Source organism: Oscillibacter sp. PEA192 (assembly GCF_003574015.1).
Classification (GTDB): Bacteria; Bacillota; Clostridia; order Oscillospirales; family Oscillospiraceae; genus Oscillibacter; species Oscillibacter welbionis.
Genome location: NZ_AP018532.1, coordinates 228,533 through 457,485, shown reverse-complemented (window position 1 = coordinate 457,485; position 228,953 = coordinate 228,533). Strand labels below are relative to the sequence as shown.

General features: G+C 56.4%; 221 protein-coding genes, 1 tRNA gene, 5 pseudogenes and 1 riboswitch (2 of these 228 running past the window's edge). Of the genes and pseudogenes, 49 read left to right on the top strand and 178 right to left on the bottom strand.

Annotated features, from left to right (window positions below; genetic code table 11):
* Both uvrA and DN611_RS02195 read right to left on the bottom strand, forming a co-directional pair.
* Window positions 1–1,502, bottom strand: partial view of an excinuclease ABC subunit UvrA gene (gene uvrA, locus DN611_RS02200; protein WP_021749016.1) — the 5' portion only. 1,327 nt of this gene lie to the left of the window's left edge; only the first 1,502 of its 2,829 coding nucleotides appear in the window; its start codon is at window positions 1,500–1,502; the stop codon falls past the left edge of the window.
* 863 nt (window positions 1,503–2,365) lie between these two features.
* Window positions 2,366–2,587 (bottom strand): helix-turn-helix domain-containing protein, encoded by a 222-nt coding sequence (locus tag DN611_RS02195; RefSeq protein ID WP_036630140.1) that lies wholly within the window; start codon window positions 2,585–2,587, stop codon window positions 2,366–2,368.
* A 74-nt stretch (window positions 2,588–2,661) separates the two neighbouring features.
* Between DN611_RS02195 and DN611_RS02190 the strand changes: the two genes are divergently transcribed.
* Window positions 2,662–2,916, top strand: coding sequence for a hypothetical protein (locus tag DN611_RS02190; protein ID WP_036630139.1), 255 nt, complete (start codon window positions 2,662–2,664; stop codon window positions 2,914–2,916).
* Here the strand turns inward: DN611_RS02190 and ybaK are convergent.
* From ybaK to DN611_RS02170, 4 genes are all read right to left on the bottom strand, one after another.
* Complete coding sequence (gene ybaK, locus DN611_RS02185; RefSeq protein WP_021749012.1) at window positions 2,866–3,372, bottom strand: Cys-tRNA(Pro) deacylase; 507 nt, start codon at window positions 3,370–3,372, stop codon at window positions 2,866–2,868. The two genes, DN611_RS02190 and ybaK, sit on opposite strands and share 51 nt — an antisense overlap.
* Before the next feature lie 10 nt (window positions 3,373–3,382).
* Window positions 3,383–3,772, bottom strand: a complete 390-nt coding sequence (locus DN611_RS02180) for an MmcQ/YjbR family DNA-binding protein (protein ID WP_119310549.1) — start codon at window positions 3,770–3,772, stop codon at window positions 3,383–3,385.
* 416 nt (window positions 3,773–4,188) lie between these two features.
* Window positions 4,189–6,159: an excinuclease ABC subunit UvrB gene (uvrB, locus tag DN611_RS02175; RefSeq protein ID WP_119310548.1), complete on the bottom strand. Its 1,971-nt coding sequence runs from the start codon at window positions 6,157–6,159 to the stop codon at window positions 4,189–4,191.
* Window positions 6,160–6,700: 541 nt separating this feature from the next.
* Window positions 6,701–7,378: a JAB domain-containing protein gene (locus DN611_RS02170; protein WP_021747980.1), complete on the bottom strand. Its 678-nt coding sequence runs from the start codon at window positions 7,376–7,378 to the stop codon at window positions 6,701–6,703.
* Window positions 7,379–7,594: 216 nt separating this feature from the next.
* Window positions 7,595–7,757: riboswitch (M-box (ykoK) riboswitch) on the top strand.
* A 108-nt stretch (window positions 7,758–7,865) separates the two neighbouring features.
* Here DN611_RS02170 and mgtE point away from each other — a divergent pair.
* Window positions 7,866–9,248: a magnesium transporter gene (gene mgtE / locus DN611_RS02165; protein WP_025545088.1), complete on the top strand. Its 1,383-nt coding sequence runs from the start codon at window positions 7,866–7,868 to the stop codon at window positions 9,246–9,248.
* Window positions 9,249–9,291: 43 nt separating this feature from the next.
* On the opposite strand, the gene DN611_RS02160 is transcribed toward mgtE, so the two are convergent.
* Window positions 9,292–9,498 (bottom strand): CopG family transcriptional regulator, encoded by a 207-nt coding sequence (locus DN611_RS02160; RefSeq protein ID WP_021747977.1) that lies wholly within the window; start codon window positions 9,496–9,498, stop codon window positions 9,292–9,294.
* A 349-nt stretch (window positions 9,499–9,847) separates the two neighbouring features.
* Here DN611_RS02160 and DN611_RS02155 point away from each other — a divergent pair, with 349 nt between their 5' ends.
* The 3 genes from DN611_RS02155 (at window position 9,848) to DN611_RS02145 (ending at window position 10,837) form a co-directional block, all read left to right on the top strand.
* Entirely contained in the window at window positions 9,848–10,033 is a 186-nt protein-coding gene (locus DN611_RS02155) for a DUF1540 domain-containing protein (protein WP_021747975.1), read from the top strand.
* A gap of 79 nt (window positions 10,034–10,112) precedes the next feature.
* Window positions 10,113–10,466: a sulfite exporter TauE/SafE family protein gene (locus DN611_RS02150; protein WP_021747974.1), complete on the top strand. Its 354-nt coding sequence runs from the start codon at window positions 10,113–10,115 to the stop codon at window positions 10,464–10,466.
* A complete protein-coding gene (locus tag DN611_RS02145) occupies window positions 10,463–10,837 on the top strand; it encodes a TSUP family transporter (protein ID WP_256264995.1) in 375 nt (124 codons plus the stop codon). Before DN611_RS02150 ends, DN611_RS02145 begins: the two co-directional genes overlap by 4 nt.
* Window positions 10,838–10,996: 159 nt before the next feature.
* Here DN611_RS02145 and DN611_RS02140 read toward each other — a convergent pair whose 3' ends face one another.
* From DN611_RS02140 to spoIID, 5 genes are all read right to left on the bottom strand, one after another.
* Window positions 10,997–12,268 (bottom strand): S1C family serine protease, encoded by a 1,272-nt coding sequence (locus tag DN611_RS02140; RefSeq protein ID WP_119310546.1) that lies wholly within the window; start codon window positions 12,266–12,268, stop codon window positions 10,997–10,999.
* Window positions 12,269–12,275: 7 nt separating this feature from the next.
* Window positions 12,276–13,754, bottom strand: a complete 1,479-nt coding sequence (locus DN611_RS02135) for a sensor histidine kinase (RefSeq protein WP_021749292.1) — start codon at window positions 13,752–13,754, stop codon at window positions 12,276–12,278.
* Window positions 13,755–14,035: 281 nt separating this feature from the next.
* The gene (locus DN611_RS02130; protein ID WP_025545561.1) at window positions 14,036–14,740 is read right to left on the bottom strand and encodes a response regulator transcription factor; all 705 of its coding nucleotides are present in this window, start codon (window positions 14,738–14,740) and stop codon (window positions 14,036–14,038) included.
* Between the two features lie 147 nt (window positions 14,741–14,887).
* Window positions 14,888–16,015, bottom strand: coding sequence for a polysaccharide deacetylase family protein (locus tag DN611_RS02125; protein WP_119310545.1), 1,128 nt, complete (start codon window positions 16,013–16,015; stop codon window positions 14,888–14,890).
* Window positions 16,016–16,084: 69 nt separating this feature from the next.
* Window positions 16,085–17,113, bottom strand: a complete 1,029-nt coding sequence (gene spoIID, locus DN611_RS02120) for a stage II sporulation protein D (RefSeq protein WP_119310544.1) — start codon at window positions 17,111–17,113, stop codon at window positions 16,085–16,087.
* Between the two features lie 150 nt (window positions 17,114–17,263).
* Here spoIID and DN611_RS02115 point away from each other — a divergent pair, with 150 nt between their 5' ends.
* The gene (locus DN611_RS02115) at window positions 17,264–18,127 is read left to right on the top strand and encodes a hypothetical protein (RefSeq protein ID WP_119310543.1); all 864 of its coding nucleotides are present in this window, start codon (window positions 17,264–17,266) and stop codon (window positions 18,125–18,127) included.
* Between the two features lie 213 nt (window positions 18,128–18,340).
* Here DN611_RS02115 and DN611_RS02110 read toward each other — a convergent pair whose 3' ends face one another.
* Entirely contained in the window at window positions 18,341–18,823 is a 483-nt protein-coding gene (locus DN611_RS02110; RefSeq protein ID WP_119310542.1) for a nucleoside deaminase, read from the bottom strand.
* Between the two features lie 79 nt (window positions 18,824–18,902).
* On the opposite strand from DN611_RS02110, the gene DN611_RS02105 reads away from it, so the two are divergent.
* Both DN611_RS02105 and DN611_RS02100 read left to right on the top strand, forming a co-directional pair.
* Window positions 18,903–19,166, top strand: a complete 264-nt coding sequence (locus DN611_RS02105; RefSeq protein ID WP_025544947.1) for a DUF2508 family protein — start codon at window positions 18,903–18,905, stop codon at window positions 19,164–19,166.
* Window positions 19,157–19,420 carry a pro-sigmaK processing inhibitor BofA family protein gene (locus tag DN611_RS02100; protein WP_119310541.1) on the top strand — a complete coding sequence of 88 codons (264 nt, stop codon included), beginning with the start codon at window positions 19,157–19,159 and terminating at the stop codon, window positions 19,418–19,420. The genes DN611_RS02105 and DN611_RS02100 overlap by 10 nt, the downstream gene beginning before the upstream one ends.
* A 22-nt stretch (window positions 19,421–19,442) precedes the next feature.
* On the opposite strand, the gene DN611_RS02095 is transcribed toward DN611_RS02100, so the two are convergent.
* Window positions 19,443–19,793 (bottom strand): hypothetical protein, encoded by a 351-nt coding sequence (locus DN611_RS02095; RefSeq protein ID WP_119310540.1) that lies wholly within the window; start codon window positions 19,791–19,793, stop codon window positions 19,443–19,445.
* A 396-nt stretch (window positions 19,794–20,189) separates the two neighbouring features.
* Between DN611_RS02095 and rplM the strand changes: the two genes are divergently transcribed.
* The 3 genes from rplM to DN611_RS17225 all read left to right on the top strand — a co-directional run bounded on the left by rplM (window position 20,190) and on the right by DN611_RS17225 (window position 22,228).
* Window positions 20,190–20,621 carry a 50S ribosomal protein L13 gene (gene rplM, locus DN611_RS02090; RefSeq protein ID WP_036630356.1) on the top strand — a complete coding sequence of 144 codons (432 nt, stop codon included), beginning with the start codon at window positions 20,190–20,192 and terminating at the stop codon, window positions 20,619–20,621.
* Between the two features lie 15 nt (window positions 20,622–20,636).
* Complete coding sequence (rpsI, locus tag DN611_RS02085) at window positions 20,637–21,041, top strand: 30S ribosomal protein S9 (protein WP_021749304.1); 405 nt, start codon at window positions 20,637–20,639, stop codon at window positions 21,039–21,041.
* Between the two features lie 989 nt (window positions 21,042–22,030).
* Window positions 22,031–22,228 (top strand): helix-turn-helix domain-containing protein, encoded by a 198-nt coding sequence (locus tag DN611_RS17225; RefSeq protein WP_119310538.1) that lies wholly within the window; start codon window positions 22,031–22,033, stop codon window positions 22,226–22,228.
* Between the two features lie 574 nt (window positions 22,229–22,802).
* On the opposite strand, the gene DN611_RS02070 is transcribed toward DN611_RS17225, so the two are convergent.
* Window positions 22,803–23,165 (bottom strand): hypothetical protein, encoded by a 363-nt coding sequence (locus tag DN611_RS02070; protein WP_197714235.1) that lies wholly within the window; start codon window positions 23,163–23,165, stop codon window positions 22,803–22,805.
* 125 nt (window positions 23,166–23,290) lie between these two features.
* On the opposite strand from DN611_RS02070, the gene DN611_RS02065 reads away from it, so the two are divergent.
* A complete protein-coding gene (locus DN611_RS02065) occupies window positions 23,291–23,629 on the top strand; it encodes a helix-turn-helix domain-containing protein (RefSeq protein WP_333635567.1) in 339 nt (112 codons plus the stop codon).
* A gap of 175 nt (window positions 23,630–23,804) precedes the next feature.
* Here DN611_RS02065 and DN611_RS02060 read toward each other — a convergent pair.
* The 4 genes and pseudogenes from DN611_RS02060 to tnpA form a co-directional block, all read right to left on the bottom strand.
* A pseudogene (locus DN611_RS02060) lies at window positions 23,805–24,473 on the bottom strand (VirB6/TrbL-like conjugal transfer protein, CD1112 family); the annotation flags it as partial.
* Window positions 24,470–25,522 (bottom strand): IS66 family transposase, encoded by a 1,053-nt coding sequence (tnpC, locus tag DN611_RS02055; RefSeq protein WP_160117391.1) that lies wholly within the window; start codon window positions 25,520–25,522, stop codon window positions 24,470–24,472. The gene tnpC and the pseudogene DN611_RS02060, both read right to left, overlap by 4 nt.
* Before the next feature lie 106 nt (window positions 25,523–25,628).
* Window positions 25,629–25,985, bottom strand: a complete 357-nt coding sequence (tnpB, locus tag DN611_RS02050) for an IS66 family insertion sequence element accessory protein TnpB (RefSeq protein ID WP_119310536.1) — start codon at window positions 25,983–25,985, stop codon at window positions 25,629–25,631.
* Window positions 25,979–26,335 carry an IS66 family insertion sequence element accessory protein TnpA gene (tnpA, locus tag DN611_RS17220; RefSeq protein WP_256264890.1) on the bottom strand — a complete coding sequence of 119 codons (357 nt, stop codon included), beginning with the start codon at window positions 26,333–26,335 and terminating at the stop codon, window positions 25,979–25,981. The genes tnpB and tnpA overlap by 7 nt, the downstream gene beginning before the upstream one ends.
* A gap of 312 nt (window positions 26,336–26,647) precedes the next feature.
* Here tnpA and DN611_RS02040 point away from each other — a divergent pair, with 312 nt between their 5' ends.
* Window positions 26,648–27,892 (top strand): IS110 family transposase, encoded by a 1,245-nt coding sequence (locus DN611_RS02040; protein ID WP_119310534.1) that lies wholly within the window; start codon window positions 26,648–26,650, stop codon window positions 27,890–27,892.
* A 601-nt stretch (window positions 27,893–28,493) separates the two neighbouring features.
* On the opposite strand, the gene DN611_RS02035 is transcribed toward DN611_RS02040, so the two are convergent.
* From DN611_RS02035 to DN611_RS16915, 7 genes are all read right to left on the bottom strand, one after another.
* Entirely contained in the window at window positions 28,494–29,612 is a 1,119-nt protein-coding gene (locus DN611_RS02035; RefSeq protein ID WP_119310533.1) for an IS110 family transposase, read from the bottom strand.
* 442 nt (window positions 29,613–30,054) lie between these two features.
* Window positions 30,055–31,344 carry an ABC transporter substrate-binding protein gene (locus tag DN611_RS02030; protein ID WP_119310532.1) on the bottom strand — a complete coding sequence of 430 codons (1,290 nt, stop codon included), beginning with the start codon at window positions 31,342–31,344 and terminating at the stop codon, window positions 30,055–30,057.
* A 15-nt stretch (window positions 31,345–31,359) separates the two neighbouring features.
* On the bottom strand, window positions 31,360–33,003 hold the full coding sequence (locus tag DN611_RS02025; RefSeq protein WP_119310531.1) for a response regulator transcription factor: 1,644 nt from the start codon (window positions 33,001–33,003) through the stop codon (window positions 31,360–31,362).
* Window positions 33,000–34,733 (bottom strand): sensor histidine kinase, encoded by a 1,734-nt coding sequence (locus DN611_RS02020; RefSeq protein WP_119310530.1) that lies wholly within the window; start codon window positions 34,731–34,733, stop codon window positions 33,000–33,002. Before DN611_RS02020 ends, DN611_RS02025 begins: the two co-directional genes overlap by 4 nt.
* A gap of 729 nt (window positions 34,734–35,462) precedes the next feature.
* Complete coding sequence (locus DN611_RS02015; protein ID WP_119310529.1) at window positions 35,463–36,620, bottom strand: tyrosine-type recombinase/integrase; 1,158 nt, start codon at window positions 36,618–36,620, stop codon at window positions 35,463–35,465.
* Between the two features lie 75 nt (window positions 36,621–36,695).
* Entirely contained in the window at window positions 36,696–36,893 is a 198-nt protein-coding gene (locus tag DN611_RS02010) for an excisionase (RefSeq protein WP_087268312.1), read from the bottom strand.
* Entirely contained in the window at window positions 36,886–37,638 is a 753-nt protein-coding gene (locus DN611_RS16915) for a helicase RepA family protein (RefSeq protein ID WP_256264888.1), read from the bottom strand. The genes DN611_RS02010 and DN611_RS16915 overlap by 8 nt, the downstream gene beginning before the upstream one ends.
* Before the next feature lie 21 nt (window positions 37,639–37,659).
* On the opposite strand from DN611_RS16915, the gene DN611_RS02005 reads away from it, so the two are divergent.
* The 4 genes from DN611_RS02005 to DN611_RS01990 all read left to right on the top strand — a co-directional run bounded on the left by DN611_RS02005 (window position 37,660) and on the right by DN611_RS01990 (window position 41,418).
* Complete coding sequence (locus DN611_RS02005; RefSeq protein WP_256264887.1) at window positions 37,660–39,141, top strand: vWA domain-containing protein; 1,482 nt, start codon at window positions 37,660–37,662, stop codon at window positions 39,139–39,141.
* 1 nt (window position 39,142) lies between these two features.
* Window positions 39,143–39,784 (top strand): 5-bromo-4-chloroindolyl phosphate hydrolysis family protein, encoded by a 642-nt coding sequence (locus tag DN611_RS02000; protein WP_119310527.1) that lies wholly within the window; start codon window positions 39,143–39,145, stop codon window positions 39,782–39,784.
* A gap of 87 nt (window positions 39,785–39,871) precedes the next feature.
* Window positions 39,872–40,822, top strand: coding sequence for a hypothetical protein (locus tag DN611_RS01995; RefSeq protein WP_119310526.1), 951 nt, complete (start codon window positions 39,872–39,874; stop codon window positions 40,820–40,822).
* 59 nt (window positions 40,823–40,881) lie between these two features.
* Entirely contained in the window at window positions 40,882–41,418 is a 537-nt protein-coding gene (locus DN611_RS01990) for a flavodoxin domain-containing protein (protein WP_119310525.1), read from the top strand.
* 603 nt (window positions 41,419–42,021) lie between these two features.
* On the opposite strand, the gene DN611_RS01985 is transcribed toward DN611_RS01990, so the two are convergent.
* The 9 genes from DN611_RS01985 to DN611_RS01945 all read right to left on the bottom strand — a co-directional run bounded on the left by DN611_RS01985 (window position 42,022) and on the right by DN611_RS01945 (window position 53,973).
* Window positions 42,022–42,654 carry a dihydroxyacetone kinase subunit L gene (locus DN611_RS01985; protein WP_119310524.1) on the bottom strand — a complete coding sequence of 211 codons (633 nt, stop codon included), beginning with the start codon at window positions 42,652–42,654 and terminating at the stop codon, window positions 42,022–42,024.
* Between the two features lie 18 nt (window positions 42,655–42,672).
* Window positions 42,673–43,680, bottom strand: coding sequence for a dihydroxyacetone kinase subunit DhaK (locus DN611_RS01980; RefSeq protein ID WP_119310523.1), 1,008 nt, complete (start codon window positions 43,678–43,680; stop codon window positions 42,673–42,675).
* Between the two features lie 183 nt (window positions 43,681–43,863).
* Entirely contained in the window at window positions 43,864–45,315 is a 1,452-nt protein-coding gene (locus tag DN611_RS01975; RefSeq protein WP_119310522.1) for an aldehyde dehydrogenase family protein, read from the bottom strand.
* A 22-nt stretch (window positions 45,316–45,337) separates the two neighbouring features.
* Complete coding sequence (locus tag DN611_RS01970) at window positions 45,338–47,638, bottom strand: pyruvate formate lyase family protein (RefSeq protein WP_119310521.1); 2,301 nt, start codon at window positions 47,636–47,638, stop codon at window positions 45,338–45,340.
* 144 nt (window positions 47,639–47,782) lie between these two features.
* Complete coding sequence (locus DN611_RS01965; RefSeq protein ID WP_160117390.1) at window positions 47,783–49,009, bottom strand: substrate-binding domain-containing protein; 1,227 nt, start codon at window positions 49,007–49,009, stop codon at window positions 47,783–47,785.
* 54 nt (window positions 49,010–49,063) lie between these two features.
* Window positions 49,064–50,023: a glycyl-radical enzyme activating protein gene (locus DN611_RS01960; RefSeq protein WP_302201476.1), complete on the bottom strand. Its 960-nt coding sequence runs from the start codon at window positions 50,021–50,023 to the stop codon at window positions 49,064–49,066.
* Window positions 50,024–50,081: 58 nt separating this feature from the next.
* Complete coding sequence (locus DN611_RS01955) at window positions 50,082–51,245, bottom strand: sugar ABC transporter permease (protein ID WP_160117388.1); 1,164 nt, start codon at window positions 51,243–51,245, stop codon at window positions 50,082–50,084.
* Window positions 51,223–52,767, bottom strand: coding sequence for a sugar ABC transporter ATP-binding protein (locus DN611_RS01950; protein WP_119310517.1), 1,545 nt, complete (start codon window positions 52,765–52,767; stop codon window positions 51,223–51,225). Before DN611_RS01950 ends, DN611_RS01955 begins: the two co-directional genes overlap by 23 nt.
* Before the next feature lie 30 nt (window positions 52,768–52,797).
* Window positions 52,798–53,973 (bottom strand): Gfo/Idh/MocA family protein, encoded by a 1,176-nt coding sequence (locus tag DN611_RS01945; protein ID WP_119310516.1) that lies wholly within the window; start codon window positions 53,971–53,973, stop codon window positions 52,798–52,800.
* Window positions 53,974–54,768: 795 nt separating this feature from the next.
* Between DN611_RS01945 and DN611_RS01935 the strand changes: the two genes are divergently transcribed.
* The 5 genes from DN611_RS01935 (at window position 54,769) to DN611_RS01905 (ending at window position 59,843) form a co-directional block, all read left to right on the top strand.
* A complete protein-coding gene (locus tag DN611_RS01935) occupies window positions 54,769–55,536 on the top strand; it encodes an IS3 family transposase (RefSeq protein ID WP_119310515.1) in 768 nt (255 codons plus the stop codon).
* The gene (locus tag DN611_RS17215) at window positions 55,473–55,622 is read left to right on the top strand and encodes an IS3 family transposase (RefSeq protein ID WP_367949910.1); all 150 of its coding nucleotides are present in this window, start codon (window positions 55,473–55,475) and stop codon (window positions 55,620–55,622) included. Before DN611_RS01935 ends, DN611_RS17215 begins: the two co-directional genes overlap by 64 nt.
* 585 nt (window positions 55,623–56,207) lie before the next feature.
* Window positions 56,208–57,206, top strand: coding sequence for a tyrosine-type recombinase/integrase (locus DN611_RS01925; RefSeq protein WP_119310513.1), 999 nt, complete (start codon window positions 56,208–56,210; stop codon window positions 57,204–57,206).
* An 11-nt stretch (window positions 57,207–57,217) separates the two neighbouring features.
* Window positions 57,218–57,484 carry a hypothetical protein gene (locus DN611_RS01920; protein ID WP_119310512.1) on the top strand — a complete coding sequence of 89 codons (267 nt, stop codon included), beginning with the start codon at window positions 57,218–57,220 and terminating at the stop codon, window positions 57,482–57,484.
* A 1,378-nt stretch (window positions 57,485–58,862) separates the two neighbouring features.
* Window positions 58,863–59,843, top strand: a complete 981-nt coding sequence (locus tag DN611_RS01905) for a putative ABC transporter permease (RefSeq protein ID WP_025544950.1) — start codon at window positions 58,863–58,865, stop codon at window positions 59,841–59,843.
* 49 nt (window positions 59,844–59,892) lie between these two features.
* On the opposite strand, the gene DN611_RS01900 is transcribed toward DN611_RS01905, so the two are convergent.
* Together DN611_RS01900 and DN611_RS01895 are read right to left on the bottom strand one after the other, a co-directional pair.
* Window positions 59,893–61,059 carry a cation diffusion facilitator family transporter gene (locus DN611_RS01900; RefSeq protein ID WP_174232990.1) on the bottom strand — a complete coding sequence of 389 codons (1,167 nt, stop codon included), beginning with the start codon at window positions 61,057–61,059 and terminating at the stop codon, window positions 59,893–59,895.
* A gap of 145 nt (window positions 61,060–61,204) precedes the next feature.
* On the bottom strand, window positions 61,205–61,816 hold the full coding sequence (locus DN611_RS01895; protein WP_021748477.1) for a hypothetical protein: 612 nt from the start codon (window positions 61,814–61,816) through the stop codon (window positions 61,205–61,207).
* Window positions 61,817–61,989: 173 nt separating this feature from the next.
* Between DN611_RS01895 and DN611_RS01890 the strand changes: the two genes are divergently transcribed.
* The 9 genes from DN611_RS01890 (at window position 61,990) to DN611_RS01850 (ending at window position 68,989) form a co-directional block, all read left to right on the top strand.
* Entirely contained in the window at window positions 61,990–62,454 is a 465-nt protein-coding gene (locus tag DN611_RS01890; protein ID WP_119310508.1) for a hypothetical protein, read from the top strand.
* Between the two features lie 76 nt (window positions 62,455–62,530).
* Window positions 62,531–62,926 (top strand): hypothetical protein, encoded by a 396-nt coding sequence (locus DN611_RS01885; RefSeq protein WP_119310507.1) that lies wholly within the window; start codon window positions 62,531–62,533, stop codon window positions 62,924–62,926.
* Window positions 62,927–63,021: 95 nt separating this feature from the next.
* Window positions 63,022–64,041: a stage V sporulation protein AD gene (spoVAD, locus tag DN611_RS01880; protein ID WP_021748480.1), complete on the top strand. Its 1,020-nt coding sequence runs from the start codon at window positions 63,022–63,024 to the stop codon at window positions 64,039–64,041.
* Window positions 64,042–64,258: 217 nt separating this feature from the next.
* Window positions 64,259–65,983 carry an ammonium transporter gene (locus DN611_RS01875; RefSeq protein ID WP_119310506.1) on the top strand — a complete coding sequence of 575 codons (1,725 nt, stop codon included), beginning with the start codon at window positions 64,259–64,261 and terminating at the stop codon, window positions 65,981–65,983.
* 118 nt (window positions 65,984–66,101) lie between these two features.
* On the top strand, window positions 66,102–66,458 hold the full coding sequence (gene spoVAE, locus DN611_RS01870; RefSeq protein ID WP_021748483.1) for a stage V sporulation protein AE: 357 nt from the start codon (window positions 66,102–66,104) through the stop codon (window positions 66,456–66,458).
* Window positions 66,459–66,764: 306 nt separating this feature from the next.
* On the top strand, window positions 66,765–68,003 hold the full coding sequence (locus DN611_RS01865; protein ID WP_119310505.1) for a polysaccharide deacetylase family protein: 1,239 nt from the start codon (window positions 66,765–66,767) through the stop codon (window positions 68,001–68,003).
* A gap of 15 nt (window positions 68,004–68,018) precedes the next feature.
* On the top strand, window positions 68,019–68,363 hold the full coding sequence (locus DN611_RS01860; RefSeq protein ID WP_025545243.1) for a hypothetical protein: 345 nt from the start codon (window positions 68,019–68,021) through the stop codon (window positions 68,361–68,363).
* A gap of 27 nt (window positions 68,364–68,390) precedes the next feature.
* Window positions 68,391–68,783 carry a cytidine deaminase gene (gene cdd / locus DN611_RS01855; RefSeq protein WP_021748486.1) on the top strand — a complete coding sequence of 131 codons (393 nt, stop codon included), beginning with the start codon at window positions 68,391–68,393 and terminating at the stop codon, window positions 68,781–68,783.
* Window positions 68,780–68,989 carry a hypothetical protein gene (locus DN611_RS01850; RefSeq protein WP_119310503.1) on the top strand — a complete coding sequence of 70 codons (210 nt, stop codon included), beginning with the start codon at window positions 68,780–68,782 and terminating at the stop codon, window positions 68,987–68,989. The genes cdd and DN611_RS01850 overlap by 4 nt, the downstream gene beginning before the upstream one ends.
* A 43-nt stretch (window positions 68,990–69,032) precedes the next feature.
* On the opposite strand, the gene DN611_RS01845 is transcribed toward DN611_RS01850, so the two are convergent.
* The 7 genes from DN611_RS01845 to DN611_RS01810 all read right to left on the bottom strand — a co-directional run bounded on the left by DN611_RS01845 (window position 69,033) and on the right by DN611_RS01810 (window position 76,535).
* Window positions 69,033–70,436 (bottom strand): GNAT family N-acetyltransferase, encoded by a 1,404-nt coding sequence (locus DN611_RS01845; protein WP_021748488.1) that lies wholly within the window; start codon window positions 70,434–70,436, stop codon window positions 69,033–69,035.
* A gap of 175 nt (window positions 70,437–70,611) precedes the next feature.
* Window positions 70,612–71,637: a rod shape-determining protein gene (locus tag DN611_RS01840; RefSeq protein ID WP_021748489.1), complete on the bottom strand. Its 1,026-nt coding sequence runs from the start codon at window positions 71,635–71,637 to the stop codon at window positions 70,612–70,614.
* A 130-nt stretch (window positions 71,638–71,767) separates the two neighbouring features.
* Window positions 71,768–72,442, bottom strand: coding sequence for a ComF family protein (locus DN611_RS01835; RefSeq protein ID WP_119310502.1), 675 nt, complete (start codon window positions 72,440–72,442; stop codon window positions 71,768–71,770).
* On the bottom strand, window positions 72,439–72,687 hold the full coding sequence (locus tag DN611_RS01830) for a helix-turn-helix domain-containing protein (RefSeq protein ID WP_025545758.1): 249 nt from the start codon (window positions 72,685–72,687) through the stop codon (window positions 72,439–72,441). Before DN611_RS01830 ends, DN611_RS01835 begins: the two co-directional genes overlap by 4 nt.
* Window positions 72,688–73,045: 358 nt before the next feature.
* Window positions 73,046–75,262, bottom strand: coding sequence for an SF1B family DNA helicase RecD2 (gene recD2, locus DN611_RS01825; RefSeq protein ID WP_119310501.1), 2,217 nt, complete (start codon window positions 75,260–75,262; stop codon window positions 73,046–73,048).
* On the bottom strand, window positions 75,240–75,611 hold the full coding sequence (locus tag DN611_RS01820; protein WP_119310500.1) for a hypothetical protein: 372 nt from the start codon (window positions 75,609–75,611) through the stop codon (window positions 75,240–75,242). The genes recD2 and DN611_RS01820 overlap by 23 nt, the downstream gene beginning before the upstream one ends.
* 714 nt (window positions 75,612–76,325) lie before the next feature.
* Window positions 76,326–76,535 (bottom strand): helix-turn-helix domain-containing protein, encoded by a 210-nt coding sequence (locus DN611_RS01810; protein WP_025544688.1) that lies wholly within the window; start codon window positions 76,533–76,535, stop codon window positions 76,326–76,328.
* Between the two features lie 85 nt (window positions 76,536–76,620).
* Between DN611_RS01810 and DN611_RS01805 the strand changes: the two genes are divergently transcribed.
* Entirely contained in the window at window positions 76,621–76,830 is a 210-nt protein-coding gene (locus DN611_RS01805; RefSeq protein ID WP_021751371.1) for a hypothetical protein, read from the top strand.
* Between the two features lies 1 nt (window position 76,831).
* Here DN611_RS01805 and ybeY read toward each other — a convergent pair whose 3' ends face one another.
* From ybeY to DN611_RS01785, 4 genes are read right to left on the bottom strand one after another with little or no spacing between them, the layout of a single operon-like run.
* On the bottom strand, window positions 76,832–77,326 hold the full coding sequence (gene ybeY / locus DN611_RS01800; protein WP_021751372.1) for an rRNA maturation RNase YbeY: 495 nt from the start codon (window positions 77,324–77,326) through the stop codon (window positions 76,832–76,834).
* Complete coding sequence (locus DN611_RS01795) at window positions 77,326–78,327, bottom strand: PhoH family protein (protein WP_021751373.1); 1,002 nt, start codon at window positions 78,325–78,327, stop codon at window positions 77,326–77,328. The genes ybeY and DN611_RS01795 overlap by 1 nt, the downstream gene beginning before the upstream one ends.
* Window positions 78,327–79,532 carry a sporulation protein YqfD gene (locus DN611_RS01790; protein WP_021751374.1) on the bottom strand — a complete coding sequence of 402 codons (1,206 nt, stop codon included), beginning with the start codon at window positions 79,530–79,532 and terminating at the stop codon, window positions 78,327–78,329. Before DN611_RS01790 ends, DN611_RS01795 begins: the two co-directional genes overlap by 1 nt.
* A gap of 4 nt (window positions 79,533–79,536) precedes the next feature.
* Complete coding sequence (locus DN611_RS01785; RefSeq protein ID WP_021751375.1) at window positions 79,537–79,827, bottom strand: YabP/YqfC family sporulation protein; 291 nt, start codon at window positions 79,825–79,827, stop codon at window positions 79,537–79,539.
* 98 nt (window positions 79,828–79,925) lie between these two features.
* On the opposite strand from DN611_RS01785, the gene DN611_RS01780 reads away from it, so the two are divergent.
* Window positions 79,926–80,846 carry a nucleoside recognition domain-containing protein gene (locus DN611_RS01780; RefSeq protein WP_119310499.1) on the top strand — a complete coding sequence of 307 codons (921 nt, stop codon included), beginning with the start codon at window positions 79,926–79,928 and terminating at the stop codon, window positions 80,844–80,846.
* Window positions 80,847–80,919: 73 nt separating this feature from the next.
* Here the strand turns inward: DN611_RS01780 and DN611_RS01775 are convergent, their stop codons facing one another.
* The 7 genes from DN611_RS01775 to DN611_RS01745 all read right to left on the bottom strand — a co-directional run bounded on the left by DN611_RS01775 (window position 80,920) and on the right by DN611_RS01745 (window position 88,748).
* Window positions 80,920–81,861 (bottom strand): ABC transporter permease, encoded by a 942-nt coding sequence (locus DN611_RS01775; RefSeq protein WP_021751377.1) that lies wholly within the window; start codon window positions 81,859–81,861, stop codon window positions 80,920–80,922.
* Entirely contained in the window at window positions 81,861–83,006 is a 1,146-nt protein-coding gene (locus DN611_RS01770; protein WP_021751378.1) for an ABC transporter permease, read from the bottom strand. Before DN611_RS01770 ends, DN611_RS01775 begins: the two co-directional genes overlap by 1 nt.
* A 6-nt stretch (window positions 83,007–83,012) precedes the next feature.
* Window positions 83,013–84,521 (bottom strand): ABC transporter ATP-binding protein, encoded by a 1,509-nt coding sequence (locus tag DN611_RS01765; protein ID WP_021751379.1) that lies wholly within the window; start codon window positions 84,519–84,521, stop codon window positions 83,013–83,015.
* A gap of 189 nt (window positions 84,522–84,710) precedes the next feature.
* Window positions 84,711–85,868 carry a BMP family lipoprotein gene (locus DN611_RS01760; RefSeq protein WP_021751380.1) on the bottom strand — a complete coding sequence of 386 codons (1,158 nt, stop codon included), beginning with the start codon at window positions 85,866–85,868 and terminating at the stop codon, window positions 84,711–84,713.
* A 471-nt stretch (window positions 85,869–86,339) separates the two neighbouring features.
* Window positions 86,340–87,056, bottom strand: coding sequence for a purine-nucleoside phosphorylase (gene deoD / locus DN611_RS01755; protein WP_021751382.1), 717 nt, complete (start codon window positions 87,054–87,056; stop codon window positions 86,340–86,342).
* A 15-nt stretch (window positions 87,057–87,071) separates the two neighbouring features.
* On the bottom strand, window positions 87,072–87,731 hold the full coding sequence (gene deoC / locus DN611_RS01750) for a deoxyribose-phosphate aldolase (protein ID WP_119310498.1): 660 nt from the start codon (window positions 87,729–87,731) through the stop codon (window positions 87,072–87,074).
* A gap of 21 nt (window positions 87,732–87,752) precedes the next feature.
* Entirely contained in the window at window positions 87,753–88,748 is a 996-nt protein-coding gene (locus tag DN611_RS01745; protein ID WP_119310497.1) for an MBL fold metallo-hydrolase, read from the bottom strand.
* Window positions 88,749–88,959: 211 nt separating this feature from the next.
* On the opposite strand from DN611_RS01745, the gene DN611_RS01740 reads away from it, so the two are divergent.
* Together DN611_RS01740 and DN611_RS01735 are read left to right on the top strand one after the other, a co-directional pair.
* Window positions 88,960–89,298 carry a hypothetical protein gene (locus tag DN611_RS01740; RefSeq protein ID WP_119310496.1) on the top strand — a complete coding sequence of 113 codons (339 nt, stop codon included), beginning with the start codon at window positions 88,960–88,962 and terminating at the stop codon, window positions 89,296–89,298.
* Window positions 89,299–89,495: 197 nt separating this feature from the next.
* Window positions 89,496–90,779, top strand: a complete 1,284-nt coding sequence (locus DN611_RS01735; RefSeq protein WP_160117387.1) for a S1C family serine protease — start codon at window positions 89,496–89,498, stop codon at window positions 90,777–90,779.
* A gap of 56 nt (window positions 90,780–90,835) precedes the next feature.
* Here the strand turns inward: DN611_RS01735 and DN611_RS01730 are convergent, their stop codons facing one another.
* From DN611_RS01730 to DN611_RS01690, 10 genes are all read right to left on the bottom strand, one after another.
* Window positions 90,836–91,492, bottom strand: a complete 657-nt coding sequence (locus DN611_RS01730; protein WP_119310494.1) for an HAD hydrolase-like protein — start codon at window positions 91,490–91,492, stop codon at window positions 90,836–90,838.
* A 36-nt stretch (window positions 91,493–91,528) separates the two neighbouring features.
* Window positions 91,529–92,569, bottom strand: a complete 1,041-nt coding sequence (locus tag DN611_RS01725) for a helix-turn-helix domain-containing protein (protein ID WP_119310493.1) — start codon at window positions 92,567–92,569, stop codon at window positions 91,529–91,531.
* Between the two features lie 137 nt (window positions 92,570–92,706).
* Window positions 92,707–92,916, bottom strand: a complete 210-nt coding sequence (locus DN611_RS01720; protein WP_119310492.1) for a helix-turn-helix domain-containing protein — start codon at window positions 92,914–92,916, stop codon at window positions 92,707–92,709.
* A gap of 228 nt (window positions 92,917–93,144) precedes the next feature.
* Window positions 93,145–93,711, bottom strand: a complete 567-nt coding sequence (locus DN611_RS01715) for an NADH peroxidase (protein WP_021751391.1) — start codon at window positions 93,709–93,711, stop codon at window positions 93,145–93,147.
* Between the two features lie 136 nt (window positions 93,712–93,847).
* Window positions 93,848–94,042, bottom strand: a complete 195-nt coding sequence (locus DN611_RS01710) for a DUF4177 domain-containing protein (protein WP_119310491.1) — start codon at window positions 94,040–94,042, stop codon at window positions 93,848–93,850.
* 100 nt (window positions 94,043–94,142) lie between these two features.
* Window positions 94,143–94,292, bottom strand: coding sequence for a hypothetical protein (locus DN611_RS16620; RefSeq protein ID WP_160117386.1), 150 nt, complete (start codon window positions 94,290–94,292; stop codon window positions 94,143–94,145).
* 66 nt (window positions 94,293–94,358) lie between these two features.
* A complete protein-coding gene (locus DN611_RS16615; protein WP_160117385.1) occupies window positions 94,359–94,508 on the bottom strand; it encodes a hypothetical protein in 150 nt (49 codons plus the stop codon).
* Between the two features lie 66 nt (window positions 94,509–94,574).
* The gene (locus DN611_RS01705) at window positions 94,575–96,656 is read right to left on the bottom strand and encodes an elongation factor G (protein WP_119310490.1); all 2,082 of its coding nucleotides are present in this window, start codon (window positions 96,654–96,656) and stop codon (window positions 94,575–94,577) included.
* 567 nt (window positions 96,657–97,223) lie between these two features.
* On the bottom strand, window positions 97,224–98,642 hold the full coding sequence (locus DN611_RS01695; protein ID WP_021751395.1) for a spore germination protein: 1,419 nt from the start codon (window positions 98,640–98,642) through the stop codon (window positions 97,224–97,226).
* Window positions 98,643–98,807: 165 nt separating this feature from the next.
* A complete protein-coding gene (locus DN611_RS01690; protein WP_119310489.1) occupies window positions 98,808–99,743 on the bottom strand; it encodes a DUF4349 domain-containing protein in 936 nt (311 codons plus the stop codon).
* A 225-nt stretch (window positions 99,744–99,968) separates the two neighbouring features.
* Here DN611_RS01690 and DN611_RS01685 point away from each other — a divergent pair, with 225 nt between their 5' ends.
* Window positions 99,969–100,988 (top strand): alpha-hydroxy-acid oxidizing protein, encoded by a 1,020-nt coding sequence (locus DN611_RS01685; RefSeq protein ID WP_021749287.1) that lies wholly within the window; start codon window positions 99,969–99,971, stop codon window positions 100,986–100,988.
* Window positions 100,989–101,052: 64 nt separating this feature from the next.
* Here the strand turns inward: DN611_RS01685 and DN611_RS01680 are convergent, their stop codons facing one another.
* Window positions 101,053–101,760 (bottom strand): alpha/beta hydrolase, encoded by a 708-nt coding sequence (locus DN611_RS01680; RefSeq protein ID WP_119310488.1) that lies wholly within the window; start codon window positions 101,758–101,760, stop codon window positions 101,053–101,055.
* Between the two features lies 1 nt (window position 101,761).
* The gene (locus tag DN611_RS01675; RefSeq protein ID WP_021749285.1) at window positions 101,762–102,505 is read right to left on the bottom strand and encodes an acyl-[acyl-carrier-protein] thioesterase; all 744 of its coding nucleotides are present in this window, start codon (window positions 102,503–102,505) and stop codon (window positions 101,762–101,764) included.
* Between the two features lie 158 nt (window positions 102,506–102,663).
* On the opposite strand from DN611_RS01675, the gene DN611_RS01670 reads away from it, so the two are divergent.
* A complete protein-coding gene (locus tag DN611_RS01670; RefSeq protein WP_021749284.1) occupies window positions 102,664–103,035 on the top strand; it encodes a RidA family protein in 372 nt (123 codons plus the stop codon).
* Between the two features lie 109 nt (window positions 103,036–103,144).
* Here the strand turns inward: DN611_RS01670 and DN611_RS01665 are convergent, their stop codons facing one another.
* From DN611_RS01665 to DN611_RS01640, 6 genes are all read right to left on the bottom strand, one after another.
* On the bottom strand, window positions 103,145–103,987 hold the full coding sequence (locus DN611_RS01665) for a DegV family protein (RefSeq protein ID WP_119310487.1): 843 nt from the start codon (window positions 103,985–103,987) through the stop codon (window positions 103,145–103,147).
* A gap of 286 nt (window positions 103,988–104,273) precedes the next feature.
* Entirely contained in the window at window positions 104,274–104,837 is a 564-nt protein-coding gene (locus DN611_RS01660) for an ATP-binding cassette domain-containing protein (RefSeq protein WP_119310486.1), read from the bottom strand.
* Entirely contained in the window at window positions 104,837–105,601 is a 765-nt protein-coding gene (locus DN611_RS01655; RefSeq protein ID WP_021752003.1) for an ABC transporter permease, read from the bottom strand. The genes DN611_RS01660 and DN611_RS01655 overlap by 1 nt, the downstream gene beginning before the upstream one ends.
* Window positions 105,602–105,671: 70 nt before the next feature.
* The gene (locus tag DN611_RS01650; protein WP_407934638.1) at window positions 105,672–106,706 is read right to left on the bottom strand and encodes an ABC transporter substrate-binding protein; all 1,035 of its coding nucleotides are present in this window, start codon (window positions 106,704–106,706) and stop codon (window positions 105,672–105,674) included.
* Window positions 106,707–106,717: 11 nt separating this feature from the next.
* A complete protein-coding gene (locus tag DN611_RS01645) occupies window positions 106,718–106,984 on the bottom strand; it encodes a TM1266 family iron-only hydrogenase system putative regulator (protein WP_025545700.1) in 267 nt (88 codons plus the stop codon).
* Between the two features lie 230 nt (window positions 106,985–107,214).
* Entirely contained in the window at window positions 107,215–107,520 is a 306-nt protein-coding gene (locus DN611_RS01640) for a hypothetical protein (RefSeq protein ID WP_119310485.1), read from the bottom strand.
* A gap of 92 nt (window positions 107,521–107,612) precedes the next feature.
* Between DN611_RS01640 and DN611_RS01635 the strand changes: the two genes are divergently transcribed.
* The gene (locus DN611_RS01635; RefSeq protein WP_119310484.1) at window positions 107,613–107,870 is read left to right on the top strand and encodes a helix-turn-helix domain-containing protein; all 258 of its coding nucleotides are present in this window, start codon (window positions 107,613–107,615) and stop codon (window positions 107,868–107,870) included.
* A gap of 32 nt (window positions 107,871–107,902) precedes the next feature.
* Here the strand turns inward: DN611_RS01635 and malQ are convergent, their stop codons facing one another.
* Both malQ and DN611_RS01625 read right to left on the bottom strand, forming a co-directional pair.
* Window positions 107,903–109,375 (bottom strand): 4-alpha-glucanotransferase, encoded by a 1,473-nt coding sequence (malQ, locus tag DN611_RS01630; protein ID WP_119310483.1) that lies wholly within the window; start codon window positions 109,373–109,375, stop codon window positions 107,903–107,905.
* A gap of 57 nt (window positions 109,376–109,432) precedes the next feature.
* Window positions 109,433–110,455: a C45 family autoproteolytic acyltransferase/hydolase gene (locus DN611_RS01625; RefSeq protein WP_119310482.1), complete on the bottom strand. Its 1,023-nt coding sequence runs from the start codon at window positions 110,453–110,455 to the stop codon at window positions 109,433–109,435.
* A 229-nt stretch (window positions 110,456–110,684) separates the two neighbouring features.
* Here DN611_RS01625 and DN611_RS01620 point away from each other — a divergent pair, with 229 nt between their 5' ends.
* Window positions 110,685–112,007 carry a helix-turn-helix domain-containing protein gene (locus DN611_RS01620; protein ID WP_119310481.1) on the top strand — a complete coding sequence of 441 codons (1,323 nt, stop codon included), beginning with the start codon at window positions 110,685–110,687 and terminating at the stop codon, window positions 112,005–112,007.
* A gap of 45 nt (window positions 112,008–112,052) precedes the next feature.
* On the opposite strand, the gene argF is transcribed toward DN611_RS01620, so the two are convergent.
* The 7 genes from argF to DN611_RS01585 form a co-directional block, all read right to left on the bottom strand.
* Complete coding sequence (argF, locus tag DN611_RS01615; RefSeq protein ID WP_119310480.1) at window positions 112,053–113,036, bottom strand: ornithine carbamoyltransferase; 984 nt, start codon at window positions 113,034–113,036, stop codon at window positions 112,053–112,055.
* 197 nt (window positions 113,037–113,233) lie between these two features.
* Window positions 113,234–114,412 (bottom strand): aspartate aminotransferase family protein, encoded by a 1,179-nt coding sequence (locus DN611_RS01610; RefSeq protein ID WP_021747909.1) that lies wholly within the window; start codon window positions 114,410–114,412, stop codon window positions 113,234–113,236.
* Window positions 114,413–114,416: 4 nt separating this feature from the next.
* The gene (gene argB / locus DN611_RS01605; protein ID WP_021747910.1) at window positions 114,417–115,277 is read right to left on the bottom strand and encodes an acetylglutamate kinase; all 861 of its coding nucleotides are present in this window, start codon (window positions 115,275–115,277) and stop codon (window positions 114,417–114,419) included.
* 182 nt (window positions 115,278–115,459) lie between these two features.
* Window positions 115,460–116,686, bottom strand: coding sequence for a bifunctional glutamate N-acetyltransferase/amino-acid acetyltransferase ArgJ (gene argJ, locus DN611_RS01600; protein WP_021747911.1), 1,227 nt, complete (start codon window positions 116,684–116,686; stop codon window positions 115,460–115,462).
* Between the two features lie 91 nt (window positions 116,687–116,777).
* The gene (gene argC, locus DN611_RS01595) at window positions 116,778–117,719 is read right to left on the bottom strand and encodes an N-acetyl-gamma-glutamyl-phosphate reductase (RefSeq protein WP_119310479.1); all 942 of its coding nucleotides are present in this window, start codon (window positions 117,717–117,719) and stop codon (window positions 116,778–116,780) included.
* 63 nt (window positions 117,720–117,782) lie between these two features.
* A complete protein-coding gene (gene argH / locus DN611_RS01590; RefSeq protein ID WP_119310478.1) occupies window positions 117,783–119,171 on the bottom strand; it encodes an argininosuccinate lyase in 1,389 nt (462 codons plus the stop codon).
* Between the two features lie 227 nt (window positions 119,172–119,398).
* Window positions 119,399–120,619: an argininosuccinate synthase gene (locus tag DN611_RS01585; protein ID WP_021747915.1), complete on the bottom strand. Its 1,221-nt coding sequence runs from the start codon at window positions 120,617–120,619 to the stop codon at window positions 119,399–119,401.
* A gap of 283 nt (window positions 120,620–120,902) precedes the next feature.
* Here DN611_RS01585 and DN611_RS01580 point away from each other — a divergent pair, with 283 nt between their 5' ends.
* Window positions 120,903–121,337, top strand: coding sequence for a hypothetical protein (locus tag DN611_RS01580; protein ID WP_021747917.1), 435 nt, complete (start codon window positions 120,903–120,905; stop codon window positions 121,335–121,337).
* 59 nt (window positions 121,338–121,396) lie between these two features.
* Here DN611_RS01580 and DN611_RS01575 read toward each other — a convergent pair whose 3' ends face one another.
* The 9 genes from DN611_RS01575 to DN611_RS16610 all read right to left on the bottom strand — a co-directional run bounded on the left by DN611_RS01575 (window position 121,397) and on the right by DN611_RS16610 (window position 130,796).
* Window positions 121,397–122,584: a hypothetical protein gene (locus tag DN611_RS01575; protein ID WP_119310477.1), complete on the bottom strand. Its 1,188-nt coding sequence runs from the start codon at window positions 122,582–122,584 to the stop codon at window positions 121,397–121,399.
* Between the two features lie 155 nt (window positions 122,585–122,739).
* Window positions 122,740–123,960: a DUF4367 domain-containing protein gene (locus DN611_RS01570; protein ID WP_119310476.1), complete on the bottom strand. Its 1,221-nt coding sequence runs from the start codon at window positions 123,958–123,960 to the stop codon at window positions 122,740–122,742.
* Window positions 123,953–124,471 carry an RNA polymerase sigma factor gene (locus DN611_RS01565; protein WP_256264360.1) on the bottom strand — a complete coding sequence of 173 codons (519 nt, stop codon included), beginning with the start codon at window positions 124,469–124,471 and terminating at the stop codon, window positions 123,953–123,955. The genes DN611_RS01570 and DN611_RS01565 overlap by 8 nt, the downstream gene beginning before the upstream one ends.
* Window positions 124,472–124,599: 128 nt before the next feature.
* Window positions 124,600–125,958, bottom strand: coding sequence for a class II fumarate hydratase (fumC, locus tag DN611_RS01560; protein ID WP_119310474.1), 1,359 nt, complete (start codon window positions 125,956–125,958; stop codon window positions 124,600–124,602).
* 98 nt (window positions 125,959–126,056) lie between these two features.
* On the bottom strand, window positions 126,057–126,752 hold the full coding sequence (locus DN611_RS01555) for a zf-HC2 domain-containing protein (protein WP_119310473.1): 696 nt from the start codon (window positions 126,750–126,752) through the stop codon (window positions 126,057–126,059).
* A complete protein-coding gene (locus tag DN611_RS01550; protein WP_119310472.1) occupies window positions 126,736–127,230 on the bottom strand; it encodes an RNA polymerase sigma factor in 495 nt (164 codons plus the stop codon). The genes DN611_RS01555 and DN611_RS01550 overlap by 17 nt, the downstream gene beginning before the upstream one ends.
* Before the next feature lie 110 nt (window positions 127,231–127,340).
* Entirely contained in the window at window positions 127,341–128,315 is a 975-nt protein-coding gene (locus DN611_RS01545; RefSeq protein WP_025545501.1) for a stalk domain-containing protein, read from the bottom strand.
* 330 nt (window positions 128,316–128,645) lie between these two features.
* The gene (typA, locus tag DN611_RS01540; protein ID WP_119310471.1) at window positions 128,646–130,469 is read right to left on the bottom strand and encodes a translational GTPase TypA; all 1,824 of its coding nucleotides are present in this window, start codon (window positions 130,467–130,469) and stop codon (window positions 128,646–128,648) included.
* Window positions 130,470–130,658: 189 nt separating this feature from the next.
* The gene (locus tag DN611_RS16610; RefSeq protein ID WP_158629787.1) at window positions 130,659–130,796 is read right to left on the bottom strand and encodes a hypothetical protein; all 138 of its coding nucleotides are present in this window, start codon (window positions 130,794–130,796) and stop codon (window positions 130,659–130,661) included.
* A gap of 386 nt (window positions 130,797–131,182) precedes the next feature.
* On the opposite strand from DN611_RS16610, the gene DN611_RS01535 reads away from it, so the two are divergent.
* A complete protein-coding gene (locus DN611_RS01535; RefSeq protein ID WP_021751363.1) occupies window positions 131,183–132,349 on the top strand; it encodes a phosphoglycerate dehydrogenase in 1,167 nt (388 codons plus the stop codon).
* A 190-nt stretch (window positions 132,350–132,539) separates the two neighbouring features.
* A tRNA-Arg gene (locus DN611_RS01530) sits at window positions 132,540–132,616 on the top strand.
* A gap of 348 nt (window positions 132,617–132,964) precedes the next feature.
* Here the strand turns inward: DN611_RS01530 and DN611_RS01525 are convergent.
* The 34 genes from DN611_RS01525 to DN611_RS01370 form a co-directional block, all read right to left on the bottom strand.
* On the bottom strand, window positions 132,965–134,356 hold the full coding sequence (locus tag DN611_RS01525) for a tyrosine-type recombinase/integrase (RefSeq protein WP_007862346.1): 1,392 nt from the start codon (window positions 134,354–134,356) through the stop codon (window positions 132,965–132,967).
* Entirely contained in the window at window positions 134,334–134,771 is a 438-nt protein-coding gene (locus DN611_RS01520; protein WP_002569113.1) for a helix-turn-helix domain-containing protein, read from the bottom strand. Before DN611_RS01520 ends, DN611_RS01525 begins: the two co-directional genes overlap by 23 nt.
* Window positions 134,772–134,875: 104 nt before the next feature.
* A complete protein-coding gene (locus tag DN611_RS01515) occupies window positions 134,876–135,103 on the bottom strand; it encodes a helix-turn-helix domain-containing protein (protein WP_002569114.1) in 228 nt (75 codons plus the stop codon).
* A gap of 30 nt (window positions 135,104–135,133) precedes the next feature.
* On the bottom strand, window positions 135,134–135,514 hold the full coding sequence (locus tag DN611_RS01510) for a type II toxin-antitoxin system PemK/MazF family toxin (protein WP_119310470.1): 381 nt from the start codon (window positions 135,512–135,514) through the stop codon (window positions 135,134–135,136).
* 487 nt (window positions 135,515–136,001) lie between these two features.
* Window positions 136,002–136,550 carry a sigma-70 family RNA polymerase sigma factor gene (locus tag DN611_RS01500; protein ID WP_006059623.1) on the bottom strand — a complete coding sequence of 183 codons (549 nt, stop codon included), beginning with the start codon at window positions 136,548–136,550 and terminating at the stop codon, window positions 136,002–136,004.
* 300 nt (window positions 136,551–136,850) lie between these two features.
* A complete protein-coding gene (locus tag DN611_RS01495; protein ID WP_002592913.1) occupies window positions 136,851–137,387 on the bottom strand; it encodes a hypothetical protein in 537 nt (178 codons plus the stop codon).
* Between the two features lie 104 nt (window positions 137,388–137,491).
* On the bottom strand, window positions 137,492–138,049 hold the full coding sequence (locus DN611_RS01490) for an ImmA/IrrE family metallo-endopeptidase (protein WP_442950795.1): 558 nt from the start codon (window positions 138,047–138,049) through the stop codon (window positions 137,492–137,494).
* A gap of 68 nt (window positions 138,050–138,117) precedes the next feature.
* Window positions 138,118–138,486, bottom strand: a complete 369-nt coding sequence (locus DN611_RS01485) for a helix-turn-helix domain-containing protein (protein ID WP_002569119.1) — start codon at window positions 138,484–138,486, stop codon at window positions 138,118–138,120.
* A gap of 131 nt (window positions 138,487–138,617) precedes the next feature.
* Entirely contained in the window at window positions 138,618–139,580 is a 963-nt protein-coding gene (locus DN611_RS01480; RefSeq protein ID WP_119310468.1) for a helix-turn-helix transcriptional regulator, read from the bottom strand.
* 28 nt (window positions 139,581–139,608) lie between these two features.
* Window positions 139,609–139,749: a hypothetical protein gene (locus tag DN611_RS16785; RefSeq protein WP_174232989.1), complete on the bottom strand. Its 141-nt coding sequence runs from the start codon at window positions 139,747–139,749 to the stop codon at window positions 139,609–139,611.
* Window positions 139,750–140,628 (bottom strand): DUF4261 domain-containing protein, encoded by an 879-nt coding sequence (locus tag DN611_RS01475; RefSeq protein WP_119310467.1) that lies wholly within the window; start codon window positions 140,626–140,628, stop codon window positions 139,750–139,752. It abuts the gene before it with no gap.
* A 12-nt stretch (window positions 140,629–140,640) separates the two neighbouring features.
* Window positions 140,641–141,420: a hypothetical protein gene (locus DN611_RS01470; RefSeq protein WP_117506235.1), complete on the bottom strand. Its 780-nt coding sequence runs from the start codon at window positions 141,418–141,420 to the stop codon at window positions 140,641–140,643.
* Window positions 141,421–141,435: 15 nt separating this feature from the next.
* Window positions 141,436–142,299: a CbrC family protein gene (locus DN611_RS01465; RefSeq protein WP_119310466.1), complete on the bottom strand. Its 864-nt coding sequence runs from the start codon at window positions 142,297–142,299 to the stop codon at window positions 141,436–141,438.
* A gap of 15 nt (window positions 142,300–142,314) precedes the next feature.
* Window positions 142,315–148,539: an immunity protein Imm33 domain-containing protein gene (locus DN611_RS01460; RefSeq protein ID WP_442950794.1), complete on the bottom strand. Its 6,225-nt coding sequence runs from the start codon at window positions 148,537–148,539 to the stop codon at window positions 142,315–142,317.
* A 516-nt stretch (window positions 148,540–149,055) separates the two neighbouring features.
* Complete coding sequence (locus tag DN611_RS01455) at window positions 149,056–150,030, bottom strand: hypothetical protein (RefSeq protein WP_002588993.1); 975 nt, start codon at window positions 150,028–150,030, stop codon at window positions 149,056–149,058.
* An 11-nt stretch (window positions 150,031–150,041) separates the two neighbouring features.
* Complete coding sequence (locus DN611_RS01450; protein WP_002588992.1) at window positions 150,042–150,452, bottom strand: DUF6966 domain-containing protein; 411 nt, start codon at window positions 150,450–150,452, stop codon at window positions 150,042–150,044.
* Entirely contained in the window at window positions 150,449–151,399 is a 951-nt protein-coding gene (locus DN611_RS01445; RefSeq protein WP_119310464.1) for a hypothetical protein, read from the bottom strand. The genes DN611_RS01450 and DN611_RS01445 overlap by 4 nt, the downstream gene beginning before the upstream one ends.
* Before the next feature lie 15 nt (window positions 151,400–151,414).
* Entirely contained in the window at window positions 151,415–151,714 is a 300-nt protein-coding gene (locus DN611_RS01440; RefSeq protein WP_006773009.1) for a DUF6881 domain-containing protein, read from the bottom strand.
* Window positions 151,715–151,724: 10 nt separating this feature from the next.
* Window positions 151,725–151,988: a S6 modification enzyme RimK gene (locus tag DN611_RS01435; RefSeq protein ID WP_119310463.1), complete on the bottom strand. Its 264-nt coding sequence runs from the start codon at window positions 151,986–151,988 to the stop codon at window positions 151,725–151,727.
* Window positions 151,985–152,425 (bottom strand): Imm51 family immunity protein, encoded by a 441-nt coding sequence (locus DN611_RS01430; protein WP_006773011.1) that lies wholly within the window; start codon window positions 152,423–152,425, stop codon window positions 151,985–151,987. Before DN611_RS01430 ends, DN611_RS01435 begins: the two co-directional genes overlap by 4 nt.
* Before the next feature lie 27 nt (window positions 152,426–152,452).
* Window positions 152,453–153,184 (bottom strand): DUF4241 domain-containing protein, encoded by a 732-nt coding sequence (locus tag DN611_RS01425; protein ID WP_172594838.1) that lies wholly within the window; start codon window positions 153,182–153,184, stop codon window positions 152,453–152,455.
* A 65-nt stretch (window positions 153,185–153,249) separates the two neighbouring features.
* Window positions 153,250–153,399 carry a hypothetical protein gene (locus DN611_RS17210; protein WP_006059601.1) on the bottom strand — a complete coding sequence of 50 codons (150 nt, stop codon included), beginning with the start codon at window positions 153,397–153,399 and terminating at the stop codon, window positions 153,250–153,252.
* A 5-nt stretch (window positions 153,400–153,404) separates the two neighbouring features.
* Entirely contained in the window at window positions 153,405–153,731 is a 327-nt protein-coding gene (locus DN611_RS01420) for a DUF5713 family protein (protein ID WP_006773012.1), read from the bottom strand.
* Window positions 153,718–154,011 carry a DUF3192 domain-containing protein gene (locus DN611_RS01415; RefSeq protein ID WP_006773013.1) on the bottom strand — a complete coding sequence of 98 codons (294 nt, stop codon included), beginning with the start codon at window positions 154,009–154,011 and terminating at the stop codon, window positions 153,718–153,720. Before DN611_RS01415 ends, DN611_RS01420 begins: the two co-directional genes overlap by 14 nt.
* A complete protein-coding gene (locus DN611_RS01410) occupies window positions 154,008–154,562 on the bottom strand; it encodes an SUKH-3 domain-containing protein (RefSeq protein WP_006773014.1) in 555 nt (184 codons plus the stop codon). The genes DN611_RS01415 and DN611_RS01410 overlap by 4 nt, the downstream gene beginning before the upstream one ends.
* A gap of 22 nt (window positions 154,563–154,584) precedes the next feature.
* A complete protein-coding gene (locus DN611_RS01405; protein ID WP_242663950.1) occupies window positions 154,585–155,181 on the bottom strand; it encodes a hypothetical protein in 597 nt (198 codons plus the stop codon).
* A 55-nt stretch (window positions 155,182–155,236) separates the two neighbouring features.
* On the bottom strand, window positions 155,237–155,647 hold the full coding sequence (locus tag DN611_RS01400; protein WP_006773016.1) for a hypothetical protein: 411 nt from the start codon (window positions 155,645–155,647) through the stop codon (window positions 155,237–155,239).
* Window positions 155,648–155,656: 9 nt separating this feature from the next.
* The gene (locus DN611_RS01395; protein WP_119310461.1) at window positions 155,657–156,496 is read right to left on the bottom strand and encodes a DUF2262 domain-containing protein; all 840 of its coding nucleotides are present in this window, start codon (window positions 156,494–156,496) and stop codon (window positions 155,657–155,659) included.
* A 12-nt stretch (window positions 156,497–156,508) separates the two neighbouring features.
* Window positions 156,509–157,588, bottom strand: a complete 1,080-nt coding sequence (locus DN611_RS01390) for an ankyrin repeat domain-containing protein (RefSeq protein ID WP_119310460.1) — start codon at window positions 157,586–157,588, stop codon at window positions 156,509–156,511.
* A 7-nt stretch (window positions 157,589–157,595) separates the two neighbouring features.
* Window positions 157,596–157,937, bottom strand: a complete 342-nt coding sequence (locus tag DN611_RS01385) for a hypothetical protein (RefSeq protein ID WP_119310459.1) — start codon at window positions 157,935–157,937, stop codon at window positions 157,596–157,598.
* A gap of 41 nt (window positions 157,938–157,978) precedes the next feature.
* Entirely contained in the window at window positions 157,979–158,521 is a 543-nt protein-coding gene (locus tag DN611_RS01380; protein ID WP_006773020.1) for a hypothetical protein, read from the bottom strand.
* A gap of 13 nt (window positions 158,522–158,534) precedes the next feature.
* A complete protein-coding gene (locus DN611_RS01375) occupies window positions 158,535–158,768 on the bottom strand; it encodes an immunity 17 family protein (protein ID WP_006773021.1) in 234 nt (77 codons plus the stop codon).
* A 53-nt stretch (window positions 158,769–158,821) separates the two neighbouring features.
* Window positions 158,822–158,992, bottom strand: a complete 171-nt coding sequence (locus DN611_RS16775; protein WP_166434156.1) for a hypothetical protein — start codon at window positions 158,990–158,992, stop codon at window positions 158,822–158,824.
* Window positions 158,993–159,099: 107 nt separating this feature from the next.
* Window positions 159,100–159,642 (bottom strand): SLOG family protein, encoded by a 543-nt coding sequence (locus DN611_RS01370; protein WP_006059597.1) that lies wholly within the window; start codon window positions 159,640–159,642, stop codon window positions 159,100–159,102.
* Window positions 159,643–159,772: 130 nt separating this feature from the next.
* Between DN611_RS01370 and DN611_RS01365 the strand changes: the two genes are divergently transcribed.
* A complete protein-coding gene (locus DN611_RS01365; protein WP_008723376.1) occupies window positions 159,773–160,114 on the top strand; it encodes a helix-turn-helix domain-containing protein in 342 nt (113 codons plus the stop codon).
* A gap of 188 nt (window positions 160,115–160,302) precedes the next feature.
* Here the strand turns inward: DN611_RS01365 and DN611_RS01360 are convergent, their stop codons facing one another.
* The 51 genes and pseudogenes from DN611_RS01360 to DN611_RS01100 all read right to left on the bottom strand — a co-directional run bounded on the left by DN611_RS01360 (window position 160,303) and on the right by DN611_RS01100 (window position 217,390).
* On the bottom strand, window positions 160,303–161,715 hold the full coding sequence (locus tag DN611_RS01360; protein WP_002588983.1) for a relaxase/mobilization nuclease domain-containing protein: 1,413 nt from the start codon (window positions 161,713–161,715) through the stop codon (window positions 160,303–160,305).
* Between the two features lie 54 nt (window positions 161,716–161,769).
* Window positions 161,770–162,096, bottom strand: coding sequence for a hypothetical protein (locus tag DN611_RS01355; RefSeq protein WP_006773027.1), 327 nt, complete (start codon window positions 162,094–162,096; stop codon window positions 161,770–161,772).
* The gene (locus DN611_RS01350) at window positions 162,093–162,947 is read right to left on the bottom strand and encodes a nucleotidyl transferase AbiEii/AbiGii toxin family protein (protein WP_002595844.1); all 855 of its coding nucleotides are present in this window, start codon (window positions 162,945–162,947) and stop codon (window positions 162,093–162,095) included. The genes DN611_RS01355 and DN611_RS01350 overlap by 4 nt, the downstream gene beginning before the upstream one ends.
* Window positions 162,944–163,537, bottom strand: a complete 594-nt coding sequence (locus tag DN611_RS01345; protein ID WP_425474077.1) for a type IV toxin-antitoxin system AbiEi family antitoxin domain-containing protein — start codon at window positions 163,535–163,537, stop codon at window positions 162,944–162,946. Before DN611_RS01345 ends, DN611_RS01350 begins: the two co-directional genes overlap by 4 nt.
* Window positions 163,538–163,661: 124 nt before the next feature.
* On the bottom strand, window positions 163,662–163,961 hold the full coding sequence (locus DN611_RS01340; protein WP_119310458.1) for a CD1845 family protein: 300 nt from the start codon (window positions 163,959–163,961) through the stop codon (window positions 163,662–163,664).
* A 155-nt stretch (window positions 163,962–164,116) separates the two neighbouring features.
* Window positions 164,117–164,461, bottom strand: coding sequence for a plasmid mobilization protein (locus DN611_RS01335; RefSeq protein WP_025482058.1), 345 nt, complete (start codon window positions 164,459–164,461; stop codon window positions 164,117–164,119).
* Window positions 164,458–165,276, bottom strand: coding sequence for a DUF3849 domain-containing protein (locus DN611_RS01330; protein ID WP_119310457.1), 819 nt, complete (start codon window positions 165,274–165,276; stop codon window positions 164,458–164,460). Before DN611_RS01330 ends, DN611_RS01335 begins: the two co-directional genes overlap by 4 nt.
* Before the next feature lies 1 nt (window position 165,277).
* Complete coding sequence (locus tag DN611_RS16840; RefSeq protein WP_442950793.1) at window positions 165,278–170,866, bottom strand: SNF2-related protein; 5,589 nt, start codon at window positions 170,864–170,866, stop codon at window positions 165,278–165,280.
* Window positions 170,867–173,037: 2,171 nt separating this feature from the next.
* Window positions 173,038–173,394 (bottom strand): TnpV protein, encoded by a 357-nt coding sequence (locus tag DN611_RS01320; protein ID WP_117802002.1) that lies wholly within the window; start codon window positions 173,392–173,394, stop codon window positions 173,038–173,040.
* Between the two features lie 849 nt (window positions 173,395–174,243).
* Window positions 174,244–174,459, bottom strand: a complete 216-nt coding sequence (locus tag DN611_RS01310; RefSeq protein WP_002576226.1) for a transposon-transfer assisting family protein — start codon at window positions 174,457–174,459, stop codon at window positions 174,244–174,246.
* A gap of 1 nt (window position 174,460) precedes the next feature.
* Window positions 174,461–177,511 (bottom strand): LPD28 domain-containing protein, encoded by a 3,051-nt coding sequence (locus DN611_RS01305; protein WP_119310456.1) that lies wholly within the window; start codon window positions 177,509–177,511, stop codon window positions 174,461–174,463.
* 6 nt (window positions 177,512–177,517) lie between these two features.
* Window positions 177,518–177,796 carry an immunoglobulin gene (locus DN611_RS01300; protein ID WP_119310455.1) on the bottom strand — a complete coding sequence of 93 codons (279 nt, stop codon included), beginning with the start codon at window positions 177,794–177,796 and terminating at the stop codon, window positions 177,518–177,520.
* A pseudogene (locus DN611_RS01295) lies at window positions 177,793–178,488 on the bottom strand (DNA topoisomerase); the annotation flags it as partial. The gene DN611_RS01300 and the pseudogene DN611_RS01295, both read right to left, overlap by 4 nt.
* 32 nt (window positions 178,489–178,520) lie before the next feature.
* Window positions 178,521–178,718 carry a hypothetical protein gene (locus DN611_RS01290; protein ID WP_005335835.1) on the bottom strand — a complete coding sequence of 66 codons (198 nt, stop codon included), beginning with the start codon at window positions 178,716–178,718 and terminating at the stop codon, window positions 178,521–178,523.
* A gap of 251 nt (window positions 178,719–178,969) precedes the next feature.
* Complete coding sequence (locus DN611_RS01285) at window positions 178,970–180,346, bottom strand: virulence-associated E family protein (protein ID WP_110437423.1); 1,377 nt, start codon at window positions 180,344–180,346, stop codon at window positions 178,970–178,972.
* Window positions 180,258–180,896 carry a CHC2 zinc finger domain-containing protein gene (locus tag DN611_RS01280; RefSeq protein WP_110437422.1) on the bottom strand — a complete coding sequence of 213 codons (639 nt, stop codon included), beginning with the start codon at window positions 180,894–180,896 and terminating at the stop codon, window positions 180,258–180,260. Before DN611_RS01280 ends, DN611_RS01285 begins: the two co-directional genes overlap by 89 nt.
* A 62-nt stretch (window positions 180,897–180,958) precedes the next feature.
* Window positions 180,959–182,188: a serine/arginine repetitive matrix protein 2 gene (locus tag DN611_RS01275; protein WP_172592759.1), complete on the bottom strand. Its 1,230-nt coding sequence runs from the start codon at window positions 182,186–182,188 to the stop codon at window positions 180,959–180,961.
* A gap of 545 nt (window positions 182,189–182,733) precedes the next feature.
* Window positions 182,734–183,591 carry a metallophosphoesterase gene (locus tag DN611_RS01270; protein WP_097780881.1) on the bottom strand — a complete coding sequence of 286 codons (858 nt, stop codon included), beginning with the start codon at window positions 183,589–183,591 and terminating at the stop codon, window positions 182,734–182,736.
* A 99-nt stretch (window positions 183,592–183,690) separates the two neighbouring features.
* Window positions 183,691–184,377: a DUF6973 domain-containing protein gene (locus DN611_RS01265; RefSeq protein WP_110437421.1), complete on the bottom strand. Its 687-nt coding sequence runs from the start codon at window positions 184,375–184,377 to the stop codon at window positions 183,691–183,693.
* 505 nt (window positions 184,378–184,882) lie between these two features.
* On the bottom strand, window positions 184,883–185,173 hold the full coding sequence (locus tag DN611_RS01260; protein ID WP_097780880.1) for a molecular chaperone: 291 nt from the start codon (window positions 185,171–185,173) through the stop codon (window positions 184,883–184,885).
* Entirely contained in the window at window positions 185,151–185,399 is a 249-nt protein-coding gene (locus tag DN611_RS01255; protein WP_097780879.1) for a ferredoxin, read from the bottom strand. Before DN611_RS01255 ends, DN611_RS01260 begins: the two co-directional genes overlap by 23 nt.
* Window positions 185,400–185,508: 109 nt before the next feature.
* Window positions 185,509–185,892 carry a TnpV protein gene (locus DN611_RS01250; RefSeq protein ID WP_005930786.1) on the bottom strand — a complete coding sequence of 128 codons (384 nt, stop codon included), beginning with the start codon at window positions 185,890–185,892 and terminating at the stop codon, window positions 185,509–185,511.
* A complete protein-coding gene (locus DN611_RS01245; RefSeq protein WP_110437420.1) occupies window positions 185,889–187,811 on the bottom strand; it encodes a recombinase family protein in 1,923 nt (640 codons plus the stop codon). Before DN611_RS01245 ends, DN611_RS01250 begins: the two co-directional genes overlap by 4 nt.
* Before the next feature lie 11 nt (window positions 187,812–187,822).
* Window positions 187,823–189,283 (bottom strand): annotated as a pseudogene (locus tag DN611_RS01240) (DNA topoisomerase); the annotation flags it as partial.
* Window positions 189,264–189,971 carry a hypothetical protein gene (locus tag DN611_RS01235; protein WP_002589131.1) on the bottom strand — a complete coding sequence of 236 codons (708 nt, stop codon included), beginning with the start codon at window positions 189,969–189,971 and terminating at the stop codon, window positions 189,264–189,266. The pseudogene DN611_RS01240 and the gene DN611_RS01235, both read right to left, overlap by 20 nt.
* Before the next feature lie 148 nt (window positions 189,972–190,119).
* Window positions 190,120–190,872: a DUF4366 domain-containing protein gene (locus tag DN611_RS01225; RefSeq protein ID WP_110441751.1), complete on the bottom strand. Its 753-nt coding sequence runs from the start codon at window positions 190,870–190,872 to the stop codon at window positions 190,120–190,122.
* A complete protein-coding gene (locus DN611_RS01220) occupies window positions 190,862–191,113 on the bottom strand; it encodes a DUF4315 family protein (protein WP_006059582.1) in 252 nt (83 codons plus the stop codon). Before DN611_RS01220 ends, DN611_RS01225 begins: the two co-directional genes overlap by 11 nt.
* A 29-nt stretch (window positions 191,114–191,142) precedes the next feature.
* Complete coding sequence (locus tag DN611_RS01215) at window positions 191,143–192,852, bottom strand: CHAP domain-containing protein (RefSeq protein ID WP_024724979.1); 1,710 nt, start codon at window positions 192,850–192,852, stop codon at window positions 191,143–191,145.
* Window positions 192,845–193,219: a DUF3851 family protein gene (locus DN611_RS01210; protein ID WP_002569211.1), complete on the bottom strand. Its 375-nt coding sequence runs from the start codon at window positions 193,217–193,219 to the stop codon at window positions 192,845–192,847. The genes DN611_RS01215 and DN611_RS01210 overlap by 8 nt, the downstream gene beginning before the upstream one ends.
* Before the next feature lie 2 nt (window positions 193,220–193,221).
* The gene (locus DN611_RS01205; protein ID WP_006059580.1) at window positions 193,222–195,621 is read right to left on the bottom strand and encodes a VirB4-like conjugal transfer ATPase, CD1110 family; all 2,400 of its coding nucleotides are present in this window, start codon (window positions 195,619–195,621) and stop codon (window positions 193,222–193,224) included.
* On the bottom strand, window positions 195,578–196,033 hold the full coding sequence (locus tag DN611_RS01200; RefSeq protein ID WP_002589059.1) for a PrgI family protein: 456 nt from the start codon (window positions 196,031–196,033) through the stop codon (window positions 195,578–195,580). The genes DN611_RS01205 and DN611_RS01200 overlap by 44 nt, the downstream gene beginning before the upstream one ends.
* A gap of 14 nt (window positions 196,034–196,047) precedes the next feature.
* Window positions 196,048–196,593, bottom strand: a complete 546-nt coding sequence (locus DN611_RS01195; protein ID WP_002589060.1) for an MT-A70 family methyltransferase — start codon at window positions 196,591–196,593, stop codon at window positions 196,048–196,050.
* Between the two features lie 13 nt (window positions 196,594–196,606).
* Window positions 196,607–196,885, bottom strand: a pseudogene (locus DN611_RS01190) (VirB6/TrbL-like conjugal transfer protein, CD1112 family); the annotation flags it as partial.
* 99 nt (window positions 196,886–196,984) lie between these two features.
* Window positions 196,985–198,817, bottom strand: a complete 1,833-nt coding sequence (locus DN611_RS01185; RefSeq protein WP_119310453.1) for a reverse transcriptase domain-containing protein — start codon at window positions 198,815–198,817, stop codon at window positions 196,985–196,987.
* Between the two features lie 608 nt (window positions 198,818–199,425).
* Window positions 199,426–200,064: pseudogene (locus DN611_RS01180) on the bottom strand (VirB6/TrbL-like conjugal transfer protein, CD1112 family); the annotation flags it as partial.
* Between the two features lie 69 nt (window positions 200,065–200,133).
* On the bottom strand, window positions 200,134–200,352 hold the full coding sequence (locus DN611_RS01175; RefSeq protein ID WP_003525154.1) for a Maff2 family mobile element protein: 219 nt from the start codon (window positions 200,350–200,352) through the stop codon (window positions 200,134–200,136).
* Between the two features lie 218 nt (window positions 200,353–200,570).
* A complete protein-coding gene (locus DN611_RS01170) occupies window positions 200,571–202,400 on the bottom strand; it encodes a VirD4-like conjugal transfer protein, CD1115 family (RefSeq protein ID WP_119310451.1) in 1,830 nt (609 codons plus the stop codon).
* A complete protein-coding gene (locus DN611_RS01165) occupies window positions 202,397–202,897 on the bottom strand; it encodes a PcfB family protein (RefSeq protein ID WP_119310450.1) in 501 nt (166 codons plus the stop codon). The genes DN611_RS01170 and DN611_RS01165 overlap by 4 nt, the downstream gene beginning before the upstream one ends.
* Window positions 202,898–202,997: 100 nt before the next feature.
* Window positions 202,998–203,309: a DUF5720 family protein gene (locus tag DN611_RS01160; protein ID WP_024738869.1), complete on the bottom strand. Its 312-nt coding sequence runs from the start codon at window positions 203,307–203,309 to the stop codon at window positions 202,998–203,000.
* A 23-nt stretch (window positions 203,310–203,332) separates the two neighbouring features.
* Window positions 203,333–204,100 (bottom strand): BRO family protein, encoded by a 768-nt coding sequence (locus tag DN611_RS01155; protein WP_002589066.1) that lies wholly within the window; start codon window positions 204,098–204,100, stop codon window positions 203,333–203,335.
* A gap of 36 nt (window positions 204,101–204,136) precedes the next feature.
* Window positions 204,137–205,015 (bottom strand): DUF6017 domain-containing protein, encoded by an 879-nt coding sequence (locus DN611_RS01150; protein ID WP_006059572.1) that lies wholly within the window; start codon window positions 205,013–205,015, stop codon window positions 204,137–204,139.
* Window positions 205,016–205,082: 67 nt separating this feature from the next.
* Window positions 205,083–205,271: a hypothetical protein gene (locus DN611_RS01145; protein WP_083830145.1), complete on the bottom strand. Its 189-nt coding sequence runs from the start codon at window positions 205,269–205,271 to the stop codon at window positions 205,083–205,085.
* Window positions 205,272–205,299: 28 nt separating this feature from the next.
* On the bottom strand, window positions 205,300–205,572 hold the full coding sequence (locus tag DN611_RS01140; RefSeq protein ID WP_002589068.1) for a DUF5720 family protein: 273 nt from the start codon (window positions 205,570–205,572) through the stop codon (window positions 205,300–205,302).
* Window positions 205,573–205,583: 11 nt separating this feature from the next.
* Window positions 205,584–206,513 carry a ParB/RepB/Spo0J family partition protein gene (locus DN611_RS01135; protein WP_009298709.1) on the bottom strand — a complete coding sequence of 310 codons (930 nt, stop codon included), beginning with the start codon at window positions 206,511–206,513 and terminating at the stop codon, window positions 205,584–205,586.
* Window positions 206,470–207,291: a ParA family protein gene (locus DN611_RS01130; RefSeq protein ID WP_002569249.1), complete on the bottom strand. Its 822-nt coding sequence runs from the start codon at window positions 207,289–207,291 to the stop codon at window positions 206,470–206,472. Before DN611_RS01130 ends, DN611_RS01135 begins: the two co-directional genes overlap by 44 nt.
* Window positions 207,292–208,002: 711 nt before the next feature.
* Window positions 208,003–209,259 (bottom strand): acetyl-CoA C-acetyltransferase, encoded by a 1,257-nt coding sequence (locus DN611_RS01125; protein ID WP_021751364.1) that lies wholly within the window; start codon window positions 209,257–209,259, stop codon window positions 208,003–208,005.
* Between the two features lie 292 nt (window positions 209,260–209,551).
* The gene (locus tag DN611_RS01120; RefSeq protein ID WP_119310449.1) at window positions 209,552–210,631 is read right to left on the bottom strand and encodes a peptidylprolyl isomerase; all 1,080 of its coding nucleotides are present in this window, start codon (window positions 210,629–210,631) and stop codon (window positions 209,552–209,554) included.
* Between the two features lie 115 nt (window positions 210,632–210,746).
* On the bottom strand, window positions 210,747–214,271 hold the full coding sequence (mfd, locus tag DN611_RS01115) for a transcription-repair coupling factor (RefSeq protein WP_119310448.1): 3,525 nt from the start codon (window positions 214,269–214,271) through the stop codon (window positions 210,747–210,749).
* 268 nt (window positions 214,272–214,539) lie between these two features.
* Window positions 214,540–215,127: an aminoacyl-tRNA hydrolase gene (pth, locus tag DN611_RS01110; protein WP_021748687.1), complete on the bottom strand. Its 588-nt coding sequence runs from the start codon at window positions 215,125–215,127 to the stop codon at window positions 214,540–214,542.
* A gap of 102 nt (window positions 215,128–215,229) precedes the next feature.
* A complete protein-coding gene (locus DN611_RS01105) occupies window positions 215,230–216,189 on the bottom strand; it encodes a ribose-phosphate pyrophosphokinase (protein WP_021748686.1) in 960 nt (319 codons plus the stop codon).
* A gap of 73 nt (window positions 216,190–216,262) precedes the next feature.
* Window positions 216,263–217,390, bottom strand: a complete 1,128-nt coding sequence (locus tag DN611_RS01100; RefSeq protein WP_025545410.1) for a glucosamine-1-phosphate N-acetyltransferase — start codon at window positions 217,388–217,390, stop codon at window positions 216,263–216,265.
* Window positions 217,391–217,704: 314 nt separating this feature from the next.
* Between DN611_RS01100 and DN611_RS01095 the strand changes: the two genes are divergently transcribed.
* The 5 genes from DN611_RS01095 to DN611_RS01075 all read left to right on the top strand — a co-directional run bounded on the left by DN611_RS01095 (window position 217,705) and on the right by DN611_RS01075 (window position 223,212).
* Window positions 217,705–218,196: a tRNA (cytidine(34)-2'-O)-methyltransferase gene (locus DN611_RS01095; RefSeq protein ID WP_119310447.1), complete on the top strand. Its 492-nt coding sequence runs from the start codon at window positions 217,705–217,707 to the stop codon at window positions 218,194–218,196.
* Between the two features lie 227 nt (window positions 218,197–218,423).
* Window positions 218,424–219,617 carry a phosphoglycerate kinase gene (locus tag DN611_RS01090; protein ID WP_119310446.1) on the top strand — a complete coding sequence of 398 codons (1,194 nt, stop codon included), beginning with the start codon at window positions 218,424–218,426 and terminating at the stop codon, window positions 219,615–219,617.
* 446 nt (window positions 219,618–220,063) lie between these two features.
* Window positions 220,064–220,837 carry a triose-phosphate isomerase gene (gene tpiA, locus DN611_RS01085; RefSeq protein ID WP_021748680.1) on the top strand — a complete coding sequence of 258 codons (774 nt, stop codon included), beginning with the start codon at window positions 220,064–220,066 and terminating at the stop codon, window positions 220,835–220,837.
* Window positions 220,838–220,884: 47 nt separating this feature from the next.
* A complete protein-coding gene (gene gpmI, locus DN611_RS01080) occupies window positions 220,885–222,402 on the top strand; it encodes a 2,3-bisphosphoglycerate-independent phosphoglycerate mutase (RefSeq protein ID WP_021748679.1) in 1,518 nt (505 codons plus the stop codon).
* A 108-nt stretch (window positions 222,403–222,510) separates the two neighbouring features.
* Complete coding sequence (locus tag DN611_RS01075; protein WP_119310445.1) at window positions 222,511–223,212, top strand: M23 family metallopeptidase; 702 nt, start codon at window positions 222,511–222,513, stop codon at window positions 223,210–223,212.
* Window positions 223,213–223,263: 51 nt separating this feature from the next.
* Here the strand turns inward: DN611_RS01075 and DN611_RS01070 are convergent, their stop codons facing one another.
* Together DN611_RS01070 and prfB are read right to left on the bottom strand one after the other, a co-directional pair.
* Window positions 223,264–224,655, bottom strand: a complete 1,392-nt coding sequence (locus tag DN611_RS01070; protein ID WP_036631364.1) for an MATE family efflux transporter — start codon at window positions 224,653–224,655, stop codon at window positions 223,264–223,266.
* A 132-nt stretch (window positions 224,656–224,787) separates the two neighbouring features.
* The gene (gene prfB, locus DN611_RS01065) at window positions 224,788–225,912 is read right to left on the bottom strand and encodes a peptide chain release factor 2 (protein ID WP_021751408.1); all 1,125 of its coding nucleotides are present in this window, start codon (window positions 225,910–225,912) and stop codon (window positions 224,788–224,790) included.
* A 282-nt stretch (window positions 225,913–226,194) separates the two neighbouring features.
* Here prfB and DN611_RS01060 point away from each other — a divergent pair, with 282 nt between their 5' ends.
* Window positions 226,195–228,953 carry the 5' portion of an S-layer homology domain-containing protein gene (locus DN611_RS01060; protein WP_119310444.1) on the top strand. 196 nt of this gene lie beyond the right edge of the window, so the window shows 2,759 of its 2,955 coding nt (coding positions 1–2,759); it begins with the start codon at window positions 226,195–226,197; its stop codon lies off the right edge, out of view.

Sequence of the window (228,953 nt, the reverse complement as noted above, 5' to 3'; positions counted from 1 at the left end):
GTGGCCAGGCGGATCCGCTGGCTCTCGCCGCCGGAGAGGGTCCCCGCGCTGCGGCTGAGGGTCAGATAGCCCAGGCCCACGGACTGGAGGAACCCCAGCCGGGACTTGATCTCCTTCAGGATCCGGTCTGCGATCAGGTGCTGCTGGTGCGTCAGCTCCAGCCGGTCCACCCATTGGAGCTCGTCCACCACGGACATCCGGGTCAGGGCGTCGATGTCCTTGTCCCCCACGGTCACCGCCAGGGACTCCTTCTTCAGCCGCTTTCCCTTACAGGTGGGACAGGGGCACTCGGCCATCAGCTCCTCCAGCTCCCGCTTGCTGGCATCGGACTGGGTCTCCTTGTAGCGGCGCTCCACGTTGTTGCAGATGCCCTCAAAGGGCTGATACAGCACGCCCTTGCCCCGGGGCTGGTCGTAGTGGAGCTCCAGCTTCTCCCCGCCGGTGCCGTAGAGGATGATGCTCCGCACGTCCTCCGGCAGGGTCTCCCAGGGGTCGGTGAGGGAGAAGTGGTATTTCTTCGCCAGGGCGTCGAAGTACATCCGGGAGATGCCGTCCCCCCGGATGTTGTTCCAGCCGCTGGCCTGGATGGCCCCCTCCAGGATGGAGAGGGACTTGTCCGGCACGATCAGTTCCGGATCCACCTTCAGCTGGCTGCCCAGACCCGTACAGGTGGGACAGGCACCGAAGGGGTTGTTGAAGGAGAACATCCGGGGCGTCAGCTCCTCGATGGAGATGCCGCAGTCCTCGCAGGCATAATTCTGGGAGAATGTCAGATCCCGCTCCTCCCGCAGGAGGTTGACGACCACCAGCCCGCCGGTGAGGCCGGAGGCGGTCTCCACGCTGTCCGTCAGCCGCTGCTGGATATCCGGACGGATGATGAGCCGGTCCACCACAATCTCGATGGTGTGCTTCTTGTTCTTCTCCAGCTTGATCTCCTCGTCCAGCTCGTACAGATTCCCGTCCACCCGGGCCCGGACGTAGCCGGACCGCTTGGCGTCCTCAAAGATCTTGGCGTGCTCACCCTTCTTGCCCCGGATGACGGGGGCCATCACCTGGATGCGGGTGCCCTCCGGCAGAGAGAGGACCTGATCGATGATCTGGTCAATGGTCTGCTGGCGAATCTCCTTGCCGCACTTGGGGCAGTGGGGGGTGCCCACCCGGGCCCACAGCAGGCGGAGGTAGTCGTAGATCTCCGTCACCGTGCCCACGGTGGACCGGGGGTTCTTGCTGGTGGTCTTCTGGTCAATGGAGATGGCGGGGCTGAGACCCTCGATATAGTCCACATCGGGCTTGTCCATCTGGCCCAGGAACATCCGGGCATAGGAGCTGAGGGACTCCACATACCTTCTCTGGCCCTCGGCGTAGATGGTGTCGAAGGCCAGGGAGGACTTGCCGGAGCCGGAGAGGCCCGTCATGACCACCAGCTTGTCCCGGGGGATGGTGACGTCGATATTCTTCAGATTGTTGGCGCGGGCGCCTTTGACGATGATCTTGTCCTGCATAATGTGTATGATTGACTCCTTTCAGGAGAGGTTTCTCTTTTCAGTGCCGGAAATGCCTCCGGCGGAGGTGTAGAGGCGCTTTTCAACCGCCCGGGGAGACTGGCTCCCGCCAGGGGGCCGTTTCCACGGGGGATGCGCCCCCCATTCTCTTTTTGTCAGCGCCAAAAAGAGAACGCGCCGCGCCCGGTGTAAGAGAAAAAACGCTTTTGGTCGCAACTTTGCACGTCCGTGCAAAGTTGCTGTACGGGAGTTGACGAGAGATGGTGCCTGCGGGTTTGCGATGACCTCCCGACGGGCGCGGCGGGGTGCGGTACAGGCTTGAACGCGGATTCCCGCGGCGCGGGTGCAAAGGTCAACGGGGTGCAAGGACGCATTTGGTCTGCTTCTCTTTCCGCGCGTTCCGCTGCGCTACGCGCTGCCGGATTCTTCGCGGGAGCGTGAGCGGTAGCGAAAAGAGAAGCAGCTCCATGCGACAACCACCCCGACGAGGTCGGCGCCATCCGCCACGGGACGGCAGCAACAGGAATCGCAGAAGAGCATAGCGTGCCCGAAGGCCAGTCCAAATCGGAGCAGGCACCGATACGCCGACCCCCGTTGCGCGCGGAGGGTCACTGCACCGGAGCGCGTCCAAGCGGCCTTTTCTTTTGGACCGTGCACGGCCCGTTTTCTTTTCCGCAAGTCGGAAAAGAAAACGGGGGGTGCATCCCGGCTGGACAAGCCCCCTGCGGGAGCAGAATCCCCGTGGCCGCCGGACGGCGGCCCAAATTTCCACGGGCGGTTTGTAACCTCCCTTACACGCTCCAGGGGCGGCCATACCATCGGGCCGCCGAGGGCGGTGGCCCCTACGGGTGCACGGAACGGATTTACCCCCGCGCGTCGCTGCGCCCCAGCAGATAATCCGTGGTGACGCTGAAGTAATCCGCAAGAAAGCAAAGCGTCAGCGATGGGACATTGACCTTTCCATATTCCATTCTCTGATAATGGACAAGGGTAATTTGAAGCACTTCTGCCATATCCGCCTGCCGCAGATGCCGTTCATCCCGCAGGGCACGCAGTCTTTCTCCAAATATTTTTAGTGTTTCCATGGAGTTCTCCTTGACATATATCATTTAATGATGTATCATCAATACATCATTAAATGTTGTTTGAAGGTGATCCAATGAATCCCATCTATCTCCGCCTCTTCGACGGCTACGCCGCCGACATTCTGCAGAAAGCAGACCCCTTCGATTCCAAATCCGTGGATCAGCTGGCGGACAGCCTCTCCCTCTCCGGGGACGCCCGCCTGTGCCTTCAGGACGCCTTTCTGGCCCGCTACCTCCAGTGGTCCACCGACGCCTTCACCCTGGGACTCCACCTGGGCCTATCCCTGGTCCACGACAATGTCCGCCGTGGAGGCCCCCAGCAGGTCTAGCAGCGCCCGGGGCGCCAGCTCCACCTGGGCGCCGATCTTCCCGGCGGAGATATAGACGGTTTCGTAGTCCAGCGCCGTCCGGTGGAACACGGTAGGATACTGCTTCTTCATCCCCACCGGGGAACAGCCGCCCCGGATGTAGCCGGTAACGGCGTTGATCTCCGCCACGTGCAGCAGCTCGATGGACTTCTCCCCCACCGCCCTGGCGGCCTTCTTCAGATCCAGGTTCTCCGGCGCCGGCACCTCGAACACGTAGATGCCCTTGGACGCCCCCCGGGCTACCAGGGTCTTGAAGCCTCTGGCTGGGTCCTGCCCCAGAGCCTCCGCCACGTGGACGCCGTACTCCCGGGTGCCCTCCGGCCCCTGGCTGTCCTCATAAAACCGGGCGGTATAGGGGATCTTTCTCTGGTCCAGGATCCGCATCACATTGGTCTTTTCCTCTTTTTTCTTCGCCATTGCAAACACCTCAGCTCTCCGCGGGCTGCTCCGCCAGCTCCCGCCGGACGTATTTGGGCAGCTTCTCCACCGCCAGGGCGTATGACCGGCCGCACAGGTCCCGCAGGACCTCCTCCGGCAGTTCTCCGTCCAGCAGGCAGGAAATCCAGGTCCGCTTATCCGAATAAAATCCCGGCAGGATGTCCGGATACCGGGCCCGCAGCAGCTCGCCCTCCGCCGCCCCGCATTTCAGATTCACCAGATCGTGGCCGCCGTAAATTTTGTACTCCGGCCCCGGCGAACAGACAGCGGCAAACAGCCTGCCCCGGACCTTATAGCGGAACCACTGCCACACCGGCTGATAGTCCTTCTCCACGCCGGGAAACGACAGCAGGTATGCGTCCAGCCATTCGTAGTGCATTTACTTCTCCCCCCGCAGCTCGATGATCCGGTCACGCAGCACCGCGGCGTACATTCCCACACGGCTCCGCCGTGCGGGAGCCCTTTTCATTTTACCAACCGACCAGAAGTGAATTCTGCCCGCTTCAAGGTTTTGCCTCCGTCAAAACGCTTGTACGCCGGACTCCCGGCGATTCGAGTACGCCATACACCCCTGCTCTTTGCGGAGGTCACTTCTCCCCCCGCAGCTCGATAATCCGGTCACGCAGCACTGCGGCGTACATTCCCACACGGCTCCGCCGTGCGGGAGCCCTTTTCATTTTACCAACCGGTCAGAAGTGAATTCTGCCCGGTTCAAGGTTTTGCCTCCGCCAAAACGCTTGTACGCCGGACTCCCGGCGATTCGAGTACGCCATACACCCCTGCTCTTTGCGGAGGTCACTTCTCCCCCCGCAGCTCGATGATCCGGTCACGCAGCACCGCGGCGTACTCGAATTCCAGCATCTTGCTGGCCTCGCGCATCTCCTTCTCCAGCTTGGCGATCTCCGCCGCCCGCTCCTGCTCCGTCAGCTTGCGCTTCTTGTGGGCCCGGAGGGTGTCCTCCTCCGCGGTCTTGGAGATCTCCAAAATCTCCCGGACGCCCTTGATGATGGTCTTGGGCACAATGCCGTGCTCCTGATTATAGGCGTCCTGGATGGAGCGGCGGCGTTCCGTCTCGTCGATGGCCGCCCGCATGGAGGGCGTGATCTCGTCGGCGTACATGATAACGAGGCCGTCTGCGTTTCGGGCCGCCCGGCCGATGGTCTGGATCAGGCTGGTCTCGGACCGGAGGAAGCCCTCCTTGTCCGCGTCCAGGATCGCCACCAGGCTGACCTCCGGCAGGTCCAGCCCCTCCCGCAGGAGGTTGATGCCCACCAGCACGTCGAACTCTCCCAGCCGCAGGCTGCGGATGATCTCCATGCGCTCGATGGTCTGGACATCGGAGTGCATGTACCGTACCCGGATGCCGGCGTTTTTCAGGTACTCCGTCAGGTCCTCCGCCATCTTCTTGGTGAGGGTGGTCACCAGTACCCGCTCGTCCCGGGCGGCTCTTGCACGGATCTCGTCCATCAGGTCGTCGATCTGGCCGGTGACAGGCCGGACCTCCACCCTGGGGTCCAGCAGGCCCGTGGGGCGGATCACCTGCTCCACCACCTGGTCCGCCCGCTCCCGCTCATAGGGGCCGGGCGTTGCCGAGACAAACACCGCCTGGCCGATCCGCTCCTCGAACTCCTCGAACTTCAACGGTCGGTTGTCGTACGCACAGGGCAGGCGGAAGCCGTACTTCACCAGGGAGTCCTTCCGGGCATGATCGCCGTTGTACATGGCCCGGACCTGGGGCAGGGTCACGTGGCTCTCGTCCACGAACAGCAGGAAGTCGTCCGGGAAGAAGTCCAGCAGGGTCATGGGGGCGGAGCCGGCGGGCCGGTCGGAGATGATGCGGGAGTAGTTCTCGATGCCGGAGCAGTAGCCCAGCTCCGCCATCATCTCCATGTCGTACTCCGTCCGCTGACGGAGCCGCTGGGCCTCCACCAGCTGGTTGTTGTCGGTGAAGTATTTCACCTGATCCTCCAGCTCCTGGCGGATCTCCAGAATGGCTTTGTCCATCTTGTCCTTGGTGGTGACATAGTGGCTGGCTGGGTAGATGGCCACGTGGTTCAGCACCCGGTTCACGCTGCCGGTGACCGGGTTGAAGTCGCTGATCCGGTCGATCTCGTCCCCGAAGAACTCCACCCGGATGGCGTGGTCCCGGTAGTAGGCGGGGTAGATCTCCACCGTGTCCCCCCGGACCCGGAACATGTTCCGCTCAAAGGCGATGTCGTTGCGCTCGTAGCGGATCTCCACCAGGCGGCGCAGCAGCTCATCCCGGTCCCACTCGGCCCCCACCCGGAGGGACACCACCAGGTTGGCAAAATCGTCCGGCTCGCCCAAGCCGTAGATGCAGGACACGGAGGATACTACGATCACGTCCCGCCGCTCCAGCAGGGCACAGGTGGCACTGAGCCGCAGCCGGTCGATCTCGTCGTTGGTGGAGGCATCCTTGGCGATATAGGTGTCCGTATGGGGGATATACGCCTCTGGCTGGTAGTAGTCGTAGTAGGAGACGAAGTACTCCACCGCGTTGTTGGGGAAGAACTCCTTGAACTCCGCGCACAGCTGGGCGGCCAGGGTCTTGTTGTGGGCCAGCACCAGCGTGGGCCGCTGCACCTGCTCGATGACCTTGGCCATGGTAAAGGTCTTGCCGGATCCGGTAACGCCCAGCAGCACCTGCTCCTTCAGCCCGTTCTCGATGCCCTCCGCCAGCGCGGCAATGGCCTGCGGCTGGTCCCCGGAGGGTTGATATTCAGATACGACTTCAAATTTCGGCATAGCTCTTCTCCGCAATTTTTTCTTGCTATGGTCTCCGGGGACCAGCCCCGGCCCAAAGGGCCGGCGCCGCGGCCGCGGCGCACAAGCGTTTTGGCGCAGTCAAAACCTTGGACTGGGCGGGCTTTGCCTGCCCGGTCCATCCGAATCACGGGGTCCCCGCAAAAGTGCCGCTTTTGCGGGGTTCCCCGGAGGGCTGATATTCAGATACGACTTCAAATTTCGGCATAGCGGCATTCCCTCCACCCATCAAACAGATTTTCAGCCACGGCCATCCTATCACACCCGTCATCTTTTTGCAACATTTGTTCGACTTTTATCAAAGGAACCATGCCTTGAAAAAAGCGAAGGGACAAAAAAGGAAGGGGGGCTAGGGGAACCCCTCCGGTTTTCCCCAGTTCGTTCGCCAGCGGCGAAGGAAGAACTTGAAGTCATTTTCACCGCGGCGTGTACGTGGCAAAATACCCCGACCCAAGCGCCTTGGGCGCGTTCGCCAGTCCACAGACTGGTGGTGGGGGTTCTAAAGGGGGAGCCTGCTCCCTCTTTACCCCAGCAGGTCGCCGCTGTCCGCCATGGAGACGAAGTCCCGGTCCGCCACCACGATATGGTCCACCAGGCGGACGCCGATGGTCCGCAGGGCCTCCGCCACCTGGCGGGTGGCGGCCTCGTCGCTGGAGGAGGGCACCGCCACGCCGCTGGGGTGGTTGTGGGCCAGGATCACCGCGCTGGCGGAGGTCAGCAGCGCCATCTCCACCACCTTGCGGATGTTCAGATCCGCGCTGGCCACGTCCCCCTCCGCCAGCCGCTTGCAGGCCAGGAGCCTGCCCTTGCGGTCCAGGCACAGCAGGAAGACCAGCTCCCGCCGCTCGCCGGCAAATCGCTCCAGCAGATAGGCCCCCGCCCGCTCGGAGGAGTTGAGGATGGTCTCCTGGGACGCGTCCGCTATGCGGGCCTTCCGGCTGAGCCGGGAGACCAGGGACAGCAGGATGGCCGCGCTCTCCCCGATGCCCTCCACCTTCTCCAGATCCTCCACCGGGGCGTTCAGCACGCCGGAGAGGGAGTCGTACCGCTCCATCAGGGCGTGGGCGATGGGGTTGGTGTCCCGCCGGGGGATGGCGTAGTACAGCAGCAGCTCCAGGGCCTCGTGGTCCGCAAAGCCCTCCAGCCCCGTCTCCAGAAACCGCCGGCGCATCTTCTCCCGGTGTCCGTCGTGTATGCCCATGGAGGGCCTCCTCTCGCTGAAACGCCCCGTTTCGGGCACAGATTTGGAACATCTTATTATACCACAGGCCGTCCTCTATCACAAGCGGGATTCCCATTTGTAAAATGGAGTGCAGCGGTATTTGAGGGGCCTGTAAAATTGTGGGGAGTTTTTTTCTGCCGCCTTGACAGGGGGCAGAAATTGGCATAATATGAAGAAAGAGTTTCGGCAAAACTGCATACCGTCCGGTAGGTAAGGCTACCACAGGGATACGGATCGCTGCCGCGGAGTGATGGAGACATCATGAGAGGGTTTGAACAGGTGCTATCGAACACGAAGGTATCATCTAATGTGATTTCACCGCCTTGTGAGGCTAAAGCTTGAACGGCCGCAGGGTCCGCTGATGCGGCGTCCCTGTTTTCACAAGGAAATTTCCGACTGCACCGGACAGGAGCGGCCGGGTTTTTTTGTTTTCTCAACCCCCAGCTTCACGGAGAGGAGGACGCGCATGTTTGAGCAGGAAGAGCAGCGGGACGAGCTGCTGGAAAAGATCGAGGATCTGATCTCCCGAAAACGCTATGCCGAGCTGCGCGACCTTCTGCTGCCCCTGGAGGCCCAGGACATCGCGGGCCTGTTCATGGAACTGGACGACAAGGTGCCTATGGTGTTCCGCCTGCTGCCCAAGGAGCAGGCGGCCGAGGTGTTCGTGGAGCTGGATTCTGAGGAGCAGGAGGTGCTCATCCAGAGCTTTTCCAACACGGAGCTGAAGGAAGTGCTGGACGAGCTGTACCTGGACGACGCGGTGGACATCGTGGAGGAGATGCCCGCCAACGTGGTCAAGCGCATCCTGCGCCACGCGGACCCGGACGTCCGCAAGAGCATCAACGAAATCCTGAAATACCCCGACGACTGCGCCGGCAGCATCATGACCACGGAGTACGTGGATCTGAAGGCCACCATGACCGTGGAGGACGCCCTGAAGCGCATCCGCCGCACCGGCCCGGACAAGGAGACCATCAACATCTGCTACGTCATTGACGAGGGCCGCCACCTGCTGGGGTATCTCTCCATCCGCACCATTCTGCTGTCGGAGGAGGACGACGTGGTGGGGGACATCATGGATACCCATGTGATCTCCGCCAACACCCTGGACGACCAGGAGGATGTGGCCCAGACCCTGAACAAATACGACTTCCTGGCCCTGCCCATTGTGGACACGGAGAACCGCCTGGTGGGCATCGTCACCGTGGACGACGCCATGGACGTCCTGCAGGAAGAGGTCACCGAGGATATCGAGAAGATGGCCGCCATCCTGCCGGGCGACAAGCCGTATCTCAAGACCGGCGTGTTTGAGACCTGGCGGGCCCGGACCCCCTGGCTGATGATGCTGATGTTGTCCGCCACCTTCACGGGGATGATCCTGACCCACTTTGAGAATTCCCTGGCGGCGGTGCCCATTCTGACCTCCTACATCCCCATGCTCTCCGGCACCGGCGGCAACAGCGGCACCCAGGCCTCCACGGCGGTGATCCGCGCCCTGTCGCTGGGGGAGGTCCGATTCAGCGATCTGCTGCGCGTGGTGTGGAAGGAGTGCCGCGTGGCGCTGATCTGCGGCGTGTGCCTGGCGGCGGCCAACTTTGTGAAGATGATGGTGGTGGACTGCTGGCTGCTGGCCAATCCCACCGTAACGCCCGCCGTGGCGGCGGTGGTGTGCTGCACCCTGGTGGGCACGGTGGCCTGCGCCAAGCTGGTGGGCGCCTCCCTGCCCATTTTGGCGGAGAAGATCGGGTTCGACCCGGCGGTGATGGCCTCGCCCTTCATCAGCACCATCGTGGACGCGCTGTCTCTGCTGATCTACTTTCGGTTTGCAACTTGGATCCTAGGCGTATAAATCACCTGAAAAGGCTGCGCCTTTTATGTAAAAAACGAGGAGCTTATAGCTCCTCGTTTTCTTTTATAACGCAGTTTTCAGCGGCATATTCCAAAAACATACCAATCAATGCGTTTCTTGTGTAACCGCTTTTTTTCGCAATGGCGTCTAGTTTCTCCACGGTTTCATTTTTGACCCGCACAGAAAATGTACGGTATCCGTCATCCCCTTTTGGGCGTTCTTTTTTCACTTTGATTTCAAACTTTTCCATATAGCCACCATATATAACATATATTCATAACATATTTTACTATTGACCTGTCGCTGTGTATATGTTATAGATTATATCATAATAATATGTGAGGTGATTGTATGGAAAGATCTTTAACCTGCTCCGACTGCGCACACTACTACCAGCACTACATCCGAACGCACCGCCGTTTTGTGGAGATCCATGACGGCCATTGCGTCGCCGCGCCCCGCGCCAGGAATCGGACGCCGGACACGCCCGCCTGTGACAAATTTTTACCCAGGCCGGACCGTACATAACCCGGCCGCGCCTGCGCACACTAGAGAGCGGCGAAAGCCACACACTTTTTCACGCAGGAGGATCTTTTGTTATGACGAATACCAACAACGGCTGCGCCTGCACCCCCAACCAGAGCATCAAGTGCACGGTCACCAACTGCGCCCACCACTGCCAGGACCAGAACTACTGCGGTCTGAACGCCATCACCGTGGGCACCCATGAGACCAACCCCACCAAGGTGGAGTGCACCGACTGCCAGAGCTTCCAGATGAAATAAACCAGGTCCGACGGGCTTCGGGCGTCCTCTTCGGCTCCCGAAGCCCGCCGCTTACATCCTTGAGGAAAGGCGGGATCACATGGAACATCGCTGGCCGGCGCGGATCGCCGGCACTGCGGCGGGGCTGGCCAACGGCCTCTTCGGCGGCGGGGGCGGCATGGTCTTCCTGCCCATCCTCTCCCGCTGGGGCGGCCTCTCCCAGCGGAAGCTGTACGCCACCTGCGTGGGCGTCATCTTTCCGGTGTGTCTGGTGTCCGCCGCCGTGTACCTGTTTCGGGGGGAGCTCTCCCTCCTGGCGGCGCTGCCCTATCTGGCGGGCGGCCTGGTGGGCGGCTGGATCGGCGGCAAGCTGTACGGCAGAGTCTCCGTCAAGTGGCTCAAATGGCTGTTCGCCGGTTTTCTGTTCTACGCGGGGGTGAAGTATCTGCTGTGACGGACTGGATCATTCCCTTTCTCTGCGGCCTGGGGGCCAGCATTCTCTCGGCCTGGGGTGTGGGCGGCGGCACGCTGCTGCTTCTGGTCATGACGCTCTTTCTGGATGTGGACCAGCGGACCGCTCAGGGCATCAATCTGCTGTTCTTCCTGCCCACCGCCGCCTCCGCCCTGGTCTGCCACGCCAGGGGCGGCTATCTGGACAAGCCCACCCTGAAAAGCGCCGTCCCCCTGGCCGTGGCCGCCGCCCTGGCCGGGGCCTGGATCGCCACCAATCTGGACGTGGCGGTCCTGCGCAAGCCCTTCGGCGTGTACCTGCTGCTCTCCGGTGTCAGCCTGCTGTGGCCCCAGCGCCGGAAGAAACAGGCATGACACAGGCCGCGGGAGAAGTCCTTCAGGGCTTTTCCCACGGCCTCACAATGTTTTTTCCACACTGCCCCGCAGGGCAGACACCCCGCTCTTCCGCCCCGGGCCGGGAGCACTTCCGGCAAGCAAGGGCGCGGCCTGCACCGCAGGCCGCGCCCTCGTTCTTTATTCCACCGGGTCGTTCAGAGTCAGCGTCACTTCCATCCGCTCCCCGTCCCGCCAGATTTCCATGGTCACCTGATCGCCCACATACAGCTGCCGCCGGATGCGCAGCAGCTCCTGACTGGTTTCCACCGGCCTGCCGCCGGCGGCGAGGACGAAGTCCCCCTCCCGGATGCCCGCCAGGTCTGCGGCGGAGCCGGGCGTGACCTCCAGCACCTGCAGGCCCCAGATGTCGTCCTCCAGCCGGGTGCCCGTCTGGAGCACCGTCACGCCGAAGGAGGGCTCCGGCCGGACCTCTCCATAGGTCAGCAGGTCGTTCACCAGCCGCCGGATGGAGGCGGAGGGAATGGCGAAGCCCAGACCCTCCACATTGGAGTAATCAGAGCTCATCTTGATGGTGTTGATGCCCACCACCTGGCCGCAGGCGTTGATTAGGGGGCCGCCGGAGTTGCCGGAGTTCAGGGCCGCGTTGGTCTGAACCAGCGTCATGGTCCGGCCGTCCACCTGTACATCCCGGTTGATGGCGGAGACGATGCCGTCTGTCAGTGTGCCGCGGAGCTCCACGCCCAGCGGGTTGCCGATGGCGTAGACCTTGTCGCCCACCACCAGCTGGTCGCTGTCGCCGAAGGTGGCGGCGGGAAGCCCCGTCAGCTCCACCTTGAGGACCGCCAGATCGTTCCGCTCGTCTCCGGCCACGTACCGGGCCTCATAGGTCCGGCCCGTGTCCATGGCGACGGTGCAGTCCCGTCCCCCCGCCAGCACGTGGTAATTGGTGAGGATATAACCGTCCGCCCGGAAGATGACCCCGGTGCCCACGGAGACGCTGTCGTCCAGCTGGACCATCACAGTCACCACCGACGGGTTCACCCGCTGGTAGATCTCCTGGGCCGTCAGCTCCCGGCCGTGGTCCGTCTCCACCTCCAGCACGGCGCCCTCCCCGAACGGATAGGTGGGGATGGTGACTGCCCCGGACGCGTCCTCTTCCTCCTCCCAGCCGTGGTCGTAACGGTACTCAAAGGGATCGGCACTGCTGCCGGCCGGCAGCAGATACCAAATCCAGGAGCCCGCCGCCACGCCCAGCACCACCGCCAGGCAGGCCAGGAAAATCCACAGCCCGGTCCTGCGCCGCCGGCGGGGCTGCCCGGGCGCGGCAGGCCGTCCCGGCAGGGGGCGGCTGTACCGCTCCACCACCTCCCCGGGCAGCGGCTGTCTGTATACCTCTACGATCTCTCCGGAGAGACGGTCCTCTCCGGCCAACTGCTTTTCTTCCTCCATGCACGCCTCACTCTGTGGCCAGTGAGAAGGAGAACGCGGTCACGCCGTCCTCGCTGGTCACACTGATCTTTTCCTTATGCTGCTCTAAAATCGTCTTGACGATGTACAGCCCCAGGCCGTAACCATCCTTGTCCTCGCTGCGGGACTTGTCGCTTTTGTGGAACCGCTCGAACAGCAGCGGCAGCTCCTCTGCCGGGATGGTGTCCCCCTCGTTCCGCACCGTCACCCGGGCCTTGCCGTCGATGGTGGTGACGCCCAGATAGAGAGTGGAGCCCTCCCGTGCGAACTTGGTGGCATTTTCCAGCAGGTTGTAAATCACCTGCGTAATCATGTCCTTGTCCCCCAGCACCAGAATGGGCTCCTCGGGGATATCCGCCTCCACATCCAGATTCCGGTCTGTGATCTTCCGCTCCATGGAGATCAGCACCCGGCGCATACTCTCGCAGATGTCGAAGTGCTTTCCCTCCCGCAGGGGGTCGATGGCCTGCAGCTGGCTCACGTCCAGCATCCGCCGCACCAGCCGGCTCAGGCGGCGGCTCTCGTCGGAGATGATCTGGAGATACTGCCGCTCGTTCTCCGGCGGGATGGTGCCGTCCAGAATGCCGTCTGTATAGCCGGCGATGGTGGTCATGGGCGTCTTCAGCTCATGGGAGATGTTGGTGATGAACTCCCGCCGCTGGCGCTCCGTCTGCTGCAGGTTCTCCGCCATGTTGTTGAAGGAGGCCGCCAGCTCTCCCAACTCGTCATCCCGGCCGTAGTCGTTCATGCGGATGTCGAAGTCCCCCTCCGCATAGCGGCGGGTGGCCTTGGCCATCTCCCGGATGGGCTGGATCTGCCGCATGGTGGTGATGGAGGACGCCATGAAGGAGATCATCAGCACCACGAACGCCGTCATGAAGAACAGCCCGATGAAGCCGGACCACATGGTGTCCAGCGAGGTGGTGGAAGACACGGCATAGACCATGCCGACGGGGTCGGGGGTATCCTCGCTTATGGCCGGAACGCCCACCACGAACCGCTTGTTGGAGTACAGGCCGTCCACGTCCGTGCGCCTGGAGCTGATGCCCTCCTCCAGCACCTCTGCGGTCATCTCCTCCGGCATAGTCACCACCAGCCCGCTGAGAGACGCATCCGTGGACAGCAGCACGTGGCCCTCCACGTCGCAGATCAGGAAGTCCACCTCGGACACCGTGGCAGCGAAGGAGGCCAGACGCTGGAAGTCCTCCTCGTGCTGCAGCTCCTCCATGTCCAGGTACCGCCCGTTTTCCAGATAGCTGGCGGAGAGCTGCCCCACCACCTGGGCCTGGGCGGCCAGCTCCCCGTTCTCCTGGCCCCGGGCGTAGTTGTAGCTCAGGGAGAAAAACGAAACTCCCAGCAAAAACAGCGTCAGGAGCACCATGCCGACGGTGACGAACATCTGCCGCCAGTACAGGCCCCTGAACTTGTTGTGCATCCGTTTTGCAATACGCGCGATCCGTACCTTCATGAGACCTCCCTGCCCGGTTTTCCGCCTGAAAAGGCAAAGGTCTTTTCAGGCGGTTTTGTCAGCTCTCCTTTGCCCCGGGGGCGCCTGCCAGCTCGAACTTGTACCCCACGCCCCACACCGTTTTCAGCGCCCACTGGCTGCTGTTTTCCCCGGAGGCCGCAGGCCTCCGGGGGCCCCTTTCATCTCACCAACCTGCCGGAAATGAATTCCGGCAGGTTCAAGGGTCCTGCGGACCGCTTGACGCCGCTTTCGCGGCGCCGGGGCCTTCGTCCCCGGAAACGTCAGCTCTCCTTTGCCCCGGGGGCGCCTGCCAGCTCGAACTTGTACCCCACGCCCCACACCGTTTTCAGCGCCCACTGGCTGCTGACGTTTTCGATCTTCTCCCGCAGCCGCTTGATGTGGACATCCACTGTCCGGCTGTCGCCGAAGTAGTCAAAGCCCCACACCTCATCCAGCAGCTGGTTCCGGGTGTACACCCGGTTGGGGGTGGAGGCCAAATGATACAGCAGCTCCAGCTCCTTGGGGGGCGTGTCGATTTTCTTCCCATCCACGATCAGCTCGTAGGAGTCCAGGTCAATCACCAGCTTGTCGAACGTCAGCCGCTTGCTGGTGTCGTTGGGGATCTCCGTCCGCCGCAGGACTGCATTGATCCGAGCGATGAGCTCCTTCATCTCAAAGGGCTTCACCACATAGTCGTCCGCCCCCATCTCCAGGCCCTGGATGCGGTCGAACACCTCGCCCTTGGCCGTCAGCATGATGATGGGCACCTTGCTGGTCTCCCGGATTTTGGCGCACACCGACCAGCCGTCCATCACCGGCAGCATGATGTCCAGCAGGATCAGGTCCGGAACCTGCTTCTGAAACTCCTCAATGGCCTTGCCGCCGTCTCCGGCGATGCGGACGTCGAACCCCTCCTTCACCAGGTACATGTGGATCAAATCACAGATATTGCGGTCGTCTTCCACGACCAGGATGTTGCGGCCCATGGCGCTCCCTCCCATTTCGATATGTCTCTCTTCGCTGGTTCTGCCGCCCGCGGCGTCCGCCTGTTCACAGACACAGCCGATTCTTGATATCCTCTATTATATCCGCTCCCGGGGCGGTATGTTGAATATTTTGTAAATCTTGGCAGGTCAGGACACCGTCTCCGTCATGGCCAGACAGCGGTCGTCCGCCGCCTCCGCCGCAGACAGGAACGTCCCAAGCCCTGCGGCGTTGGCGCTGTCGCCCAGCCAGACAGTGACCTCGCCGCCCCGGCTGGTCACCCGCTGGAGCAGCGTGTCGGCGGCGCCGGTGCTGCTGAGGGGATACGCCGCCCGGTCCAGATCCGGGTCCAGCGGGCAGAAGCCCGCCGCCTCCGCCGCGGAGACAGACTCCTCCCCGGCGTTTTCAATCCAAGCCAGCCGGGTCTTGACGCTGGCGGCCTGGGAGAGCAGGCGGTTCCCCGTCTCCAGCTGTTCCGTCACCGGGCGGTCCGCCGCGGCGTCCACCGCCAGCCCGATGGCCTGCCCTGTGGCGGTCATTCGCCGCAGCAGGTCGCCGCCTTCCCGCAGAAACGCCTCCGTACAGTAGAAAGCCGCGTGGGCGTCATAGCGGTCCAGAATGTCCAGCAGGGACTTCACCCGCTTCGGGTCCGCGGCCTCCACACAAAGATAAATCCGCTGCCCGGTGACGGTGGAGGGCTCCGTTTCCTCCGGCGCGATGTCCTCTTCCGCACTCTGGTTCCGCAGGTACTGGTTGTACTCGTAGTCCATCCGGGACTTGGCGGCGTCGGCAAAGTACCGCTCCTCCATATCCATATCCGGATTGCGCACCCAAACCAGATAGCCCCGGTCCACCTCCACGGTGGAGTAGAGCAGGCCGAAGCACCGGGCGATCAGAGAGATGGGCAGGAAGATCACGCCACCCCGCTGGATGGGCTTCTGGAAATACAGGTTGCCCTCGTTGTCGATGGCATAGTCCTTGTTCAGGTCAAATACCAGGGAGCTGTATACCGTCTTGTCCACATACAGCAACACGGTCTGCCGGGCAATATTGGGGTAGTAGGACACGCCCAGATCCCGGCCCACGCCAGTGAAGATAGTGCTGGGCACATACAGATAGCCGCCGGACCAGAAGGGCATGGTGTCGTCCGACAGCGTCAGCACGTTTTTGTTGACTGCGGTGAAATACACCGTCTCCGCCGCCCCCGACGGGACCGGCGACAGCTGGAACACCAGCAGCAGGCACAGCAGCAGTGCCGCGAGCTTTCGTCTCATCATGTCCTCCCTTCCGCAGAAGCTCCCCTGGAAGATTGTATTTTACCACATTTCCGGCTTTTTTGTAAAGAGTCACCCCATGGCGGCAGTAGTATAGGGCTCCACGGTGACGCCGGTATAATAGTGGGTGAGGATCGTCCGGTAGTCCGCTCCCTCCTTGGCCATCTGGTTGGCGCCGTACTGGCTCATACCCACGCCGTGGCCGTAGCCAGTGACGAAGAACACCAGCTTGCCGTCCGCCGCCTCCCACTCGAAGCAGGCGGACCGCAGCCCCAGGACGCTCCGTAAAGTGCTGCCCTTCATGCTCACGCCGCCCACGTCCACCGACTCCACGCTGCCGGCGGTGTCCGTCACGGCGTTTTGCAGCCAGCCGCTGATGTCGCCGGACAGGTCCGCCTCCGGATAGGAGGCCAGGACCTTCTCCCGGAACTCCTCCGCCGTGAATTCCACACGGCTGTAATAGTTGGGGATGCTGTCCGCAGGCTCCGGCGAAGACACCGCCTGGAGATAGGGCAGGTCGCTGACCCACACCTGGCCGGAGGAGCGGGTCTGCCCGGCGGAGCAGGAGTGGAACACCGCCAGGATGGGCACGCCGCCGTACAGGATGGTCTCTCCGTCGGTCTCCCGGACGGCGGTCTCGATCTTTTCCTCATAGGCGTCCGCGTTCTCGCCCCAGTTGTTCCGGGCGTTTTCCTCCGAGATATACGCCTGGCAGCAGGTGGAGTCCGTGCAGATGTCCGCGGTGTCGCCGTGGTTGCCGCCGGTCTGCATCTTGTACAGGGTGTACGTCCGGGCTGCCACTGCCTGGGCCTTCAGAGCCTCCGGCTCAAAGGAGGCGGGCATCTCCGCCCGGACCACGCCCACCAGATACTCTCCCAGGGTCATCTCCTCCACCGTGTCCCCCGCCAGGACCTTCAGCACCATCTCTCCGTCCAGGTCCCCTGGCTGAAAAGGCTCCCGCTCCGACTCCACAGCGATGGGATCATCGGAGAAAAGCTCTGTCTGAAAGGGCACTACCACCGCCAGGGGCAGGGCAAACAGCAGCACCAGCAGCACCGCGGAGATGGCGGCGCTCTGGTGCAGATCAGAATGGCGTCTCATGGAAATTCCTCCTCTTTTGTTCCCCGTCTGCGGGCCTGTCCCTTCACTGTATGCGCCCGGAGGGCGGAAAATGAGGCCGGCATGGACAAACAGCCTTTCCCGTGGTATACTGGCTTTTGAAAATCTGTCATGATAAGGAGATCGGCTCCTATGAAGAAATACGTGCTCTGGCCCCTGCTGGCCGCCATTGGCGGTGTGGGGGCATTCCTGCTGCGGCTGCTTCAGCGCAGCACTGGGTTCGAGGTGGACACAGGCCTCCCCATCCCCGGCAATCTGTACGCCATCCTGCTGGTGGCCTGGTTCGTGGTTCTGGCGGCAGTCTGCCTGCTGGTGGCCCGGCCCCTTCTGCCTGCGGACCGAGAGGACCCACCCCTCTTTCCCACAGGCTTCTCCGTGGCTTCCCCCGGGCTGCTCACTCCGGCGGTGATGGGGCTCTTCCTGCTGACAGCCTCCGGCGTTCTGGACCTGCTCTTCGGCTTCTCCGGCGCCAGCGCCCTCACCGGCAGCGGAGAGACGGTGACCGTTTTTGTGACCGCCCAGGGCAGTCAGCTCTTCTCCGGCAGGGAGCATCTGGTGGTGGGTCTGCTGTCTCTTCTCTCGGCGGCCAGCCTGCTTCCCGCTGTGCCTGCCTGCCGCATCCGGCCGGAGGGCGAGACGCGCAAGCCCTTTCAGAGTCCTCTGCTGCTGGTGCCCGTCTGCTGCCTAGTGGTGCGGCTGGTGCTGACCTACCGGGTGGTGTCCGTAGACCCGTCCCTCACAGATTACTACACGGAGCTGCTGGCGGTGGTGTTCCTGGCTCTGGCCTTCTACCGGCTGTCCTCCTTCGCCTTCCGGGCGGGGCGGACCCGCCGCTTCGCCGTCTATGCGGCGCTGGCCATCGCCTTCTGCCTGGCCACTCTGGCGGACCGGCCGGATCCGGCCCGGCTGCTGTTCTACCTGGGCGGCGCCGTGACGCTTTTCGGCTTCCTGCTCCAGCGGACGGCGGTACTGGCCGCGCCCTGGGACAATACCTGACAGTTTATCACAAAATCCCCGCGGCCGGGAGTGCCCGCCGCGGGGATTTTCCGTTTGTTCACAAATACCGGGGAAATCGAGAAACGGACCAGCCTTTCGGCTGGTCCGTTTCCCTATTTTTTGGAAGATTGGATGAAAAGAAGTTTTGTCTCTTGCAAGTATTAAGATACTAGAGAGTTGTTAAGCAAACCAGCATCAATTGTTACAAAAGTCTTAAATCAAATCTGAGGGTCGATTTTTTTCTCCGGCCCGGAGCCCGGCAAAAAAATCCGCCAGCACCCGGCGGCAGTCCTCTCCCAGAATGCCGCCCACCAGGGCGGGCCGGTTGGGGAAGCTCTCCATAAACAGGTTGGTCACTCCGCCGCAGGCACCGAAGGCCTCGTCCCGGGCGCCGTACCAAACCCGGCGGATACGGGCATTCAGGATAGCCCCAGCGCACATGGGGCAGGGCTCCAGCGTCACGTACAGTTCGCAGTCATCCAGCCGCCAGGTGCCGAGGTGCTCGTTGGCCTGGGCAATGGCCTCCATCTCCGCATGGGAGGCGGTGGCCTGCTTCTCCTCCCGCCGGTTGCGGCCCCGGCCCACGATTTCCCCGTCCCGGACGATAACGCAGCCCACGGGCACCTCCCCCGCCGCCGCGGCCTCCGCCGCCAGCGCCAGAGCCTGGGCCATGAAGTTCTCCTGTTCTGTTGGCATGTTCTTCCTGCCTCCTTGTATGAAAGCTGGCATATTTGTCCAAACTCCCCGTAAGAATATGGATAGGAGGGACACTGCCATGAAACCTGTTTTTGCCAAGAAAGCCGCCCGCCCCGACCCGGAGCTGCTGACCCTGAAGGCCGAGCTGCTGGAGGCCCAGGGGGACCTGGCCCAGGCCTATCGCCAGTTCGACCAAGCCCTGGACCCGGAGCTGGTGGAGTCCTGCGTCTACCAGATCAGCGCCGTGAAGGCCCGGTGCAACTATCTGATCCGCGCCATCAAGGAGCGGAGTCCCGAGGCAGCGGCTGCTGCCGGGCTGGAGGGGGCGTCCACATGGACCTGAGTCAGAAGATCATCGCCGCCATCCTGGCGGGCTTCTTTCTCGTCGCTCTGATCCGGGTGTTCAGCTCCCCCTTCCGCCTGGCGCTGAAACTACTGCTGAACACCCTGTTGGGGTTTCTAGCCCTGGGGGCCGTACGGCTGACGGCGGGCCTCACCGGCATCGCCCTGGGGCTGAACCTGTGGAATGCCCTGGTGATCGCCGTCCTGGGCCTGCCGGGATTTGTGCTGCTACTGTTGGTCCAGTGGATCTTGTAGCATTACATATTGTTTTCAAACGTCAGGGCAGTTCTTCGCCCCGGGCGTCAAAATACCGGTCCACCAGGCGCCAGCCCATGTCCCCGCCTGTAAACCGCCAGATGGTCAGGGACGGCGGGGCGGGGATGGAGACGGATTCGTCCAGGCCTGCGTCCACCCGCAGCCGGACCTCCGTCAGTTTTTCCGATTCATTCCCGATGACGTAACAGGCTTCCGTGGCCGGAATAGCCCTCATGGGCTGGGTGTAGACGCCCCGCACCGGGTACGGGCCGTACATCCACACCGGATGCCCATACGCTTCATAGTCCCCATCGACATTCTGCGGGAACCGGACGATGTAACGCTCGTCCGGTTTTCTCTCGCCCAAAAACATGGCGAAGCGGTCCGGCCCATCGTCCCCCACCGCCGGCAGTCAGATGGGGCCGGTGCCCCGGTCCGCCATCTCCCAGCAGAGATAGCGAGCGATCTCCCCAGGGCTTCTGCCATAGCAGCGGCGCAGAGAATCCGCATAAGGCCGGCCGCGCAGAAGATCCAGCGCCCCCAGGCGTTTCGGCGTACAGGGCCTTCCCCCGAAAAATTCAAAATAGAACGTGAGAAATCAGGAGATAATAAGAGGTATCAAGAGAAATTCAGAGATTTATCCCGGTTAAACGAAATCCCCGTTGACATTCCCCCGCCGCCGTGGTATAAATATCCTTGCTCCGATTGTAACCCGGAGCTCTTGATTTGTAAAGCAAAGCAAAGAATTTCAATATACGGAGGAAACACCATGTCCACTTTTATGGCAAACAAGGCCAACATTGAGCGTAAGTGGTACATCCTGGACGCCGCGGGCAAGCCCCTGGGCAAGACCGCTGTCCGGGCTGCCGACCTGCTGCGCGGCAAGACCAAGCCCACTTTCACCCCCAACGCCGACTGCGGTGACTATGTCATCATCATCAACGCCGGCAAGGCTGTGCTGACCGGCAAGAAGGGCACCCAGAAGATGTACCGTACCCACTCCGGCTGGATCGGCGGCCTGAAGGAGACCCCCTACCGCATCCTGATGCAGGAGCAGCCCGAGCTGGCCATGAAGGTGGCTGTCCGCGGTATGCTGCCCAAGAACACCATCGGCAAGGAATCCCTGAAGCGGCTGCACATCTATGCGGACGCCAACTACGAGCAGCAGGCTCAGAAGCCCGTCGCTCTGGACGCGGAATAAGGAGGAGTTTGAAGTATGTATCAGTCCAAGAAGCCCTATCTGTATGGCACTGGTCGCCGGAAGTCCTCTGTGGCCCGCGTCCATCTGTTCCCCAACGGCACCGGCTCCATCACCGTCAACGGCCGGAGCATTGATGAGTATTTCGGTCTGGACACCCTGAAGATGCTGGTCCGTCAGCCTCTGGAGGCCACCGGCAACACCGGCAAGATGGATGTTGTGGCCACTGTCACCGGCGGCGGCGTGTCCGGCCAGGCCGGCGCCCTGCGGCACGGTATCGCCCGCGCCCTGCTGCTGGCCAGCGAGGACAACCGTCCCATCCTGAAGAAGGCCGGTTTCCTGACCCGCGATCCTCGTATGAAGGAGCGTAAGAAGTACGGTCTGAAAGCGGCAAGACGTGCGCCCCAGTTCTCCAAGCGTTAAAAAGTTGCTTTTTCCCCGGAAAACTTCGGTTTTCCGGGGTTTTTCTTTTCTAAAAGTTGGTGGCATGGATTCCGGTATGTCTATTTGTGCCTTGAACTATGTTGCTATATATAGTGGTTTAGATGAATTTTAGACACAATATTTGGGGCTACTTTGAGGTTACGGACCCGTTTGAGGTTACAAATGAGGTTACGGAGATTTTCGATTTTCAGAACTTTTCGAGGCAATTTGCGCACTTCTGCTCCAGTTACGAAAAGGCTTCAAAATGTTATGAAGAAATTGAAATGTGGAATTCCGGTTTTTTGAGAGATAGAATTGATTATCAAACCGTTTCATGTTGTGTTGTGATATCTTTTCCACAAGGTCAAGTGATAAAATCTCGTGTGTTTGAACCGAAGTATTGGCCGTTATGTGTGAAAAAGCAAACGCACTTCCGTGCAGGCTGTCCGCCTGTTGGAAGTGCGTTTGCTCGATGAAAAACTTGTTCTGCTTTCAGCAGCTCATATTTCAAAAGATCGAGGGAGGCCCTGCCTGCATCTGCCCCCAGGCCATAGACCACTTGCAGCTTAACGGGGTCTTTCTCCACCCGCCCGATTGGGAGCGATTCTGCGAGAAGGACTACGAGCAACTTTTTCCTTGCCTTTCCATTTCGATGATGTCCCCCACTTGCCGGTTGTAGACCTCCCATAGCCGGTTGAAGGAGCGCAGCCAAGGAATGGGACGCTACTTTCGATAATCCAGAGGCAGGGTAAGCACAAGAACGATATGGCGCTCTACCATTGCTCGAAGACAAGATACAGCAAATGTAAAGGAGATTGGCTCTGGAACTTTTCACTCTCGGCCCGTTGTCCTTGTGTCAGTCAGGTAATTTATAGTCCGGTACAAACCGCGAATTTGAGGCTTTGTTGTGCTATGGGGGGTGAACTTTACCCTCTGTTTTCTACTGTTATAATGAGGGGCAATTTTCTCCAAAGAAGGATGTGAACACCATGGAATTATACTCCCGAAGTGAGGCTGCCGCTATGCTCGGCATTACAGTTCGAAAGCTGGATGAACTGCGCGCCAGAAGATTGATAGGATACTATCAACGCTGCCCGGGCGGGAAAGTACAGTTTTCTATGGCTCACTTGGAAAAGTATCTGCAACGCATCGAGAAGTCACCAAGACCAGTTACCAAGTCAAGATGAAGAACTAAGAATACAAGTGTTGTTGGAACGGCGGGATAGTCACATCGATTAAGTGCTGAATTCCACAATGCAAAACGGCGCCTGCTCGATATTTAATTACTGAGCCGACGCCTCTTTGTAGTTCAATAGAGCTCCCACCAGTAGTCAAATACCTTACGATACTGGTTCCCTTTCTTTGGTAGACAGCGATATTTCCGGACTTTTCGATTCCCTTTCCGCTTCAGATACTGCTGCCGGTTGCTGGACTTCATATACTGAATGTGCAGACCCGAGTGAAGCAAGGTCGTTATTCTCTCATAGTCCCCTATTATATAACCCATATTCGGCGCGTAACCGCTGTGCTGAATGAGAAACAGAAGGTGATCTGAATGCCTGATACTTTGTGAACGTCGGTATTGGCGACCGGTACGACGCCCGCAGCCATTCTCCGCTTTAGTCGATTCTAGGATCTCGGCGATCCGATTGTTTAACTCTTGCTCTGTCATAGGCCTTTCTACTCTGAACGATCCGGGTGACAGGATTGACTCCGTTCCAAGACCCTCGCTGTTTTGCGTGATATTCCCGTTTGGCCTTCTTACTGCGCTTGTCCAATGGAATCAACTGCTTCACGGGAATTCGCCTCCTCTTTTCTCTGCTGTTGGCATTCGCCCCAAAGCGCACGGCATACATCCAAATAGTCTATATAGCCCAGCAACATCATCTTTTTCGGCAACTCTTCCAGAGCTGCCTGGAACCGCGCCCGATCCCGTTTCCGCACATGGCAGAAGATCACACGGTACGGAGAGTCACCCCGTACATATTCCTCGCAGAAGTGCACCCGCACCTGATGCTTGATGAAAAGCTGATCAGCCAGATAAGCATCCGTGTCCAGGAATGCGAAATAGTTATAGAACAGAGATAGCCTGTCAATGTACTGGTAGAAAAGTGTATCTCCCAATGGTGCTCTCCTTTATGACAATCTCATTACAAATGCAGAGGATCGCTTGCTATTCCAGAGTATATCGGTTATATTTTAATATTCCGTTGCGGCGGAAATCATCCTACTGAATGGAGGCGATCCATATGTCCGTGATTCGGTTTCCTGTGATCGATCCTGTGGCTACCGGAGCAAATATCTGCCGACTTCGAAAAGACCGTGGTCTGACGGTTCGAGATCTCCAGCAGTATTTCGGATTCGAGGAGCCACAGGCCATCTACAAATGGCAGCGGGGGCAGAGCCTGCCCAGTGTAGATAACCTCTATGCGCTGAGTGCCTTGCTCCAGGTCCCGATGAATGAGATCATCATCTCCACTTCTCATATTGTTCCGTTTGAGCAGCAGGCTTCCGCCTGCTGCTCAGGTCATTTTATGCTGGGATTATTTCCGGCACAGTGGGCGTGGCAGAATTTCAAAACCGCTTAGACCCTTATCCGCTTGCTCTCCACGGGCTTGCCCCGGCCCCACTGGACCGCTGCCTACCCAGGGATGAGTCGGCGACTTGAAATATAGATTAGGCGGACAGCTTCATCAGGCAGAGGTTCGGGAAGTTGTGAGAGTCCACGTCAATCAGTCCGATGCGGATATGCGTCACCTCCCGTCAGTGAGCGGTAAACACGGCTTTACTGATGCTTCCCGTCTTGAACAGGCAGAAGCACAAAAGCACTGTGTAGCCCATGCAGCCCCAGATCGCGCCGGAAATGTCCTCCGCCGTCCCGATTTCCTGTATCAGCACCGCATAGATGCCGACGACAACCATAATCAGGAACGCTTGGAAGCCCAGCGCCAAAAGGGATTTCAGATAGTTTTGGCCCATGCCGCGCCACTCCGCGTTTCCCAGCGTGGCAAGGGGGATCGGTCCCAGCGCGGTCACGGCGTATATTTCAATCATTCTCCCGTAGGTCACAAGGAAAATGCAGATGGATAGAATGTTCATCGTCAGCCCCACAACAAGGGTCTGGAACCATAAGCCCAGCAACGGCCCGATGTCCATTGCTTCAAGGCGGCTTTCCAGATCGGGGAGCAGCGTGTCAAAGTCAATGCTGGTTTCTCCGATGATTACCCCGGCGCTCTGGTTGACGACGGCTTGTGTGGCGTCGAAAACGCCCATGACGATATTCCATGTGTTCGTCACAATGAGGATGGCGAAGGCAGATTTGAACATCCAGCGGAAGAACATGGAGCTGTCGAAGTCGTGCATATTGTTTTTCTCCACGATCATCTCGATCAGCTCATAGCACATGACAAGGGCAAGGATGGCTGCCGCTACTCCAGCCCCTCCAGCGCCGCGCATCCCGCGCGCTGCTCCTTCGGCAGGGCATTCACCGCCTCGTCGAATTTTCGCCGCAGGTGCGCCCAGCAGCCAACCACCCGGATATTTTCAGGCAGCCGGTGGTAACCGGCGTAGCCATCCGCATGGAGCCAACCGGAGAAACCCTCCAGAAAGGCAGCCGCGTTCTCCGCCTTCCGGGTAGGCCGGTACTCGTACAACACAATGGGATGTTCCGCATCCCCACCTGTTCGGTACAGCCACATATAGCACTTGCTCCGAGCCGTCCGGCCCTCCAATTTCAGTACTTGCAGCGTGGTTTCATCCGCATGGAGCACCTGCCGTTGGAGGAGCCGCCTGTGCAGTTCCTCATATACCGGTTTCAACCAGTCCTCCGCCACCCGCAGCACCCAGTTGCTCATGGTCTGCCGGCTCAACTGCACGCCTGCCCGGTTCCACTCCTTCTCCTGCCGGTACAATGGTACGTGCATCACAAATTTCTGCACCATGATGTGGGCAACCGCCTCCGGAGAGGCATAGCTGTCGGGGATCAGAGCAGGAAGTCTTTCCGCCTTGCGGATCGGCGTCTCTGTTCCTTCCTCCTTGCATTTTGGGCAGGCATAGGTGAAATAAACGTCTTCCCGGATCTTCACCTGGGCCGGGATCATCACCAATGTGCGCCGGACGTCTTTTCCAATCTCCATCATGGTTGTGCCGCACACAGGACAGTCCAGCTCGTTCTCTGGGATGCGGTGTTCCACCACCTCAACCGGTACATTGTCTGGCAGGACCTCCTCCAGTCTGGAGGAACGCCGGGTATGGGCAGCCACCTTCGTCTCCTTGGACCTCCGTTTGGACACCCAGGCCTCCGTCTCGTCAAACATGAGGCTCAATTGGCCCATCAGCTCTTCTTCCAGCCGCTCCGAAGACGAACCATAGAGTTTCTTCCTGCTCAGGCGCACCTGTTCCAGGAGCCAGTCCAATTTCTGGCTCAACTCGTCTCTTTCCGCTTTCAGAGACTCATATTCCGCCCGTGAAATGGTTACCATTTCCGAGGTGCTTGTCTCATGAATTCTTTCATTTTTCATGAATAAATTATACCATATTTGAACTAAAAAGTCCAGCATTTCCAGTACTTTCAGCCGCTTTCCCCGCCTAAATGATACGCAGACCATCTATCGGGCGATGTGCCTTTGGCTGCTCCACCTTCAGCCCCTCCATCAGCCAGCGGTACTGCTGCGGTGTCAACTGCCGTACCTCATTTTCTGTTCGCGGCCATTGGTACGCGCCCTGTTCCAGCCGCTTATACAGCAGGATGAATCCATCCTGCTCCCAGTAGAGTCCCTTGATGCGGTCCCGCCGTCTTCCGCAGAACAGAAACAGCGTGTTGGTGAATGGGTCTAACTGAAACTGCTGCTGCACCATAGCCGCCAACCCATCGATCCCTTTCCGCAGATCCGTATAACCGCAGGCGATATATACTCTGTCTGCTCCGGTGAAATCACTCAGCATGATTTCAGTACCTGGCAGATTGCCCTCACTACAGCTGCATCCGCACCTGAATAGATGTCTGCTTTCCCTTTTCCGATCTGGATGCTGGCTGCCACTCCACCCACTGTCTGTCGCTCAGGCAGCGATGGGAGTTCTACAAAAGTTGCTGGTGGCTGCGGTGCCGAAACTGCGGGCACAAGTTCCGCGGCTGCCGACGAAAGGATTTCCTTTTCCCAGCGGTAGTAGGTCTTTGTCGATATATTGTGTTCCGCGCACCATCCCCTTACGCTCATGCCGCTGCTGCGGCAGTCTATGATCTGCATCTTCCAATGCTCTAACTTTGCCTGCCGTTTTAATTCACACGCCCCCATCTTTATGACCATTCCTTTCCGCTGCGCTCCAAGGCACCAAAGGGAATGAAACCGAAGTACCTCTGACGCAACTTATCTAAATTTGTTAGACTGTACTTGAGGAAGCAGGCACACTACAGAGCACGTGGAGGTGAGTAGGCCCAGCCCTTGCTGGACTGAATCTTTATGTGTGCCGGACGCTCTTTCAAGCACCAATGAGTAGGGCTTTGCACCCTGTAACCTTATCTTTGGAGAGACGGACTACTTCAATCTTTCAGTGGGCGTCCAGTCCCTGCCTGTTCCCTCAAATACACTGTTTCGAGGGGATGTGTTATGCTCAAAATCGTTTATCGTGTCTGCTGCGGGATGGACGTCCACAAGTCCTTTGTCGTTGCCTGTATTGCTTCTACCACTGAGTATGGAGTAACAACCTACAAGAGCAAGCGTTTTTCCACCTTCACTGGGGACCTACGCCGTTGTGCAGCCTGGTTGGCTGAGAATAGCTGCAAAGATGTGTGCATGGAATCCACGGGAAAGTATTGGATTCCCATCTACAACATTCTGGAGCCAACCTGTAATATCGTTCTTGCTCATCCGAAATACGTGAAAGCGATTCGGGGCAAGAAGACCGACAAGCGAGACGCCAAGTGGATCGCAGACATCTTCAAGCACGACCTTGTCGCCGGAAGCTTTATCCCACCGGCAGATATTCGCCAGCTTCGGGATTTGGTTCGTTATCGTTGGAAACTTACCAACTTCACTACCGGCGAGAAAAACCGGGCACAGAACTGCCTAACCGTTTCCAATATCAAGTTGGATGATGTGTTCTCAGATGTGTTCGGCAAAACCGCCTCTGCAATTACGACCAGGATTTTAGAAAATCCAGCTGAGAAAATTACGGATGTTTCCGGTTTCCGCACCAAAGGCATGAAAGCGACCAATGAACAGGTGCTCGCCGCTGTGGACGGAGAGATGTGTGAAGAACAGGCTGAAAAGCTCCGCATCATCCGTTCCCACATGGATAGTCTCCAACTGTGCAAACTTGATTTGGAATCACTGATTCTGGCAACTGCTGAGAAATATCTTCCTCAACTGGGCCTTGTTATGACGGTGCCGGGTATCCAATCCTTTACCGCAATCGGCATCATTTCCGAAATCGGAGTGGATATGTCCGTGTTCCCCACCTCGAAGCATCTTTGCTCCTGGGCTGGGCTTACGCCGCAGAACAACGAAAGTGCCGGGAAGAAGAAAACCACCAGAATCAGCCGGGCCGGAGCCTACATCAAACCGCTGCTTGTTCAGTGCGCCCTCAATGCGGTTCGTGCCAAGAAATTCCCAGAAGTCCGCAATCGCTACCTTGCTCTCAAGAAACGCCGTGGACACAAGAAAGCAATCATCGCCATTGCCAGAATGCTCCTTACAGCTATTTACAACATTCTCAAGAAAAATGAGTCTTACAATCCTGAACTTTACCGGCAGACAGACCGACCTCCAGCGCACCGTGAGGTTTCCGTGGCGGAAGCCATCTTCATTCTCCAGCGGCAAGGTTATCTGGTAGCTGCTCCACCTACGCCATAGACTTTAAGCATACCTTCGTTTTTCGCCCACTTTTAGTGGGCTTGGTTTTGTGCGCCCTTTTCGCAATGGTGCTTTGACTACAATGTTTCAACCTTCCCGGCTCCTCCCTAAATGAGAATTCTCGAGAAGTCCTGAGACTTCTCGAGAATTAGTATCTCATATCTTCTTCAGCTTTTTAATCCGCCCTCAGCCTTGACGCTGTTATGAAATGACTTTTGTCAAGTAGAAAATTCCTGCCAAAAGCAAAATGTTTGTCCGAGGGCATGTGAGAAGAGCCAAGGCAATTAGAATTCCGGCATTGGCCACTCTGTTATACGTGGATTGGCTACCACAGGTCAATGGTTCGTGCCTGGAGCTCTACCGTCTTACGGCGTGGATCACAAATATTGTGCCATCAAAGCGTCAAATCGTAGATAGCTGAACCTTGTCATTCGCTTGGCTCCTCACAAATGCCCTCGAATGTGGGCAAACTGGTGGTATCCATTCCTTGAATACCACAAATTGCGGATTGAGACTGGGTCAAGGGCGAAGCCGCGTCAGCGGTGTGAAACACCCTTGACGCAGGAATCAAGTCGCAATATCATCTTCAAAGGAATAGATGCTACACTGCCCGGGAGATGTGATTGGTCATCATTCCCCAAACGAAACATGATAGCTCTCTGGCAATAGCTGTTTTGGCAACATTCTTCTTGGATCGAATTGCGATTTTATAGAACTTTCTATGTAACCGTTCATTCGCTTTGTCGGCGTACGCAATTATCTCGGGTGAGTTACCACCTTGTTTGTCCTTCATTACTTTGCTCTTTTTTCCAACAACCCCTCGGCTATAGCTGTTCGCAGACTCCACCAAGAGAGTCCTCAGATGAGAATTCCCCGCTTTTGTAATGTTTGTATGGATCACCTTTTCTCCACTGGACGATTCTCCTGGGACAAGTCCCAAGTAGGCGGAAAAGTGTTGAGCAGTCCGAAAACGGTGGAAATCGCCGACTTCAACAAGCAGAGGAAGCGCAGTATGGGTAGAGACGCCCTTGAAGCAGCAGAGCTTCCGAACATTCTCTTCATACCGTTTCTGATGAGCCAGTTCCTCAATCCGGGCATCATATACAGCAATCTTCTCATCCAACGTATAGTAGAGAGCCAAGTATTCTTGTAAGGTTTCCTTGTAGAGCGCATTTTCAAATACGAGAGAGTCAAGCCACTTGAAATAGGCCTGAGTCCAACGGCTCTTCCCTTCATAATGGAATCCATGGCGGGTGCAGAACGAAATAATCTGTTGCTTCGTTCGCTTCAGATCAGCCTTCACATCATCCCGCATTCGAATATACTCTTTGATGGCATCGTCCTCGGCCGTCGGAACATATACCGGGCTGTACAGGTTGAAGGCCAGACACTTAGCAATATTTTTTGCATCGCGCTTATCGGTCTTAATCGATTTACCCTTTTGCTGGGGCATAGTAGACGGAGCCAAGATAATGCATGCTACCCCGTGTTTGGCGAGTTGGTGATAAAGGGAATATCCAAGGCAGCCTGCCTCGTAACCACAAATAAAATCGCAATTTCCGCCACGCGTCGAACGAACACGCTCCATGTATTTTAGTATCTCATGGTAGTCTGGCTTCACATTTACGACAGCAAATGCGTCGTCCGAATCTACGGTATAGCAACAAAGTGTGTAATTTGTGGTGTGGACATCCATCCCGATATAGATTATACTTGTCATGATGACTCCTCCTTGTATGTGGTAAGTCTGGTTACTTTAGGTGCGCTCCTAAAGTATGGCAGGCTAATCCACGCTTTACAAGTGCAGGGGTCATTTCATATTGTCTTACCATTTGAGGGTCCCGCCGCGGGGCGCCGGAGCGGAAAGCCCGTGGGCCACAGCGGTCCCATGGGCTTTCTCGCGTCCTTCCCCGCTGTCCGGCAGCCTGTTCGGAAATCCAGCGCCTTTGGCATCCGTGCGGCAAGGCAAGCCAGGCTGGTCTGCCGCATCGGGAGCCGCAGAGTTAGGGAACGAGAGGTCCCCCCCCTTTTATGGTCTTCGCCGCACATAGTATTCTGTCGGATCTGCCCGCGTCGGCCGCAATTGCGGGCACACCCTCCAGCGGCTCTGAACGCTCAGTCCCGCTGCGTCGAGCGGATACAGATTATGCGGACAATTTTTCCTATTTGGGGAAGCGGCTGTGCAAATCTTCTATTTTCCTGATACACTGATCTTTTGTAATCAGCCCCATAAGCGTATCCATATATTCGTTGCTTATAAACGAAAAGATATCTATCTCACTTGCCGTCGGGCAAGCTGGCAGGGATGACCTACGTGCATTGTCCACCAGGTCTGCTTTTATCTGGTGCCTTTGGGCGGCAGATATCAAAGTCTTCTGCACTGTTTCGCTGTCATATGCAGGGAACAGCAGATTCTCCGCAGTTAGAGACGCGCCTTGCTCTCCGCTCATGAAAGACACGAACTTCCAAGCAGCCTCAGGGTATTTTGTGTATCGGTATATGCATATGGGAATAATTATTTTTATATTGTTCCCGCTCTTTTCCTCCGGCCAAAACGGCTGCGAAACAACGCCCCAGTCAAAATCAAGCTTTCCGTCTTTCTGCTTGTCAAGCAATAATGGGGCGTAACTGCTGCTGGTGATGAACATCCCATAATTCCCTGTTTCAAATACGTTTTGCTGAAAATTTTGCTCATAGCTTTGTGCGAAGGAAATCGTCGTCCCTTCCGCAAGCAGTTGTTCCATCAAGTCCAGACTATGGCCGAATTGCTGCATATCCCCACCTATCAGAGAAGACAGACCGGGGATCGTCATTCTGAGAAGATCATTCCCGTCAGGTAAAAGAAGGATTGCCTTTTTCTCACTCATTCCAAGTTCTTTTAATTTTTGGTTCATAGCAAATCCTATTTCCTGAAACTCGTGCCATGTAATATTCTGTGTCGGATAAGGAATGCCTGTTATGTCGAAAACATCTCTGTTGTAATACAAAAAGTACTTCTCCACCCTGTAGGGCATAGCATAATGGGTATTGTCAGTAGTGCTTTTTAAATTTTCATATCCTATCAGACTCTCAGGAGATATCCCGCTTTGTGAAACAAGAAAATCTAAAGGTTTCAGAACACCTTCATCGGCCAAATTCCCCAATTGTGAAATCTCTTTAATGAAAATGACATCAACCGGTTGTTGCCCGCTCATGAGTGCTTCCAAATTAGCCGAATAGACAGGCGCAGGAAACGATACGGTCTCTATTTTAATATCGGGATATTGTTTCATAAACTCTTCAAAGAGCATTTGGTCATATTCCGCAGCTGCATCAGCGGCAACGGCAACCCTCAATGTTGTAGCAAGTTCCGCCTCTTCAGAATCTTTCGCTCCTTTTCGGAAAGCAAATGTAAGCATCATTGCGAATAAGCTTAAGCCAATCAAGGCAACCCCTATAAAACGACGCTTCATATTCCGTTTCTCCTGTCAGTTGTTACGCTGATTTTGAATTCTTTTTCGGTATTCCCCAGGAGCTATTCCACAAACGCGTTTAAAAAGGCGATTAAAATAAAACTGATCGGGATACCCTACGGTCTCTGCGATGGCAGAAAGCTTTTGGGAAGAATTGGCCAGCAGACGTTTGGCTTGCTCTATTCGAACATTCGTCAAATATTCAGAATAGCTCATGCCGAGATGTTTGCGCATCAGAGAGCTCAGATAGGAAGGGTCAAGATGAACGCGCATTGCTATGTCTGTAAGCGACAATTTCAAAGAATAGTTTTCATCTATGATCTCCTTTGCCTTGAAAACAACATCCTGATAATCTTTTTTTATTTCATTTCTTACGTAGTTTTGAAGATCCTCCCGCAAATTATCTATCCAAGAAAGTGCTTGTTCAACATTTTTAATCGTCAAAAATTCTGTGTATGTTCTCCAGCTCTGCAAAAGTATATCATGCGTTGACATACTGTAGTGGTCAAACACCTCTCTTACGCAAGTAAACACTTCTATGAGAATAAACAATATCGTTTCCTTTGAATGCCCTGACTTTAAAAGGTTCTCTTTGATTACTTTTAAGCTGGAGGCTATCTCATCTTCCCTCAACACGCTTAATGCATGTTTTAACTGTTGTTTTGCCTCAATTATTTCGTTGCAATCTCCCAAAATGAACCCTTTTTGAATGGGTATTGGACAGTTTCGCCAGTCAATAATTTCATCATTTTTCAAAAAGTAATGGCTCTTTACAGCTTCGACCGCCTGATGGCAAGCTTTTCGAATGCCGTCCAGCGTAGTTTTCCCCCGGCCTATACCAACCGTGCAGTCCAAGTTTAGGTATTGCCAAAGCATTTTATGTAGCCGTCTTGCAGTTAACGCAACCAATTCTTCCTCTTTTCCATTTTTTATATCTTTTTGTGCCGCAATAATAACATAGAATTCCCCGGTTTTTCCTTCTACGCAGTAGGCGTCAAAGCAATCATTGGAGATCTCTGTGATGACATTTATGATGCCATAATTTAAGGTGTAATACTCTTCCTCTGTACTCTCTTCAAAAATCAAAATGTTATTAATTTTGATAAAGAGGCAATACATTGAGTCTGTATCCAAATGAATGCCGCTTTGCTTTAACTGCTTGATCATCTCTTCTTCCGTAAAAAAATAGTTAGAAATAATATTGCGTATTACCTTTGACTGCAATGCGGAAACACCTCCAACAGTCTCATTTTCACATGAGGAGTCCGCAGATGTGATCGTTTTTCGCACTTCATCCAGGCAGGACAGCAGCATATGGACGTCCAATTCCAATTTCAAGAAGTAGTCAACGGCCCCAAGTTTCATTGCTCCTTTGACTAATTCAAAGTCATCATAGCTGCTCAGAACCAAAAAAGCCACGGAAAATCCCTCTTCATTTTTCAGCGTTTTGATAAGGGTTAGTCCGTCCATTACAGGCATTTTCATGTCCGTAATAATAATATGCGGTTGCTCTCTATGCACGATCTCAATGGCTTGCTGTCCATTAGCTGCCTCCCCTACAAGCCTGTAACCATATTGCTCCCAGGCAATGAGAGTCTTCAATCCAATGCGAACCGTAGCATCATCATCCACAATGAGTATCTTTAACAAATTCATCATGTTGAGTCCTCCTTGTAATCAAGAGGGAGCAAAACGGTTGCACAAGTCCCTCCTTCCGCGCGGTTACTTATAGTGACACCATAGCGACTTCCGCAGCGGAGTCGGATTCTTTGTGCAACATTTTTAATGCCCATGCCATTTTCCTGGTGAAAAATCCCGGAAGAATCATTCAGCATAGCTTGTATATATGCCAGGCGGTCTGGTTCAATCCCCACACCGTCATCCAATATGCGGATCCGCAGATCCGTTTTATGTGTATCACAGATAATTAAAATCTCTCCGCCCTGAGGAAGATCTGCCAAGCCATGGATAATCGCATTTTCAACCAAAGGCTGCAGCGTAAATTTCAATATTTTCTGCTGTAGCAAAGATTCATCCTCTATAGACCACTCGCTCCGTATTTTCCCCTTGAATCTAATATTTTGGATATACAAGTAACTGTCTAACAAGTCAAGCTCTTGCTTTAGCGGAATCCATTCCGCCGTAACGGTTTGATTTGCCCTGATCAGTTTGCCCAAAGCATCGACCATAGCAGAAATATTATACGCACTCTGCATCGAGGCCATAATTTTAATAGAGTTCAATGTGTTATATAAAAAGTGCGGGTTTATTTGCGCTTGAAGGACCCGAACTTCCAACCGCCGCTTTTCGGTTTCTCTTTCTTTTTGTTCTTGCAGCAGACGCTGTATGTCTTCACTCATTTTTAATATATGCCGGTTTAATTCTCCAAGTTCGCTATTGTCATCAATCTCTTGCAGATGAGTAAAATCACCTTTTGAAATTTTATTAACATTTTTCGTGATCTGTTTAATTGGATGGTTGAGATTTACGGACAAAAATGTAGAAAGCATCGCAGTAACTCCAACCACAATCGCCAATAATACTATCGTTGAAGTAGTAAGTAGATGAACCTGATTATTGATTAACTGCTTAGAAACAAGTCCCCTCAGTGTAAGTCTGTTCGCATTGTCAATTACCGTGAGCGGTAAATATTCAGAATTTTGGTTTTTGCTGGATAACATTGTCAGTACTTTTATCTCGTCACCTTCGCACCCAGCTAAAGCCAAAATTTGCCCATTTTCTGTAAAGAGCGCAGCATAGTTGTCAGAATCCTCCGTAAAATATTTAAACGCATCTAAAAAAAAGTTTTCGGAAAAAATGATCATTAAGTGGCCGATCGTCTGCCGGCTTTCCAAACTGATAATCGGATGGCAATACATGATGACCCTCTTATTATCAGTAAGCGGTGTGATATTCTCCATCACTCCACTCCAATAGTCTTCGGAAAAACGGTTAATAAATGTTTTTAAATATGTGTAATCGATCAAAGACGCCTCTGCGCCATCTCTTATATCCAGCCCATTATTCCCAATGATAAATAGCGATAACATGTCCTTAGCAATCGGACGATATGATGTTTGCGAGCGCAATTCCTTGATGGCCAGAGCTTTATCTTCACTGTAGGAGGCAGCTTCTGAAGCAGTTAGATTCAACAGCTGCTGGATCTGGGTGTTCTGGGAAACCCAATAAAAGAACATATCTACTTGTTGGATTTTTTCAGAAGTACGTTCAGAAATATCCAATAGGGACAATTGGTTTTCGCTGATAATCGAGGCTTTAAGGTCGCGATTATTTCGATAAAATGTAACCCCTGCTGTCAAAAGTGCCGGGATCAATGACACCAGAATAAAGCTAACCACCAATTTTTTGAGCAAGGTCTGCCGTCTCATCTCATGCACCGCTCCTATATAGTTTACTAATAAGGGAATACAGAATCGCGTTTTTACAGCAGAGAAGTACCTCTCAGACAATGCTGAATATTCTTCTATCCTGCTCCGTCCTTTGCCTTGGTATCTATCACACAGATGTTGCGACACTTGCGGTTTACATGCTTTCGTTCTTTTCCGTACTGTTTGTCAAATCGTAATAATACTAAACTAATATGTCCCAATTCATTTCGTATTCAGGGCGATGCCAAACCTTGTACTTACAAGGGCCGAAACTGCGCAGGAACACAAAACGGAATTGGGAAACTAATATTAAAAACATCAGGATTTTTTGCAGTATGCTTCAAATCTATAGTTTCAATATCACGAGTCTCTTTTATCTAATATTGACTGTCTCACTATTCAAGTGATCAGAACTGTAAACAAGGGCGTATAAAAACACATCCGGATAACGCAGGAATTAAAATGGGCTCTCCGAAATTTTGTGGTAACTCTTTCTCGCATCGCCGGGCACACAATATCGAATATATGGTGCTCGCCCTTCCCGGGGATTTTGAGGCTGCCCACGCAGATGTGTACAAGCCTCCGTATCCCTTCTGCCGCAGGGATTTTGCGGGATTTTGAGGTGCGCGTCCGAAGTTCGGATCTCCCGTAAATCTACACAGATATGGATAAGTCTCGACGCAAATGGTGTAAGAAGCGGTGTATGGAAAATGTCCGGTTTTGATCCTGTCACAGGTTGGCTGCGATCTGATCAAAGGCGTGCTTGACGGAGTTGTAGTCCGTGTGGGTGTAGACATCCAGGGTGACGCTGGCGCTGGAGTGTCCCATGAGGTACTGCAAACTCTTGATGTCGATGCCCGCCCGCTGCAGATTCGTACAGAAGGTATGCCGCAGCACATGGGGCGTGACCACGGGAAAGTCCTCCCCCAGGGCCCACCGGTGTTTCCGCTGGAGAAGACGCATGTAGTTCTCCAGATGCATGGCCACCTTTGGCCTGCCGTCCTTATCCAGGAACAGGAAGCCGCTGCACCCGTCCACCACCATCTCTGTCTTGGGCGGCGTCCGATCCTTCAGCACCCGCTTGAGGGCCATGTAGACCATGTCCGTCATGGGGATGGTGCGGATCCCACTCTTGGTTTTGGGGCTGGTGATGAAATAGGGCCGGTTGGCTGTTCGGCACAGCTGGCGCCTCACATAGAGACAGCGGCGGGTAAAATCCAGATCCGCCTTGGTGAGGCCGTACAGTTCGCTGACCCGCAGCCCGGTGCCCAGCAGGATCACGATGTCGTCGTAATAGCTCCCGCCGCCGTACTCCTGGAAAAACTGGAGATACAGGTCCTGCTGCTCCCGGGTGAGGGCCGTCCGCACAAAGGCATCCTTGGGGATCACGTCCGAGAGCTTGAATTTGAACGGGTTCTTGCGGATCATGTCATCGTCCACAGCCATTTCAAAGGCGGGGCGGACCACGCACTGCACCGTGCTGATGGTGCTCTGTTTGTACCCCCGGTCGTGGAGGGAGACGAACCAGGCCTTGGCGTCGGAGGGCTTGATCTGCCGGATCTGCTTTTGGCTGAAGGGGTCCTTCCGCATACGGTTGATGACCGTATCATAGGCGCGATAGGAGTTTTCCTTCAGGGTGCGCTTCAGATCCATATACCGGGTGACAAGTTCGAGTACTGTCATCTCCCCGGCGGCATAGTCGATCCCGTCCGCCAGGTCCCTCTGGATCTCGGCCTCCCTCCGGCGCAGCTCCTCCAGTGACCTGGCATAGATGTATCTGCGCTGCTTTCGGGTGTCGGTATAGCGAAACATATAGAGACCGTCTTTCCGGTGGCTCTCGCCTGTTTTCAGAATACGGCCTCTCTGATCCCGGCGCTTTTCGGACAAGTTTTGATCCTCCTTTCTCGAAAAGCGCTCGATAGGCTGTATCTTATTTTACCATACAACCTTGGAATTTACCACCTATATGGAATAGGCAGTCTCCAAATATTTCTCCAGCGCTTTTCGTTTGATCAGCCGTTTACTTCCATTCCAGAGCACGAAGGGACAGCTTTCCTCGTTGGTCAGATCCCGGAGCTTGTTGATGCCGATGCCGAAGTAGGCCGCGGCCTCCTCCAGGGTCAGGTTGGCCTTCTCCCAGACTGGAACCATCTCAGCCATCCCCATCACCGCCGCTCTCTGATCCCAATGACGGTAATGACGGTATTTCCTCCGCGGGGGCGGAATCGTCATCATCGTCATCACCGTCATGCTCCTCATCTTCCTCCTCGTCCTCCGTGCGCAGGAAGGTGAGCTGCCGGCTCTCCGGTCTCCGGGACTTCCAGTATTCGATGCCCTTCTCCTCCTTGAGCCGGCGGGTGAGGGCGTTGAGCTTCCGGGTCAGCGTGTTGGCCCGGTAAGGGAGCTCCGGGTCCAGCCGGCGCAGCCGCTCCAGCAGCTCCGTGGCTGTCCCCTGCCACCCCCCGCCGATCACTTGGTCGATGAGATCCAGCAGCGGCTCAGGCGGCTCCGCGATCTCCGCCTCCCGGCTCACCACCGTCCACAGGCAGCGCTGCGGGTCAAAGTCCAGGATCATCCGCTGTCCCGGCAGATCCTTCCCGGTCTGGTCCAGAATCACACGGCCCTTTTCCCGGTACAGCAGGAAGGCCCCGTCCGCCGCCCCCAGCAGGCCGTTTGTGCCGCTGATCCGGTCAAAGGAGTTCTCGCTCTCCGTGTTCTTCCGGGTGTGGTGGACCAGGATCGGCGCCACGTCGTGGATGTCGGTAAATTCCTTGAAGGGGCGGATCTCCTCATAGTCGCTCTGGTATCCGTATGTATCCTGGCATTGGCTTTGCTCCTGACGGCCTGCGGCCCGGCGCCGTCTGACAGCGCAGTCTCCACCGGCGATTCCGCCAGCGGAGATCACGCCTTCGACTATGGCGGTGACGTGACGCTGCGCATCCTCTCCGGCTCGGAGAACCAGGAGCCGGAGGGCATCCTGGATGACTTCGCCCGGGAACGGGGCGTGAACATCGAGATGGAGTACCAGGGCTCCCTGGATATCATGCGGACCCTCCAGGGGGAAACGGTGGACTATGATGCGGTGTGGCCGGCCAGCAGCCTGTGGCTCACCGCCGGAGACACCCAGTACCGGGTAAAGCACGCCCAGTCCATTTCCATCACCCCGGTGGTATTCGGAATCCGCCAGGGGTTAGCCGAGGAGCTGGGTTTCGTGGGCACGGAGGTGTCGGTCAGCGACTTGCTCTCCGCCATCCAGGCGGGGGAGCTGGAGTTCTGCATGACCTCCGCCACCCAGTCCAACTCCGGGTGCAGTGCCTACATCGGCTTCCTCTACGCCCTGCTGGGCAATCCGGATGTGATCACGTCGGAGAACCTCCAGACCCCGGGCCTGGCGGAGCAGATCACCCAGCTGCTCTCCGGCGTGGATCGATCCTCCGGAAGCTCTGACTGGCTGAAGGACCTGTTCCTCACCGGTGGCTACGACGCCATGGTGAACTATGAGTGCCTCGTCATCAGCGCCAACCAGGAGCTGGAGGCGCGGGGGGAGGAGACGCTGTACGCCGTCTACCCCTACGACGGTCTGTCCATTGCCGACTCCCCTTTAGGCTATGTGGACAACGGGGACGCCGAGAAGGAACAGGCCTTTCTGGATTTACAGGAGTATCTCCTGTCCGACGAGGTGCAAAACGAGATCCAGCGCACCGGCCGCCGCACCGGTTACGAGGGGGTGTCGGCGGAGAACGCCGACGTGTTCCGCGCCGACTGGGGCGTCCAGCCGGACCGGGTGCTCTCCCCCATCCGGATGCCCTCCACCGATGTGCTCATGGAGTGTCTGGATCTGTACCAGACGCAGTTCCGCAAGCCCTCCCTCACGGTCTACTGTCTGGACTACTCCGGCAGCATGGAGGGGACTGGCCGGGAACAGATGGTGGAGGCCATGAGCCAGATCCTGATTCAGGAAAACGCGGAGCAAAATCTGCTCCAGGCTTCGGAACACGAGGTCAATATCCTCATCCCCTTTGAGGGCTACCCCCGGGACGTCTACACCGCCGTTGGGAACGGAGAGGAGCTGGAAGCCCTCTATACTCAGGTGGAGGCGGAGGAGGCCGTGGGCGGCACCGACATCTATTATGCCGCCATGGAGGGCCTGCGGCAGCTGAAAAACTACGACCTGAGCCAGTACACCCCTGCCATCATCCTGCTGACGGACGGGGTGTCTGACGGGAGTTTTTCCGACTTCCGGGACGGCTACGAGGCCTTCGGGGCGGATGTGCCGGTGTTCTCCATCATGTTCGGCTCCGCCGATCCCACCCAGCTGGAGGAGCTGGCGGAACTGACCCACGCCCGGGTCTTCGACGGGCGGGAGGACCTGATCGGGGCCTTCCGCAGCGTGAAGGGGTACAACTGAGATGAAGAAAGGACAGCTACGGCAACTGGTGCTGTCGCTGGGCGTGGGAATTGCAGTCTTTTTGGTTCTGGCCCTGGGCCTGCGCTGGAATTTCCTGTTCAGCGCCGCGCTGGGGGTGGGAATTTATCTGGGCCTTTGGTTTCTGCTGACCCCCAGGGCGGACCCCATCACCCTCTATTTCGCCCAGCGGCCAGACGGCGGCGAGATGCAGGCCCTGATGGAGGAGGCGGAGCGGGATCTGAAGGCCATCCGGTCGGCCGCCGGCCGCATTACGGACGTCCGGACCCATGAGGACGCCCTGGCCCTCACGGAGACGGGGGATCGCCTCTACTGCTATCTTCGGGAGCATCCGGAGAAGATTTCGTCGGCCAACCGCTTCCTCATCTACTATCTGGACACGGTGGGCCGGATCCTGGGGCAGTATGTGAACTTCCAGGATGCCGGGCTGGGGACTTCCGAGGTGCGGGAGTTTCAGCGGAAGGTGCGGGCCATTTTGCCAAAACTGAAGACCGGATTTGAGGAACAGCTCAGCCAGCTGATGGCCTCGGAGCGGTTTGACGCGGAGGCGGACATGAAGGTCATGGAGGGCCTGCTGAACACGGAGGGATTCCAATGGGAAGCAAATCAAAATGGATCGGTCTGATCATCCTGCTGGTTGTCATCGGGGCGGCGGCGGTCTATCTGCTGCTGGGCGGCGGCCCCCGGCCGGAGCCAACCGTTCTGCGGGGCTATGTGGGGGGGAGAGAAGATCGGCCTGCTGGAGGACGAGGCGGTACAGGATGTCCTGGAGCGGGACTACGGGCTCACCCTGGACTATGCCAAGGCGGGCTCCCTGGACATGGTCACGGCGGACCATGAGGGCCGGGATTTTCTCTTTCCCTCCAGCCAGACCGCCCTGGAGTACTACCAGCAGCTCTACGGCGCGCCGGGCAAGAGCCAGATCGTATTCAACACCCCCATCGTCCTCTACACCCACCGTCCCATTCTGGAGGCGTTCCAGAAACGGGGACTGGTGACGGAGCGGGACGGGGTCTACTATATGCATATGGCCGGTCTGGTGGCGGAGATCGAGGCGGGTACCGCCTGGGCGGATCTGGGGCTGCCGGAGCTCTACGGTACGGTGGCGGTGAGCACCACCGACCCTGTGCGCTCCAACTCCGGGAATATGTTCGCGGGGCTGCTGGCCAATGTGCTGTGCGGCGGGGTGGCGGATGCGGACAGCGTGGAGACTGTGCTGCCCCGCCTGAAGGCCATCTTCGAGAAGCTGGGCTATATGGAGGCGTCTTCCTCCGACCTGTTTGACCAGTTCCTCAAAACCGGCATGGGGGCCAAGCCTGTGATCGCCGGCTATGAGAACCAGCTGCTGGAGTTCGCCGTGGAGAACCCGGAGGACTGGGCGCAGTTGAAGGATGACATCGTGCTGATCTACCCCACCCCCACCGTCTGGTCCTCCCATATCTACATCGCGCTGGACGAGGCGGGGGAGGCGGGCATCGACGCCCTGCTGGACGAGGAGGTCCAGCGCCTGGCCTGGGAAAATCACGGCTTCCGCACCGAGGTATCCGGCACGGACGCCGACGAAAACCACTTCGGCGTCCCTCACCTGGCCGCGGAGATCACCCAGGTGGCCGCCATGCCCAGCTACGCCGCCATGGAGAAGATCATCGCCGCTCTGTCGTAAACGTAAATTTTACCGCAGGGCTGGATAAATGCGCTGTGCAAAGGGAGGCATTTTCACAGATGGATGGGCTCATCGTCTATGGCAGCAAATACGGCACGACCCGCCGGTATGCGGAGGAGCTCTCCCGGCTCACCGGCCTGCCCGCCATCCCCTGTGGGGAATTCCACAGGCTGGCTGAGGGGAGTATCCTTGTCTATCTTGGGGCGCTCTATGCCGGCGGGGTGCTGGGGCTCAAGCAGGCAATGAAAGGACTTTCCCTCGGGGATGGCCAGCGGCTGATCGTGGCCACTGTGGGTCTGGCTGACCCCCAAATTCCTCAGAACCGGGCGCATATCCTCGCATCCCTGAAACGGCAGATGTCTCCAGAACTTTTCTCTCAGGCAGTTTTCTTCCACCTCCGGGGCGGCATTGACTATGCCGTTTTGTCCCCTCGCCATCGGGCCATGATGGCCGCCATGTGCTTCTCTCTGCGGAGGAAACCGGCGCGGCAGAGGTCCTGTGAGGACCAGGCACTGCTGGAGACTTACGGGAAACAGATGGACTTTACGGATCTCTCTGCGCTGGCTCCCATCGCCGGTGAAATCCTGCGCGGATAAGATATGCCGGGAAAGAAGTGCCTTCGACCAGAGCGGCCGATGATCGTCTGATCGCGTACAGGGGTCAGTGATCCAAACCCGTTAGCAGCTATCCTCAAAATGGCGTTGAGTGATTTTCAGATACTTACAGTCTGAAGAATTTACGACCAGAGTTCTTGTGGTCACGACTGAAAAGTGGATACATAAACATGATCAGCCCGCCGGTTCTTTTCGGAACCGGCGGGCTGATATTCTGCCTATCAAGCGCTGAATTGGTGTAGATTTGGTGTAAATCGGGGACACCAGCCACAGAATATCCAGCGGTATCAAGGGTCAGCGGCTATTTTTTAGTACATGCCGCCCTTATCCCTGGTCAAGGGCTGTTCATCCCGCAGCAGCCTTGCATCGATGCCCAGAGAGGCACAAGTGTCCTGGCAAGTTCTCTTGTTCAAGCGGACTTAAAGACGCTCAAATAATTTGCATATATAGAAGGGTCCTCTGAATATATTCATCATTTTCAAACATTGCAGATAGCCTTCCCTTTGCGTGTCCCCGTCGCTATGCGGTCAGGAACACGCAAAGGGAGCAATAGCCATTCAAATAAACAATTAACTCAAGACCTGTTTAATTGCAGGCAGTCAATCCACAACTCTCATTAATCGCTTCAAAAATCAATTTGCCAACTGCAGCTCCGCCATCCAGTAGCCCCACACTTTTCTCTCCATAATATGCAGCTCTCCCCCAAACCGCTTTCATTGCTCGCGTCTCCTCAAATCCAGCGGCGGCTGCTCTCATGGCTGCTTCAAATGCGACTTTCGGGGCATCCTTCGAATGATCTTCCAACACTTTTACCGCCGGAACCATTGCATCCAGGATCGTTTTTTCTCCCGGTTTCGAACCGGCCTTATTCATAATACTGTCAGTTCCCGCTCTCATCGCATCCGCCAATTCTACCAGATCAAATGTTTCTTTGCCATTGAGTGCAGCCGCCATTCCTTTCATGAAGAAGGAGAGAATGGTTCCAAGGCTGCTGGGGGCATCCCTGTTAAATACATCTGCGGCTAAACCAAGGACTTTTCCCACGTCTTTTTCCTCAGTCTCTCTGACAGATCTCAATGCCCCCTGAAATCCAGTTTTTACAGAAATGCCCAGATCTCCATCTCCCATCTTTTGATCCAGTTCGGTCAGCAGCTCAACATTTCCGGAAATTTTCTCAAATATGTTTTCGAATGCAACTTCTAATGAATGAACGTTCATATCTTCTTCCGCTTCTTTCTACTTATTATGATTGGTATAAAAGGGTGTATCCGCCGGATCATACAATAAGCCTTCCAGCTCATCGTCCAATCTGCAAATAGTAATGGAAATACCAGCCATCTCCATGGAGGTTGCATACTCTCCAATATGCGGCATTAGCACATGGACTCCAATCTCTTTTAGCATCTGAGCAGCTTTGCGGTAGATAATAAACTGTTCTTCAAGAGGAGTTGCCCCCAATCCGTTGATCATGAGCGAAACCTCATCATTTCGATTCAGCGGCATATCTTCTAAAATCTTACCCATGATGATTTCTGTTATTTTATCTGCGGTCATCATTTTACGGACCTCAAGACCTTTCTCCCCATGAATACCCATACCGAACTCTATCTCATCATCAGCAATAAAAAATGTGGGTTTTCCAACTTCCGGTATTACGCAGGAAGAGAGCGCGATTCCCATCGTACGTGTATTTTCCACAGCCTTGCTGGCCACCCTGGAGACCTCTTCGAGCGGCATCATACGATTTGCTGCTGCGCCTGCCATTTTATACGCGAAAAGTAATCCCGCAACTCCGCGTCTTCTTGCCTCTTCCCCCTTTGGGGCCGATGCAATATCATCAGAAACACGAACGCTTTTTACCCTGATATTGTCTGCTTCTGCATCCTCACAGGCCTGATTGAAGTTCATCTTATCTCCGCCATAATTTCCATACAAGCAGAGAACGCCAGCTCCGAAGTCACATGCGCGAATAGCTGTTAGTATTGCCTGGTAGGACGGTGAAGTAAAAACATTCCCAATGGCACAGCCATCGGCCATTCCGTCACCAACATATCCTAAAAATACCGGCAGATGTCCCGATCCGCCCCCTGTGACGATGCCTACTTTTCCTTTCTTATGGGGATATTTTGAGAGAATAACTCTGTTGTTCTCTTCCGAAATCTTTAACTTATCCGGATAAGCTAAAAGAATACCCTCTATGGTTTCCTTCACGAAGTCAGAAGGGGAATTCATGATTTTTTTCATGGCCGTTATCTCCTATAATAATCAACAATTAAAACCGGCTTGTGTCAAACATTCAGAAAAGCTGTGTTCACAAGTCATACGGCTTCATATGTACCTGACTTGTAGCAAGATAGTCAGAATCTATCCTCCAGCAGATACTGTAAGGTCATCAGGGCCTCTCTATCACTCTTTAGAAATGGCCTTTTACCTGAGCACTGACTCCGACACAGACTCCTCAACAATTCCTTTCAGTGCTACACATTTAGTAAGCATCATTTCTTCAAGTGTCAGCATCAATCCCTCTGTACCAATTCCACTCATTTTATGTCCGCCGAAGGGTGTATACAAGGTGCGGTAATCACCGCAGCCATTCACAACTGTCGTCCCGCTCTCAAGTTTAAGCGCTGTACTCAGTGCGGCCTTAATATCACGCCCAATAACTCCTCCGGACAGCCCATATTTTGTTTGATTAGCAATTTTTATTGCCTCATCATTTTCCTCAAACTCAATAATCGGAACAACAGGCCCAAATATCTCCATATCTTTGGCAATGTCCATATCCGCCGTAACATCTTTCAGAACTGTCGGTTCAAAATAAGTCTTGTTATATCGTTTTCCGCCGAAAACACACCTCGCCCCCTGTTTAATAGTCTGGTTCACTTTATTTTCGACTTCACATGCAGCCTGTTCACTAACCAGCGGCCCCATGTCGCATTCTTTCTCATGTGGCTCACAAACCTTTAATAACTTCAAGGCGTTAATCAGTCGATTCGTATACTCCTCAGCAATACTCTTTTGCACCAAGACACGCTTTGATGCGCAGCAAACTTGGCCCGCATTAAACATTCGTCCTTTTATCGTCTCTCTCACAGCGAGATCAAGATCGGCATCTTTCATAATGATTAACGGATCATTGCCTCCCAATTCCAAAAAGACCCGGGTCAAATTTCTGGATGCCCGCTCAGCAACACTTAATCCAACCTCTGTGCTGCCCGTTAAGCTAATCGCGTTAATTTTCGGAGAGGCGGCCAACTGTGCCCCTATTTTTTCACCGCTCCCAGTAATAATCTGAAGCGCTTGCGGTGGGATTCCGGCCCTCAGCAAAAGTTCGGTCATAAAGATAGATGCCAACGGGGTTACAGATGCTGGCTTTACAATCACTGCGTTTCCAGCCGCCAGAGCCGGTGCCGCCTTAAACGCATAGAGGCCAATAGGAAAGTTGAAAGGTATAATACACGCAACTACTCCCAGAGGTTCTCTCTTCACCACAACCATATCTGTAACATCGCTGGGAAGCATTTCGCAGCAGCTGTGTTTTGCTTTTTCTGCAAACGACCGAAAGGTTTCGCCAACGCTGGCTGCCTCGTCTAAGCACTGTTTGTAAGGTCTCCCTAATTCTGCACACAAGAGGTCCGCCATTTCTTTGCTGTTCTCTTCAAGAATACCCGCGGCCTTTATTAAAATGGACACTCGCTCTCCAACCGGTGTTCTTCCCCAGATTTTTGCTCCTTGTTTTGCATAGTCTAACGCAAGATCGACATCTTTTTCAGTTGCATTCGGTACAGTGTCAATTATTTTATGTGTTGCCGGATTGTACACCGGTATTTCGCAATGATTAGTTGCGTCAACTTTTTTTCCGTTCAAAACCATACGCATTTCACTGGGATCCCCTTTCAATTCAAATTGTGTGTTTTGTTCTCTTGATCAGGCTATCCTGCACCTCTTTCGAAAGTGCAATGAAATAAGCGGACAATCCCCCCAACCGGACCCGCAGATTTTGATACTTTTCCGGCTCTCTCTGCGCCTTCTCCATGGTCTCTCGGTCCACGCCGGTCATCGTCAGCATTAAACCGCCAAGTTCCAGAAAAGATTTCATAAGAGCAACAAGCCTGATCAATCCCTGCTCACCGCAAATTTCTCCCGGATTAATCTGCAAATCCAACGGTCCTCCGATTGCATACGGCAGCAAGTCCGGTTTTGTTACAGATTTGACTGCTGCAGTGGGGCCAGATATATCCATGCCAATAGCCGGTGAAAAATTGCTGCCCAGCGGCTCCTGAGCCAGTCTTCCGTCAGCTGTTGCACCCACATCGTGCCCAAACTTAGCATAAAACTCAAATGTCGCAATTCCGCAGCCAAGAATATAGTCGGATGGACAATCCTTGCGAACGCGCTCCACAATTTTTGCGTAGTCGTCTAAGAGCCGAACCGCCAGGTCATCAACCTCAGGCTCGTCATTCCCAAATTTGGGGATTCTGTTTAAGAGCATTTGTCGGAAGCTTTCCTGTCCGGCAAAATTACTCTTCAATATTTTTGCAAAATCAGCCAGAGTCAACGCCTTATCTTCAAAAACCAGTTTTCGGATTGCTGTCAGAGAGTCTACCGTGCTTGCAAATCCTGTAATCATGAAGCAGAAAAACTTATACTTGGCTCCGCCGTTTGAATACTCTCTGCCTCGTGTGATACAATCATCCATCAATGCGGAAAGCAGGGGTGAGGGTGCAATTTTATAGCGCGCCTTACTGTATTTAATTTTATTTTTCATCTCCAGGCGCACAAAGCGTTCTAATAAAGCAAGATAGGATCTGTAAAACGCCTCAAATGAATCATAGCTGTCTATTGGAGGAATATCTTCACATTCCAGCCGGTTGCGCACCAAGCTATATCCATTTTGCAGCAGATATTCTAACTGTTGCAAAATCTCTGTACCGCAGAATCCGAAATTCGTCTTCCCAGGAATCAATGTCTCCCAGCAGCCATCGTTGGCATAGTCGCGCGCATCCTCAAGGGGAATGCCCATTTTGCACAGTCCAGGAATGATTTCATCATCATTATACAAAACCGGTTCTCCCGATCCCTTCCGCAGAATATCCGCACACAGTTCAAACAATTCTTGCGGGCTGTTTTTATGCAGCCGTACGGACATTACAGGAACTATCGCCTCAAGATATGACCAATTTTTTAAAATCATATATGTCAGCTCATTTGTTGCATCTTTGCCATCCCGTGTCTGTCCGCCTAAAATCATATTAATCAGCCAGTGATTAGCGGATGTGCCAAAATTGTAGGATTCGTCATTCGCATAGCCTGCGGAAGCAGCTGACCCTTTCAGCCTTTCGGGATCTGCTCCATTATATTGTGTATCCTGTTCGGTCAAATGCATTTCCCATTGTTGCGGATCAAGCTGTACCCGCTCGCTAAATTTTGCAAGCCAACTGCCAACCAGTTCATCGGCTTGTTCCGCTGTGATGACATGATTATCAATATCGCGTCTGTAGTATGGGTAGAGATATTGGTCGGAGCGTCCAATCGGCAAGAATTCCATCGTACTGTGAAACAGTACAAACGTTATCCAAAGAGACTGCAGAGCCTCATGAAAACTGCTCGGCGGATTTTCCGGAACTCTTGTGCAAATTTTTGACATCTCAAGCAATTCCGCCCGCCGAGCCATATCGTCGCAAATCTCTGCTTTTTCCATCAATAGTACGGCGTAGCGCCGAGCCAGTTCGCCAACTGCATCCAAGCTGATCAAAACAGATCTGTAGAAATCATACATTTCTTGATCTGTCTCCCGCAAATCCTCTTTCTGCTTCAGGCTCGTGTAAATCTCTTGTCGGATTCCTTTGAGGCCCAAGGTCAAAAGCTTTTCGTAATTTGCCGGATGATGTCCAAAAACGGATTTCTCCGTATAAGATGATTGGGCCGCCTCTTCCTTTTCCTCGGGTAAAGCATAGGAGGGAAAACATTTGCCGAAGCCAACCGAGGCCATCGTCGGAACACCAACAATCAGCTCATCATCTTTAACTTCGATTGGCATATTCCTCGCTACATGTAATACGGCCAGAGACTTTCTAACAATAAGCGGCTCAGACTTTACCTCTTCGTTTACAAGAATTGTCTCCCCTTCACCCCACCATGATTTACGAGTTACATACTCTCTGTTAAATAATCTCTCTTTAATTTTCTCAATTCTTTTCATATATGCCTCCTATCAGTGCAGAGAAAGTTTTAAGTCCTCCAGCGTTGCACCACGCTCACATTAGTAAAGGCAAGTAGACTTATTTATGGTATAATGCGGTAACCTATAAGGTCACCGCATTATACCTACTTTACTACCGTAGCTTTATTGCTCCGCAAGAACCTCATCCAAGTCAATATAAGAGCCTTCCAAAACTTCAGCCATATTGTCTTTTGTAATAACGCTTGCGCCCATGCTGATCGTGGGAATGTTTCCGTAGCCATTGTTCGTATTATAGTTCGGCTCAATATGGGGCTTAACATTCAGTTTTGCAGCCAGGCAGCTGTTCGCCAGTTCCTGAACCATCTGGGTAATATCCTTATAAATCGTCATGGACTGAGTTCCTTCCATCACCCGCTTAAGCGCAGCGCCCTCACTGTCCATACCCGTGACAACCACTTTCCCGGCCAACCCTTTTTGCTCGAGGACAGAGATAACACCAGAAGCAATGCTATCATTCATACACATAAAAACGTCAATGTCATTGTCCGCCAGTGTCAAAGCGGACTCTGCGTGCTTCATCGCCTCTTCCGCTTTCCAGTCCTCGCAATTCTGCTCCAGAACGATATTGATGTCACCGCTGTCCACATACTGCTGGATATCGGTCATCATGCCGGCATAAATCTGGGGAACATCAGTAATTTGCCGTGCATCACCTTTCAAAATCACAAAATTCCCGGAAGTAATGCCTAATGTATCCACAATATACTGGGAATGCAGCTGACCAAGGAGCGTGTTGTCAGTATTGCAATGATAGGCCACTGGGCAATCTACCGGGAGGCGGGTCTGGCTGACAACGGGAATTCCCATCTCAGCAATTTCAGTAAGAACCGGCCCAAGCATGGAAGCGTCATGAGCGCCGACCCAGATGGCATCTACTCCCTGTGCCGCGAGACTCTGGAGCTGCTGAATCTGGCGATCAGCATCATTATCCGCAACCAAGATCACGGCCTCATAACCACGCTTTTCGGCATCCTCTTCAATCAGAGTCATCTGAATCTGCCAAACTTCTTCCTGCACAGTAGGCATAGACATGCCAATCTTGTATTTTTCACCGTTTTCCTTCAGCGGCCACTTTCCGTCCTCCTGCAAAATGGAATCAAATTCCGGGAGATTGGCCCACGCTTCCTTTGAAGGGTCTGTAATCGGCACCGGGTCATTGCTGGACGTTGCTTCCGCATCATCAGTCCCGCTATCAGCCGTATTATTTCCAACGTTTTCTTCCATTTCTCCCTGCGGAGTTGTATCCTCCGGGCTCTCCTGGCTGCAGCCCGTCATCAACAGCATACACATTACCAAGATCATCGCCAAAATACGAGTCATTTTTTTCATACGTGTCATCTCCTTCAAGTAATTCGTCATAACAATGTTTGGGGCTAATTGGCGTTACCCTCCATATCCTCCTACATTGACGTTCAAACCGTAGCCCTCAAAAATACTGCGGGCACGCTTTAAAATATCGGGGCTTGGTTCATCTTTTCCCGCCAGCAGATAATGTCTGTCTAACGATTTCCATTTAGACTCTCCCAATTGATGGAAAGGAAGCAAATGTACCTGATATGCCCCAAACTTCAATGCATACTTTGCCGTATTGCGCAGGTTCTTCTCGTTGTCATTAAAATTTGGAATCAGCGGAACCCGGATAATTAGAGGTTTCTGCATTTTTTTAATTACCTCTAAATTTTTCAAAGGAAGCTCATTTCCAGACCCCGTATACTTTTTGTGCATTTCTGTGTCGGTATGCTTCAAGTCAAACAGTACCAAATCTACATTTTCCAGCAGGCGTGTAAAATCTTCCTCACAGCACACACCACAGGTTTCTATGGCGGTATGGATCCCGAGCTGCTTTAACCGCAATAACAGTTCGCAAGCAAATTCAATGTGTGCCACAGGATCTCCGCCGCTTAGCGTTACACCGCCTCCTGAATATTTATAAAAGACCTCATCCTGTAATACTTTTTCTATCACCTCTTCTACTGTGTATTTCCTGCCAACAATTTTTCGTGCTCCAGAAAAACATACTTTGACGCATTCTCCACATTCAACGCAGCGGGTCCGGTCAGTTACGATTTCTTCTCCCTTCACACTCACTGCCTGCTTCGGGCAAGCAAGGATACATGCGCCGCAATGGATACATTTGCTTTCAATACAAAAAAGCTGCGGCTGCTTACGCTGGGTTTCCGGATTATGGCACCAGATGCATCTTAAAGGACATCCTTTAAAGAATACTAATGTGCGGATTCCCGTCCCATCATGAACCGAAAACCGTTGTATGTCCGTTATCTCTGCCTCTGCATTCATCTCCTCTTTCACCCCCATTGCTTTGCTGAAATCCTCGCATCCCATATTTCTCACAAGTACCTGCTGTGTGAAAGGCATCAGTGGCCATGCCAAATTTGTTCACTTACTCGGCATTTTTCTTGCTGGAAATATCGATACTAACCGCAATCAAAAGAACTGCGCCTTTTACGATATACTGAAATGTCGAATCCAAATTCATGAGACTCATGCCGTTTTCCAGGCTTGCCATCATCATCGTACCGATAATGGCGCCTATAACTGTACCAGAGCCTCCTAAAGTACTGGTTCCGCCAACGATGCAGCCGGTAATTGCGCTAAACTCAAAGCTCTGCCCAACCATGGCAGTTGCCTGCCCCACACGCCCAAGGAATACAATGCTGGCAATCGCTGTGATCAGGCCCATAAACGCATAAACAATCATCTCTGTGCGGGGAATATTGATGCCCGCCAGCCTCGCCGCATCTCGGTTACTCCCCAGGGCATAAATGCTGCGGCCAAGCGTCGTACTCTGTGATAAAAATGTAAACATGGCAGCCAATAGGAACAGCAACACGATTGCATAGGGAATTCCCTTATACTCCAGAAGCACTACGAGCAGCAAAATCGAAAGCCCTACGACTACAACTATTTTGAAACTCTCCAGCCGGACACTTAACACAGGAAGCCCATAGCTTTTCTGTGAAAGTCTCTTTTTCAATGTGTACGCAACAAACAGGCACATAGTCAGCACTACAAAAATGATGCTGGCACTATTTAGCAGAAACCCACGGCCCATTTGCGCAAAAGAATCGCTTACCGGCCCTTGAGCCTTTCCCTCGCCAATCAGCAAAGTCAGCCCTTTAAAGATCAACTGTCCGGCCAATGTTGCAATGAACGCAGGAATCCTTCGGTATGCGATCCAGTATCCATTCCAGCAGCCGATGAGAGTTCCTATAATCAATGTAAAAAGAATGGTTGGCGTTGTCCCCAAATTATGCTGCGTCTGCAGCACTGCTGCAAAATTTGCCAAAAAGCCGAGCACTGCACCCGCCGAAAGATCAATGCCGCCTGACACCATTACCCAAACCATACCGATTCCTAAAATTGAAAAGGTGCATCCCTGCAGCAGCAGATTGCTGAGATTCAGGCTTGAGAGAAACACACCGTCTGTCAATATCTGAAACAGAAGGAAAATACCCGCCATTTCTATAACCATTGCAAACTTCGTGATATTTCCCCGGATGTCGATCTTTAACACTTGGTGTTCATTCTGCTGAGCTTCCAACATATTCACCTCTTTCTCCTGACGCACAATACAATATTTTTTCCTGAGTTGCATTTTCTCTTGTCAGTTCTCCATTGATCGTTCCTTCATGCATTACATAAATTCGATCACTCATTCCGAGAATCTCCGGAAGTTCCGAGGAAATCATAATAATCGCAACGCCTTTGGACACCAATTCATTCATAATCTGGTATATTTCGTATTTTGCGCCGACATCCACTCCTCTGGTCGGTTCATCCAAGATCAGCACTTCTGGTTTTGCCAACATCCATTTTGCCAAGATTACTTTCTGCTGATTTCCGCCGCTTAACGTCTCTGTGCATTGATCAACATCTCGCACCTTGATATTGAGGTCTTTTACATACTGCTGGGCCTGTGTAATTTCCAAATTTTGATTGATGGTCCATAAGTGTGTCAATCGCTTTAGACTTGCCAAGGACATATTGCGTTTAACGTCATGCGATAATATTAGGCCGTATTGCTTTCTGTCTTCTGACACATAGCCGATCCCCATTCGGATAGCTTGCTCCGGTGATCTGATTTGGACTTTCTGTCCATTAAGCCACAATTCACTTTTTTCATCTGCCTTGAGCATTCCAAATAAACTCAGTGCAAACTCCGTGCGCCCGGCACCCATCAGTCCAGCAATCCCGAGTATTTCCCCTCTATATACGCTTATGTTGACATCATCAACCAACTTTTTCCCAGGCTGCTTTGTGTTCATAACGGTCCACCGGTGAGTTTCCAAAATCTTTTCCCTGCGCGTGTGTGCCTGGTGTGGAAATCGCTGAACCAACTCACGGCCAACCATATAGGATATCAGCTTTTCTTCATTAACTTCACTAATCCCCTTTGTAACGATGGTCTGGCCATCTCTAAGTACTGTAACGCTGTCTGCAATTTGAATAACTTCATTTAACTTGTGGGAAATATAAATGCATGTTGTTCCATCTCTTTTCAATTCCTTCAATATCCCCATCAAGATTCCCACTTCTATTTCGGTTAAAGAAGCTGTTGGCTCATCGAGGATAATCAATTTTGCTTTTTTATTAAGAGCTTTGGCAATTTCAACCAGCTGTTGTTTGCCTACTCCCAGTGAACTGACCATGGTTTTGGGCGATTCTTGCAGCTTTACCGTTCTCATAAGGTCTGCTGCAATTTTGTATTGTTCGTTCCACTGGATTACCCGCTTTTTTCTCAATTCATTGCCAAGAAAAATGTTTTCGCAGATGTTCATGCTCTTAACCAAATTCAGCTCTTGATAAATAATCGCAATCCCGGCAAGCTCCGCATCCTTTGTGCCCCGAAAATGCTGCTCTTCGCCACCGAGTATCAATCGGCCTTCATAGCTTCCATCTGGATATACTCCACTGAGAATTTTCATCAATGTGGACTTACCTGCTCCATTTTCTCCGACTAAAGCGTGTATTTCCCCTTTTTCCACCTCGAAGGAAACATCATCTAGTGCTGTAACACCATGAAATCTTTTGGTGATATGTTCCATTTTTAGCATGCACTTTTCCAATGTATCGTCTCCCCCATTCTAAATCAAGCGTCATCCGAAAGCAGGAATATCTATAACCTTACCGCCCTGCATAGCAGACTGATGGGCACAAATTCCAACGCCGGTCCAATACGCTCCCATGATGTCATCCGGTACGCAGGGACGCTCCTCTATGATGGATCTTACGAATTCATGCACTAAGTGTGGATGAGATCCACCATGCCCGCCTCCTTGCTTAAAGGATAAATGCGTGTTTTTGTCGTTATAAACCGTCTGTCTCGTAAAATGGGCAATTTCTTTCGGCAACCGGTCTGCGAAATCAGGGATCTCCACCCGTTCTTCTTTAATTTCACTGCCGCGGAAAAACCGTTCCGGGTCTCCATCTAATTTATAAGTTTCCACCTCACGAAGCGCCCCTGTTCTCGTATAGAAAACTGGAGATTCACTCGCTAACTGTTGCCACTCAAAGCTCTTCTTCTCACCATAGATGCGAAAACATTCAGAATAACTGCGGGCAACGCCATACAAAAAGCGCTCCATTTCTATCGTCAAATCACTGTTTTCAAGTTCAATCAGCGCACTTTCGAATGCAAACGGAGAATTATACTGCGCAACTAACTCATCCCGGATTTTCCCGGAACCTCGTCCATACACACGTTTGGGCAAATGTCCCGCCAGCATCAGGCAGGGTGCTACTGCATGCGTGGGATGCATAAGAGGAGGAAAGCCATTCCAGTAGGAAGGCCAGCCTTCCATATCCTGATAATGGGCGCACGTCATATACTGTATGCGCCCCAACTCGCCCTTTTCATGCAGCTGCTTCACATATAAAAATTCCCTCTGAAAAACCGTAGTCTCCATAAACATATAATTTTTATTGGATTCCTTGCGCGCTGCAATGACCGCATTCAATTCATCCAAAGATAACCCCATTGGGATCGTACATCCGCAATGCTTCCCGGCTTTCAGCACTCGAATTGAGAGCGGTGCATGCGTTGCTGGTGGCGTGACAAGGTGCACCGCGTCAATGTCTGGGTCATCCAAAACTTCCTGGATTTCGCATGTACAGTTCTCTTCCGGGATTCCATACCGATTTTGTGCAACGTGCAGTAAAGATGCGTCCGTATCCACAAGATAAACTTTCTCTACATCGGGGTGTTCCAGATAAATCGGAACAAATTCCAGTCCAAAGCTTAATCCGACAACAGCAACGTTTAGTTTTTTCATTTTTGATCCTCTCCTCTTTTCCAAAATCTTTTATATGTTGGTTTACATGTTGTAAAAATTACGAGTTTTTAGGGTCCCTGCATTCCTATGAATACGAAAGGGGAATCAAGTTTCCATGCTCACAAAAGTTGAATCCGGGTTTTGGTTATTGAAATGGTATCACCAAGGAATCCTTGAAGAAATAGATTATTACTCGAAGCTTTTAGACTATTCCGAGAATCTTCTGAAAAATATGATTTGGAACTGATAAAATTTTTGCTCTTCTCTGTCTGCCCTATATAATAAAGCAACTCCTCATTCAATTTCGTGTTGTCAATTGCGCCAGAGGCATATGCTTCCATGAGCCAAAAAGGCCAGAAATACAGGAGAAAGTTGGGATTATAGAAAAGCACCTCGAAAAATATGTGAGCAGGTCCAGAAAAAACGGGCAGTGACAAAAACCCCCTGATGTAGGAAAACAGACTACATCAGGGGGTATTGCTGTGAGCAAACGAAATCATACACATATACAGGTAGTGCTGCCTGAAATCAAAGCTATGCTGGCAGAGGGGAAGGCGCAGCGGGAAGTAGCGTCATATTATAGATTTTTAATAAATATGTGGTGAAACATTTGCTGGCACGAGAACGCAGGAAAAAACGAAAACAGGAATCAGGGATCCTTTCTCGGCCCAAAGGACGGCCAAGGAAAGACGCCTTGCCGAGAGATATTGCAGCGGAGCAGGCCAATGAGATCCGGTAGCTGCGCATGGAAAACAAGCTGCTGCGGGATTTTCTGCGATTCATGGGAAGGAAGTGATGCCGAGGGTAAAATGCCACATCATCTATCGGCACAGAGCAGAGTATCCAGTAACAGTTATGTGCAAATTCTTTGAAGTATTCAGGAGCGGCTATTATGAGTTTGTCCAGTGCCTTGGCAGACCGGGGAAGGACACAGCTCTTGCAAAAATCATTGCCGAGCAGAGAAAGCGCAGCTTCCGCACCTATGGCTACCGGCGGATGTGGCCATGGCCGAAAAGCCGGAATATCTTCTGTAATCCCAAAACCGTGCTGCGGATCATGAAGAAGCATGATCTGCTGTCTGATATCCGCCGGCGCAGAAAGTGGCAGCAGATGGGGCAGCAGGTCCACAAGTACAAAAATCTGCCTAACAGGGAGTTTCACGCGGACAAACCCAACAGCAAATGGGTAACGGACATCTCCTGCATCCACGCCAGGCAGGGCGTACTGTATCTGTCCATGATCCGGGAGCTCTACGGCAACAGAATCGTCGCCTACAAGACCGAAACACAGCAGACAGTAAACCTGGTGTGGGACACCATTCGCCTGGCCATGAAGAGGGAGAAAAAGAGAGCCTCCGCGGAGTTGCAGCTCCACAGCGACCAGGGATTTCAGTATACCTCTCAGGCGTACTTCAACCTGGCCCAAGCATACGGCATTACACCGTCCATATCAAGACGAGGAAATCCGTATGAAACGCCATGGCGGAAAATTTCTTTTCCATCCTCAAGACTGAGTGTATCTGCCGCCATAAACCGGCCTCATTACGCGAGGTCAATGAGATGATTGACCGCTATATCCGCTTTTACAGCCACGAGCGTATCCAGTTAAAGACTGGAGAGGCGCCGCCGATGCGACGCCTCTCCGCTTAAAACTTGATTTTTCCTGCCAGGGTTCTTTTTTGTGCTGTCCGCATAATTTGGGGCGGTTCAATATCGTCTTCGGGGTGCTTTGGAGAGAACTGCTAAAATTTAGATATTTCTAAAAACTATATTGGTTATCCTGTTTTACAGTTGATTGCCCTAATTGCTTTGGCTATTAAGCCCAAGCAAAGATAAAAGAACTTTTTGCTGATGACCTGAAAACCGTTGATACATTTAAGCCCTATAATTACATTCCGACTGTAGGAAAACCTCAAAGCCATAACGGCTCTAAGGCTTTTTCCTTTTCCGCTGTGTGCGTTGCGTTTACACCATTTTGCACGATTATATACACTTTTTGCTGTCTTGCGTGGTACATATGGGGTACAGGTCCGGGGGATAAAATAAAAGCAGGGAGCTTTTTTAGCTCCCTGCTTTCTTCTTTTCCGGACGGGGCAGATCCCCGCGAAAGTAGCTCTCGGACCTTATCGAGGGTTTCCTGCTGGTGATTTTCTGCTGAAGAAATACTTGTTTAAATTGAAACGGAAATGTGAATCTGTAAGAGGATAAATCTTTTAATCCAAGGATTAAAAATAATTGGTATATGCAGATTACTGGATTGCCCTTCAGGAAGGACATCTGACCTACGGTACTTTTGAGGATTATAAGAGCATCATCAATAGGCATATCAAGCCATCAATGAAGGGACTTCGAATGCGCGATGTGTTGCCAGATGACATCACACGAATGATGAAAGAAGTGGCCAATTTTAGCAAGTCAGTCCATGATAAAACCTATATGCTTGCAAAGCAAATGTTCACAAATGCCTATGACAATAAGCTTATCTCTGAAAATCCATGCCCCAAAATGCACGCAGGAGGTCGTGATCCAGTGGAACGTCAAGCTCTTACGAATGAACAGATGACTACCCTTATTGAGGCGGTCAAGGGCACAAGGGCCTATGTCTTTTGTATGATAGGCTTATACTCCGGCCTTCGCCGCGAGGAAATCCTTGGCCTCAAGTGGGACTGTGTCCGGTTGACAGGGACACCTTCAATCCTTGTAAAAAGGGCCTGCCGGTTTGTCCACAATCGTCCAGTTGTTGAAGAGCGCCTAAAAACTAAGGCGAGCAGGCGCGTGATCCCTATTCCGCCACAGCTGGTACAGTGCCTGCAGGAGGCTAAGGCAAGTTCCAAGTCCTGCTACGTCATAGGAAATGAGGATAACACTCCTTATACCGAGACACAGTTTAGGAGCATGTGGGACTATGTGCGGAATCGGACAGTAGGCAACAAATCCTACTATCGGTACCGTAATGGTAAAAAGGAACTATACTCGTTTGAAGCCAAATTGGGAGAACAGGCTCAAAACAATCCAAAGGTAAAATATACGATTGATTTCAAAGTCACCCCGCACATTTTGCGACATACGTACATCACAAACCTATTGCTTTCCGGTGCCGATGTCAAAACAGTTCAGTATTTGGCCGGCCATGAGCGGGCATCAATCACCCTCGACATATACACGCATTTGGTATACAATAAGCCTGAAGAGTTGATGGAAAAAGTTCAAAGAGCGTTTCCATCATCAGAATGAGGCCTCTTTGTATGGACATTGCGGAAGCTGAGAAAGATGAGGGAGCAGGAATGAAGGTGTACATCGAGAGGACGGCCGTAATGAACGTACTTGAGCAGTACTATCCTGGCGTAAATGAGCGATTGTACATTGTCAAGGATATTACTTCTCTCCCCGCCGCCGACGTTGCACCGGTGAGGCATGGAGATGGGCGGAATACGATGGGGCCGATAAAGGGTTCCACTACTGTTCCGAGTGCAAAGGGCAAGCTTTCAATTACGAGGAAAATGGAGAGGTGATTGAGATTCTTTCAGGTTGGTGCCCCAACTGCGGCGCTCGCATGGACAAGGAGGACAACTATGTACGGAACGACTGAAAAGAAAATCACTCACATCATAGATGAATCCCGCGAAAAGGGATGGGGCGGATTTGTCAATACTGTTTGCGGGAAGTGGATTCGCCCAGACTGGTTAACTCAGGACAGGCCGGATGGGACTAGGATGTGCAAGCTGTGCGCCAAGAAGGAGGCCACCATGAAGTTTCGGAACCCTTAGACGGGGAAGGTTTTTGATGTTACTGAAGGTGCACCAGGGACAGGATTCTGTAGTGGGATTCATTGCTTTGACTGTCCAATACATAGTGAACACCCGTATTGTAAGGAATTTATCAATGCCCGCCCCCACGAAGCCGCTCGCCTGATGGGGTACGAGGTGGTGGAGGACGATAAAGTGGTCGAAACCGACACGGTTAAAAAGGAGGCCAACATGGGCAAGCCATTGAAGGACTGAACGCTTGGAGAGATCCAAGAGCGGTGTTATCAATACAGGAAATCCCACACAGACAAGCCGTGTGAGCAGACTTGTCCCAATTTATCAGAGGGGTATTTGCTCTCTTAAATGGGTGCACTAGTGGAATTTAGACGACAAGCCCCGCTTCACCCAGAAGGAGGTGGAGAGGGCGAAGGCGATTAAGGTGTTGTACCCAGAGGCAGACAGCCTTGATGAATGCGATCCGCAAGTTAAGGTATTGAACACCAAATTTGTTATGGCAACGTTAGATACAGCATTGTTTCCATCTCTTCGTCCCAGCGAAACCGTCACCCTTGACGAGATCATCGGAGGCGCGGCCAATGCCCAAACCTAACGCCATGCTTGCCCGCATTGAAGCCGCCGCTAAAGCACGCTATCAGGCTCGCCTTCATACTTCTATGGACATGCTCCTTCAGCTGGGACAGGATGCTGCCGCTATCGCTACCCATGTAGTCTTTCAACTTGGCCCAGGCGGAGCAGAGCAGTTTTTTGTGGCCTACCGAGAAGCTATCAACGATATGGCCCGCCGTGTTGTAGATTCGGAACAAAAAAACGATTTTGGAAAAACTGTTTGGCCGAAGTTTGAGGTTACAAATGAGGTTACAGACGAAATAAATCGAAAAAAATCCAGTGTTTTCAAGGGTTTCCGACGTCAGGGCGTAAAAAATACGGCCTCAAGGCCGCCCGTCGGGCTCCCCAGTTCTCCAAGCGCTGATTCTTCGATTGCACTTTCAAAAATCCCGCCACAGCAATGTGGCGGGATTTTTTCTTGTACTCCTGCAGCCCCTGCACAACGGAGCGGCACTTGCCTTCACGCCCTCCGTGTGCTACTATATCCCACAACGGCAAATTTCGACAGGAGGTTTTTATGCAGACAAAGGATCTATTGGATTGCAGTCAGGACGTCCTGCGTGCGGAAAAGGCGCTGGAAGTTCAGTATGAGGAGTATTACGAACAGCTGGCCGACCAGCAAAGCCTCTCTCCGGAGGAGCAAGCCGCCCTGCGAAGCGACGTGACCCGGGAGGTGGAGATGCTGGAGGATGCCTCCTCCTGCCTGCGTCAGGCCCATCAGTGGGCCTCCGACAAGGCCGACGAGCTCACCACCCGCCTGCGGGAGGGGCAGGAGAGCTCCCAGCGCAAGGGCCTCTTCCGCCGTGCCCCCGCCAACTCCGTTATCGACCTGGAGGAGGAGCAGGCGGATAGCTTTGCCTCCGGCGTCAACTTTTACAAGGTCGCTTTGATCTGCATCGCCGGCAGCTTTGCGGGCGTGGTGGTGGAGATCCTGTGGTGCCTCTTCCGCAACGGGTATATCGAAAGCCGCTCCGGCCTGGTTTACGGTCCCTTCAACCCTGTCTACGGTATCGGCGCAGTGGTGATGACCCTGGCCCTGTACCGCTATCGCAACCGCAGCTCCTCCATCTCCTTTTTCGGCGGAGCTGTGGTGGGCAGTGTCATTGAGTACCTGCTCTCCTGGGGGCAGGAGACTCTCTTCGGCTCCACTTCCTGGGATTACAGTCGGATGCCCTTCAACCTCGACGGCCGGATCTGCCTGCTCTACTCTTTGTTCTGGGGCATTCTGGGCGTCCTGTGGATCAAAAGCCTCTATCCCCGGGTCGCTCAGGTGATTTTGAAGATCCCCAACCGGTTCGGCAAGGTCCTCACCTGGGTCCTCACCATTTTCATGGTCTTCGACTGCGCCATGAGCCTGCTGGCAGTGGACCGCTGGTCCGAGCGGGTCCGCGGAGAGACCCCCGTCTCCGCCGTGGATGTGTTTTTTGACGAGCATTTCCCAGACAGCCGCATGGAGCGCATTTACGCCAATATGGAATTCGGCACGAATCCAGCCTGATCGGCGCAGCAGAGCGGCGGGCGCTATGCGCCCGCCGCTCTGCTTTCTCTTACGTATAGGACCGCTCCACGTTCACCACGGCGTAGTAATTGCCGTCCAGCGCCCGCACGGCGCTGCGGATTTTCTGCTCCACCTCCTGGTCCGTGAGGCGGAAGCCGAAGGGCACCACCGCGTCGAAGATCAGGTTCGTATGGGTGGGTCCCGCTACCATGCGGAAATCGTGGATGTCGATGGCGTCGTCGATGCAGTGGATCAGGGTCTGGACCCGCCGCCGGGTCTCCTCGGTGACGCCGTCGTCCGTCACCACCGGGTCCATGTGGATCACTGCGTCGCAACCCAGCTTCTCCCGCAGCTCCTTCTCCACGTTGTCGATCTCATCGTGGAGGGCCAGCACGTCCTCGTTGGCGGGCACCTCCGCGTGGAGGGAGATCATCACCCGGCCGGGGCCGTAGTCGTGGACGATCAGATCGTGGATGCCTAGAATGGTGCTGTGGGCCATCACCAGATCCCGGATGCGCTGGACGAACTCATGGGTGGGCGGCGTGCCCAGCAGGGGGTCCAGCGTGTCCCGCACCGCATTGATGCCGGACCAGAGAATAAAGGCCGCCACCAGCACGCCGCACCAGCCGTCGATCTCCAGGCCCGTGAAACGGCCCACCAGCGTGGCGATCAGCACCGCGGCGGTGGCCACACTGTCGCTGAGGGAGTCCATGGCGGTGGCCTCCATGGCGGGAGAGGCCAGCTTCTTCCCCAGCCGCCGGTTGTAGAGGAACATATACAGCTTCACCAGAATGGACGCGCAGAGGATCGCAAAGATCAGCGGGCTGGAGTCCACCGGTTCCGGATGCAGGATCTTCTCAATGGACGTCTTCCCCAGCTCCAGGCCCATCAGCAGGATCAGGACCGATACCGCCAGGCCGGAGACGTACTCCATCCTCCCGTGGCCGAAGGGGTGTTCGGAGTCCGGCTTCTGCCCCGCCAGCTGAAACCCCACCAGTGTCACGAAGGAGGACCCGGCGTCCGACAGGTTGTTGAAGGCGTCCGCCGTGATGGCGATGGACCCGGAGAGGGTGCCCGCCAGAAACTTTCCGGCGAACAGCAGCACGTTCAGGCAGATGCCCACAATCCCGCAGAGGACGCCGTAGGCCCTGCGGGTCTCCGGCTCTTCCCGGGCCGGGTCCGGTTTGATAAACAGCCGCGCCAGCAGTGAGATCAAAGCAGGTTCCTTCCTTTCCATGGGGCCGCGGCCCCGGTGTCTATATCCAGCCGGGCATCTCCGGCCAGGAAAAAGCCGCCCTGCGGCGGCGTGGTTTTGGGCCAGGGTGCGCTTTTCCGTCCCATGGCCGGACCGGTGGAGCGGATCAGTTCCGCTTTCCGGGGATCACCAGCTTCATGTGGCAGCAGAGATCGTCCAAGTCCCGGTCCGTGGCGGCCGGGATCCGAAGCTTGGCCCCGCAGTCCCGGCAGATGAGATCCACGGCGCTGCGGCGGATCTCCATACCGTACCGTCCGCTGCCGCAGGCGCAGGTGATTCCATCCGGCCGGGCGGCGATATCCTTCAGCTCAGACAGGATCTCGTACATGATGACGTTGTCCACAAATGCCTCTTCGCCGTCCTCCTGCTGCTGGTGCTCCTTCTCCGCCAGCACCGCCAGATCCCGCAGGTTTTTCTCCACCGTCCCCTCCGGGCCGATAAAGCAGCAGAATTGCCGCGTCTTGGCGCAGCCCAGGGCGGTGGCGCCCCGGAGCACCCGCTCCGGCGGGCAGTGGGCCTCATGGGTCTCCCCGCAGATGCCGCAGGGGACGTAGATGTGGTACTCTGTCCCGTCGAACTCCACCTTCAGGGCAGACTTGCCGCAGGCGCACTCCACCTCGGCGTTGGATGCCTCCAGCGCAAAGACAGATCGGGTCCCCATGACGGTTTTGCCGCACTGGGGGCAGAGGTATCCAAATGTCCGCATCTCTTCTTTCATGGTATGCGCCTCCTGACCGGGATGTTTCCATTAGATGAAGATTATACCACCACGCGGAACAGTTGTACAGAGTTTTTTGAACATTAGCAGAGGCTAACTGCCCGTTTTCTCTGAAAACAGGTCTGTTCAAGTCGTTTTTTCTGTGCTATGATGGGGCAAAAGGAGGGAGCTGTATGTATCATCTGCTGTCCGTGTCCTCTGCAATGCTCATCTCCTTTTTGATCGGCCTGCTGTTTGCCGCTATGTGTGCCATTGTGGGCCGCCAAAAAGGGTATTCCACTGCATTGTGTATCCTGCTGGGCTTTTTTGGCAGGCTCATTTGCTTGCTTATTCTGATTCTTCTACCAGATCGGATGCAGGAGCAGTACGAGTCCGACCATCTGAAGCAGGAGCTGTCCTCTCTACGCCAACGGATGGCCGAACTGGAGCAGGCTTTGGAACCAACGCCCGCCCCGGAGCCTGCCGCCCCGGCAGCGGATGCTCAAGCAGCGCCCCCCAAGCGTCCGCCGGACGCCCCTGCCGTCTTTCCCGCCCGGACGGAGGAGGTCATCGCCTGCCCCCGGTGTGGCCGCCACCAGAAGGGCAATCGGGATTCCTGCTACGCCTGTGGCCTGCCGTTTCAATATGAACATGAATAAGTACAGGAGGTGCCGCTATGTTTGCTGCGCTGAACCTTGATGCGAACGACGCCTCGATCTCTCCCTCCTGATCGTCATGGCCTGGGCAGTCATCAGCTTCTTCTGTGGCCGTTATGGCCGGGAAAAGGGCTACTCCTTCTGGTTCAGCTTCCTGTTGTGCCTGTTGGGGCAGCTGATCGGTCTGCTGGCAGTGCTCCTGCTGCCGGACATCGCCCGTATCCGTGCGGACGCCGTAGGACGTGACCGCGCCCAGGATCAGGAGATCGCCACATTAAAGGCGCGCCTGGCTGTTTTGGAGAGCGGATCTGGCACACCTGCTGGCACCCGAGTTGAAAGCCCGCCTGCCGCCCCCGCCGTCTTTCCCGCCCGGACAGATGAGGTCATCGCCTGTCCCCGCTGCGGCCGCCGCCAGAAGGGCAATCGGCATTCCTGCTACGCCTGTGGCCTGCCGTTTCGATATGAACAGGAATGACCTTTCAGAGGTCCGGCTTCCGCCGGGCCTCATATTTTTGCCTCTTTGGGACAATCTAGCTACGAAAACTTTCTTCAATTGCGAGGTGGCGCATCATGAATGACAAGCGTCTGGGCCGCCAGACCGTGGCCCTGGCCCATCCCCCCTCCGTCCTCTCCTTTTCCAATATTGGGGGGAAATTCGAGGGCCAGGGCCCCCTGGCGGACTTTTTTGACGAGATCAGCAACGACTCCTTCTTCGGGGAAAAGACCTGGGAGAAAGCAGAGTCCGCCATGCAGAAGACGGTCCTTCAGCGAGCGCTGGAGAAGGCGGAGCTGACGCCGGAGGACCTGGACTATATCCTGGCCGGAGATCTGTTGAACCAGTGTATCGGCTCCTCCTTCGGCCTGCGGGACTTCCGGGTGCCCTTCTACGGGCTCTACGGTGCCTGCTCCACCATGGGAGAGAGCCTGAGCCTGGCGTCCCTGCTGATCGATGGCGGCTACGCCGACCGGGCCGCCGCCCTGACCTCCTCCCACTTCTGCACCGCCGAGCGGCAGTACCGGATGCCGGTGCCCTACGGCAGCCAGCGGACGCCCACCGCCCAGTGGACGACCACTGCGGCTGGCTGCACCATCCTGGGCAGCGACGGCCCCGGCCCCTACGTCACCCACGTCACCTGCGGCCGGATCGTGGACAAGGGCATTACGGACGCCAACAACATGGGCGCCGCCATGGCCCCCGCAGCCTACGACACCCTTTCCGCCTTCTTCCGGGACACCGGGTACAAGCCCGCGGACTTCGACCTGATCCTCACCGGTGACCTGGGAGAGCTGGGCCACGCCATCGTCCGGGACTTCTTCCAGCGGGACGGTGTGGACATGGGCCCCCAGTTCCAGGACTGCGGCCTGCTGCTGTATGACCGGAAGCACCAGGATATGCACGCCGGAGCCTCCGGCTGCGGCTGCTCTGCCTCCGTGCTCAACGGCTATCTCCTGCGCAAGATGCGGGAGGGCAAGTGGAAGACCATTCTCTTCGCCCCCACCGGGGCGCTGCTCTCCCCCACCTCTTCTGGCCAGGGGGAGTCCATCCCCTCCATCTGCCACGCCGTGCGCCTGAGCGCCGTCCGGGAGTAATTGGTCAACCTATATAAATTTCGGATAAATTTTTGGCGGATTCAGCAGATTTCTTGTGAAGAACGTGTCTTGACGCTGTCCGTCTACCGTGGTAAAGTGTTCTCCATCAAAGGCAAGGGCGCCTGTGAGACCATCTCACAGACGCCCTTGCCTGTATTTGTTCCAAGGCGCGGCGTGACGCGCGGCCGCCGCCCGTGGTGATTTAGGAGGGAACACGATGTATTCATCAGTCAACACCATCTGGGTCCTGCTAGGCGCGGCGCTGGTCTTTTTGATGCAGGCGGGCTTCGCCATGTGCGAGGCCGGCTTCACCCGGGCCAAGAACACAGGCAACATCCTCATGAAAAATCTCATGGACTTCTGCATCGGCACGCCGGTCTACTGGCTGCTGGGCTTCGGCCTGATGTTCGCCAGCGGCGGGGCCCTGATCGGCGGCCTGGACCCTATGGTCCAGGGGGACTACTCCGCCATCCTGCCGGAGGGCGTGCCCCTGTTCGCCTATCTGATCTTCCAAACCGTTTTCTGCGCCACATCCGCCACCATCGTCTCCGGCGCCATGGCGGAGCGAACAAAATTCCTCTCCTACTGTATCTATTCCTTCTGCATTTCTGCCTTCATCTATCCCATCTCCGGCCACTGGATCTGGGGCGGCGGCTGGCTCAGTGATCTGGGCTTCCACGACTTTGCCGGCTCCACGGCGGTCCACATGGTGGGTGGCATCTGTGCCTGTATCGGCGCCGCCATCCTCGGCCCCCGACTGGGCAAATACGACAAGGACGGCAAACCCCGGGCCATCCTGGGCCACAGCCTCTCTCTCGGTGCCCTCGGTGTGTTCATCCTGTGGTTCTGCTGGTTTGGGTTCAATGGGGCCTCTACCGTCTCCATGACCGGAGACAACACCCTGGTCTCCGCGGGGCTGATCTTCGTCAACACCAATATGTCTGCTGCCGTCGCCTGCTGCGTCACCATGCTGTACACCTGGCTCCGCTATAAAAAGCCAGATGTGGGCATGACGATGAATGCCGCCCTGGCGGGACTGGTGGCCGTCACCGCCGGATGTGATGCGGTTTCCATCGGCGGCGCCGCCATCATCGGCATCGCAGCCGGCCTGCTGCTGCCTATCTCCGTGAACTTCTTTGACTCTGTGCTGAAGATTGACGACCCGGTGGGCGCCATCTCTGTCCATGGCGTCTGTGGGGCCGCAGGTACCTTGCTCACCGGACTGCTGGCAGTGGACGGCGGTGTGTTCTACGGCGGCGGCTTCCATTTCTTCGGCGTTCAGTGCCTGGGTGTAGCGGCCACGGCGGTCTGGACCATTGTCACCATTACCATTGTGTTCCAGGTGCTCAAGCATACCATCGGTCTGCGGGTTTCACCCGAGGAGGAGGTCAAGGGACTGGACATCACCGAGCACGGCCTGCCCACCGCCTATGGCGGCTTTGCCTTTGCCTATGACGATACCCCAGACGGCGCTGCTGTACTGAATCCTGCCGCCCCGGCCGCCGCGCCGGTCCCGGTGCAGGAGGCGGTGCCGGTGGAGGTGGTCACTGCCCCGGCAGATGCGGTATCCGCTTCCCCCGGCGTCAAGATGACCAAGGTAGACATTCTCTGCAAGATGGAGCGGTTCGATGCCCTGAAGCGGGCCATGTTCGACATCGGCATCACCGGCATGACTGCCATCAACGTCATGGGCTGCGGCGAACAGCGGGGCAAGACCGAGGGCTACTTCCGGGGGGCCAGGGTGGAGGCCACTATGCTGCCCAGCATTCAAGTGTCCATTGTGGTGTGCAGGCTGCCTGTGCGCCTGGTGGTAGAGACCGCCAAAAAAGTTCTGTACACCGGCCATATCGGCGACGGCAAGATCTTTATCTACGACGTGGAGAACGTCATCAAAGTCCGAACCGGAGAAGAGGGATACGGCGCACTCCAGGATGCGGAATAAACATCTCTTTTCGCCCCATGGTTTCATCACGGCCCGGAGATCTGTGTCTCCGGGCCGCACTGCATAATCCCGCCGGAACCGGGCACACTGCTCTTATGAAAAGAGGGGGAGACATCTCATGGAATATCTCAACGCGTTTCTCTGCGGCGGTATCCTGTGCGCCGTGGGACAGATCATCATCGACAAGACTCAGCTGACCCCCGCCCGCATTCTCACCGGATACGTGGTAGTGGGCGTGCTGCTCAGTGCCCTGGGGCTGTATGAGCCCCTGGCCCAGTGGGGCGGCGCCGGGGCCACGGTCCCCCTGACAGGCTTCGGCCACACGCTGGCCAAGGGCGTCCGGGAGGCGGTGGCCTCCGATGGCTGGATCGGCATCTTCACCGGCGGGCTCACCGCTGCGGCGGGGGGCGTCACGGCCGCCGTGGTGGCGGGCGTGCTCATGGCGGCCATCTTCCGGCCGGGGGACAAGCGGTAAGGGAACCGGGGCCGCCGCGGCATTCGTGCCCGCAGGCGCATCAAATTCTGGGTTCAGCCGCCTCCTGCGCACGGCCGAAACCACTTCCCGCCCCATCTGTGCAAGACCTGTCCGTCTCCTATGGCGGGCAGGTTTTGCGCGCTGGGTCTGCAGCTCTAAAAGAGTGGCTGCAGCCACTTTTTTGCGGTCTCAGGGCAACCGTTGCCGCCCTGTTCTTATTTTGTCATTTTTTTGTTGTTCTTTCCTGTCCGGTTTCCTGCTATACTATGGTCACCGACAAAAATCGACAGAAAGGAACATCCGATCATGCGCCGTTTTACCGCACTGCTGCTTGCCGCGCTGATGCTGCTCTCCCTGGCTGCCTGCGGGCAGGGAGCCTCCGCTGGCGGCTCCGCTCAAAATGCCGCCGGAGACCCGACTCCGGAAGAGGAGGCCCCGGAGTTGCCGGAGCCGGAACCCTATGAGATTTCAGACCCCACGGTCATGCCGGAGGGCGGCGTTCGGGACGGTGTCACCTACGCGGCCTATGACGGCATCGTGGAGCACCTGTTCTTCCATCCAGTGGTGGCCTATCCGGAGCTGGCCTTTGACGGAGACGCCCAGGCCAACGGCATTGACGATTACATGGTGACGGTGGATGAGTACAACAAAATCCTCCAGAGTGTCTATGACAAGGGCTACGTGCTGGTGGACATCGGCGATGTGTGGAGCGAGACCACCGGCGAGGACGGTCAGCCTAAGATGGTTCGGAACACCCTCTACCTGCCGGAGGGCAAAAAGCCCCTGATCCTCTCCTACGACGACACCAACTACTATGAATATATGCTTGCCAATGGCTTCACCTACAAGCTGGTGATCGGGGAGGATGGCAAGATCGCCTCCTGGGGCAAGGACCCCCAGGGCAATGAGGTGACCTCCCGGGACCTGGACGCCATCCCCATCCTGGACAAGTTTGTGGAAGAGCACCTGGACTTCTCCCCCTTCGGCGCCAAGGGCTGCCTGAGCCTGACGGGATATCAGGGCATCCTGGGCTACCGCACCCAGACGGATCAGGATGTGGAGTGGACCGCGGAGCGGGAGGCCAACCGCCAGAAGGAGATCGAGGCGGTGAAGCCTATTATCGCAGAGCTCAAGCGCACCGGCTGGACCTTCGGCAGTCACACCTGGGGGCACATCCGCCTGGGCACCAAGAGCCTGGAATCCATCCAGGCGGACACCCAGCGATGGTTTGACGAGGTGGGCAGCCTGGTGGGTCCCACTACCATCCTGTTTTACCCTCACGGGGAGCGGCCCGACGGCAACGACTGGCAGAACACCGGCCCGGTGTTCCAATACCTCCAGAGCCAGGGCTTCCGAGTCTTTGCCTCCGTGGGCATTGAGAGCTTCAGCTATATCAAGAAGGATCTCTGCGCCGTCATCTGCGACCGGCTCCACCCGGACGGCACCACCCTGCGCCATTCCAGAGACCGGTACTTGCAATTTTACGACGCAAAGGATATCATGGATGTAACGGTTCGTCCCCAGCGGGAGATCGACTGGGCGTAAGGGGGGAGAGCCACCGTGAAAAGGTGTGTCTATTTGTTTCTGCTGTCCATCCTTCTGGTGGCCGGGCTGACGGCCTGCGGCTCCGGGAAAGCAGAACAGGAGGTTCCCTCCCTGACTGAGATCGAGGGCATGACGAATGATGAAGCCGCTGAGGCCCTGTCCGGTTTTTGCCGCCAGGACATTCTGGACGCCTGGGGAAAGCCGGGCGGCGGCCTGTCCGGCCTGTTCGGGGACATTTATGATGCCCCCACCCTGGGCGGCTGGGTGATCGTCCAGTATGATATCCCGGCCACCACCAGCACGGACACCGACCTGAATGCTCTGCCGGTGAGCTGGGTGTCGCTTCCGGCCGTCAGTTGAGCGCATCTTGCAAAGGAGTGTATTTCCATGACCCGTGAAGAACTGAAGGCCGCGGCCGTCGCCATGCTGGACCGGGCCTACATCCCCTATTCCCACTTCCCCGTGGGCGCCGCCCTGGAGTGCAGCGACGGTACGGTGTTCACCGGCTGCAACATCGAGAACGCCTCCTTCGGTCCCACCATCTGCGCCGAGCGGACCGCGGTGGCCAAAGCCGTCAGCGAGGGGCACCGGGACTTTGTCCGCATCGTGATCGCCGGGCGGAGCCGTGAGCTCTGCGTCCCCTGCGGCGTGTGCCGCCAGGTGCTGCGGGAGTTTGCCCCCAACATCGAGATCATCTGTCTCAACGGCGCCGGAGAGGAGCGGACCTTCACCCTGGAAGAACTGCTGCCCCACAGCTTTGGCCCGGAGTACCTGCAGTGACGGCTCCCGCCGAAGGGGCGCTGCGCATCCTGAAACTGGAGCCGGTGGACTTTTGCTGCGGGGAGGTCCTGGCCGAGTCCCAGATATGGGTGCTGGCAGAGGACCGGACCGGAAAGCGCCTCTCCCGCCGGATCCCAGCCACCAAGGCCGCGGAGCTGGGCCTTCTCCCAGGCGGTTTCTGCCGCCGGTCGGATCTGCACATCTGAATCAAAACATGCCGCCGGTGCTGAGGCACCGGCGGCATGGGCTTTATACTAGCTTTTCAAAGTAGAAGAAGGTGTCGTCCTCCCCCTTCTTCCGCATACAGGCCGACAACATCTTGTAGGACGCCTGGTTCTCCTTGTAACACTTGGCCACCACCCGGCTCAGATGGATTTTGTACAGGCCCCACTCCGCCACAGCAGCGAAGGCCTCGGTGCCGTATCCGTTTCCGGCGTATGCCTTGTCAATCCGGCAGCCCAGCTCCGCGCCGCCCCGGCAGTCGAACCGGTACAGCACCGCCTCGCCGATGAGCTTCCCATCCAGCCGGACGGCAAAGTTCACCGCCTGCCGGTTTTCAAAATCCCGTTTCGCCACGTCGAAGAAGCTCCGCTCCTCCACCCGGCCGCCCAGGCCGCCCACATCGTCATAGCCCCACCAGCGGTTCCGGTCGGCGTCCAGCACCAGGGCGTTGTAGGCGGGGATATCCGCCTCTGTCAGGGCGGAGAGGGTCAGCCGCTCCGTCTTCAGCTCCGGAATGGCCTGCACGTGGTTCAGCAGCTCATTCTGGGGATCGAACCGGTACTTGGGCGCCAGCCTGGCCGGGCCGTACTGGAGCTTGGAAGTCCTGAGGCCCTTGTCCGCCGCGTCATCCTCCCGGTTGATCCACTGGCAGCCATCGCCAAAGGCGTCGGCGAATGCCTGGACCAGCGCAGGATATACACCGGTATAGGAGTAGAGGGCCTTTTCAATGTGGATGATCAGGGTGTCCCCACACTTTTCCGCCAGGGACAGGGCGATCAGCTTCTCCCCGTCAAACATGCCGCCGGTGAAAAAGTAGGGCTTGCCGGTCATCTTCAGCATCTTCTTGGCCAGCTCCAGCTCATTTTTGGCCTTGGCGTTGCTGTCCTTGGGGAACTCCGCCTCATAGTCCTGCCAGAACTGCTCGATCACCGGTGCGTCCGCCGCCGTCAGGGGGCGGAACTGCGCATCCGGCCACTTGGACCGGAACTTGTTGATGTGGTTCCGCTGGCCGGAGTACCGCCGCCCGGCGAAGAACTGCAAATCCTCCCGGTAATAGACGTAGTCCCGCCAGGTCCGCACATCGCTGACCCGCACATAGGGATACCGGCCCAGCAGCTTGGCGGCCCTGCACTCCGGCACCACAGAGATCACCGGGGGGATACCCCGCTCCAGACAGTCGTTCTCAATGGCCTCCAGGGCCGCATCCTCGTCCCCCTCCGGGCCGGGAACCGGGTAGTCGAAGACTACCTGGCCGTCGATCTCATTGCGGACCACCAGGCATCCGGCAATCTCCGCCCAGGCCGGGTGGAGCGCGGCCTTCCACATGAGCTTGGTGCCCACGGAATACTCACACAGGCCGAACTCACAGGTCTGGTAATACCGCCGGAGGCGGGGGGCCTCCTGCTTTGTCACTGGTTTGAACTCTAGCATACTTTCATTCCTTGTCCTTGATCGTAAAGCACGGGATATGCCTGTGCCGTTTCCTACTCTTCCCGCAAAGTATATGCCCCGCTCCGCAGGGGTGCAGTCGTTTTCGCAACAGCTCTCCGGGCTGTCAGCGGAGAAAACGGCCGCGGGTGCCAGCCCGCGGCCGCTGCGTCACACATCAGTTCATCTGCTTGCGGCGGCTGAGATTCATCGTGCCGTCCTGCATGGCGTTCAGGGAGTCCAGACTCTTGCCGGTGCCCAGCGCCACACAGCTGATAGCGTCGTCGGCAATCACTGTGTGGATGCCGGTCCGGGCCGTCACCAGCTTGTCAAAGCCGGAGACCAGGCTGCCGCCGCCCGTCATGACGATGCCGTTGGTGGAGATGTCCGCCACCAGCTCCGGCGGCGTCCGTTCCAGTACGGAGTGGATGGCCTCCATGATCCGCTCCACCGGCTCCTCAAAGGCATCCATCATCTCCGTGGAGCTGACGGTGACCACCTTGGGCAGGCCGGTCAGCAGGCAGCGGCCCTTCACGTCCATGGTCTCCTCCTCGTCCTTGGGGAAGACACAGCCGATCTGCTTCTTCATCTCCTCAGCGGTGCGCTCGCCCACCAGCAGGTTGTGCTTGCGGCGCATGTACTTGACCACGGCCTCGTTCAGCTGGTCGCCGGCGATCTTGATGGAGGCGCTCTCCACCACGCCGGACAGGGAGATGACAGCGATGTCCGCGGTGCCGCCGCCGATGTCCACCACCATGTGACCGTCGGGCTGGGTGATGTCGATGCCAGCGCCGATGGCTGCGGCCACCGGTTCTTCAATGAGGTAGACCTTCCGGGCGCCAGCTTGGATGCCCGCGTCGATGACGGCGCGCTCCTCGACCTCCGTAATGCCGGAGGGCACGCAGATGATGACCCGGGGCTTGAAGAAGGACACGCCCGCCACCTTGTGGATAAACTCCCGCAGCATCCGCTCCGTCATGTCGTAGTCGGAGATGACGCCCTCCCGCAGGGGGCGGATGGCGATGATGTTGCCGGGGGTCCGGCCCAGCATGGCCTGAGCCTCTGCGCCCACCTTCAGCAGCTTGCCGGTTGTCTTGTCCATGGCCACCACGGACGGCTCGTTCAGGACGATTCCCTTCCCCTTTACATATACCAAAACCGACGCGGTACCCAGATCGATACCGATATCCTTCGTCATGGACATACTGACTCCACCTCATTTGATCTTTCTGTCTTATAGTATAAGCGGTTTTCCCGCGAACAATCATACAGTCTTTATTATACTGGCAGTTTCCTGGGAATGCAACACTAATTTGTGAACAATTTCCACCGATTCAGGCCTTTTTCCCGCTGTCCCTCTCCAGCGGCGTCAAGGCCGCTGCGGCGCAGACCACGTCTGCCGCTCCGGCCTCCCGCAGCACCCGGGCGCACTCTGCCAAGGTGGCGCCGGTGGTGCAGATGTCGTCCACCAGCAGGATACGATGCCCCGAGATCCGCTCCGGGTCCACCGCCTCATAGACCCCCAGCACATTGGCCCGGCGGGCGGCAGCTTCCTTCAGTCCCGACTGGGCGGGGTTGTGGACGGTCTTGCGCAGCAGCGGCAGCGGCTTCGTCTCCCACAGGCGGCAGGCGCTCTCCGCCAGCAGGCGGGCCTGGTCATACCCCCGCTGACGCAGGCGCCTGGGGCTGACAGGTACCCAGGTCACCGTGTCGAACGCTCCGGAGAAGTGCTCCGCCGCGCACCCGGCGATCAGCTCTCCCAGGGGCGCCGCAGCAGAGGACATCCCCCGGAACTTGAAGCGGTGGAGCCCCTCTCGGGCCAGGCCCTGGTACCACAGAGGCGCCGCGCAGAGAAAGCCGCCGGGCCCCCGGCGCAGGGCGTCGGCTCCCTCCGTCCAGGGAAGCTCCCCGCGACAGGTGTCACAGATGCCCGGTCTGTCCAAAACACGGCCGCAGAAGGGGCACTTGGCTGGGAAGATGAGGTCCAGGAGGGCGGACAGCAGGCTCATCGTTTCTCTGCCTCCGCCAGCAGTTCGTCATACGTGGTATGCAAAGCGTCACGGATACCCCGGAGCTGGGAAGCCTTGATATGCTGAGCCCCTCGTTCAATCTTCACCAGCGATTCCCGGGTGATTTCCACGCCCTCCAGCTGGAGCAGGCGGACCAGTGCCATGGGCTTGATGCCTCGATTTTTTCGGATCCGCCGAATATTGGCTCCAATCCGGATGTCCTGCTTGATCTTCTGCTCCTCCATAGACGCCTCCGCAACAGGACCTGTTTCGGTCCGATTTTGCTTTATTCTATGGAGGAAAGGTAAAAAAATGGGACCCATATGGGTCCGTGTTGCACGCCTGTTCTATGAAACCGTTGGCGTCAGTTTCCATCTGCAAAACTCAGCCATGACGGCTGGGCGGATACGCAGGGGACGCCGGATGGCGGCCTCGGGGTGTCTGCTCCCGCAGGGGCTGGTCCAGCAGGGATACAGCCCCCGTTTCTCTTTTGTCTTTCCAAAAGGGAAACGGGGGTGTATCTGCCCAGCCAGCAGCATAACTGCCCGTCCCGCGTCCAATGGGACGCACCCCATCCTCCACCGGCAGCAAACCTGGCGGCCTTTATCTCTCCGCCGGATCCGCAAAATGTGCCAGCCTCCACCGGAGGCCGGAATACCGCCGCTGCTGACGGTCGTTGGCCGCCATGGCCCGGATGGCCGCGTCGTCCCCCACCACGATCAGAAGCTCTCTTGCACGGGTCAGGGCCGTGTACAGCACTCCCCGCACCATCAGGGACGGCGCTGCCGGCATGGCCGCCAGCACCACGCACTGGTACTCGCTGCCCTGGGCCTTGTGGACCGTCATGGCATAGGCCAGATCGATCTCATTGAGCATATCCAGCGTGTACGTGGCGATCCGGTCATCAAAGTTCACCACCAGCAGCTCTCCGGACGGGTCGATCTCCACGATCCTTCCCACGTCTCCGTTGAACATGCCGGTGCCCACGGTGCCGTCCGCCTTTTCCCATACCACGTTGTAGTTGTTTTTCGTCTGCATGATCCGGTCTCCGGTGCGGAACAGCCGCTCTCCCCACTGGATCTCCCGTTTGTCCGCCGCCGGCGGGTTCAGCGCCGCCTGAAGACAGCGGTTCAGATTCTCCGTGCCGCTGGGCCCCTTCCGGGTGGGCGTCAGCACCTGGATCTGGTCCGCCGGGATGCCCATGTGGTCCGGCAGCCGGGTTTTGCACAGCTCCACCACCGTGGAGAGGGTCCGCTCCCCATCCCGGCGGCAGAGGAAGAAGAAGTCTCCCTGGTTGTTGGCCAGCTGGGGCGGCTGGCCCAGGTTCACCGCGTGGGCGTTGCGGATGATGGCCGACTGCTCCGCCTGGCGGAACACCTCCCGGAGGAACACCGTCTCCACCCTGCCGCTGCGGATCAGGTCGGAGAACACGTTTCCCGCCCCCACGGAGGGCAGCTGGTCCGCATCCCCCACCAGCACCAGCCGGGTGCCGGGCCGCAGGGCCCGCAGCAGAGCGGAAAACAGCGCCAGGTCCACCATGGACATCTCATCCACGATCACCGCGTCCGCCTCCAGCGGCTCCTTTTCCGTCTTTTGGAACGTCACCTGATGGGTGACGTCGTTCCAGCTCATCCCCAGCATCCGGTGGACCGTCTGGGCCTCCATGCCGGTCAGCTCGCTCATGCGCTTGGCCGCCCGCCCGGTGGGGGCCGCCAGGACGATCTCCAGGCCCATCCGCCGGAACAGGGCCACGATGCCCCGGACTGTGGTGGTCTTGCCGGTGCCGGGGCCTCCCGTGAGGACCAGCACCCCCGTCCGGGCGGCCAGCTCCACCGCCTGCCGCTGCAGGGGCGCATAGGTGATGCCCTGCTGGGCCTCCAGCTCGTCCACCGCCCGGCCCGCCTGGGCACTGCGGTCTGTATCCGCAGCCAGCAGCCCCGCCAGGCGGATGCAGGCGGAACACTCCGCCTCCCACAGCCGCCGGAGGTAGCAGGCCTCCACATGGGCCACCTGTTCCTGGACCACCGCGCCCCGTTCAATGAGGCTGTCCAGAGCCTGCTCCACCAGCTCCGCCCCGCTGTCCAGCAGCTGGGTCGTGGCGGAGATCAGCTTGTTCCGGGGCAGGAACACGTGGCCGTTGTTTTCATTGTGGCTCAGCTCAAAGGTCACCGCCGCCTGGAGCCGCTGGTCGCTGTCCGCAGCCAGCCCCATGCCCATGGCGATCCCGTCGGTGACGGAGAACTCCACCCCGCACGCCTCGCCGGAGAGGAGGTAGGGATTCTCCCGCACCTTCTCCAGCGCCGCGTCGCCGTACTGCCGCCGCAGCTCCATAGCCAGGACAGGAGGCAGCTGGTACTGGGCCAGAAAGGCCATCAGCCGCCGCAGGCCCATGTGCTGGCGGAAGCTCTCCGCGATCTCCTGGGCCTTGCGGGCGGTGACGCCTTTGAGCGTGGTCAGGCGCTCCGGCTCCCGCTCCAGAACGTCCAGGGTCTCCGCCCCGAACCGCTCCACAATCCGCCGCGCGGTGGCGGGGCCCACCCCCTTGCAGATGCCTGAGGAGAGATAGCTGAAGATCTCCTCCTCGTCCTCCGGCAGGCTCCGCTCCAGCTCCACCGCCCGGAGCTGTTCCCCGTGCTGGGGGTGGGTCTCCGGCACGCCGGAGACCGCCAGGTGCTCTCCCGGCGCCACGCAGGGGATACAGCCCACCACCGTAATCACCTCACCCTCCTCCGTCAGGAGGCGCAGGACCGTATAGCCGTTCTCGGCATTTTGAAAAATGATGCTATGTACCGTTCCCTCACAGGTGACCAGCTCTTCCATGCTCTTCCTCTTTCGTATGCTCGTTTTCGTCCAGACGGATCACAGCGCCGTCCGTCAGCGCCACCCCCGGATCCCGGTCCGCCAGATAGGCCGCCAGCGCCCGGGCGTCCCGGGTTAGCCCACAGTCCGCCAGCACGATTCTGGCCCCGGGCAGGCGCCCCCGCAGGCGCCGCAGCTCCCGCACGTCCGCCTCCATGGCCAGGGCCTCTCCCCGCAGGGGCAGCACCAGCAGCAGCCCCGGCACCGCCGGCCGCCCCGCCCGGAAAAAGGCCCCTGCCACGATCCACACCAGGGTGGTCACGCCCACCGCGGAGAAGAACGCGATCAAACCGTCTTGCAGCAATGTCATCCCAAATCACCTCGGGATAGTGTATGCAACGGGGCAGATTCGGTGTTCCGGGGCGGGAGTGTTTGGGGTGCGTCCCATTGGACGCGGAATGGCAGCTATGATGATAGCTGGGCAATGCACCCCCCATTTTCTTTTCGGTCTTGCCGAAAAGAAAACGGGCCGTGCACGGTCCAAAAGAAAAGGCCGCTTGGACGCGCTCCGGTGCAGTGGCCCTCCGCGCTGACGGGGGTCGGCGTACCGGTGCCTGCTCCGATTTTGCCTAGCCTTCGGGCACGCTTAGGTCTTCTGCGGTTCCCCCAACTGCCGACCCGTGGCGGATGGTGCGGAGGTCGTCGGGGTGCAAGATCGCATTTGACCAGCTTCTCTTTTCGCGCGTTCCGCGTCGCTACGCGCTGGCTGGTTCTCCGCGGAAGCGTGAGCGGCAGCGGAAAGCGAAGCAGGGGTATCCCTGAACCTCCCCGGGCCTAAGGATTCCCCAAGGGCGGCGCGTTTCCGTCCCTGACTTCTGCAAGGGAGTGCCAACCATCCCCCGCCGGCGGCAGGAGGTCTGCGCTGGCGCAGACCGCCCCGCCGAAGCGCTTTTTCTCTTCCACCGGGCGCGGCGCATTCTCTTTTTGGCGCAACCAAAAAGAGAATGGGGGGCGCATCCCGCCGGACAAGCCCCCTGCGGGAGCAGAGATCCCCGAGGCCGCCGCGACGGCGGCCCATCTCATGTTACCCCCGCTTGTCGCTTCGCCCCACCAGATAGTCGATGGTGACGCCGAAGTGGTCCGCCAGCTTCCAGGCGTTTTCCAGGTTGGGGAGGTTAACACCACCCTCAAATTTCTGGTAGTGCTGCTCAACAATCCCAATCGCCTCAGCTACCTGAACCTGTGTCTCTTTTTTCTCCTTGCGCAATTCTCGCAGTCTTTCTTTCAAAAGCATTTTGTTCCTCTTGACACCGCGAATTAACTGTGTTATCTTTTCATCATAGCACAGTGAAAATGGTGTTTTTTGAAAGGTGGTTTCTATGTCAGACTTTATGATATGGCTTTATCTCCACTACATCAAGCCCTACCTGGACACTGTCCCAGCGGACGACTATAACTTCCACATGGATATGATTCATAACGAGTTGGGTTATCACGCCTTGGAAAGCTATGAAAAAAACCTGGAGTTCACCGCCATCCACGCTTTCCTGCTGGGCCTGCGCACCGGCCGGGGCCTGCCCCGGGAGTGATTCACCGCCCGATGCCCAGCTCCCCCAGGATGGCTTCCTCTCTCGCCCGCATCCGGGCCTTCTGGGGCCCCTCGTCCAGATGGTCGTACCCCAGCAGGTGCAGAACAGAGTGCACCACCAGATAGCTCAGCTCCCGCCGTTTGGCGTGGCCGTACTCCCTGGCCTGGGCCGCCACATGCTCCATGGAGATCACCATGTCCCCCAGGGGCACCAGGCCGGTGCCCGGGTCCGCGTCCTCCGGTGCGGGCAGCTCCCCGGGCCGAAGGTCGAACTCCGGAAAGCTCAGCACGTCCGTAGAGGCGTCCACCTGCCGCATCTCCCGGTTGATTTCGTGAATGCCGCTGTCGTTCGTCAGCAGCACGTCCACCTCACAGGGAACGTCCACCCCCTCCGCCGCCAGGGCGGTGCGGATCACCTTGCGGATCAGGGCGCAGTTGCCCTCACTGGCGGCGCCGGGCACGTCGGCGGTGACGGGGATATAATGCCGCTTCGCCATCACTTCCGCCCCTTTCCGCCGTTTTTCGCGGTCTCGTACCGCTCATAGGCCTCCACAATCCGCTGAACCATCACATGGCGGACCACGTCGGCGTTGGTCAGCTCGCAGATGCCGATGCCCTCCACGTCCCGCAGGACCCGCATGGCCTCCTTCAAACCGGACGCCTTGCCGTCCGGCAGGTCGATCTGGGTCACGTCGCCGGTGATGACGATCTTGGACCCGAAGCCCAGCCGGGTCAGGAACATCTTCATCTGCTCCCGGGAGGTGTTCTGTGCCTCGTCCAGGATGATGAAGCTGTCGTCCAGCGTCCGGCCCCGCATATAGGCCAGAGGGGCCACCTCAATGTTGCCCCGCTCCAAATACTTCTGATAGGTCTCCGCCCCCAGCATGTCGAAGAGGGCGTCGTACAGCGGCCGCAGGTAGGGATCCACCTTTGATTGCAGGTCCCCGGGCAGGAAGCCCAGCCGCTCGCCGGCCTCCACCGCCGGACGGGTCAGGATGATGCGGTTCACCTGCTTGTCCCGAAACGCCTGCACGGCGGCGGCCACGGCCAGATACGTCTTGCCGGTGCCCGCCGGGCCCACGCCGATGGTGACGGTGTTCTTCAGGACGGACTTGATATACTCCTTCTGACCGATGGTCTTGGGCTTGATGGGCCGGCCCTTGGCGCTGATGCACAGTACGTCGCCGGTGAGCTCGGTGATCTGGGACTCCTTGCCGCTGCGCACCAGGCCGATGACGTAGCGGACGTTCTGCTCCCCGATGGCCTCCCCCCGCGAAGAGAGGGTCAGCAGGGCCTGGATGGCCTTGCAGGCCAGCATGGTGTCCTCCGGCTCGCCCTCCACCCGGAGCTCCCCGTCCCGGTTCACCACCGTGACGGAGAACTCCTGCTCCAGCAGGCGGATGTTCTCGTCAAAGGAGCCAAAAATATTCACGGCCTGCTCCAGCCGCTCAATGCTGATTCGCTGTTCCAAGGTATCACTCCTGTATCTCCCGGGCATCAGCCGCCCGATTCTTCTGTGGGGTCTGTGTAGATGGGCACGGCCCGGCCGATCTCCTCCACACACTCCGCCGTCAGTGTCACCAGCAGTCCGTCCCCCTCCCGGCGAGAAGTGCACAGGGTAGAGCTGACGGTGCCGTAGGGGTCCACCAGAGTGTGGAGGTAGTCCGTGAGGATCGCCTCACCCCGGCTCTCCGCCTGGGCGGCGGAGACCTCGGCGGGGACCGTCTCGTAAAAACGAAAGGTCTCCTTCACAAAGGTGACCGGCAGCGGCAGCCCGAACAGGGACCACTGGGTCCTTTCGGTTATTTTATCATAGTTTCCCGTCCCGATGCTACTGTTTAAAAAGAATTTTACCCGATTTGTCCCAAAGACCAGGGAGTAGCCCTGTTTCTCCTCTCCGGTGTACTGCTTTTCCGCCACCGTCAGAGGCATTACTGTGGAGAGGGTGTACCAGGTCCGGGCCTCCACTTTCCCCATGCCGGTCAGGACCCGGGCGCCCACGGTCTCCGTGTCCTCCACGCCGGAGATCAGCAGCTCGCCCGCCTCCACCGACGTCCCGGGCAGCACGCACCGGACCCCATCCATCGCCTGGATGTCCAGGATCAGCCCGTCCCGGCGGGCCACCACGTTGGTGGGCTCCCGCTCGTCCACCGGCTCCGGCGCCTCCACCCGCTCCCGCACCTCTACATAGGCCCGGCAGCCGGAGACGTTCACTGTGATCCACAGCAGCTCCGGAATCTCCAGCAGCACATGGTTGCGGATGTCCTCCGTGTCCAGGGAGATGCCGAAGGTCCCGATCCCCACCCCCTGCCGCTGCAGCGCCCGCAGGATCTCCTCGTCTGTGACCCGCTGGTTCCCCTCCACCGTGAAGTCCCAGATGAAGAAGGAGCCGAAGAACAGCAGTGCGCTGCACAGGGTCAGTCCCGCCAACAGCGCGTGCCGCCGCCGGAACCGGCCCAGGAAGAAGGGTACCCCCTCCTTCCGCACCACGGTCAGCCGGCAGTCCAGCTGTTTCACCGCCCGGCGCAGGGCGTAGTAATCCCGCCGGTTCAGCCGGCAGGTGAAGGCAGTCTCGGACTCCCACTCCATATCCCAGAAGGCCAGGTTCCGGGCGCCGCACAGATTCAGCACCCGCTCCGGAAAGGGGGTCTCCACCCGGATCCGGACCTGGCCCTGGAGCCGGTTGACGATCTGATTCAGCATGGTGTCACCTCACCCACTCCACGGCGGCAATGTCCCCGCCGATCCGCAGCTCCTCCGCCGTCATGGCCATCAGGGCCAGGCGGGCGCCCCGGACCCGCAGCACGCCGCCGGTGGTGTTTACGTCGATCTGCTCGTCGCTGTACGCCAGGATGCCTGTGTGGTGCTCCAGATACAGCTGGCGGCTGCCCATCATCTCCAGGTGGGGCAGGCCCGCCACCAGATCTGCCGGCAGGTCGAACAGCTCCGCCACCGTGTCCAGCACGCCGCCGTTTCGGTCCTTTCGATTCCGCTCCATACGTTCACCTCTTCCCGACTGTATGCACAAACGTCCCGCAACATGCCGGGGGCATAGTGTCCCCCGCTCCGGCATAGGGTGTGGAGAGGTGATGCGGGATGCGGATTCGATGGCGGATACTGGCCTGCCTGTGCCTCGGCGGCCTGCTGGTGTGGTTTCTGGCGGACGCCGGGGCCGTGCGGGACAGTGTGGCGGAAGCTTTGGCCCTCTGTGCCCGTTCCGTGGTCCCCTCCCTGTTCCCCTTCCTGGTGGCCTCCTCAGCGCTGCTGGCTCTGGGGTTCGGGGAGCTGGCCGCCCCCTGGCTGGCGGGGCTGATGGAGCCGCTGTTCCGGGTCCCCGGTGCTGGCAGTGCTGCGCTGGTGCTGGGGTTGGTGGGGGGCTACCCCATCGGCGCCAAGACGGCAGCAGACCTCTACCGGGAAAATCTGGTCTCCCGGGAGGAGGCGGAGCGGCTGCTGGCCTTCTGCAACAACTCCAATCCGGTGTTCCTCATCAGTGTGCTGGGCGTGGGGGTGTTCGGCAGTGTGCGGGCCGGGGTGTGGCTGTGGCTGATCCATGTGCTCTCCGCCCTTCTGACGGGACTGGTGTTTCGGGGCAGCGGAAAATCCGCTTCCCGGCAGGAACTGACAAGGCATCCTCCTTTCCAGGCTGTCAGCTTTGCGGAGGCCTTCACCGGGGCTGTCCGGTCCTCGCTTGCCGGGATTCTGTCTGTGTGCGCCTTCGTGGTGTTCTTCTATGTGCTGGCGCAGCCTCTCACCGCCATGGGCGGCCGCCTGGGGGCGGTCCTGGTGGCGGCGCTGGAGCTCTTCTCCCTGACGCCCCTGCTGACAGCTGATGCCTTCGGCTTTCTTCTGGCGGCGGCAGCAGCGGGCTGGGGCGGCCTCTCGGTCCTGTGTCAGACGCTGGCGGTGCTGGAGGGCAGCGGCCTGCGGCTGCGGAACTGCTTCCTGGGCAAGGTGGTGCAGAGTGCCTTCTCCCTGCTGCTGGCCGCTTTGCTGGTGGGCTACGTGCTGGGATAAAAACAGCCTCCCTGTTGTCGAAGCCGATAACAGGGAGGCATATTTTGTCGTGAAATTCCGTTTTGTGATGGAATTACCGCTGGCCCTTGTCGTAGGGAATGCCCTCCGCCTTGGGGGCACGGGACTTCTGAGATGTGAAGGCCAGCACCACCAGAGAGATGACATAGGGCAGCATGTTATACACGGAGCTGGGCAGGTTCAGATTGCTCAGCAGGTCGAAGCCGCTGTACACATTGCCCAGGGCCCGGAAGAAGCCGAACAGCAGCGCCGCCAGGGCGATGCGGGTGGGCTTCCACTGGCCGAAGATCATCACCGCCAGGGCCAGGAAGCCGAAACCGGCCACGCCGTTTTCAAACTTCCACTCGCTGACGCCCGCGATGATATACACAATGCCGCCCAGGCCGCCCAGCACGCCGGAGATCAGTACGCCGGCGTAGCGCATCCGGTAGACGTTGATGCCCACGGAATCCGCTGCCTGGGGATGCTCGCCGCAGGCGCACAGCCGCAGGCCGAAGCGGGTCTTGTACAGCACCACATAGGCGATTACCAGGGCGATCACCGCCAGCAGCATGCACCAGTTGAACTCAAAGCCGCCGATGTTCACCAGGAATGCCTTGCGGCCGTCCAGGTACTGGATGGTGGAGGACACGTTGTCCGGATCGGCGGCGGTGTTCATGGCCTTCACGAACACGGTGGCCGCGGCGGTGCCCAGCAGGTTCATGGCCGTGCCCACCAGTGTCTGGTCCGCCTTGAAGTTCACGGCCGCCACCGCCAGCAGCAGGGAGTAGATCATGCCCAGCAGGATACTGGCCAGCACCGTCAACAGCACCACCACAAAGGCGGAGGTGCCTGCAGGCAGGAACTTCATCATCAGCGCACCGCCCAGGGCGCCCATGACCATGATGCCCTCCAGGCCGATGTTGATGACGCCGGAGTGTTCAGAGAAGCAGCCGCCCAGCGCCACCAGCAGCAGGACGGAGGCGAAAATCAGCGTGTATTGCAGCAGCAGTAACATTACGCCTTCCCTCCTTCCTCAGAGCCGGGCCGGTCTTCCTTTGCCCGCCGCTTTTCATCCCGCCGGTCCAGCCGGCTGTTCATAAAGACCTTGAAGAACAGTACGAAGCCGCACAGGTAGATAATCAGGGCGGAGATCAGATCAGAGATCTGGGCGGAGTACATGGTCTTGTCCACATACGCGCCGCCGTTGGTGATGTGCTGAATGAAATACGAGGAGAAGATAGCGCCGATGGGATTCAGTCCGCCCAGGAAGGCGGCGGCGATGCCGTTGAAGCCCATGGCCGGCACTGCGGACTGTGTGACCTGCCACTGCTCGAATCCGGTGAGGAACAGCGTGGCCGCGCCCATGCCGGCAAGGCCGCCGGCGATGGCCATGGTGAGGATGATGTTTCGCTTCTCCTTCATGCCGCAGTACTTGGCCGCAAACTTGTTGCAGCCGGTGGCCCGCAGCTCATAGCCCAGCTTGGTCTTCTCCAGCAGGACCCAGATGCCCACGGCCACGATCACCGTCAGGGGGATGGCGATGGTCACATACTGGTTGTCGGAGAACAGGGCGCCCAGGCCCAGAGAGGGCAGGATGGCGTCGGGGTTCGTGCTGCTCAGGGTGAAGGTGTAGGGACTGGCTGTCTCCTTCACCTGGGACAGCAGGGCGTTCACCAGATACAGGCTGATCCAGTTGAGCATGATGCAGGAGATGACCTCATTCACATTGCGGTACGCCTTCAGGAGCCCGGAGATGGCGCCCAGCACCGCACCGGCAGCAATAGCCGCCAACAGGCACACGTACCAGGGCAGCCCGAAGCCCAGGGCGCAGTACAGGCTGGCGCCGGCGCCGATGACGTACTGGCCGGCGGCGCCGATGTTGAACAGGCCCACCTTATAGGCGAACAGCACCGACAGGCTGCACATCAGCAGCGGCGCGGTCTTCACCAGCGTGTTGCCCAGATACCGCAGCCGGGCCGCGGCGCTGGGATAGTACAGGAAGTTCTCCACAATGGTGCGGATGGCCTCTCCCGCGCCGGCGGGGTTGATAATCAGCAGCACGATGTAGCCGATCAGCAGGCCCAGCACGATGCACAGCAGGGATGCCAGCAGGGACTGGAATCCCTTGTTCCGCAGGAGGGATGATTTTTCTTGTCTCATGGTTTCTCAAGCCCCCTTCCGCTTGGCGCCGGCCATGTACAGGCCCATCTCTTCCGCCGTGGTGGTCTTGGGGTCCAGCTCGCCCACGATCTCGCCCTCATAGATCACCAGGATACGGTCGGACAGGGACATGACCTCGTCCAGCTCCAAGCTCACCAGCAGCACCGCCTTGCCGGCGTCCCGCTGGGCCACGATCTGCTTGTGGATATACTCGATGGCGCCCACGTCCAGGCCGCGGGTGGGCTGCACGGCGATCAGCAGCTCCGGGTCCTTGTCGATCTCCCGGGCGATGATGGCCTTCTGCTGGTTGCCGCCGGACATGCTGCGGGCCACTGTGACAGGCCCCTGGCCGGAGCGGACGTCGTACTGCTCGATCAGGCGGTTGGCGTACTCGCGGATGGCCTTGCGCTTCAGGAAGCCCGCCTTGCTGACGAACTGAGGCTCAAAGTACCGCTGGAGCACCATGTTGTCCTCCAGGGTGTAGTCCAGCACCAGGCCGTGCTTGTGGCGGTCCTCCGGAATGTGGCTCATGCCCAGCAGAGACCGCTGCCGGATGGGGGCGCGGGTGATGTCCTGGCCGCAGAGCGTGATCTTGCCGGACTCCAGGGGCTCCAGGCCCGTCAGGCCGTAGATCAGCTCCGTCTGGCCGTTGCCGTCAATACCGGCAATGCAGACAATCTCTCCCGCCCGGACCGTAAAGGAGATATTCTTCACAGCATTGTTGTTATGGAGCTTGGAGGCCACGGTCATACCCTCCACCACCAGGATGGGATCCTTGGGCTTGGAGGGCTCCTTGTGGACTGCGAACTCCACGTCCCGGCCCACCATCATGCGGGACAGCTCTTCACGGCTGGTCTCGGCGATGTTCACCGTGCCGATGTATTTGCCCTTCCGCAGGACCGTGCAGCGGTCCGCCACGGACATGATCTCATTCAGCTTGTGGGAGATGAACAGGATGGATTTGCCCTCTGCCGCCAGGTTCTTCATGATCTGCATCAGCTCGTCGATCTCCTGCGGCGTCAGCACAGCGGTGGGCTCGTCGAAGATCAGGATCTCATTGTCCCGGTAGAGCATCTTCAGGATCTCCGTGCGCTGCTGCATGCCCACGGTGACATCCTCCACCAGTGCGTCCGGGTCCACCTGCAGGCCGTACTTCTCCGACAGGGCCAGGACCTTCTCCCGGGCCTCCTGCTTCTGCAGGAAGCCGTTCTTGCAGGGTTCCACGCCCAGGATGATGTTGTCTAAAATGGAAAAGCATTCCACCAGCTTGAAGTGCTGGTGGACCATGCCGATCCCCAGTGCGTTTGCATCGTTCGGGTCCTTGATCTGCACCACCTGGCCGTCTTTTTTGATGACGCCCTCCTCCGGCTGGTACAGGCCGAACAGCACGCTCATCAGCGTGGACTTTCCGGCGCCGTTTTCTCCCAACAGCGCGTGGATCTCGCCCCGCTTCAGTTGGAGCGTGATGTTGTCGTTTGCGACAATTCCCGGAAAGCGCTTGGTGATATTCAGCATTTCAATGGCATATGGCTGTTCCAAGCTTACCGCCCTCCTCCTCTTGTATAGTGTATTTATTGTACTATATCTTCCGGAATATTTCAAAGAAAAAATGCAGGAATATCAGGTTTGTTTTGTAAAATTTGTCCAGAGGCAAAAAAAGAGGACGGGATTGCTCCCGTCCTCTTCCTGCAAAGACTCTGATCCTTACTTGATGTTGCCGGCAAAGTTCACCGTGATGGTGGTTGCGGGCATGGCGGAGATGTCGTTGGAAACGGTGACATCGCCGTCGTACATGGCCTTCACCAGGGCCTTATAGTCGTCCTGGGTGAAGCCGTCGCCCCACTGGGTGGTCTCCATGGGCAGCTGGACATAGTTGGCGGTGGGATCATCGCCGTTCACCAGGCCCAGGGTCTCCACCTGGCCGCCGTAGTTGGCAAAGTTGCCTGCCACGACCTCGCCCAGCATGTGCTTGACGGTCTCGGCCAGACCCTTCATGGCGGAGGTCACGCACATGCCCTCGCCATAGGTGTCGATGTTGGCGGACTGGTCCACGTCCACGCCGATCAGCTTGCCGCCGACCTTGGCAGCAGCCTCAGCCGCGGAGGTGTAGATGCCGCCGCCGCTGGCGAAGACGACCTCCACGCCCAGGGTCTGATACCAGTTGTCCATGTAGGCGGTGATATCGCTGTCGCCATAGAACTGGTTGCCATAGGCATACTCCATCACGACCTGGTCGGCGATGCCCATCTCCACGGCAGCGGCGTCAGCGCCCTGCACGAAGCCATAGCCGAACCGCTGCACGGCGGGAACGGCCATGCCGCCCAGCACGCCCAGGTGGGTGTAGCCCAGCTTCACGGCGGCGTAGCCGGCCATGTAGCCGCACAGCTCTTCCTGATACACAGCGCAGTACACGTTGGAGGGCACGGTGTAGTCCTCGCCCAGATCGCCCTGTGCCACGTCCAGCGCGATGAAGGTCACGTCGGGATACAGCTCCGCGGTCTCCTTGATGGTCTCGGCAAAGGCGTAGCCGGGCATCACGATGACGTTGTAGCCGTCAGCCACAGCGGCGTCCACCATGGCCACACGCTCGGCGGTGGAGTCACCGGCGGGCTTGTAGTACTCGAACTGCAGGCCCTCGGCGTCACAGAACTCCTGGCAGGCCTCATAGGTGGTCTGGTTGAAGGACTGGTCGGTGATATCGCCGTAGTCAGTAATCATAGCCACCTGATAAGCGGCGGTCTCGGCGTTGCCGCCATCCTCCGCATCGGCGCCCCCGTCAGCGGCGGTGTCGTCCCCGCCGCCGCAGGCGACCAGGGACAGGGACATCACCAATGCCAGGAGCAATGCAAGAAACTTCTTCATTGGAATCTACCTTCCTTCGTTTTGTTATCCGCGCGAAAATCTCTCCGCGCAGGATGACCTCAACGGGTCAGGCCCATTATAACAACTCTTCCTGAGGATTGCAACCGCATTTCCAAATTGTTTTCTTTTTCGCCACATTTTGTTGAAATTTTTATGAATTTCGGATATCTTTTTTACGGTTTTGTAAAAAGCAGAACCAATTCTGCAAAATTTTTGCTGTGGTTTGTCACAGCTCTGTTTCCATTGTCACCGGTCATTTCCCGGAGAGGTTCGGCCTGTGCCGGACCGGGAAAATATGGAAAAGATGCTCCGCGTCCCGGCCCGGCGGCTTTGCCGGCGGGCCTCCCGCTTTCACCTTTGCCGAAAGTCGCCGCTGCGGCGGGCCGATTAACTATGAAGGGGGACTCAACGTCCCCCTTCATGCTTCCCCTGCGTGGCCGCGGGGTCTGATTCTTCTTTTTTGAACTCGCCTTACTTCTTCTCCATCTCCACAGCAACGCCCAGGGCGATCTCCATCATCTGGGTGAAGGTGGTCTGGCGGTCGGCGGCAGGCAGCTCCTCGCCGGTAATCAAGCTGTCGGAGATGGTACAGATGGCCAGGGCCCGCTTGCCCGCCTCGGCGGCGTTGCAGTACAGGGCCGCGCTCTCCATCTCTACGGCCAGCACGCCCATCTTGCCCCAGTCCAGAGTGTTGCCCGCCTTGTTGTAGAACACGTCGGAGCTGAGCAGGCTGCCCACATGGGGCTCGATGCCGAGCTTCCGGGCTACCGTCACGGCGGTCTCCAGCAGGGTGAAGTCCGCGATGGGGGCGAAGGTGCCGCCCAGGCCGAACTGGTGGGCGTAGTTGGAGTCCGTGCAGGAGCCCTGGCCGAACACCACGTCCCGCACCTTCAGCTGGGGGGAGATGGCACCGGCGCTGCCCACCCGGATGATGTTGTCCACATCATAGAAGTGGAACAGCTCATGGGAGTAAATGCCGATGGAGGGCATCCCCATGCCGGAGGCCATGACGGACACAGGCGTGCCCTGATAGGTGCCGGTGTAGCCCTGGACGCCCCGGACGTTGTTCACCAGCTTCGCGTCCTGCAGAAAGGTCTCCGCGATGAATTTGGCCCGCAGCGGATCGCCGGGCATCAGAACGGTCTTGGCAAAGGCCCCCTGGGCCGCCTCGTTATGGGGAGTTCCCATGCTTTCATTTCCTCCTTATTTCTCTTCCATGGCCTTCACGGCCTTGACGATGCGGCTGGTGCCCAGGCGGGAGGCACCCAGGTTGATGAAGTCCTCCGCGTCCTTCAGGTCGGCGATGCCGCCGGCGGCCTTGATCTTCACATCGGGACCCACGTGCTTTGCAAAGAGGGCCACGTCCTCCCGGGTGGCGCCGCCGGTGCCGAAGCCTGTGGAGGTCTTGATATACTCCGCGCCGGAGGCGGTGACGATCTCGCACATCTTGATCTTCTCCTCGTCTGTGAGGAAGCAGCACTCGATGATGACCTTCAGCAGCCTGCCCTTGCAGGCGGCCTTCACGGCCTTGATCTCGGCGAGCAGGTCATCCCACTTCTGATCCTTCACCCAGCCCAGGTTGATGACCATGTCCACCTCCTCGGCGCCGTTCTCCACGGCGTCCGTGGCCATGAAGCACTTGGCGGCGGTGGTGTCATACCCGTTGGGGAAGCCGATCACCGTGCAGATGGGCAGCTTTCCCGCCACATACTCCGCCGCCTGCTTGACATAGCTGGCAGGGATGCAGACGCTGGCGCAGCCGTACTTCATACCATCGTCGCAGATGGCCCGGATCTCCTTCCAGGTGGCCGTTTGGGCCAGCAGAGTGTGGTCGCACTTGCTCAGAATCTCTTTCACTTCCATTTGAAGCATCTCCTTTATCATTCATATTTTGTCGCCCACGCCGGCGAAATATACCCGTTTTCCATGTATCTCCTGGCGGAAGACCCGCCCTTGGGCCTCCAGATGGTCCAGATGGGCCAGGGCCTCTCCCACGGCAAAGAACTTCTGCGCCAGGGGAAAATCCGCCCAGTTCCGGCAGCGGATGCTCCAACGCATCCGGCCTGCGATCTGATAGGCGGTGAGGCCCGGCGCCTTCTCCACGGTCCGCAGGGTGTCCTCCAGCCGGCGGGCGTGGTGGGCCTTCAGCTCCGCCGTCCGCTGCCGCAGGTCCCCGGTCTCCGCCCGGTGGGCGGGATACAGCTCCGCTGTGTCCAGAGCGGCCGTCCTGTCCAGACTGCTGAGATAGTCCCCCAAAGAGTCCTCCACTCCCTGCCAGCGGCAGATGTTGGGCGTGATGTGAAACAGCACATGGTCGCCGCAGAACAGCCGCCGGCGGGCCGGGTCATACAGGCACAGGTGCCCCGGCGTGTGGCCCGGCGTCAGCACGCACCGCAGCATACGGCCGCCGTAATGGAGCGCCGCGCCGTCCTGCAGCTCCGTATAGAGCCCTTCCCGCCAGGGCGGGGCCGCCGTCTGGGCCGGATTGTCTCCCCACAGGGCCTCCATCTCCGCCTGGGTGAAGCCGTCCCGCGCATATTCTCCGTAAAGCCGCTTCCAACAGGACGGATCCGAGGCGTTTTTCACGCCGGGGCTGTCGATCTCCCCGATATAGATCCGGCAGCCGGGGCGGATCAGCTCCGGCGCCAGCCCTGTGTGGTCGCTGTGGAGGTGGGTGCAGAAAATGTCCAGCCGGTCCCGGTCCACGTGCGTCTCCGCCAGCTGGCGCTCCATGGCCTCGCGGCAGGACTGCTGGCGGAAGCCCGTGTCGATCAGCAGGCTCCGCTCTCCGGTCAGCAAATAGCTGTTCAAGTTTTTCAGCGGGTTCCCCACCAAGGGGATGTCCAGCCGCCAGAGGTCCTCCGCCAATCGCTCCGCCATGGGCCGCTTCCTTTCCAAAAGGTAGATTCAGTATAGCAGACTTTGGCCCGCCTGTCCAGTGAGACGGGCCTTGCTCCCCCGCCTCCTCCGGACGGATGGGCAGCTCCGGCGCTTTCGCTGAAGGGGCCCGCTTCCAAACCTTGAAGCAGCCAGACGTATATGATATCATATAGAAAAGCAACCATTTCCGTATAAAAGGGAGGCCATCCACATGAAGCCATTGATCTTCTGGTCTATATTGGCAATGCTGTTGATGATAGGCTGTCCGTGGTTGGCAGCAACATTTGCAGGCAGCGCGGGAATGGCCGTCTGCCTTCTGCTGTTCTTTGGGGTCAATCCCATATTTTCTGCTGTATGCGGCGTATTTGCAGGAAAGGACATCAAGCGGCTGTGGCCCCTTCCAATTGTTGTCGCGGGATTATTTCTGGCAGGGGCGTGGCTATTCTTTGCGATGGGTGAAACAGCGTTTTTGTTGTATTGCGTCTGCTATCTCATGATTGGCATGATCGCGATGCTGATGCGTTCTTTTCTGAAGGGCAGAAGAGCATGATCCCAATATACAGAATAGTGGAACCAAGGCCCTCATGTGCGGCAGCGGGGCCTTTTATATACCGTTCTGTTCCGTCTTTTCCGCCAAGAGAGTCTTGGGAACGTCCAAATCGGCCCGGGCAGTAAAGGGACCGGGCCTTGCCAAGCGCTCTGCCCGGTGCTAAAATGGAGCCATTCTCAAGATTTGGAGGCTACCCCATGAAAAAACGACTTCTTTCGCTCCTCTGTGTCCTTGTCCTGACGGTGAGCGTGATCCCCGCCGCCTCCGCTCTGGAGGGGGAGGCGGCCCGGGCCGCGGACACCCTCTCCACCCTGGGACTGATCGACTCTACATATAATCTGGACGCCCCCGCCACCCGGGCACAGGCGGCCGTGCTGCTGGTGCATCTGGCCGGGGCAGAACAGGCCGCCGCGGCAGACAACTGGCTGGCCGGCTTCCGGGATGTTCCCGCCTCCATCGCCCAGGAGGTGAACTACGCCGCCCGGCAGGGCTGGATCACCGGCGTCACGGCGACAGCCTTCCGGCCGGACGCGGCCCTCACCGCCAACGCCTGGAGCGCCTTCCTGCTGCGGATGCTGGGGTATTCCGACAAGGCGGGCGACTTTACCATTGCCGACGCCGCGGGTTTCGCCCAGCGGATCGGCCTCTTCCCCATCGCCTATACCGGCACCCTGACCCAGGGGGACCTGTTTGAGATGGCGGCGGACGCTCTGTCCTTCTCCTACCGGGACGGCAGCGCCACAGTGATCGGGCGCCTGGTGAGCCAGGGGACCGTCTCCCGGGCCGCGGCCAACGCCCTGGGCCTGCTGACCCCCGCCCTCACCGCCCGGCAGGTGGCGGACCGCTGCGCGGCCGCCGTGTTCCGTCTGGACACCTATGAGACGGAGGCGTACCGGGACGAAGGCCTTGTCACCGGCGAGGCCAGCGGCTTCTTCATCACGGAGGACGGGCTGGCCATCACCAACTACCACTCCATCGCGGACGCGGTCTCCGCCACCGCCACGCTCTCCACCGGGGATGTATATGAGGTGGAGCGGGTCATCTACTACGATCCGGACATCGATATCGCGGTGATCCGCGTCTCCCACGCCGCCCTAAAGGGACACGACACCTCTGCTTTTGCCACGCTGGACATCGCGGATTCCGGCACCGGAGACCTGCGGGCGGGCGACACGGTCTACGCCATCGGCAATCCCCTGGGCCTGGGGCTGGCAGTCAGCTCCGGCATCGTCAGCGCCACGCAGCGGGATGTGGAGCGGTACGCCCTGCCCTGCGTCATGAGCACCGCCGACATCTCCGAGGGCAGCAGCGGCGGCGCCCTGCTGAACGTCTACGGTCAGGCGGTAGCCGTTACCTCCGGCGCCTATGTCTACGGCAATAGTATGTATCTGGCGGTGCCCATCGACCCCATCCTCACCGCCGATCTCACTGGTGAGGGCCTGACCCTGCCGGAAGTCCTCGAGGCGGAAACCGTCGGCTGAATACCGAAGCGCCTGAAAGAGGCGGCGCCCCATGGGCGCCGCCTCTTTTTTCGCATTCAATGGGTCAGGATGAACTGCTCCAGCTCCTCCGGTGTCCGGACCACGGCCACAGCGCCGCTCTCCGCCAGCTCGCCGGGGGCGGCGTAGCCGAAGAACTCCACGCCCGCGCAGGCGATGCCGCACGCCTTGGCGCCCAGCACGTCGAACTTCCGGTCCCCCACCATCAGGATCTCCGGCTTGTGGGCCTCCGTCAGCTCCAGGCGGCGCATAGTCTCCCGGATCACGTCCGCCTTGCTCCAGTCCCCCACGGGCGGGCTGCCCGTCACAACAGCCAAAGACGGCGTGAAGCCGAACTTCTCGCAGATGGGCACACACAGGCTCTCCGGCTTGGAGGAGGCCAGAGCCAGCACATAGCCCCGGGCCTTCAGCCGGGCGCACAGGTCCGCCATGCCGGGGGCGGCCATGTTCTCAAACTTGCCGACAGGCTCGTACCGCTCCCGGAAGGCGGCGATGGCCTCCGCGGCCCGCTCCGCCGAAAAGCCGCAGAATTCCGCGAAGGAGTCCTGCAGGGGCGGGCCGATGAATTTGATGAGGGTGCTCTCCGGCGGCACCGGCTCCCCCAGCTTGTCAAAGGCATACCGCAGGCTGTTGAGGATGCCCTCCTTGGAGTCTGTCAGCGTGCCGTCCAAATCAAAGAAAATATAGTGATACATACACTTCTCCCCTTATTCTTCGCCGGAGAGATTCTATCATGTTTCGCCCTCCTCCGCAAGAGGGGGGCGGCGCTTTTTCCAATGTAGCAGCGTCCAAACCAGCACGCCAGCCCCGGAGACGGCGCCGGCGATCAGCACCCCCTGCCGCAGCCGGAGCCAGAGTGCCACATCCGCCTCCAGCCGCCCCCGCAGGATGGTCCAGCTCTCCGGGAAACCGCTTTGGACCAGCTCTTCCCCATATCGGGCGATCCAGGGCGCCAACACCCGGTCCAGCTGGCCGTCCGCCAGGAACCACAGCCCCGCCAGAAGTACCGCCCACGCCAGCCACACCAGCCAGAGCCGCCGGGTCCGCCGCAGGAAGCCGCCGCTCCGGTGGAGCATTGGCCGCAGCCGCTCCGGTATCCACAGCAAAGAGGCATCCGCCCCCGCCCGGCGGCGCAGGGCCCGCTCCAGCACGGCGCACAGCAGCGCCAGCCCCACGGCGAAGAGCAGCGGCTTCCAGGCTTGCATGGTGTCGTAGTACCGCATCTCCGCAAAGTCCACCTCCAGCCTGCCCAGCCGCACCAGCCGCAGCAGGGCCCACCACTGGACGGCGGAGGCGGCCAGCAGCTTGCGGTACAGGTTTTCCCAAATTTTAGCATCCAACGATATATCACCGTACCGGGCCGGATGGACAGCCAGCACATAGCCGATCCATAAGAGGCCCACCGACAGCGGCCAGGCCGCCAGACTGACATAGGCCACCCGGAATGCCGCCAGCACACCCAGCGCCAGGCTGCCGATGAAACAGAGGTCGAACCGGGTCCGCAGCCGCAGCAGCAGGAGGCGCCGCCGTGCCGGTCCCTGGGCCTCCGCTGGCCGGCCCCGCAAGGTCTCTCCCGCCAGGATATCATCGGCGGTGACGCCGTACAGCTCCGCCAAGGCAGGCAGCACGGTGATATCCGGCAGCCCCGCGCCGTTTTCCCACTTGCTCACGGTCTTGTTGGAGACACCCAGCTGATCCGCCGCCTCCTGCTGGGTCATGCCCCGGGCTTTCCGCAGCGCCGCCAGATAGGCGCCTGTCTTTCCGGCATCCATGGGCCTCCCTCCTCTCTGGCCTCAGCATACCGCAAATCAGGCTGTTTGACCATCCCCCGCCCTTGAATTTTGTCTGCGGAGCGTAGAATCGGGCCGGGGACGGCAAAAAACGGCAGAGCGGGCGGCCTGCTCTGCCGTTACGCTTTCCCGTCCGGAATATGCCGCATAATGTCCCCCACCTCACACTTCAGGATCTTGCAGAACATCTCAATGGTGTGGGGGCTGACGCTCTCATTCCGCTTCAGGCGGGTGATCTGGGCTGGATTGATGTGCCAGCGCCTAATCAGGGCGTATTGAGAGATGCCTTTTTCCCTCATTTTGTCCCGCAGGCTGTCATAGGAGATCATCACACGCAAGCCTCTCTTTCTGCCTGCATGTTAACCGAAATTGATGTATGACCAGATCAACCAACATCAGTTCATGTATATGGGAGCAGAAAAGCAAGCGCCCCTCAGGGCCTTGAAAGATGTTACAGATTCTGATTAGTTTCGTGCGGCGCGAACGGTCTTACCTCTCTTTTTATAAAAATCCCCCCGGCCGGCGGCCGGGGGGATTTGCCGTATGGACTTTTCGAATCAGCCGAAGTACCGCTTCAGCAGGCCCTCGAAAGCCTTGCCGTGACGGGCCTCGTCGCGGGCCATCTCATGCACGGTGTCGTGGATGGCGTCCAGGTTGTACTGCTTGGCCAGCTTGGCCAGCTCGAACTTGCCCAGGGTGGCGCCGTTCTCGGCCTCGACCCGCATCTCCAGGTTCTTCTTGGTGGAGTCGGTCACCACATCGCCCAGCAGCTCCGCAAACTTGGCAGCGTGCTCGGCCTCTTCCAGAGCGGCCCGGCGCCAATACTCACCAATCTCGGCATAGCCCTCACGATATGCCACGCGGGACATGGCCAGATACATGCCGACCTCAGTGCACTCGCCGGTGAAGTTGGCGTTCAGACCGTCGATGATCTCCTTCTGGACCTCGGCGGGAACAGACTCGCCGAAGGACTTGCCCACGCCGACCACATGCTCGGCAGCCCAGCTCAGCTCACCCTTCTGCTCGGTGAACTTGGAGGCGGGAACACCGCACTGGGGGCACTTCTCGGGGGGATTCTCGCCCTCATAAACATAACCGCAGACAGAGCAGACCCACTTCTTCATAGTAAATGTCCTCCTTTTATACTTATCTTTTTTGAAAGCCTTTTTTCCTCAGTCCCCTTGGGACAGTTTGAGTATAACAGGATATTCTAATATTTTGAAGTTGCTTTTGCAACTAATAGAAAACTTTTCCTGGATTTTAAGTCGGCAATTTACGACTCCGTTCAAAGATCAGGTCCACCTGGCTAATCCCGCCATGACTCGTGAAGCTCACCGGGAAAAATCCCACATACCGCCAGCCTTCTGCGGCGTATGCGTCGATAAGCTCCCGGTGTTCCCGGGTGTCCGACAGGAAGCCGCCGGTATCCACCGGAATGTATTTGTATTGATACATGTGCCCGCTCCTTTCATGCAAATTAACAGCTTGTGGCATTTCTGCTTACAGAAACGGCGGGGAGCAAACTCCCCGCCGTTTTGGTTTTTGCAAATGTGCGTTATCTTTCCTCCTCCGCCTGGAGCGCCTTCGCCTCCGCGATGGCCTTCTCCTGGGCCGCAGGCGGGCAGTCGCCCCGCAAGCCGCTTTGCGCCCTGCGGGGACCCCGCATTGGACGCAAATCGTCCGAAGTGAATTCGGCCGATTTCAAGATTTTGCCTCCGGCAAAATACTTGTACGCCGGACTCCCGGCGGAGAGACGCGGACTGCCTCTTCCTTACTTCTCCTCCGCCGCCTGGAGCGCCTTCGCCTCCGCGATGGCCTTCTCCTGGGCCGCAGGCAGGCAGTCGCCCCGCAGGCCGCTTTGCGCCCTGCGGGGACCCCGCATTGGATGCAAATCGCCCGAAGTGAATTCGGCCGATTTCAAGATTTTGCCTCCGGCAAAATACTTGTACGCCGGACTCCCGGCGGAGAGACGCGGACTGCCTCTTCCTTACTTCTCCTCCGCCGCCTGGAGCGCCTTCGCCTCCGCGATGGCCTTCTCCTGGGCTGCCGGCGGGCAGTCCTCGTAGCGGACGAAGTGGAAGGTGAAGCTGCCGCGGCTCTGCGTCATAGACCGCAGATCGATGGCGTAGCTGCCCATCTCAGCCATGGGCACCTCCGCAGAGATCACCTGGTTGCCGTCGCCGGTGGGATCCATGCCCATGACGCGGCCCCGGCGCTTGTTCAGATCGCCGATGACGTCGCCCATGTAGCTGTCGGGCACAGTGACCTTCAGCTCGCCCACCGGCTCCAGCAGGACCGGGTTGGCCTCCGGCAGGGCGGCCTTGTAGGCCAGCTGCGCCGCAGTCTTGAAGGCGATTTCGGAGGAGTCCACCGGATGGTAGGAGCCGTCGTACAGCACGGCCTTCAGGTTCACCACGGGATAGCCCGCCAGGGGACCGTGGGCGCAGGCCTCCCGCAGGCCCTTCTCCACCGCAGGGAAGAAGTTCTTGGGCACGCTGCCGCCGAAGACCTCCTCGGCGAAGATCATGTCGTCCTGCTCCGTCTGGGGTTCAAACCGGATCCACACGTCGCCGAACTGGCCGCTGCCGCCGGTCTGCTTCTTGTGGCGGCCCTGCTTCTGGACAGTCTTGCGGATCTTCTCCCGATAGGGCACCCGCACGGGCTTCAGATCCGCCTCCACATTGAAGCGGCTCTTCAGCTTGCTGACCAGCACATCCACCTGCATGTCGCCGGAGCCGTTGAGCACCATCTGGTGGGTCTCGGCGTTGTTGGTGACGGAGAAGGTGGGATCCTCCTCGTTCATACGGGCCAGGCCCTGGGCGATCTTGTCCTCCTGGCCCCGGGTCTTGGGCACGATGGCCACGGAATAGCAGGGCTCTGCGAAGGGCAGTTCCTTCAGGGCGACGACCTTCCGGGCGTCGCACAGGGTATCGCCGGTCTTGACCTTCTCCATCTTGCCGATGGCGCCGATGTCGCCGCAGCCCAGCTCCTTCACCTCGGTGGCCTTCTTGCCCCGCATGGTGTACAGGCGGCCCAGTTTTTCAGAGACGCCGGTGCGGGCGTTGACCATGGGCAGATCCGGCGTCAGGGTGCCGGAGAGCACCTTGACGAAGCTGTACTTGCCGTACTGGTCAGAGACGGTCTTGAACACGAAGGCCGTAGGCACGCCGCCGGGGGAGACCACAAAGGGCTCCGTCTCGCCGTCCTGGCGGGTGGCCTTGTGATAGTTGCCCTCCATGGGGTTGGGCAGCAGGTCCACGATGTCGTCCAGCAGCATCAGGCTGCCCATGCAGTTGACAGCGGAGCCGCACAGCACGGGGAACAGGCTCAACTCCCGCACGCCCTGGCGCAGGCCCTGAATCATCTCGGCGTAGGTGAAGTCCTCGCCGCCGAAGAACTTGTCCATGAGCTCCTCGCTGGTTTCGGCCACGGACTCCTTCAGGGCGTTGTTGAACTCCTCGATGACGGCGTCCTTGCCCTCGGGGATCTCGATCTCCACCCGCTTTTGGTCCTGCATCTCATAGGCGCGCTTGTTCAGCACGTCGATGATGCCGGTGACCTTCTTGCCCTCGTCCCAGATGGGCACCACCAGAGGCGCGATCTTGTTGCCGAACCGGGCCCGCAGAGCCTCGAAGGTGGCGTTGTAGTCGCTGTTGTCCTCGTCGGTCTTGGAGATATAGATAAAGCGGGGCATATTCCGCTCCTCGCAGTATTTCCACGCCTTCTCCAGGCCCACGGACACGCCGTCCTTGGCGGAGCAGACGATGATGGCGGCGTCGGCGGCCCGCAGAGCCTCGATCACCTCGCCGGCGAAGTCGAACGCGCCCGGCGTGTCCAGCACGTTGATCCGGCACCCCTTGTACTCCAGCGGCGCCACAGCGGTGGAGATGGAGATCTGCCGCTTGGTCTCCTCCGGATCATAGTCGCAGACCGTATTCCCGTCCGCGCCCCGGCCCATCCGGTCGATGGCCCCGGTCATATACAGCAGGCTCTCTGCCAGGGCGGTCTTGCCGTTTCCGCTGTGGCCCAGCAGACAGACGTTGCGGATGTTTTGTACAGAATAGCTCATGTTTGTTCCACTCCTTATGTTGTGCTGTTGCCGCGGCCAGTCCCACCGGCCGCCGGGGATGCCTAATGTAGAAATTATACAACCTTTGCCGGTGCAATACAACAAAAATTTTGGCACATTCCCCGTTTTGGGCAGGAGAGTGAAAAAACAGCCGGAAATTTCGTCAAGTCGGCGAAAAACAGTTTCCCCCCGCCGGGCGGCGCCATGCAGGCACGCACGGCCGTCTCCAGCGCGGCTGCAAAGACGGCAGCCGGGCCGTCCGGCCACCGGAGCAGCTGTGGCGGCCCCTCATTTCTCTCCGCCGGCTGCATCTCTCCCGCCTGTTCAAATTTCCCCTCCATCCAAAGCTGAAGGGGTGTAGAAGTTCATGATGATCCGTGATATGAGTCCCTTCTCTCCTCGTCAAACGCACCGGGGCGGGCTTTTGTCCCCGCAGTCCGTTTCATCAGAGCGCCCATCTTTTCCAAAAGGGGTTGGAAATGCCACAGTTTGAAAAATTTTCTGCTTTCGGGGAAAAAACGCGCCGGACAGAATCCTGTCCGGCGCGTGCTGGAAGGAGCGGGTCTCTCAGGTGTTGTCCCGATTGATGGGTTCCCGCACCAGCAGCCGGCGAAGCGCCTTGCCGTTGAAGGGGATCAGGGGATAGAGATACCCGTGGCCCACCAGGGGTTTTGTGGTGGCCAGCAGGACTAGGATGCCCACGAACCCCAGGCAGAATCCCCAGACGTCGAAGGCCGCTGTCAGCAGCAGCAGCGCCACCCGCAGCAGCTTGAAGGCGTACCCCAGCTCATAGCTGGGCTGGGCGAAGCCCGCCACGGAGACGAATGCCATATACACCAGTACTTCCGGCCCCAGCCATCCGGCCTGCACGGCAAAATCACCCAGGATCAAGGCCCCCAGCATGGAGAAGGAGTTGGACAGCGTATCCGGCGTGTTCAGGGACGCCAGCTTCAGCACGTCGATCAGGAATTCCACCACCAGCAGCTGGGACAGCAGAGACAGCGCCGCCGGCTCCGGGGAGGAGAGGAAATCCAGCCAGGACGGCAGGCGCCCCGGCGAGCTGACCATCAGGTACCAGGCAGGGGTAATCAGCAGGGAGATCAGGAACACCGTCACCCGCAGGACCCGCAGATACGTGCCCACCAGCGGGGGAAAATAGAAGTCATTGGCCTCCTGGGTAAAGTCAAAAAAGGTGGTGGGCAGGATCATCACCGCCGCAGAGTTGTCCACCATCAGGATGATGCTGCCCTCCATGACGCAGGCGGCGGCGGTGTCCGGCCGCTCAGTGTACCGCACCTTTGGGAAGGGGTTGTACCACTGCTTGGGGCGGATGGCCTCCGCCACGCTCTCCTGCGCCATGGTGAGGGAGTTGGCCTGGATGTTCTGGAGCTTGTGGCGCAGCTCGTCCAGCAGGGCGTGGTCCACCCGGTCATCCAGGTAGCACAGCGCCACGTCGCTGTGGGTCCGCTGGCCGACCTTCAGCCCCTCCATGGTCAGGTGGGGATCCCGGATGCGGCGGCGCAGCATGGCCATGTTGGGCACCACCGCCTCAATGAATCCGTCGTGAGAGCCCCGGAGGACCTTGCCGTCCGGTGGCTCTCCCACGCTGCGGCTGGGATACTCCTTGGCGTCGATCAGCGCCGCGCCGGACAGCCCCTCCATCACCAGCAGGCTTTTGCCCATCAGCACGGAGGTGACGATGTCATCCCGGTCATAGCTGACGTTCACCTCCATAAAGGTCACATAGCGGTCCGCGAACTGCTGCATCTCCGTCAGGCCCTGCACCGCCTCCGGCTGGAGCGACAGCCAGAAGGCCCCCATCCGCTCCAGGATGGCGTCCCCGCCGAAGCCGTCGATGACCCAGAACCGGGCCCGCCGGCCGCCCACATACAGGTCCCGACATACCATGTCGCAGCTGCGGCCTGCCCCTAGCACGTCGTTGAACCATTGCACATTTTCCTCATAATTGGATGAAATCCGATTCATGCTCCACCTCCGTGATCCCCGCTAGTATGTGCCGCGGCGGCGCGGTGTATGCCCGACAGCGAACACAAAACGGAATATCATCCGTCAAAAATCCACATCATTTTCAAAAATCCGGCAGGAAAACAGCGCATCCAACGCCGGATGCGCTGTTTGTTCCGTTCTGTCTTACGGCTTGTTCTCCGACTCCTTGGAGGCGGCCTGCCGCTCCCTGCGCCTCCTCTTCCAGAGAAGGCGGCCCGCCACGGTGCCAACCGCCGCCAGAAGCAGCAGCCACACCCAGCCGTAGGCCAGGGCCACGGCCAGACTCTCCAGTGCGCCCACAAACCCCCGCCAGCCAGAGGCAAAGGCCGCGCCCATGCGGCTTGCAAAACTGGTAGCCGGCTCCTCCACATTGGAGAGCTGGTACACCTCCTGGAGGGAGAGATAGACAGTGGCGTAGTCCACCAGGGCGTCATACTGCCGCAGGGTACCGGTGAGCCGCTCGATCTCCAGCTCCGTGTCGGAGATGGCGGATTCGATGGTGATAATGTCCTCCATATTCTCCGCCTGGGCCAGCAGGTTCTGCAGCCGCTCCAGCTTGGTCCTCTGAGTGGCCAGGCGGCTCTCCGCGTCGTAGTACGCCTCGCTGACGTTCTCGCTGGTCTGCTCCTGATAGGTGACGTGGCACAGTGTCCCCACCCGGTCCAGGAAAGGCTGGAACTGGTCCGCGGGGATGCGCACTTTGTAGTCGCCGGAGCGATAGCCGCTGCCGTAGTCATGGACCGCCGCCTGCTCAAAATAGCCCCCCAGGACCTCCACCAACGTCCGCAGGTCCGCGTCGGCGGTGTCGAAGGCGGTGGTCTCCACCTCCATCCGGGCGGTGTAGATCATCTTGGCGTTTTCCAGACGGTCGGAGGCACCGTCCTCCGCCGTACCGCCGGAGTCCTCAGCCACTTCCGCCTCCGCCCAGGCGCCGTAGGAGCCGCCCGGGTCGTCCGCCCCATCCGTGGCGGCGCTGTTGGAGGCGGTGTCCGACGCAGTCGTATCACCACCACCGCCGCAGCCGGACAGCAGACCCAGCAGCGCCAGCAGCGTCAGCAGCCACGCAAAGCCTCTTTTCATTCCAATACCCTCCTTTTCACGCCCCGCTTCCAAACCGGGGCCTCTGCCTATTCAGACGGAAAGGCGGGCCGTATGCTGCAGGAAAACAAAAAATTTTTCCAGCCTCTTTTTGCGCCCGGGAACTTCTCTGCCAAAGGTTGCCTTTTTCTCCCAAAGGGAGTACAATCAAGGCAGCCTTCCGCGGCGTGCCGCGGTTTTCGGAAAACAATTCGGAGGGGAAAATCTATGACATATCAGGAAGTTCTGGAACAAGCGCGGGGCGCCATGGGTCCCTACTGCAAGGCCTGTCCCGTGTGCAACGGCCTGGCCTGCAGGAACACCGTCCCCGGCCCCGGCGCCAAGGGCATCGGGACCGGCTTCATCCGTAACTATCAGAAGTGGCAGGAGCTGTGCGTCAACATGGACACCATCTGCGAGAACAAGCCGGTGGACACCTCCTTCACCCTGTTCGGCCGCACGGTGGACCTGCCGGTCTTCGCTGCCCCGGTGGGCGCCATGACGCTCCACTACGGGGACAAGTACAACGATCTGGCCTATAACGATATCCTGGTGGCCGCCTGTGCTGAAGCGGGCATCGCCGCCTTCACCGGCGACGGCACGGACCCTGCGGTCATGGAGGGCGCTGCGGCGGCCATCGCCAAGAACGGCGGCTGCGGCGTGCCCACCGTCAAGCCCTGGAACCTGGAGACCATCCGGCAGAAGATGGACCTGGTGAAGGCCGCAGATCCCTTTGCCATCGCCATGGACATCGACGCGGCGGGCCTGCCCTTCCTGAAGAACATGACGCCCCCCGCCGGCAGCAAGACTGTGGAGGAGCTGCGCGAGATCGTTGCCATGGCGGAGAAGCCCTTCATCGTCAAGGGCATCATGACCGTGGCCGGGGCCAAGAAAGCTCTGGAGGCCGGGGCCAAGGGCATCGTGGTGTCCAACCACGGCGGCCGGGTGCTGGATCAGTGCCCCTCTACCGCAGAGGTGCTGCCCGCCATCGTGGACGCTGTGGGCGGCCGGATGACCATTCTGGTGGACGGCGGCATCCGCACCGGCATGGACGTGTTCAAGGCCCTGGCCCTGGGCGCGGACGCGGTGCTGATCGGCCGGCCCTTCGTCACCATGGTGTACGGTGCCGGTGCCGAGGGCGTCAAGACCTATGTGGAAAAGCTGAAGGCCGAGCTGGCCGACACCATGGCTATGTGCGGCGCCCACTCCCTGGCGGACATCAGCCGCTCCATGCTGTACGGGTTCTGAGCTCTGCTCCCGCTTCAAATCACAGCGCCGTCCCGCGGATGCGGGGCGGCGCTTCGCTGTTCTCTTATTCCAGGTCCGCCAGGCAGGCACGCTGCCAGCGGTCCACCACCGCCAGCTGCTCCGGCGTGTGGAACCAGTGCTCTCCGGCCTCCTCCACAGTCAGGCGGCAGCCATTCCGGGCGGCAAAGGCCTCCACGGTCTCCCGGTCCGTCAGATGGTCCCGGGCGCCGTACAGGATGGCCGTGGGCGTCCGCCACCGGCGGGCAGGGTGGGTCCGGACGTATCGCAGATATTCCCAGGAGAGGGTCTGGCCGAACGTTGTGGGGATGCGCCCCTCCCGGGCCAGCCGCTCCTCACTGACACCGGCCCAGCCCATCATTTTGCGGATCAGGGCCTCCATGTCCACCACCGGAGAGAGGAACAGCGCCCCCGCCAGGGGCGCGTCCGGATATGCCAGCAGGCCGAACCAGGCCCCCAGGCTGGAGCCGAAGAGCCCCACCCGGTCCCATCTGCCCCGCAGCTCCGCCAGGGCGCACCGCAGCTCCGGCACCACCTGCCAGGGGACCAGAGCCGCGGCCTCTGACTCCCGGTCCCCGTGGCCGGGCAGATCCACGCTGACGGTCTGCCACCCGGCGTCCGCCGCCGCGGCGGCAAAGAACGCAGCCTCCGCCTTGCTTCCGCCCTGGCCGTGGAGGTAGAGGATCCCCTGCCGGCTGGGCCGCCCCCAGCGGAGGGCCGGCATCCCGCCCAGGGAAAATGGTTCCGCCCGCATCTTAAAACACGCACTGGGCGGAGAAGCAGACGCCCTCCGGGCCCAGGCCCTCCATCAGATACTCGCCGCCCTTGCGGCAGCCCACCATCCGCAGCTCCTGGCCCAGGGTGGCTTCCTTGCTGTAATTGATGAAGAACTCCCGGGGCACCTTTTCCTGCAGGTCGGCGGGCAGGTAGTCCCAGACGAAGTCACCGTAGTTGCCGCTGTACACATGGCCGTTACCGTCCAGGTCGGACCAGACCACCTTCCGGGTGCCCAGATCCTCAACCCCCTCCCGGGGCAGCAGGATCTTCCGGGGCTCCGGAGCGTCGATGGCCTTGGGGCAGGTGCCCAGCTTCTTGGCTGTGAAGGTGCCGGGCCGCATGATGCGCCGGGTCTGCGGGTCTACCAGAATCCAGTCGCTGCGGATGGACACCAGAAGCCCCTCCCTGTCCGTGATCTCATACACCCGCTGCATGTGGGCGGCCTTGACGCCGTCCTCCCAGGTGGTGACGTCCACCACCTGCAGCGCCCTGGGGCAGCGATGGATCCGCAGGGCGATGCGGGAGAGCAGGAACACCTCCCGCATCTCATAGAGCTTCTCATAGGTCAGGCCCCGGGCGTCGTAGTCCGCCCCGGCCACGGCGGCGGCGATGCTCAACAGCGTGCTCACCCGGGCCCGCTGGTACCGGTCGCAGTCCGCGAAGATCAGCTGCTTCTGGCGCAGATAGCTGTTCTCCTGAAGGACTTCCCTCAAATCGCTCATACTTGCTCTTCTCCTTCCGGCGGGCCGTCCGCCCTTCCTGTAAGACATTCCAAAAAAGTATACCACGATTTTCCCTTTTTCACAAGCGCCGGTAGTTGACTTTTCTGCGGCGGATGTTATGATGAAGGTATCCAAATCGATCAAAGGAGGGTTTTCCCATGAAAACCGTGATTTCCACCCCCAACGCTCCGGGCGCCATCGGCCCTTACTCCCAGGGCTACGCCTTCGGCGACCTGGTCATCACCTCCGGCCAGATTCCCGTGGACCCCGCCACCGGCGCTATCCCCGAGGGCATCGCCGCACAGGCGGAGCAGAGCTGCAAGAACGTGGGCGCCATTCTGGAGGCCGCCGGCGTCACTCTAGAGAGCGTGGTGAAGACCACCTGTTTCCTGGCGGACATGGGCGACTTCGCCGCCTTCAACGAGGTGTACGCCAAGTATTTCACCTCCAAGCCCGCCCGCAGCTGCGTGGCCGTGCGAGAGCTGCCCAAGGGCGTGCTCTGCGAGATCGAGGCCATCGCCGTCAAGTAAATCTGATTTCCAGCAAAGAGAGCCGGTCCCCAGAGGGGCCGGCTCTTCTGTTTGATGCCAGGGCGCGGGAAGCGGGCCGCCGGGCCTGCCGCCCGCAGCGCGCACGGTCTCACGCCTTCCGCAGGAAGATCACGCCCAGGGTGCCGGGGCCGCAGTGACAGAAGATGGTGCACCCCGCCTTGGCCTCGATGATCTCCTGGAACCGCCCGTCCTGACGCAGGACCTCCCGGGCGATGGAGGCCAGGTGGTCGTCCGGGCAGGTGTCCACCAGAAAGGCCCGGTGGGTGTCCAGGTCCGCGCGGTCCCGCAGCCGGTCCCGGACGTACTCCTCCACCACCTTCTCGATGGAGCCCCGGTACTTCTTCGTCACCGGCAGCTTGCCGTCCACTACGTCCAGGCAGGGGTGGAGCTTCAGCAGGCTGGCACCCAGGGCCGTGGCGGTGGAGCAGCGACCGCCCTTTTTCATGTAATCCAGCCGGTCCAGCACAAAGCTGGTCTCCACCCGGGGAATCATCTCCTCCAGCATCGCCAGGATCTCCGTCACAGACTTCCCGGCCTCCGCGGCCTCTGCGGCGGCCAGCACCAGCATCCCATGGCCCACCGTCAGGTTGGCGGAGTCCACCACATACACGCCGTCCACCTCCTCCGCCGCCAGGCGGGCGTTCTGGTGGCAGCTGGAAAAGCCCATGCCGATGTTCAGGTGGATGACCGCGTCATACTCCTCCATCAGACGGCGGAACAGCTCCTCATAGTCCGCCACATTGACGGCGTTGGTGGTGGTGATCTCGCCGCCGGCGTCCACATGGGCGGCGATGTCCCCGGTGCGGATGTCCACCCCGTCCTGGTACAGCTTCCCCGCCTTGATGATCCCCAGCGGGGTCACGGTGATATTGTATCGCTCCAGCAGCTCCCGCGGCAGGTCGCAGGTGGAGTCGGTGGTGATCTTAATCATACAGACAGCTCCTTTTGGTCGCATCCCCGGACGGCCGTCCGGGGTTGAGGTTGTTGGATGGTCGGCCCCCCCACGGGAGCGGTGCGCTGACGCTGCGGCTGCTGCGCCACCCCCCGCGGGGATCTGGTGCTCCGGGCGGCTGTCCCGCAGGAGGCCGGGCGTGGTCCCAGCCATGGCAGGCGCCCTCCCGCCGCTTTGCGGCCATTGTACCATAGTCTCTCCCAAAAAGCTAGTCCTATGGCGCACCGCGGCGCCGCCCGGAGGCGGCGCCGCGCTCTGTTCTTCCTTACAGCGTGACGACCGGCGATCCCGCCGCGTCGGCGGCATCGTGGGTCACCAGCAGTACCGGCCGATCCCCCGCCGTCTCCCGGATGCAGGCCAGGGCCAGGTCCCGGTTCTCCCGGTCCAGGCCGGTGAAGGGCTCGTCCAGCGCCAGCGCGTCAAAGGGCGCCAGCAGCGCCCGTGCCAGGGCCAGCCGCCGCTTCATGCCGCCGGAGAACTCCCGCACCGGCTGCGCGCCCGTGTCCGGCAGGCCCAGCCGGTCCAGCAGGGCCCGGGCCGCGGCGGGGTCATAAACCCGGCCCAGCACAAACCGGAGATTGCCCTCAGCGGAGAGGTGCTCCAGCAGCCGGTCCTCCTGGAACACGGCGGTGAGCCGCTTTCCCGCAAGCCCCTCCACCGTGCCGCTGTCCGGCCGCTCCAGCCCCAGCAGGATGCGCAGCAGGGTGGTCTTGCCGGTCCCGGAGGGCGCCATGACCGCCGTAATGCCGGGTCCCGCGGTAAAGGTCAAGTCCCGCAGCACCGTCCGGCCCCCGAAGGATTTGCACAGGTGCTTCACCGCAATCTCCATCAGCTGCCCGCCTTTCTCACTGCGGCGTCCACCAGGCGGAGGAACAGCCGCTCGAATATCACCGATACCGTCACGATCACCGCCGTCCAGGCGAAGAGGTCTCCGGTCTGGAAGTACACCTTGGCGGTGTACAGCGCCTCGCCGATAGACCCGGCAGGCAGGCCGATGACCTCCGCCGCCGCGCCGGACTTCCAGCACAGGCCCAGCCCCAATGACACGGCGGAGCGGAAATAGGGCAGCACCGCCGGCAGGTAGATGCCCCGCAGCTGCCGGGAGACCGGCACCCGGAACACCCGGGCCATCTCCAGCAGCTGCCGGTCCGTGTGCCCGATGCCCTCCAGCACGTTCAGATACACCGGCGGGAACACCATCAGGGCGGAGATCAGCAAAGACAGGTTCTCCGACGAGAAGAAGATCAGCGCCAGGATGATGAAGGACACCACCGGCACCGCTTTCACCACCGCCACCAGGGGGCTCAACAGGTCCCGGATCCACTGGAAACGGGCCGCCAGCGGTGCCAGCACCGCCGCCAGTGCGCAGGCCAGGAGAAAGCCCCCCAGGATGCGGAGGGAGGAGAAGGCCACCGCCTGCCAGAAGGCCGCCGTGCCCGCCAGGGCCAGCAGCCGCCCCAGCGCCTGCACCGGAGAGGCCAGCAGCAGCATCCGCCCGCCGGTGGTAGCCGCCAGGGCCAGACTGGCCCCCTCCCACACCAGCAGCCAGAAGGCCGCCGCCCACAGCCGGACAGAGCCTGTTCGCCGCTTCATCTGCCTCCCCCTTTCTCCTGGAAACCACCGCGCCCCGGGTGTTCCCGGGGCGCGGAAAATTTGTCAGCCGTTACGCGCCGTAATAGAAGTCGTCGTTGGGCATACCGCCGCCCACGGATTCTGCGTCCTGCTCCCACAGCACGCTCAGATAGCCGGACAGCATATCCATCATCTCCGTGCCGGTGACGCACACGATATTGCAGTAAGGCAGGGCCTTCTCCGCCACAGTAGCGTCCACGATGTCATAGCCGCCAATCAGCTCCGCCGCCTCCGCGGTGTTGGCGTTCACCCAGTCCACGCTGGCGCTGTACTGCTCCAGGAAGTTGCTGACCGCCGCCGGGTGCTCTTTCACGAAGTCTGCCCGGGCCACCACCACGCCGGTGAGCAGGGCGGAGCCGTTGTCCAGGGCGTCCCACTCCTCTGTCAGGTCCAGGGCCACCCGCAGGTCCGGCAGCTGGGTCTGGGCCACGGTGACGAAAGGCTGGGGCAGCATGGCGATGGTGGCCGCGCCGGATGCCAGGGATGCCACGCATTCGCTGTGCTCGCTCTTCCAGTCGATGGTGACGCCGGTGTCCGGGTCGATGCCGTTCTCCGTCAGCAGATACCGCAGGGCGTACTCCGGCGTGGAGCCCTTGCCGGAGGCCACGATGGTCCGGCCCGCCAGATCCGCCATGGACTGGACGGAATTGCCATTCTCCACAATATACAGCACGCCCAGGGTATTCACCGCCAGGGTGACGATGCCGCCGTCCGTCCGGTTATACAGCACGGAGGCCAGGTTGGCCGGCACGCAGGCGATGTCCAGCTCCCCCTGCATCAGCTTGGGGGACACCTCGTCGGCGGAGGCGGCCAGGGTGAACTCATAGGTGTTTCCGCCGCCAGCGGTCACCACATTCTCCTTATCCTCCAACGCTTCCTCCACAGGAGCATAATCGCTCATCAGCTTCACCATGCCCATGGCGGTGGGTCCCTTCAGGGCCGCCACCCGGACGTTGACGGACTCCTCCGCGGGCGTCTCGCCCTCCTTCCCGCCACAGGCGGCCAGGGTCAGGCACATAACCAGGGCCAGGCAGGCCGCCAGACTCTTCTTCATCCACTGTTTCATCTTCTGTTTCCTCACTTTCCTTGTTGCAGCGCATCCTCCGGCGCGTAAACGGTCTTGGCCGTGATCCCCGCCAGCCGGCCGATCTTGCCGGACAGGGCGGAGATGGCGTCCGCCGGTGCGTCCACCGCCACGCTGATGATGTTCACGCCCCGGGCGTGGTAGGGCACCCCCATCCGCCCGATGATATAGGGGGCGTACTGGTGCAGCAGCTCGTTCAGCGCCGGGACAGAGGCCGTGTCCCGGACGATGATCGCCAGCACGGCCACACGGGTCTCCACAGAGGATTCCTCCTTTTTCCAAAAAGTAAACCCCTCCGCCGCGCTGGCAGAGGGGGATTTTGACATGCGCCGTCCGCCCGGCACCGCCGGGCGCTTCCCCGTCTTGCGGCCGGGGCTGGCCCGTGCCGGTCAGAGCGACAGAAACCAAATTGTCCGGTCCGCCGGTCAGAGCTTCTTCCCAGGGACAGGGAAATGATACCATGGAACGCCCCCGCCGTCAAGGGCGGCGCTCAGAAGTCGTGCCGCCTGCCGCAGCCGACCCCCAGCTCCTCCAACACAGAGATGATTTTTTCGATTTCCGCAAAACATTCCGGGTCCGTGAGACCGCTGTCGTCCAGAACATTCCGGATTTCCCGCAGGGCCTGGAAGCAGCGCTCCTCCGCCAGTTCCCGAATCATTTTCCACGCAGCATCGCTGCCCAGCACCAATTCGATTTGATTCCGTGCAATCAGCTCCCCCACGACTGACGCGGTAAACCGGAGCTGTTCCACCCGGTCCCGGTTTTCCAACAGTTCCCTGTCGCTGATAGAATTCATTTTGATTCCCTCCTCGCATTATAACAGGACGAAATAATTATAAATCACCAGGCATGATATAGTCAAGAAAATATATCGTGTTGGTGTAAAACATGAACAAGTCCTATTACAACGCCGAGTCCAATCTCATTGCCAAACGCCTCCGACAGCTTCGGAAGGAGCGCGGGTTCTCCCAGGAGGAATTGGCCGCCCAGCTGCAGCTGCTGGGCGTGGACATTAACCAGCCTCTTATCAGCAAAATTGAGAGAAACCGCCGGTTTGTCAAGGATTATGAGCTGGCCTGCCTGTGTCAGGTCCTTCAGGTGTCCGAGCGGGATCTGCTGGCAGACTTTTACAATGCCACAGAATGATAAAAGAACCCCCATCTGGGGGTTCTTTTGCTTTACCGTCCGTAGACCTCCGTCAGCCGCCGGATGTCCGCCGCCAGCCCGGCCGCGGCCGCGCCGGGGGCCATCCGCCAGCGCCAGTTGCCCGCCGCCACGCCGGGGACGTTGATCCGCCCCTCGCTGCCCAGGGCCAGGTAGTCCTGCATCTGGGCCACGAACAGCTCCGCCGTGCTGCCCATGCCGCACCGCAGCAGCGCCTGCCGGACATTCTCCCGGCCGGAGGCCCCCAGATACCGCTCCGCGAAAGCCCGCTCCGCTTCCCCTGCGTGGTCGTACCAGCCCAGGGCGGTGTCGTTGTCGTGGGTGCCGGTGTAGCAGACGCACCGGCGGCTGCCGTAGTTGTGGGGCAGATAATCGTTGCCGGGGCCTGAAAAGGCGAATTCCAGCACCTTCATGCCCGGCAGGCCCGCCGCCTCCCGGAGCTGGTGGACCTCCGGCGTGAGAAGCCCCAGGTCCTCGGCAATATAAGTGATGTGGGGGAACCAGCCGGTCAGGACCCGCAGCAGGTCCATGCCGGGGCCCGGCTCCCACTGCCCTTCCTTGGCGGTCTCCGCCCCGGCGGGGATGGACCAGTACCGCTCAAAGGCCCGGAAATGGTCAATGCGGATGGCGTCGAACAGGCGGGAGGCGCCCTCCACCCTTCTGATCCACCAGCCGAAGCCGTCCCGCTTCTGGGCCGCCCAGTCGTACAGGGGGTTGCCCCACAGCTGGCCCTCCTCCGAGAAGTAGTCCGGCGGCACGCCCGCCACCCGGCTGGGCCGCCCCGCCTTGTCCAGCAGGAACTCCCTCCGCTCGCTCCACACGTCGGCGCTGTCCAGGGACACATAGATGGGCAGATCCCCGATGATCCGCACCCCCAGGCCGTTGGCGTGGTCCTTCAGGGCCTTCCACTGGGAGAAGAACCAGAACTGCACCGCCTGGTGAAAAGCGATATCCTCCGCCAGCTCCTGCCGGGCGGCCGCCAGCGCCGCCGGGTCGTGGTTCAGGAGGTCCTTGTCCGGCCAGTCGAACCAGGCCGTCTGGCCGAAGCGGGCCTTGAGCGCCCGGTACAGGGCGTACTCCCCCAGCCAGGGATTGGCGGCGGCAAAGTCCCGCACGGACTGGGCCTCCGCGCCGCCCAGCCGGGAGAAGGCCCGCCGCAGCAGCGCCTCCCGGCTCTCATAGAGGGCGGCGTAGTCGATGGGCGCTCCCTCCGGCACCCGGGCGGCGGACAACTCCGCCTCCGTCAGCAGGACCCGGTCCCGCAGGTCCTCCAGGTCGATGAGCAGCGGGTTCCCGGCGAAGGTGGACTCGCTGGTGTAGGGGGAGTTCCCCGCTCCGGTGGGCCCCACCGGCAGCACCTGCCACCACCTCTGCCCGGCGTTGTGGAGAAATTCGGCAAAGGCCCGGGCCTCCCGGCCCAGGGAGCCGATGCCGTAAGGCCCCGGCAGGGAGAACACCGGCAGCAGGATGCCAGCGGAACGCTCCATATCAGCCCCTCCTTTTTGTCAGATTCCGTTCTATTGTATGCAGCCGGGCGGCGGGTGTCAAGGGCGGCTGTCCCCCCGCTCCACTGGGAAGGGAATCTCCCGGAAGGCCGTCCGCCCTGGGTTGCCCTCCGCCAGCAGGCAGCGCCGCCGGGTCAGGTCGCAGGCCGCGGACCAGACGGTGTCCCGTCCCGCAGCCCGGTCATACTGGCATAGAAAGCCCTTTCGCCCCGCCAGTAGGGCCTGGACGTCGGAAAGAGCCAGCGTCTCCCCCTCCCGCTCCAGCACCCGGCGCATCGTGTCGTACCGCTCCGCCGCCCGCCAGGAGTCCAGCCCCGGCGGCAGCGGGACCGCCAGATCCGAGTGAAAGAGATTCGCGGCGCAGACGAAGGGTCCCGCCGGGCCGGGACGCTCCACCCGCATCCCCTCCGGGCTGCACTCCGCCACGGCAATGTCCCCGGCGGCATCCGCCAGCGTCAGCGTCTGGCAGGAGGCCAGGGGCAGCACCCGCAGGCGGTCCAGGGCCTCCGGCACGGCGGCGCAGGTCTCTGCCAGCAGCCGCAGAACCATGCCGGCGTTCAGACCCGGCCGGGGCCTGGGCGTGTAGACAGAGGTGAGCCCGATGGCCAGTCCCCGGGCGTTGACGGCGTCCTCCATCTGCACAAACGAGGTGGTGTTCCCTGTAAAGGGGATCGCCCTGTCGGAAAATCCGTATGTCACATGGGTGTAGTCCGGCTCCAGCGCCGTCAGAAAGTCGCTGTTCCGTCCGAAGAACACCCCGTTCCCGTTGGACACCGCCAGGCAGGAACAGCCGCAGGCGGGCGGCGGGGCGTAGGTGGTGAAGAGGACCGTCTCCAAGTCCTCCTGCCGGCAGTTCTGCCCCGCCGCCAGCCCCTCCAGCTCCTCCAGGGCGGCGGGGAAGTGTTGTTCGTACGCCGGGCGGCAGGCAGCCGCAAAGGCCCGCCGCTCCGCCTCCAGGGGAAAGGGCACATGGTCCAGCAGGCGCAGGCCGCGCTCCGCCAGCCGGGCGCCCCACTGAAAGCCCATCTCCCGGTGGGTGCCCCGCAAGGTCAAATGATTCATGTGTATTCGCTCCTTCCAGTTCTGTCAGGAGCCGCCGGCAGCTCTGCCCTTACCATAGAACAATAAAAAATTGTTGTCAAGCAGAGATTTTTTATTTGTTTTTTCAGGAGATTCAGGGGAAATTATTTTCTTTTTCCCATCCGCAACCCGTGGTTGACATCTGGGAAACCCGCCGGTGGTTGCGCTTTTTCCCGCTCTCTGGTATGGTGGGGGCAAAGGAGTTGATACCATGCGGGAGCAGCAGACCCTGGGCCGCCGCATCCAGGAGGCCCGAAAGGCCGCCGGCCTCTCTCAGGAATCCCTGGGGGAGCGGCTGGGCGTCAGCCGCCAGGCGGTGAGCAAGTGGGAGGCGGACGCCGCCGTGCCGGAACTGGAGAACCTGATCGCCATGAGCCGGATCTTTGGCGTCACCATCGGCGCCCTGCTGGGAGTAGAGCCGGAAGCGGCGGAGGACCGTTCCGAAAAAGATGCCCCGGAAGCCCCCGGTGAAGGCGTGGAGGGCACCGCCCCGGCGGGGGAGCTGACCGACCGGGAGCTGGCGGCGGTGGAGGCCATCGTACAAAAATATCTGGAGGCGGTCCGGCGCCCCCGGTGGAGCCGGCGGCGGAAGTTCCTCGCGGGCGCGGCAGTCTGCGCGGTCCTGGTGCTGGCGGCCGCAGGTCTGTGTCGGCACTATTCTAACCTGCGGGGCCAAATCGATGAGATCCAGTACCAGGTCGGCGACATCATCAATATCCTCGGCGAGCAGCATGTCTCCCTCTCCGGCCTTATGCGGGAACAGCGCAGCATCATCAGCGACTATTCCGTCCAAATTCAGGACTATGATCTGGAGAAAGCGGTGTGGTATCTCACCGCCAGTGTGACGCCCAAGGAGTATACGGCGGACACCGTGGCCACCTTCACCGCCCAGACCAACACCGGCAAAACGGAATCGGCCCAGGCCCGGAACGACGGCGGCGTCTTTACGGTGGAGAACTGGGCCGTGCCCATGGGTGAGCCTGTGCCGCCTGGTGTCATGGATGCGGACGATGATGAGAGCGGCTCCCTGGTCCAGGTATCCGTGACCCTCACCGACGGGGACACCAGCCAGATAGAATCCCTGGAAACGCTGTACGAGGACCCGTCCGCCTATCAGCTGTGGATAAACGGCAACTGGGGGGAAGAGTGGGAGAACAGTTGTCTCCTGTTCCAGGAGCTGGACCTGCAGATCAGCAACGAAACCGACATTCCGTTGGAGCTGACAGATGCAGAGCTTGCGCTCTTTTCCAACGACGATGCCGTCCCGGTGTGGTCCGCGCCCCTCACCACCGCCGTGGACCTGTGGAACCAGCAGGGCTATGTGCAGATGCACGTGCCCATGGGGCCGGAGGACCCAGTGCCGCTGCACCCCGGAGACACCCTGGTAGTGGCCGTCCGCATCGCCGACAACCACGGCCGGAACGACTGGCGTCCGTTTTATTACTGGCAGAACGACAACGGCACACTGTTAGGCTATGTTTCCGCACCTGACGACTGGCAGCCCGGCGACCTGATCCCCATTGAAAATTCGTAAAAACCGCCCCGGAGTTTTGATACTCCGGGGCGATTTTCCGTTCTCTTACTTCATCAGCTCATACATGACGGCCTTGATGGTGTGCATCCGGTTCTCCGCCTCGTCAAAGACGATGGAGGCCGGGGACTCGAACACCTCGTCGGTGACCTCCATGGCCTCCCGTCCGAACTTCTCGCCCATCTCTTTCCCCACCTTGGTCTTGTGGTCATGGTAGGCGGGCAGGCAGTGCATGAACCTGCACTGGGGCCCGGCGTTGTCCATCAGGGCCTTTGTCACCTGATAGGGCGCCAGGGCGGCAATGCGCTCCTGCCAGACCTCCATCGGCTCCCCCATGGAGACCCAAACGTCCGTGTACAGCACGTCGGCGTTCTTGACAGCTTCCATGGGGTCTTCAATGAACTCCAGCACCGCGCCGGTCTCGGCGGCGAGACATAAGCAGGTATCGATCAGCTTCTGGTCCGGCATGTACGCCTTTGGGGCGCAGGCCACAAAGTGCATCCCCATCTTGGCGCAGCCCACCATCAGACTATTGCCCATATTGAACCGGGCGTCCCCCAGATACACCAGCTTGATGCCCTTGAGTCTCCCGAAGTGCTCCTGGATGGTCAGGAAGTCTGCCAGGATCTGGGTGGGGTGGAACTCATTGGTGAGGCCGTTGAACACCGGCACCCCAGCGTAGTTTGCCAGCTCCTCCACAATTTCCTGTCCGAAGCCCCGGTACTCGATGCCGTCGTACATCCGGCCCAGCACCCGGGCGGTGTCGGCGATGGACTCCTTCACACCGATTTGGCTGCCAGTGGGACCCAGGTAGGTGGAACCCATGCCTAAGTCCTGGCAGGCCACCTCAAAGGCACACCGGGTCCGGGTGGAGGTTTTTTCGAAGATCAGAGCCACGTTCTTCCCCTCCAGATACCGGTGGGGAATGCCGGCCTTCTTTTTGGCCTTCAGATCTGCTGCGGTGTGCAGGAACTGCTGGATCTCCGCCGGGGTAAAGTCCAGGAGCTTTAAAAAATGGGTGTGGTTTTCCATGGGTGTCTCCTCTCTGTCCCGCCATGGGCGCTTTTATCATTTAGTCCGGGAAAATTGTGTAAAATTCTCCGGTTATAGTTAGGGTTATAGTTAGTGTTATAGTTAGTGTTAGTGTTAGAGTTATAGCGGGTGTTCGTGTAAGTGCCGGAGTCACGGCGGGGCGCAGCAGGTCCCCGGCCGGAGCGAAAAAGACAGATTCAGGAGAGCGTCTTTTTCAGGATCTCCAGCCCCTGGTCCATCTCCTCTTGGGAGATCACAAGAGGCGGCAGCAGCCGCATACCCGGTCCGGCGGTCAGCACCAGCAGGCCGTTTTCGATCAGCTTGCTTGCGATCTCCTTATTGGTCCAGCCGTCCTTCACCTGGATGCCGATCATCAGCCCCATGCCCCGGGTGGCGCCGAAGCAGGGCAGGTCCAGCGCCTCGATCTGGTTACGCAGATACGTGCCCTTGGCCCGGACGTCCTCCAGAAACGCGTCCGTCAGCGTCTCCTGCACCACCAGACCGGCGGCAGCGCACACCGGATTGGCGCCGAAGGTGGTGGCATGAGTGCCGGGGCCCAGCACGTCCCGGCATTTCTCATTGGCCAGAATGCCGCTCATGGGCAGTCCCCCGGCAATGCCCTTGGCGAAGGACGCCACGTCCGGCAAAATGCCGTACTGCTGGAAGGCGAAGAGGCTGCCCGTCCGCCCTACGCCGGTCTGGACCTCGTCCACCAGCAGCAGCCAGTCCTTCTCCGCGCACAGTCTGGCAACGGCCTTCACATAGTCACGGTCCAGGGGCAGCACGCCGCCCTCGCCCTGGACCAGCTCCATCATGACGGCACACACGTCGTCCCCCGCCGCGGCCTCCAGGGAGGCAAGGTCGTTGGCGTCGGCATACCGGAACCCCTCGGTGAAGGGGAAGAAATAGTTGTGGAACACGTCCTGGCCGGTGGCCGTCAGGGTGGTGATGGTGCGGCCGTGGAAGGAGTTGTTCAGAGTGACGATGGCGGCACGGCCCCTGCCGTACTTGTCGAAGCTGTACTTTCTCGCCAGCTTAATCATGCCCTCGTTGGCCTCGCCGCCGCCGTTGGCGAAGAATACGCTGCTCATGCCGGTCCGCTTGCAGAGGATCTCCGCCAGCCGGGCCGGTGGCTCGGTGTAGAACAGGTTGGAGGTGTGGCCGATCTTCCCCGCCTGCTTGGCGATGGCGTCCACCCAGGGCTGACAGCCATAGCCCAGATCGCTGACGCCGATGCCGCTGGTGAAGTCGATGTAGGCGTTGCCCTCGGGGTCGTAGAGCGTGGCGCCCTGTCCATGGTCGATGGCCACCGGGAAGCGGCCGTAAGTGTTCATGATGTACTGCCCGGTCAGGGCCTTGATCTCTTGGCTGGTCATGGGATCAGTCCTCCTTTTTCAACATGGTGCCGATGCCCTCATCACTGAGGAGCTCAATGAGAATGGAATGGGGAATGCGTCCGTCCAGGATGTGGACCCGCTCCACGCCGCCGGCGATGGCGTCCACACAGCACTCCATCTTGGGGATCATGCCCCCGGAGATGATGCCCTGGGCCACCAGGCCCGGCACGTCGTAGGTGTGGACCACGTGGATCAGCGTCTCCTCGTCCCTGGGATTGCGCAGCAGGCCCCGCACGTCCGTCAGCAGGATCAGCTTCTCCGCCCCCATGGCGGCTGCCAGCTTGGAGGCGGCGGTATCCGCGTTGATGTTGTAGGCGGTGTCCGCGTCCACGCCCTGGGCCACGGTGGACACCACGGGGATATAGCCGCTGAGCAGGGCGTTTTCCACCGGCTCCGGATTCACACCCGTGATCTTTCCCACCAGGCCGTACTTCTCGTCCAGCTGCTCCGCCTGGAACAGCTGCCCATCCATGCCGCACAGGCCGATGGCCTGGCCTCCCAGCCGGTTCAGCTGGGCCACCAGATTCTTGTTGACCTTGCCGCAGAGGACGGACTGGACCACGTCCATGGTCTCGGCGTCGGTATAGCGCAGGCCGTCCACAAACCGGCTTTCGTGGCCGAGCTTCTTCAGCATCTCGCTGATCTCCGGCCCGCCGCCGTGGACCACCACCACCCGAATGCCAACCAGGGACAGCAGGATGATGTCGCACATGACAGCCCGGCGGAGTTCGTCGGACACCATGGCGTTGCCGCCGTACTTGACCACGATGGTCTTGCCGGTGAATTTCTGGATATAGGGCAGGGCTTCCACAAGCGTCCGCGCCTGCTGTGCGTGGGAGGACATCGTAACATCAACTCTTTTCTTGAAAATCGGCGGGATTCCGCCGGAGGGGGAGGGGGTGTCCCATGGGACGCGGGAATGGCAGCTATGATGACTGGACAGATGCACCCGCTACGGGGTGCGGATAGGCCGCCGGACAGCGGCCCATCTCCGCTCCCCGCAAGAGCACTATCGGGCATCCCGGTTTACGTCCGGTAATCCCCGTTGATCTTCACATACTCATAGGTGAGGTCGCACCCCCAGCAGGTGCAGCTGCTATCTCCCTCGCCCATGGTGATGGCAATGGTGACATCGTGCTCCGTCAGGACCCTCTTGGCCAGATCTTCATCAAAATCCAGCCCCCGGCCCTTGGCGCACACCTGGACGCTGCCCGCCTGACTCTGGAAGGCCACATCCACCTTGTCCGGATTGAAGTCCTCCCCGGAATAGCCCATGGCGCACAGCACCCGGCCCCAGTTGGCGTCCGCACCGAAGATGGCCGCCTTGGTGAGGGCGGAGCCGATCACGGATTTGGCGACGGTCTCAGCACTCTGCTCGCTCCCGGCTCCGGTGACGGTGCAGGTGATGAGGTGGGTAGCGCCCTCCCCGTCGGAGGCCATCTTTTTCGCCAGCTCCACACACAGGGCGCGCAGGGCCTCCACAAAGGCGTCGTAATCCGGCCCCTTCTCCGTGATGACAGGGTTCCCCGCCAAGCCGTTGGCCAGGACGCAGCACGTGTCGTTGGTGGAGGTGTCTCCGTCCACGCTGATGCGGTTGAAGCTGGCCTGAACGGTCTCCAGCAGGGCGGACTTGATCATCTCCGAGGAGATGGCGCAGTCGGTGGTCAGGAAGCACAGCATGGTGCCCATGTTGGGGTGGATCATGCCGGAACCCTTGGCGATGCCGCCCATCCGGACGGTCTTGCCGCCGATAACGGTCTCCACTGCCAGCTCCTTCTTGACGGTGTCCGTGGTCATGATGGCGTGGGCGGCCGCGTCGCTGCCCGCCGCCGTGTGGGCCGCCGCCGCGCACAGCTCCGGCATCCCCTGCTCGATGACCGCCACGTTCAGCGTCTGACCGATGACGCCGGTGGCGGCTACCACCACATCCTCCGGCCGGCAGCCCAGGGCCTTGCCTGCCGCCGCGCAGACCCGCTCCGCGTTTTCCTCTCCCATGGGGGCGCAGGCGTTGGCGTTGCCGCTGTTGATAACGGCAGCCCGGGCCTTTCCGTCCGCCAGATGGCGCTTGTCCACATGGATGTGGGCGGCCTTCACGGCGTTTTTCGTATACACGGCGGCGCAGGCGCAGTCCTCGTCGGACACGATCAGCGCCACGTCCTTTTTCCAGGCCGCGTGGGTCTTGACCCCCACGTGGATGCCCCCGGCCCGGAAGCCCTGGGCGGCGCACACGCCGCCGGTGATGAAGTTCAGCATCGTATCATCCTCTCTTCAACAGATAAGGGACATCTCTCCCCCGCCAAAATCAGGGCGCGCCTATCCCTTATCTCTTTTCTTCACTTTTGCCTCACAGCAGTCCAGCGGTCTCCTCAAATCCCAGCATAATGTTCATGTTCTGCACCGCCGCGCCGGAGGCCCCTTTCCCCAGGTTATCGAACAGGGCGGTGATGGTGAATCGCTCGTCATTTCCCGCCGCCACCAGGGTCAGGCCGTTGTCCCCGGCTCTGGCGTTGCCGTACAGCTTGGATCCTGCGTCCGCGCTCCCCTCCGGGGCCACATGGACCAGCTTTTCCCCGGCGTAGTGGTCCGCCAGCGCCTGCCACACCTGATGGAGGGTGGCCTCCCCCGTCAGCTGACTCCTGTGCAGGGGCACTGTGGCAGCCATGCCCTTGTAGTAGTCATCCACGATGGGCGTGAACACCGGGGGCTTTTTCAGGCCGCAGAGCTTCTGCATCTCCGGCAGGTGCTTGTGGGCCTGGGTCAGGCCGTAGAGGCCGGGGCTGTAAAGGCTCTCTGCCTTCTCCGCCGCCTCGTACTGGGCGATCATTTTCTTCCCGCCGCCGGAGTAGCCGGTGAGGGAGAAGCAGCACAGGTCCGCGTCCGCGGACAGCAGCCCCGCCTGAACCAGCGGCGCGACAATGGAGATGAACCCCGTGGCGTGGCAGCCGGGGTTGGCCACATATCGGGCCCCCGCGATGGCCTCCCGCTGGCCGGGCCGCAGCTCCGGGAAGCCGTAGACCCAGCCCGGCGCCGTCCGGTGGGCGGTGGATGCGTCGATCATCCGGGCGCCGGAGCCCTCCGCCAGGGCCACGGCCTCCACAGCCGCCGCGTCCGGCAGGCACAAAAACACGATGTCCGCTTCCGCCATCAGCCGTTTCCGTTCGCCCGGGTCCTTCCGCTTCGCCTCGTCGATCAGCAGCAGGCCGATGTCGTCCCGCGCCGCCAGCCGGTCATAGATTTGCAGGCCGGTGGTGCCGTCCTTTCCGTCGATGTAGACCTTTGGTTTCATATCATCACCCCAGTGAAGATAAGGGATAAGAGATATTACCGGATCTGCCTATCTTTTATCCTTTTATCTGTTCTCTTTGATCTTCTGAATGAACTGTTCGATCTCCCCGATCTGCCTTGCGGTCTCCGCCACCGCCGGGCCGCCGTAGCTGCTCCGCAGGGCCATACAGTTCTCCAGGTTCAGCGCGTCATACACGTCCGCCTCGAAGAGCTCGGAGACAGCCTTCAGCTCCTCCAGCGTCAGTTCCTCCAATGTCTTGCCCCGGGCCGTGCACTGGGCCACCAGATGGCCGGTGACGGTGTAGGCGTCCCGGAAGGGCATCCCCTTTTTCGTCAGGTAGTCGGCGCAGTCGGTGGCGTTGATGAAGCCGTGGCCGGCGGCCTTCCGCATATTGTCCGTCCGGACGGTCATGGTGTCCAGCATGGCGGCGAACACCGGCAGGCACATCTCCACCGTGTCCACGGCGTCGAACACCGGCTCCTTGTCCTCCTGCATGTCCTTGTTGTATGCCAGAGGCAGGCCCTTCATGACGGTCAGCAGGCTCATCAGGTCGCCGTAGACCCGGCCCGTCTTGCCCCGGACCAGCTCCGCCACGTCCGGGTTCTTCTTCTGGGGCATGATGGAGGAGCCAGTGGCATAGGCGTCGTCCAGCTCGATGAACTTGAACTCCCAGCTGCACCAGAGGATGACCTCCTCGGCGAAGCGGCTCAGGTGCATCATCAAAATGGACAGGCCGCTCAAAAGCTCCAGCGCGTAGTCCCGGTCGCTGACGCCGTCCAGGGAGTTGCCCATGGGTGCGGCGAAGCCCAGGGCCTTTGCCGTCTCCCACCGGTCGATGGGATAGGTTGTGCCCGCCAGGGCGCCGGATCCCAGGGGACACTCGTCCAGCCGGGCCCCGCAGTCCTCCAGCCGGGTCACGTCCCGGCGGAACATGGCGGCATAGGCCATCAGATGCTGGGCAAAGGAGATGGGCTGCGCCCGCTGGAGATGGGTGTAGCCGGGCATCACGGCGGTCTGGTGCTTCTTCGCCTGACGGCAGAGGACCGTCTCCAGCTCCAGCAGCTGCCCCACGATGACGGGGATCTGCTCCCGGACATACATCCGGAAGTCCAGGGCCACCTGGTCATTGCGGCTGCGGGCAGTGTGGAGCCGCTTCCCCGCGTCGCCGATCCGGGCGGTGAGCAGGGCCTCCACGTTCATGTGGATGTCCTCGTTGTCGGCGGTGAATGCCGCCTTCCCCGCCTCGATGTCTGCCAGAATGTCCTCCAGACCGCTGGTGATGGCGGCGGCGTCCTCTTTGGAGATGATGCCGCAGTCCGCCAGCATGGCGGCGTGGGCCATGGAGCCGGTAATGTCCTCCCTGTACAGCCGCTGGTCAAAGCTGATGGAGGCGTTGAGTTCATTCACCAGCAGGTCGGTGTCTTTTTGAAAGCGTCCGCCCCAGAGTTTCATAAGCTGTTGTTCCTTTCATGGCAGACGCAGGGCGAAGAAGCCTCTCCGCCCCGCCCCTGTGGTCTTGTAATGGTCTTGCCTCTCCCCGCCGGGCATATTGAAAACATTTTCGGCAGGGCGTGTACCTGCCGAAAATACTTTGCCCCAGCCGCCCTGGGCAGCGTTCACCAGTCTGAGGACTGGTGGTGGGGCGGCTCGGAGGGGAGCCCGCTCCCCTCCGAAATCTCTCAGAGCTTCCCCTGCTCCCGCAGTGCCAGCACTGTGTCGGGCAGGCCCCACAGGTTGATGAAGCCGGTGGCGTTGGTCTGGTCATAGCTGCTCTCGTTGAAGGTCACCAGTTCCTCGGAGTACAGAGACTCGGGCGAGGTGATAGAGGCCGTTATCATGTTGCCCTTATACAGCTTCAGCTTCACGCTGCCGGTGACGTGCTCCTGGGTCTTGTCAGCGAAGGCGCTGAGGGCCTCCCGCAGGGGGGTGAACCACTTGCCGTTGTACACCAGGTCCGCGAAGTCCACCGCCAGCTTGCTCTTCATGTGGGCGGTATCCTTGTCGATGGTAATCATCTCCAGGCACTGGTGGGCCTTGTAGAGGATGGTGCCGCCGGGGGTCTCGTACACGCCCCGGTCCTTCATGCCCACCAGCCGGTTCTCCACGATGTCCAGCAGGCCGATGCCGTTCTCGCCGCCCAACTTGTTCAGCTTGCGGATCACGTCGCTGGCCTTCATCTTCTCCCCGTCCACCGCCACGGGCACGCCCTTTTCAAAGTCGATGGTCACGTAGGTGGGCTTGTCGGGGGCAGCGATGGGACTGACGCTCATCTCCAGGAAGCCGGGCTTCTCATACTGGGGCTCGTTGGCCGGGTCCTCCAGGTCCAGGCCCTCGTGGCTCAGGTGCCATAGGTTCTTGTCCTTGGAGTAGTTGGTCTCCCGGCTGATCTTCAGGGGTACGTTGTGGGCCTCGGCGTAGTCGATCTCCTCGTCACGGCCCTTGATGTCCCACTCCCGCCAGGGGGCGATGATGGGCATATCCGGGGCGAACCGCTTGATGGCCAGCTCAAACCGCACCTGGTCGTTGCCCTTGCCGGTGCAGCCGTGGGCGATGGCGTCGGCGCCCTCCGCCTTGGCGATCTCCACCAGCTTCTTGGCAATGATGGGTCTTGCAAAGGCCGTACCCAGCAGATACTGCTCATAGCTGGCGCCCATCTTCAGGGAGGGGATGATGACCTCGTCCACCATCTCGTCGGTGAGGTCTGCGATGTACAGCTTGCTGGCGCCGGTCTTGATGGCCTTCTCCTCCAGCCCCTCCAGCTCGTCGTTCTGGCCTACGTCACCGGATACGGCGATGATCTCGGGGTTGTTGTAGTGTTCCTTCAGCCAGGGGATGATGATGGATGTATCCAGTCCGCCGGAATAGGCCAGCACGATCTTCTTGATGTTTTTCTGATCCATAATGAATTCCCTCCGTGGAGTTTTGATTGATGATGTTTGGATTATACATCTTTCACGCATATTTATTCAAGCATCATTTTGCACAACATTTCCAGCTTCTTCCGTGCATTTTTGCATAAAATTTCGATAGACATCTTAGAAAACCGTATATTTATTTCAATATTCAAAAAAATATGAATATATACACTCGCTCACACAATCTCCGCACCCAGCGCATAGGCTGGACTGCGGGGCGGTCGCCCCGCCGGGCGGACCTGCGCGTTTTGATAGAAAGGCTGGTCCTATGAAACGCTGCTTCTGTTATCTTCTGACCCTGGTGCTGGGGTCCCTGGCTGTGGGCGGCCTGGTGTTCGCCCTGCTGCGCACGGACGTGCTGACCCTGACGGCCGCCACGCCCACGGCTCTGTTCTTTTTCGCGGCCACCGCTGCCGCCGGTCTTGGCGGCCTGCTGGCCTATCTGCTGGGCGGCCTGCTGGCAGACCGCACGCCGGCCCTGGCGGACGCCTGGCTCTGCTGCGGGGAGGCCTCCGCTGTGGGCGCCCTGGGGGCGCTGCTGACGGCGCTGATTACCGCCCTCTCCACCGCCTCCGGCGTGGGGCTCCACATCGGCGCGGCGCTTTGCTGCGCCTTCCTGGCCCTGATGGCAGGCGGCATCCTCTGCTTTTTGCGGCGGTATGTCACCACCCGCTTCACCTGTAGCTGCGGCCAGAGCTGCTGACAGAAAAGCCCCGGCGTGCTTTGCACGCCGGGGCTGCTTTTATGAGTGCCGTCCGATCTTCACTTGATCCGCAGGCTCTCCGCCACATGGAGCAGATTCTCCTGATCCACAGTGCCGTGGAGGCGGAAGTTCAGGCCGCCGTCCGTCCAGGCCAGGGTGGCCACATCCGCTGCCTGGGGGCCGGAGATGGTGCCAGACGAGATAATCACGCCGCCCACCGTCTCAGGCTCCCACGCATCCGTCTCCGCCTCGTGAGGCTTCTCCGCCTCCCAGAACCTGGCGGTCACACCGCCGAAGCGCACGGTCTCTCCATCTCCCTCCGGCATCAGCAAGGGGGTGGCAGAGCAGGTCAGGGTGATATTGCCGCCCTGGCCGACCCAGGTAGTCTCCGCCGCGCCGCCGGAGGCGTTGGTTTCAAACCAGCTGTAGCCGCCGGGCAGCCAGTCAGCCTCACAAGCGGGCGCAGTCTTTGATGTGGGCTCCACGGAGGAGGCGGCCTCCACCAGCGTGTCCGGGTCCACGTCCGACCCGGTGAACCAGAACAGCACCCCCGCTTCGTCCTCCCACACCAGCAGGCAGCTGTCGCCGTATTCGCTGCTGTAGGTGTAGAGCGCCGCGTCATGGCCGTTCACGGTGACGGTGCGGCAGGGGATCTCCCCGCTGCCGGGGCTCCAGCCATAGCTCCCGCCGTCGGGATAGGCACAGGAGAAGGAGATGCGCCCGCCGCCATTCCAGTAGCTCAGATTCCCTCTGCCGCCCATTCCGGCCCGCACGGACTCCAGCTCCCAGCCCTCCGGCAGCTTTGTCAGCGCGTAGCCAGGGGCTTCGGTGTAGTCGATCCCAGGGTCCTCGCTGGCGTATGTGACGCCGTCCTCATCGGTCTCCCTGTGCCAGTAGAGCCCTGAAGCGACGGCTGCGGAGGCCGGCGCGGTCTGCTCCCCCAGCAGCACCGTGCGGGTGGCGGAGTCGTAGCCCACCTTCACCCCCAGCAGCTCGCTGATGGTCCGGATGGGCAGGTAGTTGGTCTTGCCGCCAGCCTCATCCACATAGAGGATGGAGCCGGGGACCCGCTGGCCGTTGGGGGCGATGATGTCGCTGCCGGCGGCGATCTTTGTCTCGCCGTTCAGAGCCACCCCAGCGAAGTTGAACTGCACCTGCCCGGAGGCCGCCAGAGCGGTGGCGGTCAGGGCCGTCAGCGCCAACGCCGCGGCCGCGCCGGCCAGGAATGATAGGACTCGTCTTTTCATGGAACTCCTTCCTTTCTGTCTCCGTGTGTTTCCGGGGGACAGGCCCCCGGCCGTTCTATTAGTTGAACGTGCCGTGGGCAGGACGTATCCACGGACTTTTCTATCTTTGTCAAAAATCACAAAGATCTCGTCTCTTTCTGTGGAGTCTGACTGTTTCACTTCCCACCGCCGGCAGTGCCGGTGATCGACTGCGCTCTCTTCGTGGGAGGTGAGAGCTGCGGCTCCGTCTCCTCCGTACGGACAGCCATGTCCCGCAGGTCAAAGCGGTCCAGGGCCCCCTCCAGGAAGAAGGTCGTGTTGGTGTCCGGGTCCGTCCAGATCAGAGTGCCGGTCTCCTCTGTGTCCGGGGAGCCGCCGGTGATGATGGTGACGCCGCCTACGGTGACGGAGGAGCCCTCCGCCTGAATCTCCTCCCCATTCACAGTAATGGTGGGGCCATCGCTCTCCTCCGGCTCCTCCTCCGCCGTCCAATACCAGCCGGTGACGCCCCGCAGGTCGATCTCCTCCGGCTCCCCCTCCGGGGTCTCGAAGGGGCAGATGGGGTCAGTGACATACTGCCAGGTCAGTGTTGTCCCGTCCCTGACCCACACCTGCTGGACGGCTCCAGCGCCTTCATCCCGGTACATGGGTTCATAGCCCTCCGGCACCCAGCCCATCTCCCAGGCCACACCGGGTCCCTCGTAAGGCACCACGCCTTCCGCCATGGACAGCAGGGTCTCGGTGTCGCCAAAATCCGTGGCCCGCAGCATAAAGAGGTATCCCGCCTCGTTCTGCCAGGTCAGCAGGATTGTCCCCTCCGACTGGAAGAGGTCTGCCTGGTACCCCTGCACAGTGACGGTGGTGTGGTTTTCCCCCGCGTCCGAGGCTCCGTCCACATTGGTAGCTACCTCTCCCGCCTCCGGCGTGTAGACGGCAAACCACAGCCATGCGCCGGTCCCCGGCTCATAGTACCTCCAATAGCCCGAGCTCTCCTTGGGACTCACGTCCGTCAGCACAAAGCCCTCCGGGATCTCCGACAGCCGCCAGCCGCCGGGCGGATCCTCTGCCACGGTCCGCTTCGGGTTGATAAAGGTCACCAGATCCTCCTGCACCTGATGGAACCACCCCAGCACCGCCGCCCGGACGGCGGGGCTCACCGCCATCAGGCCCCCCAGGGTCACCAGGCATGCCAATAGCACGCAGGCCGCTGTCCGGGCCGCCCGCTTCCACACCGGCCGGGCCATCCGCTTCGCCCAGCCGAAGGGGTCCGCCAGCAGCCGCGTCCGGTTTCTCAAATACCGGTGGGACCAGTCCGGTTCCTCCGCCGCGTCCAACACGTCCCGGAACCGCTCCAGGTTGGCCTCCATCAGGGCATGGCGCAGCATCCGCTCATCCATGGACGTACCCCTCCTTCTCCAGCGCCGCCGCCAGCATGGTCCGCCCCCGCAGGACGCGGGTGGCCACGGTGGACTCCTTCAGCCCCAGCCGCCGGGCGATCTCCCGGTTGCTCTCCTCCTCCACGCACTTCAGCTCCAGCACCCGCCGGTAGCTCTCCGGCAACGCCCGGATCAGGCTCACCAGATAGCGGTAGTCCGTCTCCCCCGTCTCCGGAGCGGGCGGATCCCAGTCCTCCGGCAGAGCTTCCTCCCGCCGCTCCTTCCGCAGCATGTCCACCGCCACGTTCTTCACAGCGGTCACTAGATATCCCTCCGTCTCGCTCCAGGCCAGGCCGCTCACCCGGTCCCACCGCCGGATGAGCTGCAGCCAAGTCTGCTGCACCGCGTCCTCCGCCGCGGTCCGGTCCCCCAGAACACGGACCGCCACGGCGTATAGCTTCTTCTCATAGGTCCCATGGAGCTTCAAAAACCTTTCCCGGTCCTCCTCCGTCTCCAGCATAGCCAGCAGCATGGAAAGCAACGCGCTCGCCTCCTCTTCTCTCTTGGGGGCGCATCCCCCCCCCGTCCGGTAAACGTCCCGGAAACGCAGAGTATCCCACCGGGAGCGAATCTTTTCGTCCCCGGCGGGATACTCTTCTCTTATACCATTTTCTCCGGCCGTACCGTCTCGTCGAATTCCGGCCCCGTCAGATACCCCAGCGCCAGCACCGCCTCTTTCAGGGTAGTGCCGTCGTGAAGGGCCTTCTTGGCGCACGCCGCCGCTGCCTCGTAGCCGATCCTCGGCGTCAGGCAGGTCACCAGCATCAGGGAGTTGTGCAGGTTGGCCGTCATCCGCTCCACATTAGGGGTGATGCCCTCCACGCAGTGGACCCGGAAGGAATCGCACACATCCCCCAGCAGCCGGGCAGAGAGCAGAAAGTTATAGGCGCTCACCGGCAGAAACACATTCAGCTGGAAGTTTCCCTGGCTGGCGGCAAAGCCGATGGCCGCGTCGTTCCCCATCACCTGCACGGCCGCCATAGTGACGGCCTCGCACTGGGTTGGGTTCACCTTGCCGGGCATGATGGAGCTGCCGGGCTCATTCTCCGGGATGTTTAGCTCTCCCATGCCGCACCGGGGACCGCTGGCCTCGAACCGGATGTCGTTGGCGATCTTCATGAGGTTGGCCGCCAGGGCCTTCAGCGCCCCGTGGGCGAACACCAGGGCATCCTTGCTGGTCAGCGCGTGGAATTTGTTGGCATCCGGGGTGAAGTCCACCCCGGTCATGGCCCGGAGCCGCCCGCACACCATCTCGTCGTACCCCTTGGGGGCGTTGAGGCCGGTGCCCACGGCGGTGCCGCCGATGGCCAGTTTGGTCAGCTCCGGCAGGGCGGTGCGCAGCATCCGGCAGGGGGCCTCCACCAGCTCCCGCCAGCCGGAGACCTCCTGGGCGAATTTCAGGGGCGTGGCGTCCTGCAGGTGGGTCCGGCCAATGCGGATCAGGTCCGGATAGGCCTCCTCCAGCCTCCGAAAGGCCCCTGCCAGCCGCTCCGCCGCTGGCAGCACCTGCTCCGTGACGCTCAGGGCCGCCGCGATGTGGAGAGCGGAGGGGAACGTGTCGTTGCTGGACTGGGAGGCATTCACGTGGTCATTGGGGTGAAGCCGCATCCCCCGGTCCGCAGCCAGGTGGGCAATGACCTCGTTGACGTTCATGTTGGTCTGGGTGCCGCTGCCGGTCTGCCACACCACCAGGGGGAACTCGTCATTCCACCTCCCCGCCCGGATCTCGGCGCACACGGCGGCGATGGCCCCGGCCTGCTCCGCCGTCAGCTTGCCGCAGTCCGCGTTGGCCAGGGCACAGGCCTCCTTCAAATAGGCAAAGGCGGTGATGATCTCCTGCGGCTGGCGCTGGCCGCCGATCTTGAAGTTTTCCAGGCTCCGCTGGGTCTGGGCGCCCCAGTGATGCTCCGCCGGGACAGCAATCTCGCCCATGGTGTCGTGTTCGATGCGGGTGTTCATGGTCCAATTCCCCCTGATCGAAAAATCGTTGCCTCCATTATAACGGGAAACAGCGGCGTGGACAAGCCCCGCCGCCATTCTGCTCCCGCAAGTTTTTCTCACCCCGCCGGGTCCAGTAGTCCCATCTCCCGGACGGAGTAAGTGACTTCTCCATCCCGGTAGCGGACAATAAAGACGATATCAAAGTCCTCTGGGATCGGCCCCGCCTCATTGGGATAGCCATAGCCGGCGGTGATCGAGCCCGAGCCACTGGGAGCCCGGTCCGGCACCTCCCACATGTCTATGACATAGCCCGCCCGAACGATGACTCCATTTTCGTCTGTCTCTGAAAAAGGCTCTATTCTGGACCGCAGGTTCTTCTCATGCGATGAGCAGACATGTATCACGCCGCTCCAGTTCCCCTGTTCCAGCTCTCCCCGGCTCCCGTCTCCTCCGGAATCCTCCCCGGAAGTGAGGCCTGACCATTGCAGTTCCAGAGAGACCTCCACATCCCCCGCCGCCACGCGGCGGCCCCAGAAGCAGGTCAGGAAGATCCCCCCCGCCACCGCCGCCGTCACCACTGCCGCCGTCACGGCGATGAGGACCTGCCTCCGCCGCCACCGCCGCTTGAAGCGCCGCAGGGGCTCCACCCCCTCCGGCTCCGCCGGCAGGGCTGTCCCCAAGCGCCCCAGCTCCTCCCGGCAGGCGGGACAGGACGCCAGGTGCTCCTCCACCAGGGCGACCGTGTCGGCACTGGCCGCCTGGTCAGTATACAGGGGCAGCAGGTCCCGGATCACGTCACAGCTCACTTTCATCTCGCTCCGCCTCCCATTGTCTCAAGATCCGGCTTTTGGCCCGGTAGTAGGTCACACGGGCCCAGCCCTCCGTCTTTCCGAAGACCTGTCCGATGGCCCGGAAGGGCAGCTCCCCGAACACCCGCAGGCCGAACACCTCTTTATAGGGCTCCGGCAGGGTGTGGAGAATTCTGTGGAGGGCCAAGACCTCCTCCCGGTCCTCCAGCGCCCCGGCAAAGTCTCCGCCGCCGGGCAGATCCTCCCCCGGCAGCTCCGTCTCCCGCCGGTGCCGGCGGCAATGGTCCACCCAGACATTTCTGGCGATGGTGAACAGCCACGCCCGGACGTCTCCCCGGCCGTCGAACCGGTCCACCGCTCCCAGGGCCCGGGCAAAGGTCTCCTGGGCGATCTCCTCCGCCAGATGTTCGTCCCGAGAGAGTCCCCGGACATAACGGTAGACATCCCGGAAATACAGGCGATAGAGAATCTCAAAGTCCACGGTCCTCCCTCCCTTCACCAAATTAACGCACAGCGCCCCCGAAACGTTACAGATCCCCGGTGGAAATTTCCTCCGGGGATCTGATACGCGGTTTTTCTGTTGTGCCGGACTCAGTCCGCCAGATACAGGTCCAGCGCCTGGGCCAGCGCGGAGCGGGAGACATAGGTGACACCGGCCTCCTTCACGCAGGTGCCGTAGACCTCCTCCGTGGTGCCGTCGCTGTTCACCGCGGCGATGGCGCCGCCGGGCATGGCGGTCATCAGCGTCTCCGTGGTCAGGGGGGCAGGCTTCACCATGTCATCGCCATAGGAGACCACGGCGCCCTGCTTCGCGTCCCAGCGGACGCTCATGCCCAGGGCCTCCGCCACCGCCCGGATGGGCAGCAGGGTGTCGCCGTCAGCGGTGGTCTTGGCCTTCTGAGTCGTGGACTGGCCGTTGACGGACACGACGCCGTCCTCCGCCACGCTGATATAGCCCCGATAGCCGTAGGCGAACACCAGCACCTTCTCCGGCGTGCCCTTGGAATCGGACCACACCAGGATGCGGGCGCCGGGACGCAGATCGGCCAGGGTGACAATGTTCTTCGTCAGGTAGGGCGTCAGCTTTGCAGAGGCGGGCACGGTGATCGTGTCATTGCTGCCCGCCACATGCAGCACCGCGGACTCCTCCGTAACGGTGGAGCTGGTGATCTCATAGTACTGGGGCACGGCGTAGTCGGCGGGGATGTTGCCCACGATCAGGCTGGCCGTGGACTGGGGCGGCAGGCTCAGCGCCATGGCGGGGCCAACCCAGGCATAGACGGCGTCCCCGTCCTCCAGCGTCTCCAGGTTCAGGGTGTTGCCGGTGACGGCGTCCAGGTAGGGGGCATCCCCCACGTGGACCACCACCGCGTCGCCCAGGCCGTCCTCCTTCCCGCTGTCCAGCAGGAAGGTGTCCTCATCCATCCAGGTGACAGTGCCCCAATAGGCCGCGGGGCCCAGGCGGGCGGGCGCTTCTTCGTCAGCGGTCTCCGCGGCCGCGGCGGGGATCGCCAGCATGGCGGCGCAGAGGATCAGGGACAGGCATTGCAGAATCCGTTTTTTCATTCTCGTTCATCCTTTCCAATGCTTTCGGGGGAGCATCTGCTCCGTTTGCCTGTACTGACGCAGGGCAGCGGGAAAAAGTTCCCGTCCAAGGCAGAATTTTTAACAAATATTTTTGAGGCGCCGCGGAGGGCGCTGTACCCGAGCCTGCGGGGCCCGGCATCCCGGAGCGGCTGGTTTCCCCCGCGGGGCAGTCCACCTCCGGGCCGCCGGGATCATCGCCCCCCTGCGGATGCGGCGCGGTCTTTCCCAACAGCCCCCGCCTCCTGCCCGGGCGGCAAACGAACAGGCCCCGGCCCCCTCCCGGGGGCCAGGGCCCATGCAATGGCCGGTTTACTTCTTGCCGTGCAGCGCCTTCATGCGCTTCTCGTGGTCCAGAATGGCCTTGCGCATCCGCAGGCTCTTGGGGGTGACCTCCAGCAGCTCGTCGTCCGCCAGGAACTCCAGACACTGCTCCAGGCTCATCTGCTTGGGGGGCACCAGCCGCAGCGCCTCGTCGGAGCCGCTGGCCCGCATGTTGGTCAACTGCTTTTTCTTGCAGATGTTGACGGTGATGTCCTCGCTCCGGGGGCTGACGCCGATCACCATACCGCCGTACACCGGCACGCCGGGCCCGATGAACAGGGTGCCCCGCTCCTGGGCGTTGAACAGGCCGTAGGTGACGGACTCGCCGGTCTCAAAGGAGATCATGGAGCCGGTGCCCCGGCGGGAGATGTCGCCCTTGTAGGGGGCGTAGGAGTCGAACACGCTGGCCATGATGCCCTCGCCCTTGGTGTCCGTCAGGAAATCGCTGCGGTAGCCGAAGAGGCCCCGGGCGGGGATCAGGAACTCGATCTTCATCCGCTCGCCCACGGGAGTCATCTCCACCAGATCCGCCTTGCGGGCACCCAGCTTCTCGATGACCGCGCCCACACAGTCGCCGGGCACGTCCACCACCAGCCGCTCAATGGGCTCGCACTTGACGCCGTCGATCTCCTGGTACAGCACGCGGGCGGGGGAAACCTGGAACTCATACCCCTCCCGGCGCATGGTCTCAATGAGGATGGAGAGGGACATCTCGCCCCGGCCCGCCACGTTGAAGGCAGTCTCCTTGTCCGTGTCGGTCACACGCAGGGACACGTCCTTCAACGTCTCCCGGTACAGCCGGTCCCGCAGCTGGCGGGAGGTGACGAACTTGCCCTCCTTGCCGGCAAAGGGGGAGTCGTTGACGGAGAAGGTCATCTCCAGGGTGGGGGCACTGATCTTCACGAAGGGCAACGCCTCCACGCAGTCCGGGACGCAGATGGTGTCGCCGATGGTGATGTCGGGAATGCCGCTCATGGCGATGATGTTGCCGGCGGTGGACTCGGTCACCGGATTCCGGGCAAGGCCCTCGAACTCGTAGATGGCGGTGGCTCTCGCCTTGCGGAGCACAGCCTCCGGGTCGTGGTAGTTGCACACGACGATGTCCTGGTTCTGCTTCAAGGTGCCCCGCTCGATGCGGCCGATGGCGATCCGGCCCACGAAGTCGTTGTAGTCGATGGAGCTGACCAGCATCTGGAAGGGCTGGTCCACATCTGCCTCCGGGGCGGGGATATACTCCAGAATGGTCTCAAACAGGGGCTTGAGGTCCGTGCCCAGCACGTCGGGGGAGTAGGAGGCGGTGCCGTTGCGGCCGGAGCAGAACAGCATGGGGGAATCCAACTGTTCCGGGGTGGCATCCAGGTCCATCAGCAGCTCCAGCACCTCATCCACCACCTCGTGGATCCGCTGGTCGGGCCGGTCGATCTTGTTGACCACCACAATGACCCGGTGGCCCAGCTCCAGGGCCTTGGAGAGCACGAAGCGGGTCTGGGGCATGGGGCCCTCGGCGGCGTCCACCAGCAGGATGACGCCGTTGACCATCTTCAGGATGCGCTCCACCTCGCCGCCGAAGTCGGCGTGGCCCGGGGTATCCACGATGTTGATCTTGGTGTCCTTGTACCGGATGGCGGTGTTCTTGGCCAGGATGGTGATGCCCCGCTCCCGCTCCAGGTCGCCGGAGTCCATGACCCGGTCCACCACCTCCTGATTCTCCCGGTAGACGCCGCCCTGCTTCAGCATCTCGTCCACCAGCGTGGTTTTGCCGTGGTCGACGTGGGCGATGATGGCGACATTTCTCAAATGTTCGTTCTGCATAATTCTCTTCTCCTTCTTCTCTGGCAAGGCCGCGCCGGGCGGCGCGTACAAGTGTTTTGCCTGCGGCAAAACCTTGGCGGAGGCGGAATTCACTGCACAGCCGTTGGCGGCTTTCCCGCCTTACGGATGTGGCGTACCCCTTGCGGGTGCTTCCGCCGGGCATTTCTATCAAACGATCCCCGCAGGGTGTCAGCCCTGTGGGGCAGTCTTGCCGTGGTCGATGTGGGCGTTGATGGCGATGTTCCTCAAATGTTCGTTCTGCACATCTTCCATCTCCTTTTCTCTATGAAGGGGCCACGTGGGGTACGCCGGGCGGCGGATCAACACACGCGGCCTCCCTGCCGGCCGTCCGATTCCGGCCGCCGGTCGAGATTTGCACACAGTTTTGCATTATATGCCGTTCTCTCGATTTTTGCAAGCTGCTTTCAGGGGCTTTTTCAAAAAAACAGGACGATTCCGCAGTTTTCATAGGAAAGCGGCAGTTCCGGAGGCGCAGAACTGCCTTTTTGGGTATTTTCCCAGGCCATTCCAAAAGTAATACCTCTCCAAAAACTTTCGGCCCAACCGGCCGTGGATTTGGCGGTTCGGCACATTGACTGGGACGGCGGCCTCTACCTATAATAGAAGATGCTGCGGCGGAAGCGGTGCCAGCACCGCACGTTCCCCCGCAAGTACCGCGACCCGCTGGGGCCGCCCAATGGAGGCATTCTGCCATGTACCGTATCAGAACATTCAACAAGATCTCTCCCGTCGGCCTGAACCGCCTGGATCCGGCGCTGTACGCCGTCTCCGATTCGGAGACAGACGAGGACGCCATCCTGGTCCGCTCCGCCAAGCTGCTGGACTATGATTTTCCGAAAAACCTTCTGGCCATCTCCCGGGCTGGGGCCGGCGTCAACAATATCCCCCTGGACCGCTGCTCCGAGGCGGGCATCGTGGTATTCAACACCCCCGGCGCCAACGCCAACGCCGTAAAGGAGCTGGTGCTGTGCGCCATGCTGATGGGCTCCCGGGACGTGGACGGGGGCATCCAGTGGGTCCGGCAGCAGGTGGCCTCCGGCGTGGACGTGACCACCGTAGTGGAGAAGGGCAAGGCCGCCTTCATCGGCCCGGAGCTGTACAAGAAGACGCTGGGCGTCATCGGCCTGGGGGCCATCGGGTCATTGGTCGCCAACATCGCATTGTCCCTGGGCATGGATGTGTACGGCTACGACCCCTTCCTGTCTGTGGATGCCGCCCTGCGGCTGGACCGCCACATCCATGTGGTGAAGGACATCAACGAGCTCTACAAGCGGGCGGACTATATCACCATCCACATCCACTACACCAAGGACACGGAGCGCATGATCGACGCCAAGGCCATCGGCGCCATGAAACGGGGCGTCCGGTTCATCAACCTGGCCCGGGGCGAGATCGTGGACGACGATGCCATGCTGGCGGCGCTGGACACCGGCTGGGTAGCGGCCTATGTCACAGACTTCCCCAATAACCGCCTGGTGGGTGCGCCCCACGTGCTGGCCATGCCTCACCTGGGAGCCTCCACACCGGAGAGTGAGCAGAACTGCGCGGTCATGGCGGTGGACCAGCTGCGGGACTACCTCGAAAACGGCAACATCCGCAACAGCGTAAACCTGCCCGCCGTCAGCCAGGAGCGCAGCGGCGTGTGCCGGCTGTGCCTGATTCACAAAAACGTGCCTGCCATGCTGGCCAGCATCACCACCCTGCTGTCCCGGGACGGCATCAATGTGGAGAACCTGAGCAACAAGTCCCGGGGGGACTACGCCTACACCATCGTGGACCTGAGCGCCCCGGCGGACCAGTGCGTCATCGACGAGGTGACGGCGCTGGAGAATGTGATCCGGGTACGGGTCATCCAGTGAGCGCCGAAGGGCTGCCGCCTGCGCGGCAGCCCTTTCCCATTGACAGCAGGGCGGAAAACAGGTACAATGGTTTCTGCCTATTTGATATGCCCCTGTAGCTCAGTCGTATAGAGCGACCGCCTCCTAAGGTTGTGCTCTACCAGCTGCCTTACGGGGAAAAGTGATCGTTGCCAGTCTCAATTTAATATAAGTCTCTGTAGCTCAGCAGGATAGAGCGTTCGCCTCCTAAGCGAAAGGCCGTGGGTTCGAATCCCGCCAGGGACGCCAGCAAACACGCCGAAAACCTTTGATTTATCAGGGTTTTCGGCTTTTCTTATTTCTGCGGCTTTTGTGGCTTTTTTGCAAAAAAACTTGGTTTGCTAACATTTGCTAACGAGATTTGGCCTTTTGCTAAGAAAGGCGGTAAGTCAGAGGTTCGATTTTTACCAAAGGAACTTGCAAACATTTGTTAGCAGAAATTAGAGGAAGTTGCAAACAAAATCGCGAATTTGCTAACATCGCTCAAAAATGCTTTCAGAACCTTGCTAACAAAAAAAGTGTTTGGTCACTGTGCAAAGTGGTTCAAACGAAGAAAACCTCTCACAAAGTGAGAGGCGTTCTTCTGAGGGAGGGACTTTATAAAGCTTTTGCCAGCTGCTTGAGCAGTGCGGCAGTTTCGGGATTTTTAAGCAGTTCCAGTATCTTCGCTGCATCACTTTCATCACTTTCAGTGACGGCAGTATCCGCAGTTTTAGGCTCTGTATCTTCAACAGGGTCAGGAGTCTTGGATGAGTAAAATGCTTCCTCCAATCGCTGAGCGTTTATGCAGCGATCCTCGTCGATGATGTGAGAGTAGACATCTGCAACCATTTTTACCTGAGCATGACCAGAGTCGCCCTGGACGGATTTCATATCGCCACCATTGAGTTTCAGCTTGTAGGTGATACTGGAGTGACGGAGAGAATGGAATACAACATGAGGCAGTCCGTTTTCTTTGATAAGTTTATTGAAAGCACGGTTAATCACCTGGCTTTCCATCGGACGGCCATTGCTGGAGCAAAAGACCAGGTTATTGTCGATGTATTCATCTCCAAACAGATCCATCAGCTCATCAATTTCTTTTTTTCTCTCTACCAGCATATAGGCAACTGTTTTCGGCAGGTACACGCGGCGAATACTGGTTTTGGTTTTAGGCTCTTTCAGGACCAGAGCAGTATGGGTACTGGCTATGCAAGGTGGAAACTTCTTAATAACACCTTTGTCGCTCAAATCGTCCAATGCACCTCGTGTAACCCGTTGCAGCTCTTTGTTGACGAATATATAAGCTGAACCATTTTCTATGCTCTGTGGTGCAATATCAATGCAGTCCCAGGTAAGGCCCAGCATTTCACCAATGCGTAAAGAGCAGGAGAACGCCAGATTTAAGGCAAGGGAGAGGATAGGATCATCACAGACTTCCATAGCCTTGCTCAGCGTTTCGGCAGTCCATATATCCCGTTCTTTATGTTCTTCTTTGGGAAGTGTCGCATTCAGGACAGGGTTACGGCTGATTAGTTCCCAACGCACCGCCTGATTAAAGGCACTGCGAAGTAGCTTGTGAATTTCTCTTACTGTATGCGGGGTCAGATATTCGCTTGTGGGTTTGCGGTTGTTGACGCTTACCGTTTTCACAGAGAGCAGATCACGGTAATACTTATCCATCATCCTTGGAGTGATGTCGGATAGTAACATATCTCCGATAATAGGAGTTATGTAGTTTCTCGCCAGACCACGGCGGCTTTCATATGTTGACATTGCCCAGGTATTTACACCATAGATGGACATATATTCATCGAGCAGATCGTTCAGGGTCTTTGCCGTAGGAATAAAGAAGGTTCCAGAGTCCTGCTCATACTCAATTTGCTTTTTTCGTTTTTTTGCTTCTGCATTTGTGCTGAAGGTTTCCCAACGCTGTCTGCGTTTTCCGTTTTCATCTGTGTAATCATACACCACAGAATATTTGCTTTTACGCTTCACGATAGATGCCATTTTCATTGCTCCTTTCTGAGATTTTCACATAATGAGTTTGCTTTTGATACCAGGCTTCAAAACTGCTGGTAATGATACGAATTCTTCGATCAATCAAGGTCGTCTCAAAATAGCCCCTTTTAACAAGGTCATAAGCTGTGCCAGATTTCAGCCCCAAAAGATCCGCCATTTCCGGAACTGACATCGTAGTATGCCTCCATTTCTCTCCGGGCGGTGTACCATCCACTTTTTTATAGTGGAACTGGCCGGCATACCAATCTTCAAAGCTATCCAGCATAACTCTCATTCGTCCGGCCACTTGAATTGTTTTGAAATAGTTCTTTTTAACCAACCAGTAGGATTCTACTTTACCAAGCCCAAGCATTTTGCCCATCTCTGGTACAGACATACTGGTCTTTACTCTTTGTTTTTGCATGGCTTTTGCCTCCTCTATAAAGTTTTTCTTGCTATGGCCTCATTGTAAGAGAAAGCAGAAAAAAAGTTAAGGATGTCGATTTGGAGATCGGCATCCTTGACAAATCATTCATCTGCGTGATCCAGCCAGTCATCAAAGCTCTTTTTGGAAATGCGGATATGACCGCCGACTCTGACGCTGTGGAATACACCCTGTTTTACCAGATTATATGCTGTGGGACGACTGATACCCAGAATGTCCTGAATCTCATCGACCGTATAGGTTCTTTTGTCATAGCTGACAGGATTTTGTTCATTAAAGCGGTTCAATTCCGCAATTCTTGCTTCAAACATAAAAACGCCTCCTTTATCCGGTAAGTGGCCTTACGGAGCCTCCATTTCCTCCGGAATATGAATATCTAAACTAACTTGCAGAGCATCATCAATCGCTCTCATTTCTTCGCGATATACGCGCCCAATGTACGATAAAACACGCCTTTTATCAATCGTTTTAATTTGCTCCAGCAGAACAACAGATTTCAGTCCAAGCTCTGGAACGCTCTCCAGTGCATAGTGTGTGGGCAGCTCCTTTTTCTTAATCCATTTACTGGTGAGTGGAGCTACGATCAAAGTGGGGCAGAAAAAATTCCCCACATTGTTTTGAAGAACCAGGACAGGACGGGTGCCGCCTTGCTCTGATCCAAAATAAGGGTTCAAATTGGCATAATATAAATCCCCACGCTTATAAATCCAATCTTCTTTCATGTTCATCCTCCTATGTTTTGAGATTTGATTATGTAAGAAGGAGGCTCTGCAAATTACAGAGTCTCCTTCAATTTAGCGCCTGTTTTATCCCTTACTTGTCCACGACACCCCAGGGATTTGGGTAATCATTAAGCCGCAGGTGGCTGGCCTGCTTCTCAGGAGTTTCACCTCCACTTCGTTTGGTCTTACCCATGGCCTGCGACGGTTATTATCACGCTCGGACTATGGCTGTAAGAGAGCTTTCCTCCTTGTTATGCCATGACCGGATGCCATCCGATGTATTCCAGCCTGATATATTTCTGATAAACCGAAAACTCATCTATACAGCAAAAATGGGTTGGCCTGTTATGCGAGTGGCAGCTCTCAGAAAATATACCGCTGATGTAGCGGCTATTACGCCCAAAGAGGATCAAACTTAATGATTCGTATATGAGGTTGTCAAGGTGCAAGTGAAAGGATTTCCCTCTCACTTGCTACTGCCACTTTTTTAGAAAATCGCAACCAACTTTTTTATTTTTTCTTCAATTTTTTTCAATCGCTTATCTGCGGCTTGCCGAGTAATACCATATCGTTGGGCTAAACAAGTTGCATTTGGTATTTTCATTTCATAATAGGACAATATAAAATCTCGTTCTGCTGGACTCAGTTTCAATAGAGCTTGGTGTAAATCCTCAAGAAGTAAATTCTGAATAGCTTGTTCCGCAGTATCAACAGATTCATCCACAAACAAATCTGTATCCTGATAACCTTCCTCTGTGCCGTCACGATCTCCCACATGAGAAGCCGGGAATATAGAGCGACTTTTCTCATGTTCCTGGAGATAGCGGCTGTGGCGGTCCTCCTGTTGGTATTTTTCAAAATCTTTGCGAGAACATTCCATGATAATGCGGTCATCTTCATCACGGAACATTTTGACTGTTTCAACAAAAAAGCGCCCAGTAAAGCAACCATTGCGGCGTGCCTTACTGAACGCTGAAAAACTGATTTCCTCCCATTCCTGTGGGCTGTTATTTTTCCAAATGAATACTCTCGTCATATCCTTTCCTCCGTTCAAATTCTTGGTAGTCAGCGAATTTGAACGGTGTCATGGATATTTTGCTATGTACGCCTCCCAGCGCATACCGGCCTCCTAATACCGGGCAAAGAAAAAGGCCGGAAGTGTTTTCACCTCCAGCCATGTTCCTGCCGCCATATTGCAGCAGGAATGAAAAAAGCCCGGTTAATGCCGGGCCTTATGTAGAAAAGTATTCAATTTAGCGCATTCCTGCCACTATAACAAGTATAGCAGGTCGGAAGTCGGAAGGGAGTAGGGATTAGGTCGGGGATTTGTCGGGATTTAGTCGGGATTTAGTCGGGGCAGCTCCTCCAGGACTTCTGGAATAGAATATCCAAACAAGCAAACAGAAAATAAATAGATGGCTTCTCGTTTTCGGTCATAAAAGACACTGCGCTCTATATTTAGTTCTTCCAGCAATTCTTTCTCTGTACTGTTGAACCGATAGATAAATTGCTTAGTCAAAATTTCATAGTAAAGTTCTCCTCGATCCGGATACCGTTTCAGACGAAGGAGTGCACGGTCAATAATATTGACTAGCATTTGATTTTGAACAAGGCAGCAAACTTTTTCTTCAAAGGCTTGCAGTTCAATATCTGGTGCAAAATTTTCAAGATAGCAGAGGCCAGACTCTATATCTTGTTCTCCCATAATCCAAGCAGTTTCTTGTAATTCTTCTGCCCGTTCACTCAGAACCCAGACTACATCACGGTAAATCTTTAGAATCAGCTTACTTCTATGAAACGCAGCGTCGCTGTTAAGTCCCAAAGCTGTTAGCCTGCTGTTACATTTTTGGATTGTTGTGCTTTCTTTTCTCATAGAACATCCCTCCTTGTTCGCAATATTGCGAACATATTAGGTACAAAATAGCATAGCAGAGGAGCGTGAGAGAGGGCAGTGCCTCTCTCTATTCCCCCATTTGGTTATATCAGGTTTCTGGATTTTAGACGAATCTGCATTGCTTGCTTGGAAACCTCAAAAATATTTGCCATTTCAGCAATGAGCTGTTCATCTGTCCGGCCTATTTTAAGCCGGTAAAAACATTTTTTGATCTGCGGTAAAGGCATCAGCAGAGCAGAAGCCAGAGTATCCGCCTGACGCTCAATTATGCCATGACTTTCGTCGGAAGAAACATTTCCGTTATAAGCAGCAACATCTCCAGTACCAGAGTACAACTTCTTATGTAGTACCCAATGAGCCAGCTCATGGGCACAGGTAAAACGGAGCCGCCCTAATTTTGACGGATCACAAAGCCGTTCATCAATTAAGATTGTACCGGCTCTTACTGCAATCATTCGATACTGTCTCTGTATCTGGTCATATAAGACAACAGCACCGTCATCGAAAATTGTTTCCCCTAATATCTTGTGGTTTTTTCTTAGTGTATGAAACTCCAGGATTAGATCAAACTTTGTCTCGATAATGGTTTCGATTGGCACAGGACATGGTTGCCCGGATAGCAGAGAGGGATCATATTCCATCAGGATTTTTCGCCCTACTGCCTCGATTGCTTCTGTACGGATTTGTGGAATTGACAAAGCTCTCCCCCCTATCGTTTACGCTCCTTTAGCATTTTCATAAATGTCTGCCATTCTTCATCGGTAGCATCTACTTCTTTTGCCACACGCAAGGCTGCCCGAACAATATCTTTTTCCATGATATAGTCTGGCAAATCAGCAGATACTGTATTGCGTGATTTTGCAGCCAGATCCAAAAGCAACTCATGTTCTGATTTATCCAAATTCAGAAAGGCAGAGATGCGTTCCACAAAATCTCCATTGGGTGCAGGACGGCGGCTTTGCTCAATATCACACAGATAACCGTAAGCAATATTCAAATGCTTGGCTGTATCGCGTAAATTGAATTTGTGCGCCTTGCGTTTCTCGGCTATAAATGATCCAAAAGTTATATTGCCCACAGCATTCACCTCTCATTTGTTCGACGAACTGCGAACATCTTGCTTATATTGTATATCGAACATCTGTTCACTTCAAGGATAAAAATTTCATTTGAAAAGAGGTGTTAAAAATCAATAACACCTCTTTTGCGCTATATAAATTCCTGAGCGATTTGCTGCATTTCTATAATGCACTCTTTTGGGGATAGAATTTTTATTTTTCCCTTAAATTTGAATATCCAGCCATAAAAAGTTCCACTGGGGTTCACTTCAATTTTTGCTGTGAAGTGCGCGTCATCATATCTCTCAACAGGGGCATCTTCTCCATAATGATCTATGATTACTCTCATCAATTCGTTTTCACATAGAAGGGTTACTTCCTTCGATGACTCCGATGTAAACATATCAACCATTTTATTTGTATAGGAGGCTACATCAAATCCCTCTATCGGCATAAAGCAAGTTTCAAGATTTTCTACACTTGTTAGCCGATCTACACGGAAGTGAGCAATCTTCTGATGCTTCAGAGAAAATCCAATCAAATAGTAATGGTCATTTTTCCATTCAAGCGCATAGGGATTTACGACATAATAATATCCATCGTGCTTTAAGATTTTCTTTTTTTCCTGAGTATATTCATAGTATTGGAACCGAATTTGCTGATGGTTTCCAATCGCTGTTTGGATATTATCAATGATATAGTAAACCTTTTCATTATGCGGTTTGACACGGCTGGATAAAGCAGCAAATTTTTGAAGCTGTTCTGCCTGATGTGTGCTGGTCAGACGGCATAATTTCTGTACCAGTTCCTCGGATTTCTTGGCAGAAATGATCTTCGAGGATGCTACTGCGTCTGTCAGCATTTTCAGTTCAGGATACTCAAACGGTCGGCTTCCCATAAAATATTGGTTTTGGGTACTCTTGACCACCACAATATCAATCCCTGCATCGATCAGCGCATTGGTATCTGCGTAAACGGTCTGCCGCACTGCCTGAATTCCTTTTCCATTCAGATGGGCAATGATGTCAGATACTGTGGCGGGATGGTTTTCATCGGTCCTCTCATAGAGAAACCGGAGTAATTCCAGTATCCGCATATTTGTTGAATTCTGCATACTTCACCTCCTCGATTCTTAAAATGGCCTATTTTGTATGGTGTCCAGCCCCAAAGACCAGAAGCAGGGCGACAGCACAGAGAAGCAGGCCGATCCAATTTCGATCTATAATCAGCTTGATCACCGCCACAAGCAGAAGTCCGTCTGCCAGGAGCACAACGCCATTCATTCAGCGTCCTCCCGAAGCATAGTTTCCCATGTTGATGTCCAGCACCCCTCTGGGCGGCTGGATCAGGGAGTCCTCATACTGGCACTTCCACTGGACCTCCCGGCACATCTGGCTATCCGCCACGCCGTCTATGGTTTCCCCATCCTGAATGGGGTTATCATGCTCCAGAATATAGGACGCCACATTGTAGGCATGGTTTACCACCCAATTTGGGTTCATGTCGTGGAAGTGGTACTGGAGGTCGGGCAGGAACAGGGTGCTCATGCCCACCGTGTCGATGAGCATATCCTCAGTGCCCTCAATATTAAAGAAGCGAACATTGATGCCAAAGCGGATGAAACGATCCGAGCCTTCAATCTGGTGAGAACGCACAGCCTCCGCCAGAAACAGTTTGCCGCAGCTCTGGAAATAGAATGCCTCACAGGTGGGGTACAGCTCCGCCAGAGCCTCCAGAAAGTCGGCGTCCAGGTTGGCCCGTTCCAGCGCCGGAAGTGCCGCAGCCAGCATATCGGTGGCTACCACCTGATATTTACACTCCCGGAAGATCCGCTCCCGGTCCTCCTGGCAGTCCCACATCTGGCTCATCAGGAAGGCATCAAAGCCTTTGCCCTTGAACTTGTCGCATTTCATCACCATCAGCTGCACCGGGCATTTTCCGTCCTTGAACTCTGCAATATGCTCCTGTGCGGCAAAGCCAGCCATTTTCTTATCATAACAGAAGCACTCTGTTGATCCGATGTGCTTCTCCATTACGGCAGTCATTTTTTCTTTATCCGGCATTTCTACCGGCTCTTTGAACAGCATCTGAATGAGATAGGGGCCACCGGGCTGGGGGCCTTTTTTGTCGTCCAGATTTTGCTGGAAAGCTTTATTGCTCATTTGGTTTCCTCCTTAATAATCAAGCAGGATAGGCACCTGCTGTTCCTCGGCAAACCGCATGGCCCGCCAGAACATGGAGAAGGCGAACTTGGCCAGGGATTGGGTGTCATACTGGGTGTGTTCCGGGATGTCTGCCTTGCTGTACTGTCCATCTGAGTCTACGGTTCCGTCTACCGGGTATCCCTCCGTGTCTGCCCAGCCAAGGATGGTGTCCTCATCGGCCTGCCATGCCAGCTGGTTCAGCTTTTCCAGCTCCTTCCGCAGTCCGCCCAAGGTGGCGATCATCGTCTGATCATCGGTGGGCAGAGGGCCTTGGAATAGAAAGCTGTCGGTGAGGGGAAGCCACCAAGTCGCGCCCCGAAGCAGGGACCACACCCGCTCCTCGTCCGATGCAAGGCGGGCAATCAGGGGATGCTCCCCGAAGTCCCAGTCCTTCTCCACGGTGAGAGGCACCGGTTCCTCGTATGTATGACAGGCAGCCACCAGCAGCATAGCGCCAAAGGCATCCCAATCCGGCTTATCGGTGTAATAGGGCCGCTCGTTGTCCTCCGGCCATGGAGTGTAGTGCGGCTGGTTCGGCTGGGAAATGGCGGCTAAGATCTGATCCCGCCAGTCCTCCACTGCCGCCTGGATCTCAGCCGGGGACAGCTCCTCCTCGTTGTCGGCGGGTTCTCCATCCGGGGTGATCCGGTTAAAGGTGTATCCGTTTTCCTCCGCCCACTGCTGAACAACAGTTTTCCAGTTGTGAGAATAGTACCGGGTCAATGTTCCGGCGTAGATGTCAAGTCCCATAGTATTGCCTCCTTTTCAATCAAAATCCATCCAGACCAGGTGCTTTCCGCAGTGGAGGCACCGGAACAGATAGCATTGCAGATGCCCGCCATTGACAGATTCCCGGATCATTTCCTTCTGTTCCTCGTCCCACATGGGATCGTCCAGCACTTCCTCCAGCACACCCAGTGCCCGCAGCTCTCTGGCCCCCACATAGCCCAAATAGGCGCAGTAGTCGCCGCAGTGGGCACGCCAGTATTCCTGCTGCCAGCCACAGTAGCCAGGAGTGCGGTGGATGAGCTCGTCCAGCTTTTCAGGATCGTCTACGCCATCGTCCACAGAGAAATCGTCCTGAAAGCTGCCGTCATATTTCCGGGCCGCCTCGCCGCTGGCGATGCACTCTGGGCACAGATATGCAATATCCTCCACGGAAAAGAACGGATTTGTATAGAAAATATGGGTCATCTTGCCGCAGCAGTCGCAGACAACACCCTCTTTGAACTCCTCAAAGGCGCCGGTTTCCAGCGGGTTCGGGTGATACCGGAAGGTGGGCAGGCCCAGCTGGGCCTGCCGCTCCCTCTCTTTCTGCTTTTCATCTGGTGTTTTGGGCTTGGGGATGGCGTAATGATTGCCCCAGTTCTCCGCGTAGTCCTTCAATGTGCCCAGCCGCTTGAGAGTCTTTTTATTGGAGCGATCTCCGATTTGGCAAAGCAGCTCGTAGGCGTCCTTTTTGAAGTCCAGGAGGTCATACACATCCACCAGCACTTCCTTGGCCTGCCGGTCCTCGCTCTGCTCCAGTTCCTCCTTAAAGGCATAGAGGGCACGGACACTGTCTGGATTTCCTTCTGTCTCCCGAAACTGCTTTTGTAGTTCAATATATTGCTTTAGGTATTTGTTCATGGTCACAACCTCCCATCAATCCCACCAGAAGTACCAGACAGTGGACTGCCACAGAACATCTGCTAAATTGCCCACCGTCGGGTCATCTTGCTCCTGATCCACAATGTCTGGGCAGAACCCATACTGCTCCGCGGCCAATTCCATGGCCTTCTCCTTGGAAACGGGGACCGGGAGCAGGAACTCCAGCTCGTCATGGGTCATAGCGGCAGGGACCGCTCCATGCTGTTCAAACCAGTATTTCGCCACCGCCATCAGCTCCGGCGTGTCGGGACACTCGTTCCAGTTTCCAAAGGGCAGGTAGGCGAAGATCTCCCAGGGGTTCTTGACCGGAATTTTGGCCAGAATGAGCGGATAGGTCATGTGGCTATCCGAATCCCAATAGCAGGAGAAGCGGTCATTGTCATAGCCGCCCTCCATCTCGCCCAGGACTTCCTCCTCCCAGTCCATGTCATCGTCCTCGGCTTCTTCCTTGCGCTGGCCGGTCAATTCCTCCAGAACCGCCTTTCCGTCCTTGACGGGAGCGGAGAGCATCTTCTTTCGATACTCCATTACCGTTTTGAGGTCAAATTCATAAAAGTCCGCATCGTTCTCCGGGTCGGCGTTCATCACCAGACACTCCAACAGCGTTTCATCATCCGCCTTGATGAGCACGGGAACAAAGCCCTCCCGTACCCCCAGCCGCTGGGCGTAGCTGTATGCCGACATGATGGGGTCATCATCTGCCATGGATGGGAAATAGGTACACTCGCAGTCCAGATACTCCATGATGGCCTGAGCAACCTCGGAAGGCTCCAGCGTGTCCTCGTCGAAGTCCTGTCCCTGCCAGTTTTCAAACCGTTCCCCGATCACCTCTGCCATAGCCTGATAGTAGTCCTCGTCAAAGGGGATGAACAGGTAGGCTTCATCCTGGAACTCATCAGAGTGATACCGCTCCGGGCCGAAGAAGCGGAGGGCGTTGTCGTCAACATCGGCAGGATAGTAGGGGCTGTCGCCCTCTCCGTAGTAATAGCCTGCAAAGGCACGGCCTTGCTGATTGAATAGCACAGAGAACAGACAGCCGTCCAGCTCATCCCGGATAAACTCCCGCAGATCCACACTGGCAGGATCAGCTTTGACCTGTTTGGCCACTTCGCTGTATTCTTTCAGGAAGTCCTCACCCATCAGGTCGTGCTCCATGCACCAGCGCAGGTAGATGGCCATGTGGTTATAAGCGTTGATGGGGTCAATTGGCAGTTCCTTCTCCTCAATGCTCTCGATATGATAGGAGGCATCGTCCATCTCACCGTCAAAATCATCATTGGAAAGGGTGCCACGGGTGATAGCATCCTGACGATCAGGCTCCACCACAAAGCTGATGCCGTTCATTTTGCCCAGCAGGGCGTCCGCGTCATGGGCCAGCTTATATTCCAATTCATCCCGGTAGAGAGGAATCACCTGATAGAAGTTGACCTCCTCGCCGCCCGGCAGGGTGCAGACCTCGCCGCCCTCCTCTGTACTTTGGGGGCCGGTGAGAATGGCGGCACACAGCTTCGTATTTTCCGCAAAGTTCTCCTTGTTATCCATGGTATGTCCAAAGCCCAGCCAAGTGTCGCTGGCAATGGGAAGGCGGGCCAAGGATTTCAGCAGGCGGATGGGCCAGTACCACTTTTCGTCTTTCATGGACTCCTGATCCAGCTTCCAGTCCGCAGGCAGGGCAATGGCCAGCTCCGCCCGCTCCAGCTTATATTCCGCCAGTTCCTCCGGCACATTCATCCGGTGAGCGCCCATGCCCATGGTGACCAGGGTGCAGTAGTCCCGCTCCTCAGAGGGCGGCACCACGCAGATGTCCACATGGATGTCCGGGGAGACCAACTCGTGGAACACATTCTCGACCTCGCCAAAATACTGCTGGATGTGCCCCTCGACGGCTTCCATCTCATCCTCGGTGTAGACTTCGGGATTACTGAATTCTTCCTCATCCTGCGTGTCATCATTGTCTGAGTGGTCGCAGCTGTCATCCTTCGGATCTCCCTTTATAGGCTCGTAACCGATCTTCAGGGTCATCTGTTCCTCTGGCAGAGAGACACCGGGGCTGCGGGTGATGGTGTGCTTATCGTCCGCAGAAAAACCGATGGTCTCGCCGTCTTGCAGCGTCACATCACACGCCAGCACATAGGAGGCAAGACTTGCCAAAAAGTCCCGTAGTTCCTCCGGCTCAGCGTCGGTGTTCAACACCTCCATTTCCTCCTTGCCAAACACATCCATGCCGTAGGTGTAGCCGTTTAGGCCCCCCTCGCTCCGGTACAGGCCGAACCAAACCCAGTTGAAGATGGGCAGTTCGTCCTCTTTTATCATATCGGCAAGGCCCTCATAGAAACGAGGCTCAAATACCACGCCGCTGGTGTAGACACCGGTGGCGTATTTCTGCTTGCAGCACACTGCCATCGCCTTGGTGAACAGCTTGCCCCGTTCCAGCAGTTTTTCCTCCTCGCCCAACACAGCCACCATGATATGGGCCTTGTGCGCTTTGGCCACCTCTACGGCCTCTGGCCACATATAGTTGTTTTCGGCGTTGATCTCCGCTTCATTGTCCGGGATGTGACCGTGGAAGAGTGTCACGATCAGCATCATGCCGCCGACCCGCATTACCACAGCGTCATCGCTGTTCTCATCATCTTCGTCGCCCTCATCCGGCTCCTCATCTACGATGCCCCATTCTTCCCGTAGATTCCGGATCAACTGCTCCTTGTCCCATTCCGCTTTGGAGAGGAGCACAGACCCGGCAAAGGAGCCCTTACGGTCAGTTTTCTCCTCGTCGGCGTCATCCTCAAGATCCTCTACATCTTCATCCGGATCATAGAGGGATTCATGCTCCAGTCCGCGGACAAATTCCTCAAAGCTGTCTGCCAGATGGGTAATCTTGTAGTCGTTTTCCTGATCCACATGGACTACCGCAGGCTCTCCCTGGGGGCCGCAAGCTCGGTAGTCCAGGAAAATCATATCGTGTCCGGCGCTTGGACAGTCACAGATGGCCACACCGATGGCAGGATACTCCCACTCATCGATCATAAACTGGCTGCCCAGCTCTCCGCAGAGGGAGCAGCTCTTTTCTCGTCCGATGCCGAAAATGCCGGTGATGGCCACATGGTCATCTGCCCAGCAGGTAGGTTCATCGCAGGGATAGCAGGTGTTCACCGGAATGCCGCCGTTGTGCTGCTTCATCAGCCAGATGTAGGCGGCGGGCAGCTTGTAGCCCAGTTCCTCCTCCACGCTGGCGATCAGCTCATCGGAAGGCGGATCACTGACATATTCTTTCAGTGCATACCAATTATCATCCCAGAAGTTGGTGAGGTCGAAGCCCTCAAATGGAGTATCACCGGGCACGAATTTGGCCTTCTTCTTCCGGCTGCGCTGGCGTTTCCGGATCTCCGCCTTACACTCCCGAATTACTGCCGGGGCATTTTCGTCCTCGGGGTCCAGCTCCGCCCACCGCTCGGCGTAGGGGATGGCCTTTTCCTCCTGACCATAGAGATACTGATAGCCATAGGCCATCCGCATATTCCACTCCGCCTTGTCCTGGCCTTCCTCCCGGACGGACTCCAGCACCTCAATGGCCCTCAGAAGGGCTTTGTCTCCCTTGGATTTCAAAGTACCTTCGTCATGGTCCCCGATGATGGCGTAGTTCTCCAGTGCACGGGCCAGGGCGTAGGCGGTGCGGTAGTTCCTCCAGTTCTCCGGGATGGCATTCAGTGCCTGGATACAGCGGGTGTACTCATCCTCGTCGTTCCACTGCTCCAGCTGCTGGAAGAAGGATTCGGCGTTCTGTTGGGTGTAAGGAATATAGTCCATGCCCGTCAGCGTTTCGTCCAACTCGTCATCCTGATTCTCAGTTTCTGTCCCATCATCTTGTTGCTTTAGGGGTACAGAACCGGCTTCACGGCGGAAGGTGTGGAAGATGGCCCATGGGATGTCCGTGCCTTCAAAGAACTCTTTCGCCATGTTCAGCGCCTCTTGGATGTCCCAGGCGATGAAGTCCACATAGCCACAGTAGAGGCCGGTAGCCCCGCCGGTGAGAGTGAGCACTTCCGAACCATCCCCGCCGGTGAGCACTTCCTCCAGTTTGTCCCGGAAGTCGAAAATTTTCTGACTGCCTTCCTCCTCCCGCAGGGTATCCAGGGGATAGCAGAAGAAGCCCGCCACCGCGCCGTCGGCATGGAGATCGTCCATAAAATCATTGTCGGCATTCAGATAGCCGTTGATGAGCGGCACACAGCAGGTGGAACCGGCCATTACATCCAGCCGCCAATCGGCGTCCGGGTCCTGTTTGGGTTCCATTTTGTAACCAAGGTAGCTCTCCAGATAGGCTTCCGGGTCGGTGGAGAGCTCCAGGCCCTGCTCCCGCAGTTTGTCGGGCAGCTGGGACAGGAGGAAGGACGGCTCTGCCTTGGGTTCCTCCAGCACATCAAAGCTGTCTATGTATCTCATGTGGGAGATCTCGCCCAGCACTTGGTCGGTGAGGGTAGTGAGCATCCACCAGGCCCGGCCTTCTTCCTCCCGGAGCATAGGCAGCAGCTTTTCGCAGTAGGCGGAGATGGCGAAGCTGTTTTCACCCTGCTCCTCCAGCCAGATCTGCACATCCTCCCCGGAGATGTCCCAGCCATCCTCAGTACGCAGGCCGATGTTCTGGAGAGGCTGACGGCCCACAAGGATATTCCAGTGCTCCAGCACCTCCTTGGGGGCGTGCTTCTGGAAGTAGACCAGCTCAAACAGTTTGACCTTATCCCCCTCCGGGGTGAGGATCAGCTCATGCTTTTCGCCGTTGAAGCCCATCTCGAAGGAAATCTCGTCAAAAACCAAATTCAGGGTTTCCTCCATTTGGGCCACGATCTCCGCACCGCGGGTGTGATCTTTGTCCTCGTCCATCATCTGGCGCAGCTCTGCTTCCATCTCGGCAAAGGTTTCCCACCAGTTCTCTGTCCGTTCCCGGAAGCACTCCCAGAACTGCGGCAGAGAAATACCCTTTTTGCACGAGTCAATTAGTTTCTCCATGTCCTGTCGGGTGTTGAGCTTAGGATCATCACCGGGATGCAGTTCCAGAGCTTTTTCAAAATGCCGCAGAGCGCGGCCCTCCTGATCCAGATAATAATAGGCATACCCCATACGGAAATTCCAGGAATAAGTATCTCCCAGTTCCTCCTCATGGGACTGCATCAGTTCCAGTGCCTGGTGAAGCAGCTTCCTTCCCTCCGGCTCGCTGGAGTCCGCCAGATTGTTGTAGGCGCGGGCCAGCTCCATATCCATTTCCGGGGTACGCTCCTCGGCAGAGATTGCCTCCAGTGCGTCAACGATTTTCTGGTGTTTGTCCTCCTCATGCCACTTCTGGCACTGCTTCAAAATATCCATATCAGGGTCCTCCTCGTCCTCATCTGGTTTCCAGTCTTTGATCTGCTGGAACACGCCATTTTCATCCCGCTCAAAGGCGCAGGGAGCGGGGGTGTTCAGCAAAGGGATGATGTCGGGATCGTCATTGCAGATCGTGTTCAGCTTGTAGATCCCGGCGTTGTTAGGGTCGTCCATGTACTCGTCGCTCTCATCACCGGCGGTAAAGCGCCAGCCGCTGTCCCAGCCGCCGTCCGGCTCCTCCCTGTAGCAGTAGCCCACCTTGCGGCCCTCTACTGTGATGCGGTTGGTGGCGACACAGCCATCGGCACCCTCCCAGTCAGGGAGCAGATGTTTTACATCTTCCGCCTTTACATGGTAGTTCCGATTACGGCCGGAGGCTTCGTACAGCTCTTTCCGCAGCATCTCCACCTGATAAGCCATATCTGTGATCTCATCCTCACCCATCATCTCGCTGATGTCGTATTCCAGCGGGTTCTGGGCAAAATCCGCCAGGGACTTGTTCATTGCGTCATGCTCCTCTGGCGTAGCAGTGATGCGGATACGGCAGACGGGGGTGTTGTACTCGTCCAGATCCTGAAGGTTTACACTGCCACTGACGCTGCACTCCAGCAGGATAGCGGCCAGATCGGTGACCACATCAATGGCGAAGTGGAAGTCCATCTCCACGCCATCGGAGTGTGTAAACTCCAGATACTCCACGGTTTGGCGGAAGTCCCAGCTCTGCTTGTCCAGACCGATCTTGGCGAAAATCTCGCTGAGGGGGATTTCCTCCTTTTTCTGATCCTCTAAAAATGCCACAAGGTTCAGACTGTCATCAGAACCGCCAATAAAGTTGCCCCAGTATTTTTTGATATACATTTGTCGTGCCTCCTGTTCTGAATCCAGTCGATCAATGAGCTGATTCAAGTGTTCCAACCACGCAGGAGCGATCTCACCGCTGTCCTCGTTCTTCCAAAGATCCACAATCTCACGGATGCCGTCCTCGTCCGGCACCTCGTTTTTGATGTCGGTGAGCTGCCGCAGCAGGAAAGCAAGGGCTTCTTTGGATGCTGTGAAACCGGTGACTTTATCCCATATAGCTTCTTCATGATCGTAGTCCAGTTTGCTGTTATCCTTCCATTGGAAATACAGCTCCGCCAGAGCCATCGCAGTATTGTCAAAGAGGAAGTCGATTTGTGAGAAGTCAGATCCCAGCATGACTTCCTCTTTCATCAGTTCGATCATCTCGCCCAGATCCATTACCGGATGCTCCGGTACATATTCATTTTTGAGGATGTCCAGTACATCCAACCCTTCGTCACGCTCTAATGCTTTTATGCCCCATGCTCCCATGTCGGCACCTCTCTTTCTTTATTTCGTATCAAGCTTCTATTGTCAATCATAGTTCTCCAACCGAATGATAGGCCGATAAAAGTCATAATCTCCGTTTAGTTCATTGTCCTCCTGCACTTCTGGCTTACAGTGGGGCGAACAGGGTAGGAAACCGAGAAATGGGCCCAGCCCACCGCAGATATTGCATCCGCCGTCACCGCCGCAGGTGGTAAGCCTATCAGCCTGCACCACTTCCCGCATATAGGGATCGTAGGCGATGGACAGGCCGAAGAAGTTGGGCTCCTCCATGTCATAGGGCCGGTTCTCATCCTCATCCATGTTCTCAAACCAGTGCAGACGCATGGAGTAGTCTAACCCATCTCCCCATGGAAACAGGGTCCGACACCCGCCGCCACACAGGTAGGCCCACTCGTCCGCCGTGGGCAGGGAGAAGCCCCTGTTTTCCAGCATGGCAAGAAGCGCATCGTAGTCTGTGTGGTTATAGATACAGATCTGAAAGCCCTTTTCCGTCCGCTCAATGCGGGCCGACTGATGCAAGGTAAGACTGCTGCTGTCACTCCAGGCAAAATCACGGAATTCCTTCAGCCAGTCAGGGTGGACAGTCAGTCTGGGATCATCCATTTTGACTGGCTCCCAGTTAATTTCCTCCAGCTCCCGGCCCACCAGCATGGGTCCAATGGCCGCCTGCCGAACAGGAGCCATGCTTTCCCGAATCATCTCCTCCGGGTCCCGCTCCATTTCCCATTCTCGGAACAGATACTCCAATTCCTCCCGGCTCTCCTGATTCAATCCCACGGCAAACTGCTCCCAGCCCAGGGTGACGGTATCGCCGGGGACAAAGACGAACTCCCGACCATCTTTCTTGAAGATGCCGGTGGTGCAGCTCTGGCCCCAGCGGTCAAAAGTATGTAGACCGAGAAAGGTCATATCATAACGGGCAGCCAGGCTCTCCATCAGCACCTGCTTCTCGATGTTTTCCATTTGATTGAATTGGGTGCGGAATAGTCTTTTGTTCATAACAAGTCCTCCTACAGCCTATCCAGGTTTTCCTGTAAATCGCCCTGCATCAAGTGCTGGGCAATGGCTTGGTTCAGTGCCTTATGGGGGTGATAGGCTGCCTGCTCTACATCGTGCAGGCACTCCTCCATCAATGCCTCCGGAGAAATGCCTTCCCGTTTGCCATAAAGATGGCCGAAGGCATAGCACACGGACTTGAGAAAGTCGAAAATATAGTCGTGATTTCCACGCATACTGGGCAGGTCGTTGAACGAGCCCATACCTCCGTATGCCCGAAGATGGTGGGCAACCTCCCGCCGCTGGTTCCAGTCCTGAATGTCCCGCTCCAACCAGTCGATCCAGTTTTGGAACTCTGGATGGTCTGCCAGAAGGATGGAGCGCAGACAGGTCAGAGCCTCGGTATAAATATCAGACTGTTTCATTGGCCATCGCTCCCCCAAATACCTCCATAGAGCACACCATCTTTTCCAAGGAACAACATCCGGCTGCGAAGCAGGCTGCACTGCTCCACAGCGACCTTGTTTCCGTCACAGGTGGGAATAGCCACCTGTTTTTTCCCAAGGTGATCACCATGAGCGGTAAGGAAGTAGAATTTATCCCGTTGCTGGTATCCGCCTTGAAACAGGAAGGTATTGCCGGACGGGGCAACAGAAAAAGCTCCGCTTCCTTCGATTGGCAGTTCAAATACAAAGTCCTCTTTGAAGTTCGTCCGCACCAGCCGGAATTCATCGTAATAATAAAACCACAGGTTTTCTTCTTCGTCCAGGCTGATGGCGTAGCAGTCATAGATGGAATAGTTCTCATTCTTCCAGAGAGGAGTTCCCTCCGATGTCCATGCAATCAGGCCGCAAGCACCCAGAGGTTCATCCCAACCGTAATTACCAAATACACCTTCGTCAAAGTAGCTGGTAATGATGGTGCCATCTTTTTTTACCACACAGTCTTGAATGCCATCCCCCAGGCAGAAACGGGACAGCACAGCTCCGTCCCGGCTGACGATCCAGGCGTTCTGGTCGGGGCCGTTTTCCCGATAGGCGCATCTTGCCCCCAGCAGGAGGAAGTGATCACCTGCGGGCCGCAAATAATGAAACTGGAACTTCAAGAGGCCAAGAGGAAACAGCGTCGTTTCCAGCACCCGCTGTTCCGCCCAATCCAGCTGGATTTCCACTGCGGTATAGGTGGAAGGAGTGCTGAGCCAGTCCTTACCCTGTGTTTCGGACGGCTGTTCCATGAGAAGATAGACTTTTCCATCCCTTGCCGTGAAAAAGTCTGTCACTTCTGTGCCCTCCAGATGTTTTTCCCGGCGCAGCTGGTCCAGGTCAATGATGGAGAACAACGGCAGATTTTTGGCTTTTATAGGTTTGTTCATAGTGTCTCCTCCTGGCTACTTTAACGCTCCATCATAGGTGTGGCTTTCCCAGGCGGCCTCAAATTCCGCCTGCTCTATGACGCAGGCGTGGAACTCCTCACCCCAGACATGGGCGTTCAATTCCTCCACGGTGGGGATCGGCGTGATCTCGATGGCGCCGTCGTAAAGGTCAGGGATATTGCGGGTGCGGCCATCTGCAAAGATGTCAATGGAGTGGAGGGCCAGCCGCTCATTTTCTGTATCCACTTCATAGAGGATCACCGACGGTTCTCCCTCCGGTGCGTCCTCCCAAAAAAGCTTGATGTACTCCATCATTCCATTTCCCTCATTTGAACCAATGCCACCCCGTCATGGTGCCGGTTACCTCATCTATCTGTATTGCAATATCATAATTGCCGCGACAGCCCAGCAAGGCCGCGAGATGATCGTTTTCCATAATCAAATCATAAAACTCAACCGCTATGTCTTGGAATTCCTTCGGAATTTCCAGTGCAGAGAAGAAATCCACTGATTGAGCATTTTGGAAAAATTCAATGGCCGTTTTACTGCATTTTACTACTATCCCTGTTTGAGTGGTCAAATCTTTCATGCTTTCGCAACCTCGCTCATGTTCAGATACATCCCCATCGTTTTTTCATTGTCACAGGCCGCCCGGATCATTTTGGACAGCAGCATCAAATCGTCGATGTATTGGGAGTACACGCAGAACACATCCTCGTCAGAGTCGAAGTGAAACAGATCCACGCCGCTGTTATTTTCCTCGAACTCCTGGATCACGCCCCGGACCAGCCGCTCCCAGTCTCCGCTGCTTCCAGTCAGTCCCAGCCGACGGAATACTTCCGTCCGGAATCCATTGTTGATTTTCAGCAGAAGGGAGAGCGCATAGGGGTGGTGGGGAATGAGAAAGAATGGCGCAATCTGCTCCGGCTTCACCCAGATTTTGAAGGGCGGACGCGGGTCAGGTATCCAGGGCAAGATTTCCCATTCGTCCTCCGGCCGGTTTCCGTATTGGCAAAGGTCTTTCATAGTGTTCTCCTTTGTTCTGTCACATTTTTAATCCTGCTCTCGATAACTGGCTTCAATGTCAATGAACCGCACATACACGGCGCAGATTTTGCCCTTGGCGTCATACCCGAAGTAGACAGGATAGTAACCATCCCCCCAGCCGGAGGCAAAGATGGGCAGGTTGCAGTCCGTGCCCGGCACTGTCCAGTTGAGCCAGTCGCCGCAGTCCCCCTGATATTTGGGGTAGGCTTTGGCGTTTTCTTCCAGAAGATCGCAGAACAGGTCGTTGTAGGGGTCGATGTCCGGGTCTTCTTCTAAACGCTTGGCCCAGTATGCCTTGAAGGCCGCCTGGGTCTGGATGTCCGCGACACAGCCCATCCCGGCGTCTACGCCAAAGCCAAAATACTCGTCCTCTCCCAGTTCCTCGTCCAGATCCTCGTTGCCCACCATGCCCAGCTCATAGCGGACAGGCTTTTCCTGAGAAACCTCCACCTTGACGCAGGCATAGCGGTTGCCGTATTGTTCGCTGGGCACCACGCAGATTTTTACGGGATAAGTTCCGGCGGGGATCGTTTGAAGGAACGGCAGAGTGTCCTCCAGTTCCACCAGCGGATCACAGGCGAAAATCTGCCCGGTGGGGAAATGGACGGTGCCGATGTCCAGCACATCCACCGCCATGTTCCCAATCACTTTCTCTGTGAAATGGGCCTCCAAGTCATCTTTACAGGTCAATTTATCCTTGATTGCTTCGTATTTGTTCAGCCATTCAGTTGTAGGCATATCAGTTTCCTCCTGTTGATTCTGTTTCTTGATGTACACACTCTTTGAGCCGTCCCAATAGCAGTTCACACACCGGCCATCCTGAAAATGATGGTCACAATTCGGGTAGCCATAGAGAACATGGGCACATTCTGGCACAGCCCCATCATCTGTGAGGAGCCTTTGAAAAACAGGCTTCCGCACTCATCACAAAGGGCCAGTTCTTTTTCTGCCATAGGGTTCACCAGTCCCGTTCCCGGATGGCCTCCTCGGTGTCAATGGGGATGCCAAACCACTCCAGAATGTAGGCCACGGTTGCCGCAATACATTCCCGCGCCACCGTTTCGATCTCGCTGTCGTTCTCGTCAAACTCCTCCTGGAGATCATTGATGCCGCAGACCGCCTCGTCCAGCGTTTCCTGCACCACTTCGGTGTCGGTTTCGCCGCTCTCCAACAGGTCGATGACCTTCTGAAGCTCGTCTTTTACCTTGTCCACCAGAAAAGTGGGATAGTAATTGTCCTGATACATCTCGTCCAGCAGTTTGTAATTGGGGTCAAATGTTTTCATAGGGATTGCTCCTTTCTTCGTGCTCGGCAGTCATGCTCAACTCGATCTCATCGTCGCTGTAAATTAAGTAGAGCCCATGAGGGGCCTTGCTATCGAAATGCAGTTCAATTTCATGATATTTGAGGATCAAAGGCTTCCCATCACTTCTCATGGTGGAAACAGCATCGGGCTTACCGAAGATTTCTATGACCTCATCCTGTGACATACCAAATTTCAGCGGTGAAATGTTCTGGGGATTCTGCAATATTTGATTGCGCCAAATCGTAAAGTCCTGTTTCATAGTTTTCCGTCCAGTGCCTCAACCGTTTTCATGGCAGCGGAATCAAATTTGCACTGCCGCAGTTCCCGTTCGATCAGGGCAAACACATCCGGAAAGCACTCAATCTCATCCTGGTACTCATATTTCGCATACAATTTCCCGTACTCGGAGATCCAGACCTCCGCCGGGTAGTAGTAGCCAATATGACCGATAGGCTGGCATTTTTCACCGGCAGCCTGTTCGATCTCTGCCAGTTCACAGCCGGACATATCCCGGAAATAGGCGTCCTCCAAATGGTTTTTGATCCCATTGACCAGGTAAGGGAATAAAGCAAACTCAAAGTCAGCTGCCCATTTCAGCTTTTTCTGTGCCAAGTACCACTCGCAGCACAGGCCGAAATATTTGCGATAAAACCGCTGGGTGGTCTTCATCATCGGGACGCCATGATCGGCGTAATACTGCTCCGCAATGGAGATGTCCACACTGCGGCCTTCGTACCACCCGGCGTACTCCATCAGCTGCTTAACCTTGCTGCCCAGATCGCCAGAGATAGGGATGCGTTCTTTGATCATGGTAGTATCCTCCTGTTTTTCGTCACCACAGCCGATCGATCTGGGTATATATCTTATTCGGTTCTCTGTCCGTAAAACTGGTCAATGCGTCGGTGGGTTCTGCAAGCGGCATCACATTCAAAATATCCAGTACATAATACCAGACCCCAGTGTCCCAGTCTCGGAACCGCCCATTGCAGACAGCTCGACCATAATCACCAGGAATCAAATCCAGTGCCAGCTCATTGAGAGGCTGTTTCTGCCCGGTCTTATCGTAGGTATATCGCTCCGGTATCGCCCCGATGTGCCAATCATTGCGGTAACGCACATGGATTCCGGGCTCCTGCTGAATCAGTTCGAAAGGGTGAAGCCGCATTGTGCCATTCGGCTTCCATTCCATCAGCCTACGACAGTCCCTATCGATCTGAAATCCATCGGGCCTCTGTATGATAGATGCAAAGTGAGTAGGCAGACCAAAAGGATAATAGGAGAAGAAGTCTTTCGGCAGACGCATGGCTCTGGGATACTGGTTCCGCTGTGCGGCCGCATTTCCGCCCCGGCAGTCTTTATACCATTGCAGGCGGATCTGCTGAACCAGAAGTGTGGGCAGATGCTCCAACTGATGCTTATTCTGTTTCATCGCCATACCTCCTTCCTTGATAGATCCCTCCAATGGTCTTCCATGTTTCAGGCATTTACAACTCTGCTGCAAACTCATAGGAAACCGCAATGATGTTGTAAACATCATCGTATGTAAACAGCCGGTAGTGCCGATAGATGCCTTTGTCAAAGTCCTCCCGCACTGGCAGAGACTTCAGCCAGGTGCTGTCCTCAATTAAATCGAAGGAACTGCCATCCAGATACTCCGTCCCAGCCATATTTTCATAGGTGTCCAATTCACAGGTAAAATAGGCCAGCACCTGCCGGAAGGTGAGTGTATAGGGAAACCAGTCTTTTTCGTCCCTGCACTGGGAGATTAGATGGCCATTGATGTCCCCCGTAAAGGTCAGATTGTTCAGAGCATCCTGTTTCACCTGATCCAGATAGATGCAGTCCCGTCCCTTCAAAACACCTAAGCAGGTATTAACAGCAGTCGCTTTTTCCATAGACAACTCCTATCCCTCAATGTTGGCAGTTTTGAGGCCCTTTTTCAAGGAGCCGTAGATCGTCACCGCATGGTCGGTGAACATCTCGTCGCAGTCAAACCAGGCGGTGAAGCTGCCGCCGGAGGTGACGGACAGGCTCGTCATGCTGATCCGCCGGGCCAGTTCTTCCTCTGTGATGGGGTCTGTTTCCGGATCGCGGGGGTTTTCCTCATCCTGGGAAAGCCAGTTGTTAGCCAGTTCGGTCAGGTTCTTGGCTGCAAGCTCCCGCATGGCTTTGTCCCAGGTGTCACAGTCGGCCAGCAGCTTCTTGGCGGCACTGCGGGCGCGGGTCCAGGAGGGCTTGCTCTCGGCATTGACTTCCAGAGAAAGGCTCACATCCTTTCCGCACCACTGGATTTCGCCCTCGAAGGTATCATAGTCCTTGTCCAGTGTCAGTTCTCCCAGCACCTCGTCCTGGATCACCACCGGCTTGTGGTACTCGTCCAGGACTGCCTGGAGTTCCGGGCAGTCCTCATGGGCCTTGACCACCTGGGAGATACACCAGGGCCACGCCACCAGATCCTTTGCCCATTCTTCTTTCATCCGGCGGATCTTCAGGCGGCAGATCTGCTCGCTTTGAAAGCGTCCCCAGCCTTTGTCACTATGGCGTTCCTCCTCGGTAACCGGCCAATCCAGCCGCTCCTCTTTAGTGCTGACCTTGCCGGTGTCACAGAACACGATACCCAGCGTCACAACGGTCATTTCCCAAAAGTTGCCTTTCCAGTTAAATCCGCCCCCAATGCAGCGATTGATCAGAGCGATCACTTCCTGCTCCTCGGGCTCGTACATCTCATAGAATTCTTCAAACATAGATCATTCTCCTTATTCCTCAAACTCGCCCTCAATCATCCCGTTCAGATACTGGCCGGGATCTGCGATGAAGTCATCCCATTTGGCCAGAGAGTGGAATTCCTCATGCTCGATGTCCAGATACCACAGCTTTTTGTCCCTGGGGCTCCACAGCAGCAGGTAGTCGCTGTAATTGTCCATGGCCGCCATGAGGGAGAGCAGCTTCTTCCGTTTCCAGGTCATCTCCTGCACATCCATGTAGGCGTACAGCTCCGCCCATTTCACCCATTCCTGCTCCGGGAATTCCAAACGCAGGGGGCCGGTTTTCAAGTATTCCACCAGCTTGGCAGGCAGCTTGTAGGGCATAAGCTGCCGGACCTTTTCTTGTTCGTTGTGCCAGTCCTCCGGCTCCAGCGCCTTCAGGTAGTCGGCCATCTCTTGATTCTTGTTTTGAACTGCCACACTGTAAGGCCGGTCGCCGTATTTGTCAACAAGGGTGATATTCGCTCCCTGTTCCACCAGCCAGCGCACCATGGAGAAATTGTTGGAGCGGGCGGCCTCGGTGACAGGGGTGGAGGCGTAAGGGAACACCATGTCCGGCTTGTGGTAATTGATGTCTGCCCCTTTTTCCAGAAGCAGTCGGGCAAGTTTGGCATTGCCCTCGGACACAGCGGCCCGGAATGCCTCGCCGCCAAACTTATCCACTGTGATCCCAGCCTGCTCCAGCACCGGGATATTCTCCGGGCGCTTGCCCCAGCGTACTTCCTGAAAGGCCCGCTCTTTCTGCTTCAGGCTGAGTTTTGCAGCCTGTCCAGCAAAGAGCGCCACCACCTCCGGCCCACAACAGCGGGCAGCGGTAAGCAGCAGGGGCTGTTCCTCTGCCAGACCGGGATCAGCTCCATGCCCCAGTAGGAAGTGAATCATGGGCACATCATTCCTAAAAACCGCGATCTCCAGTGGTGTGAGTTTGATATACTCGCTGAGCTGAATGGGGTCATCTAAATCCAGACCGCCCTGGAGCAGTACCTCCAGCTTGGAAGTGTCATAGTCACAAATGGCGGCAGCCGTTTCCGGGAGGGTCTCCCAGCGGCCAATATATGCAATTTGGTACATAAGGCACCTACCTTCGTTGTTGTTTCACTTTATAGGGAACGGTTCGGCCCAGCACCCGGCCCTTGCCAACGGCATTGGCTCCCTCATAGATCAAAAATTCCGCATTGTTTTCCAGCGGGGCATAGTCAATGGTATCTGGATATAGGGGTTGGGCATTTCCCAAAGCTGGTGTATCAAATGTACACTCGGTTCCGTCCAGAAAGCATACACCCAAATATTCTGTAGTTCCTGTGACCACAAAATGGGGACAATACTTTCCGCTGACCAGGCTGGGTGGTATTTTTCGTTTGCCGCTCCAGAAGATGACCTCCACATGGAGCACCGCCCGGTTTTCATCTGTCCCGATCACGCTGTCGCCCTCCTTTATCCCGTCATCTGGCTGCGGTATACTCAGGCCAGCTCTGCGTCCAGGATCTGGACTGGTTTTCCTTTCTCGTTCACATAGTAAAGGGCGATATAGTCGATGCCGTCCCGCTTGGCCTGCTCCCACGGCATCCGTTCACCGTTGATCAGTTCCACGGTATCCGCCTCATCCGGTTCAAAGTTCTCTTTTTCGTCCTCATAGTCAATGCTGTACCCCAGCTCCAGCACCAACTTGGAGGCGGGGATCTCATACCGCTTGAGGGGGCGGTGCTCCAGCTCGGATGGATCATGTTCATCGCAGAACATATTGTCGTAGCCATGCCGTCCACCGTCAAAGATGACGAACTCCTCGCCGCTCTCCGGGTCACGGGCTGTCACCAGTCCGGGGGCCTCGTCGCTATCTATGATATAGGATTGGGGTTCTCCTTTCACCGTGAGCAGATCTCCGTAATACCAAACCTCCAGCAGTTCATTGCCGGTGGTGGAACAAAGTATCACGGTGGGCAAACGCTTCTCCGCCCATTCTTTCACATGGCCGATGAGCCAGGTGGGATATTTCTCAGTCATCATAGTCTTTCTCCTCCTATTTCAATTTCAGCACAAATCCCCAGATACTCACCACAATCAAGAGGACACCCAGCAGAAAGAAAACCACACGCCGGTATCCTCTGCTGTGTCGATGGGCATCCCGCGTACCAGTGGGGTCGCAGAGCCAGTTCCAGTTGCGGATCGCTCCAAACAAAATCACGGCCCCGATGAGCACCGAGGCAATGTACCAATGCTCTTGTAAAAATGCTGTGATCTGTTCGCTGTTCATTCTACTTCCTCCTCACGCAAATACCTGCTGGTATTTCTCTTTTCATACTCTTTTCAAACAATAAAAAAGCCCCACGCCGCACTGTCATAAAGACAGGCTGACGCAGGACATGAAGAAGCCGCGTTGAAGGAGCCGCATCCACCAGCAGATGTAGTTTCTTCAACAACCAAAATATTTTTTTCGTATCTTAAAGCAGCAAATTGCTGTCCAATATATTTGTTCATAGCGGCACCATTTGTTCTGAGCGTAGTTTTATATCTTATTATATCACAGCACCCCTTCAATGAAAATATTTTGTTGGAAATGCTAATGAAAAATTTTTGTGAATTTGTTAAGGCGCAGGGGCTGTTATCTCCATAGTGTCTGGATGGATCAGAGTGATTACTTTTCCCTGATGCAAGGCATAGTTGACTGTCTGTGCTGTACCTGAGCGCAGCTTTTTCTGATTATCAAACACACCGATAAGGTACTCTGCATGATCGACCATATAGTAATTCCTTTTTTTATAACTGGAAACATCCGCAGAATGTGAAATAACAATGGAATCGTTTGCGTTTTGGATCAGCTTTTTCAATCTATGTCTACTCTGATCCGGCCATTTAGAGTCATAACCGATGAAGGGAACTACAACGACAATTTTAATATCTTCGTATCCCGTTTGTGCCCTCAATGTCAGCAGCTGTTCTCCAGCCCACATATCCACACCAAGAGCACCGCCGACAAAAAAAGTACGGACAAATTTCTCGTCATGAAGTATCCGAAACTGCTCCAGGAGACATTCTTTTAATTTTTGGCATAGGGGATCTTCCTCATTATATCCAAAGCAAAATCTTGTTGGTCGGTGGCCGGTAATGGCGCAGGCATACTGATTCATATAAATCACCCTTGATAACTGCCTTGATTACGCATATAAAGCAAAAATAACGCAAATAATAATGCGTATAAAGGTTGTATTATAAAATTATAACACAATACATACGAAGTATCAAGAATTGCTTTCTGCTATGCTAAAAGAGCAGAGAGGTGAGCGTATGGACGAAGAATTTATCCGCAATCGAATCACAGAATTACGATTGAAAAAAGGCGTTTCAGAATATCAGATGAGCATGGAGTTAGGGCAGAACAGAAGCTATATTCAGGCGATTTCCTCTGGGCGTTCTATGCCGTCTATGAAGCAGTTCCTCAACATCTGTGAGTATTTTGAAATCACACCGCTTCAATTTTTTGATGCACAGGAAAATAACCCTCAGCTTATCAAGAAGGCTTTGGACGGAATGAGAAAGATGTCAGATGACGATTTGATTATGCTGATTGGTTTTATAAGTCGCTTAAACACAGAAAACTAACGATAGGAGGCAGTAAGCGTCCCGTCGTTAGTTTTTCATTTTATGCGCAGCATATTGTGGCAAGCAATGCTTGTGGCTATCCATTTCGCCACAAACTGCTTGTTGAGGGCAGTGCCCCCAAGCCCCTTTGAACACAGAATTTCATTCTGTGGCTGCGCGTTCTACGAACGCTTTTGACCAGGACCAGCTTATCGCTGGCCGTGGTCTTTTTCTTTTTCAACATCCTGTTCTACCTCCATTTTCAGCACTCGATCCACATTGGCCTTTGCCGTTAAAAGCTCCCGCATTTCCTCACGGGAACGCCGGTACTCGGCATAGGTCTTTTTCTTTTCTTCCAGCAATTTCGCGTACTCCGTCTGTAACTCTTTGACCTTGGGCAGCTTCTTGACGCCCATCTCATCAAAGGCATTCTTAGCAGCCTGGTGGAGCAGAATTTCTTCCTCATGTTCCTCCCGGAATTTCTTAGAGTAGCCTGCCTTGCGGTATGCCACATAGACCTCACGGGTCTTGGCATAATTTACAATGTGAGTACGCAGAACAGCAATCTCTGCCATGCGCTTTTCAGCCGCTTTGATCTGCGCCGAAAGCTCATTGTGATGTGCCGTGGCAGCCGCAGCCTTTTCTTCCAAAACCGCATACTCCAGCAGGTTATTCTCTGACAAGTAATTCATGGTCTGCGCCATCTGCTTGAGGTTGAACACCTTGGCCCATCGAGCATAGCCAGCACCTTTTCCAGCCTGCAATTTTGCCTGAATGTCCACCAGCAGATTGACCTTCTGCGTCTCTGCCTGTGTAACTATTTTCTTTCGTGGGGTATGCGCTTTCTTCCCGGAGAGAACCGCCTGCAAATCATCTAATCCATATCCTTCGCCCAGGCTGTCCATTCGGGCGGCTTTCTCCCAGCCGGGGAGTTTCAAACGATACGATTTTCCGCGCTTTGATACTTCACAGCCGGACTCTTTTAGCAGCTTCAGCAGTTCCTCAAAATTAGCTGGACTTTGTGATAATGCGTTGTCAATCGCTACACGCAGCAGCTCTCGGTGAGAGGGCTTTGCCTGATCGCCCAGCCACTTGTTATAGCTCTTTCCGTGAGGTTTCGGATTCTCCACAATGGACAGTCCGTTTTCGACGCAGATGGTGTCACTTAACTGTCGGACTGCCTTGGTGCTGCCCCAAAAGTTTCGGAATTTCCGGTCATATTCTAAGCTGACCGATGACCAGATAATGTGATTGTGAATGTGCGACTTGTCTATGTGGGTGCAGACCACAAAGGCATGATTGCCCTTGGTGAATCGCTTGGCAAATTCCACACCCAGCCGATTGGCTTCCTCCGGTGTGATCTCACCGGGGCGGAACGACTGGCGCACATGATAGGCGATCACATCATCCGCACCTCGCACTCGTCCGGTCGCGGCAAGGTACTGCCGCTTTGCCAGAAGGAACTCTGCATCCGCAGTCCTGCTGTCACACGCATAGCCGGTAATGAGCCTGCCATTATCTGTTTTTTTGGGATTGGCCACATAGTCGATGATGTCACTGATCGCCCGACTTTCTGTGCGGCCCTTGCCGACATGAAGCGGCATGATTCTTGTGGTTGCCATAGGTCAGACCTCCTTCCCGAAAAGAAAACGGCCTGCCATAGCAGACCGCTTTCACTATTCTATAAAACTTTCTTCATCGAAAAAATTGAACTCATCATCTTCTAAGTGTCTTGGTGGAAATCTCATTTCATATTGCTCTTGCGCCAATGCACGGACATCAGGCCGCCTATCCTTTAGTCGATTTTTCAGCCAGGACAACTGCTCTTTCGATAGCCTCCATGGAAGATTCAAAAGACGATTCAGTGTCATCAGTTCAGCCTGCTTTTCTGCTGGTAGCGAAGCACAGGATTTACAAATGTGGGATGCATGACCTTTGCCTGAAAATTTTTCGTTGGCTTTGTATTCACCACAAACTTTACAATAGTGTCCATGCTTTTTCATAAACTGATGCCCTTCTCGCAAAGAACATATAACCTGCGAATTGCTTTCATAATCACATCCCATTCCAAATCAGAAGCATAAGAAAACTTTTTACGGTATGCCTCCCAAAGTTTTTGCATAACCGAATCATTTTCCACTTCGTCAAAAACTTCTTCAGCCTGGTTAAGATACTTCTCCGATCCCCGTTTATGAGCAGTTGCCAGAAGCGCATCATGTAAAATTTTCGGGTTCAGCGTGGTTCCATGCAGCTGTTCTAAAATGTAAATATCGTAGAAATCTCTCATGCGGGTATTGGTTGTGGTTCTAGTAATAATGGTTTCCAGTTTTTCTGCCAGCACAGTTTCTAAATTATAAGCCCAAATATCAATGGAGCGATCTTCCAGCATAAGTTTGAATGAATACCGAACCTCTCTTGGAGTGATTGCATCTCCCGTAGAAATATCAATTTTCAAAGGGGTCACTACACCATCGAATGTTGTACTCATGCTGACACGAATCCCCGGATACTCTGCTTCATCCATAATCTCCGAAATACTTTTCAGCTGAAATTTAACACCATCATCAATCGGAACAGTTACGATTGATGAAATTAGATTCTCAATATCCTCCACATTAACATTAGCTCCTTTTATGGTTGCATCCAAATCCATCGTAGAGCGGGCATCCAATCCAACCATAGCCGCTACCAACATACCACCCTTCAAGATAAACTTATCACGATACTCAGAAAGAGAAATACGCTCCAAAAAACGCTCCATCATGTAGTTCCTCATTAAAATCTGAGCATCTGCGGATTTTTCTCTGGAAAGGTTTCGTATTAAATCTTTAAGCTGTCTTGCTGTTTTTATCATAAAAGTACCTCCAAATACTGTCGTAAAATTTTTTCCACCTTGAACATCCCAGCATATTGCATTAAAGCTCGCAGGTTCTTATCTTTTCTACGGGCATACGCTTTCAGTGCTCCCTGAAAGGTCTGAATTTCAATTCTGCTACGGCTTCTGAGCAAATCACAGATTGTTCGCTCCATATCATAAACCGGCACAGTATGCCCGAACGGAGTTTTCGCTGTTGTAAGTCCTACATCATGTAAGTCTGCTTTAATCGTAAAAACTTGAATGCCTTCTGCTTTCATTTTGCTTGGATTGCATCCAGTTTTGACCGTAACTGTATATTCTATTGGTTCACGATCTGTCAGATCGTGAAAAAATAAAGCTGTTTCATGTGAAAATACTGCTTGTTCAAATCGCAAATGAAGCAGATACATGGCATCCACCCAGGAATCTTTGGACAGATAAATCCCATGTGCGACTCTATCCAAATCTCGTGAACGCACATAATCATAAAATACCGGCTTTGAAATTCCAGAAGATACGACCTGCGATGTTCGCAGCATTCCTTCTTGTTCTGTTAGCATCTGATCCAGCTGTTCAAATTGTCCCATCATATCACTTCCTTTCGCACTAATATTATACGCGATATTAGTTCAAAAGTAAAGTCGTGGATATATAGTTTCTCTTTCCAAATTTAACAGACGGTGTCTGGCATTTTTATGGTTTTGCGTATTTTTATCCATAAACCAACTCCTGGATTGCAAATTTCAAACTCTGCACCTTACCCATCGGCCAGATTGCAGCCAACGGCAGCCCCATAGGGCTAATCAAAAATGCCATAACCAGCAAAATCACACCATTCTGCGGGGAATAGGTAAGCAGCACAGCCACACCAAGCAGAGCAATCACGGTACTGAACAGGCCGAGCACCAGACCGGATATGTAGATCAGCCCTGTGCAGAGCCAGACAAAAAGTGTCAGAACCAAAATGACCGGTGCAGTTATAATCATCAAAAGCCCTTTCAAAATCTTCATGTCATTTCCTCCTTGCAGCGTTCTTGGTATCTTTTCTAATCATATTATCCGGCATGGGCAGGCAAAAGACAAGGATACCGATAAAAAGAAAAAGCGGAGAGAGGAGCAGCGAAGTAATGCCGTTCCTCCCTCCGCAAATGGAGTATCTATCCCCGTTATAAAAGTTTGGAAAGCTGGGTAAGGATTTCCTTTACGCCCTCCCATAACTGTTCCTGCCGCTGGGATATATCCTCCAAGTCAGCATCATAAACCCGCCCAGTCTCATGCACTTTACGGGTCAGCTGGTTTAAGTTGTTGCTGCTTCGGCGCATCAGGGAAACAAGCTCCTTCAGCTCCGGCAGCTCCAGCTTGACTACATACCCATCCAGCGCCATTTTTCTTAGATAGGCTTCACGGTTGGAGGTTCCAAACTGAGACATTTTTTGCTCAATCACAGCAAGCTCCTCCGCTGAAACTCTAAAGTTTAATTGCATATCCCGCTTACGCTTTGCCATAGTTATCGCTCCGGCTCCCGTTTCTTTGAGGCGGCGGGCTTATGGGCCGGCAGCTCCTGTTTGAGCTTATCCCGTACTGAGGGACGGGACGGTTGCAGTTTTTCTCCCTGAGTACGGCTACGCTGCTGTTCTTCACGCACCAGATCAATAAAGCCATCCAGTACAGCAGGGTGGCTGTTCAGGACATAACCACAACGGACGGTTTCGGGGTTCTCGTTGGGAATGGTCTTAGCCCATTCCTTATTGCGTCGGGAGTAGCGCCCATCCCAGTCCTGAAGCTGGACGGTGTTGGCCAGAACCAAAGCCACACGCTCCATGCCATAGGTCTCGATCACACCCTTTGCCGCATCGTGACTGAGATACATTCCGTCGAAGTGTTCCCGCACCGCCGCTTCAATGGACTCCTTGCATTGGAGATTTACATTGTTGAAAGCTCGGTACTGCTCCAGCTCCCCATGTTCTCTCGCATAGGCGGCAGAGTGGGGATAGACCGGTGTTGTTCGCAGTTCCTCTTTGGCTCTGCACACATCATTGGCACGGTTCTCAATGCTGTCCCGGATCACATCCATGTGGCCGGTCTCCAGCTTTTCAAAATAGTGGTACACATCCGCCAATGGAGAGGGCGATTCCAAAAGTGCCTGAGCCTGGGTGTCGGTCAACTCCAGTTCCTCCATTGCCATCACGATGTCCTCGCGGATGGTGTACTCATAGGCATGGTTTAAGACTTCTTCCGGGGGCTGGCTTTTCAGCCAGTCCCGGAACTTGTCCTGTTCGGCAGCCATCTTTTCATAAAGGGCTGTATTCAGATCGTTAGTATTCATGTTATCGCACCTCCTCATGCTGTTTTGGTTTCTTGTCTGTACTGCGGGGTTGCACCGGGCGTTTTAGGTTATCCAGCACCGAAGGCCGTGTGCTTTTGGCAACAACAGACTCGGTGTGTGCCTGCCCCTTTCCGTCGATGTTGAGCAGGGTATCCAGCTCCACCAGACGGGCGTTTTTGCTTGTCAGTTCTTCTTCATAAAGGAATGGCTTTCCGACTTCCTCCTTTGCGGCAGCCTGCTGCTGATAGAGGTTATCCAGCTGTGCCTTTGCCGCCTCCAGACGCTGGGGCATCTGAGTGAGGGCATTGTCGATACGGGTAAGATTTCCGCGAGGGTCTGTACCAAGGGTTGCCCTGTGGGTCATCTGTCCTTTCAGCAGGAGCGTATACTCCTGTTTCCAAGCGGAAAATTCCACGGACATGGCATAACCCCGGTAGCTGCCGATCTGCACCGGATCGGAGGTTTTGACCTCCTTGCAGGCATCCAAAAGGGCTGCACCGGCGTTCTCCTTATCGGTCAGCAGATCGCCGCGGATTTCCATACCAGCAAAACCGTCCTCCGGGTGCGGGTGAGCTGCCAAAACCTCCAGATCGGATTCAAAGCCCTTGATAAAGCCTTTGTGCTTTTCAATCTCCTCCGGGAAGTATTTGAGCAGCTGGTCCTCCAGACGATATTGCTTGCTCTGGTGGTCGGCTTTCATCAGCTTCAGGCGGGATACCTCCACATCCAAATCCATACGCTCCTTGATGCGGGGATCTCCGGCGCACAGGGCTTTGATCTCGGCAAAGGAAAGCGCCGTTTCGTCCACATCATCGCAGGAACGCACTGGTGATTTAGAAGTCATGATCTGACTGATGAATTTTTGCTTATTCTCCACCGTCTGCCAGAGGTATGCGTCAAAGGTTCCTTCGGTCACATAGCGGTACACATGGACAAGAGGATTCTGGTTACCCTGGCGCTCGATACGGCCCTTGCGCTGGGCAAGGTCTCCCGGTCTCCACGGACAGTCCAGGTCATGAAGTGCCACCAGACGGTCCTGCACATTGGTGCCTGCGCCCATCTTGGCGGTGCTGCCCAAAAGGACACGCACCTGACCGGTACGGACCTTAGAGAACAACTCCTTTTTCCGCACTTCGGTGTTGGCTTCATGGATAAAAGCGATCTGGTCGGCAGGCATTCCCTGAGCAATGAGTTTCTGACGAATATCGTCATATACCGTAAAGACCGATTCCTGCTCCGGCAGAGGCAAAGAGCCTTCCAATGCGTGAAGCAGTGGATTATCCAGCGTTTTCGCCGCCTTGCTTGCAGGAGCTTTTGCCTGCGGTGTAGAAATGTCGCAGAACACCAGCTGGGTCAGCTTGTCAGCTTTGCCATTCCGCCAGATCTGCATGATGTTGTCCACGCACTGATTGACCTTTGTGCCAGGTTCATCCGGCAGCATCTGGTTGACGATTCTCTGGTCCAGGCCCAGCTTACGGCCATCCGAGGTAATCTTGAGCATATTGTCCTGAGATGGGTCAACGGTTCCACTGTGTACCAGCGATGCCCGTTCCGAAAGGGTCTTGACCATTTCCTGCTGATGTTCGGTAGGCTGCGCCACGATGTTGTGGTATTCCACCTCCGGGGTCGGCAGATTCAGTTGGTCGGCGGTCTTGATGTCCGCCACTTCTTTGAACAGGTTCATCAGCTCCGGCAGATTAAAGAACTTGCTGAATCTCGTTCTTGCCCGGTAGCCGGTGCCTTCCGGTGCCAGCTCCAATGCTGTGACGGTCTCTCCAAATCGGGAAGCCCAGCAGTCGAAATGGGTCATGTTCAGTTCTTGCAGGCGGTCATACTGGAGATACCGCTGCATGGTGTAAAGCTCGGTCATGGAGTTGCTGACCGGGGTGCCGGTGGCAAAAATCACGCCACGGTTTCCGGTGATCTCATCCATATAGCGGCACTTGGCAAACATATCGGAGGATTTCTGCGCATCCGATGTGGAAAGACCAGCCACATTCCGCATTTTTGTGTATAGAAACAGGTTTTTATAGTTGTGGGCCTCGTCCACAAACAGCCGGTCCACACCCAGCTGCTCAAAAGTTACCACATCATCTTTTCGCCCCTCGGCTTGTAGCTTTTCCAGCCTGGCTTCCAGCGATTTGCGGGTACGCTCCAGCTGCTTGACGGTAAAACGCTCGCCGCCGCTGGCCTGCACCTCTGCGATACCCTCGGTGATCTCGTCGATCTGCTCATAGAGAAGCCTTTCCTGGCGCTCCCGGCTGATTGGGATACGCTCAAACTGGCTGTGTCCCATGATGATGGCGTCGTAGTCACCGGTCGCAATACGGGCGCAGAACTTCTTTCGGTTATGGGTCTCAAAGTCCTTTTTTGTGGTGACTAAGATATTGGCGGAAGGATAGAGACGTAGAAACTCCGACGCCCACTGCTCGGTCAAGTGGTTGGGAACCACAAAGAGAGATTTCTGGCACAAGCCCAGGCGTTTGGCTTCCATCGCAGCGGCCACCATCTCAAAGGTTTTGCCCGCGCCTACTTCGTGTGCCAACAGGGTATTTCCGCCATACAGCACATGGGCGATGGCACTTTTCTGGTGTTCCCGCAGGGTAATGGCCGGGTTCATGCCACCAAAAGTGATATGGCTGCCATCATACTCGCGGGGACGGGTAGAGTTCATTTCTTCGTTATACTGGCGCACCAAAGTCTGGCGGCGCTCCGGGTCTCTCCAGATCCAGTCCCTAAAGGCTTCCCGGATAGCCTGCTGTTTTTGGGCAGCCAGAGTGGTCTCCTTGGCGTTCAGCACGCGGCGCTCTTTTCCATCCGCATCCTCTATGGTGTCATAGATACGGACATCCCGCAGGTTCAGACTGTCCTCCAAAATCTTATAAGCATTGGCGCGGCTGGTCCCATAGGTGGTATAAGCTGCCACATCGTTGTAGGATACGGAAGATTTCCCCTTGATCTGCCATTCAGCAGTAAAGGAGGAATAGTTGACCTCTATGCTGCGCTGGAGATAAAACGGGGTGTTGAAGGTCTCGTACATAAACTGCTGGATATATTCCTTGTCGATCCAGGTGGCACCAAGGCGCACCTCGATCTCCGACGCATCCAGGTCTTTGGGCTGGGCGGCGGTAAGAGCTTCCACATTGACTGCAAAAGAAGGGTCCTGCTGTGCCGCCCGCTGCGCCTGACGCAGCTTGCGGCGCACATTCCCGGACAGGTATTCATCAGCAGTCACAAAATGGGGTGTGCCGTCCTGTTCCAGCTGTCCCGGTACACGGAAGATCACGCCTTGCAGCTCTCCGGCCAGTTCTTCTTTTGTTTTTCCGGTAAGCCGACTCATATAGCTCATATCTACGCAGGCCTTTTCCGAGATGGACACCGCCAGTGCTTCGCTTGCCGTATCCACAGTAGCCACTGCCTGATGGGGCTTGATGGTCCGTTTGGTGAACATATCCGCCTTGCGCTCCAGCTTTCCGTCCTCGTCGATAACTTCCAGCGCACAGAGCAGGTAATAGGAAGAATCATCTGCATAGGCCAGCCGATTTGCACGGTCGTTGATGAGACCGTATCTGGCAGAAAAGCTATCATAGAGCCGGTTCAGTTCCGCCTGTTTTTGGGTAATGGTGCTGTCTGGAACCGCTGCATCCATCTGAAGGTCGATCAGTTCCTGCACACAATCACGCAGTCCCACAAGACCTTTCACGCGGGCTTCGGCGGTGGCGTTGAGGTCAGGGCGCACCATGCGGCTGTTTTCCCGATAGTACACCTGCCCGTCTACAATGGCATAGGAATAGTTCTTCACATTTGGGTCGGCAGGAATGGAGGTGTCAATGGCTTCGCCTTCGCCCAGCTCCGGCAGCTCTGCCTCCTGATAAGTGCCATGAATGTACTTCACAGCATCATGCAGCTGGTCGGAAAGCTCCAGTCCCTCGATAGGGTTCACGGTGTAATCCATACCATGAGCAGTGCTTACCGGCTCCTGTCTGCCCAGCACCATTTCCGGGTGGTCGATAAAATACCGGTTGATGGCAAACCCATCCTGCGTCGTCGCGGACTGCGCCTGCTCGTTTCCGCCTTGCGGCGAAAAGCTCGCTTGCTCCGTCGCTCCTCCTTCTCCCACAAAGTCTTGCGACTTTGCGGGAACCCTGATAATGCCGGTCTGCGTCCACTCTGGTGCAATGTCCAGCGGGCGGTCCCGCTTTTGGAGGAAGATGATGTCCGATACAACCTCGGCACCGGCATTCTTTTTGAACGCGTCATTGGGCAGACGGATAGCTCCCAGCAGCTCGGCACGCTGGGCAAGATAGCGGCGCACGGTGGAATCTTTGGCGTCCATGGTATAGCGGGAGGTCACAAAAGCTACCACACCACCGGGACGCACCTGGTCCAGTGCTTTGGCGAAAAAGTAGTTGTGAATGCTAAAGTTCAGCTTATCGTAGGCTTTATCCCGGACCTGATACTGACCAAAAGGTACATTGCCGATGGCAAGGTCAAAGAAGTCACGCCTGTCGGTGGTCTCAAAGCCGCCTACTGTGATGTCCGCCTTGGGATAGAGCTGCTTTGCGATGCGCCCGGAAACCGGGTCCAGCTCCACGCCGTACAGACGACTGTTTCGCATTTCCTCCGGCAGCATACCGAAGAAATTGCCCACACCCATAGACGGCTCCAGAATATTTCCAGTCTCAAACCCCATACGGCCCACCGCTTCATAGATGGCCTGAATGACCGTAGGGCTGGTGTAATGGGCGTTGAGGGTAGAGCTTCTGGCGGCGGCATATTCCTCCGGGGTCAGCAGCTCTTTCAGCTGGGTATACTCGGAAGCCCATGCCGGTTTCTCTGGGTCAAAAGCATCAGGAATACCGCCCCAGCCCACATAGCGGGAAAGAATCTCCTGTTGTTCGGGGCTTGCCTGCTGTCCGGCAGATTCCAGCTCTTTCAGCAAACGAATGGCATTAACATTTGCTTGGAACTTGGCTTTTGGACCGCCTTCGCCCAAATGCTCATCGGTAATGCGGAAGTTCTGTGCATTGCGGCGCAGGTTAGCCTTGTATTCCTCATAGGAGGCTTCCTCGGCAGCTTTGGCATTGGGGAAGGTCTGCCACTGGCCGTTGACCTGAATGGAAACCGGGTGTTCATCCAACACTTCCTCAAAGGTTTTTTCCGGCTCTGTTACAGGGGCTGGCGGCTCCGGCTCCTCAATATGCAACCGTTCCACCACCACATCATAAGGTAGATTGTTCTTATCGCCCGGATAGACGGCCACAGTCTCGGAATGGAAGGTCGGGGATTCGACAGCCGGTTCGGGGCGTGCCTGTCCAAAGCCATCCAGCTGACGGGCATACATCCCGCGCAGCAAAGGCGCAACCTCATCCCAGCGAAAATACAGCACAGCCAGACGCTTTTCCTCTGCGTCCAGGACTTCCAGCTCCATGCCCTGTGCCGTGGTACGGTAATCGGCAGTATCGCCGGTCTCCAGATTCAGCGTCTCGATCTCACCAGAATAGGCTCTGCTCAGCCAATAAGCGATCTCACTGTTGCTCCTGCCGGATTGCAGCAGCGTGGAAACCTGTTTTTTATCTGCTTCATCCATAAGTCCATGGGTCAATACATCCCGCAGGTCCTGATCTGCCTTGTCCGGGTCAATAGGAAGAAACTCGGTATAGTAAGCATTGCGGCGGTCTGCCCGAATCAGCTGCTCGAACTGTTCTTTGCGCTCTGCCCGGTAGATGGGATATACCATGCCGGTGGGCAGAAGCTGCACGGTGTCCTCCCGCAGCTCGGTGATCTGATAGGCGTCATTCTCGATATACACGGTATCGCCCACAGCATAGACCGGGGCGGCAGGGTCATAGGAAGTCCTTTGCGGAGTCGGGCGGCGAACTGCATCATATTCCTCATCGGAAATGGAAACCTCGGAAGTCTGTTCTGTCTCGGCAGCTGCGATCTGCTCGGCATCCGACATCACCTGTTGGATAAACGGGTCATTGTCCAGTTTTTCCGGGTCTGCCACCTGTCCGTTGACGATCCCTCTTTCCTCCAGGGCTTCCCGGATGGCGATAGGGTCGATATTGTCAAAACGATCCTGTTCTTCTTCGGTATAGAACCGGTCCTCCTGAATCAGCTGGGCAAGCCTGCGCTGTACCTTCGGCCAGGGCAGCTGTGTTTCCTCCGGGCTTCCGGCACGGACAACGAACGGGCTGTTGCTGCCACCGTATTCCTGAGCCAGCCATGCAGCGGTATCCTTCTCTCTTGCATGGTCTTTCATATAACGGACGACAGCGTGTTTACTCTCGATATTGCCGTTCCATGCACAAAGGGCAGTATCAATATCTTCCTGAGAAAGAGGGCGCAGAAGCTCATGGAGCTTTGGATAGGTTTCGTCGATCACTTCCCGGTGCAGGCGCTGGCGGAACTCCGGCACATCCGAATAAAGGCGGATCAGCTCCATATCCTTAGAGCCAAGAACCGCACGGCGCACAGCGGCATTGCCCTCGATGACAGCATTTTCACGGTCGGAATGACCGCAGGCATTTCGATATGCCACATCCTCAGATATGGCGGCAGTCACCACAGGCTTATACTGCTCAAACTGCTCCCGAAGGGTAGGCTTTGGCGTTTCTTCCTCTATCTCCGGCTGCTGGGCTTGAATGGCATCTTCTTCTGCCAGATCCTTTTCAGCCTGGATCTTGTCATACTGCGCTTGTTCCTGTTCGGTAAGATAGCGGCCTTTCTGGACAAGTGAGGTAATGCGCTTGGAAACCTTTTCCCAGTTCAAGTGAACATCCGGGCAGTCCTGCTTTTTATAGTGCAGTCCTTTCCCATCGTGATCTTCGCCGCTGTGTGTTGCGCCGGACAGGGCATGAGAGCGTCCGCCAATGCCATACTCGTCTTTGAGGAATCTCACTTTCTCCTTATCCGTATGGTTTGCCATGAAGAACGCATAGATACGGCCTTTTCCTCCGGCGAAACTGCTGCCGCCGGTCATAGCGGCGTCGATCTCATCCTCGGTAATGAAGTGCTGAACGGTTGGCACTTGGGAAAGGTCTGAAGAAAAGGTCCTGCGCGGCAGGTCAAGGTCCTTCAGGTTCTCCCAGATCTCCCTTGGTCTGTGATAGTGAAAACGCAACAGGTCACGGTCCTGCTGATAGGCAGTCCAGAAGGCGGCGTATTCTTCCTTGAGGGTCTGGCGGAAAGCCGGGTCACTCAGCTGCTCCGTCAGGCGGCGAGTCTCCTCTGGGAAACCATTGCCTTTGATCTCTGACAGGCAGGACAAATATCCGGCTTCTCTGGCACCCTCACTGAGATCGTGATACAGATACCAGAGCTTTTCTGCAAGGAGGGAGCGTTCATAGCCTGCCGCTTCTGCAAGCTCCACATTGGAGGCAAACTGACCACTTTCCAAAAGCTCCCCGATACGCTCTGCGGCGCTCTCCCAGGAAATGACCTGGGCAGACCTGTCATAACGGACAGACTTCCCATGGGAAAGATGGATACCATCCTCGGCATACCATGCGCTCACACTGCCAAGGCCATTGCCGCCGTGGTACAGCGTTTTCAGTATCTCGGTAATCTCAGCGGTGGTTTTCTGCTTTTCAAAGGCTGCAACCACACGCTCCCTTTGACGGTCTGTGTTGCCGCCCAAACGCAGCACATGGTCGATGTCATTTTGGGCAAAAGAAAAAGCAGAGGATGTATGCGCTACATTCTCTGCTTCATCTATGGATTGGATCTGTTCCGCTTCGGAGAGGAACAGGTTTAGGGTCAGCTGTTGATAAGCTCCGCCATCAGGATTTCCTCGGCCTGAGCTTTGCAGGTGTTCATCAGCCCCACCCACTTCATGGGATCGCTGGCTTTCAGTTCCTCGGTGGCTCCCGCTTCCTTCGCCAGCTGGGGCATCATCTGCTCCAGTCTGCTCTGGGCGGTCTCGTCGATCTCCAGAAGGTGCGGGTACAGCTTCTCGCTCAGCAACATCTGGTTGTAGAGGATGGGACGATGTTCCTTCAGGTAGGTTTTCCTCATCCTGCCGTACTTGCCCAGGGGTTTCGACCGCTGCTGGCTCAGCTTCAGGTCGGGAATCAGATAGTCTCCGTTCTGGATATAGGTCATGGGATTGTTCATCTTGCTTGCTCCTTTCTTGGTTGGCTTCGCGCTCTGCATTTCGGACGGTAACGCCAATCTGCCGCAGCACCTGCTGGTTGATCTGGCTGACCGCTGTTCCAAGCGCCCCGATAGTTGCCGGGGTATTGAAATCAAAGATCGCCATGAAATCTTCGTGGTCGAAGTAGCGTTCTGGCTCCAGTCCGCAGCGGGACATCAAAGCGTAAGTGATGCTGACGGTGGCTGCTGCTTTGAACTGTACTCCGATGTTAAACTCATCATATTCCTCCAAAAAGGAACCGTCAACGATATAGAAGAAGTCCTGCTGATGCTCCGTCCAGTATTCCTCAGCCAGTTTTCCGGCTACCTCAGTGAGCTGTCCGGCAAGGTCATCACCGGAAACATCATAGGTGCGCTCAAGCATGGCCTGCACCGAATCCAAATGGCGCTCCTCCAGCTGCCACAGCCAGGGAGTGCGGGAATGTTCACGGGTTCCGGTGTCGGAAATATCAAAGACATAACGCAGGCGGGGCCTGTCCCCGGAATCGTCCAGCAGAGCGATTCCCTTGGAACCGCGCCTTACATACCGGCCCATCTTTTCATTCCACAAATCGTACTCCGCACAGGCAGTGGCGTCCGGTCGCTGGGCGTAGATCATCAGCTGTTCATGGAACGGGTATTTGTAAAGTCGGGAAGCAGTGGTGAGAAACCCTGCCCATTCCTGCCAGCTCCCCGTGAGCTGCGTTGCCACCTTGTCCGCCATCTGTGCATATAGTTCAGCTTTGGTTGGCATAGTGTTCTGTCCTCCTTTCGGTTTTTGGGTAAAAGATGGGGTAGCATATTGCCACCCCATCCCTGCGATTATGGTGTTTACTGGTCAAAATCCGGGTACAATTCCAGCTCGGCAAACTCGGCATCACTCATGGCTTGGAGCTTGCCCAGTGCGCTGTCTGTCAACTCCCGCAGCTCGGTTTCCTCCGGGGCCAGCTCGCCGCGCATCTCACGCAGGCTGTCAATCAGTCCGGTGCGGCTGCCGGTATTGTAAATGCACATCAGGTTCATTTCCTCAAAAGTAAAGTTTCCCATATCAAATCTCCCTTTCCGCACTCTTTTTTGGTGCTGTCTTTTTGTGTTCTGTCTTGGGCTGGCCTTTCAGCTGCTCCATGACGGACTTTTTCTTTTCCCGTTCCTCCCGATGGGTGGCGGCTGCCAACTCCATCAGGGAAATGGGCTGACCGCTTCGGGCCTGCTGTTCCAGCTCTGCCACCGTAGGCTCTTTTGCGCCATTGTTGATGATACCGTCGATCATGCCATAATCGTCCTCCAGGGCCATTTCCGCATTTTTCAGCGGATTTTCCGGCAGGAATCCGGGGATCTGGGTAAAACCAACGCTGTCGCAGTAATGACAGGATACCTTACCGTCCTGTTTGATCGCAACGATGTCGCTGACGCTCATGGAGGGACTGTGAAAGTCTACGGGTTTTTCCAGATTGAATTGCTGATAGAGTTTTTCCAGCTGCTCCGGCACAGTGCCAGACTCACTCAGCGGAGCGGTGTAAATGAGGTCATAATTGCTGCGGTCTACGGAAACATCATGGGACTCTAACCAGTCCAGATTCATAAAGCGCACATTTTGCGGATCGTTACGGCTCACCTGGTAGATGGCAAAGCAGTTTCTGTTCTGGGAGAGAAATGCCTGTTCTCGTTCCTGCTGATGTTCCTGACGCTCCATGACCTTTTCGTGGAACTGAGGGCTTTTCTCCCATTCCTCGCGGTCCACACCGAAAAGACCGCCATGCTCCATGATTTCCTGCGGGTCAAACACCATGCTCTCCGTATTGTCCTCATGCAGCACATAGACGGTCAAACCGGCAGCATCCAGTTCCAGCGCCCGTTCTCTTGTAACAGGGAGCATCCCGTCATAAGAGTAACCGTATTTCTGCATATCCGGTGTGGAGACCTGCTCATCGGGCGTTGGGTATTCATCCAGCGCCTGCTCCTGTGCCTCCGGCAGCTGGGAAGAAGCGGCCATCTGACCGACCTCTGCCTGCATCTGCTGATAGGCAGCTTCCTGCAAGGTCTCGATCATAGACAGGGGAGCGTGTCTAAGTGAAGTGCTGTCCAGATCGTTGTCATCACAAATCTGGAGAACTGCCTTCATGCGGGAAAGCTCCGGCATATCCAGCTGACCGCCATCCAGTTCTTTCATGGACGCGGCATCGTAAAGGGTGTAGTCCCAGCCGCTGTCACAGGGCTGAATATGAAGATAGGTGGCATCGTCAATTAGAAACAAAGCCTCCTGCTGGTTTGCCTCCGCATCAAGAACCGCCATTTCCGGCTCTTTTTTTGCATTGGGGTCAATTCCACGCTCTTTGCAGATTTCCTTATAGTGGCGCTCAATGTCAGAGATCAAAGTGCCGGAGGTCTTATTGATGGTCTCCAAACTGGCTCTCAGCTCTTTCAGTTCCTTGCCCTGACTCCAGCTGGCAATATAGCCGAAGCTGTTTTCTCCGGTTTCAATGCCAAAATATTTGCAGACTGCATAGGAGATGCTTTCAGCCTCTACTTCTTCCGTGTGACGGTCTTTCTTCTGTTCCTGCAAAAACTGGGCGAGAGTAGAAAAGCCGCCAACAAAATTCAGTCCTTCTTCCTCGGTCAGCATCAGGCGTCCATTTTCCGCCAGCTCCAGCGGATCTGTCAGCAGAACGGAACCTGCATGGTTTACAACCACTCGTTCTTCTACACAGACCGGCTCTCCGGGGTCGTAGTCAGAACCGCGCAGGTCATAGCAATAAACGCCCTCCGGCAGATTATCACGGACAATCCGCCCATTGGAGAACAGACCGGGTTTATCAAACAGCTCGATCTCCTGATATTGCTCGTCATTGGCAATCTGAATCTTTTTCTGATTGTGGAGCTTGCTGTGGGCAATCTCGTGAACCGTGGCCGAAACCGTCTGCACCTCGCTCATGCCCTGACGAATGGCGATTTTCTGATGATCGGCAGAAAAATAGCCGTCCGTATCGGCGGCCATTGCTTCAAAAGTGATCGGCATCGGCGCACTGCGGCGCAGGGCCTCCATGAATGCCTCATAATTGGGCACATTGCCGGAAAGGGAGGAGGCAAGCTCCGGCAAAGGTTTCCCATCGGTCTGGCTCACATCAAAGACCTTGACCGGGCGAAACATGGGGATCTCGATTTCTTTTTCCTCTGTGATGATCTTTCCGTCTTTATCCAAAATCGGAGCCTTGGTATCCGGGTCCAGTTTCTGCTCCTCGATTTTCTTCTTGTACGGTGTGGGGGCGATGATGGTAATGCCATGCTCGCCCTTTTTAACATGACGCTCAAACTGGTCTTTCCACTTATTGTATCCGGCTACCAAAGTGGCGTCCGGCTTCTGCATATAGATGAGCATGGTGTTGTTTACCGAATAGCGGTGGAAGCGGGACATAACGGACAGATAGCGCATATACTTTTCACTCTCAAACAGTTCCTTGATTCCCTGCTCGATGCCGTCTGTGATTTCCCTTAGCCGCTCTCGGTTGGTGGGTTTGTTCTCAGCCATGATTTTCAATCTCCTTTCCAAGTGTGTGATTTCTGCTGTGTGTTCTGCAATCCATGCCTTTTGTTCTTCTTCACTTTCATAAAGAAAAAGATCCAGCAGGTACTCCACATAGATTTTCTTATGGATTGCTTCCACAAAGCGGGGGTGCGGTTTCTCCTCCGGTGTCCGGGGAGAATGGTCGGCCTCCCATTTTTTCAGCAGATAGTAGTAATCGGACAGTACGCGATAACACTGCTGCCGGTCCTCCCGAAACTTTTGTGCCTCGGTTTTCTGCCGGACATACCTCCTGCGGGGAGGGGCCTGACTGTCATAGATCAGGCCAAAGTCCTGTGCCAGTTTCTCCGCCGCTTCTTTTGAGGAGAGGTCAAAGAGCTTTGCGGTAAAGTCGATCACATCCCCATCTTCACCGCAGCCAAAGCAGTGGAACCGCTGGTCTACCTTCATGCTTGGGTTCTTATCATCGTGAAAGGGACAGCAGGCCATGCCATTTCGTTTGACCTCGATCCCATAAAACGCTGCCGCATCTCTGGTGCTGACCGACTGCTTGACTGCTTCAAATACATTCTCTGTCATGTGCCTTTAACTGCCGGACTTTCGCATAGGAGGCTGGTATCCGGCGGCTTTCGCACGCTCACTGGCGGCTTTGCGGCGTTCTGCGCTATATGGCTCCCGGACTGATACACACCGCTTGGGGACGGTAAAGTTATGGGCGTCCTTTCGGATGATCTGGTCGGGGTGCTTTTTTGCCAGCAGTTCCAGCTTCTCCATCAGACGGGGATCATGAGTATAGATCTCAGCCATTGGTTCTGCCTGGTTATAGAGGAGAATGGTTTCCCGTTCCACTAAAGAGAGCTTCATCGGCTGCCTCCTTTCCGCTGGTCAAATTCCAGCTTGAAGTTGGCATACTGTCCATCGTCCTCCAAAACCACAGTGGCATCGTAGGTCTTGCCGGTTTTCTCCGAATATAGCCCCGTCACACGGACACAGCCATCGTTCAGCAGCGCAGACACCACAGCTTTGGTCGGCTGTTTTTTCTTGGTAGCCCACCATTTGTTGTTTTTCCAGATTGCAAATTTGCAAGAATCATTCTGACAGAAGAAGCCTTTTTGCAGTTCTGCAACTTCACCGCCGCAGCGAGGGCATTTGCCCACCACCTCACGGGGCGGCGTGAACAGGTACTCAGTTCCCTTGATGACCTGATAAGTCCCCACCAGATCTTTCAGCATGGTGCTGATCCCGTCCAGAAACTCCTCTGGGGCAAGCTGCCCGCGCTCGATCTCGCCCAGGCGATACTCCCACTCGGCAGTCAGAAGCGGCGATTGCAGTTGTTCCGGCAGCACCGTGATAAGGGATACTGCATCGTGGGAAGGGAGAAGCTGCACCGTTTTTCTGTTCTTTTTTCGCTCCAGAAAACCGGCAGATACCAGCTTTTCCAAAATACCGGCACGGGTGGCCGGTGTCCCCAGACCTTTTCTCTCAGCATCCTCTGGCATATCATCTTTCCCGGCAGTCTCCATTGCGGACAATAGGGTGTCCTCTGAAAGCTTTTGTCAAGGGGGTGCATGGATATTTTTCATATTACTTACGCAGATTCTCTCTCTGCTTCTGCCTGAATAATGCGTTTCAATCTGTCCTCAGCAGTCAAACCGCTACTATGGTCAAAAAACACTTTGACTTTATAATTTGTTTTGCCTTGCTTAATCACAAAAACTCCATCCGGTTTATTTTTCTCCGAATGGTTATTTGGGGTGGGTAGTGTACTGTTCACGATATTTGTCATACGATATTCCTCCTAATTAAATGAAAAAAGCCCGACAAGGAAAGGTCTGACAACGAAGTTCCGACAACGGACATCAGAAAACCTTTTTTCTTTATCGGGCGATACTATTTTTTTACTATTTCCTTTTTCTTTATAATATTGGTTGTCATGGTTGTCAGAGAGGGAAAAGTGCCGCAATATCAAGGCTTTCGGGATTTTTGCCCGACAACCAGACCGACAACCGGCTCGACAACCGAAGCGACAACGGGCTTTTATTTTTGCTTCAACCATTCCTCCGGAAGTCCTAACTGTTCCATTTCCTCTGTCGGGATTTCCTGAAAACCATCCATGCTGTTGTCAGGCTCGTTGTCGTTCCTGATACGCTCCCAGCCCTTTTGTCTGCGGTAAGGCTCTGGAAAATATCTCGGATTGCTGAACGCCCTCCAGCCTGTGACAGCGTTATTCATAATGTCGTTGATCTCTCGCAGCTCCCATTGTTTCGGTTCGTCATAATCATGCCCCAGTGCTTCCTTGTAAAGCTGCTTAGAGCAGACTATGCTGCCGGAATAGCGTTCCAGATAGTCTAAAATCTGTCCTGCCTTTGTGTCCTCCGGCATAAAATCCTTTTGGTGGGCTTTCAGATAATCGTTCATAGCCGGACTGAATCTCAGACGGAAATTGCCGCTTCTGTAAATCTCCATAGCTTCTGCCCACATCTGATTGATATACTCTCTGGAAGCCTGTTCATCTGCCAAAATATGAACCTCAGCCCTTTCAGGATAGACCATAACCGGAACGAAGCGGCGGTTGCCTGTTCTGTCAAGGGGAAGAAAGTCAAGGGTATTAGAAGAACCTCCAAACACACATTGTCGTTTTCTGTCTGCCGGATGTGTTTCATAGGGTATCTTATAGGTTTCCTTTTGGCGGCTCAGAAAGGATTTGATTTCTTCAATGCTCTTAGCGTTGGCGGTTGCAATCATTTCCGACATTTCAATAATCCAATGCCCCTGCATTTTGCGGTACACATTTTCATCATCCAGCTTTTTCAAGTCATCAGAGAACCAATCATCATTGACCGCAAGCAAACGGAAGAAAGAGGACTTTCCGGCTCCCTGACCGCCTACAAGACAGAGCATTACCTCAAATTTGCACCCCGGCTTAAAGGCTCGTGAGATAGCACCCAACAGAAACAACTTCAATGCTTCATAGGTGTAATCATCTGTATCAGAACCGAGAAAGCGGTGCAGACAGAAGCGTATGCGTTCCGTTCCGTCCCAGTGTAGGGCATTGAGAAAATCGCAGACAGGGTGGTAACGGTTTTCGTTGGCAATAACCGCAACTGCGTCTATGATTTTCTTCTCTACGGTCAATCCATAGTTTTCTTCAAAATATAGGAGCAGATATTTCACATCTACATCCGTCAATGTCGGGCTGTCACGATACCAGCCGAGGGGCTTCACAATGTCGATTCTTTCGGTCAGAAGATTTTTTCGGATAGCCCCTTTCAAAAGTGGGTCATATTGCAGAACACGCTTATAATTTGCGGCAGTATTATAAACCTTACCTTTCTCGCTCTGCTCTAAGCTGTTTCGGATTTCTTCTACTGTGCATGGTTCTGTCTGCTGACAATTCTGCAATTCGCTGTTCATGTTTTAACGCCTCCTTTCTCTGTTCTGCCACAAGTGCTTTTCGTTCCTCCAATGAACCATACAGAAGAATATCAAGCAGATATTCGATATAGTTCTTCTTATACAGTGCTTCTGCAAACAGGGGACTCCATTCCTCATCCGGCTGTTTAGGAGCGTATTTCTTTTCCCATTCTCTAAGAAGATGAAAATAATCCGTCAGCACCTTGTAGCAATGATTTTCTTCTTTTTGATATTTCTGCTCCGGTGTCGGCTCACGAATACGAGGGCGGACACTGGGCTTTTGTCGGCTGTCATAGTTAAGACCAAAATCTTCAGCAAGTTTAACAGCAGCTTCTCTCAGCCCGATACCGAATAGCTTCGCTGTCAGATCAACAGCGTCTCCGGTTGCTCCGCAGCCAAAACAGTAATAGCGTTCATCCAGCTTCATACTGGGGGACTTATCCGAGTGAAACGGACAACACGCCATACCTGTGCGACCCACTTTCAAGCCATAGGCTTCTGCGGCTTGTCGGGCAGTAACATTTTCTTTTACAACTTCAAATACATTCATGTGACTCCTTTCCTGAAACGAAAAAAGCACCTGTCATTTTCAAAGTGAAAACAGCAAGTGCTTTAGAGTTCCATATCCTGTTTTTTGCTTTTCGCCTGATTTGTCCGGCTGACTTCACGCTCTGCAATTTCTTTCTTTTTGCGGCTCAACTGCTCTATAATGGAACTTTTGGCTTTCTTCTTAATTTGCTCCGTTCCGGCTTTTTTGACCTCCGGTTTCATCAGCGTAGTTTGGATTTTCTGAATGGTTGATTTCATAGCATTTGTGATTCTTGCAATCACGCCATCCAATCGTTTCGTTGCATACTCGATTTCTTTCTTTGAAGCCTTACGCTCAGGGGAGAGAACCCACGCTTTAGACTGCTCCACAAGCTTAATATCCTCCTTGTGCGTTTCCAGTTTCACAGTATCAGCAACGACTTCAACCGCCTTGTCATAGGCAATATCAGCAACCTCATCCACCAGAGCTTCCACATCCTCAATCTTCATCGTGAGTTCTTCCAACTTTTGCTCCTGTGCTGCCAGTTGCTCCTTTTGCTTGAAAAGAATATAGTCCTGTTTTTCCAGATAAGCACGACCACCATATTCTGGTTCTTCTTCCAGTTGTAAGCCATGCTTTTTCGCCACATCAAACAGAAGCACTCGACAGGCTGAATCGAAAGTCATCTTGCGGTTGTTTTTTCTTCCGACCGGCTTCTCCGGTTCCGGCAGTTCAAACCCCAGTGCTTCCAAAGCCTTTTCCTGTTGTGGGGCAATCTCCCCATATTGATTTTCACAGTCGAACACATGACGCTCGTGAATATGAGGGGTGCTTTCATCCAAGTGCAGCGCCCAATTCAGGATATGGACATGAGAGCCGAAACGCTCATTTACGATTTCCATAAATTCTGTGACAATCTCAATGAGCAGTTCCGGTGGAACATGATTATCAAGTGTTCCAATCTGATAGACCGTTTCCTCTGGACAGGTCTTTTTGCTTTTGAGCAAATCACCGGTTTCCTTATTCCTTTCAGGGTGTCGGTTCTTCACATTTCTTTCGTTCTGTCCGGTCACAAATTCACGATACCGCTGACGATAAAAAAGCTGTTCCACATCTTCAAAAGTGGCAGACAGTTCATTTTCCTTTTCGGGATTTTTGAAATTGAAGCCATTGTAACAGTCCCAATAGAGATTTAGTTTGGCTCGTTCTTCGTCAATGTGTTCGCTGTTGGCAATGTCAAAACTGCGGTCATTGTGCTTCGGATTATAAACGCCATTCTTTCCGGCTCGTCCATTGTGTCTTGTTAATTTCACATGAGTTCCTCCTTTTCTTTTTGATTTCCCCGACAGGGGAGAAGGGCAGCGAAGCTGATTCCTTGCGGCTTTCTGCGTCAAGTAATACCCAGTACTAAGTGGCGAAACGCCACTTAACTGGGCAAGGCTGCCGCCCTTGACCTGCACAGGGGTATTGCATTCCCTGTACCCATGCACAAAGGGTTGCACCCTCCGTACTCCCGCCCGAACAAACTGACTTCGCCCTGTCCCAAGCTCCGTCAGTTCCTTCGGTTTTACAAAACAGTCCACCGGACTATTTTGCAAAAAGAAAAACCGACGCATGATCGCTTTACGCTCAATACATCGGTTTCTTCATCGGACCTTGACGGTCATATTCAGTTGTGGCAGATTACAGATAATCTGCAAATAGATAAACAAAACTCACTAAATCCTTAAAATTCAATTTCCATCGTTTCATTCTTTCCATACTCAAGAGCATCACAACGGCAAATATTATTTTTCTTAATATTTATCTCGTCACTAAAAAATAATTAAAAATGTCTGATTTTGAAACAGGCTTATTGCTACTTGCCTAATGTAACAATTAAAAGCTCAGGAGTATTGTTAATTCGCACAGGAATGATGGAATTACCCAATCCACGACTTACTACCATATCAGTTTTTTCTTTGTGATAAACACCTTCTGTATACTTTGGAAAAAATCCCTGATTAGGAGCAATTAAACCACCAATGAATGGAATACGGATCTGCCCACCATGAGCATGACCTGCTAATACCAAATCAGCACCCAATGCAACATAATTATCAAAGAGTTCAGGTCTATGGCAAAGAACGATATTATACATTTTCTTGTCCAACAACGGCTCCATTTTTGTCTCTACAATTGCCCCTTGAATACCACCCATTGTATCTCGCTCAACAAAATCTGGATCTTGAATACCTATAATGTTAATATTTGAATTTCCTTTTTTTATAAGTTCACATTTATCGTCCATTATATGAACTCCTGCATCAAGCAGTAGTTTATGCAAATCATCATAATTATCAAGCCAAGCTTCATGATTTCCAGTAACATAGTAAATCGGGGCTATATCTCTGGCTTCGTAAATAAATTTCTTTGCTACACCGAAATCTGTGTGAGAAGAATCCACAAAGTCACCTGTTATCACAATTATATCAGGTGCTTCTTTTTGTAGCTGCTCAGTTAATTTTCCATTCCAATCATGGTTGTGTAGGTCTGACACAACAGCAATTTTATACCCATAAAAATCTTTGGGAATTTTGTCATTTATAATGGAGAGATGCGTTGAGGTAAAATGCATATTCGTCCAAAATATCCAGCCAATTAGTACAACTAAGATAATCAAAATTAGCACAATCAAATTTCTTCGTTTGTGTTGCCCTCCAACTACTATTTTCATAATTATCCTCCTTTGAATTAACTACAAATGGTGCCACTGCTTATTCAGTAGTGACACCATTTGTTAGATATTACTTAAAATAGTTATGAAATAGAATAATTACTTCATTCCATCTCCATTGGTAGCAACCAACTTATTATTGATGATACGACGGCAAGAACCATTGCTGACTTTAGTCTTAACCGCAGAAACAATCTGAGCTTCAGACTTATTGGAAACATCAATAGATCTACCAATACTATTGTTAAACAAATCCATTGATTTATCAAGACCACTGGACTCATATTCATGAGCAGTTGCCCATTCTTCTGCAGCAGAAGCGTCCATGGCTTTTTTCATCAATGCATTCCAAAGGCAATGTCTGAAGGCATCAGAATTATCTTGCCAACCATTTTTACCATAGGTGCTAATAGTATAGTCAGTAGCGGATTGTGCAGTCGTAAACACCTTAGTAGCTTGAACTGGATGTTTCTTCACAAGCTCTCTTTCAGCAGGGTTAAGATTGTTATATCCTGGGATATAGTCACCAATGCCATATGTAGCTGCTCTGTTCAGTCCACCATTCTGGATAAACTGTGTTAAGTGTGCATCTTGTTCAGCTTCTGTGCTGTCAGGATTGAGTGCTACAAAATCTTCAAGTTCTGCGGTCAAAACTGCCAAATCTTTGGTAGTCGTAACTTCATTCAGATTCCCAGTTTCCGGCTCCGCAGCGAAAGCTGGTACACTCATTGCAAGCATCAACACACCGGTCAGTAATAGGGTAGAGAATTTCTTCATAATTTTCATAATTAATATCTCCTTTCAAATTTATGAACTCATTTGTAGATAACGCTCTCGATACTGCATTGGTATCAACTCCTTTCTTTGTTTTCCGTTACCCTCTATAACGGATTGAACCCCTGATTTTGGACACTTTATTTGAAAAAATTTTCAGTTTTTTCAAGTTTGATTTGTGGTTTAGCTATACCATCAACAGGCATGGTATATGTATTACCTTTTCGAACAATTACACCTTCATTTATGATGATAGAGCTGATGTGCTGACCATACTCTAATGTCCTTACTAACATCTCAAATATTTACTGCAACTTATTTACCTATGCAATATTATACCTGAAAGCAATCGAGAAATCAATTAATATATTGTAAATTTAGATACAAGAAAATATTTGCAACACAATTTCCATATATTAAAGACAGAGCGATACTTTATATCCCCCATATGTAATTGCAGTCAAAACATCAGGTCTGCACCTGACATTTTAACCGCATATCAGCCCTTATTATCACACTATCCCTGTTGACTGTTCAGCCCATGCTTTTTCGCATATTCACTGGCTTTCTGTCTACGTTCCTCGCTGTAAGGCGGCAGGAAGCGGATAGACAGACGGGACTTTGCCAGCACATAAGAAACACCGCCTTGAACATTGGATTTTTCCAGTCGGCAAAGGTCAGGGTACTTCTTAGTAAAAGCAGCCAGCCTCTTTTTCAATCCGGCGTTGTGGGTATAGATATTTGCCTTGTCCTCGCCCTCATTAAAGAGAACGATTGTTTCTTTCTCAATCTTCGTCAGTCTCGTCATAGCAGCCCTCCCTATGGTCTTTCAACACACGCAGCTTGCGGTAAAAGCAGCGATACCACCTTTCAACACCCTCAGCACTCAGCTTGACGGAAAGCATATAAAACAACTTCTTCGCCGCCGGATCGGGTGCAAGGGCAGCCACCATACGCAAACGCTCGACAGTTGCTTTCAGGTTCGGACAGCCAAAGGCATAAAGGGCTTCCATTTCATTCCGGTTCATCTTCATTGTGTTTTCCTCCTTAAAGTTTGATAAATGAAAAGCGACAGACACTTCATAAGGAAATACCTGTCGCTTCGTTTACGATATAAAAATGTTGGTTTTGGACTTGATAAAATCAGCAGTAAATCATTTCCTGTCTGATGATTTCTTCGGCTCGGTTACGAATAGAGTTCATGGACTGTACCCACAACATCTGATTGTCTGCTTTCATGGTTTCGGTCACACCCTCGGCTTGTTTCATCTGCTCAATGATAAGGCTGCATCTTTCCGTTGCCTGTTCGTCCAGGTCAGCAAGGTAAGTATGCAGTTCGCCGGATAAACAGAGGGCAGAGAACCTTGTAGGGCGGTACTGCTCCAAATATGTCCTGTGCAGTCTGCCCCACATACCGATAGGGCGGTGTTCCTCCGGTAGCTTCAAGTCCGGCACATAGTAATCGCCCACAAGAACATAGTCCAGACCGTTGCTTTTGTCATGGATTCGTGATTTCAATTCTGTCATGCTATTTTTTCTCCTTTCACTTTTTGCCGATTTGATTTGCTTGTGGCGTTCTGTTCAACACACACATTGCTATCAGAACTTTTTTCTTCTGCTATACGCTCATGCTCCGCAAATTCTTTTGATTTCTCACGAATCTTTTTCATATACTTACGATTGGATTCTCGTTTTCTGCGAAGTCGTTCCGCCTCTTTTTCAGCAGCAATCCTTTCTTCCTCTGTTGGCTCATGCTGCTCCACAGGTACTTGAAATTGCCCGACATAGTTAAGATATATCTCCACCTCTGTGGTGCGGTCTGCACCTTTTCCTTGTGGCTCGTGAACCAGAATTTTGTCGATAAATTCATTTATCATGGCAGGAGTAAGTTCTGTAATGTTCTCATACTTTTTAACCAGCTTTAGAAAACGCTCCACATTATTTTGACCGCCTATAATCCGTTGCATATCAGCGGTGTCAGTCTCAATAATCTTGTTCAGCTCGTTCTGCTCATTTTCATAATCAGTAAGCATACTCTGAAAAAGCCTGTCCGGCAATCTTCCAATCACATTATCTTCATAGATTTTCCTGATAAGCATATCCAGTTCGTGAACTCGCTTCTGATTTCTTTCAATGCGTTTTTTTACAGTTTCAGAAACAGCAATATCTTTCATCGCCGATTCTTCTTGCAGAGAATAAACAAACTCCCGCTCATTCAAAGAAACATAATGGCAAGTCTCCTGTATGGTTTTCAGAATGATGCTTTTAAGTGCTTTTGTTGAAATATGGTGGCAAGTACAATGCCGGTCATATCTCTGACAACCCAGATTATATGTGGAACATTCATAACAATCTGCCGGATTGGAATGACTTGTCCTTTTTTCGCCTTTGGCAGTATAGTATATTCTTTCTCGCCCTTTCCGCTGCCTGTGATTATACATCGGCGCACCACAATCAGCACAGTAAATCTTTCCGGTCAGAACATTAGGCTCGCCCATAGGATCTGCTTTTCTTACATTCTGTCTTAACTTTTGAGCAAGCAGCCATGTTTCTTCATCGACAATAGGCTCTTGTGTATCATCAAAAACCACCCAATCTTCCTTATCTGCCCTTTTCGTCTTTTTGTCCTTATAGGAATTTTTGAATGTCCTGAAATTGACAGTCTTTCCGATATACTCTGGTCGGGCAATCAGAGTAGTAACCTGATTTCCTCGCCACATATACGGATTTTCTTTGTCATAGTTGCTTGCATGATTTCCAAGTCCCTTTTTGCCAAGATAATAAGATGGTCTTTCTATTTTTTCTTCTGAAAGTTCTCTTGCTATCTGATAAGGTCCTTTTCCCTCAATAGTCATGCGATAAATTCTGCGGACTACTTCAGCAGCTTCTTCATCAATAATCCAATGGTCGGGGTTTTCGGGGTCTTTCAAATAGCCGTATGGTGGAATATTACTTGTATGAGCGTTGCCGGAAGAACCTCTGGATTTCAGTACAGCTTTAATTTTCTTACTTGTGTCCCTGACAAACCACTCATTCATGATATTCAGAAAAGGGGCAAACTCACTGGTTTCTTGACGGTCACTGTCAATACCATTATTGATTGCTATAAATCGAACTTCCTTTTCTCTAAACAGAATGTCAGTGAAAAAACCTACTTGCAGATGATCTCTGCCGATTCTGGACATATCCTTGCAGATACAGGCAGTGATTTCTCCGTTTTTAACACCTTCAACAAGTCTGTTCCATGAAGGTCTGTCAAAGGTCGCTCCACTCCAACCATCATCGGTAAAATGAACAAGATTCGTAAAACCATGTTTCATAGCATAATCTTCAAGTATTTGCTTTTGATGAACTATACTGTTACTCTCTCCAGCATTATCATCATCACGAGACAGTCTTTCATACAAAGCAGTAATGCCATTGCTTTTATCTTTTTTTCTTCTCATGCTGAACTCCTTTCTTCAATTCCTATCCACTCCTTACGCTCACAAAATATCACATCCGTAAAGTGCTGAGGCGGACTGCTTTTGCCTTCTTTGACGATTGCCGCAGAAACCGAAAGTGTCTGTCCTTCGGTCAGCTCCGGCAGGGCTTTCTCTACGCCCTCTTTTTTCGGCTCTGTATCCTTCATTTTGGCACGATAAGCGTCCTCCAGTGCTTTCCATCCGAGGTGCTTCACTGTTTTCCCTTTTGTGGTAAACTCCCCACCGGCACACGCTGCAATCACAACGGTTTCCGAATAGATATGGGGCTGGGCTACGGCGCACATCAGACGCAGAGCCACCAGCTCCAGCACCGCTTTTTCTCCCGCAGGAAGGGCAGAAAGGTCTGCGTCCTTGAGATTTCTGGTAGGGATTACTGCGTGGTGGTCGGTTACTTTCTTATCGTTGATGACCGTCTGCGGATCACAGGTAATGGCGATTCCTTTGCGAAACGGCATAGCATTGGCAACTAGATTCACCAGCACCGGCAGGCTGTCTGCCATATCGCCAGTCAGATAGCGGCTGTCAGTACGGGGATAGGTGCAGAGCTTCTTTTCATACAGGCTTTGCAGATAGTCCAGGGTCTGCTGGGCTGTAAATCCAAGCAGGCGGTTGGCATCTCTTTGCAGAGTAGTCAGGTCATAGAGGGCAGGTGGCTTTTCGGACTTTTCCTTGCATTCCACCTTTTTGATAGTGACATTTACACCCTGACAGGCTTCTTTCAGCTGCTCAGCAGCAGCCTTATCCGCCATGCGCTCCCCGGATACGGTAAGACCGGGCAGCTCCAGTGCCACGGTATAAAAGGGAACCGGCTTAAAGGTGTCGATCTCAGCTTCTCGCTGGACAATGAGTGCCAGCGTAGGGGACATCACGCGCCCGATGTTGAGGGTGCGGTGGTACAGCACGGAAAAAAGCCTTGTGGCATTGATCCCCACCAGCCAGTCGGCCTTGGCACGACAGAGAGCAGCATCCCGAAGTCCGTCATAGTCCGCACCGGGGCGGAGGTTTGCAAAGCCCTCCCTGATGGCGGAGTCCTCCATCGAAGAAATCCAAAGCCTTTTCATCGGCTTTTGGCAGCCTGCCAGCTCATAGACACTGCGGAAGATCAGCTCGCCCTCGCGTCCGGCATCGCAAGCGTTTACCACCTCCGTCACATCCGGGGCATTCATCAGCTTTTTGAGAATATCAAACTGCTTTTTCTTATCCTTTCCCACCACCATCTGCCAATGCTCCGGCAGAATAGGCAGGTCATCATATCGCCACTTGGCATACTTGGGGTCATAGCTGTCTGCATCTGCAAGCCCGGCCAGATGGCCCACGCACCAGCTGACACGCCAGCCGTTTCCCTCCAGATACCCGTCCTTACGGGCGGTTGCACCAATCACCGCCGACAGACTTTGTGCAACCGATGGTTTTTCAGCAATCACCAGCTTCATAATCTTCAACCTCCCATTCATTCTGCCAATTATCAGACAGTTTTTTTGCAATGCTGTGTTCTGAGGCAAGTGTAATGTCATAGCCAAAGCGATAATCATATCGGTACAACCTGCCAATCAAATCATTGATTATGATATTGCAGGCCATAATCACACGCTCTTTATCCACCTGCATCAGTTGATAGCGTTGATAATTGTTGTAATATTCTCGATGTCTGTGGGTTCTGCTGACCGTATCTTCCATCAGACAATCTATGGCATCTTTTTCACCATCTTCTTTGCTGCCCTGTGTATAAGACAACAGTTCCTTAACCATGGGAAAACTTTGTTCATCTACCGTTGCTTCTTCGCTCAAAAAACCGATATAAGCTTTTAGTAACAGGCTAACTGCTGTTTTTTCAGCTTCAGATAAAGCGTTCATGGTCTCCGCTGCATCAGGCAACAGTTCCTTTTCCACAAATTCATCTATCTCACCAGAATAAAGCATTCGGATTGAGTCCACACATAAAGAGCGCTTTTGGGGTGCGGTCTCAATTTCAAAATCATAAAGATCCAAGTCATCGTCCTTCTTTGACTTTTTTTGAACTTTGCTGATAGCAGTGAAAAGAATGTCTCCTCCAAAGTAAATTCCGAAGGCGACCAGATCAAAAATAATCAGAAAGTGTAATAACCAGTTCCATGTGTTCATTGTGAGGTCCTCCTTTTTTTTGACCATGTGCTGATTTTGGGTGTGGATTTACAGTAAGAGAGTGAGTAGAGCAGCAGAGGACAGGAATTTCTCCCTGTCCTCTGTCCCTTATCCCGCAATGATTTGAAATACGCTACGCTCAAATGGTTCAATCTGCTCTATCGCGTTCCTCATTAGGGTCAGAACCCTCAAAACCATCCTCAAGGACTTCCTCATCTTCGGTTTCCCATTCCTCGGAATCTTCCTCACCATAATCATAATCGTCCAGACTGTCATTGCCCTTGGTCTTAGGCTTATTCTTAACGAGCTTCAAGTAGGCAAATACGCCACCGCCGCCCAGCAGAGCCAGCAGAAGGATCAGGGCAGCCGGGTTCAGTCCGGCAGGCTTCTCTTTTTCCGGCTCCGGTGTTTCTGCCGGAGGTTCCGGTGCTTTTCCCGTACATTTACTCTTATCAGTTACACAGACCGGGCAGGCCGTATTAACTGCCCCTGCTTCACATTTCTTCGTGCAGCTGCACACAGCTGGCGGCTCCTCTTTGGCATTTCCATCTTCCATCAGTGCCATCAGGTCCGCTTCATCCACCTGGTTCAGAAAGTGAACAGCAGTCTTTTTATCCTCGTTGGCCCTGTCGATCAGGATATAAAAATAGTTGCCTGCCTTGGTGGTAACGGTAATGAGCTGCTTGTTGCCACCAAAATCATCCACCAGAGCGGCGTTGCCATCCGGGGTCAGCGGAGGTGCTTTTTCCGTTTCTTCCACCACCACATTGCTGTCATTGGTGGTATCCTCTGCCGGGGGCGGAGCTGCGCCCTGGGCAAAAGCGGGAACGGTAAAGCCCAATGCCAGAACCAGCGTCAGGCAAATGGCGGAAAGTGTTCGGAGCAATCGTTTATTCCTCATAGCTGTTTTCCTCCTGTTCGTTGTTGTCATCAGCCAAACTGCCGGGAACTGTGCCTCCGGACAGCATGGCGCTCAGCTGAGCCGGGGTCATACGCAGTGCGCGCACCATCTGGACGATCTCCAGATTTTCTGCCTCGGTTTTCTGTGTCTCCAGTGCCTTGAGCTTTTCCTGATACTCTGCGATCTTCTCGCGGACCTTAGTAATCTCCTGGTCAATGCGTTCAATTTTGTTCTTTGCCATTGTCTATCACTCCTTCTAAAAAATCTCTGTTACCAGTTCATCAGGCCGTAGCCCTTGATACTCTGATAATTCAGGTCATAACTTTTGATCTTGCAGGCATCGCCGGAATTTCCCTCCACGGTATAAACACGGCTGCCATCGGTGCCGACAACAATTCCCACATGGTCTGCGGAACCATCCAGATCCCAATCGAAGAAAATGGCATCACCGGGGGCGATGTTTTCATATCCTCGTGCGCCCCACTGTCCATGAGACTGGAACCACGGAACACCCTGAGACTGACAACCAGCAAAGCGTGGTTCCGTTCGACCGGATTGACCATAGCACCATGATACAAAGCAGGCACACCATTCCACACGGGAGTCAAAGCCGTACCAGCTCCAATAAGGTTGTCCTCCCACATTGCCCACCTGACTTTTCGCCAGTTCCACCAGCTGCGGATTGCCGGGGCGGGTGCCATTGATAAATTCAACACCAGTCAAATCTTCAGAAACACCTGTATCGGGAGAACCGCCACCAAACAACAGCGGCTTATTGCCCATAGTCTGTCGGTAGACCTGGTACATCTCCATCTGCTCCGGAGTCAGTAGTTCTGGCGCAAGAGAGGCAATGGAACGGCTTGTTAAAGTTACATGGAGAATACGATATTCATATTCATGCTCATCCCCATCTTCGTCAGTGTAAGTGCGAATCTGAATTTCTTCTCTCAGCGTGAGCTGATACTGTGCATCAAACACACGCTCCAGCTCTGCCTGTGCGCTGTGGCGTGTATAGCCCTGCAAGACAGCAGAGAGAAACGCCGCAAGCTCATGGGGGTCATGGCCGATCATGCCAAGGTTATAGCGATACTCGTCATACCCTGGGTGGCTGCTTTCGATGTTGTCGATTTTCTCCTGCAACCGAGCTTCTCTGTCTGCATAATCTGCCTCCACCGCCAGCATTTCCGGGTCATCCGATGGATAGGTAGTGCCGGAAATTACAGAACCAATACTCTGTGCCATCATAGAGCAGGAGGACATGGTATTCATCAGCATACAGGCGATGAGGAAAAAAACCCCTGCCATCAGGAAGCCCTTCTTGTGGCGCATGACGAATGCCCCTGCCTGCTGTGCCTTTTCTTTTACCGTCCTTGCGGCTTTTCCGGTTTTGGACGCAGCCTGGGCGGTATTTCCGGCAGTCTGACCGGTGCGCTTGGCGACGGCATACTGCTTTTTGATACTCTGTTTTTGCTGCCAGCGGGAGAGAGGGTTGCTGGTAAACTGAGGATTTTCCCGTAGGGACTTCTGGTACAGGGCATTTACATTTGCCTTTTCCAGCTTCTGCTCGGCCTGGGCTGCTTTGCGGTACGGCTTCAGCTTGTGGCTGCGATAGCCCTCCCGCACCAGATAAGCGCTGGTCTCCACCGCCTCCTCGGACTTGTGGGCGCTTTCCACGCCCACATTGTCCTGTTCTGTTTCCCGGATCTCTTTGTGAAACTTGCCCGCGACCAGATGGACGGGAGCTTCCTTAACCCCTTGAGAAAGTTTGGAAGGTGGTTTTTTCTTGTCCTCAAAGGTCAGCTTCGAGGTCTTTTTCCCGGTGTCCGGGTCAATGACCGTCTGTCTGACTTTTTTCTTTGGAATATTGGCCTGCGCCTTATCTGCTCTGGCCGTAGCTTTCTCCGTTTTGCGGATCGGCTTTTCCAGTGCAGGGTCAGCCCGTTCCTCATCAGTAAAGCGCAGGCGCGGCTCTTTATTCAAACCAATCACCCATTAGGATAGCATCCATCATGTGGTGCAGCTCCACATAGAGGGCCAAACCTTCCGGATCATATAGCGGATGCACGGTGAGATACGCATGGACTTGCGCCAGAATCTCAGAGAGCATTGTGATAGGTCTGCACCCTACAATGGTTGCTGCACCAGGGGCACACATCATATTCGCCCAAATCGAAAAGAGACGGGCAAGACCAATTTCGCCATCCTCATTCAAGGTTTTGAGTTCTTTGTCAGCGGTACGACACTCAACAACAGCGGAGGCCATTACCGGAAGCAACATGAATTCGTGAGCCTCCAATGCCTCACGGAAAAAAATCATGGTATCAAGTTCGCAAATATTCTGTTTCATAGTTATTCATCCTCCTTTTTCAGTTCCTGGGGTTTGGTGGTCATAATGCGGTAAAGCTCAGTATTCTTCGGGAAGTGGTCAACGAAGGGCAGGATGGTGGAGCCATAGAACAGCAGGCCCTCGCCCTCACCGGAGTGGGTCACATAGCTAAGCTGGTGCGTGGAAATGCCCAGCTGCTTGGCGAGAATCTGACGGTCTCCGCCTGCCTGGTTGAGCATATACACGAAGTCGGAGTTTTCAAAGATGTTCTCCACCTCGCGGCTGCTCAAAAGGTCTTTGACATTCTGGGTGATACCTGTCGGAATACCGCCCCATTTGCGGAATCGCTTCCAGATTTCCACCGTATAAGCGGCGGTCTGCTCCTCCTTCAAAAGCAGGTGCATCTCGTCGATGTAATAACGGGTGGACTTGTGGGCGGCACGGTTAATGGTAACGCGGTTCCACACCTGATCCTGGACCACCAACATACCGATTTTCTTGAGTTGCTTGCCCAGCTCCTTAATGTCATAGCAGACAATGCGGTTATTGATGTCCACATTGCTCTGGTGATTGAACACATTGAGGGAGCCGGTTACATAGATTTCAAGGGCCGTGGCGATATACTGGGCTTCCTTTTCCTCCTGTGAACGGAGCAGGTTATATAGGTCCTCCAGTATGGGCATATTCTCCGGGCGCGGGTCATTGAGGTAGGTCTGATAGACCAGACGCACACAACGGTCGATGATGGTTTTCTGCACCGGCTGCAATCCGTCCTTACCGCCCACGATCAGCTCACACAAGCTGAGGATAAAGTCAGACTTGAGGGACAGCGGGCTTTCATCATCCGAATAGTCCAGGTTCAGATCCATCGGATTGATGTAGTTGGTTGAGGTAGGCGAGATCTTGATGACCTGCCCATGCAGACGATCCACCAGGGGCGCGTACTCCGCTTCCGGGTCACAGATGATGACATCATCATTGGTAAGCAAAAAGCAGTTGGCAATCTCACGCTTGGCGCTGAAAGACTTACCGGAACCCGGCGTACCCAAAATCAAGCCGTTGGGGTTTTTCAGCAGCTTTCTATCCACCATGATGAGGTTGTTGGACAGGGCATTGATGCCGTAGTACAGGGCTTCCTTGCCGTTCTGGAATAATTCCTGTGTGGTGAATGGTACAAAGATAGCCGTAGAACTGGTGGTCAGCCCTCGCTGAATCTCGATCTGATTGAGTCCCAGGGGCAGACAGCTCATCAGCCCTTCTTCCTGCTGGAAGTCCAGTCTGGTCAGCTGGCAGTTATACTTCTGGGCAATAGAGCCTGCCTGAAAGATGTTGTTGCCAAGCTGACGGGGGGTGTCCGCTGTGTTCAGCACCAAAAAGGAGACCAGGAACATTCTCTCGTTTCGGCTCTGCAAATCCTGCAACAGCTTTTTCGCTTCGCTGCCGTAGGTGGCAAGGTCAGAAGGAATGATGTCCATGTCGTATCCGGCGCGGACTGCTTTTTTCTGTTCCTCAATCTTACTGCGGTCCAGATCGGTAATCTTACGCTTTACCGTTTTGATGGCTTTCACCTGATCCACCGACTGAATGTGCATACTCACAATGAGCGAGCTTTCCATATCCAGAAAATCAGCCAGCAGACGGTCATTCAGCTCTGGGGCTAAAATCTGCAAAAAAGAAACAGCCCCGTATTTCTTGCCCATACGGAACTGCTTGCCGGTGCGGAACTCAAAGGAGCTTGGTGCAATAAAATCTTTCGTGGACAGGCCGGAAGGAGCCAGCCAGTCCCATTCAAACTGAAACGGGAGCTGTTCATCCATGTGGAATACCGCATGAAGCTGGGAAAGCCTTTCCTTACCGTCCAATGTTCTGGCGGCTACACCAAGACGCTTGAAGTTATTGAGTATATCGGTCTCAATACGCTCCAGACGGGGCTTGGCGGCTTTGATGCTGTCAGCGTTGATACCAAAGGTCAGGTATTTGGTCTTGATGAGACCGTTGTTGCCTCTGACCAGCTGATTTTGCAGCATCGTGGTATATTCCTCACGGATACTGTCAAAGGCATCCCCCTGGGGCGGAATGGAAATGGAGTTGGCAAAGGTCTCCTCCGATGCCGCAAGGTTCAAAAAAGACAGCTGGAAGTGAATCGAGCTGTCGAAATAATTGAGGAAATCACACCAGCCCTCAAAGATCGCGGTCTTATCTTCATTTTGGGAGAGCTGATAGTTGATGTCCTGAAACTGAATGGTCTTTGTGTAGTGGCTGTCCGATACGCGGCAGATCCCGTCCGGCCACATTCGTTCATAGGGGATACTGTCCTGTGCCGATTTTCCTTTTTTGTCCGTGCGGTTGGCGCGGGCAATGGCCGCTTCGATCTGCTTCTTATCGGCGCGGGACAGCTTTTTCTTTGTCTTTACCGGATGCACGGTCTTTTCTTCCGGTTTTCCCAGCAGACGGCGCAGCCAGCTTTTCATTGCGGTGAACAATGTCATACACCTCCTTATCGAGCATTTCCTGCCGCTTTAATACGGCATAAAAGTTATTGGTCTGGTAGGGACGCTGCTTGGGACGGATCACAGCTACTTTGAGGATGTTGCCGACGATCTTTTCAAGGGGCTGTCCATGCTTTTCATACATTGCCAGCAGGAAGAAGGGCATCATGACCAGCATCATACACATGGCAGCCATGCTGTTTCCCGCAGGCTCACGGAGCCACAAGAACAGCGGTACACCTACAAGCGCCCCGGCGGTAAAGCAGACCAGCTGCCTTCGTGTCAGATTGAACATGACCTTGGTTTTGACTTTGGTTAAATCTTTGGGTACGGGTACATAAGCCATATTATCCACCTCCTTTATGGGAATGAAATAGAGCTGTCCACTTCATTTCCCCACACATCCCAACCGGGTGTGGATTGACGAGCAAACAGTTCTATGCGCGGGAGATCACCCATCAATGAGACAATGCGTTCTCTGGCTTCCTGCGGTTTTTTTGAATGTTCTTCAATGTGAGAGACAATGACCTGATGAACAGCTGCGTTTATACGCTTGGGATGTCCTTTCGTTGCGAGGATACAAAGTTCCACATTGGAGCGCGTCCAATATCCCATTCCCCAGAACAAGCTATCTGCCTTTCGATTTTGCTTTACCCAAACAAAGCCGACGGTTTTATAGGTAAATCCCCATGCCTTCAGAACTGAGAGACCTTCCAGTAAACATGGAATCGTGACCCATAAAAACAAGGCACAGTCTTTATCCGCCAAGTTGCCTACTGGCAGCGCACAAATATCCTCGATACTCATGGTCGGATAGTGACTTTCTGCACTGCGTCCCAATCCTTTCTTGGAATATACTTTGTAGTTCCATGGCGGGTCTGCGTAAATGATTTGATATTTTTTCATACAGAACCCTCCTTTAGTGCGCCTGAAAGACTGATTTTGCGAGACTGCCGGTTTTGAACAGCGTAAAGCACAGCAGTACGGTGTAGCCCACGCAGCTCCAGATTGCCATGATGATGTCATCTTCCAGAGCGATGTTCTGCACCAGCACAGCATAAATTGCCACGCAGACGATAATGAGAAACGCCTGAAAGCCCAGCGCCAGCAGGGATCGGAGGTAATTCTGTCCCATACCGCCCCATTCTTTACCCATCATTGCAGCCATTGGAACGGGAGCCACCGAAGTCACAAGTAGGGTAAGAACCCGGCGCCTTACCATATCACTATGGCAGGTTTCCGAGAACTCCCCTCCGAACCGGACTTACACCTCTCAGCGTATCCGGCTCTCCAGATGTCAGTCTAATTTCCCCGCGTGTAACTTGTCGTGACAGTAGACGCAGAGTGCCATTGTCTTGCGCTTACGCCCAATCATGGCGATTTCCCATTGTTTTCTGCCACTTAAATCTTTGAGTTTTCGTATATGGTGTATTTCAAGCGGCACATTCTCTGCGCCACACCACTCACACCTGTTTGCTTGCAGTCTTTTTATAAGACTATTACGCCCATAATTCTCAAAAATTCTTGCTACTATATCAGGATTTCCGCTTTCTACTTTAGTGTCCCGGCGGAACCCATTATTGTAAAACAATACCTTTCCGACCTTGCCGTTTTTCTTCGGATATTCCACAACAAAATCTTTTCCTTGACGGTACTTGCGGATAATTCTGCTGATTCGTGTCCGATATTTTCCAGCAAAGGTTTTGAGCATACTGTATCTCATTACATAGTAGAAGTTATTGAGTACAGACACGTTGTTTGCAAGTCGGTAGTAGTTATACAATCCACGGATTTCTGCGTTGTATTGGTTTAGGATTTCCAAATCGTCCAAGTGCAACAGGCGAGTGCGCCGGACAGGTTCCCAAACCTCTTTGTTTCCATTTTGTTTGTCGTATTTAATCTTGAGGGCATTGTAGGAGAACAGTCGTTTTACCCACTTATCATGGGGAACATAAAGTAAGACTTTTCCATTGTTTACCCGTCTGGTAGCCCCGGTTTTGGTCTTTTTGTTGTGTTCGCCTTTGGCGATTGTGACCTCATATCCCAAGAACTTCGCAGCGTCGTGTCCATGAGTAATCAATGTCTTTTCCTCGGACATTTCCAGATGGAGTTTGTCCCGGATAAAGCAGCCTACATCTTGTTTAATCTGTTCTGCGTCCTCTTTGCTGCCGATAACTCCAATTAAGAAATCATCGGCATATCGGATATAGCAAATCCGTTTATAGCTATCGTCCATCTGGTCGCTATACGGCATAGATTTCAGACTACGCCGCAGTTCCCGGATTTCTGCAATTAAGCCCTCTTTTTCTTCCTCGCTCATTTTAGAGAGATTTCTTTTAAGCCTTTGTTCTTTCCCCCGGCAGACATCCAGCTTCTTCTTGAACGCAGGATTGATTTTACGGCGGTTTCCGCAGTTGAATTTCTCTGCATACTCTGCCATATAGCTATCCAGTTCGTTCATGTAGATGTTTGCAAGGATAGGGCTGATGATGGAGCCTTGCGGAGTGCCGGAATAAGTATTGTGATAATTCCAATCCTCCATATATCCAGCTTTCAAGAACTTCCAGAGCAGACCGATGAAACGTTCATCTGCAATCCGCTTTCGCAAAATAGCAATCAACACATGATGGTCTACGTTGTCAAAACAGCCCTTTATATCTCCCTCAACGAACCACTTTGTCCCCGTAAAATATTTCTGCACATATTTGAGTGCCGTATGACAGCTTCTGTTTATACGGAAACCGTGGGAATAGTCGCTAAAGGTTGGCTCATAAATACTCTCTAAGATGAGCCGCACCACCTCCTGTATCAGTTTATCGTCGAATGACGGTATCCCCAGAGGACGCATTTTCCCATTGGATTTCGGGATATACGTTCTCCTTGCCGGGTTAGGCTGATAACTAAAATCCCGCATCTTTTCAATGAGGGCGTTTATCCTTGCCATTCCCATTCCGTCAATGGTTTTGCCGTCTGTTCCGGCTGTCATGTTGCCTGGTTTCGCCTGTATCCGCTGATATGCCAGCAGATAGAATTGTGGATTGTACAGGTTGCGGTATAACCGCTCGTACTTGTAGCTCTTGTTACACGCCTTGGATTTTAGGCTTTCCAACACATTTTCAGGACTTCTCATAATGCCTCACGCACCTTTCCTTTTTATGAATTGGTTGACATCCTGCCTCCCTTCGCCATGTAGACGGCTTTCCCGCCCTCGGACTACTACGGAGGCTCCGTTGCCATGCCGGATATTCAGCGTCATCTTTCTTGGGTTTTTACCCCTTGAAATTTATCGCCTTGCGGCATTACGCATAGCCGGATAGTTCCGGCGTTCCGGTTTAGGCAATCTCCAGTTAGACACTTTGGGAAAAGCGTATTGTGATGTCGGTAGTGGGTTTTCGTCCTTTTCCGCTTACTGCGGCTGGCTGTCATAAGTATCGTGCGGTCTGTGTTTACCTGTCACATTCCGCTATGACATACGGCGAATACAACCATCCTGCGCCGCCGGGTCGAGTATCCCGCCTCGGACTGCCCTTAAAGCAGTTTAGCCTTGCTCCTCATTCACAATGTTGCGTCTTGCCGCTCAGTCGTGGGTAGATGGTTTTCCCAACTTGCGATTTTTCCGATACGCTATTGTCCCCCTTGTGGTTTCCCTCCGGGGTAAATCGGATGACGCTAAAGTGACGCTTTTCACGTCTTTGATACTTTTCTTTACCGGCTTGCTAAAGCCGGGTTCCCAAAATGCCCGCACACCGCCTTTGGATGAAAAGCGGCGCTTCTGGACGCGCGGTAGATTTCGATCATACGGCCATAAATAACGATAAAGATACAGATATATAACGCCCACATAGTAATGCCAATAAAGAGGGATTGGAACCACAGTCCGAACAGCGGTCCCAGATCCATTTCCATCAGCCTCGGTTCCAGATCGGTCATAACTGAGGAAATGTCAATGGACGCATCCGAATTGATAACCCCTGCCGCCTGCGCCACTACGCTCTGCGCCATATCAAAGACGCCCATCACGATATTCCATGTATTTGTGACAATGAGGATGGCAGCGGCTGATTTGAACACCCACTTGAAAATCATCCAGGTGTCCACATCATGCAGGTTGTTCTTGTCTGCGATCATCTGGATCAGGTCTACGGTCATCACGATAGCCAGGATCACGCCTGCAATCGGCACCATGATGGAGTTGGACAGATTCTCAATCATGCTGAAAATACTGCCATTCCATCCCTGTGGGGTCTGGCCTACCTGTACGGATATATCCGCGACCTGCTGGTTTACACTGTCAAACATCCCCGAAAGGTTGCTCATAATGCCGCCCACCAGCATTTCTTTCAGCCAATTTGTCAGGGCTTCAAGTAAGAAATCCATACGGTGTCAACCTCCTTTCCGCCGCCCCCGCAAAACTGCGGGAGCGGCAAGGATTTCATACGGAGACGCTTAGACAGAGAAAAGCCCGGAGAGCAGAGGTACAAGGACCATGCCTACCACGGCTACACCAGCACCGGCCATGAGCTGCTTCATGCCCTGGCTCTTGGCGCCGGGGTTGTCGTTGCCGTAACCTTCCAGCAGGTTGATAACGCCCCAGATACCGAGACCGGCACCGAGCGCGATAACGAGGGTCTGAAGAACGGTGATTGCCTGTTCAAAAAATGCCATATAGTTTGTTAGCCGGAATCTGATTAAAAAATAGGTTTGTCATGTTTCATAGGCATACAAAAGCCGGAACAATCTGCCGCCCGGTTTCCGAGGGCATGATTCCGGCTGTCCTCCTTTTTCATTATTTTTTCTTGCGATTGTCCGCTTTGTACGCCAATGGCCCATAGAGGGCAGTTGCGGCAAATAGATACGATCACTCCTTTCTCAGCGGAACCGTATTACACGCCCTCCGTGTCTACTTCATATACATCGCAGACCTCATCAGGCTTGAGTTTTAGTCTGGCAGACAAAAATGCTTCAATATCAAAGGTATTTCGCTTGTCTGCATCAGCTGTGTATTTGAAATTAGGGTGCTTGGTGATGTCGTACTTATCCGAAAGAAAAGGGCGCACACCGCGCAGCTGCAAGATGCACTTGCCGCCATCCATAACAGCAAGCTCATCCTGGCTCATCAGCTCTTTCCCCAATTTTTGATAGTTGAGAGAGTGGGAAGTTTCCCGGCCACGGCTCTCTCCGGTGTTGTAGGTGTCGATGGTTTCCTTGCCCAGCACGGCAGCCAGCTCTTTGAGGGTAGTCGGCTCTTTACCGCCCAGGAAGATGGAAGTATCCATGTTTCCGATAATGGTATCGGCGTTGTCCTTATAAATCGCCTTGAGCTGACTCTGCGCCTGCAACACCAGACAGGCGGAGATCTCACGGCTTCGGATGGTGGCCACCAGCTTTTCCAGACGAGGAATCTGCCCGATATTGGCGGCTTCATCAATGAGACAGCGCACATGGACTGGAAGCCTGCCGCCATACACATCGTCGGCTTTTTCGCAGAGCAGATTGAAAAGCTGGGTATAACACATGGAGATCAGGAAGTTAAAGCTGTCATCTGTATCACTCATAATGAGAAACAGGGCAGTTTTCCGGTCTCCCAAAGTATCAAGCTCCAGCTCATCATAAGCCGTGACCTCACGCAACTCTGCAATGTCGAACACGGCAAGGCGAGCGCCGCAGGAAATCAAAATCGACTTGGCTGTTTTTCCGGCGGCCAGCTTATATTTCTTATACTGGCGCACCGCAAAGTGGTTTGGCTTCTCGGCTTCCAGTGCATCAAACATCAGGTCTACGGGGTTTTTGAACTCCTCGTCATCCTCACGGACTTCCATGGCGTTGATGAACTCAATGAGGGTGGAGAAGTTTTGTTCCTCCACCGGAGCCTCATAATGGATATAGCCAATAAGCGCGCAGTACAACAAGGTTTCTGCTTTTACCCAGAAATCGTCTCCGGCCTTGCCTTCGCCTTTGGTATTGGCGATCAGCGTTGTTACCAGCTTCAAGATGTCCTTTTCGCTATGGATATAGGCGAAAGGGTTATAGTGCATGGACTTCTTGAAGTTAATGGTATTTAGGACCTTGATTCGGTACGGCTCATAAATGACCTTGCCGTGCTTATCCTTCATAGGCTTTCCGTCTTTCCCCAGCTTGGGTGCGCCCCTTTGGAGCATTTTTCCGCACTCCACCAAAATGGTTCCCTTCGGGTCTGTGACCACATAGGAACTGTGCATCTGCATCAGATTCGGTTTGAGCCAGAAGCGGGTCTTACCGGAACCGGAGCCGCCAATCACCAGCACATTTTTGTTTCTGGCGGTCTTTGGGTCCTTGGGGCGGCTGTTCATTGTCAGGCTCTCCGTTTTCGTCAGAATCACATTGTTCTGGAATACCGGGTCGATGTAGGGTGTAATGTCCTCATGGGTTCCCCACCGGGCGGAACCGTATTCCATGCCGTGCCTGTACTTCTTGGCGTTCTTGCTTTTCAGGTACACAGCCAGCCGCAGGCCGCCGCAGCAGCACAGGCCCACCAGCAGGTCCAGCGGGTGCAGGCTGGGCCACCAGCTGGCCAGCGCCACCGGCAGCGTGGAGAAGAACGAGAGCATTTTTGCCGAAGCGTCCGCACCCACGGCCATCCGCCACGCTTCACCGAAGTTGGTGGAGAAAAGCCCCATCAGGATATACGGCAGATTCAGCAAAATGAGCTTTTTGATGTTCAGCTGCTTTTTCATCGTTCCAGCTCCTTCCGCTTGTTCCGGTCCACGACGGCGTGTTTTACCAGTTCTTTGAACTGGCTCAGCTTTGCCAGCACGGACGAGCGCTCGGATTTCTCCGCCTTTCTGACCTTTTTCCCGGTGTACTCGGTAAAAGCAGCGGTCAGGGCATCCGCGTCCCGACCCTTGAAAAAGATCAGGTACTTGGGTGGGGAGCTGCTGCGGTCCTTCTTCACCGCATAGTCCACGCCGTATTTCCGGGCGATCTTCTCAAACTCCTTGATGGAGGGGTCGGTGATCTCGATGTTGGAAACCCCTTGGTTTTGACCAATCAGCTGTTTCACCGTCTGCTTGCCCTGGGGCTTCACAGGCGCGTCACGGCTTCTCTGCTTTTGCAGCTTCTTTTCCTTGCGGTGGGCAAGGTACTTGCTGATGGCGGCTTTGAGCAGCCTGCCGGTGAACTTTGTTCCGCTGACAACCAGCGTTAAAGTCCTGTTTTCCACTTCTTCCTGCATTTTCATCGCCTCCTTTCCACAAAATGTGCAGGGGTGGTGCATTTATTTCTAAGGCGGGACCACCAGCCGCCGGAGAAGGTATTTCTTCATCGAACCGCCCTCAACGAATTTGCTCAGAACGGTCATAGAGCAAATCTCCATTTCTGACCTTTGCATGACTGAGAATCTTGATCTGTCCCTTTGCCTGACTGTTCAGAGCTTTTTCATAGCCCTTATCTGACAAAAACAGGCGGGTTCGTTCACCTTTCCAGCCCACCGGGGAGTCATGCGTCAGCACATCAAAAATAATCATGTGCCGGGTGTTCTCAGCAAATCGCTGGAGATCCATGTAGTCATGGCCGTGATAGTTCTGCGCTCCAGCTTTCTGGCGCATTTCTTCCATCAGCTGACCGATTGTTTTGCCTTCTGGCATAAAACTCACTTCCTTTCCCACTCTCATACAACCATCAAAATCATGTCTCTCAGCTGAGCAAAGTAGAGTTTGCCTTGCGGGGTTATCAGCGTATAGGAGCCGATATGCCCGTGATTGCAGTAGTCTTTGACACAAAACAGTCCTTCATTGGCTGGCTTTGCATAGGGCAGTACATTACCGGATGCGGTGCGGTACACAAAACGCTTTTCCAGAAGGAAACGGACAAACCGACGCTCCGGGACAAGCAACTCTTTGGCGGTGGTGCGGAGGTTGGTACTGTGATTGAGGTCGATGAACAAATCATAAAAGGCTGCCTTACTCTCCAGCAGGGCATTTTCCTCTCGTAGCGACGCATTTTCTTCCCGCTCAGCAAGCAGCTCGGAGCAGAGCTTTATCAGAGCTTCCGGAGAAGTGGCTATCTCCCACAACTTCTCTTTTGTGAGATAGGCTCCGTGCTTGCGAATGGCAGGTAGAACTTCATCAAACACCCATTGTTCAAACCGTTCCGCTGACGGCAGTTTACTATGGGCGATCAGACGATATAGATCACCTTCGGGGATAAAGAGCATTTCGACCATTTGTACCGCGGGGCTTCCATCTGCCTTTTTCCCAGTCTGGACCCCTATGGAACATTTCGTTCCACCCCTGGTATGGTCGCGGACGGCTTTGCGTGGATTGGTATATCCCAGCGCTGTTGCCACATCTGTACCGCAAAATAATACTTTGCCATTCTGTTCCAAAGTGCGAATGCTTCCGAACTCTGGACTATTGAAAATTTCAATCTGATTCATGCTGTGCCTCCTTTGGTGTAATACAAAAGCGGCTGATTACCAGCCGCCTGCGTGCATATCGTGATTTACCAGTGAAGTGTAGTGGTTATTCATGGTGGTAGGAGCGTTGAACAGCACTGCAAGCAGGTACTGCTTGATGTTGTGTACCTGGGTGGTGTTCTTTTGCAGACAGTCCATGACAAACTCGATGTGAGAGCTGTCCAGCTTCAAAAAGCGGGAGCGTACAATTTCATGAGGAAAGTCCGCACCAGAGATCCGGGTGGTCTTTCGTTTGGCACAGACCGTTTCTACCAACAGCTCTACGATCTCATTCAGGTCATCCAGGTAGAGAGGATAACGCTGCTTCAGACAATCATACTCGATATTCTCCAAAATCAATTCCCGATAATTTTCTATCTCTGTGACAGACATCGCATCCCTTCCTTTCCGTTCCGGCGGTATTACCGCCGCTGTTTCCCGGAAGGGAATGGAATCGGTATTTGATCCATGAGTATTTTGTTTTTGGGTATTTGATTTCTTAGTATTTAATTGTGTTGGATTTTCCGGTAACGGATTTACCGCTGACGGGTTTACCGTTATCGGGTTTTCCGACAACGGCTTATCCAACATCGGTTCTCCCTCGATGGGACGCTCAAAAATGGTATACTCATTGGCTGCGAATTTACCAGAAGCATCAGTTGTCTGTCTGCGCCGAATGTATCCGGCTGTTTCAAGCTCATTGACAGCAGAGCGGATTGCATCTTTGCTTTCTCGATTGATATAGCTGAGTCCTGACAGCGTATAATCCCAGTCATCAGGCAGAGATAACATTTGCGACAAGAGACCCTTTGCCTTCAAAGAAAGTCGTTTGTCTTTTAGATGAAAATTGCTCATAACCGTGTAATCGCCAGTGCGTTCTACACGAAAAACAGCCATTTACTTCACTCCTTTCATTTCTCAGGTATGAAAAAAGCCGCAATTCATAAAAGAATTGTGGCAGCGGTTAGGGTCTGTCTGTATCTTTTTTCTTGCGTCGGTAGAGGCGTTTTGGCATTGGTGGTTTATCAAACAGATCCCTTTCCTGAGAAAATGGTAAGGTTTGAAAAACACGGTCAATCTCGGTGGATTCCATATCACGCTGTGAGCGGCAATCTTCTTGAATAGCTTCTCGGATTTCTCTTACAGTACACATATTCATTCCTTTCCTTTCGTTGTATCGGTTATGAACGACGGTGTTTTTTAGGCTTGAAGTCGAGGATATGCCCCTCAATAACATGAGCATATCTCTTAATTTTGATTTCTCGACGCTGCTGGCTTTGCAGAGCTGACTGATACCCGTCCTCTGTGAGAAAAAGCCTCATTTCGTCACCAGGTTCTCCATAAGCAGTAGGGCGCAAGACAGTAAACTCAATCATCCAGCAAGTGCTGTCCCAAAATCGCTCCACTGCAAGAATGTTGTGGCCTTTCAGCTCCCTTGCTGCAATATCTTTCATAGGCTCTCCCTTCATCGTTCCTGATCTCGTTGGCGTTTTTTCTGCCATTGTTCCAGCAGTTTAATAATGGTTTCCTGCATTTTGGCCGGTGTATAGCTTTTGGGGAAATACTTTCGCAAGGTATCGCTGCTCAAGGTCACTTTATCCAGATCAGCCTTTTTTTCCTCTGACATGATGGCAAGCATCACATCTTCTGACAATTTCCCTTCCTGGCTGAACTTTTTCATTCGCTGAGCCTGAGAGAGAGAAGGGGTAGCCTGCTCATAGTCCATTGTTTCCACCAGCATTTGCTGTTCGTCCGTTTTCAAAAAAGAGAGTTCATAGGCTGGGTTAAATGCGATTTTCTTTTCATCCACCATATCCAAAAGCTCTGGAATCAGTTCAGTCAAACGAACATATCGCATTACCTGGATACCGCTTCGTTCACCGGCTTCTTTTGCCACCTGGTCTCTGGCACTCAACTTCTGTTCAACTTGAACAGAAGTCAGGTCTGTTCTTGCTCCTTGATGTTTAATGGCTTCCAGCTTCATTTTGTAGGCAAAGGCCCTTTCACTGGGGAGCAGATTTTCTCGCTGCAAATTGCTGTCAACCATAATAATTGTGGCAGCATCGTCATCCAAGTCGCGCACAATGACAGGCATGGTTTCTTTTCCGGCCAATTCGCTGGCTCTGCGGCGTCTGTGACCGGCTACCAGCTCATAACCGCCATCAGGCAGTGGTCTGGCAATCGCAGGAACCAACACACCATACTTTTTGATGCTGTCTGCGGTTTCTATCATTGCATCATCATCCTTGACCTTGAAGGGGTGATCCTTGAACGGATGCAGTTCAGATAGGGGAATTTCCTGAATTTTTTCCAGTTGCTCGTCTTGCCGACTTTCTTCTGTAGAAAACAGGTCATCTACTGAGGCCAGCTCTATTTTTTTCGCGCTGCTTTTCAAGTTTCAATACCTCCTTCGTCAGATTTTTGTAGCCCTCAGCCACTTTGCCATTAGGATCATGGGCATAAATGCTTTTTCCTTCAGCACTGATTTCTTTAGCCCTGACAGAATGAGGAATTTCTGATGTAAACACCTTGATCTTACTGCCATAGGTTTCGCGCAGAAGAGCGGAGATTTCTTTGGCAAAATTGGTTCGGCTGTCTACCATCGTCAGCAGAATCCCATCAATTTGCAGCTTGGGATTGATTTGTCTGCGAACCTTATTGATAGTTTGCAAGAGCTGCTCCAAACCTTTAGCTGGAAGATACTCTGCCTGGACGGGGATTATAACCCTATTAGCGGCAGCCAGTGCATTGACCGTAAGCATACCCAGGGAGGGCTGGCAATCAATAAGGATATGGGAGTATTGCCCCTTCAGCGTGTCCAGATATTGTCGCAGAATGGTTTCTCGGCTCATAGCGTTTACCAGAGATACCTCCATACCAGATAGCTGGATGTCCGCAGGCATCAGGTCTACGCCCTCAGGGTGGTGCAGGATACCCTCGCCGGGACGAATTGGTTCATCCATCAAAATACGGCCCATAGCGTCTGACAGTGTAAAGGGCAGCTTATCAGGCTGAGGATTGCCCAAGCTGATGGTCAGGCTTCCCTGTGGGTCTCCGTCAATCAGAAGGACTTTCTTCCCGGACTGCGCCAGACCAATTCCAAGATTGGCACAAGTGGTTGTTTTGCCGACACCACCTTTTTGGTTGGCTATGGCAATAATCTGTGTATTCATGATTTCACCTCATTTCTTTCTAAGTTTAGATATGAAAAAAAGTGCCTGCTTTACCTTTCCTGAGAAAGATAAAACAGGCACTTTCACTGGCTCAATACCTCTTGTAATGAACCTCTATGTATGGTAAACTATGTCCACGATACCATGAATATAATTAAGTCTCGACGGGAATTGAACTTTTGGCTAACGCCAAATTTCGCGCCTTTGCAAACAGAGTGCAAACAATAGGGGGCTAAAATCCTTTGTTTTTGCTTGATTTTGCTTGTACAAGGTTTATAGAGAACATGGAGAAAAGCCTTGATATAACTGCATTTTCTTTATCCCTGTTGATAGGGAATATATGCACTGGGTCCATCTCCTAAGCGGTAGGCCACCAGTTAGAGTCTGGTCAGGGGTGCCAAGTCAGCCGCTGTAAGCCAGTTTTCGGCTTACAGCGGCCTTCTTATCCGTTCCACCGCATTCCAGCGGCTGCCAGGTGCCTTTCATAGCGCGGTCCCTGCAAAAACTCCGGCTGATGTGCGATCCGCAAACTGCTGGGGCATCCTCTCAGGCCGCCTCCAGGCGCTTTTATACCCTCGTCCTCCTGCCGTTCTGCTGGATGGCGGCCCTGCGGCACGCCGCTTCCCGGCACAAAAAAAGAGGCGCCCCCGGCTAATGGCCGGGGACGCCTTTTCACATCCAGCGGAGACGGTGCTCTGCCGGAAGATCAATTCAGCACTTCTCGAACACGGTGGCAACGCCCATGCCGCCGCCGATGCACAGAGTAGCCAGGCCCTTCTTGGCCTCGGGCCGCTTCTGCATCTCGTGCAGCAGGGTCACGATGATCCGGGCACCGGACGCGCCGACGGGGTGGCCCAGGGAGATGGCGCCGCCGTTGACGTTGACCTTGCTCATGTCAAAGCCCAGCTCACGGGCCACGGCGATGGACTGGGCGGCGAACGCCTCGTTGGCCTCCACCAGGTCGATATCGTCGATGGTCACGCCGGCCTTGGTCATGGCCTGACGGGAGGCGGGCACGGGGCCGACGCCCATGATCTTGGGATCCACGCCGCCCTGGCCCCAGCCGATCAGCTTGGCCATGGGCTTCAGGCCGTACTTCTCCACAGCCTCACCGGAGGCCAGCACCAGTGCGGCGGCGCCGTCGTTGATGCCGGAGGCGTTGGCGGCAGTCACGCGCTGCTGACCCTTGTCGTCGGTCTCCTGGATGCCGGTGGGCTCAAAGGTGTGGACCACCTGGGGATTGGGGGACTCGGGGCCCACGGGGAAGGCGCCCTTCAGCTTGGAGATGCCCTCGGCGGTCACGCCGGCACGGGGGAACTCGTCCACCTTGAACTCCACGATGTCCTTCTTGACCTTCACGGGCACGGGGACGATCTCAGCCTCGAACTTGCCAGCCTTCTGGGCGGCCTCGGTCTTCTGCTGGGAGGAGGCGGCGAACTCGTCCATCTCCTTGCGGGTGATGCCCCAGATGTCCGCGATGTTCTCAGCGGTGGTGCCCATGTGATAGTTGTTGTAGGCGTCCCACAGGCCGTCCTTGATCATGGTGTCGATCATCTGGGTGTGACCCATCCGGGCGCCGTAGCGGCCGGTGGGAACGGCGTAGGGAGCGGCGCTCATGTTCTCAGTGCCGCCGCAGACAACCACGTCGGCGTCGCCGGCCAGGATGGAGCGGGCGCCCTCGATCATGGACTTCATGCCGGAGCCGCAGACCATGCCCACGGTGTAAGCGGGGACGGAATAGGGGATGCCGGCCTTGATGGAGGCCTGGCGGGCCACGTTCTGGCCCTGGGCGGCGGTCAGGATGCAGCCAAACATGACCTCATCCACCTGCTCGGGCTTCACGCCGGCACGGTTCAGAGCCTCTTTGATGACGATGGCACCCAGATCGACGGCAGGGGTGTTCTTCAGCGCGCCGCCGAAGGAACCAATCGCGGTTCTGCAGCAATTCACAACATAGAGCTCTTTCATGATCTTCCTCCGTTTTTATAAAAATATGGGATTGGCAGCTCCGACGGCTCTTCGTCAGGCGCTGCCGCAGACGCCAATCACAAGTTGAGGGTGGCGGCGAGAGTTTGTCAAAAGAAAAACATGATTGCCAAATTTTTGACAAATGCTCATACACCAACCGCTTGCTGATTTGATTATACTGGGTTTTTCCTGCCCCGTCAATGCAAATTTCTGTGAAATTCGAAAATTTGTTAAAACTTTATCAAAACCTCTGCGAATTTCGTCATTTTGCCAAAATTGGCACAAACACCCATCAGGCAACCTCTCCGCCGGAGGCATCCAGCTCCGCCCGGGCGGCGATGAGCTCGTCGTAAAACCGGCTCACATCCAGGTCCGCATAGGTGCGGGTGGTGGAGATGTCCGCGCTGTCCGCCGCAGCCTGGAGCAGGGCGTCGAAGTAGTCCGGGGCCACGGCCTCCAGGTCCACGTGCTTGCGCAGAATCAGGTAGAAGCCGTCATCCGCCTCCACCACGCCGCTGAACTGGCCCTCCTCCAGGGCCTGGGCCGCCTCCTCGCAGGCGGCGGGCAGCGTGCCGTCCCCCACAGTGAAGGTGTATCCGGACGGATGCTGGTCCCGGTCCGTCTCATCGCTGTAAGTGGCGGCCAGGACAGCAAAGTCATGGGCAGGGTCCGCGCTGCCGTTCAGCTTGGAAAAGGCCTCCTCCGCCCTGGCCCGGCAGGCGGCCACGGCCTCCGCGTCCGCCGGGTCCGCGGCGGCGGTGGAGAGCCAGATGTGGTCCACGGTGAGGTAGCCCTGCTCCTGGGCAAAGGTCTCCAGGTCATGCTCCGCGGGGGCCAGCTCGCTGCCCTCCGTGCAGTAGAGGTCGTACAGGTGCTCGTAGAGATAGTAGTCCCCGGAGATGGCCTCCGCTTCCGCCCGGTCCAGCCCCATGCGGGCCAGCACGGCCAGATAGGCCTCCTCCCCGCCGTACTGGGCCGCCCGGGCCGCCCACTCCCGGTCCATGGCAGTCCGGTCCTCGTCGGTGAGGGTGCAGCCGTAATCCTCCGCCCAGGTCTCCACTGTGGCGTACAGGGCGGCGTTCTGCAGCGCCTGGTCCTTGGCGTAATCCTCCAGGCTCTGGCCGGAGACAGTGTCCCCCCACTGGATCCCCTCCCCGCTGTCGTAGTAGTCGGCAATGTAGTCGCAGGCGTAGGCCAGCCAGTAGAGGTATCGCTGGGCGGACACGTCCCGCCCGTCCACGGACAGCAGCACAGTGTCCGGACGGATGCCGGACGCCTCGCAGAGAAGTCCCCCCTCTGTGTCTCCGCCCCCGCAGGCGGTGAGAGAGATGGCGGCCCCCAGGGCCAGGCAAAAAGCGATGCATCGTTTCATCACGGTTCTCCTTTGTCATTCCTCGCAGATTCCGTGGAAACGCCCCGCACAGGACAGGCGGGGGACGTCCCACCGCCACCATCCTATGCGGGGCATGGCAAAAACATGATGAAACTTACGGGGTCCCGCCCGCGGCCTCCTCCGCGGCCAGCTTCAGGTCCTCCACCAGGTCCCGGGCGGCCTCCAGCACATCCTCCCCGGGCTTGAGCTTCAGGGTGAGGGCAGGGATCTCCCCCGCCGCCAGCGTCAGCCGCTGGCGGTACTTGGCGTGGCCGCACACCGCCACCAGGGCCTGTGGGTGGAACACTCCCAGCTGCAGCCGCAGGAGGCTGCCCTTCTGGGAGATATCGGACACGCCGGCCTTGGCCGCGGCAGAACGCAGCAGGGCCACGTCCAGCAGGGCCAGAACGGACTTGGGCGCCTCGCCGTAGCGGTCCAGCATCTCGTCCAGCAGATCCGAGGCGTCCTCGTCCGTGCGGATGGCGGCGATGCGGCGGTACAGGTCCATCCGCTGTTCCGCCGAGGGGACGTACCGGTCCGGGATATGGGCGTTCACCGTCAGGTCGGCGGCACACTCCGTCTCGATCCGCTTCTCCTCGCCACGCTCCTCCAGGACGGCCTCCTCCAGCAGCTTCAGGTACAGGTCGTAGCCTACGCTCATGAGATACCCAGACTGCTCCGGCCCCAGCAGGTTCCCCGCGCCCCGGATCTCCAGGTCCCGCATGGCGATCTTGAAGCCAGAGCCGAACTCCACATACTCCCGGATGGCCGCCAACCGCTTGGCGGCGGTCTCCTGCAGCACCTTGCCCCGGCGGTAGGTGAGATAGGCGTAGGCCCGCCGGGCGCTGCGGCCGATGCGGCCCCGGATCTGGTGGAGCTGGGCCAGCCCCATCTTGTCCGCGTCCTCGATGATGAGCGTGTTCACGTTGGGGATGTCGATGCCGGTCTCGATGATGGTGGTGCAGACCAGGATGTCCGCCTCCCCGTCCACCATGGCCTGCATGACGGAGGACAGCTCCTGCTCCGTCATCTTCCCGTGGCCGGTGACGATACGGACCTCCGGCCCCAGCATCTTCTGGAGCCGGGCGGCGGTGGCGTCGATGCTCTCCACCCGGTTGTGGAGGTAGTATACCTGGCCGCCCCGGCCCAGCTCCCGGCGGACGGCATCCTCAATGATGGCCCAGTCGTGCTCCAGCACATAGGTCTGCACCGGCTGCCGGTCCGCCGGGGGCTCCTCCAGGGTGGACATGTCCCGCAGGCCCGAAAGTGCCATGTTCAGCGTCCGGGGGATCGGAGTGGCGGAGAGGGTCAGCACGTCCACCTGGCGGCTCATCTCCTTCAGCCGCTCCTTGTGGGTGACGCCGAACCGCTGTTCCTCGTCGATCACCAGCAGGCCCAGGTCTTTGAACGCCATGCTCTTCTGCAGCAGCTTGTGCGTGCCGATCAGCAGGTCCACGCCGCCGTTTTTGGCGGCCTCCAGGATCCGCTTCTGCTCCCTGGCGGGGGTGAAGCGGGACAGCACCTCGATCTTCACCGGAAAGTCCCGGAACCGGCTGACAGCGGTGGCGTAATGCTGCTGGGCCAGGACGGTGGTAGGCACCAGGATGGCGGCCTGTTTCCCGTCCAGGATGCACTTCATCACGGCCCGGAGTGCCACCTCCGTCTTGCCGTAGCCCACGTCGCCGCATAGCAGCCGGTCCATAGGCCGTGGCTTCTCCATGTCCGCCTTGATCTCCGCGATGCACCGCAGCTGGTCGTCGGTTTCGGTGTAGTCAAAGGACTCCTCAAATTCCCGCTGCCAGGGGGAGTCCGGGGAGAAGGCGAAGCCCGGCCGCTTCTGCCGCTCGGCATACAGCGCGATGAGGCCCCTGGCCAGATCCTTGGCGGCCTTCTTGGCCTTGGTTTTCTGCCGGGTCCACTCGGCGCCCCCCAGCTTATTGAGCTTGGTGCGCTCGGTGTCCTCGCCTCCGCCGATGTACTTGCTCACCAGATCCAGCTGGGTCACGGGGACGTACAGGCAGTCCCCGCCGGCGTAGTCGATCTTGATGTAGTCCTTCTCCACGCCGTCCACCGGCATCCGCTGGATGCCCACGAACCGGCCCACGCCGTGGTGCTCATGGACCACCAGGTCTCCGGGGGACAGGTCGGTGTAGGACTGGAGCTTCTGCCGGTTGGAGTCCTTCTTCACCCGCTGGCGCTTGCGCATGGCCGGGGCCGTCAGCTGGCCCTCTGTCAGCACCGCCAGCTTCAGCGCCGGCCACTCGCTGCCAGCGGACAGGGCCCCCAGGGAGAGGCGCACCTCCCCCGCCGCAGGCATGGCGGCGCCGCTTAGATCCAGGGTGGCCGGGATGCCCTTCTCCTCCAGCAGCCGGTGGAGATTCTTCGCCCGGGTCTCCCCACCGCAGAGCACCAGCACCGCGCTGCCGGAGGAGCGGTAGTGCTCCAGATCCGTGACGGCGGTCTCCAGGCTGCCGCCGTAGGAGCTGAGCTGTTTGGCATTCATGGTCAGGAGGCCCCGGGGCCGCAGGGGGTGCCGGGAGGTGGGCAGAGAGTCCTCCAGGATCACGGGGAAGTCCTCCAGCGCGGCGTACAGTTCCTCGGCGGTGAGGGTCAGATGGGCGTACTCCCCCGCCAGCACCCCGGCGGACAGCAGCGCCTCCACGTCCTGCTTCTGCTGGAGGACCGTGTTCTTCACCCGCTCGTCCACCCGGCCGCTCTCACTGAGGAACACCACCGCGTCCGGAGGCAGGTAGTGGACCCCGGCGGTGACAGTCGGATAGATGGCTGCCAGATACCGGTCCGCCGCCCCCGGGGCCGCGCCGCTGCGCAGCCGCTCCGCGTCCTCCCGCAACGTCTGGACGATGGCCTCCGTCTTCTGCTTTTTCGCCAGCTTCTCCGCCAGGGCGGTCAGCTGGTCCGCAAGACCGGGCAGGCCTCCGGGGGCGCAGTGGGGCAGCACCTCCGCCGCCGGCAGGATCCGGGCGGAGGACACGTTCCGGGTCCGCCGCTGGGTGCCGGGGTCGAAGGCGCCCATGGAGTCGATCTCATCGTCAAAAAACTCGCACCGCACCGGCTGGTCCATCAGGGGAGAGAACACGTCCAGAATGCCGCCCCGCAGGGCGAACTGGCCCACGCCCTCCACCTGCTCACAACGGGTATACCCGGCGGAGAGCAGTTGCTCCGCCAGCGCGCCCAGCTCTGCCTGCCCCCCCACCTCCAGGGTGATGGCCAGGGATCGCAGGGTCTCCGGCGGCAGGGTCCGGGCCATGAGGCCGTCCGCGGTGGCCACCACCACCGGCGCGTCCCCCTGGGCCAGGGCGTACAGCGCCGCCAGACGGCTCCGCTCCCAGTCCCGAGAACCCACGGCCCCGGGGCGGAACTGCCACTCCCGGCCCAGCAGGGTCACGGGGCGGCGGCCCGTCAGGGTCTCCAGATCAGCGGAGAGGACCTGGACCTCCCGCTCGTCCCCGCAGAGGAACACCGCCGGACGGCCGCAGGCTGCCGCCACCGCCGCGCCCACGCAGGCCCGCTGCACCGGCTGGAGGCCGCTGACCGCCGCGGGACAGCCGCCCTCCTCCACCCGGCGGATCAGCTCCGCCGCCTCGGGGATAGTCTGCAATTGTCTCAGAAACTGTTCCATAGGATGTGGTCCTTGTCAACATGAAAAATTGGGAAGACTCTCTGGGCGCCGGGCTGCTTCCGGGCGCATGGCCCGGTGGGCGTTCTCCGCCCGGCGCCTGTTTGGAGGCAGGGGCTGTAAAGCGGATGGACATGATTCTCCCACCCAGGTCATATCCACCGGCACGATCCGGGAAAATGGATCCGTCCTTAGTGTATTCCCCTTTACCGGGCGCCATGCCCGGCGGCAAAAAGAGGCGCGGCGAGCCGCCCCATTGGACGGCCCTCATTCAATTGAAGTCATTCATGGCCTTCTGACAGCCATGTTCAATGATACATTCCGCCGCGTCGATGGCCCGGCGGAAGCTCTCCACCAACACCTTCCGCTCCGCCTGGGAGGGCACGCCGATGACCCAGTCGATCATGTCGCCCCCTTCGCCCGGCGCGCCGGTGCCGATCTTGATCCGGGGGAAGTCCTGGGTCCCCAGGTGGGCAATGATGTTCTTGATGCCGTTGTGCCCCCCGGCGGAGCCGGTGGGCCGCACCCGCAGCTTCCCCACCGGCAATGACACATCGTCATAGATCACCAGCACGTGGTCGGCAGGGATCTTGTAGAACTGCACCGCCTCCCGCACCGCCTCGCCGGAGAGGTTCATATACGTCTGGGGCTTCATCACCAGGCACTTGGCCCCGGCGAAGGGGATGATGTTATAGGCGGATTTGAACTTGACCTTGTTCAGCTTCACCCCCGCCTGCTCCGCCAGCAGGTCCACGGTGAGAAAGCCCATGTTGTGGCGGGTGTGCTCATACTTGGCCCCGGGATTTCCCAGGCCCACCACCAGCCAGTCCACGGCGGCGGATTTGGCGCCTAACAGCATGAAAAAAACTCCTTTGCAACGTCAGCCAAGGCGGGAAAGTTCCCTTCCCCGCCTTGACCAGTCCATTATTGATACGCAGAAATGCCGGAGCTCCGCCGCTTCTCAGCGGAACAGCTTGGAGATGGAGATCTCCTGGTAGATACGCTCGATGGCCTCTGCAAACATGGGGGCCACCTGCAGGTATTTGATCTTGCTGCTCTTTTTGGGATCAATGGCGGGGATGGTGTCCAGCAGGGCCAGCTCGGTGATGACGCTGTCGTTGATCCGGTCAATGGCCGGGCCGGAGAGCACGCCGTGGGAGGCGCAGGCCTGGACGCTCTTGGCGCCGCCCACCTCGATCAGGGCCTTGGCGGCGTTGCACAGGCTGCCGCCGGTGTCCACCATGTCGTCGAAGAGGATGCAGTCCTTGTCCCGCACGTCGCCGATGACGTTCATGACCTCGCAGCTGTTGGCCTTCTGCCGGCGCTTGTCCACGATGGCCAGATTCATGTGCAGCTTCTGGGCAAAGGCCCGGGCCCGGGACACAGAGCCCACGTCGGGAGAGACCACCATCATGTTCTCGCACTCGGAGCCGTACTTCTTGGCGTAGTAGTCCACAAAGATGGGGTTGCCCGCCAGATTGTCCACAGGAATGTCGAAGAAGCCCTGGATCTGGGAGGCGTGCAGGTCCATGGTCAGCACCCGGTCCGCGCCCGCGGCGGTGAGCATGTTGGCCACCAGCTTGGCGGTGATGGGGTCACGGGCCTTGGCCTTGCGGTCCTGCCGGGCATAGCCGTAGTAGGGGATGACCGCGGTGATGCGGCCGGCGGAGGCGCGCTTCAGCGCGTCGATCATGATGAGCAGCTCCATGAGATTGTTGTTCACCGGGGTGCAGGTGGACTGGACCACGAACACGTCGCTGCCGCGGACCGTCTCGTACAGGGAGACGAAAATCTCCCCGTCGGAGAAGGTACCGACCTCCGCCTCGCCCAGTTTGGTTCCCATCAACTTGCAGATCTCCTCCGCCAGCTTCGGATTCGCGTTGCCGGAAAACACCTTGATGTCCTTGCCGTGAGAAATCATTGTTTGAACGCCCTCTTTCTATGTTCTGAATGTTCTTGGTTTCTGTCAGTAGGATCGATCAGCCGAAGGAGCATCAGTGCTCCTGCCCGTACAGCTTCCGCCGCCGTTTGGCCCACCCCTCCTTGTTCTCCTGCTTGGCCCTGGCCACGGCCAGCGCGTCCGCGGGCACATCCTTGGTGATGGTGGCACCCGCCGCGATATAGGAACCCGCGCCCACAGTCACCGGCGCCACCAGATTGGTGTTGCAGCCGATGAAGGCGCCGTCCTCAATGGTGCAGCGGTACTTCTTCACGCCGTCATAGTTGGTGGTGACGGTGCCGCAGCCGAAGTTGACCTTGCGGCCCACGTCGCTGTCCCCCACATAGGTCAGGTGGGAGATTTTGGTGCCGTCACCGATGGCGGAGTTCTTCACCTCCACAAAGTCACCCACCTTGATGTCGTCCCCGATGGCGCAGCCGGGGCGCACGTAGGCAAAGGGCCCCACGTGGGTGCGGCTGCCGATGGTGCTCTCGTTCACCTGGGAGGCATTGATCTCTGTCTCATCGCCGATGACGCAATCCCGCACCACGGCATTGGGACCGATGGTGCAGCTGCAGCCGACGGCGGTCTCCCCCCGCAGGATGGTGCCGGGCAGGAGCATGGTCCCTCGGCCGATGGTGACCCGGGGGTCGATATACACCGCGTTCGGGTCCAGCACCCGGACGCCGGCGCGGATGTGCCGCCGGACGATCCGCTCCCGGAGCAGGGGCTCCAGCTCGGCCACGGTCTCCAGACTGAAAACCGGCACCCAGCCGGGGATCAGCTCCGCCGCGGAGACGGCATTGGTCATCTTCTCCTGCCAGACCGCCTGGAGCTCGTAGCCGGCGGCGCCGTAGACAAAGCCGGGGCCCGCCTCCTCCATGGGAAGGGCGGCCCGGACAAACACGGCCACCGGGTCCGGCGTGTTCAAAAAGTCCAGCAGCTCGCTGTGTTGCTCAGAGATGGTCACGTCTGCGTCCTCCGGGAAGCAGGCGCGGACCTCCTGGGCAAAGCGGGGGCTGGAGACAGCAAAAAACCGCTGCACGCCGTCGGCCAACAGCTTGTCACTCATCCATTTTAGGATCGGGCAAAATAACACGGCTTCCAGCATCAGCGGTTTGGAGTGCGCCGGGAGGGAGGAGTCCTCTTCCAGAAAAAACACGGCGCGCTGCGGAAAATCCATGGGTTTTCTCCTCCTTGTTCGTTCGTATTTTTTATTATAACAAATATCTTGGGAAAATCCAGTATTTCCGGCGAATTTATAAAAGAAATTTCCTCCAGATTTTTCTTGTACAGGGACGTTTTTTTGTGGGAGACAACAGATCCGCTCCTGCGGCGCCCCCTCCTTCTGTCATTTCCGGCATTTTGCAGAAATCCAGCTGGATTTGTCGTGATTTTTTCTAAAAATCCGGTTTTCTTCACACATTACAGTTGAATTTGCCGGGGCGACGCGGTACAATGTGTTTTGACTGCATGAAAAGAGGGGGACAGCTGTCTATGCTTCATATCGTACTGGTGGAGCCGGAGATCCCACAGAACTGCGGCAATGTCGCCCGCACCTGCGCCGCCACCGGCAGCCAGCTGCACCTGATCCGCCCCCTGGGCTTCGACATCTCGGAGAAGGCCGTCCGCCGCGCTGGCCTGGACTACTGGAACCTGGTGGAGGTTTTTGATTACGAGAATCTGGAGGACTTTTTCCGCCGCCGCCCCGAGGCGGAGCGGGACCTGTGGCTCACCACCACCAAGGCGCCCCGGTCCTATCAGGAGGCCCGGTTCACCGCCGACAGCTGGCTGTTCTTCGGCAAGGAGACCGCCGGGCTGCCTCTGGCTCTCCGGGAGCGGTACCGGGACCGCTGCGTCCGCCTGCCCATGGTCAGCGAGGCCCGCAGCCTGAACCTGAGCAACACCGTGGCCGTCTGCGTCTACGAGGCGCTGCGGCAGAACGGGTTTCCGGGCCTGCTGGGAACCGGCGAGATGGCCTGGGGCTGAGCCCCGCCGGGCGGCGCCGATTCCGCTGGGGAGGCCCGGCTGCTTTTGCAGGGCGCGGAGCGGCCTTGCATTGCAGGGGGGGCGGCCGGGGGTGAATTTCCATCCTTCGGTCCATACTAGTCCCTGAACGCGCTGACACCGCCGCCGAACGCCTCTGCGGCTTCGGCTGCGTTGGAATGAATCATGAGGAATCCAATGGAACGAGATCAGATAGGAGGACATCTCAGATGAATACCCATAAAAAGACGGTCCGGGATGTGGAGGTACGGGGCAAAAAGGTCCTGCTCCGCTGCGACTTCAACGTCCCCCAGGACAAAGAGACCGGCGCCATCACCAGCGACAAGCGCATCGTGGCGGCGCTGCCCACCATCCAGTATCTGCTGGAGAATGGGGCGGCGGTCATCGCCTGCTCCCACCTGGGCAAGCCCAAGAACGGCCCCGACCCCAAGCTGAGCCTAGCCCCGGTGGCGAAGCGCCTCAGCGAGCTGCTGGGCCGGGAAGTGATCTTCGCCCATGACGTAGTGGGCCCCGACGCCCAAACCAAGGCGGCCGCCCTGCAGCCGGGACAGATCCTGCTGCTGGAGAACACCCGCTTCGAGCCCGGCGAGACCAAGAACGACCCGGAGTTGGCCAGGAAGCTGGCCGACATGGCGGATCTGTATGTGTCCGACGCCTTCGGTGCCGTGCACCGGGCCCACGCCTCCACCGCCGGCGTGGCGGCGTACCTGCCCGCCGTCTCCGGCTTCCTGATCCAGAAGGAGCTGGAGTTCCTGGGCGGTGCCATCGCCGATCCCAAGCGGCCCCTGGTGGCCATCTTAGGCGGCAGCAAGGTCTCCTCCAAGATCGGCGTCATCAACAACCTGCTGAACATCGCCGATACCATCATCATCGGCGGCGGCATGGCCTATACGTTCTCCGCCGCCCAGGGCGGCAAGGTGGGCGACAGCCTGCTGGAGGCCGACTGGGAGAGCTACGCCAATGAGATGGTGGAGAAGGCAAAGGAGAAGGGCGTAAAGCTGCTGCTGCCGGTGGACACCGTCTGCGCGGACGCCTTCGCCCCCGACGCCAAGAGTCAGGTGGTGAAGGCCGGGGAGATCCCCGACGGCTGGCAGGGCCTGGATATCGGTCCGGAGACGGTGAAGCTGTACTGCGGCGCCGTGGCGGACGCGGGCACCGTCATCTGGAACGGCCCCATGGGCGTCTTTGAGTTCCCGGCCTTCGCCAAGGGCACTGAGGCTGTGGCCGAGGCCCTGAGCCGTACGGACGCCATCACCATCATCGGCGGCGGCGACAGCGCGGCGGCTGTGGAGCAGCTGGGCTACGCCGACAAGATGACCCACATCTCCACCGGCGGCGGGGCCTCCCTGGAATTCCTGGAGGGTAAGGAACTGCCCGGCGTGGCCTGCCTCCTTGATCAGTAAGCTGCTGTGCCGCCGATCCACCGTTGCGGCATTGCGTTTCCCGGTTCCTCCCGGAGCCGTCAATCGCGCCGCTGGAATTTTTGGAGGGCAAAGAGCTGCCCCGCGTGGCCTGCCTCCCGGATGCTTAAAGAGGGGGACTGTGTCCCCCCTTTACATTCCTCCTCACCAATCTGCGGACTGGTGACACCGCCCAGGGCGGCTGAGGCAAAGTATTTTCGCCACGCACGCCCTGAGGCGAAAATGAATTTGAATGTTGCGGCCGCTTGCGGCGGCCGCGCCGAATCCGTCCCCAAACGCGCTTCATTTGACTTGACAAACGGGCTGGAATTCTGTATAAAAAAAAGGGCCTTTCGGGGAAAATGCCCTGGAAACGGCCAAAACCTGCGCATCAGATCGCGGAGAACGCGATTGCGGATAGATGAAGACATAAAGGAGAAGAGATCACCATGAATCGCAGATATCGCAAAACGGTTATCGCCGGAAACTGGAAAATGAACATGACCGCCACTGAGACGAAGAAATTCGCCGAGGAACTGAAGAAGATCATGCCCCGGGCCAAGTGGTGCGACACCCTGATCTGTGTCCCTGCCTGCAACATTCAGACCGCCGCCAAGGCGTTCAAGGACCTGCGGATCTCCGTGGGCGCCGAGAACGTGTACTTTGAGGAGAAGGGCGCTTACACCGGCGAGATCTCCGCCGACATGCTGAAGGATCTGGGCGTGAAGTACGTCATCGTGGGCCACAGCGAGCGGCGGCAGTATTTCTGCGAGACCGATACCACCGTCAACAAGAAGGTCCACGCCGTGCTGAACGCCGGCATGAACCCCATCATCTGCGTGGGCGAGAGCCTGGAGCAGCGGGAGACCGGCATCACCGACGAGTGGATTGCCCTTCAGGTGAAGAGCGCCCTGTACGGCGTGCCCGCCGACAAGCTGCGCCGCTGCATCATCGCCTATGAGCCCATCTGGGCCATCGGTACCGGCAAGACCGCAACTGCCGAGCAGGCCGGCGAGGTCTGCACCAACATCCGTGCCACCATCCGCAGCCTGTACGGCGCCCGGGTGGCCCGCAGCGTCACCATCCAGTACGGCGGCTCCATGAACCCCAAGAACGCGGCGGAGCTGCTGGCCCAGCCGGACATCGACGGCGGCCTGATCGGCGGTGCCGCCCTGAAGCCCGACCAGTTCGTGGACATCATCAACGCAGCCAACCAGGAGTGAGCTCCGGCAGAGCGGTTTTGTGAGAAAGCGAGCGAGACGAGATTTCAATGAACAAAACACCAACAACCCTCATCATCATGGACGGCTTCGGCCTGCGGCAGGAGACGGAGGGCAACGCCATCCGCGCCGCCGCCACGCCCCGGCTGGACCAGTTTTTCCGGGAGTATGCCCACACCACGCTCCGGGCCTCCGGCCTGGACGTGGGCCTGCCGGACGGGCAGATGGGCAACAGCGAGGTGGGCCACACCAACATCGGCGCCGGCCGGGTGGTGTTCCAGGACCTGCCCCGGATCACCAAAGCCATTGCCGACGGGAGCTTTGATGAAAATCCCGCCTACCGGCACGCCATGGACGCCTGCCTGGAGAAGGGCACGTCCCTGCACCTGATGGGCCTGCTGTCCGACGGCGGCGTCCACTCCCACCTGGAGCACCTGTTCGCCCTGCTGCGGCTGGCGAAGCGAAGGGGCCTGGAGCATGTGTATCTCCACGCCTTTCTGGATGGGCGGGACGTATCCCCCACCTCCGGCGCAGACTTTGTGGCGCAGACCGTGGCACAGTGCCGGGAGATCGGCGTGGGCAAGATCGCCACGGTCATGGGCCGGTACTATGCCATGGACCGGGACAAGCGCTGGGACCGGGTGGAGGCGGCTTACGACGCCATGGTGTACGGCGAGGGCGCCGTGCAGAATCCAGACCCGGTGGCCGCGGTACGGGAGTCCTATGACCGGGGCGTCACCGACGAATTCGTGGAACCCGTGGTCTGTGATGCCGAGGGCACCATCTCCGACAATGACAGCGTGATCTTCTTCAACTTCCGGCCCGACCGGGCCCGGGAGATCACCCGGACCCTGGTGGACCCGGAGTTCGACGGCTTCACCCGCCAGTTTTTCCCCGTGACCTTCGTGTGCAACACAGAGTACGACGCCTCCATGCCCAATGTGGAGGTGGCCTTCCCCCGGGTGACGGTGCGCAATGGCCTGGGGGAGTATCTCAGCCAGATGGGCATGACCCAGCTGCGGATCGCGGAGACGGAGAAGTACGCCCATGTGACCTTCTTCTTCAACGGCGGGTCCGAGACTGTCTTTCCCGGTGAGGACCGGGTACTGGTGCCCTCCCCCAAGGTGGCCACCTACGACAAGCAGCCGGAGATGAGCGCGGCGGAGGTGACGGACAAGTGCGTGGAGCGCATTGAGTCCGGCGCCTATGACGTGATCATTCTGAACTTTGCCAACTGCGACATGGTGGGCCACACCGGCGTCTATGACGCGGCGGTGAAGGCCGTGGAGACCGTAGACAGCTGCGTGGGCCGGGTGGTGGACGCCACACTGAAGATGGGCGGCATCGCCATGATCACCGCCGACCACGGCAACGCCGAGCAGATGGCGGAGCCGGATGGCAGCCCTATGACCGCCCATACCACCAATCCCGTGCCTTTCATTCTCTGCGGCGCGGGGACCGAACTGCGCCCCAATGGCCGCTTGGCGGACATCGCCCCCACCATGCTGGACGTGATGGGCCTGGCCTGTCCAGAGGAGATGGACGGCAAGACGCTGATCGTGAAGTGACCAATTTCTGAGAGAAAAGAGACCGCTGGAAAGCGGTCTCTTTTTGTATAATTCCTGGAAATCCTGCCCATACTTCCCTCAGACCCAAGATCGAGGGAGGTATGATACATGGCAAATAAAGTCAAATCCCTGCTGGGCGGGCCAGGCTTTTACGCGGTCCTAGCCCTGTGCGTCCTGGCGGTGGGCGTGGGCGGCTACTTTCTGCTGTTTGGGGAACCGGCCCAGACGGAAGCGCCCACCGGCCCGGACACGGCAGCCTCCGCACCGGTGGAGGACCTGCCGGAGCACGAACCGGTGGTGGAGACCGTGCCTCCGGAGGAACCGGAGGAGGAGACGGAGCCCGTCGTCATGCCGGAGGTGACCATCCCGGTGGATGACACGCCCGTGGTGGCAGAGGAGCCCCATGTGGTGGTCCTGCCCATCCAGGGAGAGGTGCTGACGGCATTCTCCGTGGACCAGCTGCTGTACAATGAGACGCTGGACGACTGGCGGACCCACGACGGGGTGGATATCGCCGCGGCGGAAGGCGATGCCGTCCTGGCCGCCTGCGCCGGGACGGTCTCCTCCATCACCGACGATCCCCTGATGGGCACCACCGTGGTGATCCAGCACAGCGGCGGCTATGAGACCACCTATGCCAATCTCCAGGCGGAGCCCGCCGTGGAGACGGGCGACACGGTGTCCGCCGGGCAGACCATCGGCGCAGTGGGAACCACCGCCGCGGCGGAGGCCGCCCAGGGCGCCCACCTGCACTTCTCCGTTGCAAAGGATGGGGAAGCTGTGGACCCGGACGCATTTCTCAACAGCTGACGCAGCAGCGGCGGAACGGCCTTTGCCGTTCCGCCGCTGTTTTCTCTGGAGTCAGGCCGCCCGGCTGCCGATCCGCTCGGCAACGGCCCGCATGGTCCGGCGCAGGAAGATAGCGCTCAGTACCAGGGACACCAGTTCGGAGATGGGGAAGGCCAGCCACACCAGCGTCAGGACGCCGGTGTGGGACAACAGCCATGCCACCGGCAGCAGCACCACCAGCTGGCGGCACACAGAGGTAATCAGACTGTACAGCGGGTTGCCGATAGCCTGACACACGGAACCGGCAATGATGTCGAAGCCCGCCAGCACGAAGGACACGGAGATGATCCGCAGAGCCACGGAGCCGATGGAGAGCATCTCCTCCGAGGCGTTGAAGAACATCAGCAGCTGCTGGGGGAAGAGCTGGAAAATCAGGCATCCCACAGCCATGATGGCCATGGCGGTGCAGATGGTCAGCTTGATGGTCCGCTTCACCCGGGGCAGGCTGGCGGCGCCGTAGTTATAGCTGACGATGGGCACCATGCCGTTGTTCAGGCCGAACACCGGCATGAAGACGAAGCTCTGAAGCTTGAAGTATGCGCCGAACACGGCGGTGGCCGTCTTGGTGAAGGAGAAGAGGATCTTGTTCATGCCGAACACCATCGCGGAGCCGATGGACTGCATGACGATGGAGGGGAAGCCCACCCGGTAGATCTCCGCCGCCACCTTGCCGTGCCAGCGGATCTCCCGGGGCAGGATGTGGATGTCCGGATTGCATTTGAGGTTCAGCACCAGGGCAGCGGCGGCAGCCACAATCTGCCCTGCCACCGTGGCAATGGCGGCGCCGGCCACCTCCATCCGGGGCAGGCCGAACCAGCCGAAGATCAGGATGGGGTCCAGCACGATGTTGATGAGGGCGCCGGTAAGCTGGGTGCACATGGCCAGGAACGTGCGGCCGGTGGACTGCAGCAACCGCTCAAAGCAGAACTGGCTGAAAATACCGATGGAGCAGCCCAGGCAGATGGAGGCGTAATCCACGCCGTAGTCGATAATCACCTGTTCTCCCCCGGCCTGCAGCTCAAAGAAGGTCCGGGAGAAGAAGATGCCGATCAGGGCGAATAGCGCGAAATTGCACAGGGCCAGAAAGATGCCCGTGTTGGCAGCCCGGTCCGCCATGGCCTGATTCTTCTCTCCCAGGGACCGGGAGAGGAGCGCGTTGATGCCCACAGCGGTGCCTGCGCCGAAGGCGATCATCAGGTTCTGCAGGGGGAAGGCCAGGGACACGGCATTCAGGGCATCCTCGCTGATCTGTGCCACGAACACGCTGTCCACCACATTGTAGCAGGCCTGGACCAGCATGGAGATCATCATGGGGACCGCCATGTTGGTCAGCAGCCGTCCGATGGGCAGCACGCCCATCTTGTTCTCCTGGGGCGCCGCGCCCTGGGGGAATTTTTCTGCCATGGAAATTCCAACATCCTTTCTCATTCAGAGAGACGTGACACGGGGACCACCCCGCGCCACGTCTCATATTTTGATTTCTCTATTAGGTTGCGGCTCCGGAAAGCCGGGCATCCGGAAGGATGCGTGGACGATTTATTTTTTCAGCTCACCGGTGGCCAGCTGAGTGAGATACGCGTTGATGAAGCCGTCCAGATCGCCGTCCATAACGTTGTCGATGTTGCCGGTCTCATAGCCGGTGCGGGTGTCCTTCACCATCTGGTAGGGCATGAACACGTAGGAGCGGATCTGGCTGCCCCACTCGATCTTCATCTGCACGCCCTTGATGTCGGAGATCTTCTCCGCGTGCTGCTGCTGCTTCAGCTCCACCAGCTTGGCCCGCAGCATCTTCATGCAGTTGTCCTTGTTCTGAAACTGGCTGCGCTCCTGCTGGCTGGCCACCACGATGCCCGTGGGCTTGTGGATGAGGCGCACGGCGGATGAGGTCTTGTTCACGTGCTGGCCGCCGGCGCCGCTGGCCCGGTAGACCTGCATCTCAATGTCCTCCTCCCGGATCTCCACCTCGTCGTCATCCTCGATCTCGGGCATGACCTCCACCGCGGCAAAGCTGGTCTGCCGGCGGGCGTTGGCATCAAAGGGAGACACCCGGACCAGCCGGTGGACGCCGTTCTCACTCTTCAAAAGGCCGTAGGCGTTGTCCCCCTGGATGGCGATGGACGCGGATTTGATGCCCGCCTCGTCGCCGTCCTCATAGTCCAGGATCTGATAGGTGAAGTCGTGGCGCTCCGTCCAGCGGGTGTACATCCGGTAGAGCATCTGGGCCCAGTCCTGGGCCTCGGTGCCGCCGGCGCCGGCATGGAAGGTCAGGATGGCGCTGTGGCCGTCGTACTCCCCAGAGAGGAGCGTGGCCATCCGGGACTCCTCGATCTTCTCCTCCAGGGTCTGGAAACCGGACTTCAGCTCTTCCAGCAGCTCCTCATCCTCCGCCTCCTGGCCCATCTCGCACAGGGCCGTCAGATCCTGCCACTCGGTCACCAGCTTGTCCTGGCGGGCGATCTTGTTCTGCAGCTGCTTGAGGCGCTGCTGCACCTTCTGGGATCGCTCCAGGTCGTTCCAGAAGCCGTCCTGGGCGGTCTCGTCCTCCAGCTTTCGGGCCTCCGCGCGGGCGCTGTCCATGTCCAGCGCGGCGGAGAGCTTCTCCAGCTCGGGCCCCAGGTCCCGGAGCCTCTGCTTATATTCGTCGTATTCGATCAAAGCCATGTGCTCTCTCCACTTCCTCAAATTTCATTAGCCATAGTATTATATCGGAGGAACGTTTGTTTGTAAAGAAAAACCCGTAAAAAAACGGAAAATCCCGGGCCGTCTGTGTATTTCAGGGGACAATTTCGTTTTCCAGGATGCGGCCGGACCGGAATCTTTTTTCCCGAATGGCGAAAAGTTCATAATTTGTTCATGATTGCCGGGCACTTTCCCGGTATGTTACATGTAGAGAGATAGAAGCTGGAAGCAAGCCTTTTGGAATATGATGGAGGAAAGAGGACTATGAAAACATTTTGGAAGAAAAAGCTCCCGGCGTGTCTGCTGGCGCTGGCGCTGCTGGCCGGAACCGTTCCCATGGCGTCTGCGGCCTCGGCGGATCTGACGTACGATGTGGACGAGGACAGCGGCGTCTGGCTGGATGCGGATGACTTTCAGGAAATCTATGAGGACGACAACGGCGGATACCTTGAATACGTGGAATTCACCGATTATGATGACTTTGACGATTACGGCTATTTCACCTTCGAGGACTTTGACCGTTACGGGTTCGACGACGTGGATTCCAAGGCGCTGGAGAACTACGAATTCTACTATGACCGTGCTGATGCGGACGATTACGACATCGACCTGGACACGCTGCGGTTTGAGACCTATGACAACATCGACAGCGACACACTGGATTTTGATGTCAGGCTGTACGGCGACGAAGGGTCATTCTATGCAACGGTCCGCATTGATGTGGAGGGTGGCTCCCGCTCCGGCTCCGGCGACGTGGAGCTGACCTACAAGGTGGACCCCGGTGACGATGTGACGGTGGACGCCGAGGATTTCTGGGACCTCTTCGACGAGGAAGACGGCCGCTATGACGAGCTGGAGTATGTGGAGTTCACCAGCTACGATGATTTCGATGACTTCGGATATTTCGGTGCAGACGGATACGACAGCGATGACTATATCCCGGACTATGAGCTCAATGACAGCGATCTGGACGATGCCATGTTCTATTACGACGAGAACGACGTCTGGTACGACTATGACTTTGAACTGGACACGCTGACGTTCTACGCCGACCGGAACGCCGACGCGGACACCCTGGCCTTTGACTTCACCATGCACGGCGTGGACGGTGACAAGGTATATGGCACTCTGTACATCGAGGTCGGCAAGGGCAGCGGCACCAGCAGCAAGGGCGACCTGACCTATCAGGTGGACCCGGACGACGATGTGACGCTGGACGCGGAGGATTTCTACGATTTCTTCTACGACGAGTCGGATTACGACGAACTGGAATACGTGGAGTTCACCGACTATGACGACTTTGACGATTACGGCTGTTTCTACGCCGACGGATACGATTCCGACGACTACACCCGGGATTACGAGCTGAACGACAGTGACCTGGACGACGCCGTGTTTTACTATGATGAGGACGATATCTGGGACGACTATGACTTCGAGCTGGACACGCTGACCTTTGCGGCGGACCGGAATGCCGATGAAGACACCCTGACCTTTGACGTCACCATGCGCGGCGTGAAAGGCGACAAGATCTCCGCCACCCTCACCATTGAGATCGGCAAGGGCAGCAGCACCGGCACCAAGGTGAAGGGCGACATCATTTACGAGGTGGATCCCGACGACAGCGTGACCTTTGACCGGGACGACTTCTGGGATTTCCTGGATGACGAGACCGGGGACGATCTGGAGTATGTACGGTTCACCGACGCCGACGGACTGGACGACTGGGGCGAGCTGTACAGCTACGACTACGATGATGACCGGACGTACTTTGACGAGAGCGACCTGGACGACGGTTATTTCTACTACGACAGCAAGGACCTGTTCTACGACGAGGACTTCACCCTGGATGACCTGACCTTTGTGGCGGACAGGGACGCCGACGGCAAGGTGGTGGAGCTGGACTTCACTGCCTACGGTGAGGACGGCGACAAGGCCTACGGCACCGTGGCCATCGCCATCGGCGATGTGGGGGGAACCGGCGTGGCCGCAGAGGGCGGCGATATCCGCTATTATACGGATTACAGCGGCCGAGTGCAGATCAACGCCAACGACATCGCCCGGTTCTTTGAGGAGAGCTACCCCGGCTATACCCTGCAGTATGTCACCTTTAAAGATGCGCCCACTTACGGCAGCCTGTACTACAACTACTACGGTACCAGCAGCTACGGCAGCTCCAGCAGCCTGCGCATCACCGACGACAACTGCGACGACATAGATTTCTACTTCAGTCCCTCCAGCAGCCAGCACGCCCTCAGCGAGCTGACATACATACCCAGCGGCGTCAACTACTGCGCCCAGATCCCCTTCACCGCTTACGGCTCCGGCAGCCGTTCTGTGTCCGGCACCATCCTCATCAGCGTGAACCTCAGCGAGGTGCCCGACGTTTACGGCCCCACGCCCAGAAACACGGCCGTCACCTTCCCCGCTGCCTCCATCTACACGGCGGTGGCCCAGTCCAGCGGCCTGGGTCTGGCCAGCATCCAGCTGCTGGAACTGCCCGCCACCAACGAGGGTGTCATCTACGTGGGCAGCGGCACCTCCAAGCGGGCGGACACCGAGACCCTGTACGGCTACTCCAGCGGCAGCGAGCGGATCAGCCAGCTGCGGTTCGTGCCGGCCAGCGGCTTCACCGGATCTGTGGAAATCCCCTATGTGGCCTGCAACAGCAGCGGCGATCCCATTGCCAGCGGCAAGCTTTGCCTGGGCATTGTCAGCGCTATGGAGGACTTCTCTGATATCACCTCCTCCACCTGGTGCTATAAATATGTACTGGAGCTCAGCGACGCCGACGTGATCGACGGATACAGCGACGGCACCTTCAAGCCCGACAACCAGGTGACCTACGGCGCGGCGCTGAAGCTCATCATGCTGGCCGCTGGCTATGACGAGCAGAAGCCGGTGAACTCCAACGTGTTCAGCGGCTATCTGGCCCGGGCGCAGGCGGACGGGCTGGTGTCCGGCAGCGTGAACCTGAACGCCCCCATCACCCGGCTGGCGGTCAGCCAGATCGCGGCCAAGGC

Coding starts and splice junctions, on each gene's coding strand:
- DN611_RS01330 (WP_119310457.1), bottom strand. CDS start 165,276: ATGAATACTAACGATCTGAATACAGCCCTTTATGAAAAGATGGCTGCC.
- DN611_RS01345 (WP_425474077.1), bottom strand. CDS start 163,537: ATGGGACAATTTGAACAGCTGGATCAGATGCTAACAGAACAAGAAGGA.
- DN611_RS01895 (WP_021748477.1), bottom strand. CDS start 61,816: ATGAAAGAAGAGATGCGGACATTTGGATACCTCTGCCCCCAGTGCGGC.
- DN611_RS02105 (WP_025544947.1), top strand. CDS start 18,903: ATGAAACCTGTTTTTGCCAAGAAAGCCGCCCGCCCCGACCCGGAGCTG.
- DN611_RS01945 (WP_119310516.1), bottom strand. CDS start 53,973: ATGAAAAAACTAAACGTTGCTGTTGTCGGATTAAGCTTTGGACTGGAA.
- DN611_RS16840 (WP_442950793.1), bottom strand. CDS start 170,866: ATGGATGAAGCAGATAAAAAACAGGTTTCCACGCTGCTGCAATCCGGC.
- DN611_RS01490 (WP_442950795.1), bottom strand. CDS start 138,049: ATGGAATATGATCCCTCTCTGCTATCCGGGCAACCATGTCCTGTGCCA.
- argH (WP_119310478.1), bottom strand. CDS start 119,171: ATGAAACTCTGGGGCGGACGCTTTCAAAAAGACACCGACCTGCTGGTG.
- DN611_RS01150 (WP_006059572.1), bottom strand. CDS start 205,015: ATGGCTGTTTTTCGTGTAGAACGCACTGGCGATTACACGGTTATGAGC.
- DN611_RS01155 (WP_002589066.1), bottom strand. CDS start 204,100: ATGAATCAGATTGAAATTTTCAATAGTCCAGAGTTCGGAAGCATTCGC.
- DN611_RS01710 (WP_119310491.1), bottom strand. CDS start 94,042: ATGTATCAATACAAATACATTCCGGTGGATACCGGCGGCTTCCTGTCG.
- mfd (WP_119310448.1), bottom strand. CDS start 214,271: ATGGAACAGTTTCTGAGACAATTGCAGACTATCCCCGAGGCGGCGGAG.
- DN611_RS01655 (WP_021752003.1), bottom strand. CDS start 105,601: ATGAAGCGGCGAACAGGCTCTGTCCGGCTGTGGGCGGCGGCCTTCTGG.
- DN611_RS01625 (WP_119310482.1), bottom strand. CDS start 110,455: ATGAATCATTTGACCTTGCGGGGCACCCACCGGGAGATGGGCTTTCAG.
- DN611_RS01575 (WP_119310477.1), bottom strand. CDS start 122,584: ATGAAAAGACGAGTCCTATCATTCCTGGCCGGCGCGGCCGCGGCGTTG.
- DN611_RS01865 (WP_119310505.1), top strand. CDS start 66,765: ATGCGCCGTTTTACCGCACTGCTGCTTGCCGCGCTGATGCTGCTCTCC.
- DN611_RS01100 (WP_025545410.1), bottom strand. CDS start 217,390: ATGGATTTTCCGCAGCGCGCCGTGTTTTTTCTGGAAGAGGACTCCTCC.
- DN611_RS01350 (WP_002595844.1), bottom strand. CDS start 162,947: ATGATAAAAACAGCAAGACAGCTTAAAGATTTAATACGAAACCTTTCC.
- DN611_RS02035 (WP_119310533.1), bottom strand. CDS start 29,612: ATGACAAGTATAATCTATATCGGGATGGATGTCCACACCACAAATTAC.
- DN611_RS01740 (WP_119310496.1), top strand. CDS start 88,960: ATGAAGCCATTGATCTTCTGGTCTATATTGGCAATGCTGTTGATGATA.
- rplM (WP_036630356.1), top strand. CDS start 20,190: ATGTCCACTTTTATGGCAAACAAGGCCAACATTGAGCGTAAGTGGTAC.
- DN611_RS01830 (WP_025545758.1), bottom strand. CDS start 72,687: ATGGAGGAGCAGAAGATCAAGCAGGACATCCGGATTGGAGCCAATATT.
- DN611_RS01975 (WP_119310522.1), bottom strand. CDS start 45,315: ATGCGTATGGTTTTGAACGGAAAAAAAGTTGACGCAACTAATCATTGC.
- DN611_RS01300 (WP_119310455.1), bottom strand. CDS start 177,796: ATGAAGCTCTCTTTAGTGGAACGGGAAACCATTCTCCTCTATAACCAG.
- DN611_RS02170 (WP_021747980.1), bottom strand. CDS start 7,378: ATGGGCATACACGACGGACACCGGGAGAAGATGCGCCGGCGGTTTCTG.
- DN611_RS01090 (WP_119310446.1), top strand. CDS start 218,424: ATGAATACCCATAAAAAGACGGTCCGGGATGTGGAGGTACGGGGCAAA.
- DN611_RS02155 (WP_021747975.1), top strand. CDS start 9,848: ATGACGAATACCAACAACGGCTGCGCCTGCACCCCCAACCAGAGCATC.
- DN611_RS01990 (WP_119310525.1), top strand. CDS start 40,882: ATGGATGGGCTCATCGTCTATGGCAGCAAATACGGCACGACCCGCCGG.
- DN611_RS02010 (WP_087268312.1), bottom strand. CDS start 36,893: ATGGCTGAGATGGTTCCAGTCTGGGAGAAGGCCAACCTGACCCTGGAG.
- DN611_RS01305 (WP_119310456.1), bottom strand. CDS start 177,511: ATGACAGAGAATGTATTTGAAGCAGTCAAGCAGTCGGTCAGCACCAGA.
- DN611_RS01620 (WP_119310481.1), top strand. CDS start 110,685: ATGCGGGAGCAGCAGACCCTGGGCCGCCGCATCCAGGAGGCCCGAAAG.
- DN611_RS01920 (WP_119310512.1), top strand. CDS start 57,218: ATGGACATTGCGGAAGCTGAGAAAGATGAGGGAGCAGGAATGAAGGTG.
- argB (WP_021747910.1), bottom strand. CDS start 115,277: ATGTCCTCCCACGCACAGCAGGCGCGGACGCTTGTGGAAGCCCTGCCC.
- gpmI (WP_021748679.1), top strand. CDS start 220,885: ATGAACAAAACACCAACAACCCTCATCATCATGGACGGCTTCGGCCTG.
- DN611_RS01165 (WP_119310450.1), bottom strand. CDS start 202,897: ATGCAGGAAGAAGTGGAAAACAGGACTTTAACGCTGGTTGTCAGCGGA.
- DN611_RS01650 (WP_407934638.1), bottom strand. CDS start 106,706: ATGAAACAGTGGATGAAGAAGAGTCTGGCGGCCTGCCTGGCCCTGGTT.
- argF (WP_119310480.1), bottom strand. CDS start 113,036: ATGGAAAACCACACCCATTTTTTAAAGCTCCTGGACTTTACCCCGGCG.
- DN611_RS01610 (WP_021747909.1), bottom strand. CDS start 114,412: ATGACCAGCCAAGAGATCAAGGCCCTGACCGGGCAGTACATCATGAAC.
- DN611_RS01735 (WP_160117387.1), top strand. CDS start 89,496: ATGAAAAAACGACTTCTTTCGCTCCTCTGTGTCCTTGTCCTGACGGTG.
- DN611_RS01765 (WP_021751379.1), bottom strand. CDS start 84,521: ATGCTGAATATCACCAAGCGCTTTCCGGGAATTGTCGCAAACGACAAC.
- DN611_RS01775 (WP_021751377.1), bottom strand. CDS start 81,861: ATGTTACTGCTGCTGCAATACACGCTGATTTTCGCCTCCGTCCTGCTG.
- DN611_RS02150 (WP_021747974.1), top strand. CDS start 10,113: ATGGAACATCGCTGGCCGGCGCGGATCGCCGGCACTGCGGCGGGGCTG.
- DN611_RS01185 (WP_119310453.1), bottom strand. CDS start 198,817: ATGAGAAGTCCTGAAAATGTGTTGGAAAGCCTAAAATCCAAGGCGTGT.
- mgtE (WP_025545088.1), top strand. CDS start 7,866: ATGTTTGAGCAGGAAGAGCAGCGGGACGAGCTGCTGGAAAAGATCGAG.
- DN611_RS01420 (WP_006773012.1), bottom strand. CDS start 153,731: ATGAAAACATTTGACCCCAATTACAAACTGCTGGACGAGATGTATCAG.
- DN611_RS01805 (WP_021751371.1), top strand. CDS start 76,621: ATGTCAGACTTTATGATATGGCTTTATCTCCACTACATCAAGCCCTAC.
- DN611_RS01140 (WP_002589068.1), bottom strand. CDS start 205,572: ATGAAAGATATTGCAGCAAGGGAGCTGAAAGGCCACAACATTCTTGCA.
- DN611_RS01635 (WP_119310484.1), top strand. CDS start 107,613: ATGAACAAGTCCTATTACAACGCCGAGTCCAATCTCATTGCCAAACGC.
- DN611_RS01790 (WP_021751374.1), bottom strand. CDS start 79,532: ATGCTGAATCAGATCGTCAACCGGCTCCAGGGCCAGGTCCGGATCCGG.
- DN611_RS01745 (WP_119310497.1), bottom strand. CDS start 88,748: ATGGCGGAGCGATTGGCGGAGGACCTCTGGCGGCTGGACATCCCCTTG.
- DN611_RS02125 (WP_119310545.1), bottom strand. CDS start 16,015: ATGATGAGACGAAAGCTCGCGGCACTGCTGCTGTGCCTGCTGCTGGTG.
- DN611_RS01770 (WP_021751378.1), bottom strand. CDS start 83,006: ATGAGACAAGAAAAATCATCCCTCCTGCGGAACAAGGGATTCCAGTCC.
- DN611_RS01580 (WP_021747917.1), top strand. CDS start 120,903: ATGAAACGCTGCTTCTGTTATCTTCTGACCCTGGTGCTGGGGTCCCTG.
- DN611_RS02195 (WP_036630140.1), bottom strand. CDS start 2,587: ATGGAAACACTAAAAATATTTGGAGAAAGACTGCGTGCCCTGCGGGAT.
- DN611_RS01725 (WP_119310493.1), bottom strand. CDS start 92,569: ATGGATGCCGGAAAGACAGGCGCCTATCTGGCGGCGCTGCGGAAAGCC.
- DN611_RS01885 (WP_119310507.1), top strand. CDS start 62,531: ATGGCCTGGGCAGTCATCAGCTTCTTCTGTGGCCGTTATGGCCGGGAA.
- DN611_RS01810 (WP_025544688.1), bottom strand. CDS start 76,535: ATGCTTTTGAAAGAAAGACTGCGAGAATTGCGCAAGGAGAAAAAAGAG.
- DN611_RS01365 (WP_008723376.1), top strand. CDS start 159,773: ATGCTAAAAGAGCAGAGAGGTGAGCGTATGGACGAAGAATTTATCCGC.
- DN611_RS01500 (WP_006059623.1), bottom strand. CDS start 136,550: ATGACGAGAGTATTCATTTGGAAAAATAACAGCCCACAGGAATGGGAG.
- DN611_RS02110 (WP_119310542.1), bottom strand. CDS start 18,823: ATGCCAACAGAACAGGAGAACTTCATGGCCCAGGCTCTGGCGCTGGCG.
- tnpB (WP_119310536.1), bottom strand. CDS start 25,985: ATGCTGAGTGATTTCACCGGAGCAGACAGAGTATATATCGCCTGCGGT.
- DN611_RS01285 (WP_110437423.1), bottom strand. CDS start 180,346: ATGAACAGCGAATTGCAGAATTGTCAGCAGACAGAACCATGCACAGTA.
- cdd (WP_021748486.1), top strand. CDS start 68,391: ATGACCCGTGAAGAACTGAAGGCCGCGGCCGTCGCCATGCTGGACCGG.
- DN611_RS01170 (WP_119310451.1), bottom strand. CDS start 202,400: ATGAAAAAGCAGCTGAACATCAAAAAGCTCATTTTGCTGAATCTGCCG.
- DN611_RS01455 (WP_002588993.1), bottom strand. CDS start 150,030: ATGAACAAAAGACTATTCCGCACCCAATTCAATCAAATGGAAAACATC.
- DN611_RS16785 (WP_174232989.1), bottom strand. CDS start 139,749: ATGAATGGCGTTGTGCTCCTGGCAGACGGACTTCTGCTTGTGGCGGTG.
- DN611_RS02025 (WP_119310531.1), bottom strand. CDS start 33,003: ATGATGAATTTGTTAAAGATACTCATTGTGGATGATGATGCTACGGTT.
- DN611_RS01390 (WP_119310460.1), bottom strand. CDS start 157,588: ATGTACCAAATTGCATATATTGGCCGCTGGGAGACCCTCCCGGAAACG.
- rpsI (WP_021749304.1), top strand. CDS start 20,637: ATGTATCAGTCCAAGAAGCCCTATCTGTATGGCACTGGTCGCCGGAAG.
- DN611_RS01290 (WP_005335835.1), bottom strand. CDS start 178,718: ATGACAAATATCGTGAACAGTACACTACCCACCCCAAATAACCATTCG.
- DN611_RS01475 (WP_119310467.1), bottom strand. CDS start 140,628: ATGAGCAATAAAGCTTTCCAGCAAAATCTGGACGACAAAAAAGGCCCC.
- DN611_RS01960 (WP_302201476.1), bottom strand. CDS start 50,023: ATGGGATGCGAGGATTTCAGCAAAGCAATGGGGGTGAAAGAGGAGATG.
- DN611_RS01145 (WP_083830145.1), bottom strand. CDS start 205,271: ATGTGTACTGTAAGAGAAATCCGAGAAGCTATTCAAGAAGATTGCCGC.
- DN611_RS01845 (WP_021748488.1), bottom strand. CDS start 70,436: ATGCTAGAGTTCAAACCAGTGACAAAGCAGGAGGCCCCCCGCCTCCGG.
- deoD (WP_021751382.1), bottom strand. CDS start 87,056: ATGGGAACTCCCCATAACGAGGCGGCCCAGGGGGCCTTTGCCAAGACC.
- spoVAD (WP_021748480.1), top strand. CDS start 63,022: ATGAATGACAAGCGTCTGGGCCGCCAGACCGTGGCCCTGGCCCATCCC.
- DN611_RS01075 (WP_119310445.1), top strand. CDS start 222,511: ATGGCAAATAAAGTCAAATCCCTGCTGGGCGGGCCAGGCTTTTACGCG.
- DN611_RS01965 (WP_160117390.1), bottom strand. CDS start 49,009: ATGAAAAAAATGACTCGTATTTTGGCGATGATCTTGGTAATGTGTATG.
- DN611_RS01340 (WP_119310458.1), bottom strand. CDS start 163,961: ATGAAGATTTTGAAAGGGCTTTTGATGATTATAACTGCACCGGTCATT.
- DN611_RS02190 (WP_036630139.1), top strand. CDS start 2,662: ATGAATCCCATCTATCTCCGCCTCTTCGACGGCTACGCCGCCGACATT.
- recD2 (WP_119310501.1), bottom strand. CDS start 75,262: ATGGAAGAGCTGGTCACCTGTGAGGGAACGGTACATAGCATCATTTTT.
- DN611_RS01405 (WP_242663950.1), bottom strand. CDS start 155,181: ATGAAACAGAATAAGCATCAGTTGGAGCATCTGCCCACACTTCTGGTT.
- DN611_RS02000 (WP_119310527.1), top strand. CDS start 39,143: ATGAAGAAAGGACAGCTACGGCAACTGGTGCTGTCGCTGGGCGTGGGA.
- DN611_RS01400 (WP_006773016.1), bottom strand. CDS start 155,647: ATGGAAAAAGCGACTGCTGTTAATACCTGCTTAGGTGTTTTGAAGGGA.
- DN611_RS01460 (WP_442950794.1), bottom strand. CDS start 148,539: ATGTATATCAAAAAATACTGGGGCAACTTTATTGGCGGTTCTGATGAC.
- DN611_RS01835 (WP_119310502.1), bottom strand. CDS start 72,442: ATGAGCCTGCTGTCCGCCCTCCTGGACCTCATCTTCCCAGCCAAGTGC.
- DN611_RS01535 (WP_021751363.1), top strand. CDS start 131,183: ATGTACCGTATCAGAACATTCAACAAGATCTCTCCCGTCGGCCTGAAC.
- DN611_RS01200 (WP_002589059.1), bottom strand. CDS start 196,033: ATGGCTTATGTACCCGTACCCAAAGATTTAACCAAAGTCAAAACCAAG.
- DN611_RS01705 (WP_119310490.1), bottom strand. CDS start 96,656: ATGAGCTATTCTGTACAAAACATCCGCAACGTCTGTCTGCTGGGCCAC.
- DN611_RS01265 (WP_110437421.1), bottom strand. CDS start 184,377: ATGAAAATTATGAAGAAATTCTCTACCCTATTACTGACCGGTGTGTTG.
- DN611_RS01955 (WP_160117388.1), bottom strand. CDS start 51,245: ATGTTGGAAGCTCAGCAGAATGAACACCAAGTGTTAAAGATCGACATC.
- deoC (WP_119310498.1), bottom strand. CDS start 87,731: ATGGAAGTGAAAGAGATTCTGAGCAAGTGCGACCACACTCTGCTGGCC.
- typA (WP_119310471.1), bottom strand. CDS start 130,469: ATGCAGAACGAACATTTGAGAAATGTCGCCATCATCGCCCACGTCGAC.
- DN611_RS01520 (WP_002569113.1), bottom strand. CDS start 134,771: ATGCAAAAACAAAGAGTAAAGACCAGTATGTCTGTACCAGAGATGGGC.
- DN611_RS01310 (WP_002576226.1), bottom strand. CDS start 174,459: ATGGGAAACTTTACTTTTGAGGAAATGAACCTGATGTGCATTTACAAT.
- ybaK (WP_021749012.1), bottom strand. CDS start 3,372: ATGGCGAAGAAAAAAGAGGAAAAGACCAATGTGATGCGGATCCTGGAC.
- DN611_RS01780 (WP_119310499.1), top strand. CDS start 79,926: ATGCGGATTCGATGGCGGATACTGGCCTGCCTGTGCCTCGGCGGCCTG.
- DN611_RS01355 (WP_006773027.1), bottom strand. CDS start 162,096: ATGAAAAAGCATGGACACTATTGTAAAGTTTGTGGTGAATACAAAGCC.
- DN611_RS02040 (WP_119310534.1), top strand. CDS start 26,648: ATGCTCAAAATCGTTTATCGTGTCTGCTGCGGGATGGACGTCCACAAG.
- DN611_RS01440 (WP_006773009.1), bottom strand. CDS start 151,714: ATGATGGAGTACATCAAGCTTTTTTGGGAGGACGCACCGGAGGGAGAA.
- DN611_RS01470 (WP_117506235.1), bottom strand. CDS start 141,420: ATGGGACTTGACATCTACGCCGGAACATTGACCCGGTACTATTCTCAC.
- prfB (WP_021751408.1), bottom strand. CDS start 225,912: ATGGCTTTGATCGAATACGACGAATATAAGCAGAGGCTCCGGGACCTG.
- DN611_RS01565 (WP_256264360.1), bottom strand. CDS start 124,471: ATGCTGCTGGCTATGCTGGAGACGGAGGAGGACCGGGAAAGGTTTTTG.
- DN611_RS01875 (WP_119310506.1), top strand. CDS start 64,259: ATGTATTCATCAGTCAACACCATCTGGGTCCTGCTAGGCGCGGCGCTG.
- DN611_RS01685 (WP_021749287.1), top strand. CDS start 99,969: ATGACATATCAGGAAGTTCTGGAACAAGCGCGGGGCGCCATGGGTCCC.
- DN611_RS01675 (WP_021749285.1), bottom strand. CDS start 102,505: ATGAGCGATTTGAGGGAAGTCCTTCAGGAGAACAGCTATCTGCGCCAG.
- DN611_RS01795 (WP_021751373.1), bottom strand. CDS start 78,327: ATGCCCGGGAGATACAGGAGTGATACCTTGGAACAGCGAATCAGCATT.
- DN611_RS01525 (WP_007862346.1), bottom strand. CDS start 134,356: ATGGCATCTATCGTGAAGCGTAAAAGCAAATATTCTGTGGTGTATGAT.
- DN611_RS01255 (WP_097780879.1), bottom strand. CDS start 185,399: ATGAAGATGAACCGGAATGAAATGGAAGCCCTTTATGCCTTTGGCTGT.
- DN611_RS01210 (WP_002569211.1), bottom strand. CDS start 193,219: ATGAAACAGAATATTTGCGAACTTGATACCATGATTTTTTTCCGTGAG.
- DN611_RS01680 (WP_119310488.1), bottom strand. CDS start 101,760: ATGCGGGCGGAACCATTTTCCCTGGGCGGGATGCCGGCCCTCCGCTGG.
- DN611_RS01250 (WP_005930786.1), bottom strand. CDS start 185,892: ATGACAGAATTGAAATCACGAATCCATGACAAAAGCAACGGTCTGGAC.
- DN611_RS01980 (WP_119310523.1), bottom strand. CDS start 43,680: ATGAAAAAAATCATGAATTCCCCTTCTGACTTCGTGAAGGAAACCATA.
- DN611_RS16775 (WP_166434156.1), bottom strand. CDS start 158,992: ATGAACAAATATATTGGACAGCAATTTGCTGCTTTAAGATACGAAAAA.
- DN611_RS01690 (WP_119310489.1), bottom strand. CDS start 99,743: ATGAAAAGAGGCTTTGCGTGGCTGCTGACGCTGCTGGCGCTGCTGGGT.
- DN611_RS01195 (WP_002589060.1), bottom strand. CDS start 196,593: ATGAAAAAATATCAAATCATTTACGCAGACCCGCCATGGAACTACAAA.
- DN611_RS01260 (WP_097780880.1), bottom strand. CDS start 185,173: ATGACGAGACTGACGAAGATTGAGAAAGAAACAATCGTTCTCTTTAAT.
- DN611_RS01105 (WP_021748686.1), bottom strand. CDS start 216,189: ATGATTTCTCACGGCAAGGACATCAAGGTGTTTTCCGGCAACGCGAAT.
- DN611_RS01985 (WP_119310524.1), bottom strand. CDS start 42,654: ATGAACGTTCATTCATTAGAAGTTGCATTCGAAAACATATTTGAGAAA.
- DN611_RS01660 (WP_119310486.1), bottom strand. CDS start 104,837: ATGGAGATTGCGGTGAAGCACCTGTGCAAATCCTTCGGGGGCCGGACG.
- DN611_RS01160 (WP_024738869.1), bottom strand. CDS start 203,309: ATGCCAGAAGGCAAAACAATCGGTCAGCTGATGGAAGAAATGCGCCAG.
- DN611_RS01225 (WP_110441751.1), bottom strand. CDS start 190,872: ATGAGGAATAAACGATTGCTCCGAACACTTTCCGCCATTTGCCTGACG.
- DN611_RS01495 (WP_002592913.1), bottom strand. CDS start 137,387: ATGAGAAAAGAAAGCACAACAATCCAAAAATGTAACAGCAGGCTAACA.
- DN611_RS01720 (WP_119310492.1), bottom strand. CDS start 92,916: ATGATCTCCTATGACAGCCTGCGGGACAAAATGAGGGAAAAAGGCATC.
- DN611_RS01510 (WP_119310470.1), bottom strand. CDS start 135,514: ATGAAAGAAGATTGGATTTATAAGCGTGGGGATTTATATTATGCCAAT.
- DN611_RS01715 (WP_021751391.1), bottom strand. CDS start 93,711: ATGAAGAAGTGGGTCTGCTCTGTCTGCGGTTATGTTTATGAGGGCGAG.
- DN611_RS02115 (WP_119310543.1), top strand. CDS start 17,264: ATGAAGAAATACGTGCTCTGGCCCCTGCTGGCCGCCATTGGCGGTGTG.
- DN611_RS02160 (WP_021747977.1), bottom strand. CDS start 9,498: ATGGAAAAGTTTGAAATCAAAGTGAAAAAAGAACGCCCAAAAGGGGAT.
- tnpC (WP_160117391.1), bottom strand. CDS start 25,522: ATGGTAACCATTTCACGGGCGGAATATGAGTCTCTGAAAGCGGAAAGA.
- DN611_RS01070 (WP_036631364.1), bottom strand. CDS start 224,655: ATGGCAGAAAAATTCCCCCAGGGCGCGGCGCCCCAGGAGAACAAGATG.
- DN611_RS01840 (WP_021748489.1), bottom strand. CDS start 71,637: ATGTCCATGACGAAGGATATCGGTATCGATCTGGGTACCGCGTCGGTT.
- DN611_RS02095 (WP_119310540.1), bottom strand. CDS start 19,793: ATGTTTTTGGGCGAGAGAAAACCGGACGAGCGTTACATCGTCCGGTTC.
- DN611_RS01380 (WP_006773020.1), bottom strand. CDS start 158,521: ATGATGACTGAGAAATATCCCACCTGGCTCATCGGCCATGTGAAAGAA.
- DN611_RS01670 (WP_021749284.1), top strand. CDS start 102,664: ATGAAAACCGTGATTTCCACCCCCAACGCTCCGGGCGCCATCGGCCCT.
- DN611_RS01130 (WP_002569249.1), bottom strand. CDS start 207,291: ATGAATACACAGATTATTGCCATAGCCAACCAAAAAGGTGGTGTCGGC.
- DN611_RS01445 (WP_119310464.1), bottom strand. CDS start 151,399: ATGAACAAACCTATAAAAGCCAAAAATCTGCCGTTGTTCTCCATCATT.
- DN611_RS01370 (WP_006059597.1), bottom strand. CDS start 159,642: ATGAATCAGTATGCCTGCGCCATTACCGGCCACCGACCAACAAGATTT.
- DN611_RS01280 (WP_110437422.1), bottom strand. CDS start 180,896: ATGAATGTATTTGAAGTTGTAAAAGAAAATGTTACTGCCCGACAAGCC.
- DN611_RS01695 (WP_021751395.1), bottom strand. CDS start 98,642: ATGAATCGGATTTCATCCAATTATGAGGAAAATGTGCAATGGTTCAAC.
- DN611_RS01450 (WP_002588992.1), bottom strand. CDS start 150,452: ATGAAACAGTCTGATATTTATACCGAGGCTCTGACCTGTCTGCGCTCC.
- DN611_RS01730 (WP_119310494.1), bottom strand. CDS start 91,492: ATGTATCACTATATTTTCTTTGATTTGGACGGCACGCTGACAGACTCC.
- DN611_RS01430 (WP_006773011.1), bottom strand. CDS start 152,425: ATGAAAGACCTTTGCCAATACGGAAACCGGCCGGAGGACGAATGGGAA.
- malQ (WP_119310483.1), bottom strand. CDS start 109,375: ATGGAGCGTTCCGCTGGCATCCTGCTGCCGGTGTTCTCCCTGCCGGGG.
- DN611_RS01220 (WP_006059582.1), bottom strand. CDS start 191,113: ATGGCAAAGAACAAAATTGAACGCATTGACCAGGAGATTACTAAGGTC.
- DN611_RS01245 (WP_110437420.1), bottom strand. CDS start 187,811: ATGAGAAGAAAAAAAGATAAAAGCAATGGCATTACTGCTTTGTATGAA.
- DN611_RS01570 (WP_119310476.1), bottom strand. CDS start 123,960: ATGGATGAGCGGATGCTGCGCCATGCCCTGATGGAGGCCAACCTGGAG.
- DN611_RS01665 (WP_119310487.1), bottom strand. CDS start 103,987: ATGATTAAGATCACCACCGACTCCACCTGCGACCTGCCGCGGGAGCTG.
- DN611_RS17210 (WP_006059601.1), bottom strand. CDS start 153,399: ATGGCAGAAAAAGAACTGGCCCTTTGTGATGAGTGCGGAAGCCTGTTT.
- DN611_RS01905 (WP_025544950.1), top strand. CDS start 58,863: ATGCAGACAAAGGATCTATTGGATTGCAGTCAGGACGTCCTGCGTGCG.
- DN611_RS02130 (WP_025545561.1), bottom strand. CDS start 14,740: ATGGGCCGCAACATCCTGGTCGTGGAAGACGACCGCAATATCTGTGAT.
- DN611_RS01395 (WP_119310461.1), bottom strand. CDS start 156,496: ATGTTTGAAGAATTCTATGAGATGTACGAGCCCGAGGAGCAGGAAGTG.
- DN611_RS01515 (WP_002569114.1), bottom strand. CDS start 135,103: ATGTTTGAAGCAAGAATTGCGGAATTGAACCGCTTTAATGAACAAAAT.
- DN611_RS01360 (WP_002588983.1), bottom strand. CDS start 161,715: ATGGCAACCACAAGAATCATGCCGCTTCATGTCGGCAAGGGCCGCACA.
- DN611_RS01760 (WP_021751380.1), bottom strand. CDS start 85,868: ATGAAGAAGTTTCTTGCATTGCTCCTGGCATTGGTGATGTCCCTGTCC.
- DN611_RS02030 (WP_119310532.1), bottom strand. CDS start 31,344: ATGAAGCGTCGTTTTATAGGGGTTGCCTTGATTGGCTTAAGCTTATTC.
- spoIID (WP_119310544.1), bottom strand. CDS start 17,113: ATGAGACGCCATTCTGATCTGCACCAGAGCGCCGCCATCTCCGCGGTG.
- DN611_RS01120 (WP_119310449.1), bottom strand. CDS start 210,631: ATGAAACGATGCATCGCTTTTTGCCTGGCCCTGGGGGCCGCCATCTCT.
- DN611_RS02020 (WP_119310530.1), bottom strand. CDS start 34,733: ATGAGACGGCAGACCTTGCTCAAAAAATTGGTGGTTAGCTTTATTCTG.
- argJ (WP_021747911.1), bottom strand. CDS start 116,686: ATGCTGAACTTCATCACCGGCGGCGTGTGCGCCGCCCAGGGCTTCCGG.
- DN611_RS01410 (WP_006773014.1), bottom strand. CDS start 154,562: ATGATCAAAGAACGCATCCCTATCTCTGGCGATCTGGGCAGCAAGGTT.
- DN611_RS01935 (WP_119310515.1), top strand. CDS start 54,769: ATGCCGAGGGTAAAATGCCACATCATCTATCGGCACAGAGCAGAGTAT.
- DN611_RS01545 (WP_025545501.1), bottom strand. CDS start 128,315: ATGAAAAAACGGATTCTGCAATGCCTGTCCCTGATCCTCTGCGCCGCC.
- fumC (WP_119310474.1), bottom strand. CDS start 125,958: ATGAACACCCGCATCGAACACGACACCATGGGCGAGATTGCTGTCCCG.
- DN611_RS01585 (WP_021747915.1), bottom strand. CDS start 120,619: ATGGATCAGAAAAACATCAAGAAGATCGTGCTGGCCTATTCCGGCGGA.
- DN611_RS01435 (WP_119310463.1), bottom strand. CDS start 151,988: ATGAAAGATTTGACCACTCAAACAGGGATAGTAGTAAAATGCAGTAAA.
- DN611_RS17225 (WP_119310538.1), top strand. CDS start 22,031: ATGGAATTATACTCCCGAAGTGAGGCTGCCGCTATGCTCGGCATTACA.
- DN611_RS02140 (WP_119310546.1), bottom strand. CDS start 12,268: ATGGAGGAAGAAAAGCAGTTGGCCGGAGAGGACCGTCTCTCCGGAGAG.
- spoVAE (WP_021748483.1), top strand. CDS start 66,102: ATGGAATATCTCAACGCGTTTCTCTGCGGCGGTATCCTGTGCGCCGTG.
- DN611_RS01480 (WP_119310468.1), bottom strand. CDS start 139,580: ATGCAGAATTCAACAAATATGCGGATACTGGAATTACTCCGGTTTCTC.
- DN611_RS01465 (WP_119310466.1), bottom strand. CDS start 142,299: ATGAACAAATACCTAAAGCAATATATTGAACTACAAAAGCAGTTTCGG.
- DN611_RS01320 (WP_117802002.1), bottom strand. CDS start 173,394: ATGAACAATCCCATGACCTATATCCAGAACGGAGACTATCTGATTCCC.
- DN611_RS01235 (WP_002589131.1), bottom strand. CDS start 189,971: ATGAACACATGGAACTGGTTATTACACTTTCTGATTATTTTTGATCTG.
- DN611_RS01375 (WP_006773021.1), bottom strand. CDS start 158,768: ATGAACAGCGAACAGATCACAGCATTTTTACAAGAGCATTGGTACATT.
- DN611_RS02100 (WP_119310541.1), top strand. CDS start 19,157: ATGGACCTGAGTCAGAAGATCATCGCCGCCATCCTGGCGGGCTTCTTT.
- DN611_RS01270 (WP_097780881.1), bottom strand. CDS start 183,591: ATGAAAATAGTAGTTGGAGGGCAACACAAACGAAGAAATTTGATTGTG.
- DN611_RS01995 (WP_119310526.1), top strand. CDS start 39,872: ATGTGGGGGGGAGAGAAGATCGGCCTGCTGGAGGACGAGGCGGTACAG.
- argC (WP_119310479.1), bottom strand. CDS start 117,719: ATGAAACCAAAGGTCTACATCGACGGAAAGGACGGCACCACCGGCCTG.
- uvrB (WP_119310548.1), bottom strand. CDS start 6,159: ATGCCGAAATTTGAAGTCGTATCTGAATATCAACCCTCCGGGGACCAG.
- ybeY (WP_021751372.1), bottom strand. CDS start 77,326: ATGGCGAAGCGGCATTATATCCCCGTCACCGCCGACGTGCCCGGCGCC.
- tpiA (WP_021748680.1), top strand. CDS start 220,064: ATGAATCGCAGATATCGCAAAACGGTTATCGCCGGAAACTGGAAAATG.
- DN611_RS01970 (WP_119310521.1), bottom strand. CDS start 47,638: ATGAAAAGAATTGAGAAAATTAAAGAGAGATTATTTAACAGAGAGTAT.
- DN611_RS02065 (WP_333635567.1), top strand. CDS start 23,291: ATGTCCGTGATTCGGTTTCCTGTGATCGATCCTGTGGCTACCGGAGCA.
- DN611_RS01415 (WP_006773013.1), bottom strand. CDS start 154,011: ATGAAACAGGACTTTACGATTTGGCGCAATCAAATATTGCAGAATCCC.
- DN611_RS01095 (WP_119310447.1), top strand. CDS start 217,705: ATGCTTCATATCGTACTGGTGGAGCCGGAGATCCCACAGAACTGCGGC.
- DN611_RS02180 (WP_119310549.1), bottom strand. CDS start 3,772: ATGCACTACGAATGGCTGGACGCATACCTGCTGTCGTTTCCCGGCGTG.
- DN611_RS01125 (WP_021751364.1), bottom strand. CDS start 209,259: ATGAAAGAGCTCTATGTTGTGAATTGCTGCAGAACCGCGATTGGTTCC.
- DN611_RS01555 (WP_119310473.1), bottom strand. CDS start 126,752: ATGAAAGTGAGCTGTGACGTGATCCGGGACCTGCTGCCCCTGTATACT.
- DN611_RS01175 (WP_003525154.1), bottom strand. CDS start 200,352: ATGGCATTTTTTGAACAGGCAATCACCGTTCTTCAGACCCTCGTTATC.
- DN611_RS02135 (WP_021749292.1), bottom strand. CDS start 13,754: ATGAAGGTACGGATCGCGCGTATTGCAAAACGGATGCACAACAAGTTC.
- DN611_RS01820 (WP_119310500.1), bottom strand. CDS start 75,611: ATGACATTGCTGCAAGACGGTTTGATCGCGTTCTTCTCCGCGGTGGGC.
- pth (WP_021748687.1), bottom strand. CDS start 215,127: ATGCTGTTAGGCGCCAAATCCGCCGCCGTGGACTGGCTGGTGGTGGGC.
- DN611_RS01890 (WP_119310508.1), top strand. CDS start 61,990: ATGTATCATCTGCTGTCCGTGTCCTCTGCAATGCTCATCTCCTTTTTG.
- DN611_RS01640 (WP_119310485.1), bottom strand. CDS start 107,520: ATGAATTCTATCAGCGACAGGGAACTGTTGGAAAACCGGGACCGGGTG.
- DN611_RS01785 (WP_021751375.1), bottom strand. CDS start 79,827: ATGGAGCGGAATCGAAAGGACCGAAACGGCGGCGTGCTGGACACGGTG.
- tnpA (WP_256264890.1), bottom strand. CDS start 26,335: ATGGGGGCGTGTGAATTAAAACGGCAGGCAAAGTTAGAGCATTGGAAG.
- DN611_RS01425 (WP_172594838.1), bottom strand. CDS start 153,184: ATGCCTACAACTGAATGGCTGAACAAATACGAAGCAATCAAGGATAAA.